This window comes from Nocardioides luteus, from assembly GCF_015752315.1.
GTDB lineage: Bacteria > Actinomycetota > Actinomycetes > Propionibacteriales > Nocardioidaceae > Nocardioides.
The window spans coordinates 5,105,644-5,332,034 of the sequence record NZ_JADOVJ010000001.1; the positions used below are offsets into that span (position 1 = coordinate 5,105,644).

General features: G+C 68.8%; 212 protein-coding genes, 3 tRNA genes, 1 other RNA gene and 1 pseudogene (1 of these 217 running past the window's edge). 89 read left to right on the forward strand and 128 right to left on the reverse strand.

What is annotated here, in order from left to right:
• From hemC to HD557_RS24465, 4 genes are all read right to left on the reverse strand, one after another.
• A protein-coding gene (gene hemC, locus HD557_RS24450) for a hydroxymethylbilane synthase (RefSeq protein WP_008356338.1) crosses the window boundary here: on the reverse strand, positions 1-275 show its start. The gene continues 736 nt to the left of window position 1, outside the view; only the first 275 of its 1,011 coding nucleotides appear in the window; it begins with the start codon at positions 273-275; its stop codon lies beyond the left edge, outside the window.
• The gene (locus HD557_RS24455; RefSeq protein ID WP_008356336.1) at positions 272-1,606 is read right to left on the reverse strand and encodes a glutamyl-tRNA reductase; all 1,335 of its coding nucleotides are present in this window, start codon (positions 1,604-1,606) and stop codon (positions 272-274) included. The genes hemC and HD557_RS24455 overlap by 4 nt, the downstream gene beginning before the upstream one ends.
• Entirely contained in the window at positions 1,603-2,328 is a 726-nt protein-coding gene (locus HD557_RS24460; RefSeq protein WP_050800533.1) for a redox-sensing transcriptional repressor Rex, read from the reverse strand. The genes HD557_RS24455 and HD557_RS24460 overlap by 4 nt, the downstream gene beginning before the upstream one ends.
• A 178-nt stretch (positions 2,329-2,506) precedes the next feature.
• Positions 2,507-2,746, reverse strand: a complete 240-nt coding sequence (locus HD557_RS24465; RefSeq protein ID WP_008356331.1) for a glutaredoxin family protein — start codon at positions 2,744-2,746, stop codon at positions 2,507-2,509.
• Positions 2,747-2,803: 57 nt separating this feature from the next.
• Here HD557_RS24465 and HD557_RS24470 point away from each other — a divergent pair, with 57 nt between their 5' ends.
• The 3 genes from HD557_RS24470 (at position 2,804) to HD557_RS24480 (ending at position 5,977) form a co-directional block, all read left to right on the forward strand.
• Positions 2,804-3,703 carry an HAD family hydrolase gene (locus HD557_RS24470; protein WP_008356330.1) on the forward strand — a complete coding sequence of 300 codons (900 nt, stop codon included), beginning with the start codon at positions 2,804-2,806 and terminating at the stop codon, positions 3,701-3,703.
• Positions 3,704-3,894: 191 nt separating this feature from the next.
• On the forward strand, positions 3,895-4,644 hold the full coding sequence (locus HD557_RS24475; RefSeq protein ID WP_231380442.1) for a sigma-70 family RNA polymerase sigma factor: 750 nt from the start codon (positions 3,895-3,897) through the stop codon (positions 4,642-4,644).
• 142 nt (positions 4,645-4,786) lie between these two features.
• The gene (locus HD557_RS24480) at positions 4,787-5,977 is read left to right on the forward strand and encodes a DUF5667 domain-containing protein (protein WP_196875799.1); all 1,191 of its coding nucleotides are present in this window, start codon (positions 4,787-4,789) and stop codon (positions 5,975-5,977) included.
• 104 nt (positions 5,978-6,081) lie between these two features.
• On the opposite strand, the gene HD557_RS24485 is transcribed toward HD557_RS24480, so the two are convergent.
• The 5 genes from HD557_RS24485 to HD557_RS24505 all read right to left on the reverse strand — a co-directional run bounded on the left by HD557_RS24485 (position 6,082) and on the right by HD557_RS24505 (position 9,982).
• Positions 6,082-7,038, reverse strand: a complete 957-nt coding sequence (locus tag HD557_RS24485) for a lysophospholipid acyltransferase family protein (protein WP_008356325.1) — start codon at positions 7,036-7,038, stop codon at positions 6,082-6,084.
• Positions 7,031-8,050, reverse strand: coding sequence for an NAD-dependent epimerase/dehydratase family protein (locus HD557_RS24490; protein ID WP_196875800.1), 1,020 nt, complete (start codon positions 8,048-8,050; stop codon positions 7,031-7,033). The genes HD557_RS24485 and HD557_RS24490 overlap by 8 nt, the downstream gene beginning before the upstream one ends.
• A 14-nt stretch (positions 8,051-8,064) precedes the next feature.
• Positions 8,065-8,166, reverse strand: coding sequence for a 30S ribosomal protein bS22 (locus HD557_RS24495; RefSeq protein WP_008356322.1), 102 nt, complete (start codon positions 8,164-8,166; stop codon positions 8,065-8,067).
• 185 nt (positions 8,167-8,351) lie between these two features.
• Complete coding sequence (locus HD557_RS24500) at positions 8,352-8,555, reverse strand: helix-turn-helix domain-containing protein (RefSeq protein ID WP_008356311.1); 204 nt, start codon at positions 8,553-8,555, stop codon at positions 8,352-8,354.
• 209 nt (positions 8,556-8,764) lie between these two features.
• Entirely contained in the window at positions 8,765-9,982 is a 1,218-nt protein-coding gene (locus tag HD557_RS24505) for an acetoin utilization protein AcuC (protein WP_196875801.1), read from the reverse strand.
• Between the two features lie 183 nt (positions 9,983-10,165).
• Between HD557_RS24505 and trpS the strand changes: the two genes are divergently transcribed.
• The gene (trpS, locus tag HD557_RS24510; protein ID WP_008356308.1) at positions 10,166-11,119 is read left to right on the forward strand and encodes a tryptophan--tRNA ligase; all 954 of its coding nucleotides are present in this window, start codon (positions 10,166-10,168) and stop codon (positions 11,117-11,119) included.
• A 105-nt stretch (positions 11,120-11,224) separates the two neighbouring features.
• Here trpS and HD557_RS24515 read toward each other — a convergent pair whose 3' ends face one another.
• The 3 genes from HD557_RS24515 to HD557_RS24525 all read right to left on the reverse strand — a co-directional run bounded on the left by HD557_RS24515 (position 11,225) and on the right by HD557_RS24525 (position 15,738).
• Positions 11,225-12,676, reverse strand: coding sequence for an MFS transporter (locus tag HD557_RS24515; protein ID WP_008356307.1), 1,452 nt, complete (start codon positions 12,674-12,676; stop codon positions 11,225-11,227).
• A gap of 226 nt (positions 12,677-12,902) precedes the next feature.
• Positions 12,903-14,360 carry an alkaline phosphatase PhoX gene (locus HD557_RS24520; protein WP_196875802.1) on the reverse strand — a complete coding sequence of 486 codons (1,458 nt, stop codon included), beginning with the start codon at positions 14,358-14,360 and terminating at the stop codon, positions 12,903-12,905.
• Positions 14,361-14,787: 427 nt separating this feature from the next.
• A complete protein-coding gene (locus tag HD557_RS24525) occupies positions 14,788-15,738 on the reverse strand; it encodes a 5'-nucleotidase (RefSeq protein WP_196875803.1) in 951 nt (316 codons plus the stop codon).
• Between the two features lie 98 nt (positions 15,739-15,836).
• Between HD557_RS24525 and HD557_RS24530 the strand changes: the two genes are divergently transcribed.
• From HD557_RS24530 to HD557_RS24540, 3 genes are all read left to right on the forward strand, one after another.
• On the forward strand, positions 15,837-16,268 hold the full coding sequence (locus HD557_RS24530; RefSeq protein WP_196875804.1) for a low affinity iron permease family protein: 432 nt from the start codon (positions 15,837-15,839) through the stop codon (positions 16,266-16,268).
• The gene (locus HD557_RS24535; protein ID WP_196875805.1) at positions 16,265-16,639 is read left to right on the forward strand and encodes a low affinity iron permease family protein; all 375 of its coding nucleotides are present in this window, start codon (positions 16,265-16,267) and stop codon (positions 16,637-16,639) included. The genes HD557_RS24530 and HD557_RS24535 overlap by 4 nt, the downstream gene beginning before the upstream one ends.
• A gap of 184 nt (positions 16,640-16,823) precedes the next feature.
• A tRNA-Pro gene (locus HD557_RS24540) sits at positions 16,824-16,896 on the forward strand.
• Between the two features lie 7 nt (positions 16,897-16,903).
• On the opposite strand, the gene HD557_RS24545 is transcribed toward HD557_RS24540, so the two are convergent.
• Positions 16,904-17,377, reverse strand: coding sequence for a hypothetical protein (locus HD557_RS24545; protein WP_196875806.1), 474 nt, complete (start codon positions 17,375-17,377; stop codon positions 16,904-16,906).
• 101 nt (positions 17,378-17,478) lie between these two features.
• On the opposite strand from HD557_RS24545, the gene HD557_RS24550 reads away from it, so the two are divergent.
• The 4 genes from HD557_RS24550 to HD557_RS24565 are packed head-to-tail and all read left to right on the forward strand — an operon-like array spanning position 17,479 to position 21,256.
• Entirely contained in the window at positions 17,479-18,582 is a 1,104-nt protein-coding gene (locus tag HD557_RS24550) for a sensor histidine kinase (protein WP_008356301.1), read from the forward strand.
• Entirely contained in the window at positions 18,579-19,352 is a 774-nt protein-coding gene (locus tag HD557_RS24555; RefSeq protein WP_008356300.1) for a LytR/AlgR family response regulator transcription factor, read from the forward strand. Before HD557_RS24550 ends, HD557_RS24555 begins: the two co-directional genes overlap by 4 nt.
• Positions 19,353-19,361: 9 nt before the next feature.
• Positions 19,362-19,730, forward strand: coding sequence for a membrane protein (locus HD557_RS24560; protein ID WP_008356299.1), 369 nt, complete (start codon positions 19,362-19,364; stop codon positions 19,728-19,730).
• Positions 19,727-21,256 carry a sodium/solute symporter gene (locus HD557_RS24565; protein ID WP_196875807.1) on the forward strand — a complete coding sequence of 510 codons (1,530 nt, stop codon included), beginning with the start codon at positions 19,727-19,729 and terminating at the stop codon, positions 21,254-21,256. Before HD557_RS24560 ends, HD557_RS24565 begins: the two co-directional genes overlap by 4 nt.
• Before the next feature lie 3 nt (positions 21,257-21,259).
• Here HD557_RS24565 and HD557_RS24570 read toward each other — a convergent pair whose 3' ends face one another.
• The gene (locus HD557_RS24570) at positions 21,260-21,787 is read right to left on the reverse strand and encodes a hypothetical protein (protein ID WP_196875808.1); all 528 of its coding nucleotides are present in this window, start codon (positions 21,785-21,787) and stop codon (positions 21,260-21,262) included.
• Here HD557_RS24570 and HD557_RS24575 point away from each other — a divergent pair.
• The 7 genes from HD557_RS24575 to HD557_RS24605 all read left to right on the forward strand — a co-directional run bounded on the left by HD557_RS24575 (position 21,765) and on the right by HD557_RS24605 (position 30,171).
• Complete coding sequence (locus HD557_RS24575; protein ID WP_196875809.1) at positions 21,765-22,799, forward strand: hypothetical protein; 1,035 nt, start codon at positions 21,765-21,767, stop codon at positions 22,797-22,799. The two genes, HD557_RS24570 and HD557_RS24575, sit on opposite strands and share 23 nt — an antisense overlap.
• A 280-nt stretch (positions 22,800-23,079) precedes the next feature.
• A complete protein-coding gene (locus HD557_RS24580) occupies positions 23,080-23,430 on the forward strand; it encodes a DUF485 domain-containing protein (protein ID WP_008356293.1) in 351 nt (116 codons plus the stop codon).
• Position 23,431: 1 nt separating this feature from the next.
• Entirely contained in the window at positions 23,432-25,063 is a 1,632-nt protein-coding gene (locus HD557_RS24585) for a solute symporter family protein (protein WP_008356290.1), read from the forward strand.
• A gap of 113 nt (positions 25,064-25,176) precedes the next feature.
• Entirely contained in the window at positions 25,177-27,138 is a 1,962-nt protein-coding gene (gene acs / locus HD557_RS24590) for an acetate--CoA ligase (RefSeq protein WP_196875810.1), read from the forward strand.
• Positions 27,139-27,311: 173 nt separating this feature from the next.
• Positions 27,312-28,610, forward strand: coding sequence for a Na+/H+ antiporter NhaA (gene nhaA / locus HD557_RS24595; protein ID WP_008356287.1), 1,299 nt, complete (start codon positions 27,312-27,314; stop codon positions 28,608-28,610).
• A gap of 42 nt (positions 28,611-28,652) precedes the next feature.
• Positions 28,653-29,060: a phage holin family protein gene (locus HD557_RS24600; protein ID WP_008356285.1), complete on the forward strand. Its 408-nt coding sequence runs from the start codon at positions 28,653-28,655 to the stop codon at positions 29,058-29,060.
• Positions 29,061-29,238: 178 nt separating this feature from the next.
• Positions 29,239-30,171: a DUF559 domain-containing protein gene (locus HD557_RS24605; RefSeq protein ID WP_008356283.1), complete on the forward strand. Its 933-nt coding sequence runs from the start codon at positions 29,239-29,241 to the stop codon at positions 30,169-30,171.
• Between the two features lie 40 nt (positions 30,172-30,211).
• Here the strand turns inward: HD557_RS24605 and HD557_RS24610 are convergent, their stop codons facing one another.
• Genes HD557_RS24610 through nth form a run of 4 tightly spaced genes read right to left on the reverse strand, consistent with a single transcriptional unit; the run spans position 30,212 to position 33,436 of the window.
• Complete coding sequence (locus HD557_RS24610; protein ID WP_008356278.1) at positions 30,212-31,390, reverse strand: MarP family serine protease; 1,179 nt, start codon at positions 31,388-31,390, stop codon at positions 30,212-30,214.
• Positions 31,387-32,091 carry an NUDIX hydrolase gene (locus tag HD557_RS24615; RefSeq protein WP_008356276.1) on the reverse strand — a complete coding sequence of 235 codons (705 nt, stop codon included), beginning with the start codon at positions 32,089-32,091 and terminating at the stop codon, positions 31,387-31,389. The genes HD557_RS24610 and HD557_RS24615 overlap by 4 nt, the downstream gene beginning before the upstream one ends.
• Positions 32,088-32,720 (reverse strand): TlpA family protein disulfide reductase, encoded by a 633-nt coding sequence (locus HD557_RS24620; protein WP_196875811.1) that lies wholly within the window; start codon positions 32,718-32,720, stop codon positions 32,088-32,090. Before HD557_RS24620 ends, HD557_RS24615 begins: the two co-directional genes overlap by 4 nt.
• A complete protein-coding gene (gene nth, locus HD557_RS24625) occupies positions 32,720-33,436 on the reverse strand; it encodes an endonuclease III (protein WP_008356271.1) in 717 nt (238 codons plus the stop codon). The genes HD557_RS24620 and nth overlap by 1 nt, the downstream gene beginning before the upstream one ends.
• A 198-nt stretch (positions 33,437-33,634) precedes the next feature.
• On the opposite strand from nth, the gene HD557_RS24630 reads away from it, so the two are divergent.
• The 3 genes from HD557_RS24630 (at position 33,635) to HD557_RS24640 (ending at position 37,465) form a co-directional block, all read left to right on the forward strand.
• Positions 33,635-34,312: a Crp/Fnr family transcriptional regulator gene (locus HD557_RS24630; RefSeq protein ID WP_008356269.1), complete on the forward strand. Its 678-nt coding sequence runs from the start codon at positions 33,635-33,637 to the stop codon at positions 34,310-34,312.
• 65 nt (positions 34,313-34,377) lie between these two features.
• Entirely contained in the window at positions 34,378-34,887 is a 510-nt protein-coding gene (locus HD557_RS24635; RefSeq protein ID WP_008356267.1) for a SigE family RNA polymerase sigma factor, read from the forward strand.
• Positions 34,880-37,465: a TolB family protein gene (locus HD557_RS24640; protein WP_196875812.1), complete on the forward strand. Its 2,586-nt coding sequence runs from the start codon at positions 34,880-34,882 to the stop codon at positions 37,463-37,465. Before HD557_RS24635 ends, HD557_RS24640 begins: the two co-directional genes overlap by 8 nt.
• Before the next feature lie 6 nt (positions 37,466-37,471).
• On the opposite strand, the gene HD557_RS24645 is transcribed toward HD557_RS24640, so the two are convergent.
• The 5 genes from HD557_RS24645 to HD557_RS24665 all read right to left on the reverse strand — a co-directional run bounded on the left by HD557_RS24645 (position 37,472) and on the right by HD557_RS24665 (position 40,441).
• The gene (locus tag HD557_RS24645) at positions 37,472-38,068 is read right to left on the reverse strand and encodes a YdeI/OmpD-associated family protein (RefSeq protein ID WP_196875813.1); all 597 of its coding nucleotides are present in this window, start codon (positions 38,066-38,068) and stop codon (positions 37,472-37,474) included.
• A gap of 17 nt (positions 38,069-38,085) precedes the next feature.
• Positions 38,086-38,880 carry an MBL fold metallo-hydrolase gene (locus tag HD557_RS24650; RefSeq protein WP_196875814.1) on the reverse strand — a complete coding sequence of 265 codons (795 nt, stop codon included), beginning with the start codon at positions 38,878-38,880 and terminating at the stop codon, positions 38,086-38,088.
• Entirely contained in the window at positions 38,877-39,764 is an 888-nt protein-coding gene (locus tag HD557_RS24655) for an NUDIX hydrolase (RefSeq protein WP_196875815.1), read from the reverse strand. Before HD557_RS24655 ends, HD557_RS24650 begins: the two co-directional genes overlap by 4 nt.
• A gap of 63 nt (positions 39,765-39,827) precedes the next feature.
• A complete protein-coding gene (locus HD557_RS24660) occupies positions 39,828-40,289 on the reverse strand; it encodes a RidA family protein (protein WP_008356258.1) in 462 nt (153 codons plus the stop codon).
• Complete coding sequence (locus HD557_RS24665) at positions 40,286-40,441, reverse strand: DUF4177 domain-containing protein (RefSeq protein WP_008356256.1); 156 nt, start codon at positions 40,439-40,441, stop codon at positions 40,286-40,288. The genes HD557_RS24660 and HD557_RS24665 overlap by 4 nt, the downstream gene beginning before the upstream one ends.
• Positions 40,442-40,533: 92 nt before the next feature.
• On the opposite strand from HD557_RS24665, the gene HD557_RS24670 reads away from it, so the two are divergent.
• From HD557_RS24670 to HD557_RS24680, 3 genes are read left to right on the forward strand one after another with little or no spacing between them, the layout of a single operon-like run.
• Positions 40,534-41,349 carry a maleylpyruvate isomerase family mycothiol-dependent enzyme gene (locus tag HD557_RS24670; protein WP_196875816.1) on the forward strand — a complete coding sequence of 272 codons (816 nt, stop codon included), beginning with the start codon at positions 40,534-40,536 and terminating at the stop codon, positions 41,347-41,349.
• Positions 41,350-41,375: 26 nt separating this feature from the next.
• Positions 41,376-42,392, forward strand: coding sequence for an ArsA-related P-loop ATPase (locus HD557_RS24675; RefSeq protein ID WP_196875817.1), 1,017 nt, complete (start codon positions 41,376-41,378; stop codon positions 42,390-42,392).
• Entirely contained in the window at positions 42,389-43,555 is a 1,167-nt protein-coding gene (locus HD557_RS24680) for an ArsA family ATPase (RefSeq protein ID WP_008356250.1), read from the forward strand. The genes HD557_RS24675 and HD557_RS24680 overlap by 4 nt, the downstream gene beginning before the upstream one ends.
• 94 nt (positions 43,556-43,649) lie before the next feature.
• Here HD557_RS24680 and HD557_RS24685 read toward each other — a convergent pair whose 3' ends face one another.
• Positions 43,650-43,925: a WhiB family transcriptional regulator gene (locus tag HD557_RS24685; protein ID WP_008356248.1), complete on the reverse strand. Its 276-nt coding sequence runs from the start codon at positions 43,923-43,925 to the stop codon at positions 43,650-43,652.
• 227 nt (positions 43,926-44,152) lie between these two features.
• Between HD557_RS24685 and HD557_RS24690 the strand changes: the two genes are divergently transcribed.
• Positions 44,153-46,588: a transglycosylase domain-containing protein gene (locus HD557_RS24690; RefSeq protein WP_008356246.1), complete on the forward strand. Its 2,436-nt coding sequence runs from the start codon at positions 44,153-44,155 to the stop codon at positions 46,586-46,588.
• Between the two features lie 69 nt (positions 46,589-46,657).
• Here the strand turns inward: HD557_RS24690 and HD557_RS24695 are convergent, their stop codons facing one another.
• Complete coding sequence (locus HD557_RS24695) at positions 46,658-47,116, reverse strand: GatB/YqeY domain-containing protein (protein WP_040754915.1); 459 nt, start codon at positions 47,114-47,116, stop codon at positions 46,658-46,660.
• A gap of 26 nt (positions 47,117-47,142) precedes the next feature.
• Here HD557_RS24695 and HD557_RS24700 point away from each other — a divergent pair, with 26 nt between their 5' ends.
• The 4 genes from HD557_RS24700 (at position 47,143) to HD557_RS24715 (ending at position 49,490) form a co-directional block, all read left to right on the forward strand.
• Entirely contained in the window at positions 47,143-48,063 is a 921-nt protein-coding gene (locus HD557_RS24700; RefSeq protein WP_196875819.1) for a metallophosphoesterase, read from the forward strand.
• A gap of 72 nt (positions 48,064-48,135) precedes the next feature.
• Positions 48,136-48,209, forward strand: a tRNA-Pro gene (locus HD557_RS24705).
• Between the two features lie 71 nt (positions 48,210-48,280).
• Positions 48,281-48,739, forward strand: coding sequence for a nitroreductase/quinone reductase family protein (locus HD557_RS24710; protein ID WP_196875820.1), 459 nt, complete (start codon positions 48,281-48,283; stop codon positions 48,737-48,739).
• A gap of 37 nt (positions 48,740-48,776) precedes the next feature.
• Entirely contained in the window at positions 48,777-49,490 is a 714-nt protein-coding gene (locus HD557_RS24715) for an iron-sulfur cluster-binding protein (RefSeq protein ID WP_008356236.1), read from the forward strand.
• Positions 49,491-49,589: 99 nt separating this feature from the next.
• Here HD557_RS24715 and HD557_RS24720 read toward each other — a convergent pair whose 3' ends face one another.
• The 7 genes and pseudogenes from HD557_RS24720 to HD557_RS24745 all read right to left on the reverse strand — a co-directional run bounded on the left by HD557_RS24720 (position 49,590) and on the right by HD557_RS24745 (position 56,282).
• The gene (locus HD557_RS24720) at positions 49,590-50,633 is read right to left on the reverse strand and encodes an aspartate-semialdehyde dehydrogenase (protein ID WP_231380443.1); all 1,044 of its coding nucleotides are present in this window, start codon (positions 50,631-50,633) and stop codon (positions 49,590-49,592) included.
• The gene (locus tag HD557_RS28440; RefSeq protein ID WP_307785746.1) at positions 50,630-51,187 is read right to left on the reverse strand and encodes an ACT domain-containing protein; all 558 of its coding nucleotides are present in this window, start codon (positions 51,185-51,187) and stop codon (positions 50,630-50,632) included. The genes HD557_RS24720 and HD557_RS28440 overlap by 4 nt, the downstream gene beginning before the upstream one ends.
• Positions 51,164-52,468 (reverse strand): annotated as a pseudogene (locus tag HD557_RS24725) (aspartate kinase); the annotation flags it as partial. The gene HD557_RS28440 and the pseudogene HD557_RS24725, both read right to left, overlap by 24 nt.
• A gap of 11 nt (positions 52,469-52,479) precedes the next feature.
• The gene (locus HD557_RS24730) at positions 52,480-53,067 is read right to left on the reverse strand and encodes a DUF5063 domain-containing protein (protein WP_008356230.1); all 588 of its coding nucleotides are present in this window, start codon (positions 53,065-53,067) and stop codon (positions 52,480-52,482) included.
• An 86-nt stretch (positions 53,068-53,153) separates the two neighbouring features.
• Positions 53,154-53,750, reverse strand: coding sequence for a recombination mediator RecR (gene recR, locus HD557_RS24735; protein WP_008356228.1), 597 nt, complete (start codon positions 53,748-53,750; stop codon positions 53,154-53,156).
• 17 nt (positions 53,751-53,767) lie between these two features.
• Positions 53,768-54,160, reverse strand: coding sequence for a YbaB/EbfC family nucleoid-associated protein (locus HD557_RS24740; RefSeq protein WP_196875822.1), 393 nt, complete (start codon positions 54,158-54,160; stop codon positions 53,768-53,770).
• A gap of 10 nt (positions 54,161-54,170) precedes the next feature.
• A complete protein-coding gene (locus tag HD557_RS24745) occupies positions 54,171-56,282 on the reverse strand; it encodes a DNA polymerase III subunit gamma and tau (protein WP_196875823.1) in 2,112 nt (703 codons plus the stop codon).
• Positions 56,283-56,454: 172 nt separating this feature from the next.
• Between HD557_RS24745 and HD557_RS24750 the strand changes: the two genes are divergently transcribed.
• On the forward strand, positions 56,455-57,060 hold the full coding sequence (locus tag HD557_RS24750) for a DUF4328 domain-containing protein (RefSeq protein ID WP_196875824.1): 606 nt from the start codon (positions 56,455-56,457) through the stop codon (positions 57,058-57,060).
• Between the two features lie 14 nt (positions 57,061-57,074).
• Here the strand turns inward: HD557_RS24750 and ffs are convergent.
• Positions 57,075-57,165, reverse strand: an RNA gene (gene ffs / locus HD557_RS24755) — signal recognition particle sRNA small type.
• Between the two features lie 100 nt (positions 57,166-57,265).
• Here ffs and HD557_RS24760 point away from each other — a divergent pair.
• Positions 57,266-57,354: transfer RNA gene (locus tag HD557_RS24760), tRNA-Ser, on the forward strand.
• Positions 57,355-57,473: 119 nt separating this feature from the next.
• On the opposite strand, the gene HD557_RS24765 is transcribed toward HD557_RS24760, so the two are convergent.
• The 6 genes from HD557_RS24765 to HD557_RS24790 form a co-directional block, all read right to left on the reverse strand.
• Positions 57,474-58,619 (reverse strand): S8/S53 family peptidase, encoded by a 1,146-nt coding sequence (locus tag HD557_RS24765; protein WP_196875825.1) that lies wholly within the window; start codon positions 58,617-58,619, stop codon positions 57,474-57,476.
• Entirely contained in the window at positions 58,604-60,010 is a 1,407-nt protein-coding gene (locus tag HD557_RS24770) for a type VII secretion protein EccB (RefSeq protein WP_196875826.1), read from the reverse strand. The genes HD557_RS24765 and HD557_RS24770 overlap by 16 nt, the downstream gene beginning before the upstream one ends.
• Positions 60,010-61,380 (reverse strand): type VII secretion integral membrane protein EccD, encoded by a 1,371-nt coding sequence (gene eccD, locus HD557_RS24775; RefSeq protein WP_196875827.1) that lies wholly within the window; start codon positions 61,378-61,380, stop codon positions 60,010-60,012. Before eccD ends, HD557_RS24770 begins: the two co-directional genes overlap by 1 nt.
• A gap of 182 nt (positions 61,381-61,562) precedes the next feature.
• Positions 61,563-61,856, reverse strand: a complete 294-nt coding sequence (locus HD557_RS24780) for a WXG100 family type VII secretion target (RefSeq protein ID WP_008356212.1) — start codon at positions 61,854-61,856, stop codon at positions 61,563-61,565.
• A 30-nt stretch (positions 61,857-61,886) separates the two neighbouring features.
• Positions 61,887-62,216, reverse strand: coding sequence for a WXG100 family type VII secretion target (locus HD557_RS24785; protein WP_008356211.1), 330 nt, complete (start codon positions 62,214-62,216; stop codon positions 61,887-61,889).
• A gap of 154 nt (positions 62,217-62,370) precedes the next feature.
• Positions 62,371-63,744 (reverse strand): hypothetical protein, encoded by a 1,374-nt coding sequence (locus HD557_RS24790; RefSeq protein ID WP_196875828.1) that lies wholly within the window; start codon positions 63,742-63,744, stop codon positions 62,371-62,373.
• 174 nt (positions 63,745-63,918) lie between these two features.
• Here HD557_RS24790 and eccCa point away from each other — a divergent pair, with 174 nt between their 5' ends.
• A complete protein-coding gene (gene eccCa / locus HD557_RS24795; protein WP_196875829.1) occupies positions 63,919-67,956 on the forward strand; it encodes a type VII secretion protein EccCa in 4,038 nt (1,345 codons plus the stop codon).
• 80 nt (positions 67,957-68,036) lie between these two features.
• Here eccCa and HD557_RS24800 read toward each other — a convergent pair whose 3' ends face one another.
• The 13 genes from HD557_RS24800 to HD557_RS24860 all read right to left on the reverse strand — a co-directional run bounded on the left by HD557_RS24800 (position 68,037) and on the right by HD557_RS24860 (position 82,258).
• Positions 68,037-70,100: a protein kinase domain-containing protein gene (locus HD557_RS24800; RefSeq protein ID WP_196875830.1), complete on the reverse strand. Its 2,064-nt coding sequence runs from the start codon at positions 70,098-70,100 to the stop codon at positions 68,037-68,039.
• A gap of 296 nt (positions 70,101-70,396) precedes the next feature.
• Positions 70,397-72,607, reverse strand: a complete 2,211-nt coding sequence (locus HD557_RS24805; RefSeq protein ID WP_196875831.1) for a protein kinase domain-containing protein — start codon at positions 72,605-72,607, stop codon at positions 70,397-70,399.
• Between the two features lie 57 nt (positions 72,608-72,664).
• On the reverse strand, positions 72,665-74,359 hold the full coding sequence (locus tag HD557_RS24810) for an ABC transporter substrate-binding protein (protein ID WP_050800524.1): 1,695 nt from the start codon (positions 74,357-74,359) through the stop codon (positions 72,665-72,667).
• Positions 74,360-74,486: 127 nt separating this feature from the next.
• Positions 74,487-75,119 carry a transcriptional regulator gene (locus tag HD557_RS24815; RefSeq protein ID WP_196875832.1) on the reverse strand — a complete coding sequence of 211 codons (633 nt, stop codon included), beginning with the start codon at positions 75,117-75,119 and terminating at the stop codon, positions 74,487-74,489.
• A 142-nt stretch (positions 75,120-75,261) separates the two neighbouring features.
• Positions 75,262-76,104 (reverse strand): hypothetical protein, encoded by an 843-nt coding sequence (locus tag HD557_RS24820; protein WP_008356198.1) that lies wholly within the window; start codon positions 76,102-76,104, stop codon positions 75,262-75,264.
• Positions 76,105-76,107: 3 nt separating this feature from the next.
• Positions 76,108-77,328, reverse strand: a complete 1,221-nt coding sequence (locus HD557_RS24825) for a hypothetical protein (protein ID WP_196875833.1) — start codon at positions 77,326-77,328, stop codon at positions 76,108-76,110.
• A 293-nt stretch (positions 77,329-77,621) separates the two neighbouring features.
• Complete coding sequence (locus HD557_RS24830) at positions 77,622-78,251, reverse strand: protein TPRXL (RefSeq protein WP_231380445.1); 630 nt, start codon at positions 78,249-78,251, stop codon at positions 77,622-77,624.
• 1 nt (position 78,252) lies between these two features.
• Entirely contained in the window at positions 78,253-78,978 is a 726-nt protein-coding gene (locus HD557_RS24835) for a hypothetical protein (protein WP_196875835.1), read from the reverse strand.
• Entirely contained in the window at positions 78,971-79,492 is a 522-nt protein-coding gene (locus tag HD557_RS24840) for a hypothetical protein (RefSeq protein WP_196875836.1), read from the reverse strand. The genes HD557_RS24835 and HD557_RS24840 overlap by 8 nt, the downstream gene beginning before the upstream one ends.
• A gap of 173 nt (positions 79,493-79,665) precedes the next feature.
• Complete coding sequence (locus tag HD557_RS24845) at positions 79,666-80,757, reverse strand: ribose import ATP-binding protein RbsA 1 (RefSeq protein WP_008356189.1); 1,092 nt, start codon at positions 80,755-80,757, stop codon at positions 79,666-79,668.
• Positions 80,758-80,804: 47 nt separating this feature from the next.
• Positions 80,805-81,155, reverse strand: coding sequence for a flagellar protein FlgN (locus HD557_RS24850; protein WP_008356186.1), 351 nt, complete (start codon positions 81,153-81,155; stop codon positions 80,805-80,807).
• Positions 81,156-81,263: 108 nt separating this feature from the next.
• Positions 81,264-81,551 carry a WXG100 family type VII secretion target gene (locus HD557_RS24855; RefSeq protein ID WP_008356184.1) on the reverse strand — a complete coding sequence of 96 codons (288 nt, stop codon included), beginning with the start codon at positions 81,549-81,551 and terminating at the stop codon, positions 81,264-81,266.
• Between the two features lie 251 nt (positions 81,552-81,802).
• Positions 81,803-82,258, reverse strand: a complete 456-nt coding sequence (locus HD557_RS24860; protein ID WP_196875837.1) for a hypothetical protein — start codon at positions 82,256-82,258, stop codon at positions 81,803-81,805.
• Between the two features lie 245 nt (positions 82,259-82,503).
• Between HD557_RS24860 and HD557_RS24865 the strand changes: the two genes are divergently transcribed.
• A complete protein-coding gene (locus HD557_RS24865; protein ID WP_196875838.1) occupies positions 82,504-82,944 on the forward strand; it encodes a DUF3592 domain-containing protein in 441 nt (146 codons plus the stop codon).
• Between the two features lie 22 nt (positions 82,945-82,966).
• On the opposite strand, the gene HD557_RS24870 is transcribed toward HD557_RS24865, so the two are convergent.
• The 8 genes from HD557_RS24870 to HD557_RS24905 all read right to left on the reverse strand — a co-directional run bounded on the left by HD557_RS24870 (position 82,967) and on the right by HD557_RS24905 (position 92,936).
• The gene (locus tag HD557_RS24870) at positions 82,967-83,566 is read right to left on the reverse strand and encodes a protein TPRXL (protein ID WP_196875839.1); all 600 of its coding nucleotides are present in this window, start codon (positions 83,564-83,566) and stop codon (positions 82,967-82,969) included.
• On the reverse strand, positions 83,563-84,213 hold the full coding sequence (locus HD557_RS24875) for a hypothetical protein (protein ID WP_008356177.1): 651 nt from the start codon (positions 84,211-84,213) through the stop codon (positions 83,563-83,565). Before HD557_RS24875 ends, HD557_RS24870 begins: the two co-directional genes overlap by 4 nt.
• A 79-nt stretch (positions 84,214-84,292) precedes the next feature.
• Positions 84,293-85,498 (reverse strand): hypothetical protein, encoded by a 1,206-nt coding sequence (locus HD557_RS24880; protein ID WP_196875840.1) that lies wholly within the window; start codon positions 85,496-85,498, stop codon positions 84,293-84,295.
• A 34-nt stretch (positions 85,499-85,532) separates the two neighbouring features.
• The gene (locus HD557_RS24885) at positions 85,533-85,853 is read right to left on the reverse strand and encodes a hypothetical protein (protein ID WP_008356174.1); all 321 of its coding nucleotides are present in this window, start codon (positions 85,851-85,853) and stop codon (positions 85,533-85,535) included.
• A 123-nt stretch (positions 85,854-85,976) separates the two neighbouring features.
• A complete protein-coding gene (locus tag HD557_RS24890) occupies positions 85,977-86,264 on the reverse strand; it encodes a WXG100 family type VII secretion target (RefSeq protein WP_008356184.1) in 288 nt (95 codons plus the stop codon).
• Between the two features lie 320 nt (positions 86,265-86,584).
• The gene (locus HD557_RS24895; protein WP_008356172.1) at positions 86,585-86,872 is read right to left on the reverse strand and encodes a WXG100 family type VII secretion target; all 288 of its coding nucleotides are present in this window, start codon (positions 86,870-86,872) and stop codon (positions 86,585-86,587) included.
• A gap of 126 nt (positions 86,873-86,998) precedes the next feature.
• Positions 86,999-91,504, reverse strand: coding sequence for an FtsK/SpoIIIE domain-containing protein (locus HD557_RS24900; RefSeq protein ID WP_196875841.1), 4,506 nt, complete (start codon positions 91,502-91,504; stop codon positions 86,999-87,001).
• A 64-nt stretch (positions 91,505-91,568) separates the two neighbouring features.
• The gene (locus HD557_RS24905; RefSeq protein ID WP_196875842.1) at positions 91,569-92,936 is read right to left on the reverse strand and encodes an RDD family protein; all 1,368 of its coding nucleotides are present in this window, start codon (positions 92,934-92,936) and stop codon (positions 91,569-91,571) included.
• A 113-nt stretch (positions 92,937-93,049) separates the two neighbouring features.
• On the opposite strand from HD557_RS24905, the gene HD557_RS24910 reads away from it, so the two are divergent.
• Both HD557_RS24910 and HD557_RS24915 read left to right on the forward strand, forming a co-directional pair.
• The gene (locus tag HD557_RS24910; protein ID WP_196875843.1) at positions 93,050-93,934 is read left to right on the forward strand and encodes a spermidine synthase; all 885 of its coding nucleotides are present in this window, start codon (positions 93,050-93,052) and stop codon (positions 93,932-93,934) included.
• 193 nt (positions 93,935-94,127) lie between these two features.
• Entirely contained in the window at positions 94,128-94,298 is a 171-nt protein-coding gene (locus HD557_RS24915) for a hypothetical protein (protein ID WP_008356160.1), read from the forward strand.
• An 86-nt stretch (positions 94,299-94,384) separates the two neighbouring features.
• On the opposite strand, the gene HD557_RS24920 is transcribed toward HD557_RS24915, so the two are convergent.
• Both HD557_RS24920 and HD557_RS24925 read right to left on the reverse strand, forming a co-directional pair.
• A complete protein-coding gene (locus tag HD557_RS24920) occupies positions 94,385-95,878 on the reverse strand; it encodes an amidohydrolase (RefSeq protein WP_196875844.1) in 1,494 nt (497 codons plus the stop codon).
• A 54-nt stretch (positions 95,879-95,932) separates the two neighbouring features.
• Positions 95,933-97,495, reverse strand: a complete 1,563-nt coding sequence (locus HD557_RS24925) for a helicase HerA-like domain-containing protein (protein ID WP_196875845.1) — start codon at positions 97,493-97,495, stop codon at positions 95,933-95,935.
• Positions 97,496-97,545: 50 nt separating this feature from the next.
• Here HD557_RS24925 and HD557_RS24930 point away from each other — a divergent pair, with 50 nt between their 5' ends.
• Both HD557_RS24930 and HD557_RS24935 read left to right on the forward strand, forming a co-directional pair.
• Positions 97,546-97,839, forward strand: coding sequence for a type II toxin-antitoxin system VapB family antitoxin (locus HD557_RS24930; RefSeq protein ID WP_008356154.1), 294 nt, complete (start codon positions 97,546-97,548; stop codon positions 97,837-97,839).
• A gap of 27 nt (positions 97,840-97,866) precedes the next feature.
• Positions 97,867-98,382 carry a LytR C-terminal domain-containing protein gene (locus tag HD557_RS24935; RefSeq protein WP_008356152.1) on the forward strand — a complete coding sequence of 172 codons (516 nt, stop codon included), beginning with the start codon at positions 97,867-97,869 and terminating at the stop codon, positions 98,380-98,382.
• 3 nt (positions 98,383-98,385) lie between these two features.
• Here the strand turns inward: HD557_RS24935 and HD557_RS24940 are convergent, their stop codons facing one another.
• Entirely contained in the window at positions 98,386-99,876 is a 1,491-nt protein-coding gene (locus HD557_RS24940; protein WP_040754684.1) for a potassium/proton antiporter, read from the reverse strand.
• Positions 99,877-100,138: 262 nt separating this feature from the next.
• On the opposite strand from HD557_RS24940, the gene HD557_RS24945 reads away from it, so the two are divergent.
• From HD557_RS24945 to HD557_RS24965, 5 genes are all read left to right on the forward strand, one after another.
• Positions 100,139-101,263, forward strand: a complete 1,125-nt coding sequence (locus HD557_RS24945; protein ID WP_231380447.1) for an aminotransferase class I/II-fold pyridoxal phosphate-dependent enzyme — start codon at positions 100,139-100,141, stop codon at positions 101,261-101,263.
• A gap of 94 nt (positions 101,264-101,357) precedes the next feature.
• On the forward strand, positions 101,358-101,720 hold the full coding sequence (locus HD557_RS24950; RefSeq protein WP_008356146.1) for a hypothetical protein: 363 nt from the start codon (positions 101,358-101,360) through the stop codon (positions 101,718-101,720).
• Positions 101,717-102,598: a hypothetical protein gene (locus HD557_RS24955; RefSeq protein ID WP_196875846.1), complete on the forward strand. Its 882-nt coding sequence runs from the start codon at positions 101,717-101,719 to the stop codon at positions 102,596-102,598. The genes HD557_RS24950 and HD557_RS24955 overlap by 4 nt, the downstream gene beginning before the upstream one ends.
• Positions 102,595-103,935, forward strand: a complete 1,341-nt coding sequence (locus HD557_RS24960) for a hypothetical protein (RefSeq protein WP_196875847.1) — start codon at positions 102,595-102,597, stop codon at positions 103,933-103,935. Before HD557_RS24955 ends, HD557_RS24960 begins: the two co-directional genes overlap by 4 nt.
• Before the next feature lie 133 nt (positions 103,936-104,068).
• Entirely contained in the window at positions 104,069-105,163 is a 1,095-nt protein-coding gene (locus HD557_RS24965; protein WP_196875848.1) for a hypothetical protein, read from the forward strand.
• A 38-nt stretch (positions 105,164-105,201) separates the two neighbouring features.
• Here the strand turns inward: HD557_RS24965 and HD557_RS24970 are convergent, their stop codons facing one another.
• Together HD557_RS24970 and HD557_RS24975 are read right to left on the reverse strand one after the other, a co-directional pair.
• Positions 105,202-106,197: a MerR family transcriptional regulator gene (locus HD557_RS24970; RefSeq protein ID WP_196875849.1), complete on the reverse strand. Its 996-nt coding sequence runs from the start codon at positions 106,195-106,197 to the stop codon at positions 105,202-105,204.
• A gap of 65 nt (positions 106,198-106,262) precedes the next feature.
• The gene (locus HD557_RS24975; RefSeq protein ID WP_196875850.1) at positions 106,263-106,751 is read right to left on the reverse strand and encodes a MarR family winged helix-turn-helix transcriptional regulator; all 489 of its coding nucleotides are present in this window, start codon (positions 106,749-106,751) and stop codon (positions 106,263-106,265) included.
• A 41-nt stretch (positions 106,752-106,792) separates the two neighbouring features.
• Here HD557_RS24975 and HD557_RS24980 point away from each other — a divergent pair, with 41 nt between their 5' ends.
• The 3 genes from HD557_RS24980 (at position 106,793) to HD557_RS24990 (ending at position 110,461) form a co-directional block, all read left to right on the forward strand.
• Positions 106,793-107,704: a DMT family transporter gene (locus HD557_RS24980; RefSeq protein ID WP_196875851.1), complete on the forward strand. Its 912-nt coding sequence runs from the start codon at positions 106,793-106,795 to the stop codon at positions 107,702-107,704.
• A gap of 10 nt (positions 107,705-107,714) precedes the next feature.
• Positions 107,715-109,223 carry a spermidine synthase gene (locus tag HD557_RS24985; RefSeq protein ID WP_231380448.1) on the forward strand — a complete coding sequence of 503 codons (1,509 nt, stop codon included), beginning with the start codon at positions 107,715-107,717 and terminating at the stop codon, positions 109,221-109,223.
• Between the two features lie 461 nt (positions 109,224-109,684).
• Positions 109,685-110,461 carry a GntR family transcriptional regulator gene (locus HD557_RS24990; protein ID WP_008356128.1) on the forward strand — a complete coding sequence of 259 codons (777 nt, stop codon included), beginning with the start codon at positions 109,685-109,687 and terminating at the stop codon, positions 110,459-110,461.
• 123 nt (positions 110,462-110,584) lie between these two features.
• On the opposite strand, the gene HD557_RS24995 is transcribed toward HD557_RS24990, so the two are convergent.
• Together HD557_RS24995 and HD557_RS25000 are read right to left on the reverse strand one after the other, a co-directional pair.
• Positions 110,585-111,958 carry a vWA domain-containing protein gene (locus HD557_RS24995; protein ID WP_196875852.1) on the reverse strand — a complete coding sequence of 458 codons (1,374 nt, stop codon included), beginning with the start codon at positions 111,956-111,958 and terminating at the stop codon, positions 110,585-110,587.
• Positions 111,955-112,833: an AAA family ATPase gene (locus HD557_RS25000; protein WP_008356123.1), complete on the reverse strand. Its 879-nt coding sequence runs from the start codon at positions 112,831-112,833 to the stop codon at positions 111,955-111,957. The genes HD557_RS24995 and HD557_RS25000 overlap by 4 nt, the downstream gene beginning before the upstream one ends.
• Before the next feature lie 111 nt (positions 112,834-112,944).
• On the opposite strand from HD557_RS25000, the gene HD557_RS25005 reads away from it, so the two are divergent.
• Positions 112,945-113,286 (forward strand): hypothetical protein, encoded by a 342-nt coding sequence (locus HD557_RS25005; RefSeq protein ID WP_008356122.1) that lies wholly within the window; start codon positions 112,945-112,947, stop codon positions 113,284-113,286.
• A 27-nt stretch (positions 113,287-113,313) separates the two neighbouring features.
• Here the strand turns inward: HD557_RS25005 and HD557_RS25010 are convergent, their stop codons facing one another.
• From HD557_RS25010 to HD557_RS25020, 3 genes are all read right to left on the reverse strand, one after another.
• Complete coding sequence (locus HD557_RS25010; protein ID WP_196875853.1) at positions 113,314-113,664, reverse strand: nuclear transport factor 2 family protein; 351 nt, start codon at positions 113,662-113,664, stop codon at positions 113,314-113,316.
• Complete coding sequence (locus tag HD557_RS25015) at positions 113,661-114,362, reverse strand: winged helix-turn-helix transcriptional regulator (RefSeq protein ID WP_008356120.1); 702 nt, start codon at positions 114,360-114,362, stop codon at positions 113,661-113,663. The genes HD557_RS25010 and HD557_RS25015 overlap by 4 nt, the downstream gene beginning before the upstream one ends.
• 99 nt (positions 114,363-114,461) lie before the next feature.
• Positions 114,462-115,139: a winged helix-turn-helix transcriptional regulator gene (locus HD557_RS25020; RefSeq protein ID WP_196875854.1), complete on the reverse strand. Its 678-nt coding sequence runs from the start codon at positions 115,137-115,139 to the stop codon at positions 114,462-114,464.
• A gap of 53 nt (positions 115,140-115,192) precedes the next feature.
• Here HD557_RS25020 and HD557_RS25025 point away from each other — a divergent pair, with 53 nt between their 5' ends.
• From HD557_RS25025 to HD557_RS25055, 7 genes are all read left to right on the forward strand, one after another.
• The gene (locus tag HD557_RS25025) at positions 115,193-115,651 is read left to right on the forward strand and encodes a VOC family protein (protein ID WP_196875855.1); all 459 of its coding nucleotides are present in this window, start codon (positions 115,193-115,195) and stop codon (positions 115,649-115,651) included.
• A 31-nt stretch (positions 115,652-115,682) separates the two neighbouring features.
• Positions 115,683-116,324: a PadR family transcriptional regulator gene (locus tag HD557_RS25030; protein ID WP_231380449.1), complete on the forward strand. Its 642-nt coding sequence runs from the start codon at positions 115,683-115,685 to the stop codon at positions 116,322-116,324.
• Positions 116,325-116,472: 148 nt separating this feature from the next.
• Positions 116,473-117,480, forward strand: coding sequence for an ATP-binding cassette domain-containing protein (locus HD557_RS25035; protein WP_008356116.1), 1,008 nt, complete (start codon positions 116,473-116,475; stop codon positions 117,478-117,480).
• Positions 117,480-118,262, forward strand: a complete 783-nt coding sequence (locus tag HD557_RS25040) for an ABC transporter permease (protein WP_008356115.1) — start codon at positions 117,480-117,482, stop codon at positions 118,260-118,262. The genes HD557_RS25035 and HD557_RS25040 overlap by 1 nt, the downstream gene beginning before the upstream one ends.
• Before the next feature lie 55 nt (positions 118,263-118,317).
• Positions 118,318-119,040 (forward strand): response regulator transcription factor, encoded by a 723-nt coding sequence (locus HD557_RS25045; RefSeq protein ID WP_307785700.1) that lies wholly within the window; start codon positions 118,318-118,320, stop codon positions 119,038-119,040.
• The gene (locus HD557_RS25050; RefSeq protein WP_307785701.1) at positions 119,037-120,473 is read left to right on the forward strand and encodes a HAMP domain-containing sensor histidine kinase; all 1,437 of its coding nucleotides are present in this window, start codon (positions 119,037-119,039) and stop codon (positions 120,471-120,473) included. Before HD557_RS25045 ends, HD557_RS25050 begins: the two co-directional genes overlap by 4 nt.
• Entirely contained in the window at positions 120,470-121,009 is a 540-nt protein-coding gene (locus HD557_RS25055) for a hypothetical protein (RefSeq protein ID WP_008356112.1), read from the forward strand. The genes HD557_RS25050 and HD557_RS25055 overlap by 4 nt, the downstream gene beginning before the upstream one ends.
• Positions 121,010-121,042: 33 nt before the next feature.
• Here HD557_RS25055 and zwf read toward each other — a convergent pair whose 3' ends face one another.
• The 4 genes from zwf to HD557_RS25075 form a co-directional block, all read right to left on the reverse strand.
• Complete coding sequence (gene zwf / locus HD557_RS25060; RefSeq protein WP_008356111.1) at positions 121,043-122,500, reverse strand: glucose-6-phosphate dehydrogenase; 1,458 nt, start codon at positions 122,498-122,500, stop codon at positions 121,043-121,045.
• Between the two features lie 88 nt (positions 122,501-122,588).
• The gene (locus tag HD557_RS25065; protein ID WP_008356110.1) at positions 122,589-123,833 is read right to left on the reverse strand and encodes an anthranilate synthase component I family protein; all 1,245 of its coding nucleotides are present in this window, start codon (positions 123,831-123,833) and stop codon (positions 122,589-122,591) included.
• 18 nt (positions 123,834-123,851) lie between these two features.
• A complete protein-coding gene (locus tag HD557_RS25070; RefSeq protein ID WP_196875856.1) occupies positions 123,852-124,421 on the reverse strand; it encodes an anthranilate synthase component II in 570 nt (189 codons plus the stop codon).
• The gene (locus HD557_RS25075) at positions 124,418-126,358 is read right to left on the reverse strand and encodes an anthranilate synthase family protein (protein ID WP_196875857.1); all 1,941 of its coding nucleotides are present in this window, start codon (positions 126,356-126,358) and stop codon (positions 124,418-124,420) included. The genes HD557_RS25070 and HD557_RS25075 overlap by 4 nt, the downstream gene beginning before the upstream one ends.
• Before the next feature lie 95 nt (positions 126,359-126,453).
• Here HD557_RS25075 and HD557_RS25080 point away from each other — a divergent pair, with 95 nt between their 5' ends.
• A complete protein-coding gene (locus HD557_RS25080; protein WP_008356103.1) occupies positions 126,454-126,954 on the forward strand; it encodes a SigE family RNA polymerase sigma factor in 501 nt (166 codons plus the stop codon).
• A complete protein-coding gene (locus HD557_RS25085; protein WP_008356101.1) occupies positions 126,951-127,565 on the forward strand; it encodes a hypothetical protein in 615 nt (204 codons plus the stop codon). The genes HD557_RS25080 and HD557_RS25085 overlap by 4 nt, the downstream gene beginning before the upstream one ends.
• A 148-nt stretch (positions 127,566-127,713) precedes the next feature.
• On the opposite strand, the gene HD557_RS25090 is transcribed toward HD557_RS25085, so the two are convergent.
• The 3 genes from HD557_RS25090 to HD557_RS25100 all read right to left on the reverse strand — a co-directional run bounded on the left by HD557_RS25090 (position 127,714) and on the right by HD557_RS25100 (position 131,391).
• Positions 127,714-129,903 (reverse strand): HelD family protein, encoded by a 2,190-nt coding sequence (locus HD557_RS25090; RefSeq protein ID WP_196875858.1) that lies wholly within the window; start codon positions 129,901-129,903, stop codon positions 127,714-127,716.
• 134 nt (positions 129,904-130,037) lie between these two features.
• Complete coding sequence (locus HD557_RS25095) at positions 130,038-130,565, reverse strand: hypothetical protein (protein WP_196875859.1); 528 nt, start codon at positions 130,563-130,565, stop codon at positions 130,038-130,040.
• A 58-nt stretch (positions 130,566-130,623) separates the two neighbouring features.
• On the reverse strand, positions 130,624-131,391 hold the full coding sequence (locus HD557_RS25100) for an enoyl-CoA hydratase family protein (protein ID WP_196875860.1): 768 nt from the start codon (positions 131,389-131,391) through the stop codon (positions 130,624-130,626).
• A 19-nt stretch (positions 131,392-131,410) separates the two neighbouring features.
• Between HD557_RS25100 and HD557_RS25105 the strand changes: the two genes are divergently transcribed.
• Positions 131,411-131,989: a protein-L-isoaspartate O-methyltransferase family protein gene (locus HD557_RS25105; protein ID WP_231380450.1), complete on the forward strand. Its 579-nt coding sequence runs from the start codon at positions 131,411-131,413 to the stop codon at positions 131,987-131,989.
• On the opposite strand, the gene HD557_RS25110 is transcribed toward HD557_RS25105, so the two are convergent.
• Positions 131,986-133,122: a YihY/virulence factor BrkB family protein gene (locus HD557_RS25110; protein WP_196875861.1), complete on the reverse strand. Its 1,137-nt coding sequence runs from the start codon at positions 133,120-133,122 to the stop codon at positions 131,986-131,988. The genes HD557_RS25105 and HD557_RS25110 overlap by 4 nt on opposite strands.
• Before the next feature lie 96 nt (positions 133,123-133,218).
• Here HD557_RS25110 and HD557_RS25115 point away from each other — a divergent pair, with 96 nt between their 5' ends.
• Positions 133,219-133,779 (forward strand): RDD family protein, encoded by a 561-nt coding sequence (locus HD557_RS25115; protein ID WP_196875862.1) that lies wholly within the window; start codon positions 133,219-133,221, stop codon positions 133,777-133,779.
• A gap of 59 nt (positions 133,780-133,838) precedes the next feature.
• Positions 133,839-134,555 (forward strand): RDD family protein, encoded by a 717-nt coding sequence (locus tag HD557_RS25120; RefSeq protein WP_196875863.1) that lies wholly within the window; start codon positions 133,839-133,841, stop codon positions 134,553-134,555.
• Between the two features lie 63 nt (positions 134,556-134,618).
• Here HD557_RS25120 and HD557_RS25125 read toward each other — a convergent pair whose 3' ends face one another.
• The 7 genes from HD557_RS25125 to HD557_RS25155 all read right to left on the reverse strand — a co-directional run bounded on the left by HD557_RS25125 (position 134,619) and on the right by HD557_RS25155 (position 143,637).
• Positions 134,619-135,785: an acyl-CoA dehydrogenase family protein gene (locus HD557_RS25125; protein ID WP_196875864.1), complete on the reverse strand. Its 1,167-nt coding sequence runs from the start codon at positions 135,783-135,785 to the stop codon at positions 134,619-134,621.
• Positions 135,782-137,671: an acetyl/propionyl/methylcrotonyl-CoA carboxylase subunit alpha gene (locus HD557_RS25130; protein ID WP_196875865.1), complete on the reverse strand. Its 1,890-nt coding sequence runs from the start codon at positions 137,669-137,671 to the stop codon at positions 135,782-135,784. The genes HD557_RS25125 and HD557_RS25130 overlap by 4 nt, the downstream gene beginning before the upstream one ends.
• A gap of 126 nt (positions 137,672-137,797) precedes the next feature.
• Entirely contained in the window at positions 137,798-139,369 is a 1,572-nt protein-coding gene (locus tag HD557_RS25135; protein ID WP_196875866.1) for an acyl-CoA carboxylase subunit beta, read from the reverse strand.
• On the reverse strand, positions 139,366-140,499 hold the full coding sequence (locus tag HD557_RS25140; RefSeq protein WP_196875867.1) for an acyl-CoA dehydrogenase family protein: 1,134 nt from the start codon (positions 140,497-140,499) through the stop codon (positions 139,366-139,368). Before HD557_RS25140 ends, HD557_RS25135 begins: the two co-directional genes overlap by 4 nt.
• The gene (locus HD557_RS25145) at positions 140,496-142,250 is read right to left on the reverse strand and encodes an acyclic terpene utilization AtuA family protein (protein WP_196875868.1); all 1,755 of its coding nucleotides are present in this window, start codon (positions 142,248-142,250) and stop codon (positions 140,496-140,498) included. Before HD557_RS25145 ends, HD557_RS25140 begins: the two co-directional genes overlap by 4 nt.
• Positions 142,247-143,041: a TIGR03084 family metal-binding protein gene (locus HD557_RS25150; RefSeq protein WP_196875869.1), complete on the reverse strand. Its 795-nt coding sequence runs from the start codon at positions 143,039-143,041 to the stop codon at positions 142,247-142,249. The genes HD557_RS25145 and HD557_RS25150 overlap by 4 nt, the downstream gene beginning before the upstream one ends.
• Entirely contained in the window at positions 143,038-143,637 is a 600-nt protein-coding gene (locus HD557_RS25155; protein ID WP_307785702.1) for a TetR/AcrR family transcriptional regulator, read from the reverse strand. Before HD557_RS25155 ends, HD557_RS25150 begins: the two co-directional genes overlap by 4 nt.
• A 114-nt stretch (positions 143,638-143,751) precedes the next feature.
• Between HD557_RS25155 and HD557_RS25160 the strand changes: the two genes are divergently transcribed.
• Positions 143,752-144,111: a VOC family protein gene (locus HD557_RS25160; protein WP_196875870.1), complete on the forward strand. Its 360-nt coding sequence runs from the start codon at positions 143,752-143,754 to the stop codon at positions 144,109-144,111.
• A gap of 105 nt (positions 144,112-144,216) precedes the next feature.
• Here HD557_RS25160 and HD557_RS25165 read toward each other — a convergent pair whose 3' ends face one another.
• The 4 genes from HD557_RS25165 to HD557_RS25180 are packed head-to-tail and all read right to left on the reverse strand — an operon-like array spanning position 144,217 to position 148,298.
• Positions 144,217-146,889: an ABC transporter permease gene (locus HD557_RS25165; protein ID WP_196875871.1), complete on the reverse strand. Its 2,673-nt coding sequence runs from the start codon at positions 146,887-146,889 to the stop codon at positions 144,217-144,219.
• Positions 146,886-147,608 (reverse strand): ABC transporter ATP-binding protein, encoded by a 723-nt coding sequence (locus tag HD557_RS25170; protein ID WP_196875872.1) that lies wholly within the window; start codon positions 147,606-147,608, stop codon positions 146,886-146,888. Before HD557_RS25170 ends, HD557_RS25165 begins: the two co-directional genes overlap by 4 nt.
• Positions 147,601-147,750 carry a hypothetical protein gene (locus tag HD557_RS25175; RefSeq protein WP_196875873.1) on the reverse strand — a complete coding sequence of 50 codons (150 nt, stop codon included), beginning with the start codon at positions 147,748-147,750 and terminating at the stop codon, positions 147,601-147,603. Before HD557_RS25175 ends, HD557_RS25170 begins: the two co-directional genes overlap by 8 nt.
• On the reverse strand, positions 147,747-148,298 hold the full coding sequence (locus HD557_RS25180) for a PadR family transcriptional regulator (protein ID WP_040754676.1): 552 nt from the start codon (positions 148,296-148,298) through the stop codon (positions 147,747-147,749). Before HD557_RS25180 ends, HD557_RS25175 begins: the two co-directional genes overlap by 4 nt.
• Positions 148,299-148,478: 180 nt before the next feature.
• Here HD557_RS25180 and HD557_RS25185 point away from each other — a divergent pair, with 180 nt between their 5' ends.
• Positions 148,479-151,295 (forward strand): M4 family metallopeptidase, encoded by a 2,817-nt coding sequence (locus HD557_RS25185; RefSeq protein ID WP_196875874.1) that lies wholly within the window; start codon positions 148,479-148,481, stop codon positions 151,293-151,295.
• A 27-nt stretch (positions 151,296-151,322) separates the two neighbouring features.
• Here the strand turns inward: HD557_RS25185 and HD557_RS25190 are convergent, their stop codons facing one another.
• The 5 genes from HD557_RS25190 to HD557_RS25210 form a co-directional block, all read right to left on the reverse strand.
• Positions 151,323-151,841: an SPFH domain-containing protein gene (locus HD557_RS25190; protein WP_196875875.1), complete on the reverse strand. Its 519-nt coding sequence runs from the start codon at positions 151,839-151,841 to the stop codon at positions 151,323-151,325.
• 81 nt (positions 151,842-151,922) lie between these two features.
• Complete coding sequence (locus HD557_RS25195; RefSeq protein ID WP_231381585.1) at positions 151,923-153,350, reverse strand: DUF4232 domain-containing protein; 1,428 nt, start codon at positions 153,348-153,350, stop codon at positions 151,923-151,925.
• Positions 153,351-153,489: 139 nt separating this feature from the next.
• On the reverse strand, positions 153,490-155,649 hold the full coding sequence (locus HD557_RS25200; RefSeq protein ID WP_196875877.1) for a 3-hydroxyacyl-CoA dehydrogenase NAD-binding domain-containing protein: 2,160 nt from the start codon (positions 155,647-155,649) through the stop codon (positions 153,490-153,492).
• Between the two features lie 18 nt (positions 155,650-155,667).
• Positions 155,668-156,879, reverse strand: coding sequence for an acetyl-CoA C-acetyltransferase (locus tag HD557_RS25205; RefSeq protein ID WP_008356061.1), 1,212 nt, complete (start codon positions 156,877-156,879; stop codon positions 155,668-155,670).
• A gap of 54 nt (positions 156,880-156,933) precedes the next feature.
• Positions 156,934-157,527 carry a MerR family transcriptional regulator gene (locus tag HD557_RS25210; RefSeq protein WP_040754673.1) on the reverse strand — a complete coding sequence of 198 codons (594 nt, stop codon included), beginning with the start codon at positions 157,525-157,527 and terminating at the stop codon, positions 156,934-156,936.
• Positions 157,528-157,662: 135 nt separating this feature from the next.
• On the opposite strand from HD557_RS25210, the gene HD557_RS25215 reads away from it, so the two are divergent.
• Complete coding sequence (locus HD557_RS25215) at positions 157,663-158,811, forward strand: acyl-CoA dehydrogenase family protein (RefSeq protein WP_008356058.1); 1,149 nt, start codon at positions 157,663-157,665, stop codon at positions 158,809-158,811.
• A 618-nt stretch (positions 158,812-159,429) separates the two neighbouring features.
• On the opposite strand, the gene proC is transcribed toward HD557_RS25215, so the two are convergent.
• Positions 159,430-160,218, reverse strand: coding sequence for a pyrroline-5-carboxylate reductase (proC, locus tag HD557_RS25220; protein WP_008356054.1), 789 nt, complete (start codon positions 160,216-160,218; stop codon positions 159,430-159,432).
• A gap of 116 nt (positions 160,219-160,334) precedes the next feature.
• Between proC and HD557_RS25225 the strand changes: the two genes are divergently transcribed.
• The gene (locus tag HD557_RS25225; RefSeq protein WP_196875879.1) at positions 160,335-161,954 is read left to right on the forward strand and encodes a Coagulation factor 5/8 type domain-containing protein; all 1,620 of its coding nucleotides are present in this window, start codon (positions 160,335-160,337) and stop codon (positions 161,952-161,954) included.
• A gap of 26 nt (positions 161,955-161,980) precedes the next feature.
• On the opposite strand, the gene HD557_RS25230 is transcribed toward HD557_RS25225, so the two are convergent.
• Together HD557_RS25230 and HD557_RS29185 are read right to left on the reverse strand one after the other, a co-directional pair.
• On the reverse strand, positions 161,981-162,385 hold the full coding sequence (locus HD557_RS25230) for a DoxX family protein (RefSeq protein WP_196876548.1): 405 nt from the start codon (positions 162,383-162,385) through the stop codon (positions 161,981-161,983).
• Between the two features lie 56 nt (positions 162,386-162,441).
• On the reverse strand, positions 162,442-162,789 hold the full coding sequence (locus HD557_RS29185; protein ID WP_196876549.1) for a DUF4326 domain-containing protein: 348 nt from the start codon (positions 162,787-162,789) through the stop codon (positions 162,442-162,444).
• Positions 162,790-162,904: 115 nt separating this feature from the next.
• On the opposite strand from HD557_RS29185, the gene HD557_RS25240 reads away from it, so the two are divergent.
• The 4 genes from HD557_RS25240 to HD557_RS25255 all read left to right on the forward strand — a co-directional run bounded on the left by HD557_RS25240 (position 162,905) and on the right by HD557_RS25255 (position 165,996).
• Positions 162,905-163,900: a hypothetical protein gene (locus HD557_RS25240; protein ID WP_231380452.1), complete on the forward strand. Its 996-nt coding sequence runs from the start codon at positions 162,905-162,907 to the stop codon at positions 163,898-163,900.
• A gap of 112 nt (positions 163,901-164,012) precedes the next feature.
• Complete coding sequence (locus HD557_RS25245; protein ID WP_196875881.1) at positions 164,013-164,453, forward strand: hypothetical protein; 441 nt, start codon at positions 164,013-164,015, stop codon at positions 164,451-164,453.
• Positions 164,454-165,049: 596 nt separating this feature from the next.
• Positions 165,050-165,376 carry a YciI family protein gene (locus tag HD557_RS25250; RefSeq protein WP_196875882.1) on the forward strand — a complete coding sequence of 109 codons (327 nt, stop codon included), beginning with the start codon at positions 165,050-165,052 and terminating at the stop codon, positions 165,374-165,376.
• 35 nt (positions 165,377-165,411) lie between these two features.
• Positions 165,412-165,996 carry a PaaI family thioesterase gene (locus HD557_RS25255; protein WP_196875883.1) on the forward strand — a complete coding sequence of 195 codons (585 nt, stop codon included), beginning with the start codon at positions 165,412-165,414 and terminating at the stop codon, positions 165,994-165,996.
• A 25-nt stretch (positions 165,997-166,021) separates the two neighbouring features.
• On the opposite strand, the gene HD557_RS25260 is transcribed toward HD557_RS25255, so the two are convergent.
• Positions 166,022-167,341: an MFS transporter gene (locus HD557_RS25260; protein WP_196875884.1), complete on the reverse strand. Its 1,320-nt coding sequence runs from the start codon at positions 167,339-167,341 to the stop codon at positions 166,022-166,024.
• Positions 167,342-167,483: 142 nt separating this feature from the next.
• On the opposite strand from HD557_RS25260, the gene HD557_RS25265 reads away from it, so the two are divergent.
• The gene (locus HD557_RS25265) at positions 167,484-168,671 is read left to right on the forward strand and encodes a flavin reductase (RefSeq protein WP_196875885.1); all 1,188 of its coding nucleotides are present in this window, start codon (positions 167,484-167,486) and stop codon (positions 168,669-168,671) included.
• A gap of 8 nt (positions 168,672-168,679) precedes the next feature.
• Positions 168,680-169,705 (forward strand): LLM class flavin-dependent oxidoreductase, encoded by a 1,026-nt coding sequence (locus HD557_RS25270; RefSeq protein ID WP_196875886.1) that lies wholly within the window; start codon positions 168,680-168,682, stop codon positions 169,703-169,705.
• Positions 169,706-169,715: 10 nt separating this feature from the next.
• Here the strand turns inward: HD557_RS25270 and HD557_RS25275 are convergent, their stop codons facing one another.
• A complete protein-coding gene (locus HD557_RS25275) occupies positions 169,716-170,189 on the reverse strand; it encodes a MarR family winged helix-turn-helix transcriptional regulator (protein WP_196875887.1) in 474 nt (157 codons plus the stop codon).
• Between the two features lie 107 nt (positions 170,190-170,296).
• Here HD557_RS25275 and HD557_RS25280 point away from each other — a divergent pair, with 107 nt between their 5' ends.
• The 4 genes from HD557_RS25280 to HD557_RS25295 all read left to right on the forward strand — a co-directional run bounded on the left by HD557_RS25280 (position 170,297) and on the right by HD557_RS25295 (position 174,162).
• Positions 170,297-171,886: an AMP-binding protein gene (locus HD557_RS25280; RefSeq protein WP_231381587.1), complete on the forward strand. Its 1,590-nt coding sequence runs from the start codon at positions 170,297-170,299 to the stop codon at positions 171,884-171,886.
• The gene (locus tag HD557_RS25285) at positions 171,883-172,818 is read left to right on the forward strand and encodes a hypothetical protein (protein WP_196875889.1); all 936 of its coding nucleotides are present in this window, start codon (positions 171,883-171,885) and stop codon (positions 172,816-172,818) included. Before HD557_RS25280 ends, HD557_RS25285 begins: the two co-directional genes overlap by 4 nt.
• Positions 172,818-173,831, forward strand: a complete 1,014-nt coding sequence (locus HD557_RS25290) for an Ldh family oxidoreductase (RefSeq protein WP_196875890.1) — start codon at positions 172,818-172,820, stop codon at positions 173,829-173,831. Before HD557_RS25285 ends, HD557_RS25290 begins: the two co-directional genes overlap by 1 nt.
• Before the next feature lie 118 nt (positions 173,832-173,949).
• Positions 173,950-174,162: a hypothetical protein gene (locus HD557_RS25295; protein ID WP_196875891.1), complete on the forward strand. Its 213-nt coding sequence runs from the start codon at positions 173,950-173,952 to the stop codon at positions 174,160-174,162.
• A 35-nt stretch (positions 174,163-174,197) separates the two neighbouring features.
• Here HD557_RS25295 and HD557_RS25300 read toward each other — a convergent pair whose 3' ends face one another.
• The 5 genes from HD557_RS25300 to HD557_RS25320 form a co-directional block, all read right to left on the reverse strand.
• Positions 174,198-174,404, reverse strand: a complete 207-nt coding sequence (locus tag HD557_RS25300; protein ID WP_196875892.1) for a hypothetical protein — start codon at positions 174,402-174,404, stop codon at positions 174,198-174,200.
• 130 nt (positions 174,405-174,534) lie between these two features.
• Positions 174,535-174,987, reverse strand: a complete 453-nt coding sequence (locus tag HD557_RS25305) for a single-stranded DNA-binding protein (protein WP_196875893.1) — start codon at positions 174,985-174,987, stop codon at positions 174,535-174,537.
• A 439-nt stretch (positions 174,988-175,426) separates the two neighbouring features.
• On the reverse strand, positions 175,427-175,909 hold the full coding sequence (locus tag HD557_RS25310; RefSeq protein WP_196875894.1) for a hypothetical protein: 483 nt from the start codon (positions 175,907-175,909) through the stop codon (positions 175,427-175,429).
• The gene (locus tag HD557_RS25315; protein ID WP_196875895.1) at positions 175,906-176,244 is read right to left on the reverse strand and encodes a hypothetical protein; all 339 of its coding nucleotides are present in this window, start codon (positions 176,242-176,244) and stop codon (positions 175,906-175,908) included. Before HD557_RS25315 ends, HD557_RS25310 begins: the two co-directional genes overlap by 4 nt.
• 62 nt (positions 176,245-176,306) lie before the next feature.
• On the reverse strand, positions 176,307-177,314 hold the full coding sequence (locus tag HD557_RS25320; RefSeq protein WP_196875896.1) for a DUF932 domain-containing protein: 1,008 nt from the start codon (positions 177,312-177,314) through the stop codon (positions 176,307-176,309).
• 836 nt (positions 177,315-178,150) lie between these two features.
• Between HD557_RS25320 and HD557_RS29135 the strand changes: the two genes are divergently transcribed.
• Positions 178,151-179,275 (forward strand): response regulator transcription factor, encoded by a 1,125-nt coding sequence (locus HD557_RS29135; protein ID WP_307785704.1) that lies wholly within the window; start codon positions 178,151-178,153, stop codon positions 179,273-179,275.
• A gap of 38 nt (positions 179,276-179,313) precedes the next feature.
• Here HD557_RS29135 and HD557_RS25330 read toward each other — a convergent pair whose 3' ends face one another.
• Entirely contained in the window at positions 179,314-179,658 is a 345-nt protein-coding gene (locus tag HD557_RS25330; protein WP_196875897.1) for a hypothetical protein, read from the reverse strand.
• Between the two features lie 410 nt (positions 179,659-180,068).
• On the opposite strand from HD557_RS25330, the gene HD557_RS25335 reads away from it, so the two are divergent.
• Positions 180,069-181,565 carry a hypothetical protein gene (locus HD557_RS25335; RefSeq protein WP_196875898.1) on the forward strand — a complete coding sequence of 499 codons (1,497 nt, stop codon included), beginning with the start codon at positions 180,069-180,071 and terminating at the stop codon, positions 181,563-181,565.
• An 85-nt stretch (positions 181,566-181,650) separates the two neighbouring features.
• On the opposite strand, the gene HD557_RS25340 is transcribed toward HD557_RS25335, so the two are convergent.
• From HD557_RS25340 to HD557_RS25365, 6 genes are all read right to left on the reverse strand, one after another.
• Entirely contained in the window at positions 181,651-182,340 is a 690-nt protein-coding gene (locus tag HD557_RS25340) for a GNAT family N-acetyltransferase (RefSeq protein ID WP_196875899.1), read from the reverse strand.
• Between the two features lie 531 nt (positions 182,341-182,871).
• Positions 182,872-183,342: a hypothetical protein gene (locus HD557_RS25345; RefSeq protein WP_196875900.1), complete on the reverse strand. Its 471-nt coding sequence runs from the start codon at positions 183,340-183,342 to the stop codon at positions 182,872-182,874.
• A gap of 7 nt (positions 183,343-183,349) precedes the next feature.
• Complete coding sequence (locus HD557_RS25350) at positions 183,350-184,216, reverse strand: hypothetical protein (protein WP_196875901.1); 867 nt, start codon at positions 184,214-184,216, stop codon at positions 183,350-183,352.
• Between the two features lie 408 nt (positions 184,217-184,624).
• Positions 184,625-185,164 (reverse strand): hypothetical protein, encoded by a 540-nt coding sequence (locus HD557_RS25355; RefSeq protein WP_196875902.1) that lies wholly within the window; start codon positions 185,162-185,164, stop codon positions 184,625-184,627.
• The gene (locus HD557_RS25360) at positions 185,164-185,352 is read right to left on the reverse strand and encodes a hypothetical protein (protein WP_196875903.1); all 189 of its coding nucleotides are present in this window, start codon (positions 185,350-185,352) and stop codon (positions 185,164-185,166) included. The genes HD557_RS25355 and HD557_RS25360 overlap by 1 nt, the downstream gene beginning before the upstream one ends.
• 124 nt (positions 185,353-185,476) lie before the next feature.
• Positions 185,477-188,920 carry a bifunctional proline dehydrogenase/L-glutamate gamma-semialdehyde dehydrogenase gene (locus HD557_RS25365; protein ID WP_196875904.1) on the reverse strand — a complete coding sequence of 1,148 codons (3,444 nt, stop codon included), beginning with the start codon at positions 188,918-188,920 and terminating at the stop codon, positions 185,477-185,479.
• An 82-nt stretch (positions 188,921-189,002) separates the two neighbouring features.
• Here HD557_RS25365 and HD557_RS25370 point away from each other — a divergent pair, with 82 nt between their 5' ends.
• Positions 189,003-189,920 (forward strand): LysR family transcriptional regulator, encoded by a 918-nt coding sequence (locus HD557_RS25370; RefSeq protein WP_196875905.1) that lies wholly within the window; start codon positions 189,003-189,005, stop codon positions 189,918-189,920.
• A gap of 10 nt (positions 189,921-189,930) precedes the next feature.
• Here HD557_RS25370 and HD557_RS25375 read toward each other — a convergent pair whose 3' ends face one another.
• Both HD557_RS25375 and HD557_RS25380 read right to left on the reverse strand, forming a co-directional pair.
• Positions 189,931-190,599, reverse strand: coding sequence for a TetR/AcrR family transcriptional regulator (locus HD557_RS25375; RefSeq protein ID WP_008356044.1), 669 nt, complete (start codon positions 190,597-190,599; stop codon positions 189,931-189,933).
• An 83-nt stretch (positions 190,600-190,682) separates the two neighbouring features.
• The gene (locus tag HD557_RS25380) at positions 190,683-192,197 is read right to left on the reverse strand and encodes a flavin-containing monooxygenase (RefSeq protein ID WP_196875906.1); all 1,515 of its coding nucleotides are present in this window, start codon (positions 192,195-192,197) and stop codon (positions 190,683-190,685) included.
• A 275-nt stretch (positions 192,198-192,472) separates the two neighbouring features.
• On the opposite strand from HD557_RS25380, the gene HD557_RS25385 reads away from it, so the two are divergent.
• Positions 192,473-193,309: a hypothetical protein gene (locus HD557_RS25385; protein ID WP_231380453.1), complete on the forward strand. Its 837-nt coding sequence runs from the start codon at positions 192,473-192,475 to the stop codon at positions 193,307-193,309.
• 87 nt (positions 193,310-193,396) lie between these two features.
• On the opposite strand, the gene HD557_RS25390 is transcribed toward HD557_RS25385, so the two are convergent.
• Complete coding sequence (locus tag HD557_RS25390; RefSeq protein ID WP_050800519.1) at positions 193,397-194,575, reverse strand: CaiB/BaiF CoA transferase family protein; 1,179 nt, start codon at positions 194,573-194,575, stop codon at positions 193,397-193,399.
• A 230-nt stretch (positions 194,576-194,805) separates the two neighbouring features.
• Between HD557_RS25390 and HD557_RS25395 the strand changes: the two genes are divergently transcribed.
• The 4 genes from HD557_RS25395 (at position 194,806) to HD557_RS25410 (ending at position 199,930) form a co-directional block, all read left to right on the forward strand.
• The gene (locus HD557_RS25395) at positions 194,806-196,194 is read left to right on the forward strand and encodes a serine/threonine-protein kinase (RefSeq protein ID WP_196875907.1); all 1,389 of its coding nucleotides are present in this window, start codon (positions 194,806-194,808) and stop codon (positions 196,192-196,194) included.
• A 166-nt stretch (positions 196,195-196,360) separates the two neighbouring features.
• Positions 196,361-197,809: a glyceraldehyde-3-phosphate dehydrogenase gene (locus HD557_RS25400; RefSeq protein WP_196875908.1), complete on the forward strand. Its 1,449-nt coding sequence runs from the start codon at positions 196,361-196,363 to the stop codon at positions 197,807-197,809.
• A 251-nt stretch (positions 197,810-198,060) separates the two neighbouring features.
• Positions 198,061-199,080 (forward strand): type IV toxin-antitoxin system AbiEi family antitoxin, encoded by a 1,020-nt coding sequence (locus HD557_RS25405; protein WP_008356033.1) that lies wholly within the window; start codon positions 198,061-198,063, stop codon positions 199,078-199,080.
• A complete protein-coding gene (locus HD557_RS25410; protein WP_040754671.1) occupies positions 199,073-199,930 on the forward strand; it encodes a hypothetical protein in 858 nt (285 codons plus the stop codon). The genes HD557_RS25405 and HD557_RS25410 overlap by 8 nt, the downstream gene beginning before the upstream one ends.
• 117 nt (positions 199,931-200,047) lie before the next feature.
• Here the strand turns inward: HD557_RS25410 and HD557_RS25415 are convergent, their stop codons facing one another.
• The 3 genes from HD557_RS25415 to HD557_RS25425 are packed head-to-tail and all read right to left on the reverse strand — an operon-like array spanning position 200,048 to position 202,517.
• Positions 200,048-200,794 (reverse strand): amino acid ABC transporter ATP-binding protein, encoded by a 747-nt coding sequence (locus HD557_RS25415; RefSeq protein ID WP_231380454.1) that lies wholly within the window; start codon positions 200,792-200,794, stop codon positions 200,048-200,050.
• The gene (locus HD557_RS25420; protein WP_196875909.1) at positions 200,791-201,645 is read right to left on the reverse strand and encodes an amino acid ABC transporter permease; all 855 of its coding nucleotides are present in this window, start codon (positions 201,643-201,645) and stop codon (positions 200,791-200,793) included. The genes HD557_RS25415 and HD557_RS25420 overlap by 4 nt, the downstream gene beginning before the upstream one ends.
• A gap of 17 nt (positions 201,646-201,662) precedes the next feature.
• Positions 201,663-202,517, reverse strand: a complete 855-nt coding sequence (locus HD557_RS25425; RefSeq protein ID WP_196875910.1) for an ABC transporter substrate-binding protein — start codon at positions 202,515-202,517, stop codon at positions 201,663-201,665.
• 63 nt (positions 202,518-202,580) lie between these two features.
• Here HD557_RS25425 and HD557_RS25430 point away from each other — a divergent pair, with 63 nt between their 5' ends.
• Positions 202,581-204,581, forward strand: coding sequence for an NADPH-dependent 2,4-dienoyl-CoA reductase (locus HD557_RS25430; RefSeq protein ID WP_196875911.1), 2,001 nt, complete (start codon positions 202,581-202,583; stop codon positions 204,579-204,581).
• Positions 204,582-204,599: 18 nt separating this feature from the next.
• Positions 204,600-205,019 carry an HIT family protein gene (locus HD557_RS25435; RefSeq protein ID WP_008356022.1) on the forward strand — a complete coding sequence of 140 codons (420 nt, stop codon included), beginning with the start codon at positions 204,600-204,602 and terminating at the stop codon, positions 205,017-205,019.
• Here HD557_RS25435 and HD557_RS25440 read toward each other — a convergent pair.
• Positions 205,016-206,266 (reverse strand): glycoside hydrolase family 1 protein, encoded by a 1,251-nt coding sequence (locus tag HD557_RS25440; RefSeq protein WP_307785705.1) that lies wholly within the window; start codon positions 206,264-206,266, stop codon positions 205,016-205,018. The two genes, HD557_RS25435 and HD557_RS25440, sit on opposite strands and share 4 nt — an antisense overlap.
• Before the next feature lie 15 nt (positions 206,267-206,281).
• Between HD557_RS25440 and HD557_RS25445 the strand changes: the two genes are divergently transcribed.
• The 3 genes from HD557_RS25445 to HD557_RS25455 all read left to right on the forward strand — a co-directional run bounded on the left by HD557_RS25445 (position 206,282) and on the right by HD557_RS25455 (position 209,087).
• The gene (locus HD557_RS25445; RefSeq protein WP_196875913.1) at positions 206,282-206,965 is read left to right on the forward strand and encodes a pirin family protein; all 684 of its coding nucleotides are present in this window, start codon (positions 206,282-206,284) and stop codon (positions 206,963-206,965) included.
• Between the two features lie 79 nt (positions 206,966-207,044).
• Positions 207,045-207,560: a hypothetical protein gene (locus tag HD557_RS25450; RefSeq protein ID WP_008356016.1), complete on the forward strand. Its 516-nt coding sequence runs from the start codon at positions 207,045-207,047 to the stop codon at positions 207,558-207,560.
• A 15-nt stretch (positions 207,561-207,575) separates the two neighbouring features.
• Positions 207,576-209,087: a flotillin family protein gene (locus tag HD557_RS25455; RefSeq protein WP_196875914.1), complete on the forward strand. Its 1,512-nt coding sequence runs from the start codon at positions 207,576-207,578 to the stop codon at positions 209,085-209,087.
• 262 nt (positions 209,088-209,349) lie between these two features.
• Here HD557_RS25455 and HD557_RS25460 read toward each other — a convergent pair whose 3' ends face one another.
• The 3 genes from HD557_RS25460 to HD557_RS25470 all read right to left on the reverse strand — a co-directional run bounded on the left by HD557_RS25460 (position 209,350) and on the right by HD557_RS25470 (position 214,584).
• Complete coding sequence (locus tag HD557_RS25460; RefSeq protein WP_196875915.1) at positions 209,350-211,149, reverse strand: penicillin-binding transpeptidase domain-containing protein; 1,800 nt, start codon at positions 211,147-211,149, stop codon at positions 209,350-209,352.
• 197 nt (positions 211,150-211,346) lie between these two features.
• Complete coding sequence (locus HD557_RS25465) at positions 211,347-212,366, reverse strand: SGNH/GDSL hydrolase family protein (protein WP_196875916.1); 1,020 nt, start codon at positions 212,364-212,366, stop codon at positions 211,347-211,349.
• Between the two features lie 127 nt (positions 212,367-212,493).
• Complete coding sequence (locus tag HD557_RS25470) at positions 212,494-214,584, reverse strand: MMPL family transporter (RefSeq protein ID WP_196875917.1); 2,091 nt, start codon at positions 214,582-214,584, stop codon at positions 212,494-212,496.
• An 88-nt stretch (positions 214,585-214,672) separates the two neighbouring features.
• On the opposite strand from HD557_RS25470, the gene HD557_RS25475 reads away from it, so the two are divergent.
• Together HD557_RS25475 and HD557_RS25480 are read left to right on the forward strand one after the other, a co-directional pair.
• The gene (locus HD557_RS25475; protein WP_008356007.1) at positions 214,673-214,993 is read left to right on the forward strand and encodes a PadR family transcriptional regulator; all 321 of its coding nucleotides are present in this window, start codon (positions 214,673-214,675) and stop codon (positions 214,991-214,993) included.
• A gap of 145 nt (positions 214,994-215,138) precedes the next feature.
• Positions 215,139-215,777, forward strand: a complete 639-nt coding sequence (locus HD557_RS25480; protein ID WP_196875918.1) for a permease prefix domain 1-containing protein — start codon at positions 215,139-215,141, stop codon at positions 215,775-215,777.
• A gap of 99 nt (positions 215,778-215,876) precedes the next feature.
• Here HD557_RS25480 and HD557_RS25485 read toward each other — a convergent pair whose 3' ends face one another.
• From HD557_RS25485 to HD557_RS25500, 4 genes are read right to left on the reverse strand one after another with little or no spacing between them, the layout of a single operon-like run.
• Positions 215,877-217,724, reverse strand: a complete 1,848-nt coding sequence (locus HD557_RS25485; RefSeq protein ID WP_008356004.1) for a DEAD/DEAH box helicase — start codon at positions 217,722-217,724, stop codon at positions 215,877-215,879.
• 59 nt (positions 217,725-217,783) lie between these two features.
• Entirely contained in the window at positions 217,784-218,590 is an 807-nt protein-coding gene (locus HD557_RS25490) for an MOSC domain-containing protein (protein ID WP_196875919.1), read from the reverse strand.
• Positions 218,591-218,612: 22 nt separating this feature from the next.
• Positions 218,613-220,436: a glutamine--fructose-6-phosphate transaminase (isomerizing) gene (glmS, locus tag HD557_RS25495; protein ID WP_196875920.1), complete on the reverse strand. Its 1,824-nt coding sequence runs from the start codon at positions 220,434-220,436 to the stop codon at positions 218,613-218,615.
• 15 nt (positions 220,437-220,451) lie between these two features.
• Complete coding sequence (locus HD557_RS25500) at positions 220,452-220,715, reverse strand: hypothetical protein (protein WP_008355999.1); 264 nt, start codon at positions 220,713-220,715, stop codon at positions 220,452-220,454.
• A gap of 535 nt (positions 220,716-221,250) precedes the next feature.
• Between HD557_RS25500 and HD557_RS25505 the strand changes: the two genes are divergently transcribed.
• Complete coding sequence (locus HD557_RS25505; RefSeq protein WP_008355997.1) at positions 221,251-221,856, forward strand: YceI family protein; 606 nt, start codon at positions 221,251-221,253, stop codon at positions 221,854-221,856.
• A gap of 92 nt (positions 221,857-221,948) precedes the next feature.
• On the opposite strand, the gene HD557_RS25510 is transcribed toward HD557_RS25505, so the two are convergent.
• The 3 genes from HD557_RS25510 to HD557_RS25520 form a co-directional block, all read right to left on the reverse strand.
• Positions 221,949-222,437 (reverse strand): hypothetical protein, encoded by a 489-nt coding sequence (locus HD557_RS25510; protein ID WP_196875921.1) that lies wholly within the window; start codon positions 222,435-222,437, stop codon positions 221,949-221,951.
• Positions 222,438-222,951: 514 nt separating this feature from the next.
• Positions 222,952-224,592 carry a monocarboxylate uptake permease MctP gene (mctP, locus tag HD557_RS25515; protein WP_307785706.1) on the reverse strand — a complete coding sequence of 547 codons (1,641 nt, stop codon included), beginning with the start codon at positions 224,590-224,592 and terminating at the stop codon, positions 222,952-222,954.
• Positions 224,589-224,843 carry a DUF3311 domain-containing protein gene (locus tag HD557_RS25520; protein ID WP_008355993.1) on the reverse strand — a complete coding sequence of 85 codons (255 nt, stop codon included), beginning with the start codon at positions 224,841-224,843 and terminating at the stop codon, positions 224,589-224,591. Before HD557_RS25520 ends, mctP begins: the two co-directional genes overlap by 4 nt.
• Positions 224,844-225,039: 196 nt before the next feature.
• On the opposite strand from HD557_RS25520, the gene HD557_RS25525 reads away from it, so the two are divergent.
• Positions 225,040-226,380, forward strand: a complete 1,341-nt coding sequence (locus HD557_RS25525; RefSeq protein WP_196875923.1) for an exo-beta-N-acetylmuramidase NamZ family protein — start codon at positions 225,040-225,042, stop codon at positions 226,378-226,380.
• Positions 226,381-226,391 lie beyond the last annotated feature (11 nt).

Genomic DNA, 226,391 nt, shown 5'->3' on the forward strand with positions numbered 1-226,391 from the left:
TCGATGCCCTCCTCGGGGTAGGTCGGCAGGTCCTTGAGCGAGTGGACCGCGAGGTCGATCTCCTTGGCGTGGAGCGCGTCGCGCAGCGCGCTGACGAAGACACCCGTCGAGTTCGCGCTGGTCAGCGGCGTGTTCGACGCCTGGGTGCGATCGCCGTCGGAGACGATCTCGACCAGCTCGACGATGTGGCCCTGGGCGCGGAGCATCTCCGCGACGAGGGTCGACTGCGTGACGGCGAGCTGGGAGCGGCGGGTTCCGAGACGGAGGGTCCTCATGAGAGATCACCAAGATTCCGGTGGTCGAGCTTGTCGAGTCCACCTGACGAAGGCACGTCGGCCCGGGTGACGGCCGAGACCGCGTTCTGGTCGAGCGCGAAGAGCTCGGCGAGAGCCGCGGCGTAGGACACCGCGCCGGTCTCGTTCGCGAGCTCCTTGACCCGGACGGTCGGCTCGTGGAGAAGCTTGTCGGCCACGCGGCGTACGGTCCGGAGGACCTCCGCCCTGGTGGCCTCGTCGAGGTCGGGGAGCTTGTTGTCGAGGCGCTCCATCTCGGCGTCGACGACGCCGGTGGCCATGCTCCGCAGCGCGACGACGGTCGGCGTGACGGCCGACTGCCGACGGGCGCTCAGGAAGGCCGCGACCTCCTGGGTGACGATGTCGCGGACCGCGAGCACCTCCTTGCCGGCGGGCGAGGCGTGCAGCTCGTCGGCGAGGGCGGCCAGGTCGATCAGCGTCACACCCGGGAGCGACGCCGCCTCCGGGTCGATGTCGTGGGGCAGGGCCAGATCGATCAGCGCGACCGGGTGGCCGCTGCGGTCGCCGACCATGTCCGCCGGGACGAGCAGCCCGCTGGCGCCCGCGCAGGTGATCACGATGTCGGCGGCCGCGACCTCCTCGGCCAGCTTGTCGAGGGAGGCGGCGCGTGCGGCGTACTCCTTGGCGAGGCGCTCGGCGTTGGCCGTGGTGCGGTTGACCACGACGACGTCGGCGGCCTCCATCCGGGAGACGGTCGCGGTGGCCAGCCCGGCCATCGCACCGGCGCCGACGACGGCGACCCGCTTGCCGCGTACGTCACCCACGGCTCGGGCCGCACGGACCAGCGACGCGGTCACCAGCGACGGCGCGGCCCGGTCGATGTCGGTCTCCGCGCGCGAGCGCTTGCCGACCCGGAGCGCCTGCTGGAACAGGCTGTTGAGCGCCGGTCCGACCGTGCCCATCTCCTGGCCGAGCTGCAGGGCGGCGCGGGCCTGACCGAGGATCTGCCCCTCGCCCACGGCCATCGAGTCGAGCCCGGCGGCCACCTTGAACAGGTGGGAGACGGCGCCGTCGTCGTAGTGGACGTAGAGGTGCGGCAGCATCGTCTCGAGCGTCTGGCCGGCGCCCTCGATGATGCGGCGGGAGAGCTCCTCGACGGAGCCGTGGAAGCGATCCACCTCGGTGTAGATCTCGAGGCGGTTGCAGGTCGCGATGACCGCTGCCTCGCTGACGTGCTCACAACCAGCCACGTCGGTGAGGAGCTTCTGCAGACCGTCCGCGTCCACCGACGCCGCCTCGAGCAGCGAGACCGGCGCAGAGTTGTGGGAGATTCCGACCACCAGAACACTCATGCGGTAATCCCTTCCTCGGAACCATTGTCCACCGTCTCGTCTGCCTCTGCAGCCTTGCGCGACTCGTGATACGCGAGGATCTGCAGCTCGATCGAGAGATCGACCTTGCGTACGTCGACACCCGGCGGCACGTTGAGCACCGCGGGCGCGAAGTTGAGGATGCTGCTGATGCCGGCTGCGACCATCGCGTCGGCGACGTCCTGGGCGGCGGTCGCCGGCACCGAGATGACCCCGATGGAGACCTGCTCGGCCGCGACGATCTCGGCCAGGTCGGCGAACGGCCGGACCTCGAGCCCGGCGACCGTGCGGCCCTGCATCTGCTCGGCGGCGTCCAGGAGCGCCACGGTGCGGAAGCCGCGGCTGCTGAAGCCGGAGAAGTTGGCCAGCGCCTGACCGAGGTTTCCGATACCGACGATGATGACCGGCCAGTCGTGGGTGACACCGATCTCACGGGCGATCTGGTAGCTCAGGTAGTCGACGTCGTAGCCGACCCCACGGGTGCCGTAGGAGCCCAGGTAGGAGAGGTCCTTGCGCAGCTTGGCCGAGTTGACCCCGGCGGCCGTCGCGAGCTCCTCGGAGGAGCACGAGGCGATGTTGCGCTCGGCGAGCGAGGTCAGTGCCCGGAGGTAGACCGGGAGCCGGGCGACTGTCGCCTCGGGGATGTCCCGGTGGGGGTCCTGGGCACCGCTGCCCTCGCCCGTATTCGTACTCCGTGCCGTCACGCTCTGCTCTTTCAATGCCGGCGCCACAGACGGGGGCTTTTTAGCCCGGGATCGCCCTGCGGCTCAGCCACCATACGGACTTTGTGACCGCGAGAACAAACTCGCAGAGCGTCGGCTAGCACACGTGTCTGTGGAGTTGTCAGAGGGGGGTTGTTCAGGGTATTGGGCCGATCGACAGTTATTCTGGGGAGCGCGCCAGCGCTGCCCTCAGCCGCTCCTCGGAGACACGCCAGAAGTCGTGCTGCTTCCCGTCGACGTACGTCACCGGGACCTCGTTCGTGAAGCGCTCGCGCAGCTCGGCGTCGGCGTCGATGTCGACCTCGGTGTAGTCGTCCCCGACCACCTTCTCGACGACCAGCCTCGCCTCGTCGCACAGATGGCAGCCCTGACGGGAGTAGAAGGTCACACGCGGTTCCATCCGACCATCTTGGCACCTGGGTCCCGCATCGGCTCCCGGACCACTACTGTTGGCGAAATGAGCAGCGCCAGCGACCGCCGCCGCGCCGAGCTGCGGCGAAAAGACCTCAAACGCCGCTCGGCTCTCGCCGGCGAGGCATCGGCCGCGGCCGCGGAGATCGAAGCCTGGCTCTACCCCGCAGGCGGAGACCCGACGGCGGCCGCCTTCTTCGACGTGGACAACACGATCATGCAGGGCGCGACGATCTTCCATCTCGCGCGCGGCCTGCATCGGCGCAAGTTCTTCCGTACGCGGGACATCGCCTCGGCCGCGTACAAGCAGGCCTACTTCCGGGTGGCAGGGGTCGAGGACCCGGCTCACATGGAGTCGGCGCGCTCGTCGGCGCTCTCGTTCATCCGCGGCCACCGCGCCGAGGAGGTCGAGAGCCTGATGGAGGAGATCTTCGACGAGGGCATGGCCCACCGGATCTGGCCCGGCACCCGGGCGCTCGCACAGACCCACATCGACCAGGGACAGCGGGTGTGGCTGGTGACCGCGGCGCCCGTCGAGGCCGCCCGGGTCATCGCCAAGCGGCTCGGGCTCACCGGCGCCCTCGGCACGGTGGCGGCCACCGAGGACGGTGTCTACACCGGCGAGCTGGTCGGCGAGATGCTGCACGGACCGGCCAAGGCGGAGGCGGTCAAGGCGATCGCCGCGCGCGAGAATCTCGACCTGTCTCGCTGTGCGGCCTACTCCGACTCCTACAACGATCTGCCGATGCTCTCGCTGGTCGGACACCCGTGCGCCATCAACCCGGACGCGCGCCTGCGCGCCCACGCGCGCGAGAAGGGCTGGCCGATCCGGGACTACCGCACCGGGCGCAAGGCCGCCCGTGCCGGCGTGGTGACCGCGGCGCTGGGTGGTGCCGCCACCGGGGCGATCGCGGTGGCGATCGCACTGCGCGGACGACGGGAGTGATCCGGCCGGTGGCGACCGGTATGCACGGGCGGGTATTCACCCCCGTGTCAGGAAATTGCCACCACACGCCGACACGACTTCGGCTCGGGACCTGACATCGGGATGCCCTAACCCGTAAGGTTGCTCTCGCTCAGGGGGAGTCTTCGGGAGGGACCCACATGTCGCGCCGCGCCAATGACGTCCATCGTCGCTTGGATGCGCTGCGTGCTGCGGTCGCACTCCTGATGAACGAGGGCTACGAACCCGCCTACGCGGGTGTGGCAGGTGCCACCGGTCCGTTCGCCGAGCCCGAGCGTCGCGGCTCGGGCGGCACCCACGAGACGAAGCCGCGCTCGGACAACGAGCCCGACGACGACACCGAGCTCGCCGCCTCCTCGGAGGAGACCGAGGCCGACCGCACCCGGCTGATCGCGCTGGTCGAGCTCGCCCGCAAGGGCGACAAGGAGGCGTTCGGCCTCCTCTACGACCACTACCACGGCGCGGTCTACCGGTTCCTCTTCTACCGGACCCGCTCCACCCAGGTCGCCGAGGACCTCACCTCGGAGACCTTCTTCCGGGCGCTGCGCTCGATGACCGGCTTCCGCTGGCAGGGCAAGGACTTCGGCGCCTGGCTGATGACCATCGCCCGCAACCTGGCCACCGATCACTTCAAGGCGGGACGTACGCGCCTGGAGATGACGACCGAGGACATGGGTCTGCACGACTCCGCGGCCGACGGTCCCGAGAAGATCGTGATGGCCGGGATCACCAACGAGATGCTGCTCGGCGCACTCTCCAAGCTTCCCGACGAGCAGCGCGACTGCATCATCATGCGTTTCCTCCAAGGGCTGTCCATTGCCGAGACAGCGGCTATCCTCGGACGCAGCGACGGAGCCGTGAAACAGCTCCAGCTGCGCGGGATCCGCAATCTCGCGAAGCAGATGCCTGACGGGATCCGCTGATGACTGTGTTCCGCACCACCTTGAATGCTCGACCGGTTGCCGTAACCCGCGGCCGGGGCGACTCGTTGTCCGACATGGCTGGCCCTTGTGCACAGCTGTTTCGACGAATCCCTCACTGCCGATACCGAGTAGGAACCATCCGATGAGCCCGGCGTTTCCGGCGCGAAAGCGCGCCGACGAGTTCGACCGAATGGTCGCGGCGTACTCCGCGACCGATCGGCGATCCTCGCATTCTGCCGACGAGCTTCGCGATCTGGCAGCCCTCGCTTCGTCGCTCTCCGCTCTCAGCGACTCCGCCGTGCCCCGCCGCGACTTCTCCGTCTCGCTCCGTGAGCGCCTCATGGAGGCTGCCGACACCGAGCTCGTGCCGGCGCCGCGCATGGAGAAGACCGTCGAGCGCAAGCTCACCGTCGGATCCGTACGCAGGCCGCGCCGGCAGCGCAACCTGGCCGTCGCCCTCGCCGCGATGGCGATCGTCGGTGGCACCGCAGGCGCCGCCGCGGCGTCGCAGACCGCTCTTCCGGGGGACTCGCTCTACCCGGTCAAGCGTGCCGTCGAGAACGTCTCCGCCGGATTCACGGTCAGCACCCAGGCCCGCGGCATCCGGATCCTCGAGGACGCCGGCACCCGCCTGCGCGAGGCCAAGTCGCTGGTCGCCGAGGCGCCGCTGACCGACTCCGAGCGGGTCACCACGACCCTCGAGACCTTCTCGCGACAGGCCGCCCACGGCTCCGACCTGCTGATCAGCGACTTCGAGAAGTCCCAGGACAACGACTCGCTCGCCCAGCTGCGTACGTTCGCGGCCGATGGCGTCGAGGAGCTGGCCGAGCTGAGCCCGCAGGTCCCCGAGGGCGCCGAGCCGGCGGTCTCCGACGCCGCCCAGACGCTCGTGCTGATCGACCAGGCCGCCGCCCAGCTCTGCCCCACTTGCGAGGGTGGCATCACCGAGCTCCCTGCGACGCTGGTCTCCAGCCTCACCTCCGAGATCGACGGGCTGCTTCCGGCCGACACCGTCGTCGAGGCCGAGGCGCTGCCGCCGCTCAGCCCGGACGACAACGCCCTCGACCTGCCCTCCATCGATCCCGACAAGATCGGTCCCGGCTCGGTGACCGACCCGAAGGACGAGAAGGACGACGACCAGGAGCAGCCCTCCGAGGCTCCCGAGGACGACGGCAGCATCCTGCCCACGCCGACGCCCTCCGACGGCGGTCCGTCCGAGGAGCCCGACACCGACACCGGCACCGTGACGGACCCCGTCACCGGCCTGGTCACCGGCGTCACCGGCCTGGTCGGCGACGTGCTCGCCGGCGCCACCGGCCTGCTCACCCCGTAGTCACCGAGGCGTCACGGGCGCTGGTCGAGCTGGCAGACGTCTGCCGTCTCGGCCGGCGCCGCTGACCTCTCGACCGGCGGGGGTGACGCCTCGGCCTGGGTGGGTCAGCCGAAGACGGAGGCGCGCTCGCCCAGCAGGCGGTAGAGGGTCTGCTGGATCGTCTCGCGCACCTGGTCGGTGACGTTGAAGACCAGCATCGGGTCGTCGGCCTCCGAGGCGTCGTACGCATCGGTGCGGATCGGCTCGCCGAACTCGATGAGCCACTTCGACGGGAGCGGGATGAGCCCCAGCGGCCCGAGAAGCGGGAAGAACGGCGTGATCGGCAGGTAGGGCACGCCGAGGACCTTGGCGAGGGCCGGGATGTTGCCGACGAGCGGGTAGATCTCCTCGGCGCCGACGACGGAGAGCGGGACGATCGGGACACCGGTGCGCAGCGCCGAGGACACGAAGCCGCCACGGCCGAAGCGCTGCAGCTTGTAGCGCTCGCTGTAGGGCTTGCCGATGCCCTTGAAGCCCTCCGGCCAGACGCCGACGAGCTCGCCGTTGCGGAGCATCCGCTCGGCGTCCTCGCTGCAGGCCAGGGTGGCACCCGCCTTGCGGGCGATGTTGCCGACGATCGGCATCCGGAAGACCAGATCGGCGCCGAGCGGCCGCAGGTTGCGTCCGAGCTCGTCATGGATGGAGACCATGGTCATCAGGCCGTCCATCGGGATCGTGCCGGAGTGGTTGGAGACGATCAGGGCGCCGCCGTCCGCCGGGATGTTCTCGATGCCGCGCACCTCGACCCGGAACCACTTCTCCTTGATCGGCCGCAGCACGGCCAGGAGGAAGCGCTGGGTGAGCTCGCGGTCGAAGCCGTATTCGTCGACCGAGTATTCGCCCGAGATCCGGCGCCGCAGGAACACGATGAACCGAGCCAGCTGCTCCTCCCACTCGGCCCCGAAGACCTCCTTGGCGGCGCTCTCCAGAGCCGCGGCCCAGTCGGCCGCAGGGATCGCCCGCAACGGGTGTCGCTCGCGTGTGGTGGCGCCGATGAAACCCTGGGCGGCGGACTCAGTCACCGGGCGCTCCTGTCAGTCGGCTCTCCAAGGCGGCCAGCGCGCGGTCGGCACGGTTGGCGGACGGCATCACGCTGTCCGCAAAGTCTACGACCGTCTCCTCGGTGGTGTATCGGGGTTCGAAGCCCAGCAGGGAGCGCATCCGCGAGGTGTCGACGCCGCGGCCGTAGGTCAGCAGCGCGCGCAGCTCGGCGGGATACTCGCCGCCGCCGAACCTCGCCAGGCCGAACAGCGGCTCGGGGATCGGCACGGTCATCCGCTGCAGTCGCCGGGCGACCTGGGAATGGGTCAGCACGCCGTCGCCGGCGACGTTGAAGGTGCCGGGCACCCCGGTGCGTACGGCATGCTCGAGGACGCCGTAGAGGTCCTGCTCGTGAAGGAACTGCAGGCGCGGGTCGAAGCCGAGCACGTTGGGCACGACCGTGCGCCGGAAGTGGGACGCGATCGGGCTGATCACCCGCGGTCCGAGGACGTTGGCGCAGCGCAGCACCGTGACGGCCACGTCGGGACGGCGCCGGGCGAAGCCGCGCACGTAGGACTCGATGTCGGCCACGTCGCGGGCATAGCCGGAGGACGGGGTGCGCCGCGGCTCCATCGACTCGGTGAACATCGCCGGGTCGCGGCTGCTCGCCCCGTAGACCTGGGTCGTCGACTTCACCACGACCTGGCGCAGGGACGGCGCGGTCTGGCACGCCGCGAGGAGCTGCATCGTCCCGATGACGTTGAGCTCCTTCATCGTCGAACGACCCCCGGTGGTGCCGGGGGTCGCGATGACGCTGAGGTGGACGACGGTGTCGACCTCCTCCTTGGCGATCACCTTGGCGATCACCGGGTTGCGGATGTCGGCTCGGACGAATCCGACCTTGCCGATGTCCCCGCGTGGCGGGGCGACATCGACGCCGATCACCCGCTCGACGTTCGGGTGGCGGGCGGCAGCGCGCGCGAAACGGCGCCCGAGGTCACGCGAGACCCCGGTGACCAGGAGGACCCGACCGGGTCCGGTGCGTTCCGCCACCTACGCCACGTACGTCACTTGCCGAGCTTGCGGCGCTGGACGCGAGTCTTCTTGAGCAGCTTGCGGTGCTTCTTCTTCGCCATGCGCTTGCGACGCTTCTTGATGACAGAACCCACGGGGAACCCTTCACGATCGTTGCAGAGAATGCCGGCCCGGTGCCGACGCGGCCACTCACCGCAGCGCGCGGCAAACAGACCTAGGGGGTAAGACTAACGAAGGCAGGGCACCCAGAGAGAATCGGTGACCCGGCGAGACGGGTGTTGCCCCCGCGCCCGTCGTGCTCGGGCGCGGGGTCCGACAACTAGCCCGCGTTGTAGAACGAGCTCTTGAGGTATTCGTTCGCGTCGTCCTCCCGAACTCGGAAGGAACGACCGACACGTACCGCAGGCAGCTCGCCCGAGTGAACCAACCGGTAGACCGTCATCTTGGAGACGCGCATCATCGACGCAACCTCGGCCACGGTCAGGAACTTGCTGTCAGAGATGTCTCCAGAAGGAGTAACCATCTGCTTCCACCGTTCTCTCTCGAGTGATCGCGACGCCAGCGGCTTCCCCACCGCTGGTCCAAAACGCGATCCCAAAGTGAGAATAGGGCCTGATGTGACTGATGGGGAAGGGGACACCCTTGACAATCTCACATACCACCGGCGTGTCGAGTTGCTTTTGGGCGCGACGATCTGCGGTTTCTAGACCAGCTCGAAACTAGGTGCCGGGGCTACGGCATCGGGTCCAGTCCGTGCAGCGGGAACACCGCTGTGCGAGTCGCGTGGACCTGCCGGTCCAGCCACGTGCCGGGGTCATACCCGCTTCCCCAGTCGCGGTAGGCCGGTTCACGCCCGTCCGTCATACGCAACGGTGCGACCCTCCCGAGGCGCGTCTGCACGTGCTCGCGCCAGCCACCTGGCACGTCGAGCGTCGGCTCCAAGGGATTACCCGAGACTAGCGCAAGAAGGTGGGTCCACGCGCGTGGCACCACGTCGACCACGGCATATCCGCCGCCGCCGAACGCCACCCACTTGCCCGCACACACCTCGTGGGCGAGCTCGTGCAGCGCGACGTACGCAGCCCGCTGGCCGTCCACGCTGAGGGCGAGGTCGGCGAGGGGGTCGTCGGTGTGGGAGTCGCAGCCCTGCTGGGTCACCAGGATCTCCGGCTGGAACTCCCGGATCAGGTCCGGCACGACGGCGTGGAAGGCGCGCAGCCAGCCGTGGTCGGCCGTTCCCGGCGGCAGCGCGACGTTGACGGCGCTCCCCTCGGCCTCGGGACCACCGACCTCCTCGGCGAAGCCGGTGCCGGGGAAGAGCAGCTGCCCGGTCTCGTGGAGCGAGATCGTCAGGACCCGCGGGTCGTTCCAGAAGGCCCGCTCGACCCCGTCCCCGTGGTGCACGTCCACGTCGACGTAGGCGACCTTCTTGACGCCCTGGTCGAGGAGCCACTGGATGCCGGCGGCGACGTCGTTGTAGATGCAGAACCCGGCCGCGCGTCCACGCATCGCGTGGTGGAGGCCGCCCATGATGTTGGCGCTGTGGAGGCTCTCGCCGGAGTAGACCTGGCGGCAGGCCTCGATGCTCGCGCCGACGATGTGGGCGCTGGCGTCGTGGATGTGCGGGAAGACCGGGTCGTCCTCCGTGCCCAGGCCGTGGGCGAGATCCGACTCACCGCTCCTGCCGGCCCGGATGACCGCCTCGATGTAGCTCTCGTCGTGGATCGTGAGCAGCTGCTCCGGGGTGCCCATCGGCGCCTCGACGACCTTCAGGTGGTCGAGCACTCCGAGCTCGCCGGCCAGGCGCATCGTCAGGTCCACCCGGATCGGCGCCATCGGGTGCGTCGGGCCGAAGTCGTAGTCGGCCAGGCTCTCGTCGTAGACGACCGTCGAGTGCCCCTGGCAGGTGTTGGGTCCTGCGGTCGGCGCAGCGGTCGGCGGAGTCGTCATGGGCCACACGGTATCCGTGACGTGTGCGACACTGGAGACGTGTTCAGCATTCGTTCCACCCAGTGGTGGTCCGCCTCCTAGGCGGTCCACCCGATTGTTGAGCACTCACATCAGGCCGCCCACGGGCGGCCTTTCTCGTTCGATCGTCGCTGACCCGTGGGCCTCACACCCGAAAGGTCCATCATGACCAAGCGACTCTCCCTCATCACTCCCTCCGGCCGGCTGACCCTCGGCAACCTGCTCGGAGCGCTGCGGCCCATGGCCGCCTCCGCCGACTCCTCGGCCTTCTACGGGCTCTCCGACCTGCACGCACTCACGCTGCCGCACGAACCGTCGGTGCTGCGTACGCGGACGGAGGAGATGGCCCTCCTCCTGATGGCCTCGGGGCTCGAACCGGCGACGTTGTTCATCCAGTCGCACGTCCCCGCGCACCGGTCGCTCAGCTATCTGCTCGAGTGCGTCGCGCACACCGGCGAGCTGGGGCGGATGATCCAGTTCAAGGAGAAGTCACGCCGCGTCGGGGCATCGGTGCGCGCCTCGCTGTTCACCTATCCGGTGCTGATGGCCGCCGACATCCTGCTCTACGGCGCGTCCGAGGTGCCGGTGGGCGACGACCAGCGTCAGCACGTCGAGCTCGCCCGCGACATCGCCGTGCGGTTCAACACGACGTACGGCCGGGTCTTCGCGGTCCCGCAGGCGGTGCATCCTGCGGCCGGGGCCCGGATCATGGATCTGGCCGACCCGACGCGCAAGATGTCGAAGTCGGCCGGCGACGAGCACCCGGGCTCGATCTTCCTGCTGGACGATCCCGATGCCGTACGCCGCAAGGTGGCTCGTGCGGTCACCGACTCAGCCGGGGACGTCTCCCGGGATCCGTCACGGCCGGGGGTGACCAATCTGATCGACATCCTCGAGGCGTGTGGCGGTTCCGCTGCCGGCCTGTCGGGCTACGGCGCTCTGAAGGCGGCGGTCACCGACGCCGTCGTCGCCGAGCTCGAGCCGATCCAGAAGCGCTACCGCGAGCTCGCCGCCGACCGGGCGTACGTCACGCAGGTCTACGCCGCGGGAGCCGAGCGGTGCCGCGAGGTGACCGCTCCGGTCCTGGCCGCCGCGGAGGCGGCTATCGGGCTGGCCTGAGGGCGGCCGGCCCGGGTAACACGCTGTTCGTAGGACAACTCGCCCTGTCTGAGCGGGCGAGAAGTCCTACGAACGACGTGTTACAGCCGGCCGGGCCGGGCCGGGTCAGATCCGCACGTCCGCCAGCTCACCGACCCGCGCACGCTGCGGGCGCAGGTAGACCATGAAGGTGACCAGGGCGCAGATGGCGTAGAAGATGGTGAAGGCGACGAACGCCGACTTGGTGGCGTCGAGTGGGTTGGTGACCCACGGGCTGTTGAAGGCGATCGGGATGAGGAAGCCGCCGACGGCGCCGACGGCGCCGATGATGCCGACCGCGGCGGAGGACTTCTTGGTCGCGCCGACGAGAGCGGCCTCGCGCTCGGCGGTGCCCGGCGTGGTGGCCATCTCGGCCTCACGACGGAAGATCGCCGGGATCATCTTGTAGGTCGACCCGTTGCCGATGCCGGTCGAGGCGAAGACCAGCATGAAGAAGCCCAGGAAGACCGGGAACCACGACTGGTTCTCGAACGCGATCGCCGGCGTGGCATCCGGGTTCGGGGTGAGCTGCATCAGGGTCCACAGCACCGCGAGGGTGAAGACGACCAACCCGATGAATGCGCCGAGCGTCACCTTCGCGCCGCCCCAGCGGTCGGCCAGCCATCCACCCAGCGGCCGGGTCGCGGAGCCGATCAGGGCGCCAAGGAAGGCGAAGTAGGCGAAGTAGATACCGGTGCCCAGGGGCGCGGGCTCGGGCACCCAGAAGTTGAGCTTGATCAGCAGCGGCATCGCGGCGGAGTAGCCGATGAAGGAGCCGAAGGTGCCGATGTAGAGGAAGGACATGATCCAGGTCTGCTTCGACTTCACGACCGAGAGCTGCTCACGTGTGGACGACTTCGCAGAGCTGAGGTTGTCCATGAAGAAGAAGGCCGCGAGGATCGCGATGACGGCCAGTGCCGCGTAGACGAAGGCGGCCCGCTCGAGGTGGATGCCGCCGTCGGAGGCCTTGATCAGCCCGAAGATGCCGGCACCGCCGACGATCACCGGCAGCAGGAACTGGATGAGCGCGACGCCGAGGTTGCCGCCGGCGGCGTTGAGACCGAGCGCGGCGCCCTTCTTGTCGGACGGGTAGAAGAAGTTGATGTTCGCCATCGAGGAGGCGAAGTTGCCGCCGCCGAGACCGGCCGTGGCGGCGATGAGGCAGAAGGCCCAGTAGGGCGTGGACGGCTGGGTCACGGCGTACGCGAAGCCGAGGGTCGGCACGAGCAGCAGCGCGGCCGACATCATCGTCCAGTTGCGGCCGCCGAACTTCGGCACCGCGAGGGTGTAGGGCACCCGCAGCAGCGATCCCACCAGGTTCGGGATCGCGATCAGGAAGAACAGCTGGCTCGGGGTGAAGTCGAAGCCCTGGGCGACCAGGAAGGCGGACGACACCGACCAGATCAGCCAGACCGAGAAGCCGAGGTGCTCGGCGAAGATCGACCAGATCAGGTTGCGGCGGGCGGTCTTCGCCCCGGTCTCCTCCCAGAAGGTGGCGTCCTCCGGACGCCAGTCGTCTATCCAGTAGCGGCGGCTCATGGTGGCTCCTCAGATACGGCAGTCGGCGAGATACCACCCACGATCGCCAGCCAACGTTTCAGCAGCCGCCAACCCTCGCGTGCGAGACCGTCAACTTCCGCTCACGACCTCACAGAACTCACAACCTCACGTCGGCCGGCCTCGACGGGGTCGGCCCGGAGAAGGTACGCGGCGGGCGGCCCGAGCCGCCCGCCGCGTACGTCGTGGCCTCTTGGGTCGCGGAGCCTCAGCCGAGGTAGCGCTCCCACGGGCCGGTGATGGCCAGCGTGTAGCCGGGGTCCTGCATGTTGACGAAGAGGACCTTGCCGTCGGGCGAGAAGCACGGGCCGCAGAACTCGGAGTCGTTGAGGTCGTTGCGGGCGATGGCGTACGCCGGGCCGCCGGGGAACGCACCGAGCACGTGCGAGGCGCCGCTGCCGTCCTCGGCGAGCACCAGCGAGCCCCACGGGGTGACGGTGACGTTGTCGGGACCGTCGAAGGTGAGGTCGCCGTACTTCGGCGCCGGAGCATCGTCCTCGGACTGCGTCTGGTGCGGGAAGTACGTCACCAGCTGGATGGTCTCGGCCTCGTAGTCGTAGAACCAGACCATGCCGTCGTGCGGCGAGGCGTCAGCGGGGAGATCGATGTCCTCCCAGGCGTAGGAGTTGACCACGTAGACGCCCTCGTCGGTGCCCCACACGCCCTCGAACTTGCGCCCGCGGGTGACCTCGCCGTCGGCGAACTGCTCCCGGCACGGCGTCTCCTGGGCGTCGCGCTCGGGGACGGTCTTCCACCTCACCGGGAAGGGCTGACCCATCTGCGCGGAGGTCAGGTAGGCCACGTCGGGCAGCACCGAGCCGTCGGGCAGGATGATCTGCATCGCGGCGAGCGTGCCGGCGTCGTCGACCAGCTCGGTGAGCACGCCCGGACCGAGCCTGACCCCGGCCGGAGCGGTCCAGCGGTAGAAGAGCCCGTTGGGCTCGTCGGCGTCCTCGGAGAGGAAGACCTTGGTGCGGGTCCGGTCGATCGCGAGGGCCTCGTGGTCGTAGCGACCGAACGCCTTGATCGGACGCGGGTCGGCCGAGCCGTCGGCCCAGACCTCGAAGACGTAGCCGTGGTCCTTCTCGTAGACACCCGTGCTGCCGTCCTCGCCCTCCCACTCCTCGCCGGCGTCGTTGACGGTCTCCTCGCAGGTCAGCCAGGTCCCCCACGGCGTCGGGCCGCCGGCGCAGTTGGTCGAGGTGCCGGAGATGGCGACGAACTCACCGAGGTTGGCGCCGCCCGCGTCGGTGGTGATCACGGTGCAGCCGCCCGAGGGGGCGCCGGCGTCGTAGACCGTCCCGGGCACCAGCGGGACCGGAATGCCCTCGCCGGGCTCGACCTCGTGGTTCTGGATCAGCGTGTAGCGCCCGCGCCGGCCGCCGAGCACCATCATCCCGTCGTGGTTGGACGGCGTCTTCTCCCCCGACTTCAGGGTCGTCTCACCGGCGGAGGTGACGATGGCGTAGGAGAACCCCTCGGCCAGCGCGAGGATGCCCTGGGGGTCGTCCACGAGCGGCGGGAACGGCTCGCGAGCGCGCTTGCGTCCTGGGGTGCCGGGCCGAGCGGGCTTCGCCTCGGCAAGGGCGGGAACGGCACCGGCGACGGCCAGGCCGACCCCGGCCACGGCTCCTCCGGTGAGCAGGGAGCGTCGAGTTGCGGACATGGGTTGGAACTCCTCGGAGCTTCGTAGGGGAACCCGTGACAGGTCTCGACCCTCTACCCAAGCCACTCCGCAACACCGGCGCGACCGCCCGAGGTGAACCTCAGGCGACGGCACCGTGAAACGTACGCCGGCAGCGCCTCAGGCAGCGCCGAACAGGCCGGACAGCCCGGCGATACGGGCGGTGCCGGAGCGACCGCTCTCCCACGCGTACCCACACCTGCAGCACATCAGCCGCCGGCGGCCCCCCGCCGAACGCGCGAGAACCCGGATCTCCTCGTCTTCGGTGCACTTGGCACACATAGCCGAAGTCATCGAGTGAACACCTCGCACTTCTACGTGAACAGAATCTGTACAACTCACCCCAGGGTGACACAGCCACGCGCCTGTCCCCCAGTTGAGAACTTCCTGTGGTCGAACTGTGAAGGTGCTATTGACCAGGAGGAACGTCGTCGGAGTTGGCCACGCCGTAGGGGATGTGGACCCCGGCGATCGAGCCGACCGCCTCGTCCAGGTGGGTCGTCTGGTCGTCGAAGAAGATCAGCGGGCGCAGGACCTCCAGCACGCGCCTCTTCTCCACCCCGCCGAGGAAGAAGGCCTCGTTGACGTAGACGTCCCAGGACTGCAGCGACCGGATCGCGCGCTCGTGAGCCGGGGCCCCGCGGGCGGTGACCAGCGCGATCCGCAGCCGCGGCTCGTAGCCCGGATCCTCCAGGCGGCGCTGCTCCTCGATCTGCTGGATCCGGTTGAGGTCGCGCAGCAGCGGCTGCAGCGGCCCGGGCTGGAGCGGCTCGGTCTTCCGGCTCGCCTCGTAGGCCCGATAGCTCCCGATGCCCTCCTCGCGGAAGATCCGTTCCGAGCCGTCGTCGGCGAGCACGCCGTCGAAGTCGAAGGCGACGACGACGGAGCGGTCGTTCTCGTCGTACGTCGCCGCCGACGGCAGCACGTGACCGGCCGGGAACCCCTCGCGGTTGGCCGCGATGACGTCGTCGCGGTTGCCGCTGAGGAACAGCGACATCCCGAGCGCGCCGATGTAGGGATGGGGCGAGCGGCCCTGGGTGAAGACGGCACGGGTCATCGGCAGGCCGTGGTGCTCGATCGAGCGCATCACCCGCAGCCCGGTGCTGGGGTCGTTGCGCGAGACCACGATCACCTCGACGAGACCGTCCTCGGCGTCCTCGGCCAGGTCGTTGAGGCTCAGCAGCCGCTTGATGAACGGGAACGCGACGCCGGGGCGGAGCTGGTCGTCGATGCGCTCGTCCTGATAGCGGCGGTAGGCCTCCTCGCCGTGCTCGCGGAAGTAGGCGTCCGACTCGGTCAGGTCGAAGAGCGCGCTCGACGCGATCCCGACGACCAACCGCCCGCTCAGCTCGTATCCCACGCTCCGCAACCTACCGCTCGCCTCCGACACCGGGCCGGGGCGTTTGGGTATGAGAAGCGGTGAATCGGGTACCGGGAACGTCGGTGAAGGAGGTAGTGATGCCGACGAGCGAGCGTGAGCACCACTCCGGGCGTCAAGGCGGCGAGATGCCGTCCGAGGTCGGAGACCATCTCGGGGTGTTCGACCGGTTCGCCACCCATGCGAGCAACTTCGTGTCGCGGGCGTGGTTCTTCATGATGTGCGTGCTGCTGGTGGTGATCTGGGCACCGTCCGTCTTCGTGCTGCCCGATGTGGACACCTGGCAGCTGATCATCAACACGGCCACGACGATCATCACGTTCCTGCTGGTGGCGCTCCTGCAGAACACCCAGAAACGTGCCGACGACGCCGTCCAGCAGAAGCTCAACGCCATCGCCGGAGGTCTCTCCGACATGATGGAGAGGCTCGCCCGTGACCATCCCGAGCTCCGTGATGACCGCGACGAGCTGCGCCAGGCGGTAGGCCTGGAGGAGCGGGAAAGCGCGGAATGACGCGCCTTGCCCTGGAGTCACGTCAGTACGTACGTGATCGCTTCTCGGCCGCGGCTCACGTGCTCTCCGGCGTGGCCGGTTCGGCGTGGGCCAGCGGGATCAGCATGATCGTCGTCGCAGGACTGCTGATCGCCGGCCTGCTCACCGGGTTCGCCACGTGGTGGCACAGCCTCGTGTACGCGACCGCCTCGATGGTCAGCCTGCTGGTGCTCTTCAGCATCCAGCACACGACCAACCGGCAGACGAAGGCCATCCTGCTCAAGCTCGACCAGCTGGTCGAGGGCGTCGAAGGCGCGGACAACGACGTCATCGCGATCGAGGACCGAGACCTGGAGGACCAGGAGGACATCCGTCACCGGCATCACCGGTGAGTCTCGCGGATAAATGGTGTGCATCCGACGTCTGGCCTGTCTAGCGTGGTCGGCATGCAGCAGCGACCGCTTCCGTTCCACCGCCACCCGTTCGAGGAGCGGCCGCTGACCTGAGCCTGCACTCAGGCGCAACCAGGCCGCTCCGAGGAGACTCCTCGTGGCGGCCTTCTCTGTCTGTGGACAACGGGTTGTAGGGAAGCGGCCATCCCTCCTGGTTTGGGTCCAGGCGATCGCGGGTTCGAGTCCCGCCAACCCGACGAGGTCTCAGTCGACCTTGGTGACGCGGAGGAACTCCTGGACGTCGAAGACGGCCCGGAAGACGCCCGCGGCCTTGGGCAGCAGCGGCGCGACCTCGGCGTAGGGGACGACCCGCGGGTCGGTGACGCGGTGCTCGATGCCGTCGTGGACGATCGTGGCCGAGTTGGCGGCCAGCACGTTCTGAACCCAGTCGACCTTGGAGGTGTAGGGCAGGTTGATGACGAAGCCGTCCGGGGTCGGGAACGGCGTGATCGGGGTGGCGTACTCCCGACCGCTCGCGCGGCCCACGTGGAGGACGACGCCGTTGGTGGCGCCTTCCCCGCCGGCGGTCTTCAGCGCCTCGGCGGCGAACCGCTTCGAGAAGGCGCGGATCCGGTCCTGCAGCCAGGGCGACTTGTTGCGCATGCCGATCACGAAGGCGGCGCCCGCGCCCGCTACACCGACGGCCAGCAGACCCGGGATCACTCGACTCAGTCGCATGCGCCAAACCTACCTCGCGACCCCGCAGCGGCTCGGGTGACAGATAACGTGGGCGCCATCACACTGGAGGTCGATGGAGCACCGGCGAGGAAGGAGCACGGATGCGGCGCTGGAAGCGAACCCACCTGGGCACAGAAGCCGATCGGGCGACCTTCCGCACCCTCCACAACGCATCGCTGGCCAGCCCGGCCCTGCGCGGCGGCCTGACCGTCGACAGCGCCGAGCGCGCCGCCCCGCATCTCCAGGCGCTCCTGGCCGCCCCTGCCCTCGCGATCACCGACACCGACGGCCTGCTCGCCTGGGAGGGCATCGGCACCCATCACCAGGAGCACGTGACCAAGCTGGCCGAGGGCACGCTGGAGCGCGGCGCGACCCGGTTCTACGACCGGGTCGACCTCGAGTGCGGCCAGGCCGGCTGCCCGATCCACTCCGCGGTGGTCAGCCCGCTGGTCGTCGACGACCATCTGGTCGGCACGCTGCAGGCCTACGCCCCGGACACTTCCGCGATGATGGTCCGCGCCACCGACGAGGTCGCGACCTGGGTCTCCGGGCAGCTCGAGCTCGCCGAGCTCGACGCGTCGCGGCGTCGGCTGATGGAGGCCGAGGTGCGCGCGCTGCGCGCTCAGATCAGCCCCCACTTCATCTACAACTCGCTGGGGGCGATCGCCAGCTTCGTACGCACGGATCCGGAGCGGGCGCGGGAGCTGCTCCTGGAGTTCGCGGACTTCACCCGCTACTCCTTCCGCACCCACGGCGAGTACACGACGCTGTCCGAGGAGCTCCGCTCCGTCGAGCGCTACCTGCTCCTGGAGCAGGCCCGGTTCGGCGAGCGGCTCTCGGTCAGGCTGTCGGTCGCGCCCGAGGTGCTGCCGATCGCGGTGCCGTTCCTGTGCCTGCAGCCGCTGGTCGAGAACGCCGTACGCCACGGCCTGGCCGACGCGCAGACCGGCCACATCTCCATCCGGGCCGCCGACAGCGGCACCGAGTGCGTCATCGAGGTCGAGGACGACGGCGCCGGCGAGGACCCGGAGAAGGTACGCAACGCACTGGCCGGCGGCGCCGACTCCGTCGGGCTCGGCAACGTCGACGCCCGGCTCCGCAACGCCTACGGCGACGACTACGGCCTGGTCGTCGAGACCGCCCGCGGCGCCGGCACGAAGGTCATCCTCAGAATCCCGAAGTTCGCCCCAGGAGTGCACACATGAACGGCCGTACGACGCAGGCCTTCGCCGCCAGACAAGGGGCGCCGGGTGGGCGATTGAGGATCCTGGTCGTCGACGACGAGCCGCCGGCGGCCGACGAGCTCTCCTACCTGCTGACCCAGGACGCACGGGTGGCGGAGGTGCGCACCTGCCTGAACGCGACCGACGGGCTGCAGCAGCTGCAGGGCTCGGGCGTCGACGCGGTGTTCCTCGACATCCAGATGCCGGGGCTCAACGGCCTCGAGCTGGCGCGGCTGCTGGCGCGCTTCAAGACGCCGCCGGCGGTCGTGTTCGTGACCGCCCACGAGGAGCACGCGCTCGAGGCGTTCGACCTGCGCGCGGTCGACTACGTGCTCAAGCCGGTGCGCGCCGAGCGGCTGGCCGAGACCGTGACCCGGCTGATGGGCAGCATGCCGGAGGAGGAGCCGAGCGGCGACATCCAGATCCCGGTCGAGCTCGGCGGGGTCACCCGCTTCGTGTGGCGCTCCCAGATCACCCACGTCGAGGCGCAGGGCGACTACGCCCGGCTGCACACCGCCGACGCCTCCCACCTGGTGCGGGTCCCGCTGACGCAGCTGGAGCAGGAGTGGGCATCCGCCCGGTTCGTACGCATCCACCGCTCCCTCCTCGTCAACCTCGCCCACGTGACCGAGGTCCGCTCCGAGGCCGGGCGCTGCTCGGTCGTCGTCGGCGGCGCGTCCCGTGGCACCGAGCTGCAGGTCAGCCGCCGCCACACGCGCCAGCTCAAGGACCTGCTCGCCCGACGCTCATGACCCGATCCGATGACTGAACCCCAACGCGTACGCGTCACCGGTCCGCCCCGGCGTCGCCCGGCCGTCCGCCGGGTCGATGTCGGCGAGGACACCCGCCTCGGCGAGGTCTACCTCGGCTCGCTGATGCGCGCCCAGCTCTCGATCGCCGTCCGCACCCTGGCCGTGCTCTTCCTCGGCGTCGGCTCGCTCCCGCTGCTCTTCTGGCTGGCTCCGGGGCTGGTCCACACCTCGCCGTTCGGCATCCCGCTCCCCTGGCTGCTCCTCGGGGTGCTGGTCTACCCGTTCCTGTTCCTCCTCGGTCGCTGGTACCTGCGCGGTGCGGAGCGCAACGAGGCCAGCTACGCCGACCTCCTGAAGTCGGACGACGAGACGCCATGACCTTCGACTCCGCCCCGGCGATCGTCGCGGTCACCCTGGTCACCCTGGCGACGCTGACGATCGGCACCTGGGGGCTGCGGTTCAGCCGGACCACGAGCGACTTCTACGTCGCCTCGCGGTCGGTGCGGCCCGGCCTCAACGCGAGCGCCATCGGCGGGGAGTATCTCTCCGCCGCCTCCTTCCTCGGTGTCGCCGGACTCGTCTTCACCTCCGGCGCCGAGATGCTCTGGTATCCGATCGGCTGGACCGCCGGGTATCTGGTGCTGCTGACCCTGGTCGCGGCACCTCTGCGCAGGTCAGGGGCGTATACGCTGCCCGACTTCGCCGAGGAGCGGCTCGCCTCGCGCGGCGTCCGGAGGCTCTGCTCGCTGCTGGTCGTGTCCATCGGCTGGCTCTATCTGCTGCCGCAGCTGCAGGGTGCCGGGCTGACCCTGGAGCTGGTCGCGGGCGCACCTCGCTGGGTGGGACCGGTGCTGGTCGGGACGGTGGTGCTGGTCAGCGTCTTCTCCGGCGGGATGCGCTCCATCACGTTCGTCCAGGCCTTCCAGTACTGGCTCAAGCTGACCGCCCTGCTGGTGCCGGTCGGGGTGCTGGTCGCGGTCTGGGGCAGCGACGGCGCGCCTCGGGCCACCGACCTCAGCCAGACCTGGTCGCTGCCGATGGGCACCGACGGTTCCGCCGGCCTCTACGCCACCTACTCGCTGATCGCGGCGACCTTCCTCGGCACCATGGGCCTGCCGCACGTGGGCGTCCGCTTCTACACCAACCCCGACGGCCGCGCCGCCCGCCGCACCACCCTGGTCGTGCTCGCACTGCTCGGCGTCTTCTACCTGCTGCCACCGATCCTCGGCCTCCTCGGACGCGTGTACGCAGCCACCCCCGCCTCCGCCGACACCCTGGTGCTCGAGCTCCCCCGTCTGATGGTCCCCGGCTGGGCAGGTGACGCCCTCACCGGGCTGGTCTGCGCGGGTGCCTTCGCCGCGTTCCTGTCGACGTCGTCGGGCCTGGCCATCGCCGTCTCCGGCGTGCTCTCCCAGGACGTGGTCGTGCCGCTGCTGCGCCGCCGGGGCAGCCGCTACGGCGGTGTCGCCGCCTTCCGGATCGCCTCCCTGGTCGCCGTCATCGTGCCGGTCGCCGGCGCCCTGCTGACCCCCAGCGTCGGCGTCGCCCGCGGCGTCGCGCTCGCCTTCGCCCTCGCCGCCGCCACCTTCTGCCCCCTGCTCCTGCTCGGTATCTGGTGGCGCCGGCTGACCGCCTACGGCGCCGCGACCGGCCTGGTCACCGGGCTCATCACCACCGGCACGGCCGTGGTGTTCACGATCAGTGGGTCGCGTACGGACACCTGGGCGGATGTCGCTCTCAGCCAGCCGGCCTTGTGGGCGGTGCCGCTGTCGTTCGCGGTCATGATCGTGGTCAGCCTCGCCACCGCCGCCCACGTCCCCGCCCACACCACGCGGCTTCTCGTCCGCCTCCACACCCCCGAACCGACGATCGAGCCCGCCGTCACGCCCGCGCTGCAGCGCTGACTCTCAGCAGACGGTGATCTCCACCTGAACCGAGGTGGTCCACCCATGACCGTCACCGCCGTGAATCACCAGCAGGTGCGAGCCGGGTGCGAGCGGCTCGACGACAGGGACGTCGAATCGCCGCGCTGACACGCCACCGCGGTTGCCAGCGACGAACCAAGCGCTTGATCCTTCCGGCGCATCGCCGCCTCGATACCCTCCCGCCGCCAGGTGAACGAAAATTTGTTCACCCATCACAGAGCGAACGAATTTTCGTTCGTCCCGGTGACCACCGGCCACGCAGGCGACGGCTCGAAACTCCGGCGAGATGGGCACTTCCATCGCTAACCGGCCCACAAACGCGGCTGCTGCTCGCCCGATCCGACCGCCGGGATCGCATCCCCATATTTGGGGACACGAGCCTGAGAGCACCCGTCGATGGACGTCGAGCGTCTTTACGATCTCGCGGTTCTCGGCACGTGTCGTCGGGACGTCGCAGCCCATCCCGAACGATGAATTCGAAAGGCACATGAAGAAGTTCGCAAGCCTCACCGCAGCGGCAATCGTCGTACCGCTGCTTGCGCTGGCCAGCCCGGCCAGCGCCGCCCCCGGAGACGTGACTGCCTCCGCTCGCAACGTCACCCTCCCTCCGGGAGCCTGTGACTACCACGGATACATCGAGGTCAAGGTCGAGAGGGACACGTACGACACTGGCGGATGGCTCTCCCTCGACATCATCGATCCTGCTGGCGCCGAGGTCACCGGAGTCTTCGAGCAGCCAATCAGCACGGATGGGAACGTCGACACCTACGCCAGCACGGTGTTCCTGTGCGATGACCGCCCGGGCACCTACACAGCTCGTGGGTCGGCCGACTACTACAACAGCCAGACCGGCAACGAAAGCTCGTACGGCGTCTCGACGACCTTCACTCTGAAGATCCAGGCGCCTTCCGTGTCGATCTCTGCCTCGAACGTGAAGGTCTGGAAGGACACCTGCGGCAACGTCGGAAATGTCGTCGTCAGTGGGATCAGCAACATCCCGGCCGGCTGGAATCTGTACTCGCGCAGTGGCTACACATACACCTACAACCAGGCAGGCTCGCTCGTCGATTCGAACGCGGGATCCTTCCGCTGGTGCAAGAGCACGACTGGGACCTACCGCGCGACCACCAGCCAGTACATCGAGCTCGTCAACCCGGCCACCGGCGACGTCACCTACGTGACACTGAACAGGTCGAGGACATTCAGCGTCTCGTACAACTCGCCGTACTGGTCGAGCGTGACCAAGTACGGCAGCACGGTCAAGGCAACCGACAAGCGGTGGAGAGTAACCGGCAAACTCGCCCGTCAAGGCGACGCCAGTTACGGCGGTCGACGGATCTACCTGCAACGTTGGACCGGCACCCAGTGGGCGACCGCCACGTCGTGCGTGACAGCTTCGACCGGGCAATGCTCCGTGGCGCTGCGACCGCCGAGGCGGTCCAGCTACAGGTGGTACGTCCCGGCGACAGCCCGGGTCAAGGCGGACACTTCGGCGACGTTCATCCTGACCCGTCGGGCATAGCTCCGCACGACATCCACGTAGCCGTCAGCTATGAGAGAGGGTCCGGCCTTGTGAATCGTTCACAAGGCCGGACCCTCGGTCGTAGCCGCTCCCGAGCCCTGGGGGCTCGGTGCCACTCGACGTACGAAACCGACCGCTCGTCGCGCGACCGCGCCGCCCACCGAGGGAGGGCGCATTACCCCGCGACGAGCGGGGCGAGCGAGCCCTAATGTGACTGCGATCACACGTCGCCCGTCCTTCACCCCCACGATGGACGGCCTCGTCAACGAAAGGGTTAACCGTGAGCGCTGAAGCACACGACCAAGCCCACCGGCACGACCCGGTCTACGACAGCCTGCACGCCACGGCGGAGTTTCGCGCTCTGCGGTCGGCGTACCGGAAGTTCGTCTTCCCGGCCACGGTGGCATTCCTGGCTTGGTACCTCCTCTACGTCGTCTGCTCGAACTGGGCTGAGGGCTTCATGAACACCAAGCTGGTCGGCAACATCAACGTCGCGCTGGTCTTCGGGCTCCTGCAGTTCGCGACCACGTTCGGTATCGCCTACCTCTACGCCAACTACTCCAACAAGCACCTCGACCCGCTGGCTCGGAAGCTCGACGAGGAATACGAGAGCCAGAAGAGGGAGGCCTGACATGGACGGTAGCCAGATCCTCACCACGGTCCTCTTCCTGACGGTCGTCGCGATCACGATCGGCATCACCTTCTGGGCGAGCCGGCAGACGAAGACCGCGGCCGATTACTACGCCGGCGGCCGCGGCTTCTCGGGCTTCCAGAACGGGCTCGCGATCGGCGGCGACTACATGTCGGCGGCCTCGTTCCTCGGTATCTCCGGCGCCATCGCGCTGTCGGGCTACGACGGCTTCCTCTACTCGATCGGCTTCCTCGTCGCCTGGCTGGTGGCGCTGCTGCTGGTCGCGGAGGTGCTGCGCAACTCGGGTCGCTACACGATGGCCGACCAGCTGGCGTACCGGATGAAGCAGCGCCCGGTCCGGATGGCGGCCGCGACCTCCACGGTCGTCGTGTCGATCTTCTACCTGCTGGCCCAGATGGTCGGTGCGGGCGCGCTGGTGGCCCTGCTGCTCGGCGTCGAGGACCAGGCGGTCAAGAATGTCGTGATCCTGTTCGTCGGTGCGCTGATGATCTTCTACGTCACCGTCGGCGGCATGAAGGGCACCACCTGGGTCCAGATCGTCAAGGCCGTCCTGCTGATGACCGGCTCGGCGCTGATCGTGATCCTGGTGCTCGCCCAGTTCGGCTTCAACCTCTCCGAGCTGCTCGGCTCCGCCGCCGACGCCTCGGGCAAGGGCGACGCCTTCCTCCAGCCCGGTCTGAAGTACGGCCTGAGCTTCACCAGCGAGCTGGACTTCGTCTCGCTCGGGCTCGCCCTGGTGCTCGGCACCGCCGGCCTGCCGCACATCCTGATCCGCTTCTACACCGTCCCGACCTCGGCGGATGCCCGCAAGTCGGTGCTGTGGGCGATCGGTCTGATCGGCGTCTTCTACCTGTTCACCCTGGTTCTGGGCTTCGGTGCGGCCGCGCTGGTCGACCCGACCACCCTGGACAAGGCCGGCAACCTGGCGGCGCCGCTGCTCGCCCAGGAGGTCGGTGGCGGTGAGGGCTCCATCGGCGGTGCCGTACTGCTGGCACTGATCGCGGCGGTCGCCTTCGCGACGATCCTCGCCGTGGTCGCGGGCCTGACGCTGACCTCCTCGGTCTCCGTCGCCCACGACATCTACAACTCGGTGATCAAGCGTGGCAAGGCCACCGAGAAGGAGGAGCTGAAGGTCTCGCGCTGGGCCGCGGCGGGCATCGGCCTGGTCGCGATCCTGCTGGCCATCCCGGCACAGTCGCTGAACATCGCGTTCCTGGTGGCGCTGGCCTTCGCGGTCGCCGCCTCGGCGAACCTGCCCGCGATCATCTACAACATGTTCTGGGCGCGGTTCAACACCCGCGGCGCGACCTGGTCGATCTACGGCGGCCTGATCTCCTGCGTCGGCCTGGTCTTCTTCTCGCCGGTCGTCTCCGGCAAGACGGCCGTGGACGCGGTGACCGGCGAGACGATCTCCGCCTCGCTGTTCCCGCTCGGCGTGGACTTCTCCTGGTTCCCGCTGGAGAACCCCGGCATCATCTCCATCCCGCTCGGCTTCTTCCTGGGCTGGCTGGGCACGGTGACGTCGAAGGAGCCGGAGACCGCAGAGCGGTACGTCGAGCTCGAGGTCCGCGCCCTCACCGGCGCCGGCTCGGAGAAGGCGATCACGCACTGATCTCCCAACGGCGGGCCGTCGTACATCTGCGGTTGTACGACGGCCCGCCATCATTCTTTCCCCCGCACTACCCTGTGGCTTGAGCCACACATTTTTCGTACGTAGGAGTCACTGTGACCGACGAGACCCTGTCCAACCTGCTGCACGAGAAGCGCCGGTTCGAGCCCCCTGCCGAGCTCGCCGCCGCAGCCAACGTCAAGGCCGACGCGTACGACGCCGCGACCGCGGACCGCGACGCCTTCTGGGCCGCCGCCGCGGAACGGCTCACCTGGGCCAAGCCGTTCGATCGCGTCCTCAACTGGGACAACCCGCCGTTCGCGAAGTGGTTCGAGGGCGGCGAGATCAACGTGGCGTACAACGCCGTCGACCGGCACGTGGAGGCCGGGCTCGGCGACCGGGTCGCGATCCACTGGGTCGGTGAGCCGGCCGACGACAAGCGGACGATCACCTATGCCGAGCTCAAGGACGAGGTCTCGCGGGCCGCGAACGCCTTCGAGGCGCTGGGGGTGTCGAAGGGCGACCGGGTCGCGATCTACATGCCCATGATCCCCGAGGCCGTCTTCGCGATGCTGGCCTGCGCCCGGATCGGCGCGATCCACACCGTCATCTTCGGTGGCTTCTCGGCCGAGGCGCTGGCCGCCCGGATCACCGACTGCAACGCCAAGCTCGTGGTCACCTCCGACGGCGGCTACCGCCGTGGTGCGCCGTCGGCGCTCAAGCCGGCCGTCGACGAGGCGCTGGGCAAGATCGACGCCGGGATCGTGGAGAACGTCGTCGTCGTCCGCCGCACCGGCCAGGACGTCGAGTGGAACGACTCCGTCGACACATGGTGGTCCGACGTCGTCGATGGCGCGTCGACCGAGCACGCCCCGGTCGCGCACGACGCCGAGCACCCGCTCTTCGTGATGTACACCTCCGGCACCACCGGGAAGCCGAAGGGCATCCTGCACACCACCGGTGGCTACCTCACCCAGGCGGCATTCACCCACTGGGAGGTCTTCGACCTCAAGCCGGAGACCGACGTCTACTGGTGCACCGCCGACATCGGCTGGATCACCGGCCACTCCTACATCGTCTACGGACCGCTGGCCAACGGCGCGACCCAGGTGCTCTACGAGGGCACCCCTGACTTCCCGGAGAAGGGCCGCTGGTGGCAGATCATCGAGGAGTACGGCGTCACCATCTTCTACACGGCGCCGACCGCGATCCGGACGTTCATGAAGCAGGGCCGCGCCATCCCCGACGCCCGCGACCTCTCCTCGGTCCGCCTGCTCGGGTCGGTCGGTGAGCCGATCAACCCCGAGGCCTACATCTGGTACCGCGACGTCATCGGCGGCTCGAAGGTGCCCGTCGTGGACACCTGGTGGCAGACCGAGACCGGCGCGATCATGATCTCGCCGCTCCCCGGGGTCACCCACGGCAAGCCGGGGTCGGCGATGAAGGCGCTGCCGGGTGTGGGCGCCGACGTGGTCGACGACAACGGCGTCCCCGTGCCGGACGGTGCCGGGGGCTACCTCGTGCTCACCCAGCCGTGGCCGTCGATGCTGCGTACGATCTGGGGGGACGACCAGCGCTACATCGACACCTACTGGTCGCGCTTCAAGGACCAGGGCTATTACTTCGCAGGCGACGGCGCGAAGAAGGACGAGGACGGCGACGTCTGGGTCCTGGGCCGCGTCGACGATGTGATGAACGTGTCCGGGCACCGGCTCTCCACCACCGAGATCGAGTCGGCGCTGGTCTCGCACGCCTACGTCGCGGAGGCGGCGGTCGTCGGTGCGACCGATCCCGACACGGGGCAGGCCGTGGTGGCGTACGTCATCCTGCGCGACGGGTCGCCCGAGGACTGCGAGAAGGAGCTCTCCGACCACGTCCGCAAGGAGATCGGCCCGATCGCCAAGCCGCGGCAGATCATGATCGTGCCCGAGCTGCCCAAGACGCGCTCGGGGAAGATCATGCGGCGGCTTCTGCGCGACCTCGCTGAGGGTCGCGGTGTCGGCGACACCACCACGCTCGCTGACCAGACGATCATGGATCTGATCGCCGCCGGGCAGGCGACCTCCACCGAGGACTGATCCACTCGGCATCGCGGCCCGGTCGCCCTCGTGGGCGACCGGGCCGCTGCGTACTCGCGATCGCGTCCACTTCACGGACGAGGCCGAGGACGCTTGCTAGGGTCGAGGTGAGGTGTGCCGGGAAGTCTGGTCGGCGTGAGTTCGTCGACCCCTGAGCCGCTGGAGGCCCACTCGTGACCGACACCCGCAACCGCCTGTTCACCCGTGGCTCCTGGCTGGAGACCTCGCGTACCGCCGAGATCCTGCGCGCCGAGACAACCGGCGGCATCCTCCTCATCATCGCCGCGGTGATCGCAGTCGTCCTGGCCAACAGCCCGTTGCAGGACGCGTACGAGGCGCTCCGGGACTTCCGCGTCGGGCCGGCCGCGCTCCATCTCGACCTGAGCATCGGGGCCTGGGCGGCCGACGGCCTGCTGGCGATCTTCTTCTTCGTCGCCGGCCTCGAGCTCAAGCGCGAGTTCGTCTCCGGCGACCTGCGTGACCCCCGCCGGGCCGCGCTGCCGATCGCGGCCGCGGTCGGCGGCATGGTCGTGCCGGCCCTGGTCTACGTGGCGGTCAACGTGATCGGCGACGGCTCGCTGGCCGGCTGGGCGACCCCGGTGGCCACCGACATCGCCTTCGCGGTCGCGATCCTGGCGGTCATCTCGACGCACCTGCCGGCAGGGCTGCGTACGTTCCTGCTGACGCTCGCCGTCGTCGACGACCTGCTCGGCATCATCGTCATCGCGATCTTCTTCACCTCCGAGCTGCACATCGGGATCCTGCTGCTGGCGCTCGTGCCGATCGGGCTGTTCGCGGTGCTCGTGCAGCGTCGGATCCGTAGCCCGTGGCTGTTGCTCCCGCTCGCCGCGATCGCCTGGGCGCTCGTCCACGCCAGCGGCGTCCACGCCACCGTCGCCGGCGTGCTGCTCGGCTTCACCGTGCCCGTCATCGCCCGCAACCCGGAGGCCAAGCGCGGCCTCGCCGAGCACTTCGAGCACCTGGTCCGGCCCATCTCCGCCGGTATCGCGGTGCCGATCTTCGCCTTCTTCGCGGCGGGCGTCTCGTTGGGAGGCTGGTCTGGGATCACCGGGGCGTTCCGCGACCCGATCACGTTGGGCATCATCCTCGGCCTGGTCGTCGGCAAGACCGTCGGCATCACCGGTTCGACCTGGCTGTTAGCCCGGTTCACCCGGGCCTCGCTCGACGACGACCTCGCCTGGACCGACGTCATCGGGATGGCGATGCTGGCCGGCATCGGGTTCACCGTGTCGCTGCTGATCGGCGAGCTGGCCTTCGGGTCGGATCCGTCCGCTCACGACCACATGAAGGTGGGCGTCCTGTTCGGCTCCGTGCTGGCCGCGCTGCTCGCCACGGTCGTGCTGCGCGCCCGCAACCGGGTCTACCGTCGCATCGAGCAGCTGGAGACGATCGACGCCAACAAGGACGGCGTGCCGGACGTGTTCGAGGATGATCAGGGTCGGGACCGGTAAGGTCGTGGACGCTCCCCAACACACGTTCAGCGAAGGGTTCCCATGGCAGTCGACATCGTGAAGTCCCCGGGCGGCGAGGACCCGACGATCGGGAAGCTCGTCGTCGACGCCACTCGTGACATCTCCGAGCTCGTCAACAAGGAGATCACGCTGGCCAAGCAGGAGCTCAAGGTCTCGGTGACCAACGCCGGCGTCGGCATCGGCCTCTTCGCCGCCGCCGCGTTCCTGCTCGTCCTGGCCGTGATCATGCTCTCCGTCTCGGTGGCCTACTTCATCCACTGGGCCGGCCTCGGCCTGCACTGGTCCTTCCTCATCGTCTTCGGCTTCTACGTCTTGTTGGCCGCGTTGCTCGGATTCATCGGCGTACTCAAGGTGAAGAAGGTCAAGGCCCCCGAGAAGGCCATCGCCCAGGGCAAGGAGATCCCCCGGGCGCTCAAGGGCCAGCGCTGACCCCTCCGCCGAATCGGTAGTTGTGGCAGCCGAATCGGTAGTTGTGGCGGCCGAGTAGGTCGTTCTGGCGACCTCGTCCGGGCCATTCACTGTCCACAGGCACGCCTCGCGCCGGAGTTATCCACAGCCGGCCGAAACTGCGATGAATTTCGTACGTCGCGAGCGCACAGTGGCTCGCATGAACCTGTCAGTTGTCGGCGCTGCCTCGGCTCTGCCAGCGCGCCCCTTTACCGCCAGCGAGCTCAACGAGCTCTCCATCAAGAGGTACGACCTCCGCGTTGCCGTCGAGCGCGGTGAGGTCTTGAGACCCTTCCGCGGTGTCTTCATCCCGTCCGGCGTCGAGGACACCGCGGAGACGCGTGCGGCAGCGGTCTCACGCGTCGTCACTCCCCACCACGTCGTCTCCGACCGCACCGCGGCATGGATCCACGGGGTCAACACCTACTCGCTCAGCGAACAGGCACAGATTCCGGCCATCGAGACCTGCGCTCGTCGTGGCTATGCGCCCACGCGCCTCGAAGGCGTCGATGGCCGCTCGCGTGACCTCCTCGACCGGGACATCATGACGATCAACGGGGTAAGGATCACCACCCCTGTGCGAACAGCGCTCGACCTCGGCTGCAATCTGAAGCGCCGCGAGGCGATGGCCGCCCTCAACGAGTTGGCCAGAGAGCACGGCATCACCCGATCCGACCTCTACCAGGAGCTTCCTCGCTTCAAGGGTCGCCGCGGCGTCGTCCAGCTGCGAGAACTCGTCCCGCTCCTCAACCGCCATGTCGAGTCGCAGCGGGAGTCGTGGACGTTGCTGGCGATCAGCGACGCTGGTCTGCCGCTTCCCGAGACGCAGGTCTGGGTCGATGTCGAAGGCATCCCGACCTATCGACTCGACTTCGCCTACCGTCTTGCCAAGGTCGCCGTCGAATACGACGGCGAAGACCATGACGACCCCGATCAGCGGATCTACGACGAGGAACGACGGGGTTGGCTCGTCGACCACGGCTGGATCGTCATCGTCGTGCGCCGAGGCGACTTCACGGGCGATCGTCTCGACGCCTGGCTCCGGGAGATCAAGGATGCGCTCACCCCGACGTACTCCTCCCGACGGTTCTGATCGCCGAATCCGCAGTTGTGGCGGCCGAGTCGGCGAAAAGTCAGCCGGCGCAGGCTCCGGTGTCGACGGCAGCGGTCTGCGAGCGAGCCTCGCGAGCGATGTCGATGACCTGGTCGGTGGTGAGGGCGTAGCCGGTCTCGGAGTCGGTGACCGAGGCGGCGAAGACGACGCCGACGACGTCTCCCTCGGAGTCGACGATGGGGCCTCCGGAGTTGCCGGGGCGGATGAGGCTGCGTACGGAGTAGACGTCTCGGATGACGGTGCCGACGCCGTAGATGTCGGGCGAGCGGAGGCGCTGCTCGGCACGGATACGGCCGGGCTGTACGTCGAAGGGGCCGTCCTGCGGATAGCCCAGGACCGCGATCGGGTCCTCGGCAGCGGCAGTGCGGTCGAACTCGAGACGGTCGAGGTTGCCGCCGCCCTTGAACTTCAGGACCGCGATGTCGATCTCTGGGTCGTAGTGGACGACCTTGGCGTCGTTGGCTCCGTCGCCGACGATCACGTTGGGGTCGTCGACGCCGGCCACGACGTGGGCGTTGGTCATCAGATAGCCGCGCCCGATGACGAAGCCGGTGCCCTCGACGCCCTTGCCACACTCGTTGGCGCCACGGATCTTGAGGACCGACTCCCCGGCGCGTACGACATCCGGGTCGGTGAGCATGCGGCGCGGGCCCGGCCCGACCTCGACGATCCGCTCGCGGGCGAACGGTTCCAGGTAGCGCGGGAAGAACGAGGTGCCGACGACGTCGTTGAACGCGCGCAGCGCACGGTCGGCGGGCGACGGCATGATCGAGTCGACCTTCGCCAGGATCGCCGACCCGCGTACGGCCGGGGTCAGCCCGTTGATCTGAGCCCCGGAGACCGCCACACCGAGCGCCCACGCGACCACCAGCACGGCAGCCGCGCTGAGCAGCGACCCGCCGAGCGCATCGACGATCCGAGCCGGCTGCCAGGTGATCTCGTCGCGCACCCGGACTCCGCCGTACTGCAGCACCGCCTGGCCGATGGATGCGCAGGCGATCACGACGAACAGCGCACCGAGCGATACCCACAACGACGGCGCCGCGCTGCCCAGCACCTTCGGCGCCAGCCAGATGCCGATGAAGCCACCGAGCAGCAGTCCACCGGTCGCGAAAGCGCCGGTGATGAAGCCCTGCCAGTAGCCCGAAAGCGCATAGGCGCCGACGAGGACGATCAGGATCCAATCAAGAAAGTTCACGGCCGATTCCGTTCGCGTCCCTGCAGCATGTATTCGGGCAACTCCTTGATCGGGGCGTCCGGAATCTCCGAGATCCACCCGAGATAGGTGAAGAAGCGGTTGATGATTCCACCTGTAAAGCCCCAGAGGATGACATCCTTCTCCGGTCCGATCAAGAACGCGGGCATCAGCCATCCCCCGCGCCCCGGCGAACCCACCTGGATCCGGTGGGCCGGATCCATGAGATCGGACAACGGCACCCGATAGACCGCGTGGACCTCCTCGACCGAGCGCGTCGTCACCGGCGACGGCTCCCGCCACCACGCGATGATCGGCACCACGGCATGGTTGGAGAACGGGATCCACAGCGCCGGCAACCGACCCACGACGTCGACACCTGTCGGATCGAGGCCGGTCTCCTCCCACGCCTCGCGGAGCGCGGCTTCCTCGGCGGTCTCCCCCGGATCGAGCCGGCCGCCCGGGAACGACACCTGGCCGGGGTGCGAGCGCATCGTGTGCGAGCGCTCGGTCAGCAACAGATCGGGGCCCTCGGGACCTTCACCGAAGAGCATGAGCACGGCCGACTCCCGCGCGCTGCCGTCCGCCGGCGGCAGGAACTGCGAGATGTCCTCGCCCTGGATCCGCTCGGCCGCGTCGACGATCTCGTCGAACCACTCCGGCCGCGCGAAGCCAGGACGGTCCGCCCGCTGAGGCTCGCTCACAGCGTGATCCCCAGCTTCTTCTCGACCAGCTGCTTCACCTGGGTCTCGCTGTCCATTCCGCCCATCTGAAGCAGCTCCACCTCACCCGAGGAGGACAGGACGTACGTCGTCGGCACCGCTCGCGCGGTGAGCGGGCCGCCCTGCAGCTCACCGCCGGGATCGGCGTACATCGGGAAGGTCACCCCGCGCGAGATCGCCTCTTCGAGCGCGACCCCGGGGACGGTGTCCAGGACGTCGATGCCGATCACCGGCACCTCGTCACCGTAGGTCTCGTAGAAGCGCTGCAGCGCGGGCATCTCCTCCTTGCAGGGCGCGCAGAAGCCCTGGAAGAGGTTGATCACCATCGGCCCCTCGAAGGAGGCGAGGTCGGCCGGCTCGCCACCACCGAGGCACGGCAGCTCGACCGACGGCAGACCACCGTCGCTCGCAGACCCCGGGCGGCACTCCTCCACGTCGGAAGCCTTCTTGGCAGCCACCATCTCGTCGGTGGCCACGTCGACGTTCGAGGAGGACGGTCCGTCGCCGAGCGGCGCGCCGGACTGCCCGCCACCGGCCGAGGACTCGGTGCCGCAACCGGCCAGGCTCGCCAGCAGCAGAGCGGCCATCGCCGCACCAACTCTACGAAGCATCAGTTGCGGCCCTCCGTGCGGACCAGCTTCGCGGCGGCGACCGGGTCGGTCGGTCCCTCACCGTACGCAGGGCACAGCTGCGACACCGGGCAGGCACCGCACGCCGGCTTCTGGGCGTGACAGATCCGCCGCCCGTGCCAGATCACGTGGTGGGACAGCATCGTCCAGTCCCGCTTCTCGAACAGTGCGCCGACCTCGTGCTCGACCTTGACCGGGTCCTTCTCCGTCGTCCAGCCGAAGCGGCGCGAGAGCCGGCCGAAATGGGTGTCGACGGTGATCCCCGGCTTGCCGAAGGCGTTGCCGAGCACCACGTTGGCAGTCTTGCGCCCGACACCGGGCAGCTTGACCAGCTGCTCCAGGCGGGAGGGCACCTCCCCGTCGTACTCCTCCACCAGCACGGCACTCAGCTTCAGCAGCGCGTCGGTCTTGGCGCGGAAGAACCCGAGCGGCCCGACGAGCTGCTCCAGGTGCTCCCGGGGCGCGGCGGCCATCTCCTTCGCGGTCGGGTAGGCCGCGAACAGGGCGGGCGAGGCCAGGTTGACCCGCTTGTCGGTCGTCTGTGCGCTCAGCACCGTGACGACCAGGCACTCGAACGGGTTGGTGAAGTCGAGCTCGGCCTTCGCATCCGGGTAGGTCTCACCGAGGATGCGGTCGATCCGACGGGCGCGACGCACCAGACCCAGGCGCGTCTCAGTCGCAAACTTCTGGGCAGGCACGCAGCAAGGCTACGCGGCCGCACCGACAATCCCGATCCGGCCCAGCAGACGACTAGCACAAATACGGCCACACACATGCACTTTCTGGGCTTATCGGTGGCTTATCGGTGGGGGATGTGCACCTGTGAGACGTTCCACAGATAGGATTCCCGGTGTAATACCCGCGGATGTGGGGAAAATCCAGGAGGAATGGCCGCAATGGACAACGACGTACTCCGTCAGGCACCGCTCTTCAGCGCACTCGACGACGAGTCGATGACGGCCCTGCACGCCTCGATGGCAGAGTCGAAGCTCCGCCGCGGAGAGGTGCTCTTTCACGAGGGTGACTCCGGCGACAAGCTGTACGTCGTGATCGACGGCAAGGTGAAGCTCGGCCGCACCTCGTCCGACGGCCGCGAGAACCTGCTCGCGATCATGGGCCCCGGCCAGATGTTCGGCGAGCTCTCGCTCTTCGACCCGGGCCCCCGCTCGGCCACCGTCACCGCGGTCACCGACTCCGCCTTCGCCAGCCTCTCGCACGAGGACCTCCTCAAGTGGCTCGAGGGCCGCCCGGTCGTCGCCCGCGGCCTGCTCGCCCAGCTGGCCGGCCGCCTCCGCAAGGCCAACGACGTCGTCGCCGACCTCGTCTTCTCCGACGTCCCCGGCCGCGTCGCGAAGGCCCTCCTCGACCTCGCCGACCGCTTCGGCCGCACCGCCGACGACGGCGTCCACGTCCACCACGACCTCACCCAGGAGGAGCTCGCCCAGCTCGTCGGCGCCTCCCGCGAGACGGTCAACAAGGCCCTGGCCGACTTCGCCAGCCGCGGCTGGCTCCGCCTCGAGCCGCGCAGCGTGGTCATCATGGATATTGAGCGCATGGCCCGCCGCGCCCGCTGAGTCTTTACCTTCCAACAGGCACCCGGCCTCCTTTCATCCGGCGTAGTAGCCGGTGAAAGGAGGCCGTGTCTTTGTTCTCCCCCACAGATCTCGATCGCGGGGCGTTCGAGCATTTCGTACGCTCCCGGGTCCCGGCGCTGTCCCGAACCGCCTACCTGCTCACCGGTGACGCGCATCTCGCCGAAGACCTCGTCCAGCAGGCGCTCCTCTCTGCCGCGAAGTCGTGGCATCGCATCCAGGGCGACCCCGAGCCGTACGTCCGGCGCATTCTCTACACCCAGAACATCTCCTGGTGGCGCCGACGTCGTCTTCAGGAGACTCCGATGGAGTCGTACGAGGCACCTTCTGCCCCGGCGAAGGACTCCGACCTCCGGCTGAGCCTCGAGCAGGCCCTCGCCGAGCTGACCCCGAGACAGCGCACGATCCTCGTGCTCAGATTCTTCGAAGATCTCACCGAGGTCCAGACCGCCCACGTCCTCGGGATCCACTCCGGCACGGTCAAGTCCACGACCCGCAAGGCTCTCGACCGCCTGCGCACCCTCGCACCTCATCTCGAGGAGCTCCTCCATGACTGACCAGCAGCTCCGCGAGGAGCTCCACCGCATCGCCGAGCGCGCCCCTGAGGTGTACGTTCCCACCGACACCTTCGCCCGCGGCCGCCGCGCCCATCGCCGCTCCGTCGTCATCGCCGTCAGTGCGATCTCGGCCGCCGTCGCCCTCATCGCCGGCTCCATCGCCCTCGCTCCGCACCGCGACTCGGCCGAGGTCGACCCCGCCCGAGGCGACACCGAGCTCGCCGTCCCCGACACGATCTATGCGGCGCCGACGTGGCTGGCCGAGACCGAAGACGGCCGCTATGTCAACGTCGGGAAGCTCGAACACGACCTGGCCATCGGCGCCGGCGCGATCGCGTACGCCCAACCGGCTCAGGACTCGAACGGCGCCGTCGCGATCGTCGTCGATGCGGACGACGGCGACTACCACCCGCTCGCCCTCGACGACTTCATCGGCCTCGATCCCTACTGGCAGAACTCATACGGCGACGACGGCGGGCACCGCCCGCTCGCCCTTTCACCGGACGGGACCCACCTGGCGTGGTCCTGGGGTCTGGGTCGTGACGCGGCGCCCGACAGTCAGCGCGTCTCGGGCGGCGTACGCATCGCCGACCTGACCACCGGCGAAATCTCCGAGTGGGACCTCAGCTACGACGGGAGCACCTACGTCACCGACGTGGAGTGGTCCGAGGGTGGCAACCAGCTGCTCTGGACCGGCCTCCAGATGGACCGCTGGGACTCCGAGGGGTACGTCCCAGGCGATGTCGTTGCGGGCGTCATCACCCACGCGTCGGCCGAGGTGACCACCTACTCCGGCGAGATCGGCGACGCGACAGACCTCAGCCTCTGGGCGGTCTCCGACGAGGGTGCGATCGCCTTCAACGGCACCCCCGATGATCAACTACATGTCCAGTCCGCCGAGGGGAAGCTCACCGCTCTGCGGCTTCCCGAGAAGGCTTCCGTCTACGTGCCGATCATGTTCCACGGCTCTGACCTCTACATCACCTCGGACGATGGGCTTGTCCCCGTGGACGGGGACGGCCAGACCTACGCCACCCCCTCCGATGGCATGTGGCGGCCAGTCGGTTGGTCGGGAGATGCGCCGCTGCTCAAACTCTACGGCGCCGACAACGTCTACTTCGGTCAGGTCTGGAACGTCGATGACGAGGCAGCGGACAAGGTCGCCGGTGGCAACTCGCTGATCGCACTCGACGGCAGCGCCGGGACGGTTGCGGACACGGTGAGCATCGCCTACGACCTCATCGACGCCGACTCGATCAAGCACCCGACGGTGCCTCGGAGCAAACCGTTCTTCTGGCCTCCGTGGATCGGCGGGGCGGTTTTCTGGCTGGTTGCTGCACTCGTGGTGGTCGTCGTCTGGCGGCGAGCGAGGCGCATGCTCCTGGTCGTCGCCGTCCTCGCTGCTCTGCTGATCCTCGCGGGCGCTCTCTTCCTCATCGATACGACCGGCGCCTTGTCGCGAGGTGACAACGTGGAGGGACCAGGCGGCGTGATCGAGATCGAGGCGCAAGGTGATTCGAACGCACCGAGTCGTGCTGTGATTCCCACCCAGATCCGCTGGAACGACCCGTTTCAGGAGGGCGCTCCCAACGTGCCCGTCAGCACCTCGTTCGACGTCGGCTGGGCCGTCGCCGCCTTCGAGGATCCCTACAGCCGGGAACAGATCCAAGCCGTGGTGATCACTGCGGCAGGCAGCTACCACAGGCTCGCCCTGCCGGACAGCGACGGAACCCGAGTGCTCTCCGACGAACCGACCGTGGAACTGTCACCCGACGGTTCTCGACTCGCGTATTCGACGTGGAAGGGGCCTGACGGAAGTCGCGTCAACATCGTCAACCTGCTCTCAGGGGATGTCGACACCTTCGTTCTCGGGATCACCGGCAATCACAACCGGGTGAGGAGCCTCGCCTGGTCACCCGATTCCACCTGGCTGGTGTGGTCCAGCGAGCAGGGAGGGTCTGAGGATGCAGGGAGGATCAACATCTCGGACGGCACGAGCCAACACCTTCCTGATGGCTCCTGGACCAACGCGGGCATCTCCGCCGACGGCACGGTCGGGATGCGTTCGAACGACCGTACGCGGGTATGGCCAGGCTATGAAGGTGACTTTCCGGGAGACGAGTCCACCACGGTGTCGACCTGGGTCGGATCCACGGTCGGCGACGACGGTCCGAGCATTGGTTCGGTCGGCTTCACCCGCACACGCACAGTGCTCAGCCTCGGACGGAAGCCTTCAGTTCGCAGCGTCGACGTCGACGGTCGGACCTTCGAAGGCGTCGCCGGCTGGGACCCCCATGGCACGGCGTTGATCGTGACCAGGAATGAGGACGACAGGGATCTCCGTACGGTCGCCTCCGATGGGTCGACCGACATCGTCGCTCACATCGACACCGGCGTACAGAACCTAAGCGTCGCAACGTCTTTGTCCCCTGACGTCGTGGTCTCGGTTCCGGAGACCGAGTGGGCCGAGCCCAGCCCGCTCCGCTGGCTGCCGCCCATCGGAGCCATCGGGGCGGTCGTGACCGGCTTCCTCATCTGGGGGCACATCAGACGAAAGAAGACCGAGACGGCCACCTGAACGGAGCTACTGAGGCCGGCGCTTCTGGGGATGGAGCGTCTCGTGCCGCGCCAGCATGGCGACGTACTCCTCGATCCTGCGCGCCCGGGCGGCCTCGGTCTTCAGTGCGGTGATGCGGTGATAGAGGGCGTAGCGGTTCTGCGAGGTGAGGACGTCGTACATCGCCTGCGCCTCGGGCACCGCGGCGATCGCGGCGAGGAGATCGGGAGGGGTCTCGGCGGTGGCCGGACCGGCGTACGCCGCCTCCCACCGCCCGTCCGCCTTCGCCGCCTCCACGGCCGCCCGTCCGGCGGCGGTCATCCGGCCCTCGGCCTCGAGCCGGGCGATGTGCTCGACGTTCCGCAGTGACCAGCGGCTCTTCGGCCCACGCGGCGTGAACCGCTGGAACGACGACTGTTCGTCGCGCCGCCGGGCCTGACCGTCGATCCAGCCGAAGCAGAGCGCTTCGTCGAGCGCGGTCTGCCAGGTCAACGTGGTCAGCGTGCCACCCTTCTTGGTCAGCACCAGCCAGACCGCGGGCGTGTCGGCATAGTGCTCCTCCAGCCAGGACCGCCACGCGGGCGGGTCGGGAAGCAGGAGCTCGGCTCCGGACAGGATCGGCATGAGCCGAACAGTAGGCCTCAGCGCCCAGCGAGGTAAGCCAATTGCGCTCGCACCGAGAGCTCGGCCGCACCCCACAGGACCTGATCGACGTCGGCGTACACGATCTCGACGATCGCCCTCGGGTCCGCCTCGACGGGCGTGGCGCCGAGCTCGGCGAGGGCGCCCTCGACCTGTCCGAGGCGCTCGCGGCGGTGGGCGATGTAGTAGTCGAGCGCTCCGAGAGCGTTCCCGATGACCGGGCCATGACCGGGCCAGACGCTGCCGACGCCGTGCTCGGAGGCGAGCGCGTGGAGGCGGTCGAGCGAGTCCAGATAGGCACCGAGCTCGCCGTCGGGGTGGGCGACCACGGTGGTCCCGCGCCCGAGGACAGTGTCTCCGGTGAGTACGGCTCCGTCTCCCGGCAGCCAGAACGACAGCGAGTCCGAGGTGTGCCCGGGTGTCCCGACGACGCGGATCTCCAGGCCGTCGACCTCGATCACGTCACCGTCGCCGAGCCCCTCGGTGCCGAGCCGGTACTCCGGATCGAGAGCACGTACGCCGGCCCCGACCCGCTCGGCGAAGGCCCGTGCCGCCTCGGAGTGGTCGTAGTGGTGATGGGTCAGCAGCACCGTCGCCACCTCGCCGGCGGCCTCCGCGACCGCATCGAGATGCCCCTCGTCGAGAGGGCCGGGGTCGATCACGACCGACCGGCGCGCTCCCGGCTCGCGCAGCACCCAGGTGTTGGTGCCGTCGAGCGACATGATGCCGGGGTTGGGCGCGAGGATGCACTGGCCGCGCTCCCCGAAGGTCCCACCTGACCAGGACTCGGTCATGAGCGTCCCCTTCCGGCGACGAGCGATGCGTGCAGCGGCATCATCGACAGGGCGTGGCCGCCGTCGACCTCCGTGACGGCCGGCGTGAACATGGTCAGCTCGCGCTCCGCGGCGGCGGCGAGCACGTCGTCCTCGGTGCCGATCGAGGCGATCTCGAGGCAGTTGAGGTAGGTCGGCGGCATCATCGCCAGCTCGCCGGCCTCGACCTGGTCGACCGCCTCGGCGGCGCTGAGCCAGTGCACCGAGGAGGACTCGCTCGACACGTCCCGGGTGACCTGCCCCTCGGGCAGCCGGGCGACGAAGAACCAGGTCGCGAAGCGCTTCGGCTCGAAGACCGGCGTCGTCCAGGCGGCCCACGGCCCCAACAGATCCGTACGCAGCACCAGCCCGCGCCGGGTCAGCAGCTCGGTCAACGACAGCGAGTGCGACTCCAGCGCGACCCGGTCCGCCTCCCAGTCCGAGCCCGAGACGTCGTCGACGACGGCATCGGCCGACGTCCCGGCGAGCAGTACGCCGCACTCCTCGAATGTCTCCCGCACCGCCGCGGCGACCAGCGCCCGCGCGCGGGCCTCGTCGACCCCGAGCCGGCGTGCCCACTCACCGGCCGACGGCCCGGCCCAGCAGGAGTCGGGCAGCTCGGCGTCGCGTACGTCCACACCACCGCCGGGGAAGACGGCCATCCCGGCGGCGAACCCCATCGTCAGCTGACGACGGAGCAGATAGACCTCCGGGCCGGAAGAGGACCCGGCATCTGAGCCCGGCCGCAGCAGCAGGACCGTCGCCGCGTCGCGCGGCTCGACCGGGGTGCGTACGCCCTCGGCGTACTCCCCGGCCAAGGCCACGATGTCGTCACCAAGCCGGACAGGAGGGATCGGGATGCGCACGCTCGTCACTGTAGCGACGCTCACACCCCGCGCCCCACCCCCATCCGAGACTCAGACCGAGGCTCAGATCTCGACGACGATCTCCACCTCGACAGGCGCGTCCAGCGGCAGGACGGGCACGCCGACGGCCGAGCGGGCGTGCCGGCCGGCGTCGCCGAAGACCTTGCCGAGCAGCTCGGAAGCACCGTTGGCGACACCCGGCTGGCCGGTGAAGTCGGGCGTGGAGGCGACGAAGCACAGCACCTTCACGACCCGCTTGACCTGCGAGAGGTCACCGATCTCGGCCTTGACCGCGGCCAGGGCGTTGAGCGCACACTGCTGCGCGGCTGCGTAGCCGTCCTCGGCCGTGACGTCCCCGCCGACCTTGCCGACCGAGAGCAGCGCACCGTCCTTCATCGGGAGCTGGCCCGAGGTGAAGACGTGGTTGCCCGAGCGCACCGCCGGGATGTATGCGGCCACCGGCGGCACCACGTCCGGGACGCTCAGCCCGAGCTCGGCGAGGACCTCCTCAGGGGCGGCGCTCACTCCGAGACCGCCCGCTTGAAGAATCCGACGTAGTTGCCCGTGCCGTTGTCGAGGATGGTGACGAGCTCCCACCCGTCGGCACCGAAGTTGTTGAGGATCTGCGCCGCTGCGTGATTGAGGACCGGCGCCACCTGGTATTCCCACTTGGTCATAGCCGCACCCTACTTCGCGAGGCCGGCACCGCTCCTCCCGATGACATGGTTGGATCTTCCAACCGAGCGACAGAGCCACTACCGTCGGCCCCGTGACTTCCACCGAGCAGCTGAAGACGTACGTCGACACCTGGTGGTCCTCGATCCAGGACCTCCTCGCGCTCCTGGAGGAGCTCTCCGAGTCCGACTGGGACCGGCCCACCGATCTGCCCGGCTGGGACGTCCGCGCCATCGCCTCCCACGTCGCTCACCTCGAGGGCCTGACCGCCGGTGCTCCGCGCGAGGAGGCGGAGGTCCCCGAGTCGGCCCACATCAGGTCGCCGATGGGCCAGTTCACCGAGGTCGGCGTGCTCACCCGCCGCGAGGCCGCACCGGCGAGCATCATCGACGAGATCCGCCGCTACTCCTCCGTACGCCATCAGGAGCTGCTCGCCTCCCCGCCCGATGACCCGGCGGCGCCCCCGCCCGGCGTCTTCGGTGCGATCGGGTGGAGCAACGGCAAGCTGCTCCGCAACCGGCCGCTCGACGTCTGGCTGCACGAGCAGGACATCCGCCGCGCGACCGGCCGCCCGGGCAACCTCGACACCGCCGGCGCCCTCCACACCGCCGACTACCTGCTCGAAGGCGTCGGGTTCGTGCTCGCCAAGAAGGCCGGCGCCGACCCCGGCTGCACGGTCGTGGTCGAGGCCGAGGGCCACGCTCCGTACGCCTTCACGGTCACCCGGGAGGGCAAGGGAGTCCCCGTCGTGGACCCGGTGGCCGAGCCCACCGTCACACTCTCCACCGACCGCGAGACGTACGTCCTCCTCGCCGGCGGCCGGGCCTCCGCCGACCCCGCCAAGGTGACGATCACCGGCGACACCACGCTCGGCAGCAAGATTGTCGAGAACCTCAACATCACCCCCTGACGGCACGTCCCCGTTAGAGTCACCCCATGAGTTCCGACTGGCCCCATGTGCAGCTGCACGTGGTGACCGGCAAGGGCGGCACGGGCAAGTCGACGGTGGCTGCGGCCCTGGCGCTCGGGCTGGCCTCCCACGGAAAGAACGTCCTGCTCTGCGAGGTCGAGGGCCGGCAGGGAGTGGCGCGGATGTTCGACGTCGACCCGCTGCCCTATGCCGAGACCCGCATCGCGACCGGGCTGCGGATGCGCTCCCGGTCCGGCGCCGACGCCGAGCCGGGCAACGTCTACGCCCTGCACATCGCTCCTGAGGAAGCGCTCCTCGAATACCTCAAGATGTACTACAAGCTCGGCCCGGCCGGCCGCGCCCTCGACCGCTTCGGCGTCATCGAGTTCGCGACCACGATCGCGCCCGGGGTCAGGGACGTCCTCCTGACCGGCAAGCTCTTCGAGGCCGTCCAGCGCAACAGCCGCAACAAGGGCGCCCGCACCTACGACGCCGTCGTGCTCGACGCTCCCCCGACCGGCCGGATCACGACCTTCCTGAACGTGTCCGAGTCCGTTGCGGGCCTGGCCAAGGTCGGTCCGATCAAGAACCAGGCCGACACGATGATGACGCTGTTCCGCTCCCGGCGGACCGCGGTGCATCTGGTCACCCTGCTCGAGGAGATGCCGGTCCAGGAGACCGCAGACGGCATCAGCGAGCTCCGTGCCGCCGGGCTCCCGGTCGGCGGCGTCATCGTCAACCAGGTGCGCCCTCGCGACCTCCCCGACGAGTCCCTCGCCGCCGCCCTCACCGGCTCGCTCGACGGCGAGACCATCGCCGAGGACCTCAAGCGCGCCGGCGTCGAGCCCGACCCGGCCCTGATCGCCGCGCTGACCACGGAGGCGAAGGAGTACGCCGAGCGCCGATCCCTCGAGGACGCCCAGCGTGACCTCGTCGCCGGTCTCGGTGTCCCGACCTACGAACTCAACCGGATCGCCGGCGGCATCGACATCGGCGGGCTCTACGAGCTCGCTGCCGAGCTGAAGGACCAGGGGCTCGCATGACGTCTCACCCACGCGTCGGCCCGCTGGCCGCCCACGCCGACCACACCCGGACCCTCGAGGTCGACCGGCTGCTCGACGATCGCAACACCCACATCATCGTCTGCTGCGGCAGCGGCGGTGTCGGCAAGACGACCACGTCGGCCGCACTCGCCCTGCGGGCGGCCGAGCGCGGCCGCAAGGTGGTCGTGCTGACGATCGACCCCGCCCGGCGCCTCGCCCAGTCGATGGGCATCGCCCAGCTCGACAACACCCCGCGCCCCGTACCCGGGGTCGGACCGGGCCGGCTCGACGCGATGATGCTCGACATGAAGCGCACCTTCGACGAGGTGGTCGAGTCCCAGGCCAGCCCCGAGAAGGCCCAGCAGATCCTCAACAACCAGTTCTACATCGCGCTGAGCTCCAGCTTCGCGGGCACGCAGGAATACATGGCGATGGAGAAGCTCGGCCAGCTCTACCGCGACTCGTTCGCCCACAACGGCGGCAACGGCGACTACGACCTGATCGTCGTCGACACGCCCCCGAGCCGGAGCGCCCTCGACTTCCTCGACGCACCCGAACGCCTCTCCAGCTTCCTCGACGGCCGGTTCCTGCGCCTGATGCTGGCGCCGGCGAAGGGACCGGTCCGGCTGATGTCGGCCGGGATCAGCATCGTGACCAACGCGCTCAAGAAGGTGCTCGGCGGGCAGATGCTCACCGACCTGCAGACCTTCGTCACCGCGCTCGACACCGTCTTCGGTGGCTTCCGGCAACGAGCACAGGAGACGTACGCACTGCTCCAGGCCGACGAGACCGCCTTCCTCGTCATCGCGGCGCCTGAGCCCGACGCACTGCGCGAGGCCGCCTACTTCGTCGAGCGGCTCTCCGGTGACCGGATGCCGCTCCAGGGGCTGGTCGTCAACCGGGCCACCCTGCCCGACGAGGCCTCGCTCACCGCCGCCGCGGCCGGTGCCGCCTCGGAGCGTCTCCCCGACGCACCGCTCACCGCCGGCCTGCTGCGGCTCCACGCCGACCGCGCCCTGCTGGTCGAGCGTCAGGACCAGCTGCGCGAGCGCTTCGCCGTCGCCCACCCGCACGTGCCGACCGCCGTGGTGCCGGCGCTGCCCGGTGACGTACACGATCTCGACGGGCTCCGCGAGATCGGCCGGTTGCTGGCCCAGGGCTGAGCACCTGGAAAAAGGGTCGAGCCAGGACGTACGTCACGTACGTCCTGGCTCAGACCAAGATCTTCAGCGATCCACTCGAGTAGGGGACGAGTGATCACTCCACCGAGGCACGGGTGCGTGCGGCCTCGAGCACGGCACGCCACGAGGCGTTGGGGCTGCGGCGGAGCAGCGCGCGACGCTCGCGCTCGGTCATGCCGCCCCAGACACCCCACTCGATCTGGTTGTCGAGCGCCTCGGCCAGGCACTCGGTGCGGACCGCGCAGCCGGAGCAGACCAGCTTGGCCTTGTTCTGCTCGGCGCCACGTACGAAGAGCTCGTCGGGCTCGTTCTCACGACAAGCGGCCTGTAGCGACCATTCATCAACCCACATTGTGTGCCATCCCTTCGTCGGAGCGCATCGCCCTCCCCAGTTGACGGCGTGGGCGCCCGTGCGGACTAAAGGTTAAGGACCCTGACCTGTCGAGTGACACACCCTTCTTACCCAAAGTACGTAGTCCGAAATGACTAGTAGGGGCCTCGGGACCCCTTTGTGGCCTCCCTGTCCGGCCCCGGTTGCGAATCATGTGCTATTAGCCGCGATCACCTACGATGACGAGCATGTCCTCGCCGTCGCTGCGCCCGCAGACCGTGCTCAAGCATCTCGCCGTCATGTGTGGAGTGGCAGCCGTCCTCGGGGTCGTCGCCGCAGGTCTGGCCATCCCCTTCGCCGGGGTGGCCGGGATCGCGGCCAAGGAGACGGCCGAGAAGATGGACTCGCTGCCGAAGGCCTTCGAGGTCGACGACATGTCCCAGACGACCAAGATCGTCGACCGCAAGGGCAACCTGATCACGACGCTCTACGACCAGAACCGCGTCTACCGCCCGCTCGACCAGATCTCGTCCAACATGACGAAGGCGCTCCTGGCGATCGAGGACTACCGCTTCTACCAACACGGCGCGATGGACCTCAAGGGCACGCTGCGCGCGCTGATCACCAACCAGGCCAGCGACTCGGTCCAGGGTGGCTCCTCGATCACCCAGCAGCTGGTGAAGACGACGCTGGTCTACTCCGCGAAGACCGAGGCCGAGCGCAAGGCGGCCATCGAGAAGTCGACCGCCCGCAAGATCCGCGAGCTGCGCTACGCGATCGCGCTGGAGGAGCAGCACTCGAAGGACTGGATCCTGGAGCGCTACCTCAACGCGGCCTACTTCGGTGACGGCGCCTACGGCGTCCAGGCGGCCGCGAAGCACTACTTCAACGTCAACGCCTCCGAGCTCAACTGGCAGCAGTCGGCGATGCTGGCCGGGATGGTGAAGAACCCCACCGGCTACGACCCGACCAACTACCCCGACGCCACCATCGCCCGCCGCAACGTCGTCATCGACCGGATGGCCGCGCTCAAGGTCGTCTCCCGTCCCGAGGCGGAGAAGCTGAAGGACGCCGGCCTCGGCCTCAACGTGCAGAAGCAGCGCAACGGCTGCCTCGGCTCGTCCGCGGAGTTCTTCTGCGACTACGTTCTCAACTGGCTGGTCAAGGATCCCTCCTTCGGCGAGACGGAGGCCGACCGACTGGCGCTGATCAGGTCCAGCGGCCTGACCATCAAGACCACGTTGGACCAGCGTTTCCAGGACGCGGCTCAGGCCTCGGTCGAAGACCACGTCAACGCCACGGACGACGCGATCGGCGCGCTTGCCATGGTCGAGCCCGGCACCGGCCGGGTGCGAGGGCTCGCCCAATCGCGGCCGATGGGCGACAAGCGGAAGAAGGGCCAGTCGTACCTCAACTACATGGTCCCGACCCAGTACGGTGACTCGGCCGGATTCCAGGCCGGATCCACCTTCAAACCGTTCGTCCTGACTGCCGCGATCGAGCAGGGCTTTCCGCTCAAGCAGAAGATCAACTCCCCTGAACAGCTGACGCTCGACCAGTCGTCGTTCGCGCCTTGCCCTGGCGACGGCAAGTTCAACGGCCCGTGGCCCGTCAGGAACTCGACGACCTCAGGGATGAAGGACGCCTACACCGGCACTCGTGAGTCGGTGAACACCTTCTACGCCCAGCTCACTCAGATCACTGGATTCTGTGCCCCCTACAAGATGGCCCAGAAGATGGGCGTTCAGCTCGACGCCCCCTTCGGGCGCGACAAGGAGACCGGAGCGGCTTGCAAGTCCGCCCAGACCGGCTGCACCAACGGTGAGCGAGTGCCGTCCTTCGCTCTCGGCGTCACGAGCGTGAGCCCCCTCGAGATGGCAGAGGCGTACGCAACCTTCGGCGCTCGCGGCAAGCACTGCGACTCGGTCCCGGTGAACGAGATCCTCGACGCCAACGACAAGGTGATCAAGACCTACAAGCCAACCTGCAAGCAGGTCATGGCCCAGGGCACCGCCGATGCTGTCAACGACATCCTTCGCGGTCTCATCGAAGGCGGCTTCGCAAGCAACCAGGCACTCTCGGTGCCGGCCGCCGGCAAGACCGGAACCATCAACAGCAACATGGCCGTCTGGTTCATGGGTTACACCCCGAAGCTGGCCACCGCCGCGATGGTCGCCGGCGCTAATTACGACGGCACGTGGAAGACCCTCAACGGCCAGTACGTCGGCGGGTCCTACATCGGCGAGGCCTCCGGCTCAGCCGTCGCGGCGCCGATGTGGGGCGACGCGATGAAGGTCATCGACAAGTACCTCAAGTGGGTGGACTTCCACGAAGTCGACCCGAAGGTGATCGCGGGTAACACGGTCGACGTCCCGTGGGTCGGTGGCATGACCGTCGAGAAGGCCACGAAGGTTCTGCGAGGCGCCGGTTTCCAGGTCCAGGTGGGCCCGGAGGCTTACTCGGAGTACGACCGCGGCCTGGTGGCCTTCACCACCCCGTCGGGCGACGCTGCCAAGGGGTCGCCGATCACGATCTACACCTCGCTGGGCCCGGAGCCGAAGCCCGAGCCGAAGAAGAAGAAAAAGCAGCCCGAGGAGTCGACGCCCCCGGAGGACGACGCCAAGCCGAAGCCGAGAGCCGATCCGAACGAGCCCGACTTCGGCTGGGAGTGGCCGACCGGCTGACGCCTGGCCCTGACGACGAGCGTGGCCCCCACCGATCCGGTGGGGGCCACGCTTCGTTCGGTGCTGCCGTCAGGCGAGCTGCTTGCGCACCTCAGCGGCCACGGCGCCGCCATCGGCCTTGCCCTTGGTCTGCGGGGTCAGGATGCCCATCACCTTGCCCATCGCGCGCATCCCCTCCTCGGCGGCACCGGTCTGGGCGATGGCCTTGCTGACCAGGTCGGAAATCTCCTCGGCGCTCAGCTGAGCGGGCAGATACTCCGTGATCACCGCCGCCTCCCCGGTCTCCTTCTCGGCCTGCTCGGTGCGGCCGCCCTCGGCGAAGGCGGTGGCCGCCTCGCGGCGCTTCTTGGCCTCACGGGTGAGGATCGTGATGATCTCGTCGTCGGTGAGCTCCTTGGCCTCCTTACCGGCGACCTCGGCCTCGCTGATCGCGGCCATGACCATCCGCAGCGTGCCGGCACGGTCCTTGTCCCGAGCCTTCATCGCGGAGGTCAGGTCGGTGCGAAGTCGGTCCTTCAAAGAGCTCATGGGACCCATTGTGGCAGGGTTGAGCCATGCGGCTCGCCTCAGTAATCGGCGCAACCCTCGCCACCGGGCTCGCCACCGGCGCGGCCCTGACGACGTACGCCCTGTGGGAGGCCCGTCAGTACACGCTGCGCGAGGTGACGCTGCCCGTGCTTCCGGAGGGCGCGGACCCGCTGCGGGTGCTGCACCTCTCCGACATGCACGTGGTCCCCTCGCAGCACAAGAAGCTCGACTGGATCGCCTCGCTGGCCGCGTTGAAGCCGGACCTGGTCGTCGACACCGGCGACAACCTCGCCCACCAGCGGGCGGTGCCGGCGATCGTCAACGCCCTCGGCACGCTGCTCGACGTGCCCGGGGTCTTCGTGCACGGGTCCAACGACTACTACGAGCCGCGGATGCGCAACCCGTTCGGCTACCTGCTGCCGGACAACGGCAAGCGGCGTACGAACGTGCCGGAGCTGCCCTGGCGCGACCTGTCCGCGTCCTTCACCAAGTCGGGCTGGCTCGATCTGACCAACACGCGCTCGTCGCTGACGGTCAACGGCATCGAGTTCGCCTTCGCCGGCGTCGACGACCCACACCTGGGACTCGACAACCTGCCCGCGGTCGCCGGGCCGGCGGACGCCGCTGCGGACGTACGCCTCGGGGTCGCGCACGCGCCTTATCTGCGGGTCCTGGACCAGTTCACCGCCGACGGCTACGACGCGATTCTGGCCGGTCACACCCACGGTGGTCAGGTCTGCCTGCCCGGCGGGCGGGCGCTGGCCACCAACTGCGACATCGACCCCGCCCGGGCGCGCGGCCTGCACACCCACACCCATGCCGGAAGGCAGGCCTGGCTGCACGTCTCGGCCGGCCTCGGCACCTCTCCCTACACCCGGATCCGCATCGCCTGCCGCCCCGAGGCCACCCTGCTGACGCTGACTCCGCGTGGTGCGTCTCGACGGTAGGGCTCGATTACGAGTCGGAGCAGTCTCTGGGCTATGCTCATTTCTCGTTGGACCGTTGATCGGTGCAGCATTCGGGTTGTAGCGCAGCTTGGTAGCGCACCTCGTTCGGGACGAGGGGGCCGCAGGTTCAAATCCTGTCAACCCGACATCGAGTTCAGGCTCGGAGATCGCAAGATCTCCGAGCCTGAGTTCATTTCCCGCCGGTAGTGTCGACGCCATGAGCTTCGACACTCGCAACGGCACCCGCGGCGCCAGGCAGCCCACCGCCAACCCCCTCCTGAAGCTGGGCAACAAGCTGATGATGCGCCGGGCCCGCAAGAGCGACTCCACGACGGCCGGGATGCGCCTGCTCGTGCTCACGACGATCGGCAAGAAGAGCGGCGAACCCCGTTCGTCGCCGCTGGCCTGGTTCCCCGGCGATGACGGCTCCTGGCTGATCGTCGCCTCCGCCGGCGGCGCGGCGAAGAACCCAGCGTGGTACTACAACCTCGCGGCCAACCCCGACCGCGTCACGATCGAGCTGGGCGGCGAGACCATCCCGGTGGTCGCCGAGCAGCTCCACGGTGAGGAGCGGGCGCAGGCCTGGGCGACGATCGTCGCGTCGGCTGCCAACTTCGGGAGCTACGAGAAGAAGACCGATCGCGAGATCCCGGTCATCCGTCTGACCCGCGCCTGAGTTCAAATGTGACGCGCGGCATGCGAAACTGCCCCTCATGAGCAACGACCCCGCCGACAAGCTCGCCGCGCCGTCGTTCGGCTTCAAGAAGAAGCGCGGGGGCACGAAGCCGACAAGCACCAAGCCGGAGAAGGCTCCCGCCGAGAAGACTCAGGTGCTGGAGACGGCGCCACCCGTCGTCGCTCCCGAGCCGCCTGCGGAGAAGTCCGCGGCGAAGCCTGCACCGAAACCTGCGAAGAAGCCTGCGCCGAAGCCTGCGCCCAAGCAGAAGGCCGAGAAGCCGGCCAAGCCCGCGAAGGAGCCGAAGGCACCCAAGGCTCCGCGAGAGCCGAAGGCCCCGAGGCAGCCGATGGACGCGATCCAGCGGCGCATCAACCTCGGCACCCCGTCGGGCTTGTCCGCGGCGGTCATGATCGGCGCCATCGTCGGCGCGGTCATGGCTCTGGCCGTCTGGTTCAGCGGCATGGTGAGCCAGTGGACGCGTGGCACCTCGTCGCTCGGCGACACCGGCGCGGTCGTCCTCATCGCCGTCTTCGTGCTCGCGGTCCTCGTCGGCGGCTACCTCCTCCGCCTGGCCAGCGCCCGCTCCCCCTTCACGATCAGCTTCCTCGGCTCGGCCCTTGTCGCCGTACTCTCGATGCTGTTCCTCACCGAGGTCTTCAACCACGCCTGGGGCGTGATCATCGTGGTGATCCTCACCGCCGCCGCGTATGCCCTCGCCTACTGGGTGACGACCAACTACATCGACTGACCACCCAGGCCGAGGCGTCACCTACGTCGGCCGAAGCGTCAACGCCGTCGGCCGAGGTGGCACCGTGGTGCCACCTCGGCCGACGTGGGTGACGTCTCGTCAGAGGGCGGCGGCGACCAGCTCGGCGAGCTGGACCGTGTTGAGCGCGGCGCCCTTGCGGAGGTTGTCGTTGGAGATGAACAGCGCGAGGCCGCGGTTGTCCGGGACACCCTCGTCCTGGCGGATCCGGCCGACGTAGGACGGGTCCTTGCCGGCGGCGTAGAGAGGCGTGGGTACGTCGCGGAGCTCGACGCCCGGGGCGTTCGCGAGGATCTCGGTGGCACGCTCGGGGGTCAGCGGCGAGGAGAACTCGGCGTTGACCGCGAGCGAGTGGCCCGTGACGACCGGGACGCGGACGCAGATGCCGGAGACCCGCAGGTCGGGCAGGGAGAGGATCTTGCGGGACTCGTTGCGGAGCTTCTGCTCCTCGTCGGTCTCGTTGAGGCCGTCCTCGACCAGCGACCCGGCGTAGGGAAGGACGTTGTAGGCGATCGTCTCGACGTACTTGTCCGGCTCGGGGAAGGCGATCGCGGAGCCGTCGTAGGCCAGCTCGCTCGCCTTGTCGCCCGCCGCAGCGATGCCGCGGACGAGCTCCTCGACACCGGCGACGCCGGAGCCGGAGACCGCCTGGTAGGTGGAGACGACGAGGCGCTCGAGGCCGGCCTCGTCGTGGAGCGCCTTGAGCACCGGCATCGCGGCCATCGTGGTGCAGTTCGGGTTGGCGATGATGCCCCGACGAGCCTCGATCACCCCGGCCATCGCGGACGGGTTGACCTCGGAGACGACCAGCGGGATCTCCGGGTCCTTGCGCCAGGCCGAGGAGTTGTCGATGACGATCACGCCGGCTTCGGCGAACTTCGGGGCCAGCGCCTTCGAGGTGGCGCCGCCGGCCGAGAAGATCGCGATGTCGAGCCCCGACGGGTCGGCGGTGGCGGCGTCCTCGACGACGATCGAACGCTCACCGAACTCGATGGTCTTGCCCGCCGAACGCGCGGAGGCGAAGAAACGGACCTCGCCGAGCGGGAAGTTCCGCTCGAGCAGGATCTGGCGTACGGCGACGCCCACCTGCCCGGTGGCTCCCACGATTCCCAGGTTGATGCTCATCGGCCGGTCCCTCCGTAGACGATGGCCTCTCCGTCGCTGTCGAGGCCGAATGCTCTGTGTGTGGCGCGCACTGCGCGGTCGAGGTCGTCGGCGCTGACGAGCACCGAGACGCGGATCTCCGAGGTCGAGACCATCCTGATCAGGACTCCCTCGGCGGCGAGCGCGGCGAAGAACTTCGCGGTGATCCCCGGATGCGTACGCATCCCGGCACCCACGATCGAGAGCTTGCCGATCTGCTCGTCGGTGACCGGGTCGGCGAAGCCGACCTCGGCCTGGATGTCGCCGAGCGCGGCACGCGCCTTCTTCACGTCCGCGCGCGGCAGCGTGAACGAGATGTCCGTACGCCGCGTCTCCTCGGCCGACACGTTCTGCACGATCATGTCGATGTTGATGCCGTTGTCGGCGAGGGTGTCGAAGATGCGGGCCGCCTCGCCGGGCTCGTCGGTGACGCCGGCGACGGTGATCTTGGCTTCGCCACGGTCGTGGGCGACGCCGACGATCTCGGGGGTGTCGCCATTGGCGTCGGCGCCGTAGGAGACCTTCTCGACCTCCACGTCGTTGAACCGCTCCGCCGCGGCCTGGACCGCGCGGTCGACCTCGTCGTCACCGACGACGACCGAGACCCGGACCTCCGAGGTGGAGATCATCTGGATGTTGACCCCGGCCTGAGCGATGGCGGAGAAGAAGTCGGCGATCTTCTTCGGCTGCGTACGCAGCCCGGCGCCGATCAGGGAGACCTTGCCCATCCGCGGCTCGGTGCTCACCCGCTCGAAGCCGAGCTCGTCACGCGCCAGCTCCAGCGCCTTCCCGGCCCGCTCGGCGTCGTCACGGGGCAGCGTGAAGGTGATGTCGGTGCGCTCGGCGGCCGCCGACGACGAGTCCTGGACCACCATGTCGACGTTGATGCCGACCCCGGCGATGATCTCGAAGACCTTTGCGGCGGCGCCCACCTGGTCGGGGGCGTTGACGACGGTGATCTTCGCCTGGCTGCGGTCGTAGGCGATGGCCGCGACGATCGGCGCCTCCATGCCGGCGTCCGCGCTCGGCTGGTGGTCGGCGCGCGGCGAGACCGCGTCGATGCTGCCCTTCACGACGGTGCCGTTGAGGGTGGAGAAGGAGGAGCGTACGTGGATCGGGAGGCTGTGGCGCCGGGCGAACTCCACCGAGCGCAGGTGGAGCACCTTGGCACCGGAGGCGGCCAGCTCGAGCATCTCCTCGAAGGCGACCTCGCTGAGCTTGCGGGCGGTCGGGACGATCCGCGGGTCGGCGGTGAAGACGCCGTCGACGTCGGTGTAGATCTCGCAGACGTCGGCGTTCAGCGCCACCGCCAGTGCGACCGCGGTGGTGTCGGTGCCGCCACGGCCCAGCGTGGTGATGTCCTTGGTGTCCTTGGAGACGCCCTGGAAGCCGGCCACGATCGCGATCGCACCGTCGGCGATCGCCGCCTGGATCCGCTCCGGGGTGATGCTGAGGATCTTGGCGCGACCGTGCTGCGCGTCGGTGATCAGACCGGCCTGCGACCCGGTGAACGACCGAGCCTCGTACGCCAGCCCGCGTTCGTTCGCGACGTCGTTGATCGCCATCGCGAGCAGTGCCATCGACTGCCGCTCCCCGGAGGTGAGCAGCATGTCGAACTCACGCGCGTGGGCGGTGGCGTCGGGCGAGACCTTGTTGGCCAGGTCGATCAGCTCGTCAGTGGTGTCGCCCATGGCGGACACGGCCACGACCACGTCGTGGCCCTGCTCTTTGGTCGCGACCACTCGCTGAGCTACACGCTTGATGCCTGCGGCATCCGCAACCGAGCTGCCACCGTACTTCTGAACGACGATTCCCACGTCGCAGAAGTCTACGTGGCCGTCGCGGCCGTCTTCTCCAGCATCTCATCAGCGGCCGCCAGGTCCTCGTCCTCACCGGTGAACGGCTCGGAGTCGAGGCGGTCGTGAGCGACCACCGTGAGCAACGCGTTGAGCACCGCGCCGGCCAGGTTGCCCCAGTTGTTGACGTAGCTGAACTGCCACCACCACAGCGCCTCGTCCACGTCGCCGAGACGGTAGTGCCGCAGGCCGTACTCCAGGTCGGTCACCAGGCTGGCGACGTCGTCGGAGATCTGGCTGTCGACCACGTCCGGGCTGTAAGGATCGAAGACGAAGCTGTAGGTGTCGATGTCGCCGAACATCTCGGCCAGCCCCATCCGGAGCTCGTCGACGTCGGCCTCCATGCCGACGTCGGGCTGGAACTCCTCCCGTGGCTCGAAGTCCTGCTGGGCGCCCAGTCGTGCGCCCGCCAGCAGGATCTGGCTCACTTCCAGCAGCAGCATCGGGACAGCGCTGCCGCCGTCGCCGTCTGCAGCGATCGCGCGCACCGAGAGCAGAAAGCTCTCCACCGAGTCGGCGATGCTGGTGGCGAAGTCCTTGCCGGTCAAGTCGTTCGTCATGACGGCCCCCTTCCCGAGGTCCCTTGAATCGTCAGGCTACCGCCGAAGCCGCGGCCTGACGAGGGTAAAGAGTCTGCTCTTAGGGACTACTCAGCCGCGCGGCGACCGGCGAACGCGCGCCCGAGAGTGACCTCGTCGGCGTACTCCAGGTCGCCGCCCACCGGAAGACCGCTGGCCAGACGGGTGACCTTCAGCCCGAGCGGGCTCAGCTGACGGGTCAGGTAGGTCGCCGTCGCCTCGCCCTCGAGGTTGGGGTCCGTGGCGAGGATCACCTCGGTGATCCCGGGGTCGTTGAGCCGCTGGACGAGCTCACGGATCCGGAGCTGGTCGGGACCGATCCCGTCGATCGGGCTGATCGCCCCACCGAGCACGTGGTAGCGCCCGCGGAACTCACGGGTGCGCTCGATCGCGACGACGTCCTTGTATTCCTCGACCACGCACAGCACCGACTGCTCGCGACGCGGATCGCGACAGATCCGGCACGTCTCCTCCTCGGAGACGTTGAAGCAGACCGAGCAGAACTTCACCTTCGCCTTGACCTCGTTGAGGATCGAGGCCAGCCGATGTACGTCGGCGGGATCAGCCTGGAGCAGATGGAAAGCGATCCGCTGGGCACTCTTCGGGCCTACGCCCGGGAGCCGTCCCAGCTCGTCGATGAGGTCTTGGACCACACCCTCGTACAACGCTGTTGCCTGTCCTTCTAGAAGCCGAGCTTGAACGGCGGCTCGTTGCCGCCGGGGGCACCCATACCGCCGCCGAGGCCGCCCGCGAGCGGGCCCATCGCCTCGCCGGCGAGGGCGTCTGCCTTGCCCTTCGCCTCGCGGTAGGCGGCGACGATCACGGCACCGAGGTCCTCGAGGTCGTCGGGGCTGCTGCCGTCGAACTCGCCCTGCTTGATCTCCACGCCGACCAGCTCGCCGGTGCCGGTGAGCTTGACGGTCACCGCACCGCCGGCGACGGTGCCGTCGACGATCGTCTCGGCGAGCTTCTCCTGGGCGTCGACGATCTGGCTCTGCAGCGCCTGCGCCTGCTGCATGATCGCGTTGAGGTCGAAGCCGCCCTCGCCGCCGAGGCCTTCGAGTGGGTTCGTCATCTGTGCCGTCCTAGTTGTGTGGAATCTCTTCGATCATGGTTGCACCCAGCTCCTGAGCGAGCAGCGCCTCGGCACCCATCGCGGCCGGACCGTCGTAGGCCTGGTCGTCGGGGTTCACCGCGGCGTCAGCCTCGGCCAGACGGGCCGCGGTGTCGTCGACCGGGGGCTCGTAGTCGGCCGCGCGCGTCGGCCGGATCGCCTCGCGCGCCAGCGCGATCGCTCCGGGATCGGCCGGCTGTGTCGCAGGCGGCTCCGGCGGAGCGGGCGGCTGGTCGGGCGGGGGCGGCTCGGCGGCCCAGTCGGGCGGCGGGGCCTGCTCGTTCCAGGACGCCTCCGGCGGCTGCTGCGGCTGGGTGGGCTCCTGCGGCTGGCTCGGCTGAGGCTGCGGCGGGGCCTGCCGCTGCGGGGCGCTCTGGCCACCGCCGGCGACGATCGCCTCGATCTTCGGCTGGATGCCGATCACGTTGACCAGCGCCTGCCCGAGGATCGGCTCGTGCCCGCCGGTCGCGAACCGGTCACGCAGCCCCGGCGAGGCGAACCCGAGGGTGAGCACGCCGTCGCGGAAGTCGATCACCTGCGCGTTCTGACCCACCAGGGACCAGGTCGCCCGGCGCAGGCCCTTGGTCTGGGCGATCACGTCGTCCCACAGGCGGCGGATGTCCACGTTTCCCATGCCACCCGGCTGTGCCGGCGCCTGGGGCTGGCTCGGCGGCTCCGGTGCGGGCGGTGCCGTCGGAGCCTGCTGCTGCGGAGGCATCTCGGCGGCCGGGGCGGGCTCGCGCGCGGGCTCGGGCGTCGGGTCGGGGGCGGGCTCGGGCTTCGGGGCGTACGTCTGGACGGGCTCGGGCGGCGGCGCGACCGTCTCGTGTCCCGGCGCACCGACGGACGGCTTGAGCACCGGCCGGTCCTGGGCCGGGGCGGGAGCCACCGGAGCAGCGGTCACCGTCGGCGTACCGCTGATCTCGATCCTCCGCTCGAGACGGTCCAGGCGCGCGGCGAGGCCGTCGGCACCATCGGCCGCGGGCAGCAGGACCCGGGCACAGATCAGCTCGAGCAGAAGTCGGGGAGCCGTGGCGCCGCGCATCTCGGTCAGACCGGTCGCGACCGCGTCGGCCGCCCGGGAGAGGTCGTGGGGTCCGAAGCGACCGGCCTGGGCGACCAGCCGCTCGCCACCGTCCTCGGAGACGTCGATGAGGCCGGTCGCGGGCGCATCCGGGACCGCCTTGACGATCACCAGGTCACGCAGCCTCCGGAGCAGGTCCTCGGTGAACCGCCGCGGGTCCTGGCCGGTCTCGATGATCTTGTCGATCACCCCGAAGACCGCGGCACCGTCGTGAGCCGCGAAGGCATCGACGACCTCGTCGAGCAGCGCGTCCGGGGTGTAGCCGAGTAGCCCGGCGGCCAGCTCGTAGGTCACGCCCTCAGGGCCGGCGCCACCGAGCAGCTGGTCCATCACCGAGAGGCTGTCGCGCATCGACCCGGCACCTGCGCGGGCGACCAGCGGCAGCGCGGCCGGCTCGACGTTGATGCCCTCCTTCTCGCACAGCGTCGCGATGTAGTCGGAGACCAGCTTCGGCGGGAAGAGACGGAACGGATAGTGGTGGGTGCGCGACCGGATCGTCGGGATGACCTTCTCCGGCTCCGTCGTCGCGAAGATGAACCGCAGGTGCTCCGGCGGCTCCTCGACGAGCTTGAGCAACGCGTTGAAGCCCTGCGTCGAGACCATGTGGGCCTCATCGATGATGTAGACCTTGTAGCGGCTCTTCACCGGCGCGAAGAACGCCTTCTCCCGCAGGTCACGGGCATCGTCGACACCGCCGTGGGACGCCGCGTCGATCTCGATCACGTCGATGCTGCCCGGACCGCCGCGCGCCAGGTCGCGGCACGAGTCGCACTCCCCGCACGGGTCCGCGATCGGCGCCTTCTCGCAGTTCAGCGCACGCGCCAGGATCCGCGCCGAGGTCGTCTTTCCGCAGCCGCGTGGGCCGGAGAAGAGGTACGCATGGTTGACCCGGTTGCCCGCCAGCGCATTGCGCAGCGGGCCGGTGACGTGATCTTGACCGATGACCTCGGCAAACGTCTCCGGCCGGTAGCGGCGGTAGAGAGCTAGCGGTGCGTCCACCCCATGAACCCTAACGACACCCACCGACAGTCGGTAGCCGCCGGGCGGCCCGGTCGTGGACGAACCCGCAAAGTGGGTCGTTCTGACCCATTCTCCTGCGCAGCCCTCCACCGGCGGACCAGCATTCGCCCAGGGCGCTTGTGGGCGTCGGACATTTCCGGAAGGACGATCGATGGACCATCACGACGACACGCTGTCGATGTTGCCGCACCAGCCCGTTCCCCAGCACCTGCCGGCTGTCCCGCGTGGTCTGGCGAAGGTCGTGATCGTCCTGGCCGTCGCCCTCACGGTGTTTCAGCTGGTCACCTACGCGATCCACTCGGTTCCTTCCCCTGCGCGGTGGGCTTGGGACGTACTCACGCTGATCTCGTTGGCTGCAATCGGGACCGTCATCGCCGTCTACCTGGTGGGCACCCTGTGGCTCCTGCGAAGCTACGACTTCGCGAAGCTGGTCGATCCGACGTTCCCCATGCGGCGCAGCCGATCATGGACGTGGCTCGGGTGGTGGGTTCCGATCGTGTCGCTCTGGTTTCCCTTCCAGATCGTCGACGACGTACGCCGCGCGACCGCGAAGGGCGAGACCCGTCCGAGTCCGGCCCTCTGGTGGGCAGCCTGGTTGATCGCCAACTGGGCGCCGCAGATCCCGATGAGAGACGACGGCGGGCTGCTGGTCACCAGCCGCGACGCGGTCTCCGTCGTCGCGATGGTGGTCGCGTGTGTCACGTGGATCTCGATCGTCCGCGGGATCACCCGCGACCAGGACGCCGCTCGCGGGTGACGTCAGGAAATAGAAAAGGCCCCCCACGTACCCAACAGAGCTCGCTTATCCTTGCTGCCTTCCGGCCCTGGGGAGGTTCGACAAGATGTCGCCACATGGGGGGTTGCCGATGAGTCTAGACGAGTCGCCGCGCCGATCCCAAAGGCGGCCCGCTGGCCCTGCGCCGATTTCCCCCAGGCTCGCGGATCCGCGTAGGATCCCTCACGGATCTGTCGCCTAGTGGCCTATGGCGCACGGCTGGAATCCGTGTTGGGTTAATAGCCCTCGGGGGTTCGAATCCCCCCAGATCCGCCAGCAGGAAACCCCGGTTGACCTGCAAGAACGCCGATCCGGACAGCGCAAGCTCCGGATCGGTGTTCTTCATTTTGCAGCGGTTCGGTCCAAGACGGCGTACGCCTCGGCATCCTGACGAGCTACATCGAGCCCTTGCGACGTGAGAACAGCGGCCGCAGGACCAGCCCGAGCCCGAGCGCGCCGCCACCGCCGATGCCCCACCAGACCGCGTTGTCACGGACAGAGGCCAGCGGGTCGACCTTCTCGCGGGCCATCGGGGCCTGCTCGACCTCCGGGGGCTCGGCGGCTTCCTTGACGGCCGGCCTCATGAGCGCGTCGTAGGCGTTCACGACTCCGGCGCCCCAGTATCTGCCGCCCTGGCCCTCACGGCCCGAGGTGGTGCTGTAGAGGCGGTCGATGACCTGGCTGGAGCTCCAGCCTGGGTTGGTCGACCAGATCAGCGCAAGGACCGCCGAGACCTCGGCGGAGGCGAAGGAGGTGGAGATCGTGTCGACCCAGCACGGGTGGCCGAAGAGGGTCTTAGACGGCGCCCCGTAAGTCGGAGCGGCGACGTCCGTGTTGGAGTTGGGCAGCACCGTGGAATCGGTGGGATCCGAGGCCCAGGTGCCGGAGGCGCTGACCGTCACCACCGAGTCGTTGGCGTTCGGAAAGACCTTGGGGCCGACGTCCCGGTCCGTATCGGTGGCGATGCCGGACCAGTCCGCGGCCATCACCACGATGGCCCCCTTCTTGATGAGCGTGTCGACCGCCGTCTGGAGACCCGACGCCCCCTGCGTCGCAGGCAGACCGATGTCGACGATCAGACCCTTGGCGTTGCCCTTGGCCAAGGAGTTGAGCTGAGCGACCATCTGCTTGGCGTCGATCGTCGACTTCTCCTGGCCGACCTTGAGGACCGGGTGGTCGCTGAGCTTCGCCTTCGGCGCGATCTGGGAGATCAGACCTGCTGCGACGGTGCCGCGATAGTCCTGCGCGCTGCGGCTGTAGCCGGAGTCGACCACCGCGACACGGATCCCCTGGCCCTGCTTGCTCACCTGCTGCGCCTGGGCGATCCGCATGATCGCGAACGGAGCCGCCTTCTCCGGCACCGGCGCCGTCCGCGTCTCTGGCTTCTGGGGTGTGCCACCACCGGTGTTCGTGGCGTAGGCCGAGCAAAACGGCCGCTCCTCCGCTGCGTACGCGGGGCTCGGGCTGCCGAGCAGGGCCAGCCCGCCGACGACGGCGGCGAGCGTGATACCGCCACGGACCAGTGTCACTGGGCCACGCACTTGCTCTCCTGCACCTCATCCGTGTTGGGCGGGCACAGCGCCAGCTCGGTCGACAGGGCAGCACCGCCGGGGAGCAGCCCCAGCCAGGTTCCGGGAACAATCGGGCCCGAGTCGGTCGTCAGGCCGAGCCGCGCGACCGTGAGCGGACCGTCCAGCGTGTTGACGGTGCCTCGAGCGTCGATCAGATAAGGCGTGGCACTCTGCTTCTGGACGTCCTCGTCATTGGCGGCGTACACGAAGGCTCCTCGGCCGGCGTCGACCTTGGCTGTGGTGAGGTTGTCGGCCGCCGGCGGCTCGTCCGGCCACGCTCGGCTCCCCGGCTCGACACCCAGACGAACCGTCGTCTTGTCCTCGGTCTCGAGCTTGGCGCACACGCCTCCGGTGCCGGGCTCGAGCGTCGACCTCGGCCAGAAGGTGGACTCCTCCAGACGCTCGCCATCGATGTTCGGCTGCGAGTCCAAGGACTGCAGGTTGGCCTTGCCACCAAAGGCGACGTCGTAGACCTCGCCGGCGAAGTCCTCGAGCCGCACCCAACCGGTCTCCGTCATGAGATAGTCCTTGGCCAGGTAGTGGCCCCTCGTACCGATCGGGTACTCCTCACCCTCGACCGTTTGACCCGCCTTGGTGAAAGCGCTGCCGAAGGACGCGCCGGTCAGCGCCCCGCCCGTGGGGAAGAGGTTGACCCAGGATTGAGGCACCGTGGGAGTCGAGACCGGGTCGTCGAAGACGCGGTCGGCGTACGTTTCCGCGTCACCTTCGACCTTGTAGCTGTAGGCCTGCGTGTAGCCGTCCAGGTTCTCGCTCTCCGCGATGAGATAGGTGCCCGCTTCGGTCTGCACCATGAAGCCGGTGTTGGCGGCCGCCTTCACGTCCGGCTTCTCGGAGATGTTCAGGTACGTCCCCGCCCCGTCGGCCGTGCATGCGGTCCAGCCGGTGTTGATGAAGTCGGACTTCAGCGGCAGCTCCTCCGGCACCTTGGGGCCGGAGAGGCCGATCGTCTGCTTCGGGAACTCCTTGTCGATCTCCTCCTGGTCGATGACCTTGGACTTCTTCTCCAGGTCGAGACCGAGGATGAGCTGAGCGCTGGCCAGGTTGGCGACCGGGTACAGCTCCTTGGCGTTGTCGGGGCCGGTGACGACGTACCGCGCCCCGCCCTTGGTCACGATCAGGCCGGGCTGGTCTGCCCAGCCCGTCGCGGGCCGGGGAGCGAGGAAGTGGGCGACAGCACCGCCGGCGATGAGCAGCACCGCGAGCACGACGCCACCGAAGACCGAGCGGCCCGGCCGGGCCGGCTCCACCTCACGCCCGCCGGGGGCACCGGAGAGGAACGCGGAGACGAGCCGGCGGCGGCTGAAGGCATGCGCCTCTACGAGGTCCTTCTTGCTGGCCATCAGAAACCAGCCACCGCGGCGCCGAAGAGGCCCGAGGCGAGCACCATCAGCGGCAGCATCGCGAGCAGGCAGATCGTCTCGGCGACGTCGGCGAGCCGACCGCGCCGGATCGACCCGACGTCGGGGACGAGCGTCAGCACCAGGAGGACGCCACCTGCGGCCGCCAGCACGACGGCGGTCGTCGGCCGCCAGGACTCGTGGTAGACCAGCAGGGCGGCACCGATCGCGAGCAGGCCGGCGATGCCGGAGACCAGCCCGACGAGCACCTCGGACCCCGTCCGGTACTGCCGGGTACGCAGCATCAGCACGACACACGCGGCGACGGCCAGCAGCGTGCCGAACAGCCCGAGACGCACCACGAACGGCGCGGTCAGCACGACCAGGACGCCGACGGAGAGCGAGATCGCGACCAGAATCTCGTGAGCGACCTTGGCGTCGACCCGGACCTGGTCCTTCCGGATCTCGTCCGGGTCGAGGTTGATGTCCTCGTCGGAGTAGAGCTGCGGGACGTCGGTCTTGGTCGTGCTCAGCGCGAGCCACGGGAAGAAGCTGCCGGCAAGCACGACCACGACCAGCACGATGCCGAGCACGACGCCGGCCTTCCAGCCGGTCGCGCTCAGCAGCAGGCCGGCCACGAGGAACACTCCGCCGACGAGCGCACCCGGCATCGCCAGCATCCGGGCCTCGCCCAGGCCGAGGAAACCGATGGCGGAGAGGAGCATCGCGCCCGCACCGGCGAACGCCAGCGGCATCCCCACGCCGCCGTCCAGGCCGAGGGCGGCCGCGCCGATCAGGAAGCCGGCGACCGCGCCGTAGACCTCACCGATCCAGACCGCGGCGATCGCGGCGTCGTTCTCCGCCTCGAGCCTGGAGAGCACGATCGCGCCTCCGGCGAGGACGATACCGATCACCGCGGCTGCGACGCCGGCGAGCATCGACGGCGCCTGGGTCCACAGCGCACCGGCGCCGAGGAGCAGGAGCAGTGCGGCGGCCAGCAGTGACGTACGACGTCCGGCTTCGGGCTCCCAGGGAGCCATCTCGCTCTCGACGACGTCGGTCATCGCCTCGACCACGTCGTCGTAGACCCGCGGCGGCTTGTCGTCGATCCCGGCGCTCACGGTGAGCACGCCACCGTCCTCGACGCCCTGCGGGATCAGGCCCAGGTCGCCGGCGAGCTTGCGTCCGTCGGCGAGCACGACGCGGTAGCCGGCGTAGGCCGTCTGCGGGTCGAGCAGCCCGACGCTTCGCGCGAGCTCCGGCACGAGCTCCGCCACCGGCACCGAACCCGGCAGGACCAGATCCATCCGACGGGTGCCGGAGGCGACCGTCACCCGGACCAGCCCAGTGGGCGCCACCTGCGCCTGCGTCATTTCACGAACTCCTCGCGTCGTGCCTGTGCCCGAGACGAACCGACCGAATGTCCCGGGAGTTGCGCCGAATGTCTGCTCGTGGCTCAGCCGACGAGCTTCAGCGCTGACTTTGCCATAAAACCAGTGACGAGGGGACCGGTGCCCCGCACCGGTCCCCTCGTGTTGCTTGTGTGCTGAAGAACTCAGCCGCCGAAGCCGCCGGCACCGCGCATGTCAGCCTCGTGCATCCGCGCCTGCGACTCGTTGACGAACTTGCTGCTGCGGTCAAGCGTGGCACTCAGCTCACGGATGGTCCCGTTCCACTTGGCCTGCGCCTGGTTGTAGGCGTTGGCCGCCTCACCGGTGAAGTTCTCCTGGAGGTTCAGGATGTACCTCTCGAGCTCGTCGAGGGCGCCGTCCATCTCCTTCACGCCCTTGAGCAGCACGTCCACGATCGAGCCCATGGCTCCGTGGTTAACGACAATCTCTTCGCCCATGACAGTTCCCTTTCAGTCTGTTGCGTCGGGTCAGAACGAGTACTTGGTGCCCTCGACCTGGCTGCTGATGGCGCTGGTCTGCCCCGCGACATCCTGGTCGGCGTCGGACCCCAGCTGGCGGGCCTTGGTGAGCCCCGCGGTGAGCTGGTCGAGCGCCGTGGTGATCTCGCGAGCCTTCTCGTTGTAGGTGTTCATGAGCTGCTGGAACGCGTTGCCACCAGCACCCTTCCACCCGGAGGACCCAGCAGACTGAGCCTCGGAGACCGTGCGGGAGTTGATGTTCTCCAGCTTGGCCTTCGTCTCCTCGATGAACTTGACGGCGGACTCGATCGCCTGCCCTTGCTTGATCTCACTGCTCATGGTGCTGTCCTTCCACCGGCGGAACCGGTTTCCTAGGTTTGATACCTGTCGGAGCCCGGCTCCCGATGGGCTCCCCCGAGGTCCGGACAATGTGTTCTTACCCCGTCCCCGGAGTTCTAAACACAAATCTCTGAACTTTTTTCAGCCCTGCTGTCTAGCCGTTGAAACCCGATTCCCACAGGTGTCGGAAGAACCCCGAGGAAACCACGAACGAGGCGATGACGGCGGCGCCGCACAGCGACTCCGACCAGTCGGCCCGAGCCGCCCACTTCGCCGAGCGCCACCCCCGGCCGGTCGCGATCGCCGCGATGATCACGGCGAACCCGATCAGCACGACCCCGAGACCGAACCAGGAGACCAGCTCCGGGTCCGCCCACCCTACGAAGGCCCGTACGCCGACCGCCAGCGCAATAACGCCTGCGACCCGCAGTACGCCGCGCGGCAGCCAGTAGCGGTAGCTGCGCGCCGAGAGCAGGATCACGAAGGCACCGGCCAGCATGATCAGCCAGGCGCCGACCCGGTCCACGTCGGCGGTCGCGGTCGCCACCAGCCCCGGCCCGCTCACCGCGACGACGCCGAGGATCGCCCAGGAGGCTGCCGCCAGCGTGCGCGCACCGCGCTCGGCCACCTCGGTGACCTCGTCGAACGGGACGGTCGCCTTGCCGGTGGTGGTCTTGGCACGTGCCGACCAGGCGGTCACCGACAACTTGGAGACGTCGAGGAGATAGGAGTCCGGCACGTCGACGGCGTACGACGGGACGATCCGCGCCGCAAGGGCGGCCGCGGCGAACAGGATCGACCACGGCACCTGCGGCGAGGTGCCGAGCAGGGCGCACAGCGCGGTCACCACGAAGACCGTGACGCCGGTCAGGGTCCAGACCTTGAGGGCGGCATCGACGGTGTCGACCAGCGAGCGCGAGACGGTCGCGACGACCGCGGCGGCCAGCCCGGCCACGCCGACCGCCAGCGGCAGCGTCTCCGGTTCGGGGGTGACGGTGGTGACGAACGCGGCGCCCGCGGCGAAGGCCGGGGCCGTGATCGCCCGGCGGGCTGCGTACGGTCCGGCGGGGATGATCCCGACCAGGGCACCGAGCGCGAGCAGGCCGGCGATCGCCAACCGCTGCCAGCCGTCGGCCTGGGCGCCGAAGACCGACGCCGCGACCGCCAGCAGGGTGGCCAGGCCGACCCAGTAGAAGGAGAAGCTGCCCGCGCGGACCGGCTCCGCCGTCTCGACGACCTCGCGCCGCGCGTAGGCCTGGGTGGGCGGCGAGTCCGCCGCGAGCAGGGCGCCCGAGGTGATCCCCCGCGAGGCGAGCGAGGCGTCCGGCTGGATCACCTCGCCACGCCGGTCGCGCAGCACCGGCGCAGCCGGAAGGCCGACGGCGGTGGCGTACTCCCGGGCCAGGTCCGAGGCGTGCGCATCGGACGGAACGACGATGTCGACCACTCCGGCGGTGCCGTGGACCGTGACCGCCAGGCCGCCTGCGGCGAGCGCCGGCGCAACGGCATCGGCCGTCTGAGTGGGCATGACACCTCCCGGATGCGTGATGACCCTGTGACAGAGTTCCACATCGGAAGCTCCACCGCCCGTTTTACCCGACCGGCACGGTTAAGGGTAGTAGCCGGGGTGTGGGCACTCTAAGATCCAGACCACCTGCGGCATCCGGGCCCGCGGGGCACTGAACCAGTCTCAGGGGGACACGTGACTATCGCTGCGACAGCCGGCGGTACCCGCACCGAGGAGCCGGAGGTCCCCGAGGGGGAGCTCGCACTCAACGCTCCACCGGCTATCGAAGAGGGCGAGGGTGTCGGCGGCGTTCTCATGAACGCGATCCCGATGCTCGGCAGTCTCGGTTCGATCGTGCTGGTCGCCACGATGCAGCCTGCGGGCGGCACCGGCGGCGGTGCCCCGATCCAGAAGTACCTGGCCGCGGGCATGTTCCTCTTCGCGACCCTCGGCTTCATCTTCGTGCAGATCGACCGCCAGCGGAAGCAGAAGCAGAAGCAGGTCGGCGGCCAGCGCACCGACTACCTGCGCTACCTGGCCGGCGTCCGGCAGTCGGCCCGCAAGGCCGGTGAGCAGCAGCGCAAGGCGCTGACCTGGCACTACCCGGCGCCGTCCTCGCTGCCGTCGATCGCGGAGGAGCGCAGCCGGCTGTGGGAGCGCCCGAACACCCACAAGCGCTTCCTCGATGTCCGTTACGGCGTCGCCCACCAGCCTCTGGCCCTGACCCTCGTGCCGCCGCAGCAGACCCCGATCGACCAGGTCGACCCGGCCTCGGCGAGCGCGCTGCACCGGCTGCTGACCGTCCACCGGGTCCAGCCCGACCTGCCGGCGGCGACCAACCTGCGCGGGTTCGACAAGATGGAGATCTGCGGCAACGAGGACCAGGCCCGGGCGCTCGCCCGGGCTCTGATCTGTGGGATGACGGCCTTCCACTCGCCGGAGCAGCTGATCGTCGCCGTGCTCACCTCCGAGCGCAACCTCGCCGAGTGGGACTGGGTCAAGTGGCTCCCGCACGCGCAGAGCGGCCGCGAGGTCGACGCCGTCGGGCCGCGCCGCATGGTGGTCACCAACATCAACGACCTCGCCGCGCTGCTCCCCACCGAGGTCGGTGAGCGCGCCCGCTGGGGCACCGACGACCGGATCCCCTCCCCGCAGGTCGTCGTCATCGTCGACGGCGGTTCCGTCCCGCCGGGCAACCACGTGCTCCCCGACGACGGCATCCAGGGCGTCACCGTCATCGACCTGCCGACCCACTGGGACGAGCTGTTCGACTCGAGCCGGGTGCGCTTCCTGATCGACGACGAGGAGCCCGACGAGAACAACACGGTTCCCGGCTACCAGGTCCGGGTACGCATGGACCCGGTCCGGCTGCGCGTGGACCAGATGAGCATGGCCGACGCGGAGGCCTACGCCCGCCGGCTGACCGCTCTCTACACGGTCGCGCCGGAGGGTTCGGACGCGGCCGCCGAGACCCCGCAGGACACCGAGATCGCGGCGCCGAAGGACTACATGGCGCTGCTCGGTCTGGGCGACGTACGCTCCTTCGACCCGGAGGTCGCCTGGCGTCCTCGCGCCAACCGCGACCGGCTGCGGGTGCCGGTCGGTGTCGGCGAGGCCGGCCAGCAGATCTACATGGACATCAAGGAGTCGGCCCAGCAGGGTATGGGTCCGCACGGCCTCGTCATCGGCGCGACCGGTTCCGGTAAGTCCGAGTTCCTCCGCACCCTCGTCCTCGGTCTGGTGCTCACCCACCCGCCGGAGGTCCTCAACCTGGTGCTGGTCGACTTCAAGGGTGGTGCGACCTTCGCCGGGATGGCGGGCATGCCGCACGTCTCCGCGGTGATCACCAACCTCGAGGGCGAGCTCACCCTCGTCGACCGTATGCAGGACGCGCTCTCCGGCGAGATGACCCGGCGTCAGGAGCTGCTGCGCGAGGCCGGCAACTTCTCCTCGCTGAAGGACTACGAGAAGGCTCGTACGCAGGACCCCTCGATGGATCCGCTGCCGTCGCTGTTCATCGTGGTCGACGAGTTCTCCGAGATGCTCTCGGCGAAGCCCGAGTTCATCGACCTGTTCGTCGCGATCGGTCGTCTGGGCCGATCCCTCGGCATCCACCTGCTGCTCGCCTCGCAGCGCCTCGAGGAGGGCCGCCTGCGCGGGCTCGACTCGCACCTGTCCTACCGCGTCGGCCTGCGTACGTTCTCCGCGCAGGAGTCGCGGACCGTGCTCGGTGTGCCGGACGCCTACGAGCTCCCGGCGGTCCCCGGCCTCGGTTACCTCAAGCCCGACCCGACCTCGATGCAGCGGTTCCGGGCGGCGTACGTCTCCGGGCCGCCGGCCGCGGGGTCGCGGATCCGGCGCGACGAGGGCGGCAAGCTGCAGGGCATCTTCCCGTTCTCGATCGCCGAGGTGAAGCAGCTGGCGATGCCGGTCGAGGAGGAAGAGCGTCCGGCGGCCCCCGTCGTGGGCGCGGACGGCGTCGAGAAGTCGATGCTCGACATCGCCGTCGAGCGGATGACCGGCCACGGCAGGCCCGCCCACCAGGTCTGGCTGCCGCCGCTCGACATCCCCGACACGCTCGACTCGCTGATGCCCGACCTGACCACCTCGCCCGAGCTCGGGCTGCACTCGCCGGCGTGGAAGCGTCTCGGCGGTCTGGTGGTGCCGCTCGGCATCGTCGACAAGCCGCGTGAGCAGCTGCGTGACACGCTCACCGTCGACCTGCGCGGGGCCGCCGGTCACGTCGCGGTCATCGGCGCGCCCCGCACCGGTAAGTCGACCACGCTGCGCACCATCGTCACCTCGATGTCGCTGACGATGACGCCGCAGGAGGTCCAGTTCTTCGTGCTCGACTTCGGTGGCGGCACGTTCGCACCGCTGGCAAAGCTCCCGCACGTCTCCGGCCTCGGCACCCGTTCCGAACCGGACGTCGTACGTCGCGTCCTGGCCGAGATCTCAGGCATCATCGACCGCCGCGAGGCCTACTTCCGGGCGCAGGGCATCGACTCGATCGAGACCTACCGCACCCGCCGCGCCCGCGGCCAGGCCGACGACGGCTGGGGCGACGTCTTCCTCGTCATCGACGGCTGGGGCACGCTGCGCGCCGACTTCGACGACCTCGAGTACGCCATCCAGGAGATCGCTCCGCGTGGCCTGACCTTCGGTGTCCACATCGTCGCCGCGGCCGGCCGCTGGGCCGAGTTCCGCTCCTCGATGCGCGACGTCTTCGGCACCAAGCTCGAGCTGCGTCTCGGTGACCCGATGGACTCCGAGCTCGACCGCAAGCTGGCCGCGCTGGTGCCGACCGGGCGCCCGGGTCGAGGCATCGTGAAGGAGAAGCTCCACTTCCTCAGCGCTCTGCCCCGCATGGACGGCGACGGTTCCGCGGCGACGCTCGGCGACGGCGTCGACGACCTGATCTCCCGGGTCTCCGCCGCCTGGCAGGGTCCTGCCGGCCCGAAGCTGCGGCTGCTGCCGGAGCAGATCACGATCGAGCGGATCCGGGAGCAGGCCGGGGTCACCGAGGAGAATCCCGGCAAGCGACTGCTTCTGGGCATCAACGAGAAGGAGCTGGCTCCGGTCGGCCTCGACCCCGACGCGGAACCGCACCTGCTCGTCTTCGGCGACGGGCAGTCCGGCAAGTCCACCCTGCTGCGTAACATCGCCCGCGAGATCATGCGGACGCACTCGCCGAAAGAGGCCCAGATCGCGGTGGTCGACTACCGGCGCTCGATGCTCGGCGAGATCCCGGACGACTACCTGGTCAGCTACCTCACCTCGGCCACGCAGGCGACACCCGCTCTGAGCGATCTGGCGGACTACCTGTCGAAGCGGATCCCGGGGCCGGACGTCACGCCCGAGCAGCTCCGCAACCGGTCCTGGTGGACGGGTGCGGACCTGTTCCTGCTGGTCGACGACTACGACCTGGTCGCCACGCAGCAGGGGTCGCCGGTCGCACCCCTGCAGCCGCTGATGGCTCAGGCACGCGACGTCGGCCTGCACGTGATCATCGCCCGCCGCTCGGGTGGAGCCTCCCGATCGCTCTACGAGTCGGTCATCCAGTCGATGCGCGACCTGGCCATGCCCGGCCTGCTGCTCTCCGGCAACCCCGACGAGGGCCCGCTCATCGGCAACCTGAAGCCGGTCCCGACGCGCCCGGGTCGTGGCCGCCTGGTCACCCGCGACCGCGGTATCGAGGTCGTCCAGCTGGCGTGGAGCGAGTCCTCGGTGTAGTTCGCCTCGTCCCGAGCGAGACAGAACGGCCCGCGACCTGATCCAGGTCGCGGGCCGTTCCAGTTGATCTCGAGGTTGATCTAGAGGGTCCCGGTCCCGTTGTTGTTGGACGCCTTGCGCAACGGGGGGTGGGGCTGGAACTGGTCGGCCCCCGGCATGTCCCAGGTCTCCACGGTGAACTGGTCCTTGCCAGAGATCAGGACCGAGGCCTTGTTGAGGTATTCGTAGTCCCCGTCCCCCGCACGCAGCGGGTTGACCAGGTCGTCGCGGCCGTCGCCGTTGACGTCGGACACTGCGGGAATCTGAGAACCGCTGACCGCGTCGTCGTTCCTGACCGGGTCGTCGATGTCCCACGACGGCTCGTGGACGAACTTCTTTCCCTCGGGGTCGAAGGAGTAGACCCGGAAGGCCCACTTCTGCTCCACGATCTCCTGGGTGATCATCTCGTCCTTCCCGTCACCGGTGAGGTCGGCGAAGATGGCGGTCCCTGCGGACCGGTCACCGTCGGGTCCGGGCAGCTCGAGCTCCGTCTTGGTGAGCTTCGATCCCTGGCTCATCAGCAGCACAGCTGCGGCCGGCGACCTCTCCCTGGCGCCCATGACGATGTCGGCCCGCTTGTCGCCGTCGAGGTCACCGACCTCGAAGTTGATGTCGAACGTGGTGCCATTCCAGGGCCCGGTATACCAGTCGGCGCTCTTGGCCCAGGTGTTGTCGGCCTTGCTCAGCATGACCGTGACGTGGGCCTGGAGGTCCTTGAGCTTCCCGAGCTCTGCGTCGTCCGCAGGCAGCTTGGTTCCGTTGCCGACGGAGATCATGCCGATGTCGTCGCGTCCGTCACCGTTGAAGTCGGCGCAGAACATGGCCAGGCGCTTGCCCGAGACAGGGACCTGGATGGAGCCGTCCGGTTGATCCTTGGCGTTCGACTCGACGCTGAAGGTCGACCCGACGCCGGACAGCTGAACAACGTCGACCCGACCGTCGGCATCCAGATCACCGAGCAGGTTGCCGAACCGGAGGTTCTTCTCGGTGCCTGTCTTGAACGCCTTGCCCGTCGAGGCGAACAGAGTGGCAGCCTCGCTGTCCGAGGCATAGCTCAAGCCGAGGAAAGGCGCACCGAGAACCACGTCACCCAACCGGTCTCCGGTGATGTCCCCGCTCACGGCCGGCTTGGGCTTGGCCGGGGTGTTCTCCGTGGTGGTGAGCGTGATCCCGAGCGCGGCACCACCTGCGACGAAGACCGCCGCTGCCGCGCCCGCGGCGACCCACCACTTGGTCTTGGCGCGCTTGAGCGTGACGGTCGCACCGGAGGCGAACCCCATCTGACGCCCCGCCATCGCCGCGAACCGGTCCCGGACCCGGACGGCATCGCTGGACCGCCCGGCCGGGTCCTTGGTGAGCAGGCCGCCCTGACCCGAGAGCAGGTCGTTGGCCTGCAGGGTGAAGTCGTCGCGGCCGGGCAGCGTGGGGATCGGCTGGGAGCTGTGGGCCATCGCGGTCTCGACGTCGTTCGCCCCGGTGAAGGGCACCGACCCGGTGACCAGCTCGTAGAAGAGGCAGCCCAGCGAGTAGAGGTCGGTCGCCGGGCTGGCCGGCGCTCCCATCGCGCGCTCGGGCGCCAGATAGTCCCAGGCGCCCGAGTGGATGCCGGGCCGGGCCGTCGCGGAGTCGTCGGCGCGCGCCGCCGCGAAGTCCGAGAGATAGGCGTACGGCGGGGTGTTGCCGTCACGCAGCAGGATGTTCGACGGCTTCACGTCGCCGTGCACCACCCCGACCTCGGGTGAATGGATCGCCGCCAGACCGTCAGCGATCTGCGCGCAGATGTCGGCGGCCATCGGCCCAGGGAGCCGGCCCCGAGCCTTCAGCAACGAGCCGAGGTCGCCGCCGTCGGCGAACTGGGAGACCAGATAGGGGGCGCCGTCGTTGGTCCGGCCGTTGGTGTAGACGCCCATGATGTGGGGCGAGTCGAGCTTGGCCATCAGGGTGGCCTGCTTGTCGAATCTCGACACGAACTCCGGGTCGCGGGCGCTCCGCCCGAGGAGCACCTTGATGGCGACCGCTCGGTTGAGGCGGGTGTCGGTGGCCCGGTAGACCACCGCGCTGTCGTTGGCCGCCACCTGCTGCTCGAGCCGGTAGGGCCCGATCATCCCAGGGGTGTCCTGCGGCGCAGCCGGTGGCGGCGGGGGCGGCGCTGATCCAGCCGGTCCCTGCGTCGGCGCCTGCGTCGGCGCCTGTGTCGGCACAGGCATCGAAGGCGGCGGAGGCGGAGGGGGTGGCGCCTGGGTCGAAGGGGGTGGGGGCGGCGGTGGCGGCGTACCGGTTGGCCCACCGGGTCGAGCGATCCGGGGCCGGATCGTGGTCTTGTCAGGGTCGTCGACGGCCGGACGCTCGAACGAGGGCTGAGGACCGCGAGGGCTGTCGTCGGGGATTCCGGTGGAATCGCTCATCCGATGGTTCCTCCCATGATGTTGTATCGACGCACGTCTTCGGGTGACGATTTCCATGTCGCCAGCTCATGGCCCTGGAACGAGCCTTCCTTCGCTGCCAGAGCCACATAGAACGTGTACGGGCTGTCGCTGGTGTCCTGGGAGGCCGCGATCACGTCGGTCAGCCCGTCCCCGTTCACGTCGGCGAGAGTGACGGGATACCTGCTGGTGGTCTTGAGGGTGTTGCGGGGTTTGGGAAGCTTTCCGCGAGTGGCGATCGAGAACTCGGCCAGGTCGTCGCTGAAGGTCCCGATCGTGATCGTCTGCCCCTCGCCCCGTCCGGACTCTCCGACGACGATCTCGTCCCGCCCGTCGCCATCGACGTCGCCGGCGACGATCGAGCTGATCCCCTTGTGCTTGAAGGAGAACGACTTGGCCTCGGCGATGGTGGCCCCGTCTCCCTGGTAGAGGTCCAGCTCCGAGGTTCCGGTCGTGAGCGTCTTGTCCTCGGGCTCACCTGCGGCTCGGTTCAGCACCACCAGATCGGCTTTCTCGTCACCGGTGAACTCACCCACCACGATCTGCTCCCTGGTGTCGGCCGGATAGGCCGCGAACTGCGTCGGCTCCGCAAACCCCGACCCGGTGCCGCGATAGACCCAGATGGCGCCGTCCCCGACGGTTCTGCCCTGTCTGTCGAGGTCCGGGTCCGGGTTGCCGAAGGTCGTGGCCATGAACAGGTCGGCGACACCGTCGCCGTCGAAATCGTCGGTGCCCAGGTCGTAGTAGAACGTCGACCCGGCCATCTTCTTGCCCTGCTCGACGACCCCCGCCGGCGCTTTGAGTGATCCCTCCAGGTCGCCGTGGAAGTTGAAGCCCTTCTCGCTCCGCACGAACGTGATCAGCGAGTTCTTCCCATCGCCGGTGAAGTCGGCGCAGAGCGGGAAGACCTCGCTCCCGTCGTTGTCCGCGGGGAGGGCGGGGTCGTCGTACGTGACGGCTTTCGACGGGGTCAGCGTGCGCCCGTCCGACTTCCAGGTGACCACGTCGACGCCCTTGCCGTCGGGGTTCTGGGTGTTGGTGACCACGTCCCCGAACTTGTCGCCGTTCACGTCCGCGTACGCAGCGCCCTTGACGGTCGGCACGATGGGCTCGGGGCCGTGCTCGACCCAGGGCTGGGTGATCGCCAGAGCTCCACCGACCCCGAGGGCGGCCACGCCGACCATCGCCGCACCGACCCGGAGCGGGGTGATCTTCGACGGCCGCGCGGCCTCCTCGATCAGGATGGCCTCGCTCTCGGACGGCGCCCGCACCGCCGCGACCAGGATCGGCAGTGGGTTCGGGTCGGTCATTGAGGGCGCCGGCACGATCTGTGCCGGGGCGGTGATCTCGCGCAGCTTCAGCAGGTCGTCCTTGAACACCGCGGCGCTCTGGTAGCGGTTGCGCCGGTCCTTCGCCATCGAGAGCTGCAGGATTCGGTTGGCTTCCCGGGTCCACTCGTCGGTGCCGACGAACTGCGGGATCGGCGCGTTCTGGTGCGCCATCGCCACCTGCACGGCCTCACCGGCGTACGGGATCCTGCCGGTCAGCGAGAACCACAGCATGCAGCCGGCGGCGTAGATGTCTCGCGACGGCTCCGGCATGATCGGGCGGCCCTGGGCGTCGCGCTCGTCGCGGATGTACTCCGGTGCCAGGTAGTTCCACGTGCCTGTGATCCCGCCGGCCGGCGAGTCCGAGGACGACGTCGCGATCCCGAAGTCGCACAGGAACGCGAACGGGTCGAGAGGGCTCGCCGGGTTGCGTACGAGCACGTTCGACGGCTTGACGTCCTGGTGGATGATCCCCACCTGGTGGGCGTCGTGGAGCGCCCCCGCGACCTGCGCGTTGACCAGGCAGGCCAGGTGAGGAGCCAACGGCCCCTTCGAGCGTACGAGGCCGGACAGGTCGCCACCCTTGATGAACTGGGTGACGATGAACGGGCTGCCCTGCTGCTCGCCGATGTCGTAGATCGCGATGATGTGGGGCGACCTGATCTGCGCGAGGGTCTGGCCTTCTCGGATGAACATGTCGATGAACTGCCGGTCGGCGAGATGGGCGTGCACCATCTTCAGCGCGACCTGGCGTTCGAGCCTGGTGTCGAATGCGTCGTAAACGACGCCCATTCCACCTTCGCCGAGAATGCGGTCCAGGCGGTAGTGTCCGAACACTGCCCCGGGATGAAGCGTCGTCATGCCCGCACCCTATGCAAGGGGCGACGGACCCAACCACTCAAAAAGTCGAAAAGTCCGCTACTTCTTGGTCGGCGCCCACTCGACGATGGTCGAGATGAGCGGCGCGACCTGACCGGACCGAGGTCGTACGCTGTCGACCTTCTTGTCGCTCACCGTCACCGTCGGGTTCATCACGATCGGCACCACGATCGAGTCCTGGACCAGCGTCTTCTCGATCTCGACGCGTACGTCGCGGGCCTCGTAGGGATCGGCGGTGCGGGCCAGCTCGCTGATGAGGCGGTCGCGTTCGCGGTCGCCGCCGCCGGTCGCGTTCTGGCTGCCCTTGCTGCCCCACTGCGCCGAGATCTCCTCCGGCGTCTGCGGGATCGGGATCCTGGCCAGGACGGCGTCCCACTTGTTGCCGGACATCACCTTGTCGGCCCCGGACGCACCACAGTCGGTGGTGGACCAGCCCTCGTCGTCGACGACGTTCGCGATGGTGTCGTAGGCGCCGGAGGCGAACGCGCTCGACTTGTCATAGGCGATGCACACCCGGGCGCCGCGCGGGGCCTTGGCGTCCTCGGAGGCTTTGAACTTCGTGGAGAACCCGGAGTCCTCGGTCGCGATCTGGTAGCCCTCACCACCCGGCGGGAACAGCACGACGTCGGTGGCTTCGTACGCCTCGGCCCACTCGCCCGCACCGCCCTCGGCGATGTCGCCACGCGGCACGGCACGGAGGTAGGCCGTGCGGGTCTCCTTGCGCTTGAACAGGCCGCGGTCGGTGCGGAGGATCAGCGCCCACATGGTGCCGTCGTTGGCCTCGGCGACGCCGTAGTCGCGACGCTCGAGGTCGCGCACCTGCTTCCGGTTGGCCTTGGTCGGGGTGACCTGGACGACGTCGACCTTCTCCCCGAGGCCGGACAGCGCGTCGGCGCTCGCCGGGGTGAGGCGTACCTGCTCGTAGGTCGGCCGGGCCTCGCCCGCGTACTCGGGGTTGGCCTCGAGGTCGACCTCCTGGCCGGTCTCGCCCGCCGCGATCTTCACGACCCGGTAGGGCCCGCTGGACAGCAGCGCCTCCTCGGACCCCGTGCCGTCCTCGGCGACCGTGAAGGCCGTCTTCCACGCCTCGGCGATCTTGGTCAGCTTCGCGGTGTCGGACTCCTCGATGGCGGTCTCGACGACCTCCTTGGCCTCGATCGGGTCCTCGATCTTCAGCGCCTTCTGCCCGACCACGTGCGCCGGGACGGCGACGTCCAGGGCCGTACGCCAGTCGACCACCGGCACCACCAGCGGCACCTCGATGGCCCGCGCGCCCTCGTCGACCTCGGGGATGTAGGCACTCTTGGTCAGCCCGGTCGGCACTCCGCCGAAGTCGACCTTGCCGTCGCTGCCCTTCTGGGCGGTGCCGAAGTAGCCCGACGTGGCCGCCCACGCGAGCATCAGGTCGGCCGTGTCGATCGGAACCCCGTCGGACCAGCTGGGCTCGGCCAGGTCGTAGCGCACCCGGGCCTGCTTGTCGCCCTCCATCGTGACCTTGCCGAACGTCTCGTCCATCTCGACCGTGTCGTCGACGAGAGTGCCGAACGCGCCGCGGGTCAGCGAGGCGATGTCGAGGTTTCCGTCGGTCACGCTCGCGGCGCTCGCCGGGTTGGTGCTCGTCAGGGACCCTTGCCACGCCACCGCGACCTCGGTGCCCTCCTCCACCGACGCCGGCAGATCACCCGAGCAGGCGGTTGCGACGAGCGCGAGACTGGCAACGGAAACGAGCCCCACGCGACGACGTGCCCCAGGATGCACCTTCAGTCCCCTCTCCGAGACAACGGACGCCCAGATCCTAACGAGCCGCGGCGGAGACCTGCCATCGACATAGCCGGTCTCCGCCGAACGGTCTGTGGTCACCTCACGAGGCGGGGATCTCCACCTGCTCCGTGAACTCGGCGATGGTCTTGTCCGAGCCGATCACCTTCGCTCCGTCCCGCTCGTACTCGATGAGGTACGTGTCGGCCTTCTCCTCCACCTGGAAGGCGATCCAGCCGGTGTGCTCACCGCCGTCGCGCCGCTGCACGTCCTCGAGCGGCGTACGCTTCGCGGCGGTCAGCTCCTCCGTCATCAGACGGGTGTCGGAGCTCTCGAAGTCACCGCCGTTGTCCCACGAGATCTCGAAGTTCCCCTCGGAGATCCGGCCGCCGTACTCCGTGCCGGGCTTGATCTTCACCTGGAGCAGCACGACCTCGCCGCCCTCGGCGATGAGGTCCGCCTCCTCCGTCGACGGGAAGTCGCGGACCGCCGAGACGACCTCGATCGTGTCGCCCATGTCGGGGTCCTTCAACGTCTTCCCGATCTTCACCTCGGTCTCGTCGCCGGCCGGCGCCGCAGCGGACGGGGACTCGGAGGCCGGTGCGCTGGACTCGACCTCGACCGCGGCGTCCGCGTCGGTCTCCTCGGAGCCGCACCCGGCCAACGTGAGCGCGACGCCGAGGCTGAGGCCGACGGCGGCCAGTCGACCGGTCCGGACGGTGGTGCGAGTACGCATGAAGAACCCTTTCAACAATGAATGTTCCCGAGATCGAGAGGTACGCGCGTCACCCTGGCAACCCGAGCCCCTGCAGCGCGTTCTTTACTTCGGCGTGTCGCGCGGTGACCTTCGCAACATCAGCATCGCAACCTCTCCGTGGTCAGCGAACCTGTTCGTCGCTCGCGTCGAACTCACGCCATCCGACGTGGCGATACTCCAGAACCCGCCGCCACTCCCGCTCGTCCAACCCGTCGAGCTCCGACCAGTAGCCCAGAGGCATCTCACGAAGCCGGATCTTGTCTCCTTCGTCCACCGTCACCAGCCGACGTTGGATGAGGATCTCCAGGAGCCTGTCGCGCGCCTTGCTCGCCCGCAACCGCTGGCTCGAACCTCGTGGCCCACGCGGCGGCGGCTTCCGGTTCTTCGCACCGCCCTCCGGCTTGGAGACCAGCTCGAGAACCAGACGTGCGGTTCCGAGAATCGCGGCGACGAGCGCCAACGCAGCCAGCCAGGCCATCTCAGGAAGATCGAGGATCAGGACCAAGACGTACGCCGCGCCCGCTCCGATCGCGGTGACAGCGGCGGTCGCCACCCCGTAGGCGCTTCGCCGACGCGTCCCCCACCACGTGGAGAGCTCCAGGCCGGCCATGATGATCGCGAGCCCGAAGGCGAGCCTGGCCAGCCACAGCAGCCCCTCCGCACCGGTGCTCTGCGCTGGGGCGAGCGCAACCAGAACGAGCCCGATCAAAGCGGCCCCGTAGAACGGGGCAGCGAGCAGAGCGAGGAAGCCCACGCCGACCAAGCCCACGAGCTTCAGCGCGAACATTCCCGGCAGCGGCGGATAGTCGCGATCGAGCACCGCGGCCTCCGCCTCCCCCCAGTTCAACGGCTGCGAGAACGGCGCCACGCGTGCCCAGCTGTCGACCGCCTCCCGAGCCCACACCTTCTCTGCTTCATCGGTCTTGCGCGCCCACGCCGCGAGCACCTTCGGCACCTCGGCCATCAGCTACTCCCCCCTCTTGGCCAGCCAGTCCGGGTTGATCGCCAGAGCAGTGACACTGGCGTCCTTGGTCGGGAAGTCGACGTCGTCCATGTCCACCTCCAACGCCAGGGACGGCTTCCCCGTGGCCAGATCCGTGCGTACCAGGCTCAACTCCGTCAGCTCTGTCCACACACGATCACTTCGACGCCTGGTGAAGCGCTTGTGCAGGTCGGTCTCGTTCGTGACCGTGTAGGCGGCGTTCGCCGAGTACGCCAGCACCTCCGCGTCGAGCCCGACGGAGCCCGGCAGGTAAACCACCTTGCGGGCACGAATCGGCGCAGCCTCGGTGGTCGGCACCGGTGCGCTCCACATCGTGTTGTCGACGACCCAGAAGAGCTGTCCGTCCGAGACCGTCACCCGATCAGGTCCGCCGATGCGTGATGAGTCGTCGTCCGCCGGGTAGACGATCTCGTGGTCGACGGCGACTCGCGCTGCGGGCGTTCCCTTGACGGTGTTCCAGACCCGTACGAGGTGCTGGTCAGCGTCGTTCTCCCACCCTTCGTAGACGATGCCGTCGACGCACGGCGACGTCGTGCCCGGGAAGGTCGAAGGCTCCAAGCTGCTCAAGATGTCCGTACCGTCATGCGGGTAGGCCGACGTCAGTGCGGCGCGGTCCAGCTGGTTCTCCGGGACGGACTCGCTGTCGTCCTCGAAGGCTTTGGTGTCGGTGCCCCGCCCAGAGGAGAACACGCGCTCACCACACACCGCCGCGGTCGACGTACCACCGTACGGAGACACTCGGGTCGTCGCCTCGCCCGTGTCATCGTCGATGTAGGTCACGAACGAATCCTTGGACGAGTCTGCGGGACTGAAGCCGACCAACGTCCCCTCGCCAACCTGCACGCGGTACCACTCCTGACTCGTCTCGAGAGACTCACCGCCACTCGTACGCTTGTGGTCGGTGAGCCCGGACTCGTCGATCACATAGTCGTGCTTCGGGTCGGAGGTCGTGATCCCATGCTCCGTCCAGGAGATCCCGGCGCCTTCGACACCGTCGAGCTCGATCGCTCGAGTCTTCCCCTCCGGTGAGACCAGAACGAGGTAACTGGAGTCCTCCCCGCCCTCGTGCACTCGCATCGCGAGGACCGCGTCCTCGATCGCGAAGTCCTTGGGCGGAGCACCAACGCTGCAACCCGAAACCAGGGCCGCCGTGGCCGCCGTCATCGCTGCGATTCCCCGAGTCACCGCTCACATCCCGTCATCTGTAGGTTCGCAAAGCCGGGGTAAGGCTAGCGATCCAAGACCTACGTCGCGTTCGTCGCCTCGTCGGACTTCCGCTGCCCGACCCCCGGAGGCCGGACGGGCCACCGCTCCCGAAGGAAGTTGCGGAACTCTCGCTCGCTCACTGCCTGCCACACGTGCAGTCCCATACAAACGAGAACGAGAAGCAGACTCGCGCCGATCACCCCGAGCGCAGGGGCCACGTACGCACCGAAGATCTGGTCGCTGCCGCGATAGATGTCAGCAACCCGCTCGTGCTATGCCCGCGGCGGCGACCAGCGAAGCGACGACGCGCACACGTCGAACGCCGTCTTCCAGCCGATGAACAACGGGTCTGTCGCCGACATCTCCGCGGGCCGCGCGACCGATGCCGTGAGCTGAAGACCGCGACGGTGCTTCGACCCAGGGATCGGTGTCACATAAACGATCGAGGTCATGACGATCGAGCCACCCTGGAGATCCTTCGTCGACTCTCGTTCGAAGCGGATGAACCGCTTGTCGCCGAAGAGCGGCTTGGCGTCGTACGCCTGGATCGCATGCGTCACGTATCCGTCGAGGCTCTCGCCGTTGGGCGCGCGCCGGATGGTGGCGAACATGGAACCCGGGATGTAGACGTCGCCGGTTGGCGCCCCGGTCGGCGCGAAGTAGGCGATCACGTTCTGCTGCTTCATCAGGGAGAACGCCTGATCCATCTGCATCCGAAGGTGCGCGTGCAGATCGGGCCGGTTGGCCTCCATGCAGCGCCGCTTCATCTCGGCGTCGATCGCCTCCCGGTCGGAGGCGTCCGGAACGTGGCGCTCCCACCCGTCGAGGAGCTTCAGGTGGAACTCCGGGTCCTTGGGCGCACCCAGCATCTCCCTCAACGAGCCTGCGCCGTTCACAGACATCTCAAGCCTTTCCGTCAGCACTCGCAGTCAGAGGACTGCGGTCAAGTGCATCGAATTCGTCGTAGGACACGATGGAACGCGAGCGGAGCGTGGTCAGCGCTTGACGCCGCAGGGCGAGAAGGACGTCGAGCTCGTCCGACGTCAACGCGTTGACGTCGACCGCCGGCGGCTTCTCCTTCGAGTAGAGACGGAACTCCGCGACGATCACCGCGATGCCGAGAACCAACAGCAACAGCGGTGCGATCACGAGGGGAACCCGGGGGTAGGCATCCGCGTCGCTCATGAAGATCAGGACCAGAAGCAGGACGGTCGAGACCAGTACGAAGACCGAGAACCCGAACAGGGATCGGTCCCACTGCCGGTGAGTCGACCAGACCCACGGCACGAAGTGGTAGAGCAGGGCCAGGAATCCGAGCGCACAGCCGATGTAGACGCACGGAACCTCGAAACCCGGCGAGAAGTCTTCGGAGAGCTTCCTCGTGCCTCCGCCGCTGGCAAAGATCGCCACGGAGAACAGCGGTCCCGCCAGACCGATGAGCGCGATCCAATACATCAACCTGGCAGCAAGGTTCGCCGCACCCGAGCGGCGACGCTTCCTCTCGGCTGCTTCCAGCTCGATCTGCGCGTAGTCCAGAACGACTCGATTCAGCTCGTTGATGTCGAAGCGATCGAAGTTGCTGTGCACCGTTGCCCAGTTACCCGGATCAATCGCTGCCGCCTTAGGCATTGGAAAGGTGCTCCCATTCGTCAACGTGGTTTCGTGTGAGACCCGGAACCGGGTCGGCTTCGAAGGTCCGACCATCCGGGTCGATGAGTGAAAGGCTCGAGAGGATGATCGGCATCTGAGTGATCGTGAGCTGGAAGGCCAAGGGCAGGCCGGACTCCACGATCAGCCCCACGCCGCCGGAGGCGCCGCTGAAGGCGTACACCGCGGTGGACAGGTGTAGATCCCGTCCGTCGATGCTCTCGTCCCGCGATGCGATGCACTTGATACCCGGGCCGATCGCCGCACCGATGCACTCGTCGACGTCGAACCCGGACTTCTCCCAGGCCTGGACGTCGAGGTCACCGGCCTCCGCGAGGACGAGTCTGACCCGGCTGACGATGGGGACAGTCATCGGCCAGTGAAGCATCGTGACCAGCCTGCCCGGCTCACCGATGGTGGCGAGAGAGTCCGTGAGGATGCGACGTACGTCCTCATCGGACTGCCGGCTCGCGTTGGTCCCGAACCACTCCCGCACTCGGGCACACTCGGTCGACACCCACGCTTCGGCGCCCTGTCCCAGGTCACTGGGAACAAAGGTCCATTCGCGTTGTGGGTGGATTCCTTCAGCCCGCCACGTTCCGACCACGGTCGTCCTCCGATTTGATTACAAGCTCCTAGCAGCACACATCATGCATGGAGGTCGACCACTCAGGCGAAGATGTCGACGGCCGAGTCGGGCAAGCCCTGGATCGTGTTCACCGTGCTGTAGAACGAGTTGGCCTGCTTCGCCAACGCACCCTGGATGTCACCGGCAGAGGCCCACATCTTGCTGTACGAGCTGATCCGCGTGAAGTCACCGACGTCGAGACCGGCGTGAAGACTGGTCATGATGTCCGGGAAGGCCTTGAGCTTGACGGCGTCTCCGACGCCACCCGCTGCCTTGTACCCAGCCGAGAACTTGGCGAACTTGGACGCGCCGGCGCCCAGATCAGTGATCGCATCGGCCATCTTCCCGAACTTGCCGAACGGCACGACGTCGAGAACCGCAAGGCCGAGGTCGACGAGCGAACACTTTCCGGCACAGAACTGGATGGACTTCGCAAGAAGCACCAGAGCCGACACCGCCATCGCGATCGCCGCCAGCGGTCCCGCGATGAACAGGCTCGCCACGAAGAGCACCATCGCAACGATCTCCAGGACGGCGATGATGTCGTCGAGGACCTCCCAGAAGCCGTCCTCGATCTTCCCAGACATCTCGTTACCGATGCCGCTGACGGCAGCGTCGTACGCGTCTTCCCAGGAGTCGTAGTAGCCGTCCCAGGTCTCGGCGGCGTTCTCCCAGTCCTTGCGGGCCTGTTCCTTGGCCTCGGCGGCGTCCTCCTCCTGCTGCGCTTCCGGGCTGCCTTCCTCCGGACCGGCGCCCGACGGGTGGTTCGGCGCACCTTCCATGCCGTCGTACTTGGCCCACAGGTCCTCGCAGGTGTCCACCTGCGACCTGATCAGCGGCTGCCACTGCTGCAGCTCTTCGCCGTACTTCGCGATGATCGGTCCGACCGGTCGATAGAGCTGGCTGGCTTCGCGGAGCGTCTGGTGGGAATCCCCGATCTTCTCCTGCAGCTTCTCCACTGCCTTGCCGTCCATCTCGCCGTTGGCAAGATCGTGGGCGGCGATCATCGCCAGCTCATCGGCGCAGGAGCTCATCATCTCGCCCAGTCGCTCGATGGCGTTCCCGCGCTCGATGATGCCGGAGGGGTTGCCCTCTACGGTCTTGATCTCTCTGCCCTTAGGGGACGAGTCCATGGTCTGTGCGCTCCTAGGTCCGAGCCGGTGTGTCGTGGATACGCGTCTTAGACGGCGGAGCCCGAAGGAGCACCGCCGGATGCCCCGGGGGCTTGGATCGAAGTATTCGACTGGAACTGGAGGGCAGTCTCGCTGTCCCAGTTCTCGAAGCCGTCGACTACCCCTTTGACGTGCTCTTGGAGCTCCTTCAGGCTCTCCTTGAGTTCGTCACGCTTGTCATCCCAGCGCTCCTCGAAGTCCTGTGCCTTGTCACGAAGGTCGCTTCGGCCGTAGGGGTTGCCGATGTCGGCCTCCAGCTCTTCGGACTGGCTTTCCGCTTTCTCGAACTCGTTGACGATCGAGTCCAGCTGCGACGCGATCTTCGCGAGAGTATCGATCTTGATCCTGACGTCCGCCACCGCACGTTCCCCTTCGATCTTCCGTCAATCTGCCCGGTCAAAGTGCCGAAATGCCGCCTCGGGCGGGGCGATCACTCGCGTGTCGCCCCGCCCAATCAAGCGAATGGATCAGCCGCCGGCGAGCTGGCTGTCCAGGTCCTGGATCGCCGTGGCCATGTCACGCAGAGCCTGCGCCATGTCCTCGACACCAGCAATGGCGTCCTTCAGACCCGTGGTCATCTCGGTGTAGCCGTCCTGGAACTTACCGGACGCCTTCTCCGTCTTGAACCCGTCCTGGACGAGCTCGTCGACGTAGCCCTGGCACTCGTCAAGCGCGGACTCAATGGTGTCCTTGCCCTGGTCGAGCTTGTCGGCGGTGCCGGTCATCTCGTCGTATGTTGCCCCGAAGTCAGTCATCGATCATTGCCTTTCCCGCGATTTCATTGCACAGCGCCCGATCTCGGGACACCGTGGGTCACCGTAGTCACGCCGCACAGGCTTGTGAAGCGTAAAAACGAATCCGTTGCGGCATCGGTTCAGAAGTTCACGTTCCGGCCTCCAACGGTGCCCGCAAGGCTACTGATACCACGTCAGACGGTCGTCGCTGGGTCGGCACCCTGCGCGTCCCACTTGGCCGGCGAGCGACTCGCATCCGACAGGGTGCGCGATCAAAGGCCGTATACGGCCAGAAGATTGCCACCGAGCTCGATCTCCGGCTCCTGATTCGGGTCGAGCCACGGAACCTGAGTCTTCTTCTTGAGGTAATGGTTAGTCACCGGCGACGCCGGCGCCGGAGCGCTACCGTCGAGCGCTGCTTGAACCGCTTCGACGAACTTCTTCAACGCTCGGTCGTTCATCGTTCCGTCCAAGAGCGCAGAAGGCGTTCGAGGGTCGGCACCGACCACGACGTGCATCTGTGAACCCGCACCGTCAGCGGTGACCCCGACGAGGACGAACTTCGGATTCGAGAACTTCGGCTTCTCGCGGACGACGAGCTTGCGTCCTTCATTGTGCACGGCCAAGATCTGTCGGCCCTTCGCACCTTGAACTACGCCGACTGCAGCTTCGAAAACCTCACCGGCATCCCGCGACACTCGGATGGAAACCTCTTTAGCCTGACGCACCGTGCACCTCAATCTTTGAATGGATCGCAACCAATTAGAGAGCTTCCGCACCGCAATACAACCACTCGCGGAAGACATAGACGACAGGAAGATCAAACGACCGCCAATGCACAACCGCGACGCACTGGCTGTCCACGGACGTCGCGTCGGTGTCCGTTCAGACTCCGAAGCCTCATGCCCATTCTCACCGGACTCTGAGCACACAGTATGATGTGCAGCCTCCGAAAACGTTGAGAGGGACAGTCATGGATACGGGATCAGTCACCGCACTTGTCATCGGCATCGCACTGCTGATCGCGCCTGTTTGCATGGCAATACTTTGGATTCGCCGCAGTATGCGCCGGGCCAGTTGGACCCGGACCGAGGCAACGGTCCGTTTCGTGAGACGAATTAAGCGAAGCACATCCGCCACCAGTTCGGTCGAGGCTGAGAAGGTGACTCAGACTCAGTACACATATACCGATTCGCAGGGTCGCCAGCACCAAGGTGAGTCGGAAGTCTTGAAGAACCCTGAGGTAGGCGACGTGGTCGAGGCGCTGTACGACCCGAACAACCCGGGATCGAGCGAACTTGTCGGCCCCAACTCACTTCTGGTCAATCTGCTGACCCGCGGCGCTGTGTTCATCGTTCTTGGAGCGTTGGGACTGTTCCTGGTCATCGCCGCCCTGGACGTCGTTTCAGTCTGAGTTCGCAATGATCCGTCACGTATCAGCGCCACTGCAGCGTTGAGACACAGGCATCGAACAGCAGTCGCACGGAGTTGATCGACTCCGAGTCAGCGTCGATATCAGGAGTCCTGGCGAAACCAGCCACCAGTGAAAGTGCGCGCCTTCGTTTGGCCCCCGGGATCGGGGTGAGATAAACGACGGAATGGTTGATGACAATCTCAGTCCCGACCCGGGTCGTCTTCTCCTTCTCCACCCGCAGGGTCCGATGATCGCCCAGTAGCGGCGTCGCCCCGTGGTCGCGAATAAGGGTTCGGACCAAGTTGTCGAGCGTCTGGCCCGGTTCGCCGCTCCGGATGGAGGCATTGATCGACGACGGGATCGCCAGAGTCCCATCACCAGGAGTCGTCGGAGCGAAGAAGGCAAAGACACCACCCTTACGCATCGACGCGAAGGCGGCCTCGAGTTGACCCTTCACCTCTGCGTACAGGTGGACGGCGTGCGCCTCCATGCACCGCTGCTTTGCGGCAGCGAGCATCGCTTCGAGCGAAGCGTCGTCCACGCCGTGACGCGCCCAGCCATCAGGTAGTTCGAGCTCGAACTCGGGCACGACGGGCACGCCCAATGCTTCCCGCAAGTTCATGACACCCCACCATCAGAGAGCACCCACTGCTCTTCGCGAACGTAGTCCGGCACCACCGTCGAGGTGAACGGCGTGCCGTCAGCCTTGACCACCTGCAATGCATCCTTCAGCCGGGTGAATCCGACCACCGCGTGCGCAATGAGCGTCGAGATGGACTCTTCCAAAGTCAGCATCAGTGCCACTTCGCCATCGTCGAAGACGAAGTGAACCGAGCTCAGATCGATCGGAGCCTCAGGGCCGTCGACCTGCCGGCGCGTCGAGTACTGAAGGCCGGGGCCGAGATATCGCGCGTCAGCCGCGTGAATCACTCCGTCGAGATCTCTCCAGTTTGGAAGGTCTTCGCTTGCCACGAAGTCGACGTGACACATCACTGCTGCAGGAGCGAGGACGGGCCAAACCTGATACATCGCATATGACGCCGACGTGGCGCGAGCAGCGAGACCCTCGGCGAGCACGGACCGAACCATTGTCTCGGTGCCACGAGCCTCGGTTGCCGGACCTGAGCCGATGACACCCCACAGAAGCTCTGTGGCCGAGTGCAGCCACAATTCCTGCTCGTCGCGTGCGAGCCCCTCCGGGAGGAAGAGCCAACCGGGCAGGTCGACATCCTCACCAAATCCTAGTGACCATCCCTCGAGCGAACTCAAGATCGGGTCCCCTTCCTATTGTTCGTACGCACGGGTCCCTTGGCGATCGCCTTAGAGCCCGCTACGTATGACGACCCCACTAGATGAACGCTCCGACAGGACCCGGAATGCTGATGTCGACTCCGCCGCTGCTGCTGATCGCCGTCGCCACGCTGCCGTAGTGACTGCTGAACGCGCCGACCCTGCTCGCCACAGAGTCGACTTTGGAGAGGTTACGCACCATCCCCAGGCCCGACTCCAGAGCTGAGCGGTTGCCGATGTAGAGGCCGATGTTTCCCTTGCGGATCGACTTGACGCCCTGACCAAGCAGCTTCTCACCGATCTCGGACTTGGTGAGGAGCCGGATCGGCTTGTTGTAGTTTTTCGCCAGCTCACGCAGCGGACCACCGCCCGTGGCTTTCCATGTGCGACTGATCGCGTTCATCATTCCACCCGCCTTGGCGAGCTTGGGAAACTGCGCGAACTTCGTCAGACTCGTGATCTTTCCGACGGGGAAAATCGCTAGTCCTGCCAGCAAGAGTTCGAGTCCGGAGGCCTTGCCATTGAGGTATTTGATGCCGGTCAGCAAGAAGGCAGCAATCGCCAAGCCGACTGCGAGCGCGACGATCCACCCGCCACAGAAGAGAGCTACCACGCCGACGATAAGCGCAGCCCAGCTGAGGATCTCGGTGAGAACCTCGATGACGTCGCCCCAGTTGTCCCAAAATCCATCTTCGATGGAGCCGGAAAGGCCGTCTGAGATACCCGTGACCGCTTCGTCGAACGCGTCCTCCCAAACGCCGTACCAGGTGTCGAACTGCTCAGCCTCATCTTCCCAGGCTTCGTACGCTTCCTTCTTGGCCTTGTTCTCGGCGGCCTCTTCCTTGTCTGTGTCGCCGATGCCCAGAAGACCACCGTCGTCCTCGGTGGTGCTGTCGTCCTTGTCTCCCGGAAGGCTCTCGTATGTAGCCCAGAGGTCGCTGCAGTTCCGCGCCGTGCTGTCGATCTGCGGCTTGTAGGTCTCCAGCATCTCGCCGTACTTCACCAGCACGGGGCCCACAGGCTTGTAGAGGTCAGCCGCCTCTTCGAGAGTCTTATAGGATTCACCAATGGTTTCCTGAAGCTTCTCGATCGCCTTTCCCTCTTGCTGACCACCAGCGAAACTGTTTTCCTTGATGCTCCGCAGCGTGTCGGCCGAGGTGTCCATCATCTTGCCGAGGCGCTCGATCTCCTTGCCTCGCTCGATGATCCCGGACGGAGTTCCCTCGACCGTCTTGATCTCGCGCCCCCTAGGGGAATCCGGCATGCCACCGAACATATGCTCTTCCTTTCACCAGCGCTTACGACGCGGGTCGGGCAACTTCTCTCTTGGGCTCGAACTGCAGCGCAGTTTCGCTGTCCCAGTTCTCGATCCCGTCGATGACGCCTTTGATGTGCTCGCTGACCTTCTTCAGGCTCTCTTTGAGCTCATCGCGCTTGTCATCCCAGCGCTCTTCGAACTCACAGGCCTTGTCCCGCAGTTCGCTTCTATCGAACGGGTCGCCGATGTCAGCCTCGAGGTCTTCGGAGCTACTCGTGGCGTTCTCGAACTCCTGGACAATCGAGTCCAATGAGGTCCTGACCGTCTCCAGCTCGGAGATCTTGATCAAAATGTCCGCCATGGCACGCACCTTTCACGTGGTTACAGAAGCGCGCCAGCGGGGGTCGTCACCGTAGGCGCGTGACCGAGAATGGAGGATGGTGGGCCGGCAGACGCCAGCCCACCATCCGACAAGCGTTGTGACTCAGCCGCCGGCGAGCTGCGAGTCCAGGTCCTGGATCGCCGTGGCCATGTCACGCAGGGCCTGCGCCATGTCCTCGACGCCAGCGATGGCGTCCTTGAGGCCCGTGGTCATCTCGGTGTAGCCGTCCTGGAACTTGCCCGACGCCTTCTCCGTCTTGAACCCGTCCTGGACGAGCTCGTCCACGTAGCCCTGGCACTCATCGAGGGCGGACTCGATCGTGTCCTTGCCCTGGTCGAGCTTGTCGGCAGTGCCGGTCATCTCGTCGTAGGTTGCCCCGAAGTCAGTCATCGATCATCGCCTTTCCCGCGATTTTCCCATTTCACGACACCCATTGCGGCGCCGTTCGTCACCTTCGCTCACGCATCACGTGTTCGTGGAGCGTGAACCCGACGAGCCGACACCGTCGTCCCGGGTGTGGTCCGAGATCCAGGCGATCAACGTCGTCGCGGTAGTCCTACCCGCTACGTCCAGTTCTAAACATCTTTGAAAGTAAAGTCTCTGCTGATTCTGGGGGGAGGTACCGGCGAGAGTCGACACCGCAGTACCTGTCCGAGAACGCTGATGGTGGGCCGGCGTAGGCCGGCCCACCATCTGGCAAGCGTTGCGGCTCAGCCGCCGGCGAGCTGCGAGTCCAGGTCCTGGATGGCGGTCGCCATGTCGCGCAGGGCCTGTGCCATGTCCTCGACACCTGCGATGGCGTCCTTGAGGCCCGTGGTCATCTCGGTGTAGCCGTCCTGGAACTTGCCCGACGCCTTCTCGGTCTTGAACCCGTCCTGGACGAGCTCGTCCACATAGCCCTGGCACTCGTCCAGAGCCGACTCGATCGTGTCCTTGCCCTGGTCGAGCTTGTCGGCGGTGCCGGTCATCTCGTCGTATGTTGCGCCGAAGTCACTCATCGATTGTTGCCTCTCCCGGGATTTTCATGAGGTGACGCCCGTACGAACGCCGCTGGCCACCGTAGGCCACTGTCTTCGCCCCTGTGAAGGGTAAAAACACCTTCGTTGTGCGATTTGTGCAGAGGTTCATGCAGAACCCTCGGATTCGCTCGCCAGAGGCATCTGCATGGTCACCGTGCGACCGGCCTGGACGAAGATTCCGCGACCCGCAGGGAAGTCGGTGCGCTTGAGCTTGCCGAACGGAACCTTGAACAGCGTGTCGCCGTCGTAGGTGTCCGGCTTGAGCACGATGCCCTGACGAGCGGCCTTCCACTCACCCATGACGCCCGAGCCGCCGCCGGCTCGAGTGACATCGGCGTCGCCGATGAAGAGGTGGTCGGAGTTGTTGATGGCCTGCAGCAGGGCGCGCATAGGACGGTCGGCGGGACCGTCGGCCAGGTGGGTCATGTCCTCGGCGACGATCATGATGCGGCCGGGGAAGGACTCGTCGGCGACGATCTCGGCGAGCTCGGTGACGAGCGCCTTCTCGTCGTCGGGGCGGGTGGCGCTGCGTACCCACGGGCGGAAGTCGCCGAGGGTGGCGCGACGGCTGCCGAGGTGGAACAGCTTGACCTCGGGGTCGAAGCGCTCCACGGACTCGACGAGCGCCTTGAGGGCGTTCGTCTTACCCGACTGCGGCGGGCCGGTGATGATGAACGAGCCGATCGGGTCGAAGCCGCGGGCGGACAGGGTGTCGTCGGCGATACCGAAGACGGGCTGTCCGTTGACCTGTGCCGGCATGGCCCGGCTGGAGATCTTCGTCGGCAGGGCGCCGATCTCCCCGACCTCAGGTACGCCCTGGGCACGCAGCTGGCTGACGAGCTCGTCGAGAGCCTTGGTCTGCTCGGCCACGTTGGTGGTGCCGCCGAGCACGGCCAGCTGGACCTCGGCCTTGTCGACGACGGCACGGCCGGGCACCGACTGCTCGTTGAGTACGTCCTTGGGTGCTCCGACCAGGACGTACTGGCTGGGGTCGGAGAGCCGCATGACGACACGGCGCGGGATGTTCGCGAAGACCGCCGTCGGGACGGACCCGGACCGGTCGGCGGTGATCACCGCGTGGATGCCGAGCGGGCGGCCCTCACCGAGGACACGCATGAAGGACTGGTAGAACGGCGCGCGACCGGCGGCGATCTCCCACTCCTTCTTGAACTCGGGGTAGTTGTCGATCAGCAGCAGGATGCGCGGCATCGAGGCGTCGGCGATCTCGCGGTACTCGGTGAGATTCGCGGCCGCAGCCTTGGAGAACAGCTCGGAGCGGCGGTCCATCTCCCGCTCGAGCGTACGCATCAGCCGCTGCAGACGCTCGGCGTCGTCGCCGTCGATGATCGAGCCGACGTGCGGGAGACGCTCGATCGCACCCAGCGCGCCGGAGGCGAAGTCGAGACCGTAGACGTGCACCGTGCCGAGCTCCGGACGGGCACCAGCGGCGGTCGCGATCGTCTTGAGCAGCGTCGACTTGCCGGAACCGGACGAGCCGAAGATGAGCAGCGAGCCGTCCCGGTCCGGGGAGAAGTAGACCGCGTTCTGCTGCTGACGCTCCGGGATGTCGGCGAGACCCAGCAGGATCTGACCATCGCCCTCCAGCGGCAGGTCGCGCATGTCGACCACGGGAGCCAGGTCGTCGAGCCACGGACGCCGCGGGGTCATCAGGCCGGCGGTGGCCGAGGCCTTGATCAGCGTGGCCACGATCCGCTTCTGGTCGTTGGGGCCGAGATCCTCGTCGTGCGAGTCGCTCTCCGGCGGACGCTCCGGCTCCCACTCGGTGATCGAACCGAACTTGAGCTCGGCCACCTTCACGTCAGCGGTGACCACCTCGTCCTCGCGGGTCCAACCACCGGCGTACGCGGACTGGAACGGCGTCAGGCGACCGGGACCGGTCTTCGCGATGCCGCGGCCGGGCAGGGATGGCGGGAACGATGCCGCCACCGGGTCGTCGACGACGTCCTTGGAATCGGTCTCGTCGGCCATCCGCAGCGCGACGCGGAGGTTGGTGTTGGCCCGCAGGTTGTCCTTGATGACACCCGCCGGGCGCTGGGTCGCCATGATCAGGTGGATGCCGAGCGAGCGGCCTCGCTGGGCGATGTCGACGACACCGTCGACGAACTCCGGGACCTCGCCGGCCAGAGCGGCGAACTCATCGATGACCAGCACCAACGCGGGCGGGCACTCGGGGTCCTGGCGCTTCTCCAGCTCGAGGAGATCCTTGGCCTTCTTCCGGTTGAACAGGTGCTCGCGGTAGTGCAGCTCGGCCTTGAGGCTCGTCAGCGCGCGGCGTACGAGGTGCGGGCTCAGGTCGGTCACCAGACCGACACAGTGCGGCAGGTCGATGCAGTCGGCGAAGGCCGAGCCGCCCTTGTAGTCGACGAAGAGGAACGTCACCCGGTCGGGCGAGTGCGCCGAGGCGATGCCCAGCACCCACGCCTGCAGGAACTCGGACTTACCGGCACCGGTGGTGCCGCCGACGAGGGCGTGCGGACCCTGTGTACGCAGGTCCAGAGTCATCGCGTCGGAGGCGCCCTGGCCGATGATGGCGCGCAGGTTTCCCGCCTTCTTCAAGCGCGGCCGGGGCCGGTCGGACCGGTCGATGATGGAGTTGTTCTGCGCCCAGCGCTCGACGACGGAGTGCGGGTCCTCGGCGACCTCGTTGCCGACCAAGGACAGGAAGCTGACCGAGTTCGGGAGGTCGGAGGAGTCGTGGACCACGGTGCTGGCGTCCACGACGGGCGCGAGGCGCTTGGCGAACATGTCCATGTAGGCGTTGGAGACGCCCTCGACGGTGACACCCTCGTAGAGGTCACCGTTGCGGACCAGTCCGACGGTGGCGCGCTCCAGGCCCTCGCTGACGTCCAGGTAGCTGCGGCAGACCGCCGGCAGCGCCTCGACGGTGGAGGACATGAAGACGGCGTGCACGCCGACATCGGCTCCACGCTCGAGCACCTGCACCAGCCGGGCACGGTCCACCGGAGCGTCGTTGGTGACGAAGACGATGATGGAGACCTGCACCCGCGCGTTGGTCTCCTCGCCGGCCCGAGCGACGTCGGTGCCGTACTGCATCGGGTTCCACTTCTCCGGGAACGGGCCGCGGTGCTCCGCGGTCCGCCCGGCGCGCATGATGTATTCCTCCAGCGCGCTGAGCAGGGCGTTGGCCGTCGGCGCGGAGTCGGCCAGCGGCATGTCCTTGAACCGGTTGGTCTCGGAGGTGGTGTGCGGCAGCCACTTGAGCCACTCGAACTCCTCGACCCAGTCGGGGTCGGCGAAGGCGACGGTGACGACCTCGTTGGGCGCGTGCAGACCGAAGAGCTGCACCGCGATCCCGCGCATCGCGTCGGCCGCCGGGCCGGCCGGCCCGGCGACACCCACGGAGCCCACCGCGGGCAGCGACTCCAGCAGCGGTACGTCGTCGACGTACTTGTAGCGCTCCTTCAGACGGTCGATCCGCTCGATGAACTCGGGCAGGCCGTTCTGGGTGTCGCGCTCCGCGATCGAGTTGCGCGAGAGCGCGCGGGTGGTGCCGAGACGTACGGCCAGGAAGTTCCAGTGCTCAGGACGCCTGGTCCACAGGCGCGGACCGAGCTGCATCGCCTGCTCGAAGACCTCCGCGACCGGCGGGACCTCCTCGTTGCGCGCCAGCTCCTCCTCGGGCTTGCTGCGGTAGAAGACCTCTTCCAGCTTCTCGAACTGCCGCTCGAAGAGCTCGATCTCGTGATCCTGCTTCGCGCCGGCCTGGCGGTGCTGGTTGATGAAGTTGCCGACCGCCATCATCGGCGTCATCACGACCAGCAGCAGCGCCCGGGCGCGACCGGTCATCGCGTAGATGGAGAGCGCCATGATGATCGGCGCGATCAGCACGAACCACGGGAACAGCTTCTTCTGCATCTCCGTGGGCATCCACGGCGGCGGGTGCTCGGTGCCCGGGTAGCGGACGTCGACCCGCGGGCTGCGGTTGAAGAGCAGGCCGCCACCGCGCTCGAGGACCGGGTCCTCGACCGTGTCGAGGAAGTCCTGGGAGAGCTGCATGACCAGCGTGGTGCTGCCGATGATGACGGGCGTGTCCGGCGCCAGACGTACGCGGGAGACCTGGGTGCCGTCGACGACGACGCCGTTGGCGGAGTTGAGGTCGACCAGCTCCACGGAGCGGTCCACCTCGATACGGGCGTGCCGCTTGGAGACCATCGGGTCGGCCAGCACGATCTCGTTCTCAGGTCCACGGCCGATCGAGGCGTGGCCGGTGACCAGCGGGAACGCCTGTCCCCGGACCGGACCGTCGATCGCGCGGAGCACGCCGACGCTCTTGCGCCGCGAGCCGGTCGCCTCGGCGTCCGGGCCGAGGTTCACCACCGCTGCGGCGAAGCCGGACCCGATCGGCGCCTCGCCGATGGGGATGTCGTGCTGGAGCGGCTCCATCCGGTCGGCGGTCGGCGGAGCGACCGCCAACGTCAAGACGTCGTGCTCACCCGCGATGATCGAACGAGCCGGGTCGGCGTCGGCGATGTGTCGGGCGACGTCACCCGCGGTGGCAGTGGAGTCAGCCGTGACGATCACATCCGCAGGCGCGACACCGGGCCGGTGCAGAGTGAGCTTGACCTTCATCCTTCGTTCCCCTCGTCAACGTGCTGAAAGACCATGCAGAAAGATCGTGCGGGCGGGAACGCGGTCACCCGCGTCGCACCAGGGCGGAGCGGTCGCCGAACCGGATCATCGCGCCGACGGGGGCCAGCACCGGCTCCCAGGCCTTCAGCCGGCGGGTGGCACCCTCGTGGATCACCACGGTGCCGTTGGTCGAGCCGCGGTCGGTGACCTCGACACCGTCACCGCTGGGCCGCAGCGAGAGGTGGGTCTTCGAGACCGACACGTCGATGATCGAGACCGTACGCGCCCCGAGCGTGTTCTCCGTCAAGGCGGGGTCACGACCGACCAGCACCAGGCCGGACACCGGGATCCGCTCGCCGGAGTCGACCTTGAGCATGATGCCGCGCGACTGTGCCGCGGGCTGGTGGGCGCCGGTGGTGGACGCCGGAGCCGGAGTCGGCGTCGGGGTCGGGGGCGGGGTCGGCGCGGGAGTCGGGATCGGCGCCGCCGTAGGGGCGGGCGCCGGAGTCGGGTGCGGAGTCGGGGCAGGCGTCGGGGTCGGGGGCGGCGGGGGCACGGTCTGGCCCTGGTTGGGCACCACACCGCGCGAGGGCGGGATCGACGGCATCACCGGCTTCGGCGCCACCGGTCCCGACGGCGGGGTCGCGAGCGCACCACCTGGGGAGGCACCGGGCTCCTCGCGCTTCGCCTTCGGACGGGACACCCCGAGCACGCCGGCGCTGACCCGCCCCGCGGGACGGTAGCTGCCGGCGTCGTGGTCGTTGGGCGTGCTGAGCGAGGGCAGCGACTTCCGCTCCGCGACGGGCGCGGCCGCGACCGTCTTGCGGGCGATGCGCATCCGCTTCTCGTCGTAGGGGTCGAGACCTTCGCGGACGTCGACCATCCAGGTCTCGGCGACCTTGTCGTGCCAGCCGCGGCCACGGTTCTCCTTGTCGAGCAGCGGCGAGGCGAGGAAGACGATCGGCGCGATCGGGACGATGCCGGACCCCCAGAGCACGAGAGCCCTGAGGAACGCGCGGCCGACGCCGGGGCGCTCGAGCGTCTTGACGTTGACCGATCGGACGCCGGCCATGGACTTGCCCAGCGTGACGCCGCGGCGGCCGTGGAAGACGATCTGGACGATGACGAAGATCAGCGACAGCAGCACGGTCGCGCCACCCGCGATCGCGGCCAGCGTGATGTCGGGGTGGCTCAGGAACCGGGCGAAGCCGAACTTTCCCTGGGCCAGCTTGAGCAGCAGCGGAAGGGTGAAGACGAGATACGGCACCTGGAGGACCAGGTAGCAGACGATGTCGACGGCCGCGGCGGCCGCCCGACGGCCCAGGGGCGCGTCCTTCAGCCCGAGCGAGGCAGCGTAGGCCGGGTCCGGTTTTCCGTCGGCGGTGAGACCTTCGATCCGGTCGTCATTTTCGGCGACCTCCCATATCTCCACCGCAAGAACTCCTCACGCCCGATGTCCGAGTATTTTCGGCGCTGACCCAACAACGCCAGAAGGCTACCGGAATCTCCCGGCTCGGGCGCGATGGTGTCTGGCAGGATCGACGTATGTCAACACCCTCCGGGCCATCCGGGAGCCCCGAGCGCATCGTCTTCTCCGACGGCAGCACCGCCGATCTCGTACGCAAGGAGGACGGCTGGGTCATCGAGATCAACGGTGTGGCGCAGTCCCACCTCGGTGACCCCGGGCAGCCGCCGAAGCTCGCCTCGATCCGGTGGATGCTGGCGGCGCTCGGCGACCGGGCGCCGCGGACGGCCGCCCACCTCGGCGGGGCGCTGCTCGCGCTGCCCCGCGCGGTCGCCCACCGGTGGCCGTCGACCACCCAGACGGTCGTGGAGCTGGAGCCCGCGCTCGTCGAGCTCACCGCGTCGCGGTTTCCCCTGCCCGCGGGGATCACCATGGAGACGGCCGACGCACGCTCGTGGCTGGAGGCGCACCCGGGGTCGGAGCACGATGCCGTCGTCATCGACATCTTCGTCGGCAACCGGATCCCGCCGGCGTTCACCTCGCTGGAGTGCATGACCGCGGCTCGCCGTGCGCTGAGCGAGGAGGGTCGGCTGGTGCTGAACTCCGTCGCCGGCCCCGAGCTGCTCTTCACCCGGCGCGAGCTCGCGACGCTGCGTACGGTCTTCGAGCATGTCGCGATGATCGTGCAGGGGTCCGCGCTGGCGGGAGCGCGGTTCGGCAACGCCACGCTGATCGCCTCGGCGTCCCCGATCGACTTCGACGCGATCCGCGCGGCGCTCGCCGGCGACGCGTCGAAGGGCGCGCTGGTGACCGACCTCGACCCGATCGTCGACGGGGCCGGCCCGATCCGCGACGCCGACCAGCTCTGGTCCCCGGAGCCGAACCTGCCCGACGCGAGCGCGGCGCTGCGGCTCCTCGAGCAGGCCCGCCGGGCCGTCGGCACGCTCAGAACCGCCGCCGACTGACCTTCCGTCCCCTTTGTCTAGCGAGATTCGGCCCTATCGCTCGGCAGATACCGCGACAGGCATCGACGGGCATTTCTTTTACCGAAACCGGCTTGTAACGTTCAAACAACCTGCTCGCGACTTGAGGGCGGGATGCTTGATGCGCAAGACAAACCACGATGCACACCATCTATCCGTTGTAGGGGGGACCTCGATGGAAACACTCACCGCGATCGAGCCTGAGGCCAGCAGCGCCGCTAAGCAGCGCAGCCTCAAGTTCCGCCACGCCAGCGCCCTGACCAAGCTCATGGAGGAGCGTCAGGACCTGCGTGGTGTTCACGTGTTCGCCGACTTCGTCGACGACTCGGTCCGCTGGTCCGCGTGACCAGCATCTGATTTGGGGGGATCCACGATCCCGATGCGTAAGGCCCGGCCAACGACGGCCGGGCCTTCGCAGTTCTCGAGGGGCGCCTAGGCCGTCCGGTGGGCGATCCGCCCGCCGACCACGGTCAGCACGACGCCGCCGTGGGCGATCGCGGCCAGGTCTCCGACCGAGGCCCGAAGCGGGTCGATGTCGAGCAGGGCCAGGTCGCCGCGAGATCCGGGAGCGACCGTCGGCTGGCCGTCCACCGAGGCCGTCAGCGCCTCCTGGACGGTCAGTGCCTGCTCCGGATGCCACGGCTCCTTGCCGTCTCGCGAGCGACCGACGGCCGAGGCGATCGCCAGCCACGGGTCGAGGGGCGCGACCGGGGCGTCCGAACCGAGCGCGATCCGCACCCCCTCCTCGAGCATCCAGCGGGTCGCGAAGCAGCGCTCCTCCCGCCCCGGCCAGACGTCCTCGGTCATCTCGCGGTCGTCGAGGATGTGGGCCGGCTGCACCGAGGCAGTGATCCCGAGCCGGGCCATCAGCGGCAGATCCTCGCGACGTACGAGCTGGGCGTGCTCGATGCTCCCGCGCGCACCCGTGGCCGCGTACGCCGCCAGAGCCTCCGACACCGCCCGGTCGCCGATCGCGTGGGTGGCCACCTCCAGGCCGGCCGCGCGGGCCTTCCCCAGCAGCCCGGTCAGCTCCTCGGGCGACTGGTTGGGGGCCCCGCAGCTGTCCGGGTCGTCGGCGTAGGGGTCGCAGCACCACGCGGTGCGAGTGCCCAGCGAGCCGTCGCTGATGATCTTCAGCGGTCCCATGGTGAGCCGGTCCTCGCCGGGGATCAGCGGGTCGCCGGTGCGAAGACCCGAGGCGATCGCCTCGTCGAGCTGGTCGGCGTACGTCGCGACCCGGATCCGGAGCAGGTCGCAGCCGGACGACCACCGTGACCGCCAGTCGTCGAGCCGGACGCCGACCTCGAAGTCGGTCATCCCGACCACCCCGAGCGCGGCCGTGCGGGTGAGCATCCGGCGGTAGGCCGCCGGAGTGCTTCCGCGGGTCTCGAAGAGCTCCGCCACCCGCGGATAGGCCTGGTACCACTCCGTCTCCTGCACCATGTCCTCACGGCGAGGAAGCTCCAGGGCGTCGAGGGCCGCGGTGTTCAGCCAGGCGTGGTGGAAGTCGTGGTTGACCAGGATCGCGGGGACGGGGCCGGTGACCGAGTCGAGCTCGGAGACGGTGCCCCAGCGGTCCCAGGTGCCGGCAGAGTGGCCCATCCCGACGATCGCCTCACCCGGCTGGATCTCACGTGCCGCCGCCGCGACCCGCGCCAGTGCCTCGGCGGGCGAACGGGTGCCGTGCAGGTCCAGCCGGCTGGCCCGCAGCGTCCACTGGCCGAGGTGGGTGTGGGCGTCCCACAGTCCCGGCACCAGCCAGCGGCCGCCCGCGTCGTACGCCTCGACGCCATCGGGCCGGGGCAGGCCTTCTCCGACCGCCGACACGAGACCGTCGGTGACGAGGACATCAACCACCCCGGCGGGCACGTCCGCCCGAGGTGAGAGCGGAACGATGCGTACGTTCCGGAGGAGAAGGTCGGGCATGAGCAGACGATAAGGAGTCTGCCCATGCCCGGGCCAATCAGATATCGAGGTGGCTCAGCGGCGCTTGAAGAGTCCCCTGACGAGCTCCCTCGCGGCGGTGCGCGCGGCCTGCTTGAACGCGGTCGACTTCACCACCGTCTCGATCATCGAGTCGTCGTCGTCCCGCGACCGCGAGCGCGATCCCGAGGACTTCTTCGGGGCGGTCTTCTGGGCAGCCTTCTTGGCCGCCTTCGCCTCGGCCTCGGCCGCCCGCGCGGCCGCCGCGGCGTCCGTCTTCGTCTTGAGCTGATCGACGGCGGACTCGACCTCGACGGCCGTGGAGTACTTCGCCGCGAGCGGTGAGCCCGCCACGGCTGCCGTCATCGCCGCGGCCTCCGCCGGACCCATGAGCGACTCGGGTGCCCGCAGCCGGGTCCAGGCGACCGGCGTCGGCGCGCCGCGCTCGTTCATGACGGTCACGATCGCCTCACCGATGCCGAGCGTCTGGATGACCGCGCCGAGGTCGTCGTAGGAGGAGGTCGGATAGGTGTTGACGCTGGCCTTGAGCGCCTTGGCGTCGTTGGGCGTCGCGACCCGCAGCTGGTGCTGGATGCGTGAGCCGAGCTGACCGAGCACGTCCTCGGGGACGTCGGTCGGCTTCTGGGTCACGAAGAAGACGCCGACTCCCTTGGACCGGATCAGCCGGACCGTGTTGGTGATCTGGTCGAGGAACGCGTCGGAGGCGTCGTTGAAGAGCAGGTGGGCCTCGTCGAAGAAGAAGACGAGCTTCGGCTTGTCGGCGTCGCCGACCTCGGGAAGCGCCCGGAAGAGCTCGGCGAGCAGCCACATCAGGAAAGTCGAGAAGATCGCCGGCCGGTCCTGCAGGTTGGGCAGCTCGAGCAGCGAGATGATCCCGGCCTCGCCGTCGTTGCGTACGAAATCCGTGACGGCGAAGGCCGGCTCACCGAAGAACTCGTCCGCACCCTGGTCGGCGAAGGCGATGAGCGTACGCAGGATCACCCCGGTCGTGGCGGAGGAGAGGCCACCCAGATCCTTGAGATCGACCTTGCCCTCGTCGGAGACCAGCCACTGCAGCACCGCCCGCAGGTCGTCGAGCCCGACGAGCTTGAGACCCTCCTTCTCGGCGTAGTGGAAGACGAGCCCGAGCGAGGACTCCTGGGTCTCGTTGAGGCCCAGCACCTTGGAGAGGAGCGTCGGGCCGAAGGCGTCGACCGTGACCCGGACCGGGATGCCGGTGCCCTCGCCGCCGAGCGCGAAGTATTCGACCGGGAACCCGCGCGCCTGCCAGGTCTGCCCGACGGAGGCCGCCCGCGCGGTCAGCTTCTCGCTCGACTCGCCCGGGGCGGACAGACCGGAGAGGTCGCCCTTGATGTCGGCGGCGAACACCGGGACCCCGGCCGCGGAGAGCTGCTCGGCCAGCAGCTGGAGGGTCTTCGTCTTTCCCGTGCCGGTCGCACCGGCGACCAGGCCATGCCTGTTCAGCATCCCCAAAGGAATGCGGATCGGCGTCTCCGTCAACGTCTCAGCGTCCGCCATCAGCCCCCCGAGCTCGAGGGCCGAGCCCTCGAATTGGTAGCCGGGCCCGACCGCTTCTGAGAGAGCAGCAGCATCCGTCATGACGAGGACTCTATGTTGGTATTTGGTTGCGGGGCGATACAGTCACGAGGGTGATCTTCAAGCGTGTCGGCGATTCTCGCCCCTACCCTGACCATGGTCTGACGACCAAGGGGTGGGCCGCGCTGCCTCCTCGGACGGTCCGCCTCGACGAGCTGGTGACCACCAAGGACACCCTCCAGCTGGTGGCTCTGCTCAACGAGGACTCGACGTTCTTCGGCGACCTCTTCGCCCATGTCGTGGAGTGGAACGGCGAGCTCTACCTCGAGGACGGGCTCCACCGGGCGCTCCGCGCGGCGCTCCAGCAGCGCAACGTGCTCCACGCCCGCGTGCACACGCTCGGCTAGAGATGCTGAGCGGTTAGGCTCGGCGTCATGCTCGACTCGGCCCTCACGGGACTTCGTACGTTCATCATCCTCGCCGTCCTCGCGGCTGCGGTCGCTCTGGCCGGTGCCTGGGGATGGAAGGCGATGACCGCACCCTTCCCGCAGAAGGTGGACGTCGGGCCGTGCGTGGACACGTCGGTCAAGAAGGGCTCGGAGGTCTACCCCTCGCAGGTGGTCGTGACCGTGCTCAACGCGAGCACGCGGGCCGGGCTCGCCACCCGGGCGATGACGGACCTCGTCGACGAGGGCTTCGTCAAGGGTCGGACCGGCAACGCGCCCAGCGGCACCCGGCTGAAGACCGTCGAGGTGTGGACGCCCGACAAGGACGCGCCCTCCGCCGCGCTGGTCGCGAGCTGGCTCGGCGACGCGAAGATCGTCGAGAAGAAGTACGACGTCCCCGGCATCGTGGTCGTCACCGGCGAGAACTTCCCGGAGGTCACCGGCGGCGACAAGACGGTCACCGCCAAGGCGGACGCCACGATCTGCAGTCCTCCGGTCGAGTAACCCTCAGCGCAGCCAGCCGGCGAGGCGGCCCTTCCGGCTGACCAGCTCGAGGCGCCGCTCGGCCTGCTCACGCTGGTGGCGGGGCACGACGACGAGGACCACGTCGCGGGCACGGAGCACCGTGGTGCTCTCCGGCACCAGGGTCTGTCCGCCGCGGATCAGCAGCGACACCGACGACCCCGAGGGCAGCCGGAGCTCGCCGACCTCGACACCGTGGAGGCGCGACTCGCGCGGGATCCGGAGCTGGATCAGGTCGGCCGCGATCTGCTCCAGCGGCGCGACGTCGAGATCGAGCGATCGGGGGTCGTCGGGCCGGGCGACGGCGAGCACCCGCGCGACCCAGGGCAGCGTCGGCCCGGTCAGCAGCGTGTAGACGACGACCATCACGAAGACCAGGTCGAAGAGCTCCTCGGCACCGTCGACGCCCTCGGCCAGGGGGATCGTCGTCAGCACGACCGGCACCGCCCCTCGCAGCCCGGCCCAGGAGACGAACACCGTCTCGCGCCACGACATCCGGGAGACCAGCGTGCTGACCAGCACGGACGCGGGCCGGGCGAGGAACGTCAGGATCAGCCCGGCGGCGAGCGCGAGGCCGATGGTCTGGAGGTCGATACGTCCCGGGGAGAGCAGCAGCCCGAGCATCACGAAGAGCCCGATCTGCGCCAGCCAGGCCACGCCCTCGGCGAAGGACCTGGTGGCGCCGCGGTGGGGCAGATCGGTGTTGCCGAGCACGAGCGCGGCCACGTAGATCGCCGCGAACCCGGATCCGTGCAGCCAGGACGACCCGCCGTAGGCGAGGAACGCCAGCGTCAGCACGGCCAGCGGGTAGAGACCGGCGGAGGGCAGCGCGGCCCTGCGCATCAGCCACGCACCACCGAAGCCGACGAGCAGGCCGATCACGATGCCCAGCAGCAGCTCGCCGATCACGATCCCGGCCACGACGACCGGATGGTTCTCCCCGATCGCACCGCTGGCGATCAGCGTCACGATCACCACGGTCGGGGCGTCGTTGAGCCCCGACTCGGACTCGAGCACACCGGTCAGCCGCTTGGGCAGCGGCACGACCCGCAGCACCGAGAACACCGCGGCCGCGTCGGTCGGCGACGTCACCGCCCCCAGCAGGAACGCCAGCTGCCAGGAGAGCCCGAGCAGGTAGTGCGCCCCCACGGCGACGATCCCGATCGAGACCACCACCCCGACCGTGGCCAGCATCAGGCCGAGACCGAAGGAGGGACGTACGTCCTTCCACGAGGTCGTCAGACCACCTTCGGCCAGAATCAGCGCCAGCGCGCCGAAGCCGATCGCGTGCGCCACCGCAGCGTCGTCGAAGCGGATCCCGAGCACCGACTCCCCGAGCAGGACCCCCATCAGCAGGTAGATCAGCAGCGACGGCAGGCCCGCCTTCGTCGAGACCCGCACCGCCAGGATCGCCAGGAGCGTGACCAGGGAGCCGATCAGCACGAACATGTCGAGCTGATGGACATCGAAGCTCATCTGCGTCGGGCCCCCCTCCGACCTCTGGAACTGCATCTTAGGGCGTGTCCGAGAATTGCCCGGCGGCATGCGCCGCCATGGCACGCGCTGGCCGGCGTTGCCGCTCCTCGAAAGACCCCGGTATGCCTTCGGAGCGGCGCCTTGGCCAGCACGCACCCTGACGACGCATGCCATCCGGGCCATTCTCAGCCACGCCCTAATGTTTGCCCCTATGGACCGCCTGACTGTTGCCCAACGCGCGAACGTGCCTCCTTTTCACGTGATGGACATGCTCGAGCGCGCGGCGCAGAGGCAGCGGACGTACGCCGACCTCATCTCGCTCACCTCGGGGCAGCCGTCCACCGGAGCACCCCAGGCGGTCACCGCCGAGGCGGTGCGGCTGCTGCAGAGCGGTGACCCGCTGGGCTATACGCCGGCGACCGGCATCCTGGAGCTGCGCCAGGCGATCGCGGGGCATCACCGGGCCTGGCACGGAATCGAGGTCTCCCCGGAGGACGTGATCGTCACGACCGGCGCCAGCGGCGGGTTCCTGGCCAGCTTCCTGGCCGCGTTCGACGTCGGCGACAAGGTGGCGATGGCCCGGCCGTCCTACCCCTGCTACCGCAACGTGCTCGCGGCCCTCGGGTGCGAGGTCGTGGAGATCCCGACGGGTGCGGCCGAGCGGTTCCAGCCGACCGTCGAGCAGGTGCAGGAGCTGCACGAGCGCGTCGGGCTGAAGGGCCTGGTCGTGGCCAGCCCGGCCAACCCGACCGGCACGATGCTGCGCCCCGAGGAGCTGGCCGGGCTGGCACGCTGCTGCGAGGAGGCCGGGATCCAGCTGATCTCCGACGAGATCTACCACGGGCTGACCTACGGTGGGGACGGCAGCCGTGGCCGCAGCGCCTGGGAGACCTCGCGCGACGCCGTCGTGTTCGGCTCGTTCTCCAAGTACTTCTCGATGACCGGCTGGCGCATCGGCTGGCTGCTCGCCCCGGCCCATCTACGGCGCGCGATCGACGTCCTGGTCGGCAACTTCACCATCTGCCCGCCGGCGCTCGCCCAGCACGCCGCCGTGGCCGCGTTCACCCCGGACGCCTACGCCGAGCTCGACAGCCACGTAACCCGCTACGCGACCAACCGCAGCGTGCTCCTCGACGGCCTGCGCTCCCTCGGGGTCACCGAGATGGCCCCCGCCGACGGCGCGTTCTACGTCTACGCCGACGTCAGCCGCTGGACCGACGACACCATGGCCTGGTGCCATCAGGTCCTCGACCGCACCGGTGTCGCGATGGCCCCGGGGATCGACTTCGATCCCGTCGACGGCCATCGCTTCGTACGTCTCTCCTTCGCCGGCTCCGCCGCCGAGATCGAGCAGGGCCTCGACCGCCTCTCCACCGTCCTTCGCTAGGGCGTCGCGGGCGGTTTTGAGAAAGTTCAGGATTTTACGTTTAGAACTCGCACAGCGGGGTAGGACCATCTCAGAGAACTGTCTGAGGAGGGATATGTACGGCGACAGCGACGTGATCCGCCGTCGGGTGAACCGTCTGCGTGAGCAGGCGGACGACATCCGCGCGAGTGCCGACAAGCTGGTGAGCCAGGCCGAGGCCGTGCCGTGGCACGGTCGTGCGGCCGAGTCCCTCCGCGGGCGGATGAAGGAGCGTGCCACCGCGCTGCGCATCGCCGCCGAGCAGCACGATCGGGCGGCCGACAGCCTGGCCAAGCACCTCAAGCAGGTCGACCTGCTCAAGGAACAGATCGCCGAGGCCGAGACGCGCGCGGAGACGCTGATCACCGACGGCAAGCTCAACGGATTCGAGGCCCCTGAGCCGGGCCACAAGGACTGGCTGGAGGTCACCGTTCGATGACCACGATCGACCTGGGACCCGCTCCGGCGGCACCGACCGAGCCGTGGGCAGGCGTGCCCCGGCGGGTCGGCCTGACCCTTCCCGAGCTCACCCACGCCTGCGAGACCATCGGGGCGCCGCTCCCCTTCGAGGTCGCGACGCACCGCGAGGAGGGGCTCGACGCCCGGCTAGGGCGTACGCGCTCGGCGGCCGAGGCCGAGGCCCTGGACCGCGCGCTCGCCGGCTTCGGCGAGGGCAGCACCTCGCTGCAGCGACGCGACCTCCTCGACGCCGACGGCACCCTCGACTCCGGGATCGCCGGTGCCCTCGGGCTCCTGGCGACCCCCGAGGTGGTCATCGACCTCGACGTCGTCGTCGACGGTCTGCACGGCCGTGCCTGGCACCGGCAGAAGGGCGACGCAGCCGCCTCGCTCGCCACCGTGGACGGGCTCGTCTTCGAGCTGTCCTGGTATCCCTCCGCGGCCTGGGTGGCCGAGCTCGGCCGCACCGCCACGCTGCCGGGCGACACCGCCCGGCTGACCTCCGCGGTGCCCGACAAGCTCGAGGTCCCGTTCGCGACGGCCGATGCCGTCTTCGAGGCGCTGCGCACCGGGCGCGGCGACCTGGTGCCCGTGCTGACCGGGGGCGACGTCGTCGTCTCGGCCGCCCTCGAGGCCCTGTCCACCGAGACCCACGGCCGGCTGCGCGCGGTCGTGGCGACGACCGCCGACCCGGAGCACCCGCTGATCGGCACCGTCTCCTGGACGCTGGTCAACGACGGTTGGCGTTCGATGCGTACGGTGTCGCTCGACGGTGAGCTGACGCTGCTGATCACCAGCGTCGAGCCGTCCGAGCTCGCCGCAGACCTTGCCCCTGTTCTCGCGGAGGTGGCCCGATGAACGAGGCCGGAAACAACGCAGCCAACGCTCCGGTCGACCGCCTGGGCCCGGTCCCGGGCGGCGCCGCCGACCCGGCACCGCCGCCGGCGGGGCCGGAGGACAAGTACGCGCAGATCCTCGGTCTGGCGAGCTCGATCGGCGACGCCGGCGCGCAGCTGCGCGAGTGGGCCGAGCTCGGTGCGGAGATCCTTGCCGACGACGACGTCACCGACTCGGCCGAGCTCTCCGCGAAGACCTGGGAGCCGGCCGAGGACGAGATCCGTGCCGCCGTCTCCGAGAAGGGTGGTGTCCTCGGCCTCGGGCAGGCGCTCGACGCCGACGCCGTCTCGGTGCGCGCGACGGTGCAGACCTATCGCTGGATCGACGAGCTCCAGGCAGCGGCCCGCCGCTCGTTGGGCGCGATCGCGGCCAACGCGCTCGACTACCTCGCACCCGAGGTCGAGCTCGGCGGGTCGCTGCTGTCCGCCGGACTCATCGAGACCGACGCGCTGGACCGTGAGGGCGTCACCGCCTACCTCGGCGAGCTCGCCCAGGGCCACCCCGAGCTGATGGACCACATCGCCACCGGCGGCGGGCTGCTCGAGTCGCTCGAGCTGCGCTCGCTGCTCACCGCCGACTTCCCGCGCGGCGACGACGCCGCGGCTGCCACCGCGGGCGCCCGGCGCGCCGCTGGCATCGACGCGTTCACGACCGACGCCGGTCACGCGCTGCGCGACGTCGGTGGGGCGCTGGCCACCACCGCCGAGGAGACAAAGGTCGGCGATGTCACCGCAGGCACCCCGGCGACCATCGAGGAGCTGATCCGCACCCTCGAGGCCACCGAGTCCGGTGTCGCGGTCCAGCAGACGGCACCCGGTCGCTACATCGCCTACCTCCCGGGTCCGTACGCCGGCAGCCGACGGCTGCGGCTCGTCTCCGGCGACCTCTCCGACTACATCGCCACCGCGTCGCGGACCATCGAGAAGACGGTCGAGGCTGGCTCGCACGTGATGCTCGTCGGCGCAGCGGCAGGGGGAACCGCGGCGGCCGCGATCGCGGCGTCAGCCGGGGCTGCGTACGTCGTGGACCAGGTGGTCACCGTCGGTGCTCCGGGCGCGGCAGCGCCGAGGGTCCCGGAGTCCACCCGGGTGCTGTCGCTGGAGGACCGCTCCGACCCGGTCGCGCTTCTCGGCGGGCTCATCAACGCGGGTGTCGGACACCGGTTCACGGTCGTCTACGACGGCACCGCCGCGGAGGAGAGCCACTACATCGCGGGCGGCCGGGCGGCCGACAACGCCAGCCACGACGAGCTGCGCGAGGAGATCGGGCGGATCCGCGGTCTGGGATATCTCGGTTAGCCGCCGCGGGGTTGCCTCGGGGATCTGAATCGATACGGTGTAGTTCGCCCCCTGCACCATCCCTGGCCAACCGGCGACCGTCACCGGCTGGTCGATTGCGGCGGGCACTCTGACGCCTACCGGATCGGTCCCTGTGAAGTCCATCGTCATCCACGCCGGCCTCCCCAAAACGGGCACCTCCGCGGTCCAGGCTTTCTTCAGCACCCATGCGGACGAGCTCGCGCGGGCCGGCATCTTCTACCCCCAGCACAGCGTCGACACCAACGGCATCAGCGCCGGCAACGCCGGGTCGCTCATGGAGCGCTCCGGGCATCTCTTCGTGGCCTCGCCCCGGGAGGTCGCCCGGACGCTCGGGGAGTTCGAGGCCAGCGGCTGCCACACGCTGCTGCTCTCCTCCGAGGCGTTCCTCCCCGAGCTCCCCGGGATCGCCGAGCTGCTGCCACCGGAGGCGCGGTTCGTCCTGTACGTCCGCGATCCCCTCGCGTTCCTCGAGTCCGACTACAACCAGCGGGTCAAGCGGCTCGCGCACGTCGATCCGTTCGAGCCGTCGCCGGGTGCGTACGGCGGGTGGCTGGGGCACGAGCACCTCTACCACGCGCTCGACTCCGAGACGGTGCGCTCCCGGCTCGTGCTCCGGCCCTACCTGCCGGAGCTCTTCGTCGGCGACAACCTGCTCACCGACCTGCTCGACACGGCCGGGATCGGCACGGCGGGGCTCGGCGACCTGTCCCTGCGGAAGGTCAACCTCTCCTACTCGCTGCACGCTCTCGAGATCAAGCGCGCGCTCAACGTCCTCCCGCTCGGGCCGCAGCTCCAGGAGCGCCTCGACATCCACCTCCAGTCCTGCCCCCTCGGGCCGACGACCTACACCCTGATCCCTCCCGCCGACCACGAACGGCTCCGGAAGGCCGCCGACGACGAGCTGCACGCGCTCGCGCTGCGCTACGACATCGACTCCCTCGAGCCCATGCGGGAGCTGTTGCGGGCCAAGCCGCAGAAGCCGTACCACCCGCAACAGCTCACCGACGACGAGGTCGACGCCGTCGTACGCCACATCGCCGGCGTCGGCAAGCGGCTCACCCGCCGCATCGCCCAGACCCTCGCGGAGCACCCCGAGATCGAGCTCGTCTACCCCTCCCTGCGCGACTCGTTCGCCGCCGCTGCCGCCGAGCTGGGAGATGAACCCGTGGCCACCGCGCGGCGGCGTTGGTGGCGGAGGCGCGGCTAGCCGCAGGGATACCCGGTTGACCGGGTATCCCTGCGAAGTCAGGCCAGATCGGCAACCACGATGGTGTGGTTGTCCGGCTCCCCTGCGGCGACCACAGCCGCGGCGACCGCGTCGGCGATCTCCTGCGGACCGGCCTCGGCGGTGATCAGCGCGGCCAAGTCGTCCACGTAGGAGTGGACGCCGTCGGTGCTCAGCACGAGTCGGTCGCCGGGCAGCAGGTCGAGCGTGATCTCGTCGGCGACGACCCCGGGCACGAGGGCGCGGTTGAGCAGTGCCCGGTGCTCGTGGGAGCGGGCCTCGTCGAGGGTCAGCTGGCCCGCCTCGACCATGGCGGCGACCACGGTGTGGTCATGGGTGACCTGACGTACGTCCCCGTCGCGTACGAGGTAGACCCTCGCGTCGCCGATGTGGGTGATCCGCGCGACCGAGCCGTGCAGGTCGATCGCGGTCAGGGTGGTGCCCGACTTCGGCACCTCGGCGAAGACCTCCTGGATCGCCGAGGTCAGCCCGCCCGCGGCGTACGCGGTCAGGACCGCCCCCGCGAGGTCATCACGATCCCCGAAACCGTCGGCGACGGCGATCAGCTCGGGGGTCACCAGGATGGCGTCCTGCTGGGTGGCGCGGCCACCCTGCTCGTGGCTGACGCCGAACTCCGCGTGCAGTCTTTCGGTGGTGGTTGTCATCGGTCGTGCCTCGTTCCTCATCGCGTGGACGAGGATGGAGACCATGGTGCGACGCGTGGCTGTGTCGGCCTCGACTTGCCGCCAGTACCTCTCGACCTCCGCCGCCGCGGCGGCGGCCGGCATGTCGAGGATCTCCCGGATCCGGGCCAGCGGCATCCCGACCAGGCGCAGCGTTGCCACCAGCCGGGCGAGTCCTACCTGGTCAGACGTGTAGCGACGGTAGCCCGAGTGGGGATCCACCTCCGCAGGCGGCAGCAGACCCAGGTCGTCGTACAACCTCAGTGCCTTCGGCGTCAGCCCGGTCGCCCGGGCGAAGTCGCCGATGTTCACAAGCCCCTTCAGGCCGCTCATGCTCACCATCCTCCCCGGTGAAGGTCACCGGTGTCAGCAGATTGGCGTCTGACCCTGGGGCAAGCTCAAGCCCCGGTCTGCTCGGCCCACTTCTCGAGCAGCCGGGCGAGCGAGCGGCGCTCGGTCGCGGTGAAGACGGCGAGCAGGCGGTGCTCGTTGGCGATGTGGTCGGTGAAGGCCGCGTCGATCAGCTCGCGTCCGCTCTCGGTCAGCGTGATCCGGCGCCCGCGACCGTCCTCGTCACGACGGCCCCGGCTGACCCAGCCCTGGGCCAGGCAGCGGTCGACCCGCTTGGTGACCGCGCCCGAGGAGACCATCGTCTGCTCGCCGAGCTCCTTCGGAGTCAGGGCGTACGGAGCGCCCTGCCGTCTCAGCGTCGCGAGCACGTCGAACTCCCCCTCACCCAGTCCGTGCTGGGCGTAGACCTGGACGAGCTCGTCGGTGAGTCGCAGCGCGAGGCGGTGCAGCCGGGCGATGACGGCCTGCGGGGTGATGTCGAGATCGGGGCGCTCGCGCTCCCACTGCGCCATCACGGTTGAGACATGGTCTGCCATGACTCTGGAATATATCTGACGCGGAAGATATTATCTCTTCCATGGAAAGTAGATTGGTCACCCTCGCACTGACCGCGATCGCCCCCGTGGCTTGGGGATCGGGCTACTTCGTCACGGCCACGTTCCTGCCGCCGGACCGCCCGTTGTTCGGTGCCGTGGTCCGGGCGCTCCCCTTCGGGCTGCTGCTCCTCGCGCTCCGGCCGGGCCTGGTCCACGGCTCCTGGTGGTGGCGCACGACAGCGCTCGGGCTGCTCAACTTCGCGGCGTTCTTCGCCCTCGTCTTCGTCGCCGCCTACCGGCTCCCCGGCGGCCTCGCCGCGACCCTGACCGCGGTCTCGCCGATCGTGGTGATGCTGCTGGCCTGGGCCTTCGCCGGGGAGCGACCACGCGCCGGGTCGCTCGCAGCCGGCGTCGTCGGCGCCGTCGGCGTGGCCCTGCTGGTGCTCCGCGGCGGCGCGAGCCTCGACCTGGTCGGCGTCCTGGCGGCCTTCGCCTCGGTGGCCGTGTTCTCCACCGGATTCATCCTGGTCAAGGTCTGGCAGCCGCCGGTCGGACTGCTCACGTTCACCGCCTGGCAGCTCGTCCTGGGCGGACTCGTGCTCGCCCCGGTGGCCCTCCTCGTCGAAGGCCCACCACCCACGCTCGACCTCCCGGCGGTCGGGGGCTACGCCTATATCGGCATCGTCGGCACGGTCGTCGCGTACGCGGTCTGGTTCCGCGGCGCCCGCCGGCTGCCCGCGGCCGCGGTGTCGCTGGTCGGTCTGCTCAACCCGGTCGCCGGCATCCTCATCGGCCTCGTCCTCGCGGGCGAGCACCTCACCCCGGTGAGCGCCCTCGGGATGGCGCTGGTGCTCGGTGGCGTACTGCTCGGACAGCCCGCCGTGCTCGACCGGATCCGGGCGCGACGTACCCCTCGACCGGGTCCGTGTGCGGACGTTGGAGTCGCCGGATAAGTTCACCTCCATGAAAATGCGTGCGCGTGCGCTCGAGCTCCTCGTCTTCACCGTCGGTGCCGGCACCCTGGGATCGGAGATGGCCGCGGCTCGCCTGCTCGCTCCGTGGTTCGGTGACTCGACGATCGTGTGGGCCAACACGATCGCGACGGTGCTGGTGGCGCTGGCGATCGGCTACTCCGTCGGCGGCCGGATCGCCGACCGGAACCCGCACCCCTCGGGCCTCGCCAAGATCGTGCTCGTCGCCGCCGCCCTCCTGGCCGCGGTGCCGTTCATCGCCGACCCGTTCCTCCCGCTCGCGGTCAAGGCGGTCGACCAGCTCAGCATCGCCACCTTCGCCGGCTCGCTGGTCGGGGTCGGCGTCCTGCTCGCGATCCCGCTGTTCCTGCTCGGCATCGTCAGCCCCTACGCGGTCCGCCTGAGCGTCGAGGCCGTCGAGGACGCCGGCCACGCGGCCGGGCGCCTCTACGCGATCTCGACGGTCGGCTCGCTGGTCGGCACCTTCGCCGCCTCGCTGTTCCTCATCCCGGTCGTCGGGACGCGGCGTACGTTCCTGATCTTCGCTCTCTGCATGGCGGTCTGCGCGATCCCGCACCTGGTCAAGCGCCGTCTGCCGGCCGCCGTCGTCCCGGTCGCGATCCTCGCCCTGATCGCGTTCCCGACCGGGTCGATCAAGACGCTGACCAGCAACGGCGGCGAGGTGATCTGGGAGAAGGAGACGGAGTACCAGTACGCCCGCGTGGTCGAGTACGACGACGGCACCCGCTACCTCGAGCTCAACGAGGGCCACGCGGTGCACTCGGTCTACACCGAGGGCGAGTGGCTCACCGGCGCCTACTGGGACGAGATGCTCTCGCTGTCGTACGCCGGTGCGGAGGCGCCGAAGTCGGTGGCGATCCTGGGCTCGGCCGCCGGGACGACCGCGCGCCAGTTCGGCCACTTCGCGCCCGAGACCCGGGTCGACGCCGTCGAGATCGACGAGGACGTCACCAAGGTCGGCCAGGAGCTCTTCGACCTCCAGGACCAGCCGAACCTCCACCTCCACACCGCCGACGCCCGCCCGTGGCTGCAGAAGCAGACCCGGAAGTACGACGCGATCATGGTCGACGCCTACCACCAGCCCTACATCCCCTTCTACCTGACGACGAAGGAGTTCTTCGCGCTGGCGAAGGCCCACCTCAACCCGGGCGGGGTGCTCGTCGTGAACTCAGCCCACCCGGAGGGCTCGACAGCGCTGGAGAAGGTCCTCACCGCAACGCTGCGCACCTCGTTCGGCGAAGCCGTCTGGCGCTCGGACTCCGGCCCGACCAACACCCACCTCGTCGCGACGGCCGACCCTGAGGCCGATCCCGCCGCCAACCTCACCGCCACCGCCGAGTCGCAGCCCGCCGACTTGGCCGGCGCCCTCACCGACTCCGCCTCCCGGCTCGAGCCGGGCCTCCGGGGCGGGACGGTCTACACCGATGACGTCGCGCCGGTCGAGTGGCTCACCGACCTGAGCCTGCTCGAGGTCGCCTGATCCGCTCGGGCGCTTCACCTCCCCGATCGGGGTCTTGCGCAGGCACCCGACGCACACCTGGTCGGGCGCGACCTTGCTGAGCCGGCGCGGCGGCAGCACGTGCCAGGTGCCGAGCCGGCGGCCGCACACGGTCAGGACGTACCCGTTGCTCTTCTTGGCCGAACGAAGGTGCCAGAAGCTGCCCCGGTCGGTCCGGTAGACCAGCGGGTCTTTGGCCAGGACCGGCGGTTTCCCGCTGGACCGCATGCTGAGTCTGTCGTCTACGAACACGAATTCCCCCCAAGGAATGTCGATGGCTCTCGTCGTTTGAGTGCCTCGAGACGCCGGTTCACGACTGGGCCATGCGCCCAACGCCCCGAGACGACTTCGACCATAAGTCCACTCATTGCAACGGGTCAAGGCGGAAAGGGTGGGGCTATGCGGCTATTCGGGATCTGTACGGCTCAGTAACGTGTTCTCCTATGAGCAACCCCCGTCCGCGCGGCCTGCCGAAATACCTCCACGTGGCCGACTATCTGCGGGCCCAGATCGACGACGGCACCTATCTGCCCGGCGAGCGTCTACCGACCGAGCCCGAGCTGATGGACACCTTCCCCTACGACCGCGCCACGATCCGGCGCGGCCTGGCGGTGCTGCGCAACGAGGGCCTCATCACCAGCGAGCAGGGTCGTGGCGTCTTCGTACGCGACGCCACCAAGACCCGCTACGACCTGATGAGCATGCTGATCACCGACCCGAGCCACCCCGCGAAGCCCGACGCGGCCTACCACCAGCCGCCGCGCGGACCGGACGATGGCATCTCCGTCGAGCACTCCTACGAGGTCATCCCGGCCGGCGAGAAGCTCGGGGAGGCCTTCGAGCTCGACCCGCGCAGCGAGCTGCTCAGCACCACCTACACGTTCTTCATCAGCGGCGACACCGCCGAATACCGCACCACGGCCTACATCCCGTATCCGCTGGTCATCGACACCCCGCTGGCCACGCCGAGCGACGACTGGCCGCAGCCGCCGATCAAGGACCTGCTGGCCACGGTCGGCGTGAAGGTCACCACCGTCGCCATGGACATCGAGTCCCGGATGCCGACGCCGCAGGAGACCTTCGACCTGCAGATCCCCGACGGCACACCCGTGTTGTCCGACCGGCGTCGCTTCCTCGCTGATGACCGGGTCGTGTGCATCACCGACTCCGTCGGCGTCGCCGACCGGATCGTCTACGGGCTGGACCTGAAGCTGCAATAGGGCCGAGGCGAACGAATTTTCGTTCACCGCGAGCGACTACCTCCGGAGGAGCGACTGCTTCCCGGCCACACTTGGGGCCGCCGACCACGAAGAAACAGTCCCCGACCAACCGTCAAGCTCCGCTCAGGCGAGGTCGTGGACGAACTCGGAGAGCTGGGTGAGGTTGCGGCACTCCCGCATCTCGATGATCGACCCGTAGCGGGTCGCCTCCGAGTCACCGGTGTCCCACTGCGTACGGACCTCGGGGTTGAGCCAGTAGGAGTGCCGCGCCGACTCGGCCATCGCGCGCAGCGAGCCGACGGCGAGGTCAGAGTAGTTGGACCGGGCATCGCCGAGGATCAGCAGCGAGGACTTCGGACCGAGGGCATCGGCGTGCCGTTCCTGGAAGAGCGAGAAGGCCCGGCCGTAGTTGGTGCGCCCCATCCGGGCCGCGTGCTCGGTCGCCTTGGTCAGCTCGGTCATCGTGTCGACCAGGTCGGCGCCGGGACGGAAGTAGGAGGTGACCTCGTGGATCTCGTCGACGAAGGTGAACGCGCGCACCTTGCCGAACTGCTCCCGCAGCGCGAAGACGAGCATCAGCGTGAAGGTCGCGAAGTTGGACACCGAGCCGGACACGTCGCACAGGATCACCAGCTCGGTGCGGTGCGGCCGCTTGGGCCGGTATCGCAGGTCGACGGGTACGCCGCCGGTGGACATCGAGGACCGCAGCGTACGTCGCAGGTCCACCGCTCCGCGCCGGCGAGCGTGGTGCTCCTGGGTGAGCCTGGTCGCCAGCCGGCGCGCCAACGGGTAGATCTCGCGTCGTAGCGCCTCCAGGTCGGCCCGCCGCGCGTGCAGGAAGTCGAGCTTCTCGATCGTCGGGCGGACGGCGATCTTGGCGATCTGCTCGGGACCCTTCTCCTCCGCGATCCGACGGCGGGCGTCAGCCTCGACGAGACCGCTGAAGCGATCCACGCGCCGGGTCCCGACGCGTGCCGCCTCCTCCTCGGTCCAGCCACCCTGCTGGAGGCCCTCGATGAGCCGCGAGGTGAGCTCGTCGGTCGAGAGCCGGCGCAGCGCGGTGTAGGAGGACCACGAGCTCAGCCCCGGGCCACGGCCGGGCATCGCGCCGAAGCGTGCCACCGCCTCGGCGGCCAGCTGGCGGAGCATCTCGGCGTCGTCGGCCTCCAGCGCCGCCGCCAGCCGCTCGGTGAACTCGGCGAGCGCCTCGGGTCCGTCCTTCACCGCCCCGGTGGCCTCGGTCTCGCCCGTCAGCGAGGGCGACGTGCCCGAGCCGACCATCCGCGGGAAGTAGAGCTCGAAGAGGCCGTCGAAGGTGGCCCGCTGGTTGGCGCGCTTGACCAGGGTCGCGGCGTACGCCTCCTTGACCTGGGTCCGGTCGTTCCAGCCGATCAGGCCGAGGGCGGTGACCGCGTCCAGGCCCTCGGAGAGCGACACCGGCAGCCCTGCTCCCCGAAGAGCTTCGAGGAACTCGATGTGCCGGTCGAGGAGGGTCACCGCTTCAACCGCAGCTCTCGGACCGCACGGTCGACGTCGGAGGAGTGCTTGAGCACGACGCCCAGGGTGTCGGCGACGGCCTTGTCGGAGAGGTCGGTGATCTCGAGCGCGATCAGGGTGCGCGCCCAGTCGACGGACTCGGCGATCGAGGGCGACTTCTTGAGCTCTAGCTCGCGCAGCCTGCCCACCACCGAGACCAGCTGGCGGGCGACCTTGTCGTCGAGCCCGGGCACCTGGGAGAGCACGATCTCGCGCTCCCGGTCGGCGTCGGGGTAGTCGAGGTGGAGGTAGAGGCAGCGTCGCTTGAGCGCCTCGGAGAGCTCGCGGGTGGCGTTGGAGGTGAGCACGACCAGCGGCCGGCGGGTCGAGGTCATCGTGCCGAGCTCGGGGATGGTCACCTGGAAGTCGGAGAGCACCTCGAGCAGCAGCCCCTCCACCTCGACGTCGGTCTTGTCGACCTCGTCGATGAGCAGCACCGTCGGCTCCTCGCGGCGGATCGCGGTCAGCAGCGGCCGGGTCAGCAGGAACTCTTCGGAGAAGATGTCGTCGTGGGTCTCCTCCCACGCCTGGCCGTCACCGGCGGCCTGGATGCGAAGCAGCTGCTTCTTGTAGTTCCACTCGTACAGCGCCCGCGCCTCGTCGAGGCCCTCGTAGCACTGCAGCCTGACCAGCTCGGCGCCGGTCGCGCGGGTGATGGCCTTGGCCAGCTCGGTCTTGCCCACCCCGGCAGGCCCCTCGATGAGCACCGGCTTCTCCAGCGCACCCGCGAGGTAGGTCGTCAACGCGGTCGAGGCGTCCGCCAGGTAGCCGACGTCTCCCAGACGGGTGACGGCCTCGGCGGGCGAGGAGAACCAGGACGACGTACGGGAAGGCATGACGCGACACTAGCGACTCTGCTCCGGCTCCGCTCCCGGTGTCCGGATGGGACTTTCGTCATAGTGTCGGAACGACCCGTCACCGGGACACCGATCAGTCGTTGGATACGCGTGCACTCGGACACCCCGCGACCTCTGACGCTGGTCGTCGTCGCCATGAAGGTATGCGCGCTGACGGCGCTGGCGGCCTTCTGTCTGGTGGCCATCACGACGCCGGCCGAGCCCCGGTCGCTGGCGAAGCGGGAGCAGCCCGAGCTCGCCGCGATGCTCGAGCAGCACCACTGCGTGGCTCCGCCGACGATCGCGCCGTGGCGCCGCGAGAGTGCCATCATCCGCTCCCCGCTCGGCGAGCTGAAGCACGTCACCCTCGAGGTGGGCCAGATGATCGAGCAGGGCAAGGCCCGGGGCGAGCTGGTCGCCTTCTGTGCCGATCCGGTCTCGCCGACCCCGTAGCCGCGGCATCCGCGGGCTCCGAACGGATCAGTCGAAGGCGACCTCGAGGACCGCGACCAGGTCGCCGCGCCAGGTGACGGTCATCGTCCCCGCTCCGCCCTCGTCCCACCGGAAGCGGACGCGGTCGGTCGCACCGTCGGTCGTGACCGAGTCGATCGTCATCGTGTCGTCCGGCGGCTGCTCCAAGTAGGCCGCGAGGATGGCCTCGCGTCCATGGAAGGGACCCGCCGGGACCCCGACGAACCTCATCTCGGCGTCCTCCGCGAACGTCGCCACGAAGTCGTCCCACCGTCCCGATCGCTGGCAGGTGTTGAACAGCGCGGCATGACGGTCGACCCGGTCAGGAATCGGCCTCTCCCGTGGAGCCGACGTCGTCAACTGGCCTCGGCGAGCGTGTTCGCGAACAGCCCTAGCACGCGGTCCAGCGCGGCGCGGTCACCCTCGACCCGGAGCCCGGCCTCGGCGATCGCCGCGTCCACCGGGAAGCCCATGAACACGACACCGGTCCAGGCCGTCGAGTCGCCGGCGACGGTGACGTCGGCGTCCTCGAGGGTGCCCTCGGCGAGGTCGAACTGGTTGCCCGTCCAGACCAGCCGGAACTGCTGCGGGTCGGCGTCCGGACGGCGTACGTCGGTGAGCTCCCAGGCCACGGTGATCGGCTCCGGGGTCGTCGCGCTGCCGGCGGGCACCATCGTGCGCATCGCCACCATCACGCCGCTCGGCGTCATCCCGGCGGTCATGATCGGGAAGCGGGACGAGCCGTGGGCCCAACGTCCGAGCGCCCCGAGGATCGTCTCGAGCTCGCGTCCCCACGGGGTGAGGGCGTAGGCCGTCGTCTTGGTGATGTAGCCGAGCTCGGTCTCGACGACGACGCCGGCGTGCTCGAGGAACTGCAGCCGGTCCTTCAGCTCGTCGGGACCGACCCCGATCACGGACGATTCCAGGTCACGCGCGGTGCGCGGCCCGAACATCAGCTCGCGCACGACGATGAGGCTCCACCTGTCGCCGATCAGGTCCAGCGCGTGCGCTGCTGCGCAGGCGTCTCCGAGGTCCCCGTAGGTCAGGTTCAGGGTCACGTCGATCCTCTCCGAGTCATTCGATCCCATCGAGGGTAGTGAGACCGAACTACACGTCGTCAGTGCCAGAGGTCCCGCCGCGTCCGTGAAATCCCGGGCCTACGCGATGGCCGCGTACGCAGCAGCGACCCGTTCCACGGCCCGCCGGTCGCCGTCGATGCCCATCGCGCCGACCGGCTCACCGGCGAAGACAACACCCGCCCACGCGGACGAGTCGCCGGCGACGGTCGCATCGGGCGCCTCGTCCGCACCCTCGGTCAGCTCGAAACGGTCCTCGTCCCAGTGCAGCCGGTAGCGGCGTACGCCCGCGGCGGGACGCCGCTCGTCGTACAGCTCGATGGCGATCCGGACCGGGCCGTCGCCCCACTCGGGCATCCTGGCGTACGCCGCCATCGTGCGCATCGCGACGATCACCCCGTCCGGGGTCATGCTCCCCTCCGGCACCGGGAACCCGGGCGAGCGTTGGGCCCAGCGGCCGAGGGAGCGCATCACGTCCTCCAGCTCCTGCCCCCATGCGGTGAGCCGGTAGACCCGGGTCTGGCCGAGGTCGTCGAGCTGTGCCTGCTCGACGACGCCGGTCTCCCGCAGCGCCTTGAGCCTGGCGGTGAGTACCGCGGGCGTGATCCCGACGACGGCCGAGGCCAGGTCGGCGAAGCGGCGCGGACCGAGCATCAGCTCGCGCGCGATCACGATGCTCCACCGGTCCCCGATGACGTCCATCGCGTGCGCGGTCGCGCAGGCATCACCCAGCTCGGCGTACGTCTGCTTCTTCGGCATCGATCCTCCTGACTCTCTTCACAAGAGTATCAACTATGTTTAACGTAGTCCGCATGACCACGACTCCGACCACTGCTGCCACTGAGGAGAACCCGATGCGTACGACGATCGCCCTGCCCACCCGCGACCGGCCTCGGTCGCACGTGTTCCTCCGGGACGGCCTCGGCCTCGAGACCCCGGGCGACCTCGCCCCCGACGGGGTCCCCGAGCCGCTCCGCGCGACCCTGTCGGAGACCTGCGAGGTGATGATGATCCCCACCGGCGGATTCAAGTGGGTCACCGGCCAGCTCGGGGACGAGCCGATGGATGCGGCGACGCTGCCTCCACCGGAGGGCCCGAAGCAGTGCCTGGTCACCATCGGGCTCGGCTCCCGCGACGACGTGGAGGCTCGTTATGCGGCCGCCACGGCGATCGGCCGCGCCGTGCTCGGGCCGGAGGCGGCACCGTGGGGTGAGTACCGCGCCGTCGTCGCGGACCCCGACGGCCACCTCTGGCAGCTGACGTCCCCCTGAGGTCACGGCGTGCCGCCCCTAGAATCTCCCTATGGCCGGAGACGACACACGGATGCTGCTGCTCGGAGCGGTGGCGCTGTTCGAGCCCGTCAACGGCTACCAGATCCGGCGCGAGCTGATGTCGTGGCAGGTCGACCAGTGGGCCAACATCAACCCGGGCTCGATCTACCACGCGCTGACCTCGCTCGCCGACAAGGGCCATCTGACCAGGCACGATCTGGTGGACAACGGGCGTACGGTCGCGGTCTACGAGATCAGCACCGGCGGCCGCGCGGAGCTGGAGCGCCTGATCACCCGGTCACTCGAGGCCGTCGACGCCTACAACGGGCTCTCGTTCTACGCCGCCTTCTCGCTCGTGCCGCTGCTGGAGCGGCCGGCCGCGGTCCAGCACCTGAGCGTCCGGCTGAAGAACCTCGAGCGCACGATCAAGGAGCTCGACGCCGCGGCCCGGGTGAATGCGCGCATGGCGCCGCCCCACACCGTGAGCGGCCTGCACCTCCAGATCGACAAGCTCCGCTCCGAGCGGTCCTGGCTGGTCGAGGTGCTGGACGACGTACGCAGCGGCAGGCTGTTCTTCGCCGGCGACGCACCCGGGTGGACGCCCGCCGACGACGACCCGGGGTGGCAGATGGACGCCGACCGGAAGCGCTATCGGGAGATGCTCCGGGGCTGAGCCTCCACCCTCACCGGGAGAATCGGTTTGACAACCCGGGTTCAAAATTGAACACTCGCGCTATTCAACTTTGAATACCCGGGAAAACCGGGTGATTGTTGTCCGTGGTCCGTGCTTGTCTGGACTCGCACGCACAAGGGAGTGACACATGATTCACGCACGCGGCCTGAGGCACACCTTCGCCTCCGGCCATGGCAAGCAGAAGAAAGAAGTCGTCGCGGTCGACGGGGTCGACCTCGACGTCGAAGAGGGCGAGGTGGTCGGCTTCCTGGGGCCCAACGGCGCCGGCAAGACCACCACCCTCCGCATCCTCACCACCCTCCTCAAGCCCACGGCCGGCACCGCCACGGTGGCCGGTTTCGACGTCGCCACGCAGTCCGTCGACGTCCGACGCAGCATCGGCTACTGCTCCCAGGTCGGATCGACCTTCTCCGGCGCCTACGCGGGCGACGAGGTCGTCGACCACGGGATGCTCTACGGGATGTCCAAGAAGGACGCCGTCGCCCACGGGCAGGCGCTCTTCGAGAGGCTTCAGCTCGAAGGCCTCTGGCGCCGCAAGCCGCGCAACATGTCCGGCGGCCAGAAGCGCCGCCTCGACATCGCGATGGCGCTGATCCATGCCCCCAAGCTGGTCTTCCTCGACGAGCCCACCACCGGGCTCGACCCGCAGGCGCGGGCCAACCTGTGGGACCACATCGCCTCGCTGCGTACGGACCACGGGGCGACGGTCTTCCTGACCACCCACTACCTCGACGAGGCCGACACCCTCGCCGACCGGGTGATGGTCATCGACCAGGGCCGCATCGTCGCCAACGACACCCCGGAGAACCTCAAGGCGGCGGTCTCCGGCGACCTGGTCTCCCTCGAGGTCGCCACCGACGAGCAGGTCGCGATCGCCCGCGAGAAGCTCGGCTCGATCTCGGAGAACGTCGAGGTCGACGAACGACTGGTCAGCGGCCGGGTGCCGCGGGCCGGGAAGGCCGTCCCCGGCCTGCTGCGCGACCTGGAGTCCAACGGCGTCTCGCTCGAGTCGATCGAGGTGGCCCGGCCCACCCTGGACGACGTCTTCCTGACGCTGACCGGGCGCTCGCTGCGCGACGCCGAGGAAGGCGCACCCGAGGCCGAAGAGGCTGAGCAGAATTCGGGGGCGAAGTGATGACCGAGTTCCAGCAGCCCGTCCTCAAGTCCGGCTTCCTGCGGGAGTCGTTCGTCGTCTTCAACCGGCAGCTGCGGATGAACCTCCGCAACCCGGCCTGGGTGCTCATCGGAGTGATGCAGCCGATCCTCTACCTGCTGCTCTTCGGGCCGCTGCTCGAGCCGCTGATCGAGCAGCTCGGCGGCAACGCCTACAACTGGTTCGTCCCCGGCATGCTCGTCCAGCTCGGCGTCTTCGGCGCGATGTTCGCCGGCTTCTCGCTCATCGGCGAGTGGCGCGAGGGCGTCATCGAGGCGGAGCGGGTCACCCCGGCCTCGCGCGGGGCACTGCTCTTCGGGCGCCTCTACCGTGACCTGCTGCAGATCCTGGTGCAGGCGATCATCCTGGTCGCGCTCGGCCTGGTGATGGGCATGGACTTCAAGCCGCTCGGCATCCTCGTCGGCATCGCGATCACGGTGCTGATCGGTGGCGCCGGGGCCGCCGCCTCCAACGCGTTCGCGCTGCTCGTCAAGAGCGAGGACGTGATGGCGCCGGTGACCAACATGCTGCTGATGCCGATCCTGCTCCTCTCGGGCATCTTCCTGCCGATGAGCTTCGGTGCCCAGTGGCTGGAGACGCTGGCCGACATCATCCCGACCAAGCACATCGTCGATGCGGTGCGAGCCTCGTTCTTCGGTGACCTCGGGATCGCCGACATCGGCTGGGGCGTCGGCTGGACCCTGGTCCTCTTCGTGCTCTCCGTCTGGTGGGGCATCTCCACGTTCCGCAAGGAGAACGCTTAGGAAGACACGCGCTGTCTCTCAGCGGCGCCTCAGCGAGGGGTGGCAGGGTAGGAGTGTGAACAGCCCTGCCACCCCCAGCGACGCTTCCGGCGACAAGCCGCACGTGCTGGTCGTCGACGACGACAAGGCCGTGCGCGAGTCCCTGCGCCGGTCCCTGGAGTTCAACGGCTACGTGGTCGCCCTGGCCGGCGACGGCGCCGAGGCGCTCGCCGGCATCGCCAACCACGGCCCCGACGTCGTCGTGATGGACGTGATGATGCCCCGGCTCGACGGCATCGAGGCCACCAAGGCGCTGCGGGCAGCGGGCAACGACGTACCCATCCTGGTGCTGACCGCCCGCGACGCGGTCGGTGACCGCGTCGACGGCCTGGACGCCGGCGCCGACGACTACCTCACCAAGCCGTTCGCGCTCGAGGAGCTGCTGGCCCGCCTGCGTGCGCTGCTGCGCCGGGCCGCGCCGATCGGCGAAGAGGACGAGGAGACGCTCTCCTTCGCCGACCTCACCATGAACACCACGACCCGCGAGGTCACCCGCGGCGATCGGGCCATCGAGCTCACCCGCACCGAGTTCACGCTCCTCGAGATGTTCCTGCGCCGGCCTCGCCGCGTACTCGACCGGTCCTTCATCCTCGAGGAGGTGTGGGGCTACGACTTCCCGACCACGGCCAACTCGCTGGAGGTCTACGTCGGCTACCTGCGCCGCAAGACCGAGGCCGAGGGCGAGGCCCGGCTGATCCACACCGTACGCGGCATCGGCTACGTGCTGAAGGAGCCGTGAGCAGCGCGATGACCATGACGGCCACCAGCTCGCGCTACCGCGGCTCCCTGGCGGGCCGGGTCACCCTGCTGACGACCCTCGCGGTCGCCGGCTCGATCGCGATGATCGCGATCGGGCTCTATTTCGTCGTACGCATCCAGCTGCAGGCCAACATGGACGAGTCGCTGCTGAAGCGGGCCAGTGTCGCTGCCGCGAACACCGCGTCCATCCAAGACACCCGGACCGGTGCAGCATTTCCGACCTGGGTGCTGAACGCCGGCGACATCCAGATCGCGGAGGTTGCCGACGCACACAACTACTGGTCGCCGACGTACGGCACGTTTCCACTGCCAGGGGAGCCTGAAGAGGCTGTAGCGAAGGGCCACGCGAAGCAGGCGGTCCGGACCGTACACACCCAGAGCGGTGTCTTCCGGGTGGTGAGCGTGCCCATCCCGGAGAGCGACACCGCGCTGATGCTGGCGCAGTCGCTGGAGCCGCAGCAGGCGATGTACAAGCGACTCGGCTTCGTCGTGCTCTTCTTCGGCGCGGCAGGGGTGGTTGCGGCGGCCTTCGCCGGGTGGGTCGTGGCGGCGGGCGGGCTGCGGCCGGTGCGGCGGCTGACGGCCTCGGTCGACCGGATCGCGACGACCGAGGATCTCACCCCGCTCCCGGTCGAGGGCGACGACGAGATCGCCCGGCTGGCGACCTCGTTCAACCGGATGCTGTCCGCGGTCTCCGCCTCCCGGGACCGGCAGCGGCAGCTGGTGGCGGACGCCTCGCACGAGCTGCGTACGCCGCTGACCTCGCTCCGCACCAACGTCGAGCTGCTCACCCAGGCAGACGCCTCGATCTCGGGCGAGCAGCGGGCCGACCTGCTCGGGGACATCCGCGCCCAGATCGAGGAGCTCACCAACCTGATCGGCGACCTCGTCGAGCTGGCCCGCGACGAGCCTGCCGAGCCGACGCTGGAGACGGTCGACCTCTCCGACGTGGTGGACCGGGCGCTCTCCCGGGTCCGTCTGCGCGCGCCGTCGGTGACCTTCACCGAGGAGATGTCGTCGTGGTGGGTCATGGGCGACGCCAGCTCGCTGGAGCGGGCGGTCACCAACCTGCTCGACAACGCCGCCAAGTGGTCCCCGGACTCCGGCACGGTGCACATCTCCCTGCACGCCGGCGTGCTCAACGTCGACGATGAGGGACCGGGCATCGCCGAGGACGACATCCCCTACGTCTTCGACCGGTTCTACCGCTCCACCGAGGCCCGTTCGATGCCGGGGTCGGGGCTCGGTCTCGCTATCGTCCGGCAGGTCGCCGAACGCACCGGCGGGTCGGTCTCCGCGGCCCGTTCCCCGTTCGGCGGCGCACGGATGACCCTGCGCCTGCCCGGCTCGGCCTCACCTCGACCGACCGAACCGCCTACGGCTGTGTTGAACAATGAAGGGCTGAATCGTTGAGATACGCCGTCCTGGCGCCCGCTCTGCTGGCGCTGCTCTCCCTCGCTGCCTGCGGAGCCGAGGATCCCGCGCCCTCCGCATCCGCATCGGCCTCTGCATCGGGCTCTGATCACTCCGCCAAGGAGACGTTCAACCCGTGCGACGGGCTCGACATCGCTCCCGTCGAGAAGGCGCTCGGCGCCCAGCTCCGCGTCGAGAAGGGCACCTCGGCGGCACCCCGCTGCGCACTGCTTCCCGAGAAGTCGGGTGGGACGGCGTACGAGCTGAACTACCTGCCCTTCAAGGGCACCCTCGCGGAAGCGTGGAAGACCATGGACGTGCAGTCGGGCAAGGTCAGCGAACCCGAGGTCGAGGGCGCCGACGACGCCAGGCTGGTGAAGCAGCAGGGCGTGAGCTCGTACGCCGTCACCGGCTTCGTCCAGAACGGCGCGCTCATCCAGAGCTTCAACTCCGTCGACCTGGAGCCCTACGACGGCGACGCGATGGACCAAGCCGCCCAGGCTCTGCTCGAGCAGCTCAGCGCCAACGCCCCGTAGCCGGGGCGTCGGCGCCGTCGGATGCCGCTTCGGCTAGTGCTTCTTCGTCTCGCGCCAGGAACGCTCGAAGGGGAGGCGCCAGGCGTGCGGCGCGATCAGCTGGTGGATCGAGTTGGGGCCCCAGGAGCCGGGAGCGTAGAGCCGGACCGGCGGCGGGTTGTCGAGGAGCGGCTGGGAGATCTCCCAGAGCGTCTCGATGCCCTCGGCGGTGGTGAAGAGGGTGTGGTCGCCGCGCATGGCGTCGTGGATGAGGCGTTCGTACGCCTCCAGGACGCCGGTCGAGGAACTCGTCTCCTGCGTGGCGAACTGCATGGAGAGCTTCTCCAGCTTCATCCCGGGCCCGGGACGCTTGCCGTAGAACGACAGTGACATCTTCGACTGGTCGGCGAGGTCGAAGGTGAGGTGGTCGGGGCCTTGGGTGCCGGCGCCGGAGTTGGCCGGGAACATCGTCAGCGGCGGCTCCTTGAACGCGATCGAGATGATCCGTGCGCCCTCGGCCAGCTTCTTGCCGGTGCGCAGGAAGAACGGCACGCCCGCCCAGCGCCAGTTGTCGATGATCACCTTCATCGCGATGAAGGTCTCGGTGTCGGAGTCGTCGGCGACCTCGTTCTTGCCGCGGTAGCCGGAGTATTGGCCACGCACCACGTTGCGCGGGTCGAGCGGCTGGATCGAGCGGAAGACCTTGTTCTTCTCCTCGCCGATCGGGTCGGGGGCCAGCGACGTCGGCGGCTCCATCGCCATGAACGCCAGCACCTGCATCAGGTGGGTCACGACCATGTCGCGGTAGGCGCCGGTGCCCTCGTAGAAGGCGGTGCGTCCCTCCAGGCCGAGCGTCTCGGGGATGTCGATCTGGACGTGGTCGATGAAGTTGCGGTTCCAGATCGGCTCGAAGAGCCCGTTGGCGAAGCGGAAGGCCAGGATGTTCTGCGCGGCCTCCTTGCCGAGGAAGTGGTCGATCCGGAAGATCTGCTCCTCGGTGAAGACCTCGTGGATCTTCGCGTTGAGCTCCTTGGCCGACTCGAGGTCGGTGCCGAAGGGCTTCTCCATGATGATCCGGGCGCGCTCGACGAGGTCGGCCTCCTCGAGCTGACGAATCACGTCCTGGGCGGCCTTGGGCGGGACGCTGAGGTAGTGGAGGCGGCGTACGTCGCTGCCGACCCCCTGCAGCTTCTTCTCGGCGAGCTTCACCGCGTCGGCGAGCGCGTGCGGTCCCTCCTTGGTCGAGACGTAGGAGAGCATCCCGCCGAAGGCCTCCCAACGCGCGTCGGTGATCTCGCCCTTGCCGAACTCCTCGCACGCCTCGCGGGCGAAGGCGACGAAGTCCTCGTCGGACATCTCCTCCAGCGAGGTGCCGACGATCTGGGCGTCCGTCATCAGCCCGGCCTCGTTGAGTCTGAGCAGGCCAGGCAGGAGTTTGCGGCGCGCCAGATCACCCGTCGCACCGAAGAGCACGATCACATGTGGCAGGGCTTTGTCATCGATGGTGGCCATGATGAGTCCACGGTAGTCCCCGTTTTATGAACGATCCAATAGACAACGGCCGCTGTCTCAACGTGTCGCCGTCTTTTCACCTGCTTGATCATCTGCCGAGGGAAGCGCGCACCCGGTCGGCCTTCAACCGCGCCTCGGCAGCCTCCTCGACGACGTCGGATCTGACGGTGATTCCCCCACCGGTGCCGATCTGCCAAGTGCGGGTGTCGTGGGTCGTCAGCGTGCGGATGACGACGCCGAGGTCGGCCGGTCCGTCACCGGAGATCCAGCCGAACGCACCGGCGTACGCCGCCCGCGGCCCGCCCAGATCGCGCTCGGCGCGCTCGATGACCTCCATCGTGCGCAGTTTGGGCGCGCCCGTCATCGAGCCGGCGGGGAAGAGCCTGCGCAACGCCTCGACCGTGGTGATCCCGTCGCTGAGATGTCCCCTGACCGTGGTGACGAGCTGGTGCACGGTCTCGTAGGACTCCACCTGCATCAGCCCCGGCACCTCCACGGTCCCCGGCTCGCACACCATCGCCAGGTCGTTGCGGAGCAGGTCGGTGATCATCAGGTTCTCGCTGCGGAGCTTGGGATCGGTCCGCAGCAGCTCCGCGTTGGCGGCGTCCTCCTGCTCGGTGGCTCCTCGCGGCGTCGTCCCCTTGATCGGTCGGGTCTCGATCACCCGATCCTCGCCGATGACCGCATAGCGCTCGGGGCTCGAGCTCAACAACCACACGTTGTGCCCGGCGACGTCGTGCTGGAGGAACCCTGCGTACGGGGCGGGGTTGATGCTCCTGAGCCGCAGGTAGGTCTCCACCGGGTCGGCCTCGGCTTCGACCGTGGTGCGGTAGGTCAGGTTGGCCTCGTAGGTGTCGCCGGCCCGGAGGGCTTCCTGGACCTGGTCGAAGGCAGCGCGGTAGGCGGATAGTCGGGGATCAAACGGTCGGTTACCGACGGGTAGAGCGACCGTTTGATCCCCGACTACCCCGAGCGGGTGGTCGAAGAGACGGACATGGGACGGGCGCATCCACACCGCGTCCGGCACGTCGAGAGAGGGGGTGGCCGGGAGATCCGTACGGCACGCGTAGCCGAGGTAGCCGAACCACTGCTCCCCGGGCCCGACCTCGCGCTCGAGAACCTCCCAGATGTCGTCGCCGACGACCTCGGAGCGGCCGCCGGCATGGCGCAGCACCTCTCGGCGCGCGGCGGAGTAGGTCAGCGAGACGTCGTCGTCCTCCAGCCAGCCGATCAGGGACCGGGTGCCGGACCACTCCCGCGCCCCGCCGCCGTCGAGCCAGACGCAGCGGGGGTGTGCGGCGGCCACCTCGGCGAAGAGGTCCTCGACGCTCACCGGTGCCTCACCGCTGCCTCAGACCTGCCGGTTCAGGAAGTTCGCGACCATCGCCGCGCCGTGCTGGGAGAGCACCGACTCGGGATGGAACTGCACGCCCTCGAGCGGCAGCTCACGATGACGTACGCCCATCACGACCCCGTCCTCGGAACGGGCCGTGACCTCGAGGACATCGGGCACGGAGACGGCCGCAAGGGAGTGGTAGCGCACCGCCTCGAGCGGCGAGGGAAGGCCCGCGAAGACCCCGCGACCGTCATGGGTCACCTGCGCGACCTCGCCGTGGGCCGGCTCGATCCGGTCGACGACGCCGCCGTAGGCGGTCACCAGGCCCTGCATCCCCAGGCAGACGCCGAGGACGGGCCGCCCCGCCGCCAGGAGTACGTCACGCCCGACCGCGAAGTCCGCCGGGTCGGCAGGATGGCCAGGCCCGGGCGAGAGCACCACGTGGGTGTAGCCGGCGAGGTCGCCGAGCTTCACCTCGTCGTGCTCGACGACGTCGGGCATCTCCCCGCTGACCTGCGCGATCATGTGGACGAGGCTCCACACATAGGAGTCGTGGTGATCGATCACCACCACGCGGTCGGTCATTGTGCGAGGAGGTCGCTGACGACATCGTGGATGAGGTCGTAGCCGCGCTCGGTGAGGACGGACTCCGCGTGGAACTGGATGCCGGCGTAGTGGGGCCCGGAGATGGCGTGGATGTCGCCGGTCTCGGGGTCGGCGTCCACCGACACCCCCGCGGGCAGCTCCGTGGAGCCGACCCGTCCGACGAAGGTGTTGTAGAAGCCGACGCGCTCGCGGCGCGGCCGCCCGCCGAACCCGAGGCCGACCCGGGTCTGGGTGCCCTGGAAGACGATGTCCTTGTAGTGGAGCCCGATCCCGAGCTGGTGGCACAGCGCCTGGTGACCGAGGCAGACCGCCAGGAACGGCTGCTCGCTCTCGAGCAGCGACGCGACGGCGGCCCGCAGCTTGGCCATCTTGGGGTCCTCGTCGTCGCGCGGGTCGCCGGGCCCGGGGCCGACGATGACGAGATCGGCACCCTCGAACGCACCCTCGGAGTAGTCCTCGTGGCGCACCACGGACGAGGTCATACCGAGCACCCGGAGCACGTGGCGCAGCATGCGCACGAAGTCGTCCTCGCCGTCGAGGATCACCGCGTGCTTGCCGGCGAGGTGGGCCGACGGCTCCTCGTCGGCCTGGTCGGTCAGCCAGAACGACGACAGCCGACGGTTGCGGGCGGCCAGGGTCAACAGCAGGTCCTCGTCGTTGACCAGCTCGGACACATCCTGTGCCAAAGCAGGCGCCGCCGGCACCAGGCCGAAGGCGGACAGGATGCCGCCGGCCTTGGCGTGCGTCTCGGCGACCTCGTAGTTCGGGTCGGAGTCGCGTACCAACGTTGCGCCCGCGCTCACCTTCAGCCGGCCATCGATGGAGACGTCCGCCGTGCGGATCACGATCGGCGAATCGACCGTCGGGGCGCCGGACTCGTCACGGCCGAGCAGCGCGAGGGCGGCGCCGTAGTAGCCACGGCCCTCCGGCTCGTACTTCTTGATCAGCCGGCAGGCGTTCTCCACCGGCGAGCCGGTCACGGTGGCGGCGTACATCGTGTCGCGCAGGATCTCGCGCGGGTCACGCCCGGAACGGCCGGCGAGCAGGTATTCGGTGTGGATCAGCCGCGACATCGGCTTCAGGAACGGCCCGAGCACCTGGCCGCCCTGGTCGCAGATGTCGCACATCATCTTGAGCTCCTCGTCGACCACCATGAAGAGCTCGTAGACCTCCTTCTGATCCGTCAGGAAGTCGGTCAGCTGCCCCTTGAGATCGTGGGCGATCTTCTCCGGCGTTCCCGCGAGGTCGCGCGGCAGCCGGAAGGTGCCGGAGATCGGGTTCATCCGGACGTCGCCGCCGTGGACGCTCACGTGGCGCTCCGGCGAGGCGCCGATGAGGTAGCGGTCGCCGGTGAAGAAGCAGTAGGTCCAGTACGCCCCGCGCTCGCGCTCCAGCAGACGACGCAGCACGGTGAGCGCGCGCTCGTGGTTCCAGTCGTCGAGCTGCGCCCGGTAGTGGCGGCCGATCACGAAGTTGGCGCCCTCGCCCTGGCCGATCTCGTCCTCGATGACGGTCTTGACCAGGTCGGCGTAGGTGTCGTCGTCGACGTCGAACCCGCCGCGGTCGGTGAACTCGACGGGGACGTCCGGCAGTGCGTCGATGACCTCGGCGACCGAGAACTCCCACTCGCGCTCCACGTCGACGACCACCAGCGGGGTGCCGTCGTCGTGGGCCTCGAAGCCTCGCTCGCTGACCTGCCGGAACGGCACCGCGAGCAGCCGGTCGGCGACCTTGCCGGGCTCTGGGGTGCCCTCCTCGAGAGGTACGTCGAGCAGCGACTCGACCACCGACCGGGTGCCTGCCAGCATGCCGACCGTGTCGCGGTCACCCGCTCGCGAGGAGCGCCGGATGATCGCCCACGCCTCGTGCCCCGTGATCTCCTCGATCGCGGTCTTGGCAGGGCTGTTGGTCGTCATGGGAGGAGCCTAATCCGCACGCTCGCGCGAGGCGCATTCGATTCGGATGGTGGGCCGCGTGCAACCCCGCGGTGCCCCCGATCCGTTGACAGTGCGTGAGACGTTCCCAAGACGCCGAATTCGAGGCCTTCGTACGCCGCCACCGAGCGCAGCTCGTCGGCACCGCCCGGCTGCTGACCGCCGGCGACGCCCACCTGGCCGAGGACCTGGTCCAGACGACCCTGGTCAAGGTCTACCTGGCCTGGGGGCGAGCCTCGCAGCAGCCCGCTGCGTACGCTCGCCGCACCCTGGTCAACTGCCTGACCGACCATCGCAGGCGCCCGTTCTTCCGACGGGAGCACGGCGCGGTGTCGCTGCCCGAGACCGCGGTCGAGGACCCGGCGATGGTCGATCCCGAGCTGGTCGCGGCACTGGCCGAGCTCCCGCCCCGGCAGCGCGCGGCCGTCGTGCTCCGACACGTCCACGACCTCTCGGTCGACGAGGTCGCCGACGCACTCAGCTGCTCGACCGGAACCGTGAAGTCCCAGACGGCACGCGGCCTGGACAAGCTCCGCGCGCTGCTCACCCCCACCCAACTGACAGGAGACTCCCGATGAACGACGTGATCGACCGCCTCGCCCGCCTGACCCCCTCCGCCCCTTCGGCCGACGATGCCGCCGCCGACCTCCGTCGTGGCCACCAGGCGCTCGCCCGGCGCCGGATCAAGCGCGCCGCCCTCGGTGGTGCCGCCCTGACCCTCGCGGTCGGCGGCGCCTTCGGCGGGATCGCCCTGACCTCCGACAACGGCGGCACGCCGACGGTCCAGGCCGCCGACACCGTCAAGCTGGTGGACTACAACGGCACCCAGATGCCCGGCTACACCGTGGCGAAGGTGCCCGAGGGGTTCGTGCTGCAGGGCTCCGACCAGTACGTCCTCGCCGTCGCCCGCCCCGACGACAAGTCGACCATCAGCGACTTCCGGGACAAGATCGTGGTGACCCTCGAGTCGCCCTCGGCGCCCGCCGAGGGCGCCACCGACACCACCGTCAACGGCCAGCCCGCCACCCTCGTCAAGACCCCCGACGGCGCGACCATGCTCAAGTACGCCTACCGCGACTTCACCGTCGTCATCCAGATGTGGAACTCCATCCACCTCACCGACAAGCAGCTCGTCGAGTTCGCCGAGGGCGTCGAGGTCACCGCCGACGCCAAGCCGTCCGTCGGCTGACCCCTCCCCAGCCCCGCTGGTCGAGCCGCGAGGCCGCCTGCTGCCGAGCGTGTCGAGACCAACACGGTCGAATCGAGCGCCGAGACGACTGTGTTGGTCTCGACACGGATTCGTTCGTCCCTCACGAATCCGGCTCGACCAGCGAGGGCTAGGAGACCGTGGTCAGGAGCTGCGTGGCGCGGGTGAGGACGACGTAGAGAGTGGCGCGGCCCGTGGCCGACTCACGCTCGATCTCGTCGGGGCTGACCACGACGATGCCGTCGAACTCGAGGCCCTTGGTGTCGAGGCCGGTGAGGACGACGATGCGGTCCTCGCCGGAGGGCACCGAGGTGGGGTCGGCGGCCGAGGCAGCAGCCGACGGAGCGTCGGCCGCGAACTCCGACCACGACGCCAGCCACGAGTTGACCTCGGAACGGCGGGCGACCGGAACCACGATGCCGACAGTGCCGCCGACCTGAGCGGCGATCTCGCCGACCGCCTCGCGGGTGGCCTTCTCCAGGTCGACCGCGTTCTCGATGACCTGCGGCTCGACGCCGGTCGAGCGGACCGCGGTGGGCAGGTCGGCGTCGAGGCCGACCCGCTCGGCGTACGCGGCGGCGAAGGCGTAGATCTCGGCCGAGTTGCGGTAGTTCGTGGACAGGTGGAACGCGTGGACCGGCTTGCCCTCCAGCGCCTTGGCCCGCGCCTCCTCCGCCTCCGATGCCACCGGCCACGAGGACTGGGCGGGGTCGCCGACGATGGTCCACGAGGCCGTACGTCCCCGGCGGCCGACCATCCGCCACTGCATCGGGGTGAGGTCCTGGGCCTCGTCGATGAGGATGTGGGCGAACGGGTCGTCGTCGATTCGGTAGGTCGGCGGGCGCCAGCCCCGGCCCGAGGAGAACTCGCGGTCGGAGGCGGTCATCAGCTCGGCGATGTCGATGCCGCTCTGGTCGGCGTCGCGCTCGTCGGCGGCCTGCTCGGGGATGTCGCCGATCGCGTAGCGGAGCTCGTCGAGCAGCGGGATGTCCTCGATGGCCAGGTCGGCGTCGGTCAGCCCGCGACCGGCCCACGACTTGAGGAGCAGCTGCTGCTCGTCGTGGGTCAGGATCCCCTCGGAGACGCGGGCCAGGAACTCGGGCTCACGCAGCCAGCCGAGCACCTCGCGCGCCTCCAACGCCGGCCACCAGGCGGCGGCGAACTCGAGGAAGGCGGGGTTGTCGAGCATCTCGTCGTTGAAGACCTCGCGGCCTCGCTCGCGGCCGCGCTCACCGCGTACCTGACGCCAGAGGATGTCGAGAAGCATCTGGGGTACGCGGCGCAGCTGCTGGTTGCGGCGGCCCTGGCTCATCAGCTGCCGGCGCAGCTCACCGAGCCGCTTGCCGTCGAGTCGCAGCGAGTCGTCGCGATAGAAGACCTTGAACTCGCGCGGGGACCCCGGCGCCTGCTGGCGTGAGGCCCGGCGCAGCACCTCGGCCATCCGGGCCGAGCCCTTCACGTCGGCGACGGCGGGGTCGTTGTGCCACGTCGCGCGTACGCCGTCGACGACCTCACCCAGCGACCGCAGCGCCACCGCGGTCTCACCGAGGCTCGGGAGGACGCGCTCGATGTAGCGCATGAAGACGCCCGACGGGCCCACGATGAGCACGCCGCCGGACTCGTAGCGGCGTCGCTCGGTGTAGAGCAGGTAGGCAGCCCGGTGCAGAGCCACCACGGTCTTGCCCACGCCCGGGCCGCCGGAGATGGTCGTGACGCCCTTGCCGGGCGCCCGGATGGCCTTGTCCTGCTCGGCCTGGATGGTCGCGACGATGGAGTGCATCGTGCGGTCGCGGGCGCGGCTGAGCTGGGCGATGAGGGCGCCCTCGCCGACGATCGGCAGCTCGGCGCCGGAACGCTCCAGAGCCTCGGCGTCGAGCAGCTCGTCCTCGACGCCGATGACGCTCTGCCCCTCGGAGCGGAGCACCCGGCGCCGGATCACCGACCTCGGCTCGACCGCGGTGGCCTGGTAGAACACCGCGGCCGCCGGCGCGCGCCAGTCGATCAGCAGCGAGTCGCGCTCGGCGTCGCGCAGGCCGATGCGGCCGACGTAGCGCGGTTCCGGGTCGACCGCGGGGTCGAGGTCGAGGCGGCCGAAGACCAGGCCCTCGTGAGCAGCGTCGAGCTGCGCGATCCGTCGCGCCGCCTGGAAGGCGAACGCGTCGCGCTCGACCAGCCCGCCCTCGTGCCCCAGGCGGCCACGGTCGCGGCCCTCGTTGGCCAGCTCCTGCGCAGCGCGCGCCGACTCCCCCAGCTGGAGGTAGACACGATCTACGAACCTCTGCTCCTGAGCGATCTCGCGCTCAGCCAGCTTGTCGTTCAACTGGATGTTCCCCCGTTACCAAAGATCCACACCCGCCGTGCGCCCCCCATGGCGCACGGCAAGGAGACAACTCTACCCCGACGTGGGGTAACGCGGGCACGGACGCCACCAGTCGACTGCCGGTGGCCAGGCGGCTATCCGCCGACCCAGCCCTCGACGTGGTCGATCACGGCCAGGTTGATCTCGATCGTGCCGTCAGCGGGGACGTACGGCGACCCGTCCTTGTGCAGAGCTCGAAGCGTGATCGAGTGTTTCCCGGGCCCGCCGAGGATGACCGACCCGCCCCCGCTGGCGAAGTGGTTGGCCCGCGGCTCGGTGCACCATTGGGCGCTCTCCTGGTCCCACCCGTCAGCCGAGAGGTAGACGTGAAGATCGCCCGGAATCTCGAAGTCGCAACCGAGCTCCGCCCGGAAGTCATCTCGCGTGGTGGTGAACTCGATCGTGTGGCCGGCCGGGTCGAGCAGCTCGTGTGCGTCCGCCGTCTCCCAGCTGATCACGACCTCGCTGTCATCCGGCAGCGCGGCCGACGGCACCGCCGAGGGCTCGACCGACACGTCTGGCTTCGCGTCCCACACCAGTCCGTCGTCCCCGAAAGGATCGATCACCCAGACGACCCCGGCGACGACAACGAGGCCGAGCAGACCTGACAGGACCTTGAGCATCCCCACCTCTTTCCCTCGGACCGAAGGGAGCATAGGGACACTCCGGGTCCCGCGCCTCCTACTTCTTCCGGGTCAGAAAGGCGGTCATCGCCTCGCGGGCCTCGTCGGAGCCGAAGAGGCGGGCGGAGAGGGCGGCCATCTCCTCGCCGCCGGCGTCGATGTGCTCGACCAGGCCACGGACCATGAGGCGCTTGGTCTCGCGCAGGCCCTGAGGGGAGCCTTCGAGGAGCGAGGAGGTGATGGCAGCGACCTCGTCGTCGAGCGACTCGGCGGGGACGGCGGCGGTCAGGATGCCGATGCGAGCGGCCTCGGCGGCGTCGAACTTGTCGCCGGTGAGGAAGTAGCGGGAGGCGGCGCGGGAGTCGATCCGCGGCAGGATCGAGAGCGAGATCGCGGCGGGGGCCAGGCCCAGCCGGACCTCGGTGAGCGCGAAGGAGACGGTGTCGGCGGCGATCGCGATGTCGGCGGCGGCGACGAGCCCGAGACCGCCGGCGCGCACCGGTCCTTGGACCTTCGCCACGACGGGCTTGGTCAGGGCGACGATGGTGCGCTGGAGACGTACGATCCCGCGGGTGCCCTCCTCCATCGGCACCGTCGCGGCCTCGGAGAGGTCGGCGCCGGAGCAGAAGACGGTGCCCGTGGCCTGAAGCACGACGGCCTTGACCGAGGCGTCCTTGTCGGCCGCGTGCAGCGCCTCGAACAGCTCGGTGACCAGCTGGCGCGAGAGCGCGTTGCGGTTGGCCGGCGAGTCGAGGGTGATGGTGGCGACGCCGTCGGCGACATCGAGGTGGACGAGCTCAGCGGTGGTTTCGGGCGACTCAGTCATGGGGCAGACCTTACGGTGCTTGACTGGGGGTGTGGACCCGGTCCTCGATGCATTTTCCGCCATCCCCCGGGAGGGTTTCCTCCCACCCGAGGAGCGTGACTTCGCGGGCTTCGACGAGCCGCTTCCCATCGGCCACGGGCAGACCAACTCGCAGCCGCGAACGGTCGCCGACATGCTGCACCTTCTCCAGGTCGCACCGGGCGACAAGGTGCTCGACGTCGGCTCCGGATCGGGCTGGACCACCGCACTGCTCGCCCATCTGACCGGCCCGGCGGGGAGCGTGGTCGGGGTCGAGCTGGAGCCGTCGCTGGTCCGGTTCGGCCGCCGGAACCTGGCGGCCACCCACCAGCCGTGGGCTCGCATCGAGAAGGCGAAGGCCGGGGTGCTCGGCTGGCCCCGGGAGGCTGCGTACGACCGCATCCTCGTCTCCGCCGAGGCCGAGGCGATGCCGAGCGAGCTGATGGACCAGCTCGCCGCGCCCGGCCGGATGGTGGTCCCGGTCGCCGGCCTGATGATGCTGGTCGAACGGAACGAGACCGGCACCGCGCGCCTGAGCAGCCACGGCTGGTATCGCTTCGTGCCGCTGCGGAAGGCCTAAGGACCCGTACGCCGCGGCCGCTCGCCCTCGTCAGGGTGCGGCACCGCGCGGAGCTTGCCCGGCGGCGCCGGGGGCGGCGGTGTGGTCGGGGGCAGCGGCCGGCTGAACTCGTCGCGGCGACGGATCCGACGGGCGGTCTTGCGGAGCCAGGAGGGGTCCATGACGATCTCGTGGGTGTTCCCGTCGGGACCGTCGAAGGTGACCGCGACGGTCTCGAAGCCCTTGTGACGCTGCATGAGGGCGTAGCTCGCGTAGGCGCGGCGGTCGGCCTCGGTCAGCTCGACGTCGTCGGTGAAGAGGGTGAGCAGCGCGCGCGGCCACAGGTGACGCGAGTAGACGACGTTGACCTCGATCGAGATCACCACCATCAGCGCCGCGATGTAGAGGAAGGCGACCAGACCGAGGACCAGCGCGAAGGTCTGGTTCATGCCTCGGGTGGCGGCGAGGACGTGCTGGACGAACTCCGCGCCGAAGTACTGCAGCACCTGCCACAGCATCGCGAACGTGATCGCGCCCGGCAGGGCGTGCGCGAGCGAGTGGTCACGGGTGGTGGCCATCCGGAAGACGACGCACAGCATGCCCGTGACGATCGCGACGGTGCCGAGGATCACCAGCCAGTAGCCGATATCGACCGCCTTGAACCCGAGGAAGTCGGTGTGGCTCAGCACCAGCGACAAGCCGGTGACCGAGAGGATGGCCAGGCCGCCGGCGGCGAGCATGAACAGCGACCGCACCCGCAGCAGGATCGGGTTGGGACGGCTGTTGCGCGGCACCGACCAGGCGGTGTTGACGGCATTCTGCATCGAGAGGCCGAGGCCGAGCGCACCGTAGAGGGCGGCCAGACCACCGACGATGATCGCGCCGGTCGACCCGGTGAGCTCCTTGCGGCCGAGCTGGTCGCCGATGATCGGGAACTGCGCCAGCGCCGTGTCGAGCACCGCCTCCTGCAGGCCCGGGTTGCCCTCCAGCACGAAGCCGAGGATCGAGGAGGCGAGCAGCAGGATCGGGAAGACCGCGACGAACGCGTAGTAGGTGATGATCGCGGCGAGGTTGTTGCCCTGGTCCTCGTAGAACTTGTAGACGACAGCGATCGGGAACGCGACCGGCGGGAACCGGCGCTGAGCCCGATCCATTGCCTTCGCCGCTCCAGCCATAAGGGTCAGGCTAACCCCTGCCTGACCCGATAGATTGAACGTCGGTCAGGTCAGCAGGTCTGCACACTCGAGGAGATGACCCACCAGATGTCCAACTTCGGCCCGCCGACCGGGCCGCCGCCAGGCGCCCCGCAGGACCCCGCTCGTGGACCGGGCGAGCAGCCCCAGGCCCCGCCCTGGGCACAGCAGTCGTACGTCCCGGCCGGGCCGCCGCTCGCGACCTGGGGCCGCCGGGTGGCCGGTGCGCTGATCGACGTCGCCCTGCTGCTGCCGTTCTACCTGGTCGCCGGTGTGGGCGGTGGGCTGTCGCAGGAGTCCGGCTTCTTCGTCACCGCGTTCGGCCTGCTGGTGACCGTGGCCGGCTGGATCGGCGGGCTCGCCTTCGCCGTGTGGAACCACGTCCTCAAGCAGGGCCGCACCGGCTACACCATCGGCAAGGGGGTCGTCGGGATCAAGCTGGTCCGACGGGACTCGCAGGCCACGACGGGCGTCCCGGTCGCGCTGGCGCGGCAGTTCCTCCACGTCCTCGACGGGTTCTGCATGATCGGCTACTTGTGGCCGCTGTGGGACGACAAGAGGCAGACCTTCGCCGACAAGATCGTCGGCACGCTGGTCGTCGTGGAGCCCCGCTCTTAGCCGCAGCGCCCAGGCGTGTGCGCTGACATTTACGTTGAGATGTGGCCATACTCGGCCCCATGTCTAACTACGGCCCGCCTCCTGGCGCCCCGCAGGACCCCTCCGGCCAGCCTCTGCCGCCGACTCCGCCGCCCGCACCGGCCTACGGTCAGCCCAGCGCTCCGCCGCCTCCTCCCGCGCCGGGATACGGCGCTCCTGCCGCTCCCGGCTACGGCGCCGCCCCCGCCGCACCCGGCTACGGCGCCGCCCCGGCCGGCTACGGCTATGGCGCCCCGACCCCGCCGTACGCCTCCTGGGGTGCACGCGTCGGCGCCGCGATCATCGACGGGCTCGTCGGCGCGGTGGCCATGATCCCGTTCTGGATCGGCTACGGCCTGCTCATCGCCGGGGCCGCCTCGGGCACCGCCTCGGAGTACGACCCGAACACCGGCATGTACACCCCCGGCGGGGAGCCCAACGGGGCGCTCATGGCCATCGGTGGGCTCCTCCTGTTCATCGGCTTCCTGGTGAGTCTCGCCTTCCTGTTCTGGAACTACGGCCTGAAGCAGGGCAAGACCGGCTACACGATCGGCAAGGGCGTCCTCGGCATCAAGGTGGTCAAGGAGGCCGACGGCCAGGTCCTCGGCACCTGGTTCTCGATCGGGCGCTTCTTCGTCCACTACCTCGACCAGCTCGCCTGCTACATCGGCTACCTGTGGCCGCTGTGGGACGAGAAGCGGCAGACCTTCGCCGACAAGATCCTCAGCACGATCGTCGTCTCCGAGCCGAAGAAGTAGACACAGACGTACGCAGCAGGGCCGGTCGCTCACACGACCGGCCCTGCGCCTATCTCCGCGTGCTCAGTAGGACTTCGGAAGCCCCAGGGTGTGCATGGCGATGTAGTTGAGGATCATCTCCCGACTGACCGGGGCGATCCGGCCCAGACGGGCGGCGACGAGCTGGTTGGCCAGCCCATACTCCACCGTCAGGCCGTTGCCGCCATGGGTGTGGACCGCGGCGTCGGTGGCGTTGCAGGCGACCTCGCCGGCGGCGTACTTGGCCATGTTGGCGTACTCCCCGGCACCGGCGTCGTCGCCGGCGTCGTAGAGGGCGGCGGCCTTCTGCCACAGCAGGCGGGCCTGCTCCAGCTCGATCTTGACCTTCGCCAGCGGGTGCGCGATGCCCTGGTGGGAGCCGATCGGGGCGTCCTTCCAGACCGAGCGGTTGGCGGCGTACTCCACCGCCTTCGCCAGGGCGTAGCGGGCCATCCCGCAGGAGAGCGCGGCGCCCATGATCCGCTCGGGGTTGAGGCCGGCGAAGAGCTGCCAGATGCCGCCGTCCTCGTCACCGACGAGGGCGTCGGCGGGGAGACGTACGTCGTCGATGAAGAGCGTGAACTGCTTCTCCGGCGCCTCCCAGGCCATCGGGATGACCTGCTTGGTGAAGCCCTCCGAGTCGGTCGGGACCACGAAGAGGGCGGGCTTGAGCTTGCCGGTCTTGGCGTCCTCGGTGCGGGCGACGATGAGGACCGAGTCGGCCTCGTCGACGCCCGAGATGAAGGTCTTCTGGCCGTTCAGGACCCACTCGTCGCCGTCGCGCTTGGCGGTGGTGGTGATCTTGTGGGAGTTGGAGCCGGCGTCGGCCTCGGTGATCCCGAAGGCCATCAGCAGGCTGCCGTCCGCGATGGCCGGAAGCCAGCGCTTCTTCTGCTCCTCGGTGCCGCAGCGGCCGATGATGCTGCCGCAGATCGCGGGGCTGACGACCATCATCAGCAGCGGGGCGCCGGCGGTCGCGGCCTCCTCGAGCACGGCGGCCAGGTCGCTCATCCCACCGCCACCGCCGCCGTACTCCTCGGCGATGTTGACGCCGAGGAAGCCGTTGTGGCCCATCTCGAGCCACATCTCGGTCATCTTGCCGCCCTCACGGGCCTGCTTGGCGACGAAGTCGTGACCGTACTTGCCGGCCAGCTTCGCGACCGCCTCGCGCAGCGCGGTCCGCTCCTCGGGCTCTGTGAACGCGGTGGTCATTCTGCCTCCTCTACGACGGCCAGCACCTCGCCGGCGGCGACCTGGGTTCCTGGTGTGACGTTGATCTGGGTGAGTACGCCGCCGGTCGGCGCGGTCACCGTGTGCTGCATCTTCATCGCCTCCAGGACCAGCAGCGGCTGGCCCTCGGTGACGTCGCTGCCGGCCTCGGCCAGGACGTCGACGACCGATCCCGGCATCGGTGCCAGCAGGCTTCCGGGCTGGGTCTGGGTGGCCGGGTCGGTGAACCTCGGCCGCTTCCGGAGCGCGGTGTGGCCGAACGAGGAGTCGAGGTCGATCCGGTCGCCCGCGATCGCGATCGCGTAGGTCGTGCGCAGGCCGTCCTTCTCGAGGACAACCCGCTCCTGACCTGCATCGATGACGTCGAAGCCATCGATGCGGTAGCCATCGCGGGTGCCGTACCACTCCACGGTGACACCGTCCTCGGAGCCGTCCTCAAAGACCGTCCGCTGGGGCTGGTTGACGACGTTGCGCCAGGCGACCGGGATCCCCGGCCGACGGGTCCGCTCGGCCAGGGCGATCGCGGCCGCGACGGGGGCACCGGGGTCCTCGGCCGATGAAAGAAGAGTTTCTTTCGCGAGCAGAGCGGTGGTGACCTCGCCGCTGCGGAACGCGTCCGAGCCGAGGATCCCGATCAGCTGCTCGCGGTTGGTCACCAGGCCGTGGATCTTGGCCGTACGCAGCACCGAGACCAGCCGCCGGATCGCCGCCTCGCGCGTGGGCGCGTGCACGATCACCTTCGCCAGCATCGCGTCGTAGAAGGTGCTGACCTCCGAGCCCGAGGTGTAGCCGGCGTCGATCCGGGCGTCGCTGGAGAACTCGAGCTTGGTCAGCGTCCCCGACTGCGGCTGATAGTCCGCCGACGGGTCCTCGGCGTAGAGCCGCACCTCGATCGCATGCCCGTTCACGTCGGTGGTCGAGCCTGCCGACACTGCCCCCGAGACACCCTCGGCGACAGCGATCTGCAGCTCCACCAGGTCGACGCCGTGCACCAGCTCGGTCACCGGGTGCTCGACCTGGAGCCGCGTGTTCATCTCCAGGAACCAGAACCGCTCCGAGGCGGCGTCGTAGAGGAACTCGACGGTGCCCGCCCCGCGGTAGTCGATCGCTGCGGCGGCGTTGCGGGCCGCCTCGTGGAGCGCCGACCGGACGGCATCGGGCAGCAGCGGGGCCGGGGACTCCTCGACGACCTTCTGGTGGCGGCGCTGCACCGAGCAGTCGCGCTCACCGAAGACGGCGACGTTGCCGGCACCGTCTCCGACGACCTGGACCTCGACGTGACGGCCGGCCTCGACGTACGGCTCGACGAAGACGGTCCCGTCCCCGAACGCCGAGGCGGCCTCGGCCTCGGCGGCAGCGATCTCGGCAGCGAGCGCGTCGAGCGACCGGACGATCCGCATCCCGCGCCCACCGCCGCCGGCGGAGGCCTTGACCAGCAGCGGCAGGTCGGCCTCGACCGGCGAGGCCGGCGCCTCCAGGACCGGGACCCCGGCCGCGGCCATGATCTTCTTGGCCTCGATCTTCGAGCCCATCTGCTCGATCGACTCGGGAGCGGGTCCGATCCAGACGAGCCCGGCCGCCTCGACGGCGCGGGCGAAGTCGGCGTTCTCGGACAGGAACCCGTAGCCCGGGTGGATCGCGTCGGCACCGGCCACCTTGGCCGCCTCGATGACCAGGTCGGCACGGAGGTAGGTCTCGGTGGGCGCGTTGCCCGGGAGACGTACGGCATGGTCCGCCTCGGCCACGAACGGCAGAGCCGCGTCGGCGTCGGAGTGCACCGCGACGGTCTCGATGCCGAGCCTGCGGGCGGTGCGGAAGACGCGCGAGGCGATCTCGGCGCGGTTGGCGACCAAGATTCGGTTGATCATGGGCATTCCCTTTCGCTGGTCGAGCCGCCGGAGCCGCTAGGCGGAGGCGTGTCGAGACCAACAGAGTCGACTGTGTTGGTCTCGACACCGCTCGCTTCGCTCGCGGGCTCGACCGACGGTGGCTGGTCACATCCGGAAGACACCAAAGTTCATCGCCCCCTCGATCTCCTTCGTCGCGATCGCCGACAGACAAAGGCCGAGGACGGTGCGGGTGTCGCGCGGGTCGATGACCCCGTCGTCGTAGCCGAGGCCGGAGAGGAACATCGGCAGCGACTGCTCCTCGACCATCCCCTCGACCATCTCCTTGACGCCCTTGAACCCCTCTGCGTCGAAGACCTCGCCCTTCTTCTCAGCGGACTCGCGGGCGACGATCTCCATCACCCCGGCGAGCTGGGCCGGTCCCATCACCGCTGACTTGGCCGAGGGCCAGGTGAAGAGGAATCTCGGGTCATAGGCTCGGCCGTTCATGCCGTAGTTCCCCGCGCCATAAGACGCGCCCATGATCACGGTCAGGTGCGGGACGGTCGAGTTGGAGACCGCGTTGATCATCAGGGCACCGTGCTTGATGATGCCGCCCTGCTCGTACTCCGTGCCGACCATGTAGCCGGTGGTGTTGTGCAGGAACAGCAGCGGGGTGTCCTTCTGGTTGGCGAGCTGGATGAACTGCGCCGCCTTCTGGGCCTCCTCGCTCATGAGGACGCCACGCGCGTTGGCGAGGATGCCGATCTCGTAGCCGTGCAGCCGCGCCCAGCCGACGCAGAGGCTCGGCCCGTAGAGGGGCTTGAACTCGTCGAACGCCACCTCGTTGTCGGGACCGGTCCCGTCGACGATCCGCAGGATCGCCTCGCGCGGGTCGAAGGGCTCCTTCAGGTCGGTCGGGATCAGGTCGAGCAGGCCGTCGGGGTCGAGGTCGGGCTCGTAGCTCGCCTTCGGCTGCGGGCCGCGCTTGCGCCAGTTGAGCCGGGCCACGACGCGTCGCGCCTGCCGGATGGCGTCGTGCTCGTCGACCGCGAGGAAGTCGGAGGAGCCGGAGATGCGCGAGTGCATCTCGGCGCCGCCCAGCGACTCGTCGTCGGTGTCCTCGCCGGTGGCCATCTTCACCAGCGGCGGGCCGGCCAGGAAGACCTTCGCGCCCTCCTTGACCATGATCACGTAGTCGCTCATGCCGGGGACGTACGCACCACCGGCCGTGGAGTTGCCGAAGACCACCGAGATGGTGGGCTGCTTGCGGGCGGAGGACCTGGTCAGATCGCGGAAGCCCTTGCCGCCCGGGATGAAGATGTCCTTCTGGGTGGGCAGGTCGGCGCCGCCGGACTCGGTCAGGTTGATCGTCGGGAGACCGTTCTTCTCCGCGATCTCGGCCGCCCGGAAGGAGCGCTTGAGGGAGTAGGGGTTGAGCGCCCCGCCTTTCACCGTCGGGTCGTTGGCGACGATCATGCACTCGACGCCCTCGACCAGACCGATGCCGGTGATGATCGAGCCACCGACCGGGAAGTCGCTGCCCCAGCCGATCAGCGGCTGGGTCTCCAGGAACGGGCTGCCCTCGTCCAGCAGCAGCTCGATCCGCTCGCGGGCGAGGAGCTTGCCGCGGGCCTTGTGGCGGGCGACGTACTTCTCGCCGCCGCCGGCCGCGGCTTTCGCGTGCTCGGCGTCGAGGGCCTCGATCTTCTCGAGGAGGGCTTCTCGGTTCCCGCTCATGAGGTGTAGCCCAACAGCTTGGCGGCCAGGTCGGTCATCACTTCGGTGGCTCCTCCTCCGATCGGCAGGATCCGGGCGTCGCGGTAGTGCCGCTCGACCTCGGTCCCGTGCATGTATCCCGTCCCGCCGTGAAGCTGGACGGCCTGGTCGACGACCCAGGTGCAGGCCTCGACCGCTGTCTGCTTGGCCAGCGCCGCCTCGGCGATCGTCTGTTGTGTCGAGCCCTCGCGGTCGTAGCGGGCGACCACGGCGTGGGTGTAGGCCTTGGCGACCTCGACCTGCCGGTGCATCTCGACGAGCTTGTGGCGTACGACCTGACGCTTGATCAACGGCTCACCGAACGTGGTGCGCTGGCGGCAGTAGTCGGCGGTGAGCGCCAGGCAGCGGGCGGCGGTGCCGTAGCCCTGGACGGCCAGCGCGATCCGCTCGGTCACGAACGCCTCGGCGATGTAGATGAAGCCCGCGTTCTCGTCGCCGACGAGGTTGGCGGCCGGGACGCGTACGTCCTCGAACGCGAGCTCAGCCGTGTCGGAGCACTTCCAGCCCATCTTCTCGAGCTTGCGCGTGACCGTGAAGCCAGGCGTGTCCTTGTCGATCACGAGCAGGCTGATGCCGCCGGCCCCCGGGCCGCCTGTGCGGACCGCGGTGGTGACGAAGTCGGCGCGAACGCCGCTGGTGATGAACGTCTTGGCGCCGTTGACGACGAGCTCGTCGCCGTCGCGGACCGCGGTCGTGCGGAGGTGGGAGACGTCGGACCCGCCGTCGGGCTCGGTGATGGCGAGGCTGCCGATCTTCTCCCCGGCCAGGGTCGGCTTCACGTACGTCTCGATCAGGTGGGGCGAGCCGTGCTTGGCGATGTGCGGCAGCGCGATCCCGTGGGTGAACAGGCCCGCGAGCAGGCCGGACGAGGCGCCCTCGGACATCATCCCCTCGGTCACCGCGACGGTGTCGGCCAGTCCGCCGCCCTCGCCGCCGGCCTCCTCGGGGAACCCGATCCCGAGCAGCCCCTGCTTCGCGGCGGCCAGGTGGGCCTCGCGCGGGATCTCCTGGTTGTCCTCCCAAACCTGGAGGTCAGGGAAGACTTCACGGCGGGCGAACTCGGCGCCCAGCTGGAACAGGTCGTCGCTCACAGGAGCTCCTCCGGGCCGAGTTCAACAGGTACGTCGACGATCCTGCTCCGGGCCCACTCGCCCAGGCCCTTCGCCTGCGGGTCGAACCTCGTCGAGGCCGCCACTCCTTCGCCGAGCAGGTCGTGGATGACGATGTTCACGCCACGCAGGTGAGGCAGCGGCGTGATGTCGATGGCCAGGTCCTCGGCCTCCGGCAGCAGCGCCCGTACCCACTCCGGCGTGACCGTGTCCAGCAGCCACTCGACGACCGCGTCCGGCCGCCACTGCGGCGCCCAGAGCCCGAGGTTGGCGTCGCCGCCCTTGTCCCCGGACCGCGCGTAGACCAGCTCGCCCAGCGCTCGCCGAGGCGTCGCCCCCACCGGCCGAGGCGTCGCTCCCGTCGGTCGAGGCGTCGCTCCCGTCGGTCGAGTGGTCCTCTCGCTCGACGCGCGTGACGTCTCGGCCGACGTACGTGACGCCTCGGCATAAGCGAGGGGCGACGGAACCTCGTAGGTCGAGCCGTCGGGGAGATGGACGGTCTCGGGGGCGCGGTCGCGCCGGACGTACGCAGCCTTGTAGATCCCGAACGGAGACGGCCGCCCCGGGGGCGCGGTGACGTGGAAGCCCGGGTAGGAGGCGAGCGCCAGCTCGATGGCCGGAGCGGTGAGGGCACGTCCGACGGCGTCGGCGTCGGCGGCCCGCGCGTTGAGCCGCAGGATGCAGGCGGCCCCCTCCTCGGTCGGGGAGTCGGGCGCGGGGATGCGGTAGGTCGACCAGGTGTAGTCGGGCCCGATCGGGAGCTCGGCGTCGAGCTGGTCACGCAGCCAGGCGGCCTTGGCGTCGATGTCGGGCCCGGTGAGCACGAACTCGGCGGAGTTGCGGTAGCCGCCGAGCGAGTTGACCGCGACCTTGAGCGTGGCCGGTGGCGGGGTGCCGGTCACGCCGGTGATGGCGACCCGGTCGATGCCGACCTCCTGGAGCCGGATCGAGGTGAGGTCGGTGGTGACGTCGGGACCGAGGTAGAGCGGCCCCTGGATCTCGTAGAGCAGCTGTGCGGTGACCGTGTCGACCGTGACGGTGCCGCCGGTCTCGTCCTGCTTGGTGATGATCGAGGAGCCGTCGACGGCGATCTCGGCGACCGGGAACCCCAGCGGACGCGCGCGGGCCTGCGGCGACATGGTCAGGAACCCGGAGAAGTTGCCGCCGGTGGCCTGGGTGCCGCACTCGATCACGTGGCCGGCGACCACGGCGCCGGCGAGCTCGTCGTAGGAGTCGCGCTTCCAGCTGTGGTGGGCGATCGCCGGCCCGACGACGACGCTCGCGTCGGTCACCCGGCCGGTCACGACGATGTCCGCGCCGGCGTCGAGCGCGTGCGCGATCCCGAAGGCACCGAGGTAGGCGTTGGCGGTCAACGCGTCGGGGTGGGAGTCGAGGCGTCCCCGGAGGTCGTCGCCGTCGACATAGGCCACCTTGGCGCCGGTCCCGAGCGCCTCGATGGCGGCAGCGAGGCCGGCGGGATTGAGGCCGCCGGCGTTGGAGACGATCTTGACGTCCCGCTGCAGGGCGAGGTCGAGGCAGTCCGCGACCTGACGCAGGAACGTCTTGGCGTAGCCCGTCGTCGGGTCCTTGAGGGTGTCCTTGCCGAGGATGAGCATGGTGAGCTCGGCGAGATAGTCGCCGGTCAGCACGTCGAGCCGACCGCCTTCGAGCATGTCGCGCATCGCCGAGAACCGGTCACCGTAGAAACCGGAGCAGTTGCCGATGGTGATCACTTCTTGGGCCTCCCGCCACCGGTGGGCCCGGCGAACGCCTGGGCGATGGTCAGCCACTTCTCGGCGTCGTCGCCGGTGGTCTCCAGCGCGGTGTCGTCGCGGTGGATGCGCTGGGTGACGAGACGCGCGAAGTCGTACGCCGGGCCCCGGACGCCCTGCGTCGCGTCCTCCGGCCCCCAGACCCACTGCTCGCCGGACGGGGCGGTGAGCTCCACGCGGAACGGGTCGGAAGGCGGGGTCAGGCCGTGGACGCCGTAGGAGAAGTCACGGGTGCGGGTGCCGAGATGGCACACGTGCTTGATGCGGTCGCTGGGCTCGTAGGTGTGGCCGAGCGCCTCACGTACGTCCAGCCCGTGGGCCCAGGTCTCCATGAACCGCGCGGTCGCCATCGAGGCCGGCGACATCAGCGGCCCGAACCAGGGCAGCTTCTTCCCGTCCGGGACGTTCGCGAGCGCACCGGCGAGCTCGCCGCGTACGCCGTCCCAGTGCTGCAGCAGCTCCGTCGCCGGCATCGTGGCCAGCGCCAGGGCGGACTCGTCGACGTAGCCCTCGGGGTTCTTGATGGCTTCATTGACCAACTCGTCCCAGGCGGTCGCGTCACCTGCCACCCACTCGGTCGCGGCGAGCGCGGCCTCGTCGGTCCAGGCCAGATGGGCGATCTGGGCGGCGACGTCCCACCCTTCGGCGGGCGTCGGCTCGCGCCAGCCCGCCTCGCTCAGCCCCGCCACCACCTGGCGCAGCTCGAACCCCTCCATGGAGAGGTCCTCGAGAAGTTCATCCAGCAGACTCATCGCAGCTCTCTTTCCAGAACCTCGGCCCAGTGGTCGAGGATCCGCTCGCGTCGGGCAGCGTCGTCGGTAATCGTGTCAGCCAGTGCCAGGCCGCGGACGAGATCGAGCGTGGCCTGCACGAGCTCGCGTACCCCCGGCTTCTTCTCGTCCACGTCGAGCAGCTCGACCGTGGCCCGGTGGAGCTCGCGGCCGATCCGCTGCTCGAGCGGACCCACCGCCGCGGCGAGCTGCTCGTCGGTGCGCGCCGCCACCCACAGCTCCAGGGCGGCGGCGAAGACGGGCGAGGTGACCTGCTCGGCCAGCATGGCGAGCACGTGCCGCGTACGCTGCCCGCCCTCCGGGAGCGCTCCGGCCGCCTCCTTCAACGCCTCGCCGCGAGCCTCGGTGATGTGCTCGACCGCCGCCACGACCAGGTCGTTCTTCGCCGGGAAGTGGTGCAGCTGCGCCCCGCGGGAGACCCCGGCACGCTGGGAGACGAGCGTGGTCGTGGTCCCGGCGAAGCCGCGCTCGGCCAGCAGCTCGACGGTGGCATCGAGGAGGCGCGCCCGCATCGCGCGGGTGCGCTCCTCCTGGGGTACGCGGGTGGCCTGGATCACAGGCAGGCACTCTTCCGCGCCAGAAACAAACAGTCAACCCTGACTGTATATTTCTGAGACGACGCCACGACAGGCGGAAGCCGAACGTCCGGAACCGGTCCTAACGTCGGACCCATGGCTATCGCACGCAATCCGCAATGGGTCATCGACTGCCCCGACCCGGCAGCCCTGGCCACCTTCTACGCAAAGCTGTTCGACTGGGAGACCAAGGTCGACGACGACGGCAGCTGGGCCGAGGCCTGGGGTGACGGAGGCGCCCTCAACTTCCAGGCCGTCGAGGACTACCGCGCGCCACAGTGGCCCTCGCAGGACGTACCCCAGCAGTCCCACCTCGACGTCTTCGTCGACGACCTCGACGTCGCCGAGGCGGCCACCATCGCCCTCGGCGCCACCAAGCACGAGGTCCAACCCGGCAAGACCTTCCGCGTCTTCCTCGACCCCGCCGGCCACCCGTTCTGCCTCTGCCAGGCCTGACAGGCCCCGCCGAGTCGGTAGAAGTGGCGAGCCGAGAATGTGGTTGTGGGCGACGAAACTCGAGTTTCGTCGCCCACAACTGAGGATTCGGCCCGCCAGAAGTCCCTATTCGACTCGGGCGACCATCGGGAGCCGGCCGCGGGTGGTGACCGCGACGATGAGCGCGATCAGCAGCGGCAGTCCGACGACCACGATCCCGACCAGATCCCAGGGGATCTCGAGGTAGTGGGAGGCGACGCTGTCGCGCTCCGGCCAGCCTTCGGTGGTGATCGGATAGCTGATCGCGATGCCGGGCACGAAGCCGATCAGCGCGCCCGGGATCGCCCCGAGCAGCGCCACGACCAGGGCGTACGAGGCAGCGACCCCGCGCCGCGTACGCGTCCTGGCACCGACCGCCGAGAGGGTCGCCAGGTCGGGGCGGGCGTCGTTGATCGCGAGGTGGGTCGCGGTCAGCGCGCCGCCGATCATCAGCACGGATCCCAGGGTGACCAGCAGGATCCAGACGATCACGACGGAGTCCCTCTCCACGTAGCCGCGCTCGACCAGGATCGTCGTGGAGAACTGGCCGGCGGCGAGGGCCTCGTCGAGATCGGTCTCGGCCTCGGCGCTGAGCCGTGCGTTCTCGACGTAGAGGCCCGTGACCTGCGGTTCGACACGGAGCTGCTCGGCCATCGCGGGCGTCACGACCGCGTACGCAGGCGCGGCCCGCTCACCGACGTCCAGATAGGTCGCCGGCACCTCGACGGTGGCGACGTCACGGTCCTCGCCGTCCTCCTCGGACCACTCCCTGACGACCAGGTGCGCGGACTGCGAGGACAGCAGCTTGTCGTCGGTGGTGAACACCACCGCTCCGGAAGACCGCAGCGTCTCGGCAGCGGTGGCGGTGTCCCGCTCGGACAGCGAGCGCGCCACCACCGGCGGGAGGCTCCCGTCGGCACCGGCGACGATGAGGTCGCCGAACTCGCCCAGGGTGGTGTCGAGCGAGACCATCGCGCCGTCGCTGCTCTCGACGGCGACGTAGCGTCCGTCGTCGTCGACCACCGCGCTGGACGTCGCTGTGGCCGTCGCCCCGGGGATGGCCTTCTCGACCTGCGCGGCGATGCTGTTCCACCGCGCCGCCGACTCCTCGGCATCGGTCTCGTCCTCGGTCTCGCTGTGTCGCGCATGCACCACGGCGTCGCCGATCGCGAAAGACGGCAGATAGCTCTCCTCGTTCTGCTCCCGATCGCTGCTGAACGCGATCCCGAGCGTGACCACGCCGACGACCGTCACCGCGATCGCCCCGGCGGCAGGCACCGTCCGGGTGCGGTGCCTGTCGGCGTCGCGCGTCGCGAAGCGGATGACGAGCGGCATCCGGGCGCTCGACCGAGCCGCCAGCGAGACGAGGACCGGCAGGATGAACAGCAGCCCGGCGACGCAGAGCAGCACGCCGAAGGCGATCGGGATGCCGCTGAGTGCGTTCCGGGTGCCGAACGCCGCGGCTGCGATCCCGGCTGCGATCAGCACGAGGCCGATGATCGGCGACCGCCGCGAGGGCAGGCTCTCGGAGCGCCGCCCGGCCAGCACGCTGACGACGTTCTGCCGCGAGGCGATCCAGGCCGGCACGATCGCCGCGCAGATCGCGGCCGCGAACCCGATGACGGCCACCGCCAGGACCTGCAGCCCCGGCACCTCGAACGGACCGAACCAGGCCGAGACCTGATCCTGGGCGAGCGGCTGGAGCAGCCGCGCCAGCCCGACCCCGAGCACGGCGCCGATGACCGCCGCCACCGCACCGATGACGATCGCCATCCCGAGCAGGACGCGGCGCGACTGACGCGCGGTCCCTCCCGAGGCGGCGATCAGGGCGAGGTCACGCGCCTGGCGCCGGGCCGCGACCGCGAACGCCGGTCCGGCCAGCAGGACCACCTCGAGGATCACCATGACCACGATGAGGACGATGACCACGACCTCGGAGGGGTCCGGGGCGCCCATCGGCGGACGGATGTCCTTGTCGGCCGCGAGTGCGGCGGGCGATGGGTCCAGGACGACCGAGCGCGAGAGCACGAAGGCGCCCGCCGCGTTCAGGTCCTCGATGTCGGACCAGGTCACCGGCGCCCCGCCGACGAGCCAGGTCGAGCGGTCACCGGCGTAGTCGACCGGAAGGTCCGGCCCGGCGACGAAGGCGTCGTTGCGTACGGTCGACGACTCGACGATGCCGACGACCTTGCGGACCTCGTCGATGTCGCCGTTCGGGATCTGCAGCTCCTCGCCGATGCCGGGTCCCCGGAAGGCAAGGGTCGAGTTGACCACGACCTCGTCCGGCCCCTGAGGCAGGCGGCCTTCGGTCAGCCGCGTCAGCCCGGCGGCGAGCGGGTCGTTCAGATCCGTCTCCAGACCGCTGACCCAGGTGACCCCCTTGTCCGTGCGTACGTCGAAGGTCCGGTCCATCACCTCGAGCATCGGGCGCTCCCCGATGACGGCCTTGACGCCCGCCGCGTCGAGCGGGTCGGCATCGGAGTCCTCGAGCCACTCGGACGCGTTCTCGGGGTCGATCCCCTGCCGGACCGCGCCGGCCGTCTGGACGTCGATGCTGGCCGCGGCCTCGGTGCCGAGGCGGCGATCGAGGCCTTCGACGGTGTCGACGTCATAGGTCTGGTACGTCACCGCGACCGCGGTCACGCCCGCCACCGGCAGCGCGATCATCAGGACGACCAGCAGGCTGCGCCACTTCGCTCGCCAGGCCTCGCGTTGCCCGATACGGAGCGCGAGGCGCCAGCCGCCGAGACCCGAGCTCATGCCTCCACCTCGTCCACGAACACCGTGCTCGGCGTCTCGCCGGCCTCGTCGACGACGAGCCCGTCGCGCACGTAGATGACCCGGTCGGCCCAGCTGGCGTAGCGCGGCTCGTGGGTGACGAGCACACCGGCCGCACCCGCGTCGCAGCGCGCGCGGATCAGCTTGAGGATGTCCTCGCCGGTCTCGGTGTCGAGGGCCCCGGTCGGCTCGTCGGCCAGGATCAGGCGGCGCTCGCCGACGATCGCCCGGGCGATCGCGATCCGCTGCCGCTGCCCGCCGGACATCTCGTCGGGGAACCGGTCGGCGAAGCCGTCGAGCCCGACCTCCTCGAGGGCCGTCCTCGCCGCAGCCCGCGCCGATCGGCGACCGGCGCCGTCGAGCTCCAACGGCAGCGCGACGTTCTCGGCGGCGGTCAGGGCCGGGATCAGGTTGAAGTCCTGGAAGACGTAGCCGATCGACGTACGCCGCAGCTTGGCGCGCCCGCTGATCCCGGCCTCGCCGAGATCCTGGCCGTCGACGGTCACCGACCCGGAGGTCGGCGAGTCGAGGCCACCGGCGATGGTGAGCAACGACGACTTCCCGGAGCCGCTCGGCCCCATGATGGCGACCAGCTCACCGGCGTACGCAGCGAGGCTGACGCCGCGCAGGGCGTGGACCTCGGCGGCGCCGGTGCCGTGGACGCGGCTCACGTCGGTGAGCCGGAGGACGGGTTCACTCATCGGTGGACTCCTTGGTCTGGGTGGTGCCTGCGGTGGCAGGCGATGTGTGGATGCGGCGGCTCAGCCGCTCGCGGGCGTCGGCGAGCCAGCGGTCCTGGTCGTGGCTGAGGCGGCGCAGGTCGTGGGCGAGGGCGGCGTTCATCGGTCCCCTCCTTCGACGGGTTCCGGCGCGGTGCTCGACGCGGCCGCCCGGCGGAGCCGGGCCTCGCAGTGGTCGAGCCAGCGGATCTCGGCCTCGGCCGCGAAGACGAGACGGTCGAGGACCAGCCCTCCGGCGAGGTCGTCCCCGGCACCGGACCGCGACTGGCGCCGGTACCCCTGGAGCGCCTGCATCGTCGCGTTGCGCTGCTGCTGGACGACCTTGCCGACGTCCACGCTCGGCACCGCGACCGCGACCGCGAGCTTGATCGCGAGCTCGTCGCGCTGTGGCTGCGTACGCTCCACGGGGGTGTCGAACCACCCCTTGACCTCGACCTTGCCGGCCTCGGTCAGCTGATAGAGGGACCGTCCCTCCGCGTCGGTCCCTCCGGCCTCGACGAGGCCGTCACGCTCGAGTCGCGACAGAGTCGTATAGACCTGCCCGACGTTCAGCGGCCAGCTCGCGCCGGTGCGCTGCTCGAACTCGGCGCGCAGCTCGTAGCCATAGCGCGGCTTCTCCAGCAGCGCCAGCAGTGCGTGCTTCACGGACACTCGATCACCTCCCTAGTTACTGAGTATGTATATACCGAGTATGCACTCGGTCGCAAGTCGCGAAAATACGGGCGACGGCACCTGCGCCTGCCTGGGAGACTGCTGGCCGCTGGTTCGGGCCGGCGGTCTTGTCGGCCCGTGAAACTCCTCCGGGCCGGTCCCACTCCCGAAGGAGTCGAAGTGTCAGCTCGTAGACGCGTCGTCGCCCTGACTGCGACCGCACTTGCCCTCGGCGGGCTGAGCGTCATCCCGATGGCCCCGCCCGCCTCCGCCGAACCCGACCCGGTCGCGACCTACCAGGACCGTGCCGACGTCCCACTCACCATCCATCGCACCACCGACGGGATCGCCGACTTCATCGGTTCGAAGACCGAAGCCGTCGATCCGCTGGGGGCCACCGTCAAGCCCGCGAAGGCGGCTCAGACCCACCTCGACCGCGCCGCGGAGGCGCTGGGCACCGACAAGAAGGACCTGCGCGAGGCGTCGACCAGCAAGGCCGTCGGCGGTGGGTCGGTGACCAGATACGAGCAGTACGTCGACGGCCTCCCCGTCCTCGGCGGCGAGGTGGTCATCGGACTGGACAAGGCCCGCGGCCTCACCTCCGCGGCCACCAGCCTCTCCGAAGCCACGGATGTCGCCGGGCCCGACGAGTCCGTGCGGACGAAGGCCGAGGACGCGGCCAGGGCCGTGGTCGCCAAGGCCAACCACGGAGCCACCGCCCTCACCGTGGACGACGAGGGCGCCTGGCTCTACGACGACGACCTGATCAGCGGGCCGCAGATCGGCGAGACCAGCGTCTTCCGGTTCTCGGTGACCAACGGCTCCACCATCCGTGAGACCGTGCTCGTTCACGCCGGCACCGGCCGCGTACTCATGCACATCAACGAGATCGCCCACGCCAACCGCCGCATCTGCGACAACGCCAACGTCCGCGCCGCAGCGACCGGCTGCGCCGACACGAGCCTCACGGTCAAGCGGCGCGAGGGCGACGCACCCTCCGGGATCGCCGACGTCGACACGGCGTACGACATGCTCGGCGCGACCTCCGACCTCTACGCCTCCCTCGGTCTGGACCTGACCGACGAGATCGGCTGGTCCAGCGGCGCCACCGCCAAGGCGATCACCGCCACGACCCGCTACTGCGAGCCGACAGAGCCGGGCTACACGCCGCCGTGCCCGATGGACAACGCGTTCTGGAACGGTCAGCAGATCTACCTCGGCCAGGGCCTGGTGGTCGACGACATCGTCGGCCACGAGCTGACCCACGGGGTGATCGAGAAGAGCTCGAACCTCTTCTACTGGCACGAGTCGGGCGCCATCAACGAGTCGATGGCCGACATCATGGGCGAGATCGTCGACCACCGCTACGCCACCGCCGGCGACTCCCCGACCGACTGGCGCGTCGGCGAGGACTCCTCCTTCGGCGCGATCCGCGACCTCGCCAACCCGACGGTGCACGACCAGCCCGACCGGATGACCAGCTCGCTGTGGGAGGCCGACGACCTCAGCTACTACGCCGACGGCGGCGGCGTGCACACCAACAGCGGGGTCGGCAACAAGACGGCCTACCTGATCTCCCAGGGCGGCACCTTCAACGGCCGTACCATCACCGGCATCGACGCCGGTGACCCGACCCTGCAGAAGACCGCGGCCCTCTACCTCTACACGATCCAGCACCTCGTCTCCGGAAGCCAGTACGCCGACCTGCGCCGCACCCTGGCCAACAGCTGCTCCGCGCTGGTGGCCGCCGGCACCGCCGGCTTCACCGCGGACGACTGCACCCAGGTCAATCTCGCCACCGACGCGACCGAGCTGGCGAAGTCGCCCACCAAGGCGGGCGCGACCCGGCCCGCGGAGGCGCCCAACACCTGCCCCGCAGGAAGCACCGGCAAGGCCGCGGTGGCGACCCCGTCGCTCAGCCGAGGTGTGCTGTGGAACCCGGCGCCCGACGCGGCGCAGGGCATCCCCGCGAACGACCGTGACGGCAACGGCTCCGACTTCGGCATGAACCCCGACCCGGAGACGTACGGCGACCCGACGGCCAGCGGCCTGACGACGGCCGCGATCAACGTGCCGGCCGGAAAGCGGACCTACCTCCGGTTCAGCCACTGGTACCTCTTCGAGTGGTACACCGGCAGCGACCCCGCCTACCCCACGCCCGAGTACTACGACGGCGGCGAGGCGCGGTTGCTGGTCAACGGCGTCGCGACCGCCATCCCGTCCACGGCCTGGGTGAACGGCCCGAAGCAGAAGCTGCTGCTCAACAGCCCCACCCGGCCGCTGACCGGCTTCGGCGGCGACTCCAACGGCTGGATGAGCTCTCGGGTCGACCTGTCCGCGTTCGCCGGCAAGACCGTCCAGTTCCAGTGGGTCGTACGCGGCGACAATGTCGGCTCGTTCATCGGCTGGTTCGTCGACGGGATCGAGCTCTACACCTGCAACCCGCTGACCATCGCGAGCACCGCGCCGCCGACGATCAGCGGCACCCCGCGGGTGGGCTACACCCTGACGGCGACGAAGGGCTCGTGGAGCCCGACGGCCACGAGCGTGAAGTACCAGTGGCTGCGGAACGGCGTCCCGATCTCGGGTGCCACCGCGTCGACCTACAAGCTCGCCGGCGCCGACCACACCAAGGAGATCCGGGTCCGGGTGACGGCGTACTCCTCGACCTGGCCGGCCGCCAACCCAGGTGTCCGGGCGAGCGCGGCGACCGCGAGGATCGCGGCCGGCTACCTCACCGCGGCCACGCCGACGATCGGCGGCACCCGCAGGGTCGGCTATCTGCTCACCGCCTACCCCGGCGCCTGGAAGCCCTCCGGGATCACGTTCAGCTACCAGTGGCTGCGCAACGGCGTCGCGATCTCGGGCGCGACGGGAAAGACGTACCGCCTCCGGTCCGTCGACCGCGGCGACCGCATCCGCGTCCGGGTGACCGGCCGCAAGGCGGGCTACTACACCAAGACCGCCACCTCGGCGGCCACCAGCACCATCCGATGATCCGGATCCGGCCCGACGACGGCGCGCTCAGTCGCCGTCGTCGGGTCGGCCGGGATGCAGCAGCAGGTCGACCTCGTCGATGACCACCTCGGTCACGACGCCGACGGCGAGGCCGTCGATCCGGGTGCCCGCCAAGGTGCCGCCGAGGCCATCCGGTCCGGTCAGCCGGGCCGCCGGCCGGGCGCGGACCGCCTCACCGAGCCGGCGCTCCAACGCCGTGTGCAGGACCGCACGCGGGTCGATGTACGCCGCACCGACCCGAGGCGGGTCGACATCGACGGAGAACGTGGCGAGGACACGTACGTCCTGGCCGTCCCCGGTCCGGGTCCGGACGACGACCGCGATCTCGATCTGCCCGGTCGGCCACTCGAGCACCTCGTGGAAGCCGGGGACCGCCACGGTCATCGAGTCGGAGGCGATCCGGACGATCCGCCGGTGCCGGGTCACGACCAGGCACTCGCCACGGCGGGCCCGCCGCAGCAGCGAGGCCACCACCAGGCCGGCCGCGACCACCGCGATCAGCAGAATCGTCGCCGTCTCCCCCATGGCCCGAGTCTTCTCGGCTCGGGCTCGATTCCGAATGGGCGCTGCCACCCATTCGTCCGAGCGTCCACGTCGCCGCAGATGTCAGTCGACGGCCTGTGCCCACGGGCTGATCCTCACCTCGGCCCCGTCGAGGATGTCGAGACCGCTCGGCCCGTCGGGTACCGCGACACCGAGCGTGGTGGGCGTGCTGCCGGGCATCGCGGTCACGAGCAGCTCGGTGGTGATGTCAGGGTCGTTCGCGGTGGACATCGCCTGCCAGTCGATCACCGCCATCACCGACTGCGCCGGAGGGACGACGACGCGCTCGGGCACCATCGAGGGTTCGTACGGCTCGACCATCACCTCGGTCTGCCGAGCACCGGCGGCGTTCAGGAACGCGACATCGGGTACGTCTTCGATCGCACAGGCCCGACGGCCGAGGTTGCGGGCCCGGAGCCACGCCTGCCGCGATCCCAGAGCCGCGTCCTGGCCGCCGAAGGTGACCTCGAGATCGGATGGCCGGCACGGCGGCGCGGCCGGGTCCGTGGGCCAGGGCGCACCGTCACCGAACGGCGGCATCGTCGTCGGCGCCGCAGTCTTTCCCCCGACCCAGCCCTCGACCTTGCCGCCGCGCGTCCCTTCGACCACGTACTCCAGCGGCTGCCCCGACCCCACGGGATAGCCCTGGTAGGCCGTCAGCCACCTGCTGACGTCGCCGATCACCCGGTCACCCTCGGCGGCCTCGACCAGGACGATCAGCGGTTCGTACGGAGCGGCCAGCTGGGCCGAGGTCACCGACCGCCGCTCGGAGGCAGCCACCACGAGCCTCACCGCCGCCGGATCGGGCACCTCGTTCGACCGGTACCACGCATCGCCACCGCGGAGATCCACCGGGCGCTGCCGGTCGCGGGCGACCGCGGCCAGTGCGGCCAGGCGGGCCTGCGGCGCCTCTACGTCAGCCTTGGCAGGAAGCCCCGTCTGCGGGTCGGCGACGGTCGACGACACCGACGTCGCCCCGGCGTCTCGCAGCGCGACGGCATCGGCGAGCGCATCACCCATGGCATCACCGGGGTTCAGACCACGCTCGCCCACGGTGATCCGGGGAGGGCCCATCGTGAACGAGACGCCGGTACGGTCAGGCCCCGCCTCCGGCGCACCTCGGGTGATCTCGGGGCGAACCAGCCGGAGCACCTCCTTGCTCGCCGCGGCCGCCTCGGCCCCCGTCAGATCGTCCTCCAGGGTCACCTCGACGCTGACCGAGTGCTCCTCACGGTCGGCCTCCCCGAAGTCCTCCCCCGGGACGCGCCGGGACTCGTCGACGGCCAGAACGTCGCGTACGCCGGGGACGGACCGCCACTCGTCGGAGATGTCGAGGATCCTCGACACCGACTCCGGTGTTCTCGTCCCGGCCGCCGACACAACGGGCCGGATCCAGAGCACCGCGACCGTGCACCCGACCACGACCAGCAGGACGAGCGCGACGGCCACGATCCCCACCCGGACCTCGCGCCTGTCAGCGCCGCCCGACATCGCCACGTACGTCCTCCTCGACCTCTGCGGAAGGCAAAGAGTCGCACAGGACGAACCCCGTCTGCCCCGCAAATAGCGAACCGGCACGGTTCCTTCACAGGATCCGTGCCGGTTCACCACATCGCCATGGATGGCTGGGTCAGGCCGGGAAGCCCTCACCCTTGGCCGCGAGGTCGCGGAGGTACTGCGTCGGGCGGAACCGCTCGCCGTACTTCTCGGCCAGCTCGTCGGCACGAGCCAGGAACGCCTCGATGCCGATCGAGCCGTCGGCGGCCTCGTAGCCGGTGATGAACTGGGCCGCACCACCGGTCTGCGGCGGGAAGCCGATGCCGAAGATGGAGCCGATGTTGGCGTGCGCGGCGGAGGTGATGACACCTTCCTCGAAGCACTTCGCGGTCTCCAGGGCCTCGATGAAGAGCATCCGCTCCTCGGCGTCCCGGATCGGGATCTGCTCCTCGGCGACCGGGAACACGGTCCCGAGGTCGGCCCAGATCGAGCCACGCTTGCCGTCGACGTAGTCGTAGAACCCGGCACCCTTGAGCTTGCCGGAGCGACCCGCCTCGATGAGCGGGTTGAGCACCCGCTCCGTGGTGGTCAGCTCCTCGATTCCGGCGGCCTCCCGCGTCGTACGAGCGATCTTGACCATGAGCTCGTGGTTGAGCTCGTCGGCGATCTGCAGCGGGCCGACCGGGAACCCGGCCTGGGTCGCGGCGCGCTCGAGCGAGTAGGGCGCGAAGCCCTCGGCGAGCAGCTCCAGACCCTCCTGGATCTGGGTGCCGATGACGCGCGAGGTGTAGAAGCCGCGGCTGTCGTTGACGACGATCGGGGTCTTCTTGATCTGCTGGACGATGTCGTAGGCCTTGGCCAGCGCGACGTCGCTCGTCTCGGAACCCTTGATGATCTCGACCAGCGGCATCTTGTCGACGGGCGAGAAGAAGTGCAGACCGATGAAGTCGGCCGGGCGGTCGATCCCCTTGGCGAGCTCGGTGATCGGCAGCGTCGAGGTGTTGGAGCAGAGCACCGCGTCCTTGTTGACGAACGGGGCGATCTCGTTGAAGACCTTCTGCTTCAGCGACACGTCCTCGAAGACCGCCTCGACGACGACGTCGACGCCGGCGAAGTCCTCCGGGGCGACAGTCGGGGTGATCCGGTCGAGGATCTCGTCGGCCTTCTCCTGGGTCAGCTTGCCGCGGGAGACGGCCTTCTCGTTGAGCTTGGCGGTGTAGGCCTTGCCCTTCTCGGCCGACTCGATGGCGACGTCCTTGAGGACGACCTCCGCACCCGCACGGGCGAAGGAGTACGCGATGCCCGCACCCATCATCCCGGCACCGAGCACGCCGACCTTGGTCGCGGTGAACTTCTCGACGCCGTCGGGACGCAGCGTGCCGGCGCCGATGGCGCCGAGGTCGAAGAAGAACGCCTGGATCATGTTCTTCGACTGCTGGCCGGTGACCAGCGAGGTGAAGTAGCGCGACTCGATCCGGGTGGCGGTGTCGAAGTCGACCATCGCACCCTCGACCGCGGCCGACAGGATCGCCTTCGGCGCACGCATGTCGGACTGCTTGAGCTGCTTGCGCAGGATCGGCGGGAACGCCGGCAGGAAACCGGCGAGAGCCGGGGAGGTCGGCTTGCCACCGGGCATCTTGTAGCCCGGCTTGTCCCACGGCTGCGCGATCTCGTCGGGGTTGGCCTTGATCCACGCCTTCGCGGCGGGCACGAGCTCATCGGGGGAGGAGACCAGCTCGTGGATCAGGCCCTTCTCGAGGGCAGCGGCGGGCTTGAACTTCGTGCCCTGGCCGAGGACGTCCATCAGGCCGGTCATGATGCCGAGGAGACGTACGACGCGGGTGACGCCACCGCCACCGGGCAGCAGGCCGAGGGAGACCTCGGGCAGACCGATGTCGTAGCGGGCGTCGAGGGCGATCCGGTGCTGGGCGGCCAGCGCGATCTCCAGACCGCCACCGAGGGCGGCGCCGTTGATCGCCGCGACGACCGGCTTGGGGAAGGTCTCCAGCTTGCGGAGGGTCGCCTTGATCGACTCGACCTCCTCGAAGACCTGGGCGGCGTTCTCCGGCCGCACCTGGATCATGTTCTTGAGGTCACCGCCGGCGAAGAAGGTCTTCTTCGCGGACGCGATGACGACGCCGGTGACGCCGTCCGCCTCGGCGTACAGCTTCTCGACGGCCTCCGCCATCGAGGTCTTGTACAGCTCGTTCATGGTGTTGGCCGACTGGTTCGGGTCGTCCAGGGTCAGCGTGACGATGCCGTCGGCATCCTTGTCGTACTTGACTGCGCTCATAGCTCTTCAGATTCCCTTTCAGACCAGCTCGACGATCGTCGCGATACCCATGCCGCCACCGACGCACAGCGTGGCGAGGCCGCGCTGCTTGCCCTGACGCTCGAGCTCGTCGACCAGGGTGCCGAGGATGATGGCCCCGGTCGCGCCCAGCGGGTGGCCCATGGCGATCGCGCCGCCGTTGACGTTGGTGATCGACTCGTCGATGCCCATGTCCTTCATGAACCGCATCGCGACCGCGGCGAACGCCTCGTTGATCTCGAACAGGTCGATGTCGTCGACGGTGAGACCGGCCTTGGCCAGCGCCTTGCGCGAGGCCGGCGCCGGCCCGGTGAGCATGATCGTGGGGTCGGCACCGGAGACGGCGGCCGAGACGATCCGGGCGCGCGGGGTGAGGCCGTTGGCCTTGCCGGCCTCCTCGGAGCCGATCAGCATCAGCGCGGAGCCGTCGACGATGCCGGAGGAGTTGCCGGCGTGGTGGACGTGGTCGATCTTCTCGACCCAGTGGTACTTGGCCAGCGCGACGTCGTCGAAGCCGGCCTCCTGGCCCTGCTGGAGGAAGGACGGCTTGAGGCCGGCCAGCGTCTCGGCGGTCGTGCCGGGGCGGATCAGCTCGTCATGGTCGAGCACGGTGAGACCGTTCTGGTCCACGACCGGGATGACGGCGTCCTTGAAGTAGCCGTTCTCCCAGGCGGCGGCAGCCCGGGCGTGCGACTGGGCGGCGTAGCGGTCGACGTCCGCGCGGCTGAAGCCCTCGAGGGTCGCGATCAGGTCGGCGCCGATGCCCTGCGGCACGAAGCCGGTCTTGAGGGCGGTGTCGGGGTCCTGCGCCCAGGCACCGCCGTCGCTGCCCATCGGCGCCTTGCTCATCGACTCCACGCCACCGGCGAGGATGAGGTCCTCGAAGCCGCCGCGTACGCGGGAGGCGGCCTGGTTCACGGCCTCCAGCCCGGAGGCGCAGAAGCGGTTGAGCTGCACACCCGCGGTCGTCTCGGGGAGACCGGCCTTGATGGCGGCGGTCTTGGCGATGTCACCGCCCTGCTCGCCGACGGGGGTGACGACGCCGAGGACGACGTCGTCGATCAGCGCCGGGTCGAGGTTGGGGTTGCGCTTGCGAGCCTCATCGATCAGGCCGACCACCAGGTCGATCGGCTTGACCTCGTGGAGCGCTCCGGTCTTCTTACCCTTCCCGCGCGGCGTGCGCAGGTGGTCATAGATGAATGCTTCAGCCATGCGCCGATTGTGACACTAAAACTGTCACAGTCAACAGGGTGTTGCCCAAAAGCTTCACGACAGATTGCGGGAGATCGTCCGGTTCACGGCGTCCTGGAAGCTCACCACGATCGCCTCGGTGGTCAGCTGCCGCAGCCGCGGGAGCACCTCCTCGAGGTGCTTGGCCTCCTCGGGGCTGTGGTGGGTGCGCCGGAACGGATCGACGACCTGGTCGCGCAGGATGACGTTGAGCTCGGCGGCGAGCTCGGCCATGAGACGCGAGGTCGCTGCGTACGCCGCCGCGAGGGCGTCGCGCGGCAGGCCCAGCGCGATCAGCTCGCGCCCGATCCTCGCCTGGATGTCCTCGGTCGGCTCCGTGGCCCACGAGGTGATCATCGCCCGCTGCATCGCGAGGTCCTCACGCGTGATGTCGGCGGGGAGCCGGGCGAGGTAGCGCTCGATCGCCTGCAGCGTGAACCCGTGCTCCTGGAGCGCCCTGACCAGGTCGAGCCGAGCACGGTGCTCGGGGCCGTAGTAGGCCACCCGCCCGCGACGGATCGGCGCCGGGATCAACCCGAGGCTCGCGTAGTAGCGCGTGGTGCGCACCGAAAGCCCCGTGGCGGTCGACAGCTCATCGATCGTCATCAGCTCATCGGTCGTCTCGGTCATGTCAGGGACCGTAGACCAAACCATTGCCACTTCGCCAGTGTTACTGTCACAGTTGCTCCGTCGCCCATCACGACAATGCGGTCTGCGTCACAGTGGTGAGGCATCATTAACCGGGTACGTCTACGGAGGAGAGTCATGCCCCAGAAGCCCACCATCTACGAAGCAGAGCACGAGGACTTCCGTGCCACCGCGAAGGCCTTCTTCGAGAAGGAGGTCGTGCCGTTCCACGACCAGTGGGAGAAGGACGGCATCGTCCCCCGCGAGCTGTGGAAGAAGGCCGGCGACACCGGGCTGCTCTGCTTCGACGTCGACGAGGAGTACGGCGGCCCCGGCATCAAGGACTTCCGGTTCAACTCGGTCCTCCACGAGGAGATGGCGAAGATCGGCGCCAGCGGGCCCGGCTTCTTCGTCCACACCGACATCATCGTCCCCTACATCTCCCACCTCGGCACCCCGGAGCAGAAGGCCCGCTGGCTGCCGGGCTGCGTCTCCGGCGACATCATCACCGCCGTCGCGATGACCGAGCCGGGCGCGGGCTCCGACCTCCAGGGCGTACGCACCACCGCGGTCGACAAGGGGGACCACTACCTCCTCAACGGCTCGAAGACGTTCATCTCCAACGGCATCAACGCCGACCTGGTCATCGTGGTCGCCAAGACCAACCCCGAGGCCGGCGCCCACGGCATCTCGCTGCTGGTGGTCGAGCGCGGCATGGAGGGCTTCGAGCGCGGCCGCAACCTCGACAAGGTCGGCATGAAGGCGCAGGACACCGCCGAGCTCTCCTTCACCGACGTGGTCGTGCCGAAGGAGAACCTCCTCGGCGAGGAGGGCTCCGGCTTCATCTCGCTGATGACCCTGCTGCCGCAGGAGCGCATCTCGGTCGCCTCGATCGCGGTCGCCGCGGTCGAGCAGGTCCTCGAGCTCTCCCTCGACTACGCCCGCACCCGCGAGGCCTTCGGCCGCCCGATCGGCCGCTTCCAGAACACCGCGTTCACCCTCGCCGAGATGGCCACCGAGGCCTACCTCGCCCGGCTGTTCCTCAACGACGCCGTCACCCAGCTCAACGCCGGCACGGCCGACACCGTCCTGGCCTCGATGGCGAAGTGGTGGACCACCGAGCTGCAGAAGAAGTTCGTCGACCAGGGCGTCCAGATCCACGGCGGCTACGGCTACATGATGGAATACCCGATCGCCAAGGCGTTCATCGACAGCCGCATCCAGACCATCTACGGCGGCACCACCGAGGTGCAGAAGCTGATCATCAGCCGCCACCTGGGCCTGTAGGTCACATCGGTCGGCCCGCGAGCTCAGCGGGTGGGTCGACCGAGGCAGCGCCGGGTCCTCACCGGGCCTGGCTCGACGTCGGCGCCGGACAGGTCCGTGTGCGAGTCTGTCCAGGTGTCGCACTCGATCGACCCGGACGCCATTCGTCTTGCCCCGATGACGCTGGAGCAGGCCGAAGACATCACGGGCTGGCGCTACCAGGCGCCTTACGACGTGTACGACATCCGGGATGGGACTACGACGAGTCCGCACTCGACACCGGGGGCGGAATGCGCCCCGAGCTCACGGGCCAGGGACTTGGCCGGGTCGTCATCGCGGCAGGTCTCGAGTTCGGTCGGAGCCGGTTCGCGCCCGCAGGGTTCAGAGTCACCGTCGCGTCGTTCAACGCCAGAGCGCTACGAACCGTGGAATCCCTGGGCTTCGAGCGAGTCGGGACCTTCAGAGCGACCCGCGGCAACCGCGACTTCCACGTCCTCGTCCGCGTCGAGCATCGACGACACGAGGGCCCAGCGCCGCATGCTTGACAGTCTCGACCCAAGCAGACGTCGAACGATCCGAGAAGTGGTCGATGTAGGCCCGCCGAGACGCTCCCCTCGGGCCCAGATCGACCACTTCTCGTCAGGAGAGCTCTTGGCTGCGTACGTAGGCGGCGCGGGTGGCCTCGAGGAAGGCCGCCCGCAGGCCGTTCTTCTCGAGCGCGCCGAGGGCGGCGGCGGTGGTGCCGCCCGGGGAGGTGACCTGCTCGCGGAGGACCGCGGGGTGAGTGCCGCTCTCGAGCAGCTTGGCGGAGCCGGTCAGCGTCTGGATGACGAGGGTGGTCGCGTCGTCCCTGGTCAGACCCAGGTGGACGCCGGCCTCGATCCAGGCCTCGGCGACCAGGAAGACGTAGGCCGGGCCGGAGCCGCTGATCGCGGTGACGGCGTCGATCTGCGACTCGGGGACGGTGACGACCTTGCCGACGGCACCCATCAGGTCGGCGGCGGTCTCGACCGCTTCCGGCGTCGCCTTGGCGCCGCCGGCGACGGCGGACATGCCCTCGCCGACCAGGGCCGGGGTGTTGGGCATGACCCGCACGACGGAGACCCCGTCGGGGACGGCGGGCTCCATGGCCGAGGTCGGCACGCCGGCGGCCAGCGAGACCACCGTGGTCCCCTCGCGCAGCGCGGACGCGATCGACTCCAGCACCGGCACGACGCCGTAGGGCTTCACGCCCAGCACCACGACGTCGGCCTCGGCGACGGCTTCGGCGGCCGGCAGCGTACGGATGCCGTGCTTCTCCCGCAGCGCCGCGGCCTGCTCCTCGCGCGCCTCGACGACGATGACGCTCTGCGGGGAGTGACCCGCCTCGAGCAGCCCGGCCAGCACGGCCCCACCCATGTTGCCTGCACCGATGATCGCGATCGTCATGCTCGCCAGTCTCTCAGAGCGGATGACCTGCGGGGATAACGCCCCACGGGACCCAAGCAACTGCTAGGTTGCGATACCCACACCCGTACATTCGCCGCTGGTCATCGGGAGGCCACATGCGCATCAGACGTACGTCCCTGCTTGCTGTGATCGCCCTCGCGGTGACCGTCGCGATGGTGGGTCCGCCCGCCTCCGGTGACGATGTGGAGCGGCGGCTTCCCTCGCCGGAGTCCGAGCTCAACGTGACCGGCGAGCCGTTCACCGGCACCGCTCCGGACGGCACCGTGCGCGGGCTGATCGACGCCCACAGCCACATGTTCATGCAGGACGGGATCGGCGGCGCGGCGGTCTGCGGGAAGGCGTGGTCGGCGAACGGGATCGCGGACGCGCTCAAGGACTGCCCCTCCCACGGCATCGCGGGTGAGACCGCGCTGCTGGAGAACCTGACCCGCTCGGGCAGCCCGCTCGGCTTCCACGACACCACCGGCTGGCCGTCGTTCAAGGACTGGCCGGCCTACGACTCGCTGACCCACCAGCAGATGTACTACCGCTGGGTCGAGCGTGCCTGGCGTGCCGGCCAGCGGATCCTGGTGGTGCAGCTGACCAGCAACAAGGCGCTGTGCGCGATCAACCCGGGCACCCACCAGTCCTGCGACGAGATGACCGCGGTGCGGAAGCAGGCCAAGGACGCGTACGACACCCAGGCCTTCATCGACGCGCAGTACGGCGGCGAGGGCCGTGGGTGGTACCGGATCGTCACCGATCCCGGCCAGGCGCGCGAGGTGATCGAGGACGGCAAGCTCGCCGTCGTGCTCGGCGTGGAGACCTCCGAGCCGTTCGGCTGCTCCCAGAAGCTGCGGCTGCCCTCGTGCACCCGCGCCAACATCGACGCGGGGCTCGACGAGCTGAAGTCGCTCGGGGTCTCGTCGATGTTCCTGTGCCACAAGTTCGACAACGCGCTGTGCGGGGTCCGTTACGACAAGGGCACGACCGGGCTGCTGATCAACGCCGGTCAGTTCCTCACCACCGGGACGTTCTGGACGCCGAAGGCCTGCGACCCCGGCCAGCCGCACGACAACAACCCGCGGCTGGTCGACCGTCCCGCCGAGCTCGCCTGGCTGCCACAGCCGCCGATCTACCCGGAGGGCACCGTCTGCAACCCGCATGGCCTCTCCGCCCTCGGCGAATACGCCCTCCGCGGGCTGATCAAGCGCGGCATGATGGTCGAGGTCGACCACATGAGCGCCAAGGCCGCCGGCCGCACCCTCGACATCCTCGAGGAGACCGACTACCCCGGCGCCCTCGCCAGCCACTCCTGGATGGACGAGCGCTACCTCGACCGGCTCTACGCCCTCGGCGGCTTCTCGACGATCTACGGCCACAGCACCGACCAGTTCCTGGCCGAGTACGCCCGCACCGCACCCGTCCGTGACCGTTACGGCGCCGGCATCGGGTTCGGCTTCGATATGAACGGCTTCGGCGGCACGCCTGGCCCGGCGAAGACGCGCGTCAGCTACCCGTTCCGCAGCTTCGACGGCGGCTCCGTCGTCGACCGCCAGATCACCGGCCAGCGGATCTGGGACTACAACACCGACGGCGTCGCCCACTACGGGATGATCCCCGACTACCTCGAGGACCTCCGCCTCACCGGCGGCCAGGACGTCATCGACGACATCGTCCGCGGCTCGGAGTCCTACCTGCGTACGTGGGCGGGGGCTCAGGCCGCCGCCCATTAGCCGCAGCCGCCATGAGGTCGGTGGGTTCAGTCGTCGTTTCTCGTACGTCTCAGCCAGCCGCCGCCGAACAGGGCCCAGACGACGAGCAAGGGTTGGAAGAACAGCCGGATCAGCCGCTTGCTGTCCGTGTCGAGACCGAACGCGTCGACGCCTTCTACATATTGCGCGATGTTGCCGGGGAAGATCGCCACGAAGAACGCGGCAAGCAGCGCTCCGACGAGACGTCGCTTACTCGGCAGCAAGACGAACGCCAGCCCGAGCCCGATCTCGACGACGCCCGAGCCGACCACCGTCAGGTCCTCGTCAACCGGGAACCAGTCGGGCACCTGCGCTCGGAACTCTTGTCGCTGGGTGGTCAGGTGCGCCACCCCGGCGCCCACCATGATCACGCCCAGCAGAATGCGCGCTGTAGTTCGCGCGGTCGAGGTCATCTCACCACTGTCGTCGATCTCGTCGGCGGCATGGCTGGGCTGGTCGACGTCGTTGCTCATGCCGGTTCCTTCGGATCCAATGCGAGGATCTCCAAGAGCACGTCGACGTGGCAGGGCAACTCGGGCGCGCAGTAGCAGGCGAGATCGTAGCCGGTGAGATCCTCACGGGCCTGGGCGACGAGCTCGGGGGGGGGGGGGGGGGCTCGGCCAGGTGTTCGCGGTAGGCCGCGTTCGCCTCCGGTGGCCGCTGGCCACTCGGTGGCCGGTACGGGTTGGCGAACTTGCTGGTGCCGGCGACGCTCTTGGCGCCGACTGGGAGGTGCCCACCCCGACGGCGGGACTGCTGCAGTCGCTTGCCGGCCACCCTGACCGCCTCCTCGCGGCTCGATTCCTACCCAAATGATGACATGATAATGACTCTTATCATGTCATCAACTGGCCGTGCTCCACGGCGAGTCGGCGGTCCCAGAGCCCGTTGGGGGCAACGGTCATCATCCGCCGTGTTCTACTGCATGTGTTATGGAACGAGTGATCGACTTCTGGCGTGATCGGCACATGCTGTGCCCGACCTGCCGTCACCGGTGGATCGTCGATCTGGACTGGATCGACCGATGGGAGCAGGCGCAGGAAGCTTGCCCTGGATGCGGTCTGACGTGCGAGCACGAGGATGCTCCGAGAGTGACCGTTGATCCCGGCGACCCGGCACTCCAAGACCGCCGCGTCGCGCAATTGGACTGGTACCACACCAGCACCCACCAGGACTGGCCTAGACGAGACTTCGACCCCGCGGCCGCCCTTGACCCCGAGACCCGAGCGCGGATGGGCGGTGACCACCGTGTCGCCGCATGGGCTGCACGCCAGCGCGCAAAGGCCCTCCACGTCGGCACGTACGAGTCCGCGATCCACAACATGCTGCGGCGGATCCGTGACCAGGCCGACCACGGCAGCCAGTTTCACCTCTATCGAGTGCACCTCGTGCCGACCGTCACGGTGAGGCAAGATTGGGTCTCCGACCCCAGTAACTGGGTCGGAGACGTGGACCTGGACACGGTCTGCCCTCCGGGAGTCGATATAGCCCGTTATCTCAACTACCACGAGGACCCTGGAGGACTCTCCCTCGCACTGGGTCGCGGCGCGATCGCCTGCGTTCAAGAAGTCGCCATTCCGATGGCCGAGGTCGGGGACGCCAACTGGATCCAAGATGCGGTTGACACTCTCAACCACGCCGCGAAGGCAAAGGTGTCCATCGCTCGACCGACTCGGGGTCTTGGCCGGCTTCGCCCACCGCCTTCTCCTCAGGTTATAGCCGCGCGTGACCTCGCCAAGGCTCTCGCCGATCGACTGCCGATCAATCTCCGGTGGCAGTTTACGTCCGCAACGGCGTTCGCCGATGGTGACGATCCGGTGCGTTGGGCCCGTCAAACGAGCGGCCTGCGCGAGTTGATCAAGGACCCGGCACAGGTGCTCGCCGCCCTTGACAGCCAAGAGTGCCGCCAAGTCTCTCTTCGAGGTTGAGGAGCGCCGCGTCCCGAGGTCGCGTGGCACATGCCGAGGGACCCTTGGTACAGATGACGACGAGGACGGCCCTGAAACCAGCGGGGCCTGCCCGAGCAATACGTTTGGGCGTATGGAAATCGAGCTCGCGGCACTCATCCTCTCCGCCGCCGCCTTCGTCCTCAGCGGCTGGGCTGCCTGGAACTCCCACCGCCAGGCCGAAGCGAGCAAGCGGCAAGCTGACACAGCAGAAGATCAACTCGCGATGATGCAGAAGCAGCAGGACACACTCGACGCTCGACCGTGGCAGCTCACGCATTTCAGTGGCAGCGTGTACCAGTTGACCAATGTCGGGTCCCTCCCCGCCTACGACATCAGCGTGGAGGGCGGGGCACGAGTCCAGTGGCGCACGGAGCCAAAAGACTCCAAGCTCGGCCCCGGCGAGAGCGCGACCCTTATCGTGACGCTGCAGTCCACCAAGAACAGGCGGATGACCATCCGTTGGGCTACCGAGCCCGGCGGCGAGACGAAGGAAACGACTCAGCTTCTCCCACCCAGGCCACCCAGTACCTAGCACCTAGCACCTAGCACCTAGCACCTAGCACCAGGTGACGCCTAGCCGACGTCCTAGAGGGGGTGGTCGTCTCCTCGGTCCGGCTCGCCAGCACCAGCGCCGGCGGCCGCGGCCCATTTCGCGTGAAGCGCAGCCCGACCCTTCTCGACCAGCTCCTCGACGACGGCGAGCACCTCAGGGTCGAGCCCGGGCTCGCTGGCCCGGGTACCCGGCCAACGTAGAAGCCTCCTAGATCACGAGCGAGATCGACACGTTCGGACGGTCCTCTGTGGTCACCGGCCTCTCGCCTTCTGACGTCACGACTCGGGATCCCGCTTGGTACGTTCCGGCGACCGCATCTCCCCGCACAGCCTGCGGCACACCTTCGTGGAGCGCCCCGTCAAGGGCGCGTGTACGACGTCGACTCAGAAAGGCTCTGAGCGAATTGATCGGCCCGCCAGGTTCACCCAGATACCCCGCGTTTGTGTCAGCGCCGATCTAAGCGAGGCGCTCGATCATTTGGCCGGGGCCTGGTAGCCGTCTAGCCCTGGTAGTCGGGGATGAGTGAGGTTGGTAGAATCAGCATGCTTATTATAGGTCGCGCGAAAGGTCTGCGGATGTCGATGTTCATCGTGAGATTCGAACACCCCAATGAGGAAGGCTGGCTCCAGTGGGTCCGGCCGCACGTGGAGTGGGTGCAGCATCACGTAGCTGAAGGCGTGATCGTCGCGTCGGGACCGTCGGTCGGAACTGACGTGCGCCAAGGGTGGCTGGTGATCCAAGCCGACGATGAGGCCAGCCTCCGCAAACTGCTCATGACCGACCCGTTCTGGGGACCGGGGATCATCGAGAACATGCTCATCGTCGAGTGGGATCCGATCTTCGGCGAGCTCGCCGAACTGTCGTCGGCTCCCGAAGGGTTCGACCTAAATGCGCTTCCGTGAGGGACTATTGAACGCACTGCCTGCATAATCTCAGCATGCTGACTACATCGACGCCGGATGATCCATCGAGAGCGAGTGGGCTCGACGCGACGATCCTGCAGGTGCGACGACTGCTCGATGCCTTGGGAGGTGCTGGCAACGCGGCCGATTGGGGAGCGGCGACGCATCTGCTGGGCCTGGCTGCCGACCTGTTCGGCCGAGCCCAGGTCGCCGAAGTAGAGCAGATCGTTGGTCGGCGATTCGATCTACCGGACCGTGGCCAAGCACTGACCCCGCGTCTCGAGCTGTGGCGCCTCGACTCCATGGGTGCCGTGGGCACTACGACGTTCGGTCGATTCCATCTCGGGAGCAACGGGGCTGCGCATGGCGGGTCGGTATCGCTGCTGTTCGACGAGCTGATGGGTCACATCATCGAAGCACGAGGGACGCGAGCGCGAACGGCGTACCTCACCACGCAGTACCGCTCGATCACACCGATCGACACAGCGCTCAACGTGGAGGCAACGGTCGACCACGTAGAACGTCGCAAGGTGTTCATCAGCGCAACGATCCGGCGAGATGAGGTGCTGTGCGCCGAAGCCGAGGCGCTGTTTGTGGAGCTGAGGCCGGGCCAGCCCTGAGGCAGTCCCGGCCTCAGCGACGGCGTCAGTGAGCCGACGCCGCAGACGGGGCCGTTTCGGAACCATGGCCCAGGGCTGTCGCTGTGGGCGTCGACCGCCAAGCGGTGAAGGCGCTGATCGCGGCAGCGGTCAGGATCAGCCACACTGGCGAGTGTGTATCGCCGGTGGTGTTGATCAGCCATTGCGCGACATAGGACGCCGTGCCGCCGAGCACTGTGATGGTGATGCCGTACGCCAGCGCGACCACGGTGCCACGGCGTGCGACACTCACGTGACGAACATAGGTGATCGGCGCAGCGCCACCATAGAGAGCGGGGCCGGCAGCCAGCCCGATGCTGGCGAACAGCACAACGATGAGGCTGTCGGCGCCGACCACGAGACTCCATAGCGGCCAACTCGACACCAACGTGATGAGTGACGCGGTGATGAGTACTGTGCGCGGGCCGAGACGATTCGACAGTTTGCCTCCCGCAACGACGAAGCCGATGCCGACGAGCAGTGCGCAACCGACGACGCTGGTCGCCTCGACGAGGGTGAAGCCGCGCTGCACGATCGTTGCCTGTACGAACGTAAAGGTCATGTAGAACCCGATCGCGTGCAGCACCGCGACACCTGCGATGCCAAGCATGCCCGGCCAGTTCGACCAGAAGGTGTCGGAGGGTGCGGGGCTTACGCCGGCATCGCGAGCGGCCTCGAACGCGGGCGTCTCCCCCAGGCGCGACCGAAGCAACAGCCCGAATGCGCCGAGTGGGATCGCAAGGAGGAACGGAACGCGCCAGCCCCACGACGCCATCTGCTCCGGGGTGAGCGACACACTCAGGCCGACCACGACGATCGCCGCCAGGAGCAGGCCGGCCAGGCTGCCCACCTGAACACGGCTCGCCATCTCCGGTGCACGATCCTCAGGAGACGACTCAGCCGCATAGATCACCGCAGCGGTGTACTCGCCGCCGGCCGAGAGACCCTGGCACAGCCGAAGCAGCACCAACCCGACGGTGGCGACCGGGCCCGCTGTCGCCACCGTCGGAAGCATACCGATCAGCGCCGTCGCGATCGCCATGCTGATCAAGGTGAGAACGAGGGCCGGTTGCCGGCCGATGCGGTCTGCGAGCATGCCGATCAGCACGCCACCGATGGGACGGAACAAGAACGCCGTGCCGAACACCGCGAACGTCGACAAGAGCGCCGTCGTCGGGCTCGAGTTCGGGAAGAAGATCCCCGCGAGCAGGGTGGCGAGGAAGCCGAAGACGGCGAACTCGTAGGTCTCGATGGTGTTGCCGATGCCGGCCGCGACGCTGTGCTGTCGCGTGGTGCGGCGATCGATCTCGGGTGGTGCGGATGTCATAGGGAACTCCTCGATTCAGGGCGCAGACGTGATGTGCGCCACATCAGCACTGAGACCGTAAGGCAGCGAGAAAGGAAAAAGCAAGCATGCTTATTCGGATGCTGATCTTGCGAGAGAACGTGGCCAGGGTTACATTCTCAGCATGCTTACTGATGTCACGGCGCAAGCCGATCAGGTCGAGGCGGTCGAGTTTCGACGCGTTCTTGGCCATTTCCCGAGCGGGGTCGTCGCGATCACCTCGCGTTCTGCTTCTGGCGCGCCGGCGGGCATGGTCGCCACGTCGTTCACGTCGGTGTCGCTCGACCCACCGCTGGTCGCATTCCTGCCGCAGAAGACGTCGTCAACCTTCGAAGCCATTCACGAAGCGGGCGTGTTCTGCGTCAACGTGCTGTCCTCAAAGCAGGAGGACGTCTGCCGAGCGCTGGCCCAGAAGGGTGGGGAAAAGTTCGCCGACGTGCAGTGGTCTCCTGCCACCACCGGATCGCCAATCGTCAGCGGCGCCGTCGCGTGGATCGACTGTTGCATCGAGACCATTCACGACGCGGGAGACCACTGGATCGTGCTCGGACGCGTCGTCGACCTCGCCGTCGCCGATCCAGCGGTACCGCTGCTCTTCTTCCAGGGCGGGTACGGACGGTTCCAGCCGCAGTCCGTCTCCGCTGTTGGCGCCCCGGACCTCGTCGAGCAGTTGCGTGTCGTCGACATCGTGCGGCCGGCAATGATCGACGCATCACGGCGCCTCGGGGTTGAGGTGCTCGCCACAGCGCAGCTTGGCAACGAGCTGGTTACCGTCGCCAGCAGCGGACATCCCGACCCCGAGCGTCTGCCGACCCGCATCGGCCAGCGCATGCCATACATCCCGCCGCTAGGCGTGTTGTTCGCCGCTGACACGGAGTCCGAGGAATGGATCGCTCGCGCCGGCCTGGACGAGGCCGGCTCGGCGCACGTTCGCGAGCTCGTCGACCGGGTCCGTGCCCGCGGATGGTCGGCCACGCTCGGCGCCACGACGACTCACGATCTCGAGCGCGCCCTCGCCCGGATGTCGACGCACGAGCCGACCGCCGAGCAGCGGCGCGCGGTCGAAGAGGCGATCGACCCGCTGGGCGGCGAGTTCGAGCCCGAGGATCTCGTCGCCGGTGTCGAGCACGCCCTGCGCACCGTGGCCGTCCCGCTCACCGACCGGTCGGGAGCGGTCCGGCTCGTGCTCACCGCCTACGGGCTGCCAGAGAGCTCGACACGCGATGACTTCTTGCGCTATCGCGACGAGCTCATCGCTCTCGCCGCATCCATCGACCTGCCGTCGGTTCCAACCGTCGCGGCCGCTTCCTGAGGAGACCCATGACTGAGCTTTTTACCGCCACCCAGCCGCTGACTGGCGGCGAGACCGATCTGACCGGTCTGCACCATCGCCTCGATGAGCTCGATGAGTCGCGGGCGATCGACCGCGTCCTGGTCGGATACTCCTCGATCTGGCCACACAACCACGCCACTGCGCCGTACATCCTCGGTCGTACGCAGCGGGTCGCGCCGATCCTCGCCCACCGTCCGGGCGTCATGGCGCCCACCCTGTTCGCACGCTACCTCGCCACCCTCGACGTGCTCGCCCAAGGCAGACTCGCCACGAACGTCGTCGTCGGAGGCTCTGACAAGGACCTCATGCGCGAGGGCGACGACCTACCCAAGGCCGACCGCTATCGTCGCGCCACCGAGTACCTCGACGTGGTGCGCCAGGCATGGACCAGCGAGGAGCCTTTCGACCACCACGGCGAGTTCTTCGACGTCGACGCCGTGCACCTACAGACGCGACCATTCCAGGGCCAGGTCCCGGTCTTCATGGGCGGCGAGAGTGACGACGCCGTGGAGTTCGGTGCGCGCCACGCCGACCTCTACATGCTCTGGGGCGAGCCGCTCGCCGGAACCAAGGAGCGCATCGACCGGGTCCACGCACGAGCCACCGAGTTGGGTCGCAAAATGAAGTTTTCCCTCAGCCTGCGCCTGTTCGTCGCAGACACCGACGACGCCGCATGGGCTGCCGCGCGAGCCGTCGAGCAGGAGGTGCACGACGCTCAGGGCACCGGCAGATTCCTGCGCTCGTCCAAGGGCGACACCTCGGTCGGTCGGCAGCGAGCGATGGCGCTCACCGACGACGAGCTCCATGACGACTGCTTCTGGACCGGGCTGACCAAACTGCTCGGTGGATTCGCCAACTCGCAGGCGCTTGTCGGTTCGTACGACCGGGTGCTCGCAACTCTCAAGGCCTACAGCGAACTCGGCATCGATGCATTTCTGGTCACGACCGGATCCGAGGCGGCTTGGGACCCGTCGCTCGAGGAGTTCCTTCTGCAGGTGAAGAAGGAACTCTGAGCCCGGTGAATCATCCCTCGAACTCGCGTAAGTCGCTCTCGATCATCGCAGCTGCCGCTCGCAGCATGCGGGTCAGCTCGGCACGCTCATCGCCGTTCAGTGCTCGGTCGAACGTGTCATCGATCTTGAGCACCTCCGCGTCCATCTCGCGAAGCGCCGCGACGCCGTCGTCGGTCAACGTCAATGCCATCGTGCGATCACTGTCCGGGTGGGTCGTGCGCTCAACGAACCCTCGCTGCTGGAGATTGGACACGATACGAGTCATCGTCTGGGGCCGCACATACGCCCGGCGGGACAACTGGGTCAACGACAAGCTGGGCTGGGTCTCGATGATGCGCATCGCGGCATAGGTCGACAACGTCATGCGCCACGGCATCAGTCGCTGATTACCGATACGCATCACGGCGCGTTCCACCCGGAACACGCCGTCCAGGAGAAGGGTGAGCTCGTCGGGGCGAACGTGGTCAATCGACGGCTTCGACACCATCGCAGCATAGCCGCCCGGCCACCAATAGTGAGCATGCTGAGAGATAGAAGGGCCGCATTTTTGCGGCGGAACAGGGAGTAAAGATCATGCACGAACGAGAATTGATGGACCTCGGCGGAGGAACGATCGGCGGGCTGATCGCACGTCGAGCGGCGAGTCTGCCCAACAAAGTCGCCTTGATCACCCCCGATGGAGAGCTCACCTACGCCGAGCTCGACGCGGCACGCCGGGGTGTGACCGCCGGCCTTCAGGGCCTCAACCTCCCCACCGGATCAGCGGTCGCGGTCATGATGGGGAACCGTGCCGAGTGGGTCACAGCCTGGCTTGGGACCGTCAGCGCCGGCTTGGTGTGCGTCCCGGTCAACACGGCCTACAAGGGCACGTTCCTCGAACACGCACTGACGCTCACCTCTGCCACGACGATCATCACCGAGCCGAAGTTCCTGCCGGCGCTGGCCGCGGTGGCGGACCAGACCGACCTGCGCCACGTCGTGGTCGTCGACGACGCCACGCAGGAAGTCCCGGGCGCTCGCGTCATGGGATTCGACGAGATCATCCTCAAAGGTGGCAGCGGCAGCGAAGAGCCGGTCGCCACCAAGCCGTCCGACACCGCAGTCGTCGCACTGACATCAGGCACCACCGGCAAGAGCAAGGGCGTTGTCACGTCCCACCTGATGCAGCTGGTCGCGGCCCGCGAGAACGCCGAATGCCTCCTGACGACCACCCGCGACACGCTCTATACCTGCTTGCCGATGTTCCACGGCGCCGCGCAGATCAACATCTGTCTGCACGGCTTCTACCTCGGCGCTACGGTGGTCCTGGCCGAGCGCTTCAGCGCAAGTCGCTTCTGGGACGACGTGCGCCGCCACGGCGTCACGGTCTTCAACGCCCTCGGTTCGGTGCTGCCGATGCTGCTGGCGCAACCGCCGAGGACCAACGACCGCGACAACAGGGTGCGAGTCGTCTTTGCAGCGCCAGCACCGCCCGAGGTCTTGCTGCCGTTCGAGGACCGATTCGGCGTCCACGTGGTCGAGGGTTACGGCCTCACCGAGATCAAGAACGTCACGTACAACCCGATCGACGCACGCCGAGTCGGGTCGATCGGCAAGCCCACTCGCACGACCGAACTGGCGATCCACGACGACGACGGCAACGCGCTCGGCCCCGGCGAGATCGGCGAGATTGTCTACCGTCCGAAGGTCGCGAACGTGATGTTCAACGAGTACCTGGGGAACCCCGAGTCGACCCTCGAGACGATGCGCGGACTGTGGTGGCACACTGGTGATCTCGGTTACGTGGACGCTGACGGGTTCTACTGGTTCGTCGACCGCAAGAAGGACGCGCTGCGCCGACGCGGCGAGAACATCTCGTCCTATGAGGTCGAGGCTGTGCTCCTCTCCTATCCGGGCATCCTTGCCGCGGCCGCCGTTGGCACGCCGTCGGAGCTCGGGGAGGACGAGGTGCTCGCCGTTGTCGAGGTCGATGACACATCGACCGTCGACTATCCGTCGTTGTTCCGTCACTGCGACGACCATCTGCCGCACTTCATGGTGCCGCGGTACTACCGCGCCGTCGAGGCGTTCCCGCGGACTCCGACTGGCAAGATCCAGAAGTCGGTGCTGCGCAGTGAGGGCGTCGACAACCACACGTGGGACGCGGACGCCGCCGGTCACGAAGCGACGAGGATCCGATGACCCGGGTCAGGATCAAGGACGTCGCGCCGCGCCTAGTAGGGCAGGCATTCGACGTCCCGACATCGGTCAAGATCGAGCTCGTCGATCGACTCACGGCCGCCGGCGTCCCCGCCGTCGAGGTCTCGTCGTTCGTCCGCCCCGACCTCGTGCCCGGCCTCGCCGACGCTGCTGACGTGTTCGATCGAGTCCAGCGTCGGCCCGGGATCGAGCTGACCTGCTGCGTCGGCAACGAGCGAGGACTACGCGCCGCGGTCGACGCCGGAGCCGACAGCGCCTGGTACCTGCTCTCGGTCGACCCGGGTTTCGCGGAGAACAACATCGGCCGCACGATCGAGGAGTCACTCGCCGACCTCGAACGCATGGCGGCGGTCGCCGCAGGAACGGGCACGCGGCTTGGCACCTACCTGATCTTCGCTTGGGGCGGACCTGCGGGAGGACCGCGTTCATCGGGGTCGGTCGTCGATATCGGACGCCGGATCCTCGAAGTCGGTGTCGACGAGTGGATCCTCGCCGACTCGAGCGGCTACGCGCCGCCCCCACGGATCGTCGAGACGATCGACGCCGCCGCACGACTCACCCCGCACGAGAAGATCAGCCTGCAGATCCATGACGCGCGAGGCATGGGTATCGCCGGCGCCGCCGCGGTGGCGGATCGTGAACTCGGGTCGATCGATACCTCGCTTGCCGGCGCAGGTGGACACCCAGCCATGCCCGGTGTGCCGGGCGGTTGCGTCTGCACTGAGGACCTCGTGCAGGCGCTCGACCTCATGGATGTCGAGACCGGCGTCGACCTGACCGCCGTGATCGACGCGTCGCGGTGGTTCGTTGAGCAGGTCGACGTGCCGGCGCCCGGCTTCGTCCGCCACGTCGGGGCCGTACCGCGCGGCGCCGCCGCTGACGCCCGTGGAACCTTCGATTGGAGTGCGCACTGATGACTGTCCAGCTGACGGTCGCCGAGGTCGGCGACCTGATCCGAGCCGTGCTGATATCGGTTGGCTTGACGCACGATGACGCCGTGACCGCGTCGGAGCACATCCTTGACTGCGAGCTCCGAGGGCTCTCGTACGGAGGGTTGCCCCGCACCCTTTCTGTGGCCGAACGGCTGCTTGCTTCGGGTGTGTCGCCCGGTTGGCGGCTCGAGCGTGAGACCCCTGTCTCGGTCACCCTCAACGGCGCCGACCAGCTCGGCTACATCGTGGCTCAGCGCGCGACGGAGTTCGCCATCGAGAAGGCGTCGATCTCGGGGATGTGTGTGGCCGCCGCCCACGACACCTGGTACACCGGCATGTTCTCCTGGTATCTCGAGCAGGTCACAGCTGCCGGTTTTGTCGGGGTCGCGGCCGGCAACGGCGGCGCCTTCGTCGCCCCGCACGGGGCCACCGAACCGCTGCTCGGAACCAACCCGATCGCGTTTGGCTTCCCGAGCCTCGGCGACCCGGTCATTTGGGACTCAGGCACGTCGTCACTCACGCACGCCGAGGTCGTTTTGAGCGGGCGTCTCGGCAACCCGTTGCCGCCGGGAACGGCGTTCGACGCAGACGGAGCACCCACCACCGATCCCGCGGCGGCGCTGGCCGGCGCGATCGCCGTTTGGGGCGGTCACCGCGGATCGGGCCTGTCGCTAGCGGTGCACCTGCTCGGCATGCTGACGAGCTCCCCTGCGATCCCGCGGCGCCCTATCGCCGACCTCGGGTTCCTCCTGATCGTCGTCGACCCTGAGATCATCACTGACGGACAGGCCTACCGGGCAGGAGTCTCGGAGCACGCCGACCGCATCCGAGCGGCACGTCCCGTCGAGCCCGGACGCCCCGTCCGAGTCCCGTTTGACCGGTCTCGCGCACAGCGCGCCGCGACCCTCAGCGCCGACCGTATTGAGGTCGAGCCGGCCGTGCTTGCCGCCCTGGAAGCGATTATGGAGTCTGCCGCAGCAGGCGCGCGACCGTGATCACTCAAGAATGGTCCATCGGTCCAAGTCGAACGGCGCAGATCCCAGGCTGCGGACGATCGCGTACTCGCTGGTCCGGATCCCCTGGACGCCCTACGAGTTTGGGAACCAGCGCTTCGTGGAGTTGGAGCGCCCCCTCTCCATCCGCAATCACCGTACGCTCACGATCAGCCGCAAAGGCAGAGCGCGGCGCGACGTCGTCGGCAACGGCTTGCGGGCCGAAGGCCGCCGCTACCTAGGACTCGACGTCCTGGCCAAGTCACAAACCATCGGTCAGCCCGCCGAGGAGGTGATCCCGCCCGAGCCACAGGCCCTCACAGCCTTACCCTGAGCACGACGAAGGAGAACCCCGTCGTACACCACTACTCAGGACTTGACCCTCCTGGGGATCAGTGGCTTGGTTGTTGCGGGTCGCGGCAGAGCCGGCGGCCGCGGTAACTGCGCCGCATCTGTGAGGATGCGCACCGCCTCGGCGAGCTTCTCGGCGTACGCCGCGCGGTAGTCCTCGACCGGGTCGTGCCCGGTTGCCGCGGTGGAGCCGGAGAGCTCGTCGTTGTTGTCTGGCGTGGTCATGGGATCGATCTCCTCGAGGGGGCTTGGTTTTGATTGTGTCTTGTCGCACCGACAACTTCTCGATTACTGGATGCCCAGAAGAGGAGCCGGCCTCTGGCCGGCCCCTCCCCCGGGGTCTTGGTGCCCGGGCTCAGAACGGCGGCTCGGTGGGCCGCGGTCCCAGCTGGGTGACGTTGTCCGCGGGCGCCGGCGCGTCGGGGTTGGTGGTCCTGCCACCGCGGTTCTTCTCGGCGCGGGCGGTGGCGAACTTGAGGCTGGTGGCGATCTCGCCGTACCGGTCGGAGATGACGACGACGTCCTTGTAGCGGTTCTCGCCGGTCTCCTTGTCAGTCCAGCTCTCGGTCTCGACCTGGCCGTGCACGAGCACGCGGTCCCCTCGGACCAGGCTCTCGACCAGGTTCTCGCCAGCAGATCCCCAGACCTTGACGTTGTGGAATGTCGGGGTGGCGTCGACCCACTCATCGTTCTTCTTGACGCGTCGGTTGACCGCGACGCGGAGGTTGGCGACCGCGGTGCCGCCGGTGGTGAAGTGCAGCTCCGGGTCCTCGGTGAGGTTGCCGGCGAAGGTGGTGATCGTGTTCATGGTTCTTCTCCCTTGGATGAGGTGCATGGATGGAAACGGAGAGCTGACCAGGTGACCCTCGGGATGTGACCCCTCGTGCCCCTTGCTCCCAACAACCAGCCCAAGATCGCGCGAGCGGTAGCGGGTCAAGGGCCGGCGGATGCCGGGCACTGCTTCCCTTGACCTGTGGAGCGAGCGATCACGATTGGGCGTTGTGGGAGCAAGGAACGAGACGCTTTGAACGGGTGAGACTGCCTCGGCCCGGAGGGCCGCGTCCTTGGCCGGCGGCCGGCGGCCCCGTGGGCGTCTGGATCCTTGGGTGGAGCTGCCCGGCGTACGCCGGTCGACCAGCTGGTGTTGGTGAGGCCGGCCCGGCGGGTCGTGCCGTTCGGGTGGGGTGTGGGGAGGGCGGAGTCCTCCCCACCGCCGGCCCCGGAGGGCCGGCGGTGCGTCCTGGTCGCTACTCGATGCGGTCGTGGATGGCGACGGCGCCGTAGAAGTCGTGGCCGGTCAGCTGGCTGACCAGGTCGTTGAAGCGGCTGTCGCCGGTGGCGTAGTTGCCGCCGGCCATGGTGCCGGGGACCGGGGTCCAGTTCTGGCCGTCGAAGTCGTAGACGGGCACGAGCGCGGCGATGGTGCCGGCGTACGTGTTGCGGATCTCGAGGGCGACGGGCCAGGAGGCGGTGGACGGGGTGAAGATCTGGCTGTCGTGCTCCAGGGCGGCGACGTAGTCGAGGGGCTGGGCGGGGTTGGTGATGTCGTGCCCGGTCCAGCCGACCAGGGTGATGCTGTCGTGACCGGGTGCGGAGATGCCGCCGTTGGTGCAGTCGATGCGGGCCATCGGGCCGCCGGCCGGGTGCAGCAGGCGCAGGCTGAGGCCGCGGATCTCGTCGAATGCGCCGGCGAGCGGGGTGCGGTTGCGGGTGGTGGCGATCGTGCTCATCGGTTGGTCTCCTTGGTGGTGTTGGTGGTGTTCTCGTCGACGGGCTCGTCGATGTCGTCGGGGGTGGCTCGTAGGTAGGCGGCGAAGTCGCCTTGGGCTTCGGCGAGGGTCTCGGCGTGGGTGGACCAGCCGGGCCCGGTGTTGCTGGCGACCTCGAGCTGATAGCCGGGCGCGTCGGTGGTGGTGCTGTTGCCCGGCGTGATGCAGGCGTTGAAGTGGGTGCCGTCTCGGCGGGCCTCGGCCAGGTAGACCGGACCGGTTTCGAGGTATCGGTCCGCGCCGGCGATGTAGATCCACTGCGGCTCGGCCGCCTCGGTCATGGCGATGGTGGTCATCGGGTCCTCCTCCTCAGGGAGTGGAGGGGAGGGCCGTGCGGCCCTCCCCTGGTGGGCCGGGGTCAGCTGGCTGCGGCGCAGAGGTCCCAGGCGCGTTCCTTGAGCCGGGTCGGCTCCTCGCTGGTGAGCAGGCGCGCGGCGCGGGCGGTGGCCTTCTCGTGCCTGGCCCGGACCGGGGCGTAGTGGTCGACGTACTCGACGATCACCTGGTAGCCGGCCCAGGCGGTGCCTCGGATGTTGGCCTGGGTGGCGGCGTCGCCCCACAGACGCTCCAGCTCGCGGGTCCGCTCGTACGCGGCGGTGCGGCTCCGGCGCGACCCGAGGGGGTCATGGGTGCCGTAGAGCTGCTCGACGATGCCGGCGAAGGCTGCGTCGGTCATGGTCTGCTGGATCATCTTCTCGGCCTCGGCCTCGAAGGCCTCGATGTAGCGGAAGGAGAGACCGAGGGCGTCACGGATGCGCGCGACCTGGATGCTCGCGTTGGTGGTGTGCCGGATGGAGACGCTCGCGGTGTGGTTGGCGATCGCGGCGGCCTGGGTGTTGGCGCACACGACCCGGACCGGGGTCACCAGCAGACGGAAGGCCTGCGTGCCGTCGTGGCTGTTGAGGGCGACGATGTTGGTGCGGATCTCGTCGGCGTCACCGACGCGCATGGTCTCGGGCAGTCGCAGCGATACGAAGACCTGGCGGCCGCCGCGCAGCGACCCGGCGGTGTCGAAGATCGCACCGGAGTCCTCGACCAGCTGGTTGAGGGTGTCGGCGTGCTCCTCGTTCTGGATGACGGCGTAGGAGGTGCCGACGACCCCGAGGGCCTCGGCCTGGCCGGTGAACGGGTTGGTGCGGACGGTGGCGAACCGGTCGGGGACGTCGACGAGGTTCGCGCCGTTCTCGTCCAGGTCGATGCCCTGCAGTGGGGTCTTGCGGACGTTCCATCCGCCGAGGTGACCGATGGTCATTGCCTCTTCGGCGGTGAAGACGTCCTCGAGGGTGGTGCCGAGGCGGTGCCAGGCGTCTTCGCGGGCGAAGACTGCGGCGGCCTGTCGGCCGTGGGTTTCGATCTCGTGAGCCATGAGTGCGCTCGCTTCCTGCGCGGGGATCGGGTGGCGGCTTCTGGGTTGCCGACCGTTTTTTCGCCCTCCCCGGGCAATGGAGATGGCGGCGGCCGGTGGAGCCGTGGAGGTCAACCACCGGGACCGGCCAGACCGGTAAGGAAATAAGCGAAGCGCCGTCCGGTTTGGCCGGCGCCCGTAGGGCGCGGTGGTTGACCGGAGCGGCGCGGCCGCCAGAATCGGAGGCCCGGGGAGGACGAAAAACTTCAAGTGAGCGCCGGCGTACGCCGGCTCGATCCCGGCGGAGCCGGGCCCTGGTCCTGTGGCCTGTATGTGCCTGGCGCACGGCCCTTGCCGGATGGGCCCGGGGGCTACGGTGGGCGATGACGAGCAGCTGCGTCCTCGGTCAGCTCTGTCGATACCCTAAAACGGAAAGTGGAGTCGTGGTTCCACCCACGACTCCACTCCGCTGAGAACCCTGACTGGATCCCTTGAGCGGGTCACCTCGCCGACGGGAGTCAGGACAACGCGGCTCCGGGTGTCCGCGCGCTCTACAGCTGGCAGGTCTCGTGGCGACCAGCGTCCAGGACACGCTATTCGCAACTGGCTGCTGCGATAGTTTCTGTGGCTAAGACGCCTTGCTGACCTGCGTGATAAGGACTCTACTGGACCGAGCGCGGAAACCTACGCTCAGATTGCCGCGTCTTTCACTGAGCGACTACCCAGGTTCGTCGTAGTAGAGTAGAGACCAAGGCAGTCTTAGCAATGATGCTCTAGCGATAAAAGACGAGATACTTCGTCGCGTTGTGGAGAAGTATGTAGGACTGCATAGATCCGGGTAGAGCATAGGAGCAACCGTGTCCGCCAAGAGCGTTCAAGTCGCTGCCACCGAGGCGCAGGAGACGGCCCTGGAGACCCTCCAGAGGGCCCCCGCGTGGTCGTTGAAGGCGGCCCAGGACCTGGCTGCTCGCACCCCCGCGCGCACGTCGATCCCGGTACGTCGAACGTTTGTGAACGCGGGCGAGACCGGCGGGCGTGCCCCTCTGGCCGAGCTGGTGGCGCGGCGTGGTCGCGGCGGTGTTGTTCCGTTGAAGCTGTACTTGGCTCTCATCTGGCGCTGCTCGGCACCACCGTTCTCCACTGACATCCAGGCCCGCTTGTGGGCCACGCTGCTTGGGCTGCCTGAGCCAGACACGCACGGCGCCCGACGGATTGCCAATGCCCTCGACGTCCTCGAGGCGATGAACCTGGTCAGTCTCGAGCGTCGACGCGGTGAGTCCACGGTGATCACCCTCCTGGAGGAGTCGGGCACCGGTGAGCCGTACTCGTTGCCGTCGGGCCCGAACACGTCTGGCTACACCTACTTCAAGGTGCCGATCGAACTTTGGACGGTGGAGGGCGATATCCAGGTGATGTCAGCGGCCGGGGTTGCGATGCTTCTAGCTCTCCTCGAGGGCCGCAATCTCGACGGCGAGCCGACGTGGTGGAGCACTGAGCGATTCCCTGCACGCTATGGGCTCACCCCGACGATCAGGTCACGCGGCACCAGCGAACTCGTCGAGCGCAGCCTCCTGTTTGTGAACAAGAGGGCCGTCTCGAAAACCTCCGGATTCAGTTCCCAGCGGGTCCGCAACACCTACCAGCTCCTCGGCCGTGCCGTGCCACGAGAGAAGACACCGGCGAAGTCTCCCCAGCAGAGCAGCATCTCGCAGCCGAAGGCCCCCGTTGGGTCTCACAGGGTCACGAAGATGACCTACGGGGGGAAGACGTCTGTGTCCGTGTCCGGGTTCACCGCTGGGGAGAACCAAGTCCTCGTGCACCTCGGCGAGGGGCTGACCAATCGCGAGATCGCGGCCGCCCTTGGCGTCTCGGAGAACACGGTCAGGAACCTGGTGTCCAGCGTCCTCTCGAAGCTCCACGTTCAGCGCCGCACACAAGCTGCCCTCATAGCGGCCCAGCTCGGGATCGTCCCGTCCGACTGAGTCGAACGGGACGAAGAGCGCTCGCCTGACGCTGAGGATCAGATCCTCACGACGAAGACGCCGGGCTCGATCTGCTCGACGCCGGCGTAGTCGCCGGTGGCAGTGGGGACGTCGGGGATGCCGTCCCAGGCGAGGTTCCACCGGTCGCAGAGGTTCCGGTACCAGTCGAAGAGCTCGACGGGCGACTTCTCGCCGGCCGGGTAGTCCGGCGCGGGGTCGATCAGCGCAACGGTGGCCTCGCCGTACCCGCCGTGCTGGACGTGGATCGGCTCGGTGATGCGGCCGGACCAGACGAAGCTCAGCTGGGCGTCGCGGATGTAGTAGGTCAGGTGGACCATCCCGTCGACGATCGGGGGTGCGGTCTCGATGGTGTAGTCGCTCATCGTCTTGACCTTCCTGCGCCGGGGCTTGGGGTGGTGGCTCTGGGTGCCTACCGTTCTTGGCCCTCCCCGGGCGTGGAGAGGTCAGGCAGCCGGTGGAGCCGGGTCGGTCAACCTCTGGGACCGGCGGGAGTCGCGAAAGCCAGTGAGGAAATAAGCGAAGCGCCGATCCGGGTTTCTTGACGTACGCCGGCGCCGCAGGTGCAAAGGGGTTGACCGACCCGGGCGCGGCCGCCAGATTCGTCGGCGCTGGGGAGGTCCCCAAGGACGGTCGGTCCGCATCCCGAGGCGCTCGCGCGGATTGGAGCCAAAGCGGCGCACCTAGACATCCCACGCGCTTAGCATCGATCTGGTTGGCCCTACCCAAGACGAGGACTATGACGAGGACTGTGGGGCCCGTCGAGGAGGTTGCGTTGGCTGAGTTCTCGATCGACCTGTCGACAGTCATACAGAAGGTCGCGGCTGATCACCCCGAGGAACCCTCACCACAGCGCATCGCAGCCCTGGTGCTGGAGTTGATCCCTGCCGAGCACTACGCCGGTCTCCTGGCCAAGCTCTTGCCTCAGTACGTCGGCCAGACACTCCGCCGCACCGAACACGTGCCGGCCACAAGCCCTCGGATCGACTGGGAAGACACGCTCGGCGAGCGGGTACCCACCCAGGACGGCTATCGCTTCCTGCGCGACTGCAGCGCAGAAGATGTCCGCGCTGGTGCCAAGCGTCGACGGACCAACGCGGAAGCGCTGAACCGACGCGCCGACCTGTACGACGCGATCGCGCAGCGCCTCGACGAGGGCGAACTCCACGTGCCATCGACGAAGGCGACCCCTGCCGACCTTGGTCCAGAGGTTGGCGCCGAGATCATCATTCGGCACAGCGGCTACCGGTGGCCGTGGGGTTCAGAGCCGGTCGACACACTCCCGCCAGAGCGGAAACCCACCATCAACGAGATCCTCGACGAGGTGGCATACGTTCCCAGCGACATCCTCGTCAGCCAGCTGCGCGAGAGGCTCGACCTGCTCGACAAGTTGGCGGTCGGCTCGGCGCGCGGCTGGACGAGCGCCGAGATCGACCAGATCCTGGAGTCCACCGAGCTGATCGAGCCCTTCTACCAGGCACTGCTACGCGTCCACTCGAATCTCAACGCCACGGCATCCATCAAACGACTCGAGCACGACGAGCGCACCCGCAAGCGCCTGGGCAAGGACATCCGAGCGGTGCGGGAGCGCCTCACCGCTGTCCACACCCTGCTCAAGAACATCCAACGGGCCGCTGTCAGGCCGACTGCAATCCGCGGACCGGACGAGAAGCGCTGGAGGGCGTGGTCTCGAGACCTGACGCGTCAGCACAAGGAGATGTTCGAGCGCGAGCTAGAAAGTCGCCTCGAGGCTGCCGGGCTGCCCGACCAAAAACACGTCGTCCCGATGCCCGCAGAGCCCGACCGTCTGCAATTCGCCCTAGACCACGGCCTGGTGGAACCCCTAACGAGCGGCACAACAACCCTCGCCGTGCACCGATACACCGACGCCGCCTTTAGCCGGTTGGTCGGCGAGGACATCGCCATGCAAGCGGACCCAGACGAAGGCGCTGCACTGCGGCATCCCATGAACCAGGACCGGTGGCAAGCTGCACTCAAGGCAGCCGCAGACACGCATCGGGAGCGCAACCCCAGTGACGAGTCGGCCCGAGTGCGCGCCGGCCGGTTCCACCAAGCGCTCATGCAGCGACAGGGGGAGGTGAAGCGGCTCCAGGCGGACCTCGTCCAGCGCATCCGCGCCTACCTGACCGACCTCAACCGCGTACCGGAACGTCGCCGGATCATCGACGACACCATCGTGTGGCTCGCACATCAGGTCGGTGAGGAGCCCCCCATCGCCTACGACCCGACATGGCTCGCACCCAAGGGATGAACCCCGACCACTGCCAGTGGCACTTAAGGAAGGGCAGAGCTGGGTTTCGGCTGAGTGTTCATCCTCAACGCAGGGACCGCTCGCCTCAACTGGTCGACTGGTTGGCGCGGTAGGCCGCTTGCCGGTGGGCTGTCGAGCAGAACTTCGGGGTGCGGCCGGGGGATGTCGGCGCGGGGATCCGGCGCCCGCAGTATCCGCAGGTGGGTGCGTTGGCCCATTCGTGGGCGAGCAGGGAGTAGGAGCGGGAGTCGCGCCAGGCGCCGTTGGTGAAGACGTGGTCGCGGATGGTGCCCTCGTAGGTGAACCAGAGGGACTTCACCAGCCGCTGGCTGGCTTCGTTGGCGGGACCGATGTTGGCGGTGAGGCGGTGCAGGCCGACCTTCTCGAAGGCGAACTCGATCATTGCGGCCGCGGCCTCGCGGGCGTAGCCCCTCCCCTGCCAGTCGGGTCGCAGGGCGTAGCCGAGGTCGGCGGCCTTATGTCCGCCGAGACCGAGTCGGATGAATCCGGCGACGGTAGCGGTGTCTTCGGCGGGGGTGATCGCGAGGTAGTACTCGGTACGTGGGCTCGCGTGCTGTCGCTCGAGGATGCCGTTGAGCATGGCTGCGGCCTCGTCGCGGGTGCGGCGGTCGAAGGAGAGCCAGACCGTCACCTGGTCGTCGCCGACCAGGCCGGCGACACCCTCGACGTCGTCGTCGACGAAGTCTCGCAGCACGAGCCTGCCGGTGTGGATCGCCACCGGTCCTTCCGCCGGTCCGGCTGCTGGCGCGATCATGGTGCCAGCACCAAGGGCGTGCGGGTGAACGCCTCGAGGGCGTCGGCGAGATCCCCGCGAGGGCCGCTGGTCGCAGCGGTGCCTAGCGCCGTGCCGACGCGCTGGACGCTCTTGATGATGCCGCCGATGCGGTGCTCGCGCGGGAGCGCGAGGACGCTGGCGAGGGTCCTGGACAGACGGCGAGGGGAAGCGCCGGTGGCGCGACACGGTCGTGGTCGACCATCTGGGCGAGACGGTCAAGGCAGCAGTAGCGGCCTGAGCAGCAGAGTCCGGCTTGGCCTGAGGGCCGCAGCTTCCCCCACGGGAGCTGCGGCCCTCAGAAGTTGTGGCGTCAGTCGTTGTCCGACTTACTGTTGTCGGATGTGATTCGTCGGACCGGGCGCCGCGTGGATGCTCGGCGCTCGCCGGTGAGGGACTCGTAGCGGTTCTCGAGCCGTCCGGGGTTGGCGAGACGTGGCTGAGGGCGCGGCCGCTCGGCCGGCGTCTCTTGAGGGCGCTTCTTGGATGACGCCGAGTCTTTCTTCTCATCGCTCATTGGTTCACCCCCTCCCAGAGCTTCCCGAGGAGGAGGAACGGGACTTCCACGAGGAGTGCGATGAGCACCGCCCCATGCCACTTCTGGAGCCGGCCGATGACCTTGGCGTTGGCCTCGGACTGCTGCTCCAGGTGTAGCGCGAGATCACGGACCTGGTCATCGGTCGAGGCGTTGTCGAGCTCGACCCACTGGACGAGGAGATGCGGCTTCTGGCCGGCCCACACCTTCTGGGGCCACGCGATGACGACGGTGCCGATGACAACGGTGGCGAAGCAGAGGAAGGCGAGAATGGACCAGACATAGGACCAGCAGTCTGCGCTCTTCGTGTCGACACCGATCACAGACAGGGCGAGAGCGCCGGCGGCGACGGTCCAGGTGCCACGGCCCCGTAGGTTCTCGAGCTGGGCAAGCTGCGCGTCGTAGCTACGTCGCGCCTCCTCGAGCGCAAGCTGGTACCTGGATCCCATCTCAGCCTCAGGCGATCCCGAGGGCTTGCGCGAGAGGAAGAGCCAACGCACCACCCAGAGCACCCGTGCCAGTTGCGGTGAGGAGCTTGTAGAGCCCGAAGGTCGCCTTCTGGGCGAGGCTGCGGTCGTCGGTCTGGATCTGGTCCAGGAGCGGAACGATCTCATCCTTGAGTTCCTCCAGCGCTGGCAGCGCCTCTCGAATGGCCTCGGAGTGGCTCTGCGCCTTCACGAGGTCGAAGTCGTCGATGTTTGCCTGGACTTCGTTGTGGGATCCCGCGGCCGAGGTGACGATGTTCCCGTCACCGGTGATGGTGATGTGCTGCACGACGCTGGGCGCCAGGGAAACCTCAGTGATCCCAGCTGCGCCGTTTCCTTCGTCGAGACGCTCTTGACCCGCACCGGTGATGTACGCCAGCAGATGATTGCGTCCGTAGTCGCCTCCGAGGGTCTTGATCAGGCCTTCGGTCACCAGGTGGTCGGCGGCCAGGTCGACCTCCTTCTCCGTGAACGCGACGCCGTCAGCGCCCCCGGCGAACTTCTCGAGCGACACACGGGTGCCCGCATCCTCGGCCTCGGTGGTCTTGTCGAGCCAGGCGAGCAGATCGTCACGACACTGGGTGCGTCGGTAACTCCGGTCTTCGCGGCGCTTAAGCATCGCGTCGACCTCGGCCCGCCCATCCACCGTGAGGTGATAGAACCCCTCGCTGCGGCTATCGCGCCGCAGGAGACCGATGTCCGCCAAGTGCTCGAGGTCGGCAATGAGATCGTCGCCCAGGTGGGTCTCGACGTCGCTGTAGTCGGCCTCCTGCTCGGGTCGACCGTGGATGTACTCGAGGATCTTCAGCTGAATGTCAGTGAGCGACGAATACCCCATGGGGATAATCGTAGAAGTTGGGACCGACAGTTTCGTCGGAGACTGTGAGTGTGTCGTGACCTGACGTTTGTACGCGCGGCGATGGTTGTCCACCTGGCTCGTCCTTCCGGTTTACGGTCCCCCGCTGCCTGGATGCTGCGGAGGTTCAGGACGTATAGGGCCACAGCTGACCGCACAGTGTCGCGGGGTGAACGGGACCCCTCGGCGCACACCTCGCCGAGGAGGGGCGACGGTGGACAACGACGAAACCCCCGGCCAACCGCTCTCCCAGATTGAGCGGCGGGCCGGGGGGCCTTGCGGTTGCCGACGACGAGTCCCAGATGTCCCGCCAGCGGCGGCGGAGGTGGCGAGCAACCCAGATGCTCACCTCCCCCGCAGATTTTTGATTTGCTTGAGAGGTTCGTCTTGTCAGCCGCAGGTCGCCTTCGGCACTCCGAGCAGGCCGCGGATCTCGTCCTCGGTCGTGGCGACGCCGCCGGCCAGGAGAGTGTCAGCCTCAGAGAGGAGCAGGTCGACGGCGACGCGGATGAGGGTGTTGTCTGTGAACCGCTCCCCCGCTCCCCCACGTCGCTTGTTGAGTCGGCGGGTCAGGACGGTGAGTCCGTCGAGCTGCTCGTCGGTGAACCGGGCCTCTTTGCGGGTCAGCTTGAGGTAGCGCGGGCCGTCGCCCTCGACGATCGGGGCGGCTTTCGCGGTCTTGGTCTTCGTGGCCGGCTTCGCGCTGTTCTGCTTCTTCGGCGCGGGCGCAGGCTTCGGCTCGGCCATCTCCACAACAACCGGCGTCTCGACAGGTGCCTCGCCTGCTGCGGATGGGACGCTCTGCAGCGCTGGCGCTGAGCCGGGGTCCTCTGCTGGCGTCTCGTCACCCGGCTCGGTCGAGGCTTCGACTGGATCGGGGGCGGTGTCCTCGAGGTTGGAGATGAGGTTGGTGAGCTTGGGCCGTGCCATCAGTTGACCGCCTTCAGGTTGGAGTCCCTCGTGACGGCGGCGGGGTTGTTGGCCCAGTGGGTCATCAGCTCGAGGGCGACCTTGCGGAAGTCCTCGGCGGCCCGGACGGCTTCGCGGTTGCTGCCGTACTGGGTGACGACCTTGCCCTCAATGTAGGAGAACGTGCAGAAGCCCGGCAGGGTCGACACCGCTGGTCGAGCCGCCGGAGCCCCTGGGCGGAGGCGTGCCGAGACCAACACAGTTCCCTCGGGCGCCGATAGGACTGTGTTGGTCTCGACACCGCTCGCTGGCGCTCGCGGTCTCGACCTGCGGCTAGAAAAGGTTCTCCACCAGCGGGGTCGGAGAGCCGAAGCGGTGAGCGGTGATCGACACGGCCTGCTCGCGCAGGAAGGTGAGCAGCTCGACCCGGCCGGCCTCGACCACGGGCTGGGCGTAGAGCGCGACGTCGACGCGGCCCTGGCTCGCTTCCGCGAAGGCTTCGCGCGACCCACCCAGGAGACGTACGCGGCTGGGAGCGTGCGGCCCGGAGAGGAACGACGCCCACGCGGCCTCGTCCTCGACGACATACGTCGCACCGGTCGCGCGGACCAGCGAGGCGGTCTCGTCGTCCAGCGCCGTGGCGACGGACACTGTGACCGGCGCCCCGGCGGCAACACCGGCGGCGAGGACGCGCAGCAGGTGGGCGATCGGAGTCATCGTCTCGGGCTCCGCTTCGACCGCACCACCCTCGTACCGGATCGTCACCGGCACCGGCGAGTAGCGCAGCACGTTGACCTCGGCGGTCAGTCGCGAGACGTCCCGGGCGGCGCCGAACTCGCGCTCCCAGGCGAGAGCGTCGGACCCGGCTCCACGCTTGAGCATGTCGATCTCGTCCAGCTGCAGCCGGGCGGCCCAGTCGACGAGCGACCGTACGGCAGGAGCCGGCGTCGCGAGCTCGGTGGCCGGAGCCGAGACCCAGTCACTGAGGCCGACCAGGTAGTTGGGCCCGCCGGCCTTCGTCCCGGCGCCGACCGCCGACTTCTTCCAGCCACCGAACGGCTGACGGCGCACGATCGCGCCGGTGATGCCGCGGTTGACGTAGGCGTTGCCGGCCTCGACGGAGTCGAGCCAGTGTGAGATCTCGGCGCGGTCGAGGCTGTGGATGCCGGCGGTGAGGCCGTAGTCCACCTCGTTCTGGATCTCGAGAGCCTCGTCGAGCGAGGAGGCCGAGATCAGGCCGAGGACGGGACCGAAGTACTCGGTCAGGTGGAACTCGGAGCCACGCTTGACGCCGGTCTTCACACCCGGCGACCAGAGCCGGCCGGTGTCGTCGAGCTGGCGCGGCTTCACCAGCCACGTCTCACCCGGCGCGAGCGTCGTCAGCGCCTTGAGCAGCTTGCCGGAGGCGGGCTCGATGACCGGGCCGACCTGCACCGTCGGGTCCGTCGGATAACCCACGCGAAGCGAGGTCACCGCGTCGATCAGCTGGTCGCGGAAGCGACGCGAGGTCGCCACGGAGCCGACCAGGATGCCCAGCGACGCGGCCGAGCACTTCTGCCCGGCGTGACCGAAGGCGGAGTAGACGAGGTCCTTGACGGCCAGGTCGAGGTCGGCGTCCGGGGTGACCACCAGCGAGTTCTTGCCGGAGGTCTCGGCCAGCAGCGGCAGGTCCGGGCGGAACGAGCGGAAGAGCTCGGCGGTGTCGAACGCGCCGGTCAGCACCAGTCGGTCGACCAGCGGGGAGGCGATCAGCGCACGACCGACCTCGTTCTCCGGCACGTGGACCAGCCGCAGCACCTCCTTCGGCACTCCCGCGGCCCACAGGGTCTCGACCAGCACCGAGCCGCAGCGCTGGGCCTGCGGAGCCGGCTTGATCACCACGGCCGACCCGGCCGCGAGCGCGGCCGCGACGCCGCCAGTCGGGATGGCGAGCGGGAAGTTCCAGGGCGGGGTGACCAGGGTGAGGCGCACGGGCACCTGGCGCGCACCGTCGACCGCGTCGAGCTCCTCGGCCAGGGTCGCGTAGTAGTTGAGGAAGTCGATCGCCTCGGAGACCTCGGGGTCACCCTGGTCGAGCGTCTTGCCACATTCGGAGGCGCCCACCTCGAGCCACTCGGCCCGGCGCCGCTCGACCTCGACCGCGGCGGCCCGCAGCACGGCGGCCCGCTCGGCGCCGGTCTTGCGGCCCCAGTCTGCCTGAGCGCCGACGGCACCCTCGAGCACCGACTCCACTGCCTCCACCGAGGTCAGCGTGTGGTCGGCGACGAGCTGGTCACCCAGCGTCGAGGAGCCCACCCGGGCGATGATCGCCTTGCCCCACTCCCGGTTGCCCGGCAGGTGCGGGTCGGTGTCGGGGGTGTTCTCGAACACGGTCTGGACGTCATCCGCGACCGGCGTACGGCGGTCCTGGGTCCGGTTGGGCGCCGGCACGGAGTCGTCGACAGCTGCGAGGGAGCGTACGAACCGCTCCTTCTCGCGCTGGTAGAGCGCCTCGGAGGAGTTGAGGTCGAAGACGGCCGACATGAAGTTCTCGGTGCTGGCGCCCTCCTCGAGGCGACGCACGAGGTAGGCGATCGCGACGTCGAAGTCCTTGGGGTGCACGACCGGCACGTAGAGCAGCAGTCCACCCACGGTCTCCCGGACCGCCTCGGCCTGACCCTCGGCCATGCCCAGCAGCATCTCGAACTCGACCGAGTCACGAACCTGCCGCTGACCAGCCAGGATCCAGGCGTACGCCACGTCGAACAGGTTGTGGCCGGCGACGCCGAGGCGCACGTTGGCCATCCGCTCGGGCGTCAGCGCCCAGGACAGCACCCGCTTGTAGTTGGTGTCGGAGTCCTGCTTGGTCGACCAGGTCGCGACCGGCCAGCCGTGCAATGACGCCTCGACGTGCTCCATCGGGAGGTTGGCGCCCTTGACCAGGCGCACCTTGATCGGCGCGCCCCCACGCGCACGCCGAGCAGCCGACCACTCCTGGAGCCGCATCATCGCCGCCATCGCGTCGGGCAGGTAGGCCTGCAGGACGATGCCCGCCTCCAGGTCGGCCAGCTCGGGACGGTCGAGCAGCCGCGTGAAGACGTCGATGGTCATGTCGAGGTCGCGGTACTCCTCCATGTCCAGGTTGATGAACTTCTTCGTCCCGGCGGCCGAGGACGTCGCGGCGTAGGTGTAGAGCGGGAGGAGCCGCTCGACGACGTGCTCGACGGCCTCGTCGTAGGCCCAGACCGCATGCGGCGCGACCGGCGAGGAGACCTTCACCGAGACGTAGTCGACGTCGTCGCGGGCCAGCAGCTTGCGGATGCCGGCCAGACGGCGGTCGGCCTCCTTCTGGCCGAGGACGGCCTCGCCGAGGAGGTTGATGTTCAGGGAGACGCCGCGCTCGCGGATCCGCTCGATCTGCTTGCCGAGCCGCGCGTCGGAGGCGTCGATCAGCAGGTGACCCACCATCTGCCGCAGCGCACGGCGCGCCACCGGGATGACGAACCAGGGCGCCACCAGCGACATCATCGCGCCGAGCTTCACGCCCAGCTTCAGGTGCCAGGGCAGGAACGAAGGTACGTTGCCGGCCAGCTCTCGAAGGCTGGCGGCCGCCACGCGTACGTCCTCGGGGCGGATCACCCGGTCCACGAACCCGACGGTGAAGTCGAGCCCGGACGGGTCCTTGAGGACGTCGGCGAGGCGCTGGGCGGCCGCAGCGGTGGGCTTGGTCGAAGCCTTCGCCAGCCAGCCGCGGACGAGGTGGTCGACCTCGGCGATGAGCGCGTCATTGGTGGTCATAGTGCCGAGTATGCGACCGGAGTCACGTAAGATAAAGCGATGTTTGTTGGAGATTATTCGTAAGGAAAACTGAAGGAAGGCCATGCTCGACGTCCGCCGCCTCCGACTCCTCGCCGAGCTCGCCGCGCGCGGGACGCTGGCCGAGGTCGCCGAGGCCCTCCACCAGAGCCCGTCGTCGGTCTCCCAGCAGCTCGGTCTGCTCGAGCGGGAGGTCGGTGTCCCCCTGCTTACTAAGGCGGGAAGACGGGTCCAGCTCACCGCCGCGGCCGAGGTGCTCGTCGAGCACACGACCGAGATCCTGGCCCGGCTCGAGGCCGCCGAGGCCGCGGTCACCGCGCTCGGCGACGAGACCGCCGGGACGGTGCGGGTCGCCGTCTTCCAGTCCGTGGCCCTCGCCTACATGCCGCAGGCGCTCGCCGACCTGACCCGGCGTCACCCGAGGCTGCGGGTCATGCTGTCGCAGCGTGCGCCCGAGCAGGCGCTCAACGACCTCGCCCTGCGCGAGCTCGACCTGGTGGTCGCCGAGCACTACCCCGACCACGGCGCACCGCACTTCGACGGTCTCGACCGCCAGCCGCTCACCACCGACCGGCTCCGGCTGGCCGTCCCGCCCGACGGCTCCGGAAGGATCTGGGACGCCATCACCTCGCTCGCCGACGCCGGCCGTGTCCCGTGGGCGATGGAGCCGCCGGGCACGGCGTCACGTCACTGGATCGAGGAGCAGTGTCGCCGGGCGGGCTTCGAGCCCGAGGTCCGCTACGAGACCGACGACGTCGAGGCCCACGTCGCGCTGGTCGAGTCCGGCAACGCGGTCGCCCTGCTCTCCGACCTGATGCGCGTGCGCCACCGGACCGCGGTGCGGCTGATCGAGCTGCCGGGGTCCCCGCGGCGTACGGTCTTCACCGCCACCCGCACCGCCATCGCCGACTCCCCAGGCATCATCGCGTGCCGGGCCGCGCTGGGCCGGGTGGTGCCGGCAGATCTCACACTGCCGACCTGACCCGGACCGGTCAGCCGAGGAGCTCCTCGAGCGGCTGGTCGTGGTCGATCGAGAGCCCGTACGCCATCGCGCGGGTGTCGATCATCGCCAGGACGGCCTCGGTGACGACCGAGGTCAGATGCTCGGCGTCGGGGATTCCCTCGCCGAGATGGACCCAGCGGCGTACGGCACCGAAGACCATCCCGATCAGGCCGTAGATCAGCGGGTCCACAGCCTTCTTGTCGACCTCGGAGATCGTCACGCCGCCCAGCTCGAACGCCGCCAGCATCAGCTCCTTGATCCGCTCCGCGACTCGGTCGAGGCCCTGCTGCAGCGGCCCGGTGCCGTTCGGCGCGGTGTCGACGTCGGCCACCTGGTGCAGGAGCGGGTGCTCGAGCGCCCAGTTGACGTAGGCACCGACGGTGCGGGAGATGATCTGCCGGATCGATCCGGTCAGCTCCATCGCCGGGAAGAGCTTGGCCCAGAGACCGGCGAGGATGTCGGCCTGGATGGCGAGGTCGAGCTCGCGACGGTCGGCGAAGTGACGGTAGACCACGGACCGGGAGAGCCCGGCGGCCTGGCCGATCGCCTGCAGGCTGACGTTGACGCCCTCGGTCTCGATCAGACCGATCGCGGCGTCGACGATGCGCTTTCGTCGGTCATCGTTGTGACGCTTCCAGCGAACTGCCCTGCCATCCATGGTGGGACCATCGTAGTCCCACGTACTTCACACCGGGCCTGGAATGCCTGTCACAGTAATCACAGGCCCGGCGTCAGCACGGCTCAGCCGAACCGGATGACCCCGTCGGCGACCTGCGCCCCGAGCGCCTTCATGTCCACGAGGTAGTTCTGCTTCGCGGCCCACGGCGCCCGGTCACCGGCCTTCGGCATGAGCTCCAGCGAGCGCTGGATGTAGCCGGAGGCCAGGTCCATGAACGGCCGCTCCTCGACGTTCGGGTCCCGCGAGACCGAGGCGACCTCGTAGCCGTTCTCACCCATGAAGTCGAGCAGCCGGATGACGTAGTCGGTGACCAGGTCGGCCTTGAGCGTCCACGACGCGTTGGTGTAGCCGATCGTGTAGGCGAAGTTGGGCATCCCGGTGATCATCAGGCCCTTGTAGGCCATCTGGTCGGGCAGGCTGACCGGCTCGCCGTCGACGGTGTAGTCGAGACCGCCGAAGAGCCGGAGGTTGAGACCGGTGGCGGAGATGACGATGTCGGCCTCGAGCGTCTCGCCGGACTCGAGCTCGATGCCCTTCGGCACGAACGTCTTGATCCGGTCGGTCACCACCGCGGCGTACCCCTCCCGGATCGACTTCATCATGTCGCCGTCGGGGACGAAGCAGATGCGCTGGTCCCAGGGGTTGTAGGGCGGGTTGAAGTGCTTGTCGACGTACGCGGTCGCCTCGTCCTTGGTCATCCCAGGACGGTCGCCGCGGGCGGTGAGGCCGTTGATCCACTGGTCGCGGATCACCTTCTTGACGACACCGGGCGCCCGGCGGGCCAGCTGGTAGGTGCCGACGGTGAGGACGATGTTCTCCCAGCGCACCGTCTCGTGGCCGATCTTCTCGCGCACGCGCTTGAAGGGCAGCTTGCCGAGCAGCTTGAACGGCGCGGTGTTCAGCAGCGAGGCGATCGCGTCCTGGCCCGGACGGGAGAGGATGTACGTCGGGGTGCGCTGCAGCATCGTGACCTTCTCGGCACGTTCGCTGCCGGCACCGGCCAGGTTGGGCAGCAGGGTCACCGCGGTCGCGCCGGAGCCGATGATCACGACCTTCTTGCCGGCGTAGTCGAGGTCCTCGGGCCAGTGCTGCGGGTGCACGAAGGTGCCCTCGTAGTCGTCGAGGCCGGCGAACTCGGGCTGGTAGCCGTTGGCGTAGTCGTAGTAGCCCGAGCAGTTCCACAGGAACCCGGCGGTGATCTCGGAGGGGCCGTCGGCGGTCTCGACGGAGACCGTCCACTGCTTGTCCTCGGTGCTCCACGCGGCACCGGTGACCTTGTGGCCGTAGTGGATCAGCTTGTCGACGCCGTAGTCCTTCGCCGTCTGGCGCAGGTAGTCACGGATCTGGTGACCGTCGGCCAGCGCCTGCGCACTCTCCCACGGTCGCCACTTGAACGCGAACGTGAACATGTCGGAGTCGGAGCGGATGCCCGGGTAGCGGAACAGGTCCCAGGTGCCGCCACTGGCATCGCGCTGCTCGAGGATCGCGAGCGTCTTCCCGGGGAGGCGCTCGCGGAGCTGTGCGGCGGCGCCGATGCCGGAGACACCGGCACCGATGATCAGTACGTCGACATGCATGTGGGTCACGTTACCCGGGAGTACGTGTTTGCGACACCCTGTCCCGCAAACTTTTGCAAGCAATTTGGATCTCAACTGGGAATCAACGACACGGCAAAACAACTGCCGCCCAACTTCCACATTCGCGCGCGAGGTCACTACGCTGCGGTCAGCAGCCGTGGGGGCGGCGAGCATCCACGGCGATTTCGGGGTCACTCACCCATCGCTTTCGGTGGCTGAGGCTGCATGCGGACCGCACGGTGCGGTCAAATGGTCTTCGAAAGGTTTTTCGAGTGTTGAGTTTCGTACGCGCCGGCGCGATTGTCGCGGGCGTCACCCTCGCCGGGCTCTCCGCGGCCCCGGCGTTCGCCACCGGTGGATCCGACCCGGCGGGCAACAACGGCACCGTCAAGATCGAGGAGTACCTCGCCCCTGACGACGCTCCCGACACCACGCCGAACAACGATCCCCACCAGGACTGCAAGTTCGACATCGAGTGGTACGGCTTCGACAAGGGCGACGACATCATCTCGAAGGTCTCCTTCGAGCTGCAGGCGCCGACCGTCGACGGTGAGCTCACCGTGGACGGCGACCTCGAGGTCTTCGTCGGCGAGGACGACGCGTCCGGCGCCGGCACCGAGGAGGGCCTGGACGGCCGCGAGACCTACGTCCTCCACTCGACCGGTGTCCCGCACCCCGAGCAGGGCTTCCACGTGAAGGTCACCGTCCACACCCCGGGCAGCCAGGGCAACGACACCAAGTCCAAGGTCTTCTGGTTCGAGAACTGCGGCGGCGACACGAACACCACGTCCCCGACGCCGACCCCGTCGCCGTCGGAGCCCGTGGAGTCCGAGTCGCCCTCCGAGGAGCCGTCGGAGGAGCCCTCCGAGTCCCCGTCCGAGTCCACCCCGGCCTCTGACGAGACCGAGCCGGCTTCCGACGAGTCCTCCGAGGCGCCGGTGACCGACTCCGAGGTCCCGACCAACATCGACGCCGGTCTCGCCGGCGAGAGCGACTCGCCCGTGCCCGCGATGTGGCCGCTGCTGGCCATGCTCGCCGGTGCTGCCGCCGCCGGCACCGCGCTCGTCGTGGTCCTGCGTCGCCGCGCTGCCGCTCTGGTCCACAAGGACTGAGCCGAACCGCGCCACTGAGAACGGCGCGGCGTACGACCTCCGGGTCGTACGCCGCGCCGTTTCTCTTTCTGCTCCGCGGTCCGCTCGTCAGTCCTGGAACGCGGCGCCCTTCTCGATCAGCGCGTCGGCGTCGTCGATGCCCCACGCGGCGAGGGCCTCGCGGGTGTGCTGACCCGCACTGGCCGCCGGTCCCGCACCCAAGGTGGAGGCGGTGCGGCTGAACCGCGGGGCGGGGGCGGGCTGGGTGACGCCGTGGTGGGTGACGTACGTCTGGCGGGCCTGCAGGTGCGGATGGGTCGCTGCCTCCGACGGGGTGAGGACGGGGGCGACGCAGGCGTCGGTGCCCTCGAAGAGCTCAGCCCACTCGGCCATCGTCTTCGACGCGAAGGTCTTGGCGAAGAGGTCGCGCATCTCGTCGTAGCGCTCCATCTCGTACTGGCCCGGGCAGACGCCGTCGAGCCCGAGCCGGGTGACCAGCTCGGCGAAGAACTTACCCTCCAGCGCGCCGACCGCGACCTGGCGGCCGTCGGCGGTGTCGTAGAGCGCGTAGAACGGCATCGCGCCGTCGAGCAGATTGCTCTGCCGCTGCTCGTGCCAGGCGCCGGAGGCGAGCATGCCGGAGATCATCGTGGCGAGGTGGGCGGTGCCGTCAACGATCGCGGCGTCGACGACCTGCCCCTGGCCGGTGGTCCTGGCCTCGACCAGTGCGGCGAGGATGCCCATGACCAGGTAGGTCGATCCGCCACCGAAGTCACCGAGCAGGTTGAGCGGGAAGTGGGGTCGGGCGCGGTCCTGGCCGAGGCCGTTGAGCACGCCGGTGGTGGCGATGTAGGTGAGGTCGTGGCCTGCGGACTGGGCGAGCGGTCCGTCCTGGCCCCAGCCGGTCATCCGGCCGTAGACGAGGCGCGGGTTGCGCTCCAGACAGGCGTCGGGCCCCAGCCCGAGGCGGTCGGTGACCCCCGGGCGCAGCCCTTCGATGAGCACGTCGGCGCCCTCCACCAGACGCAGGACGGTCTCGACGGCATCGGGGTTCTTCAGGTCCAGCGCGATGCTCGGGCGGCCCCGGGTGAGCAGGTCGCCGGCACCGCCGCCGAGCAGGTTGCCGCCCGGCCGGTCGACCCGGATCACGTCCGCCCCCATGTCCGCGAGGATGGTGCAGGCGTGCGGCCCCGGCCCGATCCCCGCCAGCTCGACGACCTTGACCCCGCGGAGGGGACCGGTGCCCTGGCCCAACGTCACTGTGGATTTCTCCGTCGACTCAGTCATGCCGGCCATCCTCGCAGGATCCGGCCTCCCGGAGTCCGGGTCCGGGGTCTGGATCCAGAGTCTGGAACCCTCCGCCCGGCCTGACCTGATCGCGGCGCTGAGTCCGCTACGCTCCGAGACACACTCGCCGGTGCACAGGAGCAGAGAAGTTGTCTCGGGAAATCCCCACATCCCCCCAGTCCCTCGCGTTCACCTCGGTCAGCCCGCTGACCGCGAACGATCCCCGCGAGATGGGTCCCTACGCACTGACCGGCCGCCTCGGCCACGGCGGCATGGGTGTCGTCTACCTGGGTGAGGACGCGGCGGGCATGCAGGCGGCGGTGAAGGCGATCCTTCCCGAGCTCACCTCCGACCCCGGCTTCCGCGCCCGGTTCGAGCGGGAGATCGCGGCCGCCAAGAAGGTGGAGAGCCGGTTCACCGCGCGGGTCCTCGACGCCGACCCCGATGCCGAGCAGCCCTGGATGGCGAGCCAGTACGTCGCAGACCCGCCCCTCAGCAAGCTGGTCAGCTCCGGTCAGCGTCTGCCCGAGATCGACGTACGCCAGCTGGTGGCCGGGGTCGCCGAGGCGCTCGCCGCGGTCCACCGTGTCGGGCTGGTCCACCGCGACATCAAGCCGGGCAACATCCTCTACGGCGCCACCGACCCGTGCGTGATCGACATGGGCATCGCCCGCTCCGTCGACGGCACCGCGCTGACCCAGACCGGCAAGGCGGTCGGCACCTACGGCTATCAGGCGCCCGAGCAGGTCCAGACCGGCACCTTCTCCAGCGCCGTCGACATCTGGGCGCTCGGTCTGGTTGCCTTCGTCGCCGCCACCGGGCGCTGGCCCTTCAGCGGCGAGATCGGCTCGATGGGGCATCTCCTCACGGGCGAGTCGCCCAACCTGAGCCTGTGCCCGGTCTACCTGCGCCCGCTCGTCGCCGCGTGCCTGGCCGAGTCGCCGGCCGCGCGGCCCTCCGCCGCCGACATCCTCGCCACCAACGGCGACTGGACCCTGCTGCCGGCCCCGGCCACCTCGGAGCAGGAGACCACCATCGGCGCGCCGCCGCCCGCGTTCACCGCAGGCGGGATCGCCCGTGCCCCGCGGCCTCCCGTGAGCCCCACCGACACCGCCGACCTGCCCACCCAGGCCCCCACGTTCGCCGAGCCCCAGCAGCCCTCCGGGCGTCGCTGGAAGATCGCCGGCCTCGCCGCCGCGGCGGTCGTCCTCGTGTCCGCCGGCGTGGCCGTCGCCGCCAACCCCGGCCTCCTGCCGGGCCAGGACGACACACCGAAGGTCGGCGAGGTGACCCCGTCCGCCGAGCCGACCACCGGCGAGAGCAGCACCGCGCCGACCACACCGGTCGGCGGCTCCGTGGAGACCGGGGACGATTCCGAGTTCGCCGAGCGGCCCGACAACGAGGACGCGGACGACGAGGGCGAGGTCGCTCCGAGCAGCGGTACGGACACCGGTGGCGACGTGACACCGTCCGAGACGACGGAGCCGACCGCGACGGTCCCCAGCGAAGAGGCCAGCGAGCCGGCCACCGAGACGCCGACCGCCGAGCCGACCGAGACCGCGACGGTCGAGCCGACCCCGGAGCCGACCGAGGAGCCGACGGCGACCGCCACTCCATGACGGCGTCTTCCGGCTCGTTCGGGGCCTGCTCGTAGAGGTTGGAGAGACCCCGGTCACACCCTGTCCGAGGTTGGATCGATCAAGGTGGCCGGGGCTGTCGCCATGCCGATAATCGAGCCTGGCGGGGTGTGCCGTCCCATCTTCCCGAGCAACCGAAAGTTGAGCTGTGAGCGACACCGACGAGACCTTCAACGACTGGCAGCACCGCGAGGAGCTCGCGGAGACGATGATCCCGATCATCGGCAAGCTCTACCGCGAGAAGGATGTCACCATCCTGGTCCACAGCCGGTCGTTGGTGAGCAAGTCCGACATCTCGATCCTCAAGGCGCACCGGTTCGCGCGCCAGATCGAGGGCGAGGAGCTCTCGGTCACCGACACGTTCCCGCTCCTCCAGGCGGTCGCCAAGCTCGACCTGGGCCCGTCGAAGATCGACCTGGGCCTGCTCGCGGTCCAGTACGCCGAGGACGACCGCGGCCTCTCGGTCGACGAGTTCGTGGCCGAGAAGCTGTCCGGTGCCACGGGTGACAACAAGCTCGAGCGCAACGGTGGCCAGGACGTCGTGCTCTACGGCTTCGGCCGGATCGGCCGGCTCGTCGCCCGGCTCCTCGTCGAGAAGGCGGGCTCGCGCCACGGCCTGCGACTGAAGGCTGTCGTCGTCCGCAAGGGCGGCGAGGACGACCTCATCAAGCGCGCCTCGCTCCTGCGCCGCGACTCGATCCACGGCCAGTTCGCCGGCACCATCACGGTGGACGAGAAAAACGGCGTGATCATCGCCAACGGCAACCCGATCCAGTTCATCTACTCCAACGACCCGACGACGGTCGACTACACGGCGTACGGCATCAAGGACGCCATCCTCATCGACAACACCGGCAAGTGGCGCGACCGCGAGGGGCTCTCGCAGCACCTGCGCCCGGGCATCAAGAAGGTCCTGCTGACCGCGCCGGGCAAGGGCGACGTCCCCAACATCGTCCACGGTGTCAACCACCAGACCCTCACCGGCGACGAGAAGGTCATCTCCTGCGCGTCCTGCACGACCAACGCGATCGTGCCGCCGCTGAAGCTGATGGAGGACCGCTTCGGGATCGTGCGCGGTCATGTCGAGACGGTGCACTCGTTCACCAACGACCAGAACCTGCTGGACAACTACCACAAGGCCGACCGCCGTGGTCGTTCCGCACCGCTCAACCTGGTGCTCACCGAGACGGGTGCGGCCTCTGCCGTCGCCAAGGCGCTCCCGGACCTGAAGGCGAAGATCACCGGCAACTCGATCCGCATCCCCACCCCGGACGTCTCGATCGCGATCCTGTCGCTCTCGCTCAAGGGTGAGACCTCGAAGGAAGAGGTCGTCGAGTACCTCCGCGAGGCCTCGCTGACCGGCGAGCTGCGTCGCCAGGTGGACTTCACCACCGCCCGCGACGCGGTCTCCTCCGACTTCATCGGCTCGCGCGCCGCCTCGATCATCGACGGCAACGCGACCATCGTCGACGGCGACTCCGCGATCCTCTACGTCTGGTACGACAACGAGTTCGGCTACTCCTGCCAGGTCGTCCGCACCGTGCAGTCGATCTCGGGTGTCGAGTACCCGACCTTCCCCGCCCCTGCTGCCGTCTGAGCGCCAACTCAATCCACCTCGCCCGTCTCGGCCGGTTTCCGGTCGGACGGGCGAGCTAGGTTGAGCACCATCTGAGTCCGAGCGGGCTCGCCGTATGGCCTCGGCCCACTTAAGCAGCGTTCAATCCTTACCGGTGTTCAATTTTTTTGTACATCCCCCGCCCATTGAACATCTGGCGTTTGGAGTGTTCAATGGGCGCCGGGTGTTCAATTTTTCTGAACAGCCGGGGTGATCGCGAGAGGGGAGTCCCAATGACCAACGTGTCCGCGTTGGAGTCCCGCCTCCATGACATGGGGGTGACAACCGAGACCCGTCTCTCCAAACGTCTCGCTGGCTACGGCGTTCGCGAGTGGACCCTGGCCCGCGGCAACTCCTCGAAAACCTACGCCCTTGTTTCAGGGGGAGCTTCCAATCTGTCGCTCCCGGCAGTAGCCAGCCTCATTGATATGGGTCTTCCACTCCTCGTCTGGGATGACTACGTTCACGACGAGTTGCAATCGACATTTCGACGCGCAGGCATTCAGTACGTCGATCTAGCCGGCAACGCTTGGATCGAGTTCGGTGATGTGCTCATCAGCATCTCTGGCCGCGAGGCCTCTCGTTCCAAGGGCAGCGGAGACCGGAAGACGACACGGAAGCCTTCCGAGGCACGTGGGGTTAATCCTTTCAGCGCTAACCGCAACCAAGTCATCTTCGCCCTGCTCTCGTGGCCAGACTTGTGGGATGCGAGCAGTCGGACACTCGCAGAGGTCTCCGGCGTTTCTGTCGGACTTGCCCACGAAACGGCCGCCCTACTCAAAGAGTCAGGACTGGCAGCAAAATCCACCCGCTACCGGCCAGGTGGTCTCTTGGACCGATGGGCGAATGGGTTCAGTGATGTCACTGTTCCGCGACTCGGTGTCTGGCACTTCTACGGTAATACCGACGTTGACCGCATCAAGAGCATAGGGCCGGTCTATGTGAGTGGAGAGGCTGCCGCGCAAGACCTCCTCAGACCGACCGAACTCATCGTCTATACGAGCGATCTACGCCCGGACCCAGACAAGCCTTCGTTGCCTGTGCTCAACCGGTGGCGGAGGGATGCACCCGCGTCGGCCGCGGCGCCCAACGTCATCGTGCGCCAGCAGTTCTGGACGCCAAGGGAAGACCTGGATGATGATGCCAGATTGGTGCGCGAGGCCCCTTGGCCCTTGGTGTACGCCGACCTGCTGGCCAGCAAGGATCCCCGGGTCCAAGAGGTGGCGCAGGATTGGCGGAGTTCCCATGTATGACCCTGCGATGGCTCCGGACGCGACCCTCGATCCGTTGCGATCCGTAGTGCGGGCGGTGCTGGACGTCGGATCCGGCCTTGCTCCAAGCGACCTCATGGTCGTCGGCGCCCGAGCCCGCGACATCATCCACGCTGCGCTCGGCCACACGACGCCAACGACAACAACGAGCGACCTCGACCTCGCCCTCGGCTTACGCTCGTGGACTGCGTACCAGCGCATCATCGCTGAGTTTCCCCCAACACCAGGCAACGCCAACGACATCCGTTACACGATCGCGGACTGTCCAACCGACTTGCTGGTCTTCGGTGCAGTGGAGGATCCACCGGGCAAAGCCACGCCGCCCCCACGCAAGGAGCCCATCGACGTATGGGCGTTCGAAGAGATCTATGACTCCTCCCTGGCGATCGATGTAGGTGGAGGAACTGAGATCCGGATCCCGACGGTCGCGGGATACACAGCTGCGAAGCTCGCTGCCTGGCTCGACCGCGGTGCACCCAACGACCTGTTCGTGTACAAGGACGCGAGCGACATCGCCCTTGCGATGCACTGGTACAGCTCATCTGACCTCGTGACCGACCTCCTGTACGACACTGCGGCCGGCGTACTCGAGGTTGAGGGCTACGACGTCACGAACGCCTCTTATCACCAACTCGGCCTCGACGTCGTAGAGACGGTCGGCATTGACCGCCATCGCGAACTGCTCGCTCGATGGACCGCAGACCAACTGGAGACGCTCGCCGAGCATCTTGCCCTTCCCAACGAGCGTCAGTCTGCGTCCCGGGAAGAGCGCCTCGCCCATCGTCGGGAAGCGCTCGGCGCCCTCACCAGAGGCCTCGCCGATCGGGCGTAGAAACCCACCTGCGCTACCTCCAGCAGGAGGTTCCCACCCTCTCGAGCAGGTTCTCAGGCCCAATCCACCATCACGCACCTTGTGGAGAAACCTGTGGATATCCGCCAATTTCACACTTCAGCAACGGACGCGAGCCAGGAAGGCGCGGGTGCGCTCCTCGACCGGGTCGCCGAAGAGCTGCTCCGGCGGACCCTGCTCCAGCACGCGACCGCCGTCGAGGAAACAGACCTTGGTGGCGACCTCGCGGGCGAAGGACATCTCGTGGGTGGCGAGGACGAGGGTCGTGCCCGCCTGCGCCTCGGCCCGGACGATCTCCAGCACCTCACCGACGAGCTCGGGGTCGAGGGCGGCGGTGATCTCGTCGAGGAGCAGCAGGCGCGGGCGTGTGCACATCGCCCGCACCAGCGCGACCCGCTGCTGCTGGCCCCCGGAGAGCGCGTCGGGATGGGCGTCGGCCTTGTCCGCGAGGCCGAACCGCGCCAACAGCTGCCGCGCTCGATCGGCCGCCTCGTCCTTGGCGACGCCGTGCACCCGCACCTGGGCCAAGGTGCAGTTGTCGAGCACGGACAGATGCGGAAAGAGGTTGTACGCCTGGAACACCATCCCGATCTCACGCCGGACCGAGCGCGGGTCGACGAGCGGGTCGGAGATCTCCCGGCCGTCGAAGGTGATCACCCCGTCGTCGATCGTCTCGAGCAGGTTGAGGCAGCGCAGCAGGGTCGACTTCCCCGACCCCGACGCCCCGATCAGGCAGACCACGTCGTGTTCCGCGACGGACAGGTCCAGGTCGTCCAGGACGACCTTCCCGCGATAGGCCTTCCGCAGCCCCTTCGCCTCCAGCAGGCCTGACATCGATGCCGTCATCGGCCTTGCTCCTTCTCGATCTGTCGCCGCATCAGCCAGTCGGTGAGCCGGGTGAGCGGCACCGCGACGACGAGGAAGTACGCAGCGGCGACGAGCAGCGGCGTGCCGTTGAAGTTGTAGCCCTGGTAGTCCTGGGCCGCCCGGAGCGCCTCGAAGACACCGACCGCCGAGATCAGCGCGGTGTCCTTCTGGAGCGAGACGAGGTCGTTCATGAGCGGCGGTACGACGCGACGTACGGCCTGCGGGAGGACCACGAAGCGCATCGTCTGGGCACGGGTCAGCGCCAGCGCCTCGGCCGAGGCGACCTGGGTGGGGTGGATCGCCAGGATGCCGGCGCGGAAGACCTCGGCGACGTAGGCCCCGTAGCAGAGCACGAGCGCGAACGTGGTGAGCCAGAACAGCGAGCTGGTCACCCCGGACAGCCCCAGCGCCGGGATCCCGATGCCGCAGATGACCACGACCATGATCGACGGCACCCCACGGAACAGGTCGGTGTAGCCGGTGGCGAGGAGCCGCAGCGGCGCCAGCCACGGGGAGGTGGTCTGGCGGGCGACGGCGACGAGGGCACCGAGGACGAGTACGCACGGCTCGGCGACCAGGAAGATCCGGATGTTGATCCAGAACCCCTCCCCGATCGCCGCGAACGAGTCGCGTGCGTGCGACCAGCTCAGGAAGTAGTCCCGGACCCGGTCCCACCCGGGCGAGGAGACGACCAGCAGCGCCAGTCCGACCGCGACCACGACGGTCACCACGGTGGCGATGGTGACCTGCTGGAGCCTCAGCCGGCGGCGTACGGCCTGCCTCTCGAGCTCCCGCTCACTCGGTGGTCGAGCCTGTCGAGACCCCTCCACAGAATGAATCGACGCTGTCACTTCAAGACCGGCACGGAGACGACGTCGGAGAGCCACTCCTTCTCGAGCGCGGCGAGGGTCCCGTCCTCCTCGAGCGCGGTCAGCGCCTCGTCGAGGCACGGCGCCAGGCCGCTGTCCTTCTCGGTCAGCAGGCCGAACTCCTCCGGCTTCTCGCTGCTCTCGAACTGCCCGGTGATGGTGCTGCCCTCGATCTCGGCGGCGGTGATGTAGAACGCCGTGGGCAGGTCGAAGACGAGCGCGTCGACCTGACCGTTGAGCAGCGCCTGCTTGGCCTGGTCGCTGGTGTCGAAGACCAGCGGGTCCGTGGTCGGCTGGACGTCCTCGCGGATCGCGGTCAGCGACGTGGTCGCGGTCTGGGCACCGAGCTTGAGGCCCTTCAGATCGGCGAGCGACGCCGCCTTGTCCGCGTCCTCCTCCATCGTCACGACCGCCTGCGAGGCCGTGTAGTAGCCCTGCGAGAAGTCGACGACGCCTGCTCGCTCGGGGGTGATGGAGATCTGGTTGATGTCGAAGTCGAACTTCTTCTCGCCCGGGGTGTAGGAGGTGTTGAACGCCTGCTTGACCCAGACGACGTCGTCCTTGGCGAACCCGAGCTGCTCGGCGACGGCGTAGGCGACCGCCGACTCGAAGCCCTTGCCGTTGCTGGGGTCGTCCTCGGAGAACCACGGCTCGTACGCCGGGGAGTCGGTGCCGATGGTCAGCTTGCCGTCCTGCTTGAGCGGCAGGTCCGCGGCCTTGCACGAGGCAGGTGCGCCGCCCGCGGCGCTGGTGTCGTCCTCGCTTCCGCACGCGGTCAGAGCGGCGGCCAGAGCGAGTGAGGCGACGAGAAGGGGAGTAAGGCGAGTGCGCATGTGCGGAATGCTAAATGGAACCAGCACTGGCCGCTTCTTATTACTCATGAGTAGCATACGTCCATGGCGTACGAATCCCTGCTCTCCCCGCTCACGATCGGGTCGCTCACCCTGCGCAACCGCGTGGTGATGGGGTCGATGCACACCGGCCTCGAGGACCACGCGTGGGACATCCCCAAGCTGGCGGCCTACTTCGCCGAGCGCGCACGCGGCGGCACCGGGCTGATCATCACCGGCGGCTACGCACCGAACAAGCGCGGCTGGCTCAAGCCGTTCGCGAGCGAGATGAGCTCCCGGCTGCACGCCGTCCAGCACCGCCGGGTCACCGGCGCGGTGCACGAGGAGGGCGGTGCGATCGCGATGCAGGTGCTGCACGCGGGCCGCTACGCCTACACGCCGTTCTCGGTCAGCGCCTCGGCCGTCAAGGCGCCGATCAACCCGTTCAAGCCCGCGGCCCTCTCCGACAAGGCCGTCGACGCGACCGTGAACGACTTCGCCAAGAGCATCTCGCTGGCGAAGAAGGCCGGCTACGACGCGGTGGAGATCATGGGGTCGGAGGGCTACCTGATCAACCAGTTCCTCGCCGAGCGCACCAACCAGCGCGAGGACCGCTGGGGCGGCACCGCGACCAACCGGATGCGGTTCCCGGTCGAGATCGTGCGGCGCTCGCGCGAGCTGGTCGGCGACGACTTTCCGATCATCTTCCGGCTCTCGATCCTCGACCTGGTCGAGGACGGCCAGACCTGGGAGGAGACGATCGAGCTCGCCTACGCCCTCCAGGACGCCGGGGTCTCGGTGTTCAACACCGGCATCGGCTGGCACGAGGCCCGGGTGCCCACGATCATCACCCAGGTCCCGCGCGGTGCCTGGCTCGACATGACCGCGCGCCTCAAGGCCGAGGTCTCGATCCCGGTCTGTGCCTCCAACCGGATCAACACCCCCGAGCTCGCCGAGTCGGCGATCGCCGAGGGCAAGGCCGACCTGGTCTCGATGGCTCGCCCGCTGCTGGCCGACCCGGAGTTCGCCAAGAAGACCGCCGAGGGCCGCACCGACGAGATCAACACCTGCATCGCCTGCAACCAGGCCTGCCTGGACCACGCCTTCGCCAACAAGGCCGCGTCCTGCCTGGTCAACCCGCGCGCCGCGCGCGAGACGACCCTGGTGCTCTCCCCGACCAAGCTCAAGCAGTCCGTGGCCGTCGTCGGCGCCGGCCCGGCCGGCCTCGCCGCCGCCACCTCGGCCGCCGAGCGCGGCTTCGCGGTGACCCTGTTCGAGAAGTCCCCGGAGATCGGTGGCCAGTTCCGCCTCGCGATGGCGGTGCCGGGCAAGGAGGACTTCAAGGACACCCTGCGCTACTTCGGCCGGCGCCTGGAGGTGCTGGGCGTCGACGTACGCCTCGACACCGAGGCCACCACCGCCGATCTGGAGCCCTTCGACCACGTCATCGTCTCCACCGGCGTCACCCCGCGGGTGCCGCAGATCGCCGGCTCCGAGGACGACCGGGTGGTGACGTACGCCGACGTGCTCGCCGGCCGGGTCGTCCCGGGCCGCCGGGTCGCGGTGATCGGCGCCGGAGGCATCGGCGTCGACGTCTCCGCCTGGCTGACCCACCAGCCCGAGACGCTCGAGGAGTGGAAGGCCCGCTGGGGCGTCGGCGACCCGGCGACCTTCCGCGGCGGCCTCACCACCCCGGTGCTCGAGGCCCCCGCCCGCCAGGTGACCCTGCTGCAGCGCAAGTCCACTCCGATCGGCATCGGCCTCGGGAAGACCTCCGGCTGGGCCCACCGAGCGCACCTGAAGCAGGACGGCGTCAAGCAGGTCCGCGGCGCGACCTACGACAAGATCGAGGCGGGCGACGACGCCGTCACCCTTCACTACGCCGTCGACGGTGAGCCGCACACGCTCGAGGTCGACCACGTGATCCTCTGCGCCGGCCAGGAGTCGGTGCGCGACCTGTGGACGGAGCGTGACAACTGGCACCTGATCGGTGGCGCCGACGTCGCGGCCGAACTGGACGCCAAGCGCGCGATCAAGCAGGGAACCGAGGTCGCCGCGGGCCTGTGACCCGATAGCCTCGGGGACATGAGCGATCCCGACTGCCTGTTCTGCAACATCGTCGCGGGCAACATCCCCTCGACGAAGGTCTACGAGGACGACGAGACGTACGCCTTCATGGACATCGCGCCCGCTGCCGAAGGGCACACCGTGGTGGTGCCGAAGACGCACACCAAGGACGTCCTGGAGGCCGACCCGGCGGTCTACGCCTCGACCGCGAAGGCCGCCCAGGCGGTCGCGCGGCGGGCGGTCGACGTGCTGCAGGCGGACGGGGTCAACGTGCTCAACAACTGCGGGCCGGCGGCGTGGCAGACCGTCTTCCATCTGCACTTCCACGTGATCCCGCGCTACACCGACAAGTCCAAGGACTCGCTCACGCTCCCCTGGGTGCCGCACCCGGGCGACCTGGACGCGATCCGCGCGATCGGCGAGAAGCTGGCCTTCTAGCCGGTGGGCGCGCCTTCGGCGTGGGCGGCGACCATGTCGGCGTACCACCCGAAGGACCGCTTCGGCGTACGCACCCCGGCGGAGTCGACGTGGACCAGGCCGTACTTCCCGCCGACGCCGTCCTCCCAGTCCTTGCCGGTGAACGGAGCCTCCCAGCCGTCGCGGTCGAGCAGGGTGTAGGCGTAGAAGCCGCGCACGTCGACGCCACGCTCGATCGCGGCCGAGACCGCCTCCAGGTGTGCCTCGAGGTAGTCGATCCGGGCCTGGTCGTCGACCTCGCCGTCCACCACCGGAGCGTCGTACGCAGCACCGCACTCGGTCACCACGATCGGCGGCATCGCGGCGCGATAACGGGACCGGGTGATGATCAGCCATTCCCGCAGGGCGGTCGGCACCACGCCCCAGCCGGTGTCGGTGGCGGGGTAGCCGACGAGCGGCACCATCCGGAACGGGATGTCGTCGCCCTCGGCGGAGGCGCCGATGCGCTGCGGGGCGAAGAAGTTGACCCCGTAGAAGTCGAGGGGCGAGCGGATCACGGCCATGTCGCCCGGCATCACGACCTCGTCGGCGAGACCGGCGAGGTCACGGGGGTAGCGGCCCAGCAGCATGGCCTCGAGCGGCACCGCGTTCCAGGCGAGATCGATGAGCTTGGCGGCGCCGACGTCGGCGGGATCCTCCGAGAGCGGCCAGATCGGCTCGTGGTGGTTCGCGCAGCCGACGGACCCGACCCCGGCGGCGCGCAGCACCTGCACGCCGCGGCCGTGAGCCAGCAGCAGGTGGTGCATCGCCGCGACGACGCCCCAGCCGGCCCGGCGGCCGGGCGCTATCGTGCCGAGGCCGTAGCCGAGGTAGCCGGCCACGTTGGGATCCTGGACCGGCACCCACTCCGGGACGCGGTCGCCGATCAGGTCGGCGACCGTCTGGGCGTACTCACCGAAGGCATCGACCGTGGCCCGGTTGAGCCAGCCGCCGTCGGCGGCCAGCGGCTCGGGCAGCTCGCCGGCGTAGAGCGTGGCCGACGGGCGCAGGCCGGCCTCGAGCAGCTCGTCGACCAGGCGGTCGTAGCGAGCGCGGGCATCGGGATCGAAGACACCGCGACCACCCGGCTGAAGCTCACGCCAGGAGACCGCGAACCGGTATCCCGGCGCACCGAGACGCATGAGCAGCGCAACATCCTGCTCGCCCCCCGGCCGGGTGGCGTCTGCAGTGCCGAACACGAAGCCAGTCGGGAACTTGGGAAACGCCACGGCACAATCATGACTGTGACTGCCCAGATCCGCCGAGGAACCGCCCGATTCACGGAACGTCCACCCGGCCTCAGGCCAGGAAAAATTACCTGGCACACCTACTCCTTCGGACCCCACTACGACCCCAGCAGGGTCGGCTTCGGCCCGATCGTGGCCTACGACGAGCACCTGCTGCGCAACGGTGAGGGCTTCGAGAACCACCACCATGCCGGAGTCACGATCGTCACCTGGCCGATCTCCGGCGAGGTGACCCACACCGACTCGACCGGCGCCACCGGGACCGTCGCCCGCGGCCAGGTCGGTGTCTTCACCACCGGCGACGGCGTCGACCACTCCGAGTTCGCCTCCGCCTCCGGCACCCGGTTCATCCAGGTCTGGGTGACGGGCAGCACCGGCGAGCCGGCGTACGCCGTCCACGACGTCACCCCGGTCGAGGGCGAGTGGGTCGAGGCGGTCCGCCTGGACCAGGGCTCGCTGCTGGTCGGCCATGTCGGCACCGCCGGCCCCGCCGAGATCACCCTCCCGGACGGTCGTCTCCGCCATCTCCACGTCGCTACCGGCGCCCTGCTGCGCAGCGGCATGGCCGAGCCGCTGACCGCCGGGGACGCCTTCGAGGTCACCGCCGGCGAGGATCTGCCGCCGGAGTTCACGGTCAGTGCGGGCGTACCGACGGAGCTTCTTCTCTGGACCTTCGAATAGGGCGGACAAGCCCCGGCTCGATGGATAAAGTCCGCACCAGACTGCTGCTCAGTGTGGAGACTCTGCCGAAAGGTTTGGTGTGACGACGTTCCTGATCATCGGAGCCGTCGGGCTGGGCCTCCTGCTGGTGTCGCTGGTGATCGGCGACCTCCTCGACGGCTTCCTCGGCGGCGCGCTCGATGCCGACTGGTTCTCGACCGCCGCGATCGGCGGATTCGTGTCCGCCTTCGGGTTCGGCGGCGCCCTCGCCGTCGGCCCGGTCGGCACGCTCCCGGCCATCGGGATCGGAGTCCTGGGCGGCGCCCTCTTCGCCTGGTTCGCGCTGTGGCTGACCCGCCTCCTGAAGGAGGAGAACACCGACGCGGCGCCTTCGGGCGACGCCGCCGTCGGGCTGGACGCCGCGGTGATCACCACGATCCCGGCCGGCGGGTTCGGCGTGGTGCGGGTCGCCCTCGGGGGCCACACGGTGACCTACAACGCCAAGGCTCCCGAGCTCGACGAGGCGATCACGCCCGGCACCCCCGTGCACGTGACCGGGGTCCTCTCACCGACGGCAGTCACCGTCGCGCCGACGTGGCGCGAGATCACCTCCTGACCTGAAGGGGTCCTCATGGAACTGCTGGTGCCGATCGCCGGCCTTGTCGTACTTCTCATCCTGCTCCTGCTGCTGGTCACCAGCCGCTACAAGGTCGCCGGTCCCAACCAGGCGTTCATCGTCACCGGCCGCAAGGGCAAGGCCGTCCTCAACCCGGAGACCGGCCAGCTCACCACCGACCTGTCCGGCCAGAAGGTCGTGCTCGGCGGCGGTGTCTTCGTGGTGCCGTTCGTCCAGAAGCTGGCGACGATGGACCTCTCCTCGCGCCGGATCTCGGTGCAGATCCGCGGCGCGGTCTCCGGCCAGGGCATCAAGCTCAACCTCGACGGCGTCGCGATCGTGAAGGTGGGCGGCAACGCCGACCAGATCCGGCTGGCTGCGCAGCGTTTCCTCTCCCAGCAGGAGGAGATCGAGCCGTTCACGCAGGAGGTGCTCGCCGGCGCGCTGCGCTCGATCGTCGGTGGTCTGACCGTCGAGCAGATCATCCGTGACCGGGCCGCCTTCGCCCAGCGGGTCGCCGACGAGTCCGAGTCCTCGCTCACCGGCCAGGGCCTGATCCTGGACACCTTCCAGATCCAGGACGTCACCGACGACGGCTCCTACCTCGCCAACCTCGGTCGCCCCGAGGCCGCCCGCATCACCCAGGCCGCCTCGATCGCCGAGGCGGAGGCACGTCGTGCCGCCGAGCAGGCGCGCATCAAGGCCGAGGAGGAGATCGCGATCGCTCAGCGCGCGCTCGCCCTCAAGCAGGCCGAGATCAAGGCCGAGACCGACGCGGCCGCCGCCAACGCCGCCGCCTCCGGCCCGCTCGCCCAGGCCGACCGCGACCAGGCCATCCTCACCGAGCAGGAGAAGGTCGCCGTACGCCAGGCGGCGCTGACCGAGCGCCAGCTCGAGACCCAGGTGCGCAAGCCCGCCGACGCCGAGCGCTACCGCGTCGAGCAGGAGGCGGAGGGTCGCCGTAACTCGGAGATCGCCGCCGCGGAGGCCCGCAAGGCGGCCACCATCGCCGCGGCCGAGGCGGACGCCGAGCAGGCGCGGCTCACCGGTGAGGCGGAGAAGGCCCGCCGTGCCGCGCTGGCCGAGGCCGAGGCCATCGAGGGTGCCAAGCGCGGTGAGGCGCAGAAGTCGCTGCGTCTGGCCGGCGCCGAGGCGACCCGGGCCGAGGGTGAGGCGAGCGCCGCCGCGACGCTGGCCGTGGGACAGGCCGAGGCCGAGGCGATGGACAAGCGCGCCTCGGCGTTCGCGTCCTACAACGACGCCGCCGTGCTGCAGATGCTGATCGAGGTCCTGCCGCGGATCGCCAAGGAGGTCGCCGCGCCGATCAGCGCGATCGACAGCCTCACCGTCCTCTCCACCGAGGGTGCCGGCGCCATCCCGAAGCAGGTCAACGACAACGTCGTCCAGACGCTCAACATGCTCAAGACCACCACGGGCGTCGACCTCGGCTCGATGCTCCGCAAGGCCGTGTCCACGACGAGCGAGAACGGCATCGCGGAGATCCCCGCCGACAGCGCTCCGCAGTGACCGGGCCACAGCTTGCCCACACTCGGTCAAGAACTCTGTAGAAAACGGGCATAAACGTGACAGCCAGAAACAAGTCTGGTTATGTATCCACGTCGACGTAGGGAGGGAGCACTCCAAACCTCGACCGGGCCTCGCGGCCGAAAGGCCGCCAGGCTCGCCCCTCGAGTCTCTCTACTGTTCCCCCCGTCGGTGGAGAGACACCGAGGGAAATCGATTGTGGCCCGGCCTCACGGCCGGGCCACAACGCATTTCGGGTGGCGCCTCAGCGCTCGTTGACCATCCGCAGGAAGGCCTCGACGAGCGGTCCCGAGGTGGCCGCCCCGTTCTCGCCCTCGTCGACGTAGACCGCCACGGCCAGGTCACCCTGCGCCGCGATCATCCAGGTGTGGGTGAGGCGCTTGCCGTTGCGGTCGAACTCCGCCGTGCCGGTCTTGGCGATCACCGGCTTGCCCGGCACGTCGGCCAGACCGCGACCGGTGCCGTCGGTGACCACACCCCGGAAGATCGTACGCAGCTCCGCGGCCTCGTCGGCGGCCAGCGGCTCCACGCCCGACGGCTTGGCGGCCTGGCCCTGGACGAGGTTCGGGACCACGGTGTGACCGGCCTGGATGGAACCGATGACGGTGGCCATCACGAGCGGCGAGGCGAGGACCTTGCCCTGTCCGATCAGGTCGGCGGCGTGCTCGGTGTCGCCCGTTGGCTCGGGGATCTGGCCGAAGTAGGAGGTGAAGCCGGCGTCGCGGTCGATGCCGAAGCCCAGGGAGGCGGCGGCCGAGGCGATCTCGGCGTGACCGACCTCGCCCGCCGCGCCGATCATGGCGGTGTTGCAGGACTCGGCGACGGCGTGGGCGAGCGTGATCTCCCCGAGTGCGGACTTCGGGTACCAGGAGTCGTTCTTGAACGTCTTGCCGTCGACGGTGGCCTTGGCGGGGCAGGTGACCCGGCTGTCGGCGTCGAGGCCCTTGCGCAGCAGCGCGAGCGTGGTCGCGGCCTTGAAGGTCGATCCCGGCGCCGCCTGGCCGTAGGTGGCCAGGTTCATCTTGTTGTCCTTGCCGTTGGCGGCGACCAGCACGGCGCCGTCGCTGGGCCGGATCGCGACCAGGGCGCTCTCGGGCTTGACCTCCTTCAAGATCTTCTCGGCGCTCTTCTGCATCCGCGCATCGAGGGTGATGGTCAGCGACTTCCCGTCGACCGGATCGGTGCTGTAGAGCTTCTTGAGCACCTCGCCCTCGTCCCCGAGCACCGAGACCTGCAGCCCGGGCTTGCCCCGCAGCTGGTCGTCGTAGCGTGCCTGCAGCCCGGAGAGCCCGGCGAGATCGCCGGGGAGGTAGGTCCCGGGCTTCTTCTTCATCATCTCGGCCGTCACCTCGCCGACGATGCCGACGACCGGCGAGGCGAACTCCTTGGTCGGGCCGAGCGGCAGCGTCCGGTTGAGCATCGCGGCGCCCTTGATCTTGGCGATCCTGGAGGCCTTGGCCTTCGTCATCATCGGCTTGCGGATCGAGAGGGCCTCGACGAACGCCTTGTCCCCGGCCGCCCTGACCCGCTTGGCGTAGCGCTTGGGGTTGATGCCGACGATCGCGGCGACGTCCCGGGCGGCAGCGGGCGCCGCGACCGGGTCGATCAGCGTCTTGTCGATGCCCACCGTGACGACCGGACGGTCGGCGACGAGGGTCTCGCCCGAGGTGCTCAGGATCTCGCCACGCTGCTGCTGGACGGTCTCGACGTGCAGGCTGCGTCCCTCGGCGAGCGTGGGCGCGACGACGGTCGGCTCCCAGACGAACTCCCACTTCTCACCGGTCTTGCGGAGCTCGACCTCCGACTCGTAGGTCCACCGGCCGCCCGGAAGGCCCCATGCCCAGGTGAGCGTCGACTTCGCGCTGTCGGTGCCGTGGCCGGTGAAGGTGGGCTTGGTCGCGGACACGTCCGGCGCCCCGAGCTTCCCGAACAGGTTGCCGGTGAGGTCGTGGTAGTCGGCCGCGACGGCAGCAGGATCGGTCTTCGCCACGAAGTCGACCTTCGTGAACGTGCCGCGCTCCAGGGCTGTGGTCAGGGTCGACATGCTCGGACCGGGGTCCTTGGCTCCACCACAGCCGGCAAGCAGCGGTAAGGCGACAGCAAGGGCCGCAATGCCCCGGGAGACTCGCATGGAACGGTTCTATCAGCCTTGCCCCCAAGATTGGGTTACACCCGTCCAACGCAGAGGTTGTGAAGCCGAGAGTGACCAGTGGGCCACGCTCGGCTTCACCACCGCTCGGATCAGTGCGTCGCCAGCCAGGCGTTCAGGTCGACCCCGCGCTGGTCGGCGAGCTTCTGCAGGCGCTCAAGGGTCGGCGGCTGGAACACCTTCGGCTCGATGTGGCGGTCGAGCGCGGCGTACTTCCTCTGCTTGGCGGCCTGTGCGGGACCGGTCGCCTCGGCAGCGGCGATGACCGCGGGGCCGGCGGTGAGGGTGGCTCCGGTGAGCGGCGAGCTCACCAGGGGCGTGTAGCCGTCACGGTGTCCGGCCGCGTTGGCGTGGTAGGACTCCTCGATCGGGTCGGAGAGCCCGTTGATCCACTCCACGTCGTCACAGACCGCGTGCCCGGTGAACCGGCTGATCGGGTTGACGTAGGTGAACCCGGCAGCGCTCGCGCGCGAGGCCGTGGTGTTGTTGAGGAGCACCGCGGTGTCGTTGAGGATCGCCTCGTCCTGCGGGCTGAACCAGGTGAAGGCGTTGCAGTCCTCCCCCATGAACAGCTTCGGGTAGCCGACGACCACCACCTTCGCGCTGGGCGCGGCCGAACGGATCCTCGAGTAGAGCGTCCCGAGGCTGCCCGGGAGCGTGTTGCGGATGTAGCTCTGCGCACCCGCGACCGCGCCCGAGCAGTCGCTCGCCCAGGCGGGCAGCGCGCACTCGGTGATCACGTCGGCGAAGCCCGCGTCGTTGCCGCCGACCGAGATGGTCACGTAGCGGGTCGAGGTGGACAGTGCGCTGAGCTGGCTGTTGGTGACGTCGGCGACGAGCGCTCCGGAGCAGGCGCGGAAGTTGAGGCTGTAGCCCTTCGCCGCGGCGACCAGGCTCGGGTACGCCAGGGTCGACCGCTTGCAGTTGCTGCCGTCGTTGATGTACGTGCGGGTGCCGACTCCCGAGGAGTAGGAGTCACCGAGCGCGACGTAAGGCTCCCCAGCCGCTGAGGCTGGGGAGCCGGGGGCGACGGCGAGGCCGGCGCCGAGAAGGGCGATGGAGGTGAGGGAGACCGCGAGGCGGACTGTGGACAGGCGGAAGATCACGTTCATGGCAACTCCCGAAAGCCGGGGACCGCTGGGGGTGCGGCCCTTCCCTTCGGTTGTACGCGCCCTTACGTCTCCCCGCAGGAAATTTGTTTCACGTCCAAGTAACTGTCCGGAACCCGCTTACCCGGGTTCATTCGACGTTCTGGAGACGCGGCAGGATCCGGTCGAGCCACCTCGGCAGCCACCACGCACCGGCACCGAGGATACGCATCACGGCGGGCACCACCAGGCACCGCACCACGACCGCGTCGAGCAGCACCGCCACCGCCATCACGAAGCCCATCTCCTGCAGCATCCGGTCCGGACTGAACCAGAAGGCTCCGAACACCACGACCATGATGGCACCGGCCGCGGTGATGACACCGCCGGTGTGCGCCAGGCCCTCCAGGACCGCCTCCTGCGCATCGCCGCTGCGCAGCCACTCCTCGCGCATCCGCGAGATCAGGAAGACCTCGTAGTCCATCGAGAGCCCGAAGACGATCGCGAAGGTCATCACCGGCAGGAACGCCTCGATCGGACCGGGCTCGACCCCGAGCAGCCCCTCCTGGAAGACGTACGTCATCGCCCCCATCGAGGCGCCGATCGAGATCAGGTTGAGGACGGCTGCCTTGATCGCCACCGCGACGGAGCGGAAGACGCACATCAGCAGCAGCGCGGAGAGCCCGACCACGAGGCCGATGAAGAGCGGCAGCTTCTTCCCGACCGCGTCGGAGTAGTCGATCAGCGCCGCGGTCGAGCCGCCGACCAGGGCGTCGTCGCCGAGGTCCGCTCGCAGGTCCTTGACCAGCTCGGTGGTCTCGGCGTCCTGCGGGCCGGTCTCCGGGAAGGCGATGGAGGTGAACACCGCGCCGTCGGCCGACGGCTGCGGGGGCGTCACGGCAGCCACGCCGTCGTACCCCTGGACCTTCTCGTACGCCGCGGCCGCCTGCCCCTGCGAGCCCTCGGTCATGATCACCAGGGGACCGTTGGCACCGGGACCGAACTTGTCGCTGACCAGGTCGTAGGCCTTCCGCGTGGTCGAGGAGGGGTCGTCGTTGCCGGCATCGGCGAAACCGAGCTGGAGGCCGAGGACCGGGGTGGCCAGCGCGCCGAGGGCGACCAGGGAGACGAGCAGTGCGGCCCACGGGTGCCGCTGGACGCCGGAGGCCCAGGACCGCCAGCGCTGACCGGGCTCGCGACGGGATCGGGCGGCGTGGCGGCGTACGGACTTCTCCAGGCGCTTGCCGAACAGGGTCAGCAGCGACGGGAGCAGGGTGACCGCGGCGATCATGGTCATCAGGACGGTGAGCGCGACGCCGAGCACGACCCCCTGGATCGAGGTCAGCCGCAGCACGTAGAGGCCGCAGAGCGCCAGGATCACGCTGACGCCGGCGAAGAGCACCGAGCGCCCGGCGGTGTCGATCGCGGTCGCGGTGGCGTCCTCGCGGGTGGCGCCGTGGAGCAGCTCGCTGCGGTAGCGCGAGAAGACCAGCAGCGCGTAGTCGATGCCCACACCGAGCCCCACGATCATGAGCATCGGGGCGGTGTAGTCCGGGATCGTGGTGAGGTGGGAGAGCAGCGTGACCACGCCGAAGGTGGTGCCGACCGCGAAGATCGCGGTGATCAGCGGCAGGCTCGCCGCCAGGAACGAGCCGAACATGAACAGCATGATCACCAGCGCGGCGAGCATGCCGATCCCCTCGGAGCTGCCGCCCTCGCCCTCGTTCACCTCGCGCATCGAGTCGCCGGCCATCTCGATCTGGAGATCGTCGGTCGCGGTCTCGTCCGCGATCTCGAGGAACGGCTCGTAGGCGCTGATCGGGAGCTCGCCGGGCTTGGCGTCCATCACGATGGTGACCAGCGCGGTCGTACCGTCCTCGCTCACCGACCCCCGCTGCGGGTCGGCGGCCTCGACGGCCTCCACGTGCGGCACCTCGGCGAGCTCCGCGAGCAGGTCGTCGACAGCCTGCTGGTCGGTGTTCCAGCCACGCTCGTCGTGGATCACCGCGCGGATCTCGTCGCCCGTCGACCCGCCGTGCTTCGCCTGCAGGTCGGCCATCTCCTGCGACTGCGTGCCCGGGATGTCGAAGGAGTTGCGGTAGTCGTCGCCGATGCCCTGCGCGGCCGTGGTCACGCCGACGAGCACCACCACCCACAGCAGCAGCGCGGTCCAGTGGTGGCGTTGGGAGAAGGACGCCAGCCGCCGCAGCGGACTGGGTCTCGTGGTCGTCTGGATGGTCATCATGTCTCCTTGTCGGTGTTTGTCTGGCTACCTGTAGACAGACAACATGTATGGAGACAATGTACGACGGACTGTGTAGGCTGTCTACATGAAAGCCGACGCCCTCCGTGGCCACCTCGACTCGCTGATCCTGGCCGTCGTCGAGAAGCAGCCCCTTCACGGCTACGCGATCATCGAGGCGCTCAGCGCTCGCAGCGGCGGTGAGCTCGACCTCCCCACCGGCACGATCTACCCGGCCCTGCGCCGCCTGGAGAAGGCCGGCTACCTCGACAGCTCATGGTCCGAGGTCGGCGGCCGCAAGCGCCGCACCTACGAGCTCTCCTCCGCCGGCCGCAACGCCCTCGCCGCCCACCGTCAGGAGTGGCGCACCTTCGCCAAGGTCGTCTCCGGCGTCCTCGGCGAAGCCTGACCCGCCGAGCCGTCACCCCGGTCGGCCGAGCCGTCACGTACGTCGGCCGAGTCGGCACTTCTGGGGACCGAAACAGCAGTTGTGGCGAACCATTCAGGGGGTTCCCTGATGTGGCCGAGGCCGCTGGGGACAGAAGATGGGGCGCATGAGCGCCGTCGACGTCTACCTAGCAGACCTGCGTGCCGCGATCCCCGGCCCGAGCTGGACCCGGCGCGACCTCCTGCGCGAGGCCGGTGACCATCTCGAGGACGCGACCGAGGCCTACACCGCGGCCGGCTACACGACCACCGAGGCGGAAGCCCTGGCGCTGCGCGACTTCGGCTCGGTCGACGACATCGCTCCCGGCTTCCGCGACACCGTCGCGATCGGTGCCGCGCGACGTACCGCCCTCATGCTCGTCCTCGTCATGATCCCGCAGGCGTTCCTGTGGGACGACGGGATCGACCTGGGTTCGAGCGGGCAGCTGGCGGCTCCCGATGCCGGCCTGTTCAACGTGCTGGACACGATCATCGAGTACGTCGGCACGATCGGCGCGCTGGGCGCCGCCATCGCACTCGTGGTCACCGCGATCGGTCAGCGGTGGCTCGCGGTCGGCCGGCGGACCGCACGCCTGGCCGCAGCCTGGGCCTTCGCCGTCGCGGTCGTGATCCCGGTCATCGGCCTCACGATGCTGGCCCTCACCGGCAGCCTCACCGTGATCGTCGGGCTGGCCGCGATCGCCTTCATGGTGACCCCGTTCGCGCTGGTCGCCGCCTCGGCCCAGCGCACCCTCGCCGCCTGCTGACCCACTGCCGAAGCGTCACTCAGGTCGGCCGAGACGTCACCGACGCGACCAGTCGGCCGACGCGCGTGACGCTTCGGCCGACGGGGGCGACGTCTCGGGTCAGTCGAACTTGCGCTTCTGGCGCGGCTTGCGGGGCCGGTCACCGGCCTCGGGCGCACCGCGGCGCGACCCCTGGCTCCGGTCGAAGCGACCACCCGAGCGACGCACGGGGCCGCCACCGGAGTCCTCGGAGAGCTCGATGAGCTTGCCGGAGATGCGGGTCGACTCGAGGGCCTTCCAGGTCTCGGGAGCCAGGTCCGCGGGCAGCTCGACGAGCGAGAAGTCGTTGCGGATGGAGATGTTGCCGAAGTCGGCGCGGCGCAGGCCACCCTCGTTGGCGATGGCGCCGACGATCTGGCGCGGCTCGACGCGGTGACGCTTGCCCACCTGGATCTTGTACGTCGCCAGCGGCTGCCCGTTGCCACGCGACCGCGACGTCTCGCGACGCTCACCGCCTCGCTCGCCCCCGCGGTCGTCGCGGTCGCGACGGCCCCGGCGCTCCTCGTAGGCAGGCTTCTCGGGCTCCGGCTCCAGGAGCAGCGGCTCCTCGCCGTGGAGCACCGCGGCCAGCGCGGCGGCGACGTCGACCTCGGGGACGTCGTGCTCGTCGACGTAGTGACGCACCACGTCGCGGAAGAACTCGATCTTCTCGCCCTCCTGGAGCGCGGCGGTGATGCCGTCGTCGAAGCGGGAGAGGCGGGTCGCGTTGACCTCGTCGACCGAGGGCAGCTGCATCTGCACCGGCTGGGCCTTGGTGTGCTTCTCGATCGCACGCAGCAGCCACCGCTCGCGCGGGGTGACGAAGGAGATCGCGTCACCGGTGCGGCCGGCGCGGCCGGTGCGACCGATGCGGTGGACGTAGGCCTCGACGTCGGTCGGCAGGTCGTAGTTGACGACGTGCGAGATCCGCTCGACGTCCAGACCACGGGCCGCGACGTCGGTCGCGACCAGGATGTCGAGCGAGCCGTCCTTGAGCTGGTTGACGGTCTTCTCGCGCTGGGCCTGGGCGATGTCGCCGTTGATCGCGGTCGCGGCGAAGCCACGCGCACGCAGCTTCTCGGCCAGCGACTCGGTCTCGGACTTCGTGCGCGTGAAGACGATCATGCCCTCGAAGTTCTCGACCTCGAGGATGCGCGTGAGCGCGTCGACCTTCTGGGGGTAGGACACCATCAGGTAGCGCTGGGTGATGTTGGTGTTGGTCTGCGTCTTCGCCTTGACCGAGATCTCCTCGGCGTCGCGCAGGTACTTCTTCGAGAGCCGGCGGATCTGGGCCGGCATGGTCGCGGAGAAGAGCGCGACCTGCTTGTCCTCGGGGGTCTCGGCGAGGATCGTCTCGACGTCCTCCGCGAAGCCCATGTTGAGCATCTCGTCGGCCTCGTCGAGCACCAGGAAGCGCAGCTGGGACAGGTCCAGCGTGCCCTTCTCCAGGTGGTCCATGATCCGGCCGGGGGTGCCGACGACGACGTGGACGCCGCGGCGGAGCGCGGTCAGCTGCGGGCCGTAGCCCTGGCCGCCGTAGACCGGCAGGATGCGTACGCCGTCGAGGTTGGACGCGTAGCGCTCGAACGCCTCGCACACCTGCAGGGCGAGCTCACGCGTCGGCGCGAGCACCAGCGCCTGCGGCGCATTCTGGTAGACGTCGAGGTTGGAGAGCACCGGCAGCGCGAACGCGGCGGTCTTCCCGGTGCCGGTCTGTGCGAGACCGACGACGTCACGCCCCTGGAGCAGCGTGGGGATGGTCGCGGCCTGGATCGCGCTCGGCGTCTCGTAACCGAGGGCCTTCACGGCCTCGAGAACGCCCGCGGACAGACCGAGTGAGTCGAAGGTCGGACCCTGATCTGCCTCCACGATCGGCTCCTCGGTCGCGGGAGTGGTGGATACGGCAGAATCAGCGTCGGTGCTCACCATCCAACGGTAGGCCCTTATAGCACGATCTCGACATTCCTCGGCGCGGTGGTCCCCGTCACTCAGGAGACGATGACCTCGTCGCCGACCGCGATCTCACCGGGGTGGACGACGCCGAGGTGCACCGCCGCCCAGGTCTTGCCGTCCCACCTCCGATGGACCGCGAGCGTACGCAGCGGCTCCTTGCTCTTCTCCAGCGTCACCGGATCGATGGTGGTCATCACGCATCGCGGGACCGCCGAGACCACCCGGAACCGGACCGGTCCGATGGCGATCTCCTTCCACCCGTCCTCCGCGAACGCCTCCTCGGCACCCTCGACCAGGAGACTGGGCCGGAACCGCTGCGCGGTGATCCTCACCTCGCTCCAGGAGTCGATCGCGGCGACCGAGGCGTCCGTGATCAGCGAGACCGCGGAGTCGTCCTGGAAGGCGGCGTGGTCGGAGGCACCGAACCCGTCCTCGGCGTCGAGCACTCGGCGGAACGGGTCGTGGCACCACACCAGCGACAGGTCGTCGCGGCCGAGGACGCGGCGCAGCCACGTATCGGCCTCCGGACCGGCCGGACGCACACGCATCCTCGGACGGTTGAACATCTGCACGTCGCGTACGCCCTCGCTCGGGAGCGCGAGCTCGATCGCCTCGTGCCCGGGCGCGCTCAGCCGCAGATCTGCCCCGCCGCCCGTCGCCGGGGTGTCGGCGACGACGGTGAAGAGCTCGCGGACCTCCCGCGCGGAGACGAGCTTCCCCTCACCGTCGACGACCATCCACTCCCGGTCCCCGACGAGCCCCGCCCTGCCGACGTACGCCTCCTGCACCGGCCTGATCGCCGTCGACTTCACCGGATGGAGATTGATACCCGCCAGACGCATGGCCCGATTCAACCGCTCCCCACTACTCAACGGTTACCGATTTTGCGAGGTTGCGCGGCTTGTCGACATCGTGGCCGAGGGCCTTGGCGGCATGGAAGGCGATCAGCTGGAGCGGGATGGTCAGCAGGATCGGGTCGAGCTCGACCTCGTTCTTCGGTACGTCGACCCGCAGTGCGTCGAGCTCGCCGAGGTCGACCTCGGGGTGGGTGACGACGACCAGCGGCCCGCGGCGGGCGCTGATCTCGTGCAGGGCGGCGACGTTGCGGTCGGTCAGCTCGTCCTGGGGGACGATCGCGACCGTCGGCACGGACTCCGAGATCAGCGCGAGCGGGCCGTGCTTGAGCTCCGAGGTCTGGTACGCCTCGGCGTGCCGGTAGGAGATCTCCTTCAGCTTCTGCGCGCCTTCGCGGGCGACCGGGTAGCCGCGTACGCGACCGACGAAGAACATCGACTCGGCCTCGGCCAGGCGCGCCGCGACCTCCTCGAGGTGGGACTCGCTCTTCAGGATCTCCTCGATCTGGGTCGGCAGTGCCTGCAGGCCGGCGATGAGCCGCTTCCCGTCCGCGATCGAGAGGTCGCGAACCCGGCCGAGCTGGAGCGCCAGCAGGGAGAACGCGACGTACATGTTGGTCAGGGCCTTGGTCGAGGCGACCGCGATCTCCGGGCCGGCGTGCAGGTAGATGCCGCCGTCGACGGCGCGCGCGATCGCCGAGCCGACGACGTTGACGACGCCCAGCACCCGGCCGCCCTTGCGCTTGATCTCCTGGACGGCGAGCAGGGTGTCGATGGTCTCGCCGGACTGGGAGACGACGACATAGAGGGTGTCGGGCTCGATGATCGGGTTGCGGTAGCGGAACTCCGACGCCGCCTCGGCGTCGGCGGGGATCCGGGCCAGCTCCTCGATCAGCCCCGCGCCCATCTGACCGACGTAGTAGGCCGAACCGCAGCCGAGGATCTTCACCCGGCGGATCGCGCGCAGCTCGCGGGGATCGAGGTTGAGCCCGCCGAGGTGAGCCGTCCCGAACCGCTCGTCGAGCCGGCCGCGGAGCGCGCGCTCGACCGAGGACGGCTGCTCGAGGATCTCGGTGAACATCCGCGGCTCGTCGGCGAGCTCGCCGTACTCGTACGCCGACGGGTCCACGTCGACCTCACGGGCCGTCGTGGTGGTCGTCGTGAGGTCCTGGCGGAAGGTCGTGAAGCCGGTCGCGGTGACGGTCGCCAGCTCGCCGTCGTCGAGGTGGGCGACGGTGGTGGTGTGGCGTACGACCGCGGCCAGATCGGACGCGACGTACATCTCCCCGTCGCCGACACCCACGATCAGCGGCGAGCCGTTGCGAGCCACGACCATGCGGTCGGGGAAGTCGGCGTGCACGACGGCCAGCCCCCAGGTGCCCTCCACCTGGGAGAGCGCGTCGACGACCTTCGCCTCCAGATTGTCTGCAGTCGACAATCCGATGAGGTGCGCGAAGACCTCGGTGTCGGTGTCGCTGACCAGCTCGACGCCCGCCTCGGTGAGGCGCTCCCGCAACGAGGCGGCGTTGTCGACAATCCCGTTGTGGACAACCGCCACCCGCCCGTCGGCGGAGACGTGCGGGTGAGCGTTGGTGTCGTTGGCGGGGCCATGGGTGGCCCACCGGGTGTGCCCGATCCCGACCTTGCCGGCGAACCGCTTCGGGAGGGCATCGACCAGGTCGCGTACGCGCCCGGCCTTCTTCACCACCTGCAGCCTGCTGCCCAGCACCGCGACGCCCGCCGAGTCATACCCGCGGTGCTCGAGCCGGGCCAACCCCTCGGTGAGCAGGCCGGCAGCCTGCTGGGGTCCGATGTAGCCGACGATTCCGCACATGTGTCCTTGTCCGTCCTATCCGTAGATGAGCCGTCGCAGCTGCCGCTCGGTCAGCCGCGGCGCGGCAACGACCCGCGCCCGCAGCTCCTCGGCCAGCTGCGCGAAGATCGCGTCGTTCTTCGCGCCGTAGGTCTTCAGCTGCGCATGCCGGCGGCGTACGTACGTCTCGACCGGTTCGTCGAAGTACGCCACCACGTCCTCGACCACCCGCGCCGCCTCCGCGGACGAGAGCCCGGTGGTCGCGACCAGGTGGTCGATCAGGGGTTCCTCGGCACTCACCCCACCAACTGTGGGGCACACCCGAGACAACGAGCAAGTTTCTGCCCGATTTCGGGCAGAAACAGGCGATTGGTCATCAGGTGGGGCGGCGGTCGCTCAGATCGCCCATTCCGATGCCCCCAGGTGGAGCGGGCCACACCATCTGGCGGACTACTTGGACATCGGGGTGGAGGTGCGGTACCTTAGGTGAACACAAGGTGAACAGGAGGTGTCTGATGAACGGAAATAAAGTGACTGGCAAGCTCGAGCTTCGCTGGCTCCCTGTCGTCGACCGCCGCGGCCGCAAGCACATGGAGGCCCGCTGGGTCGAAGTCAGTGCACCCGCGACCACCCGTCACGCTGCCTGACAACCGCACAACGCTTCCGAGGCCCGCTCCCGACAGGGGAGCGGGCCTCGTGCGTTTAGGGATAGCGTTGTCACTGCAACCAATCTTCCGCCGCCGTCAGAAACACGCACGAGAGCGGGAACATTGGGCGAGATTCCCCCGTTATGATGCTTGCAGTTTCAACCAATTCTTCCAGGAGCACATCCGCCATGGGCATTTTCAGCAAGAAGGACACGGCCCCCGCCGCGACCGAGTTCGACACCCCGACCGCCGCCATCGAGGACATCTCGGGTGACTACACCCTCGACGTCGCCCACACCCGCCTGGGCTTCTCGGCCCGCCACGCGATGGTGACCACCGTCCGCGGCTCCTTCAAGGAGTTCGAGGGCACCGCGACGATCGACACCGCCGAGCCGGCCAAGTCCAAGGTCTCGCTCACGATCAAGGCCGACTCCGTCGACACCGGCAACGCCGACCGCGACGCTCACCTGCTCTCGGGCGACTTCTTCGAGAACGAGGCCCACCCCAACATCACCTTCGAGTCGACCGAGGTCGAGTTCGACGGCGAGACCTGGAACATCACCGGCGACCTGACCATCAAGGGCACCACCAAGTCGGTCACCGTCCCGTTCGAGCAGACCGGCTCCGCCAAGGACCCGTTCGGCAACACCCGCGTCGGCTTCGAGGGTGCCGTGGCGATCAACCGCACCGACTGGGGCCTCTCCTTCAACGCCGCTCTCGAGACCGGCGGCGTGCTCGTCTCCGAGAAGATCAAGCTCGAGTTCGACATCTCCGCGATCAAGACGGAGGCCTGAGGAGACACCGACCACCGTCGGTGAAACCACAGCGGGGCCACCGGGAAACCTCCCGGTGGCCCCGACGCGTCTCCCGGCGTCAACTGACGCGCTCAGTACCCGTTCGGGACGTTGTAGTGCTTCTCCACCCCGACCCGAGCCGTGCCGACGGCATCGACGGACGAGGAGTCGCCCGTGACTCCCCCGGCGAAACCCAGCTGATCCGTGCCGAGACCGACGTCGCGGCCGGTGCCGAGCGGCGAGGCGGGTCCCTCGTCGTGGTGGACGACACCACCCCCGGCCTGGTCGACAGGAGACTCGAGGTGCGCGCGGCCACTGGCCACGACCGTCGTCCCGTCCGTCGTCACCGTCACCGCTGCGTCGTTCCCGGATTGCGCTCCCGAGACCGTAACCGGGCCGACCGGCCCTCGATCCGGAGCCTTGATCGGCTTCGACGCGGCCACCGATGCGGCCCGGCCGTCAGCGTGTTCTACGGACTGCGAGTCGGCGCAGGCGACCCCGGCGCCGGCGGCCACGAGGCCACCGGCCACGAGGGTCGCCGCCACGGTCTTCCGAAGTGCCCCGAGGACCTTCGAGCTCATCGCGTTCTCCTGACTTGAGTTGCACGGCATGGGACACGGGACCCCGTCAGCGCCTACTCCCGGCGCCCGAGCGCACGGGGATCGCGGTGGCACCGACGGGGTCCCGCCGGGTGGAGCGAGCGCGGTTCTGGTCGTGCTCGTAGCCCCACCCATCGGACCGGGCGGATCGGCAGTCCCGAGGATCTGCCACTGTCACGCCCGGTGGTAGATCCACACAGACGACGCCCCCCGGCGCCCAATCGCCTGCATGGATCCGTTGCTCGACATCACTCTCGGTCGCGGCCATCGAGGCATGGCGAGCCGTCACGGCCCGACACATGTCGCCTCGACTGCTCGTCGAGGCCGTCACTGCCTCATTGCCCCACATGGACGCTCCCGAGATCGGTCCGGATCAGACCCTTTCGATACCTGTTACGTACTTCCGTGCGTTGACGTTGCAGTTACATCGGAAATATGAGAAAAGTCCCGCAAACCCGCCACTGGGACGCGTTTGCGGGACTTTGCCCGGGATCGCTCAGCGCACCTCGGTCGTCGAGCTCAGCTCGTCGACGACACCCTCGTCGCCGGCGTCGACCGAGTAGTCCGACGCCACCGTGGCGTCCTCACCGTCGGACACCTTGAGCGCCCTCAGGATCGGAGTCAGCACGACAACCACGACGATGTTGAGCAGGAACGCGGTGAGCGCGATGTAGATCGGGGTCTCCGTGCCCGGGAACGGCGCCAGCGGGCCGCCGAAGTGCTCCTGCGTGGGCGAGGAGACGCCGTAGGCGACGTACGTCCCGTACGCCATCCCGACCGCCCAGCCGGCCAGGACCGCCCAGCGGTGGAACCACCGGGTGTAGAGCCCGACGACGATCGCCGGCAGCGTCTGCAGGATCCAGACGCCCCCGAGCAGCTGCAGGTTGATGGCGTACGACTTCGACAGCGCCAGCACGAAGAGCAGCGCCCCGAACTTCACGATCAGGGACACGATCTTGGCCTGCTTGGCCTCGTCCTGCGGGGTCGCGTCGGGCCTGAGGTAGGCCTTGTAGATGTTGCGCGTCCACAGGTTCGCCGCCGCGATCGACATGATCGCCGCCGGCACCAGGGCACCGATGATGATCGCGGCGTACGCGACGCCGGCGAACCACGCCGGGAACTGGTCCTCGAAGAGCTGCGGGATCGCCAGCTGCGGGTTCGGCGGGTCACCGACCATGACGCCGGCGGCGAGGGCGACGAACCCGAGCAGCGCCAGGAGCCCCAGCAGGAACGAGTACGCCGGCAGCAGCGAGGCGTTGCGACGGATCACGTTGCGGCTGCGCGTGGAGAGGACGCCGGTGATCGAGTGCGGATACATGAACAGCGCCAGCGCGGAGCCGAGGGCGAGCGAGGCGTAGGCCCACTGGCCGGCGGCCTGCGACGGGAAGAGCGCCTTCGGTGCCGCCTCGCCGGCGGCGATCGCGTCGGCGTTCTCGGTGTTGAAGGTGTCGAAGCTGCCCTGCACCGTCTCGAAGATGTTGCCCCAGCCACCGAGCTGCGACGGGATGTAGATGATGGCCACGATGATCACGATGTAGATCAGCGAGTCCTTCACGAACGCGATCAGCGCCGGCGCCCGCAACCCGGAGGAGTACGTGTAGGCGGCCAGCACCGCGAACGCGATGAAGAGCGGCAGGTCACGGATGAACCAGTTCGACGAGTCGCTCTGCAGGCCCATCACCTCGAGCACGACCTCCATGCCGACCAGCTGCAGGGCGATGTAGGGCATCGTGGCGAGCAGGCCGGTCAGCGCGACCGCGAGACCGAGGGACTTGGACCCGTAGCGGCCGGTGACGAAGTCGGCCGGGGTGACGTACCCGTGCTTGTGCGAGACCGACCACAGCTTCGGCAGGAACGCGAAGATGATCGGGTAGACGAGGATCGTGTAGGGCACGGCGAAGAAGCCGACGGCGGCGCCGGCGAACAGCGTCGCGGGGACCGCGATGAAGGTGTAGGCCGTGTAGAGGTCGCCGCCGATGAGGAACCAGGCCACGAACGTACCGAACCCACGGCCACCGAGGCCCCACTCGTCGAGGTTGTCCATCGACTTCGCGCGGCGCCAGCGCGCGGCGGAGAAGCCGAGGATCGTGACCAGCAGGAAGAGGAAGGCGAAGACCGAGACCGCTACGGCGCTCACTGGCCGCCCTCCTTCCACGGGCGCCCGGCGGCGGCACGGTCACGCCGGAACGCGGCCTTGGCGACGAAGTAGGCGACGGTCGTGAACAGGACCGAGCAGGGGATGAGGACGAGCTGGAACCAGAAGTAGAACGGGAATCCGGCGAACGTCGGGTCCTCCTTCGCGTACAGCGGCACCGCGAGTGACGGGGCTGCTGCCGCGACCAGGAGGACCCCGACGAGGATCCACGAGCCCTTGGACGAGGACGGCATGGGTCACCTCCGAGATCTGTCGAAGTGGGTTGGGGCGATCTGTGACCTTGGTCACATTCACCTGCGGTGTCCAGCCCCACCCGATCAGCACGACGACGAACGGTCGATCTGCCGCGACGAGCGGTCGAATCGCCTGCCGCGCGACGCCTTCAGGGCTAGCCTGCAAGGTGATCTCCCCCTCGGCACAGGAGCGCCCATGAGCACTGAAGTCCCCAGGATCGACCGGCGCCGCCTGCTCGGCGCTGCCGTGGCCGGCGCCGCGGCGACTCCGCTCCTCACCGGATCGGCCGGATCGGCCGGCTCGGCGAGCGCGGCGGAGGCGGCGGACGCGGCAGCCGATCCGCTCGGGCGCGGCGAGGCCGTCCGGCCGGGCGCCGACCGGGCCGCTGCCGACGGCTGGGCGGTGCTGTCCGGCGAGCGGGTCGGCATCATCACCAACCCCACCGGCGTCCTGCGCAACCTGCGCAACATCGTCGACGAGATGCACGAGTCGGGGGCCGTGAGCATCGCCGGAGTGTTCGGACCGGAGCACGGCTTCCGCGGCACGGCCCAGGCGGGCGGCTCGGAGGGGACGTTCGTCGACGAGCGCACCGGGCTGACGGTCTACGACGCCTACGGCGCGAACGTGGCGAAGATGAGGGAGCTGTTCACCGCGGCCGACGTCGAGACGGTCGTCTTCGACATCCAGGACGTCGGCTCCCGGTTCTACACCTACATCTGGACGATGTGGACGGCGATGCAGGCGGCCGTCGCGACCGGCAAGCGCTTCGTGGTCCTCGACCGCCCCAACCCCGTGGGCGGGACCGCCCGTGGACCGATGATGACGGCGGCGTACACCTCGGGCGTCGGCGCCCGCGAGATCGTCCAGCAGCACGGGATGTCGGTCGGCGAGCTGGCTCGGTTCTTCGACGGCGAGTTCCTCGAGGAGCACGCCGGCGGGCGCCTGGACCAGCTCGACATCGTGCAGGTCTCCGGGTGGCGACGGATGATGCTGTACGCCGACACCGGCCTCGACTTCGTCCTGCCGAGCCCCAACATGCCGACGCCGGACACGGCGCTCGCCTACCCCGGCACCTGCATGTTCGAGGGCACCAACCTCTCCGAGGGACGCGGCACGACCAAGCCGTTCGAGCTGGTCGGGGCGCCCTTCGTCGACCACCGCTGGGCCGCGGCGCTGGAGGAGGCGAACCTGCCCGGTGTGACGTTCCGGGAGGCCTACTTCAACCCCTCGGTCAACAAGTTCGCCGGCCAGGTCTGCGGAGGCGTGCAGGTCACGATCCAGGACCGCGACCGGTTCGATCCCGTCCGTACCGGGGTCGAGATGCTGGTCACCGCGAAGGCGCTCTATCCCGAGTTCGCCTGGCGCCAGGACTCGTGGGACACCGCCCGTCCGTTCTGGATCGACAAGCTCACCGGATCGACGAGACTGCGTACGCAGATCGACGCCGGCGCCACCGGCGACGAGGTCGAGACGGCCTGGCGCGAGGAGCTGGCCGCCTTCGACGCGACCCGCCGCCAGTACCTGCTCTACCGCTAGCCCGCCGACCC

Excerpts from the sequence above, each read along its gene's own strand:
- HD557_RS24940 (WP_040754684.1), bottom strand. The coding sequence starts at position 99,876 with ATGAGCTTCGATGTCCATCAGCTCGACATGTTCGTGCTGATCGGCTCC.
- HD557_RS25460 (WP_196875915.1), bottom strand. The coding sequence starts at position 211,149 with ATGTCGACCCTGACCACAGCCCTGGAGCGCGGCACGTTCACGAAGGTC.
- HD557_RS24945 (WP_231380447.1), top strand. The coding sequence starts at position 100,139 with ATGGACATGCTCGAGCGCGCGGCGCAGAGGCAGCGGACGTACGCCGAC.
- HD557_RS24520 (WP_196875802.1), bottom strand. The coding sequence starts at position 14,360 with ATGTCCGCAACTCGACGCTCCCTGCTCACCGGAGGAGCCGTGGCCGGG.
- HD557_RS25505 (WP_008355997.1), top strand. The coding sequence starts at position 221,251 with ATGGGCATTTTCAGCAAGAAGGACACGGCCCCCGCCGCGACCGAGTTC.
- HD557_RS24845 (WP_008356189.1), bottom strand. The coding sequence starts at position 80,757 with ATGGACTCGTCCCCTAAGGGCAGAGAGATCAAGACCGTAGAGGGCAAC.
- HD557_RS25290 (WP_196875890.1), top strand. The coding sequence starts at position 172,818 with ATGACTGTCCAGCTGACGGTCGCCGAGGTCGGCGACCTGATCCGAGCC.
- HD557_RS24680 (WP_008356250.1), top strand. The coding sequence starts at position 42,389 with ATGACGTCTCACCCACGCGTCGGCCCGCTGGCCGCCCACGCCGACCAC.
- HD557_RS25245 (WP_196875881.1), top strand. The coding sequence starts at position 164,013 with ATGGAAATCGAGCTCGCGGCACTCATCCTCTCCGCCGCCGCCTTCGTC.
- HD557_RS25345 (WP_196875900.1), bottom strand. The coding sequence starts at position 183,342 with ATGGGATCCAGGTACCAGCTTGCGCTCGAGGAGGCGCGACGTAGCTAC.
- HD557_RS24480 (WP_196875799.1), top strand. The coding sequence starts at position 4,787 with ATGAGCCCGGCGTTTCCGGCGCGAAAGCGCGCCGACGAGTTCGACCGA.
- HD557_RS24555 (WP_008356300.1), top strand. The coding sequence starts at position 18,579 with ATGAACGGCCGTACGACGCAGGCCTTCGCCGCCAGACAAGGGGCGCCG.
- HD557_RS25390 (WP_050800519.1), bottom strand. The coding sequence starts at position 194,575 with ATGACTGAGTCGACGGAGAAATCCACAGTGACGTTGGGCCAGGGCACC.
- HD557_RS24770 (WP_196875826.1), bottom strand. The coding sequence starts at position 60,010 with ATGGCCAGCAAGAAGGACCTCGTAGAGGCGCATGCCTTCAGCCGCCGC.
- HD557_RS24545 (WP_196875806.1), bottom strand. The coding sequence starts at position 17,377 with ATGCGACTGAGTCGAGTGATCCCGGGTCTGCTGGCCGTCGGTGTAGCG.
- HD557_RS25375 (WP_008356044.1), bottom strand. The coding sequence starts at position 190,599 with ATGGATGGCAGGGCAGTTCGCTGGAAGCGTCACAACGATGACCGACGA.
- HD557_RS24835 (WP_196875835.1), bottom strand. The coding sequence starts at position 78,978 with ATGCCTAAGGCGGCAGCGATTGATCCGGGTAACTGGGCAACGGTGCAC.
- HD557_RS25170 (WP_196875872.1), bottom strand. The coding sequence starts at position 147,608 with ATGAGTGAACCCGTCCTCCGGCTCACCGACGTGAGCCGCGTCCACGGC.
- HD557_RS25000 (WP_008356123.1), bottom strand. The coding sequence starts at position 112,833 with ATGCCTTCCCGTACGTCGTCCTGGTTCTCCTCGCCCGCCGAGGCCGTC.
- HD557_RS24830 (WP_231380445.1), bottom strand. The coding sequence starts at position 78,251 with ATGTCTGTGAACGGCGCAGGCTCGTTGAGGGAGATGCTGGGTGCGCCC.
- HD557_RS24785 (WP_008356211.1), bottom strand. The coding sequence starts at position 62,216 with ATGAGCAGTGAGATCAAGCAAGGGCAGGCGATCGAGTCCGCCGTCAAG.
- HD557_RS25330 (WP_196875897.1), bottom strand. The coding sequence starts at position 179,658 with ATGAGCGACTACACCATCGAGACCGCACCCCCGATCGTCGACGGGATG.
- HD557_RS24975 (WP_196875850.1), bottom strand. The coding sequence starts at position 106,751 with ATGGCAGACCATGTCTCAACCGTGATGGCGCAGTGGGAGCGCGAGCGC.
- HD557_RS24560 (WP_008356299.1), top strand. The coding sequence starts at position 19,362 with ATGACTGAACCCCAACGCGTACGCGTCACCGGTCCGCCCCGGCGTCGC.
- HD557_RS24720 (WP_231380443.1), bottom strand. The coding sequence starts at position 50,633 with ATGAGCATCAACCTGGGAATCGTGGGAGCCACCGGGCAGGTGGGCGTC.
- HD557_RS25475 (WP_008356007.1), top strand. The coding sequence starts at position 214,673 with ATGAAAGCCGACGCCCTCCGTGGCCACCTCGACTCGCTGATCCTGGCC.
- HD557_RS24500 (WP_008356311.1), bottom strand. The coding sequence starts at position 8,555 with ATGGTTACTCCTTCTGGAGACATCTCTGACAGCAAGTTCCTGACCGTG.
- HD557_RS24935 (WP_008356152.1), top strand. The coding sequence starts at position 97,867 with ATGCTCGACTCGGCCCTCACGGGACTTCGTACGTTCATCATCCTCGCC.
- glmS (WP_196875920.1), bottom strand. The coding sequence starts at position 220,436 with ATGTGCGGAATCGTCGGCTACATCGGACCCCAGCAGGCTGCCGGCCTG.
- HD557_RS24780 (WP_008356212.1), bottom strand. The coding sequence starts at position 61,856 with ATGGGCGAAGAGATTGTCGTTAACCACGGAGCCATGGGCTCGATCGTG.
- HD557_RS25305 (WP_196875893.1), bottom strand. The coding sequence starts at position 174,987 with ATGAACACGATCACCACCTTCGCCGGCAACCTCACCGAGGACCCGGAG.
- HD557_RS25070 (WP_196875856.1), bottom strand. The coding sequence starts at position 124,421 with ATGACCGACCGCGTGGTGGTGATCGATCACCACGACTCCTATGTGTGG.
- trpS (WP_008356308.1), top strand. The coding sequence starts at position 10,166 with ATGACCAAGCGACTCTCCCTCATCACTCCCTCCGGCCGGCTGACCCTC.
- HD557_RS25125 (WP_196875864.1), bottom strand. The coding sequence starts at position 135,785 with ATGACCACCGCGTTCACAGAGCCCGAGGAGCGGACCGCGCTGCGCGAG.
- HD557_RS25230 (WP_196876548.1), bottom strand. The coding sequence starts at position 162,385 with ATGACCTCGACCGCGCGAACTACAGCGCGCATTCTGCTGGGCGTGATC.
- HD557_RS25300 (WP_196875892.1), bottom strand. The coding sequence starts at position 174,404 with ATGACCACGCCAGACAACAACGACGAGCTCTCCGGCTCCACCGCGGCA.
- HD557_RS24800 (WP_196875830.1), bottom strand. The coding sequence starts at position 70,100 with ATGATCGGGCCCTACCGGCTCGAGCAGCAGGTGGCGGCCAACGACAGC.
- HD557_RS24675 (WP_196875817.1), top strand. The coding sequence starts at position 41,376 with ATGAGTTCCGACTGGCCCCATGTGCAGCTGCACGTGGTGACCGGCAAG.
- HD557_RS25465 (WP_196875916.1), bottom strand. The coding sequence starts at position 212,366 with ATGAACGTGATCTTCCGCCTGTCCACAGTCCGCCTCGCGGTCTCCCTC.
- eccD (WP_196875827.1), bottom strand. The coding sequence starts at position 61,380 with ATGACGCAGGCGCAGGTGGCGCCCACTGGGCTGGTCCGGGTGACGGTC.
- HD557_RS24640 (WP_196875812.1), top strand. The coding sequence starts at position 34,880 with ATGACTGACCAGCAGCTCCGCGAGGAGCTCCACCGCATCGCCGAGCGC.
- HD557_RS25315 (WP_196875895.1), bottom strand. The coding sequence starts at position 176,244 with ATGACCACCATCGCCATGACCGAGGCGGCCGAGCCGCAGTGGATCTAC.
- HD557_RS25085 (WP_008356101.1), top strand. The coding sequence starts at position 126,951 with ATGAACGACGTGATCGACCGCCTCGCCCGCCTGACCCCCTCCGCCCCT.
- HD557_RS24870 (WP_196875839.1), bottom strand. The coding sequence starts at position 83,566 with ATGAACTTGCGGGAAGCATTGGGCGTGCCCGTCGTGCCCGAGTTCGAG.
- HD557_RS24515 (WP_008356307.1), bottom strand. The coding sequence starts at position 12,676 with ATGAGCCGCCGCTACTGGATAGACGACTGGCGTCCGGAGGACGCCACC.
- HD557_RS24890 (WP_008356184.1), bottom strand. The coding sequence starts at position 86,264 with ATGACTGACTTCGGGGCAACCTACGACGAGATGACCGGCACTGCCGAC.
- HD557_RS24855 (WP_008356184.1), bottom strand. The coding sequence starts at position 81,551 with ATGACTGACTTCGGGGCAACATACGACGAGATGACCGGCACCGCCGAC.
- HD557_RS24985 (WP_231380448.1), top strand. The coding sequence starts at position 107,715 with ATGAAAATGCGTGCGCGTGCGCTCGAGCTCCTCGTCTTCACCGTCGGT.
- HD557_RS24465 (WP_008356331.1), bottom strand. The coding sequence starts at position 2,746 with ATGGAACCGCGTGTGACCTTCTACTCCCGTCAGGGCTGCCATCTGTGC.
- HD557_RS24885 (WP_008356174.1), bottom strand. The coding sequence starts at position 85,853 with ATGGCGGACATTTTGATCAAGATCTCCGAGCTGGAGACGGTCAGGACC.
- HD557_RS25205 (WP_008356061.1), bottom strand. The coding sequence starts at position 156,879 with ATGGCTGAAGCATTCATCTATGACCACCTGCGCACGCCGCGCGGGAAG.
- HD557_RS24815 (WP_196875832.1), bottom strand. The coding sequence starts at position 75,119 with ATGCGTACTCGCACCACCGTCCGGACCGGTCGACTGGCCGCCGTCGGC.
- HD557_RS25135 (WP_196875866.1), bottom strand. The coding sequence starts at position 139,369 with ATGAGCGGGAACCGAGAAGCCCTCCTCGAGAAGATCGAGGCCCTCGAC.
- HD557_RS24820 (WP_008356198.1), bottom strand. The coding sequence starts at position 76,104 with ATGGCCGAGGTGCCGAAGGTGCTCGCGGCGTGGGCGCGCAAGACCGAT.
- HD557_RS24980 (WP_196875851.1), top strand. The coding sequence starts at position 106,793 with ATGGAAAGTAGATTGGTCACCCTCGCACTGACCGCGATCGCCCCCGTG.
- HD557_RS25040 (WP_008356115.1), top strand. The coding sequence starts at position 117,480 with ATGACCGAGTTCCAGCAGCCCGTCCTCAAGTCCGGCTTCCTGCGGGAG.
- HD557_RS25380 (WP_196875906.1), bottom strand. The coding sequence starts at position 192,197 with ATGCATGTCGACGTACTGATCATCGGTGCCGGTGTCTCCGGCATCGGC.
- HD557_RS25310 (WP_196875894.1), bottom strand. The coding sequence starts at position 175,909 with ATGAGCACGATCGCCACCACCCGCAACCGCACCCCGCTCGCCGGCGCA.
- HD557_RS24925 (WP_196875845.1), bottom strand. The coding sequence starts at position 97,495 with ATGACGGATGCTGCTGCTCTCTCAGAAGCGGTCGGGCCCGGCTACCAA.
- HD557_RS24805 (WP_196875831.1), bottom strand. The coding sequence starts at position 72,607 with ATGACGACGCTTCATCCCGGGGCAGTGTTCGGACACTACCGCCTGGAC.
- HD557_RS25130 (WP_196875865.1), bottom strand. The coding sequence starts at position 137,671 with ATGATCAACCGAATCTTGGTCGCCAACCGCGCCGAGATCGCCTCGCGC.
- HD557_RS25265 (WP_196875885.1), top strand. The coding sequence starts at position 167,484 with ATGCTTACTGATGTCACGGCGCAAGCCGATCAGGTCGAGGCGGTCGAG.
- HD557_RS25100 (WP_196875860.1), bottom strand. The coding sequence starts at position 131,391 with ATGACTGAGTCGCCCGAAACCACCGCTGAGCTCGTCCACCTCGATGTC.
- HD557_RS25490 (WP_196875919.1), bottom strand. The coding sequence starts at position 218,590 with ATGCGTCTGGCGGGTATCAATCTCCATCCGGTGAAGTCGACGGCGATC.
- HD557_RS24535 (WP_196875805.1), top strand. The coding sequence starts at position 16,265 with ATGACGCGCCTTGCCCTGGAGTCACGTCAGTACGTACGTGATCGCTTC.
- HD557_RS24470 (WP_008356330.1), top strand. The coding sequence starts at position 2,804 with ATGAGCAGCGCCAGCGACCGCCGCCGCGCCGAGCTGCGGCGAAAAGAC.
- HD557_RS25240 (WP_231380452.1), top strand. The coding sequence starts at position 162,905 with ATGGAACGAGTGATCGACTTCTGGCGTGATCGGCACATGCTGTGCCCG.
- HD557_RS25510 (WP_196875921.1), bottom strand. The coding sequence starts at position 222,437 with ATGAGCTCGAAGGTCCTCGGGGCACTTCGGAAGACCGTGGCGGCGACC.
- HD557_RS24790 (WP_196875828.1), bottom strand. The coding sequence starts at position 63,744 with ATGCCCACTCAGACGGCCGATGCCGTTGCGCCGGCGCTCGCCGCAGGC.
- HD557_RS24710 (WP_196875820.1), top strand. The coding sequence starts at position 48,281 with ATGAGCTTCGACACTCGCAACGGCACCCGCGGCGCCAGGCAGCCCACC.
- HD557_RS24650 (WP_196875814.1), bottom strand. The coding sequence starts at position 38,880 with ATGACCGAGTCCTGGTCAGGTGGGACCTTCGGGGAGCGCGGCCAGTGC.
- HD557_RS24685 (WP_008356248.1), bottom strand. The coding sequence starts at position 43,925 with ATGTGGGTTGATGAATGGTCGCTACAGGCCGCTTGTCGTGAGAACGAG.
- HD557_RS24605 (WP_008356283.1), top strand. The coding sequence starts at position 29,239 with ATGAACCTGTCAGTTGTCGGCGCTGCCTCGGCTCTGCCAGCGCGCCCC.
- HD557_RS25430 (WP_196875911.1), top strand. The coding sequence starts at position 202,581 with ATGGCGTACGAATCCCTGCTCTCCCCGCTCACGATCGGGTCGCTCACC.
- HD557_RS24730 (WP_008356230.1), bottom strand. The coding sequence starts at position 53,067 with ATGACGAACGACTTGACCGGCAAGGACTTCGCCACCAGCATCGCCGAC.
- HD557_RS24950 (WP_008356146.1), top strand. The coding sequence starts at position 101,358 with ATGTACGGCGACAGCGACGTGATCCGCCGTCGGGTGAACCGTCTGCGT.
- HD557_RS25395 (WP_196875907.1), top strand. The coding sequence starts at position 194,806 with ATGGGTCCCTACGCACTGACCGGCCGCCTCGGCCACGGCGGCATGGGT.
- HD557_RS25365 (WP_196875904.1), bottom strand. The coding sequence starts at position 188,920 with ATGACCACCAATGACGCGCTCATCGCCGAGGTCGACCACCTCGTCCGC.
- HD557_RS25260 (WP_196875884.1), bottom strand. The coding sequence starts at position 167,341 with ATGACATCCGCACCACCCGAGATCGATCGCCGCACCACGCGACAGCAC.
- proC (WP_008356054.1), bottom strand. The coding sequence starts at position 160,218 with ATGACGATCGCGATCATCGGTGCAGGCAACATGGGTGGGGCCGTGCTG.
- HD557_RS24970 (WP_196875849.1), bottom strand. The coding sequence starts at position 106,197 with ATGAGCGGCCTGAAGGGGCTTGTGAACATCGGCGACTTCGCCCGGGCG.
- HD557_RS24575 (WP_196875809.1), top strand. The coding sequence starts at position 21,765 with ATGAAGAAGTTCGCAAGCCTCACCGCAGCGGCAATCGTCGTACCGCTG.
- HD557_RS25195 (WP_231381585.1), bottom strand. The coding sequence starts at position 153,350 with ATGTCGGGCGGCGCTGACAGGCGCGAGGTCCGGGTGGGGATCGTGGCC.
- HD557_RS25405 (WP_008356033.1), top strand. The coding sequence starts at position 198,061 with ATGACCAACGTGTCCGCGTTGGAGTCCCGCCTCCATGACATGGGGGTG.
- HD557_RS25110 (WP_196875861.1), bottom strand. The coding sequence starts at position 133,122 with ATGGATCGGGCTCAGCGCCGGTTCCCGCCGGTCGCGTTCCCGATCGCT.
- HD557_RS25410 (WP_040754671.1), top strand. The coding sequence starts at position 199,073 with ATGTATGACCCTGCGATGGCTCCGGACGCGACCCTCGATCCGTTGCGA.
- HD557_RS24955 (WP_196875846.1), top strand. The coding sequence starts at position 101,717 with ATGACCACGATCGACCTGGGACCCGCTCCGGCGGCACCGACCGAGCCG.
- HD557_RS24920 (WP_196875844.1), bottom strand. The coding sequence starts at position 95,878 with ATGCCCGACCTTCTCCTCCGGAACGTACGCATCGTTCCGCTCTCACCT.
- HD557_RS25470 (WP_196875917.1), bottom strand. The coding sequence starts at position 214,584 with ATGACCATCCAGACGACCACGAGACCCAGTCCGCTGCGGCGGCTGGCG.
- HD557_RS24915 (WP_008356160.1), top strand. The coding sequence starts at position 94,128 with ATGGAAACACTCACCGCGATCGAGCCTGAGGCCAGCAGCGCCGCTAAG.
- HD557_RS24740 (WP_196875822.1), bottom strand. The coding sequence starts at position 54,160 with ATGACGAACCCACTCGAAGGCCTCGGCGGCGAGGGCGGCTTCGACCTC.
- HD557_RS25190 (WP_196875875.1), bottom strand. The coding sequence starts at position 151,841 with ATGGGGGAGACGGCGACGATTCTGCTGATCGCGGTGGTCGCGGCCGGC.
- HD557_RS25165 (WP_196875871.1), bottom strand. The coding sequence starts at position 146,889 with ATGAGCTCGGGTCTCGGCGGCTGGCGCCTCGCGCTCCGTATCGGGCAA.
- HD557_RS25025 (WP_196875855.1), top strand. The coding sequence starts at position 115,193 with ATGACCACGACTCCGACCACTGCTGCCACTGAGGAGAACCCGATGCGT.
- HD557_RS25030 (WP_231380449.1), top strand. The coding sequence starts at position 115,683 with ATGGCCGGAGACGACACACGGATGCTGCTGCTCGGAGCGGTGGCGCTG.
- HD557_RS25225 (WP_196875879.1), top strand. The coding sequence starts at position 160,335 with ATGCGCATCAGACGTACGTCCCTGCTTGCTGTGATCGCCCTCGCGGTG.
- HD557_RS24530 (WP_196875804.1), top strand. The coding sequence starts at position 15,837 with ATGCCGACGAGCGAGCGTGAGCACCACTCCGGGCGTCAAGGCGGCGAG.
- HD557_RS25435 (WP_008356022.1), top strand. The coding sequence starts at position 204,600 with ATGAGCGATCCCGACTGCCTGTTCTGCAACATCGTCGCGGGCAACATC.
- HD557_RS25355 (WP_196875902.1), bottom strand. The coding sequence starts at position 185,164 with ATGGCACGGCCCAAGCTCACCAACCTCATCTCCAACCTCGAGGACACC.
- HD557_RS24895 (WP_008356172.1), bottom strand. The coding sequence starts at position 86,872 with ATGAGTGACTTCGGCGCAACATACGACGAGATGACCGGCACCGCCGAC.
- HD557_RS25485 (WP_008356004.1), bottom strand. The coding sequence starts at position 217,724 with ATGGTGAGCACCGACGCTGATTCTGCCGTATCCACCACTCCCGCGACC.
- HD557_RS24960 (WP_196875847.1), top strand. The coding sequence starts at position 102,595 with ATGAACGAGGCCGGAAACAACGCAGCCAACGCTCCGGTCGACCGCCTG.
- HD557_RS24665 (WP_008356256.1), bottom strand. The coding sequence starts at position 40,441 with ATGACCAAGTGGGAATACCAGGTGGCGCCGGTCCTCAATCACGCAGCG.
- HD557_RS24600 (WP_008356285.1), top strand. The coding sequence starts at position 28,653 with ATGGCAGTCGACATCGTGAAGTCCCCGGGCGGCGAGGACCCGACGATC.
- HD557_RS25340 (WP_196875899.1), bottom strand. The coding sequence starts at position 182,340 with ATGATCGCGCCAGCAGCCGGACCGGCGGAAGGACCGGTGGCGATCCAC.
- HD557_RS25285 (WP_196875889.1), top strand. The coding sequence starts at position 171,883 with ATGACCCGGGTCAGGATCAAGGACGTCGCGCCGCGCCTAGTAGGGCAG.
- zwf (WP_008356111.1), bottom strand. The coding sequence starts at position 122,500 with ATGGCCACCATCGATGACAAAGCCCTGCCACATGTGATCGTGCTCTTC.
- HD557_RS25175 (WP_196875873.1), bottom strand. The coding sequence starts at position 147,750 with ATGAACGCCGCCCTCGCCCACGACCTGCGCCGCCTCAGCCACGACCAG.
- HD557_RS24715 (WP_008356236.1), top strand. The coding sequence starts at position 48,777 with ATGAGCAACGACCCCGCCGACAAGCTCGCCGCGCCGTCGTTCGGCTTC.
- HD557_RS25215 (WP_008356058.1), top strand. The coding sequence starts at position 157,663 with ATGCCCCAGAAGCCCACCATCTACGAAGCAGAGCACGAGGACTTCCGT.
- HD557_RS24630 (WP_008356269.1), top strand. The coding sequence starts at position 33,635 with ATGGACAACGACGTACTCCGTCAGGCACCGCTCTTCAGCGCACTCGAC.
- HD557_RS25480 (WP_196875918.1), top strand. The coding sequence starts at position 215,139 with ATGAGCGCCGTCGACGTCTACCTAGCAGACCTGCGTGCCGCGATCCCC.
- HD557_RS25075 (WP_196875857.1), bottom strand. The coding sequence starts at position 126,358 with ATGACGACCAACAGCCCTGCCAAGACCGCGATCGAGGAGATCACGGGG.
- HD557_RS25525 (WP_196875923.1), top strand. The coding sequence starts at position 225,040 with ATGAGCACTGAAGTCCCCAGGATCGACCGGCGCCGCCTGCTCGGCGCT.
- HD557_RS24900 (WP_196875841.1), bottom strand. The coding sequence starts at position 91,504 with ATGAAGGTCAAGCTCACTCTGCACCGGCCCGGTGTCGCGCCTGCGGAT.
- HD557_RS24700 (WP_196875819.1), top strand. The coding sequence starts at position 47,143 with ATGCGGCTCGCCTCAGTAATCGGCGCAACCCTCGCCACCGGGCTCGCC.
- HD557_RS24750 (WP_196875824.1), top strand. The coding sequence starts at position 56,455 with ATGGACCATCACGACGACACGCTGTCGATGTTGCCGCACCAGCCCGTT.
- HD557_RS24645 (WP_196875813.1), bottom strand. The coding sequence starts at position 38,068 with ATGCCGATCCTGTCCGGAGCCGAGCTCCTGCTTCCCGACCCGCCCGCG.
- HD557_RS25415 (WP_231380454.1), bottom strand. The coding sequence starts at position 200,794 with ATGACGGCATCGATGTCAGGCCTGCTGGAGGCGAAGGGGCTGCGGAAG.
- HD557_RS25270 (WP_196875886.1), top strand. The coding sequence starts at position 168,680 with ATGACTGAGCTTTTTACCGCCACCCAGCCGCTGACTGGCGGCGAGACC.
- HD557_RS24865 (WP_196875838.1), top strand. The coding sequence starts at position 82,504 with ATGGATACGGGATCAGTCACCGCACTTGTCATCGGCATCGCACTGCTG.
- HD557_RS25455 (WP_196875914.1), top strand. The coding sequence starts at position 207,576 with ATGGAACTGCTGGTGCCGATCGCCGGCCTTGTCGTACTTCTCATCCTG.
- HD557_RS24695 (WP_040754915.1), bottom strand. The coding sequence starts at position 47,116 with ATGAGCTCTTTGAAGGACCGACTTCGCACCGACCTGACCTCCGCGATG.
- HD557_RS24505 (WP_196875801.1), bottom strand. The coding sequence starts at position 9,982 with ATGACGACTCCGCCGACCGCTGCGCCGACCGCAGGACCCAACACCTGC.
- HD557_RS24880 (WP_196875840.1), bottom strand. The coding sequence starts at position 85,498 with ATGCCGGATTCCCCTAGGGGGCGCGAGATCAAGACGGTCGAGGGAACT.
- HD557_RS25095 (WP_196875859.1), bottom strand. The coding sequence starts at position 130,565 with ATGCTCAAGGTCCTGTCAGGTCTGCTCGGCCTCGTTGTCGTCGCCGGG.
- HD557_RS25200 (WP_196875877.1), bottom strand. The coding sequence starts at position 155,649 with ATGAGCGCAGTCAAGTACGACAAGGATGCCGACGGCATCGTCACGCTG.
- HD557_RS25035 (WP_008356116.1), top strand. The coding sequence starts at position 116,473 with ATGATTCACGCACGCGGCCTGAGGCACACCTTCGCCTCCGGCCATGGC.
- HD557_RS25020 (WP_196875854.1), bottom strand. The coding sequence starts at position 115,139 with ATGCCGAAGAAGCAGACGTACGCCGAGCTGGGTGATGCCTGCGCGACC.
- HD557_RS24620 (WP_196875811.1), bottom strand. The coding sequence starts at position 32,720 with ATGCTTCGTAGAGTTGGTGCGGCGATGGCCGCTCTGCTGCTGGCGAGC.
- HD557_RS24910 (WP_196875843.1), top strand. The coding sequence starts at position 93,050 with ATGTCAACACCCTCCGGGCCATCCGGGAGCCCCGAGCGCATCGTCTTC.
- HD557_RS24690 (WP_008356246.1), top strand. The coding sequence starts at position 44,153 with ATGTCCTCGCCGTCGCTGCGCCCGCAGACCGTGCTCAAGCATCTCGCC.
- HD557_RS25150 (WP_196875869.1), bottom strand. The coding sequence starts at position 143,041 with ATGAGTCTGCTGGATGAACTTCTCGAGGACCTCTCCATGGAGGGGTTC.
- HD557_RS25320 (WP_196875896.1), bottom strand. The coding sequence starts at position 177,314 with ATGGCTCACGAGATCGAAACCCACGGCCGACAGGCCGCCGCAGTCTTC.
- HD557_RS25370 (WP_196875905.1), top strand. The coding sequence starts at position 189,003 with ATGCTCGACGTCCGCCGCCTCCGACTCCTCGCCGAGCTCGCCGCGCGC.
- HD557_RS25350 (WP_196875901.1), bottom strand. The coding sequence starts at position 184,216 with ATGGGGTATTCGTCGCTCACTGACATTCAGCTGAAGATCCTCGAGTAC.
- HD557_RS24990 (WP_008356128.1), top strand. The coding sequence starts at position 109,685 with ATGAGCAACCCCCGTCCGCGCGGCCTGCCGAAATACCTCCACGTGGCC.
- HD557_RS25280 (WP_231381587.1), top strand. The coding sequence starts at position 170,297 with ATGGACCTCGGCGGAGGAACGATCGGCGGGCTGATCGCACGTCGAGCG.
- HD557_RS25210 (WP_040754673.1), bottom strand. The coding sequence starts at position 157,527 with ATGACCGAGACGACCGATGAGCTGATGACGATCGATGAGCTGTCGACC.
- HD557_RS25120 (WP_196875863.1), top strand. The coding sequence starts at position 133,839 with ATGTCTAACTACGGCCCGCCTCCTGGCGCCCCGCAGGACCCCTCCGGC.
- HD557_RS25520 (WP_008355993.1), bottom strand. The coding sequence starts at position 224,843 with ATGCCGTCCTCGTCCAAGGGCTCGTGGATCCTCGTCGGGGTCCTCCTG.
- HD557_RS25255 (WP_196875883.1), top strand. The coding sequence starts at position 165,412 with ATGCTGACTACATCGACGCCGGATGATCCATCGAGAGCGAGTGGGCTC.
- HD557_RS24455 (WP_008356336.1), bottom strand. The coding sequence starts at position 1,606 with ATGAGTGTTCTGGTGGTCGGAATCTCCCACAACTCTGCGCCGGTCTCG.
- HD557_RS24565 (WP_196875807.1), top strand. The coding sequence starts at position 19,727 with ATGACCTTCGACTCCGCCCCGGCGATCGTCGCGGTCACCCTGGTCACC.
- HD557_RS24550 (WP_008356301.1), top strand. The coding sequence starts at position 17,479 with ATGCGGCGCTGGAAGCGAACCCACCTGGGCACAGAAGCCGATCGGGCG.
- HD557_RS24585 (WP_008356290.1), top strand. The coding sequence starts at position 23,432 with ATGGACGGTAGCCAGATCCTCACCACGGTCCTCTTCCTGACGGTCGTC.
- HD557_RS25250 (WP_196875882.1), top strand. The coding sequence starts at position 165,050 with ATGTCGATGTTCATCGTGAGATTCGAACACCCCAATGAGGAAGGCTGG.
- HD557_RS25160 (WP_196875870.1), top strand. The coding sequence starts at position 143,752 with ATGGCTATCGCACGCAATCCGCAATGGGTCATCGACTGCCCCGACCCG.
- HD557_RS25425 (WP_196875910.1), bottom strand. The coding sequence starts at position 202,517 with ATGCGCACTCGCCTTACTCCCCTTCTCGTCGCCTCACTCGCTCTGGCC.
- HD557_RS25115 (WP_196875862.1), top strand. The coding sequence starts at position 133,219 with ATGACCCACCAGATGTCCAACTTCGGCCCGCCGACCGGGCCGCCGCCA.